Below are 227,625 nucleotides of genomic sequence, written 5' to 3'. Positions count from 1 at the left end.
GCATCACCGTACGGCCGCTGCGGACCCTCGCCGGATCGGCCGAGTTCGCCGAGGTGTTCCTCGACGAGGTGCGGGTGCCGGTCGCCAACCGGGTGGGCGCCGAGAACGACGGCTGGCGGGTGACCATGGTGACGCTGTCCTTCGAGCGCGGTACGGCCTTCGTCGGCGAGGTCGTGGCATGCCGGCGCGTGCTGACCGAACTCGCGGCCGAGGCACGCGGGAACGGCCGCTGGGACGACCCCGCCCTGCGGCGGCGGCTGGGCAGGCTCAACGCGGAGTTCCGGGCGCTGTGGCGGCTGACGCAGTGGGACGTGAGCGAGGCGGAGGCGAGCGGGGGAGTGCCGGGCGTCGGGGGTTCGGTATTCAAACTGAGGTACTCACACGCGCGTCAGGAGCTGTACGACGCGGCGGCCGAGGTCCTGGGCGCCGACAGCCTGGACCTGGACCGGCCGTGGATGCCGGACCGCCTGTCCTCCCTGTCGTACACCATCGCCGCCGGCACCTCGCAGATCCAGCGGAACATCGTGGCCGAACGGATCCTCGGACTGCCGAAGGGGCGGTGAGCATGCGCTTCCGACTCACTGAGGACCAGCGCGCCCTGCGGGACGGTGTACGGCAGCTCCTGGCCCGGTGCTTCGATCTGCGCGCGGCCGTGCGGGGCCCGGGGGCGCTCGACCGTGCGCTGTGGCGGGAGCTCGGTGAGGCGGGGTTCTTCGCACTGCGGGTGCCGGAGGCCGAGGGCGGGGTCGGACTCGGGCTGCCCGAAGCCGTGTTGGTGTTCGAGGAGGCCGGGCGGGTGCTGCTGCCCGGGCCCCTGGTGGCCACGCACCTCGCGGCGGGCGTGGTGCCGGGGGCGGCGACCGGGGAGACGGTCGTGACGGCCGTCTCCGGCGGGCTGGCGGAGTGGCTGACCGAGGCGGACGCCGTCCGCGGGGACGCCACCGGTGCCGTACCGCTGCGGTCCGTGGACCCGCTGACGCCCCTGCACCGGGTGCCCGGAGCCGTCCCGGACGCCGATCCCGTCGCCGTCCTCCTCACCGCCGCCGAACAACTGGGCACGGCTGCTCGCGTGTGCGAGCTGGCGGTGCAACACGCCCGGGCGCGCGAGCAGTTCGGAAAACCCGTCGGGGCCTTCCAGGCGGTGCAGCACCTGTGCGCGCAGATGCTGGTGCGGGCCCGGACGGCCCGTGCCGCCGTGTACGCGGCGGCCGTCACCGCCGACCCGGTCGACATCGCCGCCGCCCGGCTGCTCGCCGACGAGGCCGCTGTACGCGGCGCCCGCGACTGCCTCCAGGTGCACGGTGGCATGGGCTTCACCTGGGAGTCCGAGGTCCACCTGCACCTGAAACGAACATGGGTACGGACCCACCGTGCAGGTGATGTGACGGAGAGTGAGGAATTTCTCGCGGCGGATCTGCTGACCGGAACGGCCTGACAGGCCCCTGGGCTGGGACGTCGCCGACACCGCCCGCGAGGATGTCACGGATCGTGGCATAACGGAACTACGGAGCGTTGATTTCGGGCTGTGTCCGGCGTGTGACTCGTCACAGCCCGGAGTCGGCGCCACGCTCCGGTACCTTGTGGGAGATGCGAGTGCTTCCGAGCGCGAGCCGTGCCGGTGTTGCCCCTGAGGCGGCTCCGGATCCGGCGGTGCGCACCGCTTTTCGCAGGGCAGACGCGCTTTCCGCCGCTGCCTGTTCGACTGTTCAGGGCGAGCGTCGCACAGTATGCCGCACGAGTACTCCTTCGCGCTGGAATATGCCCGAAGCGCTTGTTGGGGTGACTGTACGTCAACCATGCTGTCCCACAGGGAATTCACGTTCCGTGACCCTGGTCCCGGCCGTTGTTCTGGCCATGCAGAAAATGGCTACGATCGTGGCCCTCGTGAGGCGTGAGCCTTTGTGTCCGCCGGTTCGGATGGTGTGAGCGGTGCAGGTGCTTCAAGTGCAGCTGGAGATCCGGCCCGACCCCGCGGAAGTGGGGCGGGCGCGGCGGTGGGCCCGCTCGCGGCTCGCCGGGTCCGGGATAGAGGTCGACGAACCGCTCGCCGAGACGCTGATCCTGCTCGTCTCCGAGCTGGTCACCAACGCCGTGGTGCACACCGGCTGCCCCGCCGTGCTGCGGCTGTCGCTGCCGGGCACGGTGACGGAGGAGGCCACCGTCCGCCTTGAGGTCGCCGACACCAGCGACCGTGCCCCCGTGCCCCGCTGTGCCGGCGACGACGCGACCGGCGGCCGGGGCCTCGCGCTCGTCGACGGCCTCGCCGACCGCTGGGGCTGGAGCCGTGACGGCGCCGGCAAACGCATCTGGTGCGAACTGGACCGCTGTGCGCAGCGCCGGGCGGCCGCGGCGGCGTGCGGAGGCGCTGCGGTGGCGTACGACGGCGGCGCGTCGGCGTATGAGGGGCTGGAGTACGAGGCGGTTTAGGGGCGCGGGTGCACGGAGCCTCGGGTTCCCGTGGGGCGGGTGAGGTGGTGCGCCGGGATGTGCTTCCGTGCGCGCCTTCGGGAAATGGGGCATAAGGGGTGAATCGCCGAACCGGTGTTGACGCCTCGTGACTGATTGATCACGCTTGAGGTCCGCGATTCGCCGCGAGGGGACGACGAGGGCTCCGGTGGCAGGGGTCCTCGGCGAGTGTGGGTCGTGGTTCGGCGTGGGTTTCCTCAGGGCCACCGGGAACCGGGGCGGGAACGCCGGGGTCGGGTGGCGGCGCGTGATGCCGTGCTCGGGGCGGCCAGCGCCGCGCCGCCAGCCGACTCGTTCCTCCGGCCGCCCGGCGCGAGAGCGTCCGCCGCCTAGAGGATCGCGACCGGCGCCACCGGGGTCCCCGTCGCACCGGCGAAGGGCTCGGGCATCGCCGACAGCAGGAACGTGTAGCGGCCCGTTTCTCCACAGGCTGTGGACAACTCTTCGAGATTCCAGTTCTGGCCCTGGAGCATCCCCATCTCGACCAGATCGAGCGCGTGCACCGGCAGCCACAGGTCCTCCGTCTCCGGCGGAAAGATCTCGAAGGTGAGCGTGTCGTTCGCGACGGCGGCCGCATCGCGCGCGTGGAACCACTCCGGCGTGCGGATCGACAGTCCCGGTGACGGATACCCGTACGCATGCCGGTCCCCGGCGAGGTAGACCTGGATCTGCCCGGTCCGTACGAGCACGATGTCCCCGGCGCGCACGCGCGTACCGGCGAGTTCCTCGGCGGCTTCGAGGTCTTCCGGTGTGACCGCGTGCCCGCCCTGGAGCCGGTCCGTGCCCAGTGCCCGGGCGACGTCGAGCAGCACCCCGCGCGAGACGATGTGCCGGGCCTTGTCGATGCCGGAGAACCCGGCACCGCCGTGCGCGGTGATGCTCCCGGCCGGGCGGCCGTTGTAGAGCTTCCCGGAGTGCGAGACGTGGGCCAGGGCGTCCCAGTGGGTGGCCGCCTGCAACCCCATGGTCACGGCGTCGTCGCTGCACGCCACCGTGTCCGGCCCGAAGACCTCCTGGTTGATCTGCACCATGACGTGCAGCGGATTGACCCGCCCCGGGATCATCCCGGTCTGCACACCGTCCTGCCGGAGGGGGAGGGCGAGCGGAATGCGGCGCCCGCTGCGGACGCAGGCGGCGGCCTCGCGGACGACCTCGTCGGTGATCAGGTTCAGGGTCCCGATCTCGTCGTCGGCGCCCCAACGCCCCCAGTTGTTCACGCGCTTGGCGATCTCCTGGAACTCCTTGGGCAGTGACATGGGCCCTCCCCGGGGCTTGTGCCCGCCCGTCCGGCGGGTCATAAAATCTAACGGACCGTCAGAAACTGCGGGAAGGGGCCGGGCGTGGGGAGCTTCTTGGCGGGCAAGGTCGTCGCCGTGACGGGTGCCGGGCGGGGCATCGGCCGTGCGGTCGCGCTCGGGGCGGCGGCCGAGGGCGCGAAGGTCGTCGTCAACGACTACGGGGTGGCGGTCGACGGCGCCTCCCCGACCAGCGAGGTCGCCGAGGCCGTCGTCAAGGAGATCGAGGCGGCCGGCGGGGACGCGGTCGCGGTGGCCGACGACATCTCCACCATGGCGGGCGGCGCGCGGGTCGTCGACACGGCGGTGTCGTCGTACGGGCGGCTCGACGGTGTGGTGTGCGTGGCCGGGATCCTGCGCGAGCGGATGCTGTTCAACATGACCGAGGAGGAGTGGGACCCGGTCGTGGCGACCCATCTGAAGGGCACCTTCACGGTCTTCCGGGCGGCCTCGGCGGTGATGCGCGCCCAGCGCTCCGGCACCCTGATCGGCTTCACCAGCGGCAACCACCAGGGCTCGGTCTCCCAGGCCAACTACAGCGCCGCGAAGGGCGGCATCGTCTCGCTGGTCCGCAGCGCCGCGCTGGGCCTGCACAAGTACGGGGTGACCGCCAACGCGGTGGCACCCGTCGCGCGTACCCGCATGTCGGCCAACGTCCCGGTGGAACTGACGGAGATCGGGGAGCCGGAGGACGTGGCCGCGCTGGTGGTGTACCTGCTGTCCGACCGGGCCCGCGAGGAGGACATCACCGGGCAGGTCTACACGATCGCCGGCCCCAAGATCGCCGTCTGGGCCCAGCCGAGGGAACTGCGGGCCGCGTACGCGGAGGGCTCCTGGACACCGGAGCGGATCGCGGACTTCCTGCCGGGGACGGTGGGGGTGGATCCCATGCCGATGCTGGAGCGGGTGCGGGAGATGGAGCGGGCGGCGAAGGAGGGGGCACGGCCGAACGTGTGAGGAGCACCCGAGGCAGGAGGACACCGTGGAGTTCGGGTTCACCGAGGAAGACCAGGCGTTCCGCGCGGAGGCCAGGGCATGGCTCGCCGCCCACGCCACCGGCGTACCGGACCGCCGTACCTGGGAGCGCACCCTCGGCAAGGCGGGCTGGATCGGCCTCGGCTGGAGCGAGGACGGGTACGGCAACCGGCGGGCGACGCTCACCCAGCAGGTCGCCTGGGCCGAGGAGTACGCCCGGTCCACGGCACCCCCGCGCTCCGGGCACATCGGCGAGAACCTCCTCGCCCCCACCCTCCTCGCCCACGGAACCGCCGAACAGAAGTCCCGCTTCCTTCCCCCGATCGCCGCCGGCCACGAGCTCTGGTGCCAGGGCTACAGCGAACCCGACGCCGGCTCGGACCTGGCCGGAGTGCGTACGAGAGCCGAACGGACCCCGGACGGGACGTACCGGATCACCGGCCAGAAGATCTGGACGTCCCTCGCCCACGAAGCCGACTGGTGCTTCGTCCTCGCCCGCACGGAACCCGGCTCGCGCCGCCACCACGGACTGACCTTCCTCCTCGTCCCCATGGACCAGCCGGGCCGCGTCGAGGTCCGTCCCATCCGCCAGATGACCGGGACCAGCGACTTCAACGAGGTCTTCTTCGACGGGGCCCACGCGCGCGTGGAGCACGTCGTCGGCGGCGAGGGCGACGGCTGGCGCGTCGCGATGAGCCTGCTCGGCTTCGAACGCGGAGTCTCCACCCTCGCCCAGCAGATCGGCTTCGCCGAGGAGCTGGGCCGGGTGGTGCGGACGGCCGTGGAGACGGGCGCGGCGAACGACCCCGTCCTCCGCGAACGGCTCGTCCGCCTGTGGGCGGAGCTGCGCGTGATGCGGTTCAACGCCCTGCGCACCCTGGGCGGTCCGGCCGACGAGGGCGCGTCCAGCGTGGCCAAGCTGCTGTGGGGCGGCTGGCACCAGCGGCTGGGCGAGCTGGCGATGCTGGTGCGGGGCGCGGAGGCGAGCGCCGGACCGTCCCCCTGGTCGCCGTCGGCGCCGTACGCACTCGACGCGCTGCAGCACCTGTTCCTGTTCTCCCGGGCCGACACCATCTACGGCGGCTCGGACCAGATCCAGCGCACGATCATCGCCGAGCGGGTGCTCGGCCTGCCCAGGGAACCCAGGGGATAGCGGAGGGCCGCGATGCGAGGCGTGGTGTTCGACGGGAAGCGGGCCCAGGTGGTGGACGACCTGGAGGTACGGGACCCGGGCCCCGGCGAGGTGCGGGTCGCGATCGCGGCGGCGGGACTCTGCCACAGCGACCTGTCGGTGGTGGACGGGACCATACCGTTCCCGGTTCCCGCGGTGCTGGGCCATGAGGGCGCGGGCCTGGTGGAGGCGGTGGGCGAGGGCGTCACGCATGTGGTGCCCGGCGACCACGTCGCCCTGTCCACGCTGGCGAACTGCGGCACGTGCGCGGACTGCGACCGGGGCCGGCCGACGATGTGCCGGCAGGCGATCGGCCGCCCGGGCCGGCCGTTTTGCCGCCGGGCTCACCCCCTGTTCCAGTTCGCCTCCACCTCTGCCTTCGCGGAACGGACCGTGGTGCGGGCCGTGCAGGCGGTCCGCGTCCCGGCGGACATCCCCCTGCCGTCGGCGGCGCTGATCGGGTGCGGGGTGCTGACGGGGGTGGGCGCGGTCCTGAACCGGGCGAGGGTGGACCGCGGGGACAGCGTCCTGGTGATCGGCACGGGCGGCATCGGCCTCAACGTCCTCCAGGGCGCCCGGCTGGCGGGAGCGCTGCGGATCGTGGCGGTCGACGCGAACCCGGCGAAGGAGGCGGTGGCGCGGCAGTTCGGCGCGACCCACTTCCTGACGTCGGCGGAAGGGGTGCGGGAGATCCTTCCGACGGGCGCGGACCACGCCTTCGAGTGCGTGGGCCGGGTGGAGCTGATCCGCCAGGCCGTCGACGCGCTGGACCGCCACGGCCAGGCGGTCCTGCTCGGCGTCCCGCCCGCCACCGCCGAGGCGTCCTTCCGCGTGTCGTCGATGTACCTGGACAAGTCGATCCTGGGCTGCCGCTACGGCTCCTCGCGCCCCCAGCGGGACATCGCGCTGTACGCGGACCTGTACCGGGAGGGCCGGCTGCTGCTGGACGAGCTGGTGACCCGGACGTACCCCGTCGAGGACTTCGACAAGGCGGCCGAGGACGCGGGGGCGGGGAGGGTGGCGCGGGCCGTACTGACGTTCTGAGCAGCCCGGTCGGCGGGTTCCCAGCTCAGTGCGACGACGTCGCCGTGGCGCCCGGCGCGACGCCTCCACCGGCGCTGCCCCTGGCCCGGAAGGTCCGGCGGTATGCGGTGGGGGTGACCCCGAGCGCCGCCTGGAGGTGCTGCCGCATCGACTGGGCCGTGCCGAAGCCGGCGTCCCGGGCCACCTGGTCGACGGACAGCTCGGTGGACTCCAGCAGGTACCGCGCCCGTTCGACCCGCTGCTGGGTGAGCCACTGCCCCGGGCTGATGCCGACCTCCTCGCGGAAGCGGCGTGTGAAGGTGCGTACCGACATCGACTCCTGCTCGGCCATGTCCCGCAGCTGGATCGGCTCGTGGAGGCGGCCGAGCGCCCAGGCGCGGGCCGTGGTCGTGGACGCCTGCTGCGGATCGGGCACGGGCCGGTGGATGTACTGCGCCTGCCCGCCGTCGCGATGGGGCGGTACGACGGTGCGGCGGGCCACGTAGTTGGCGACCGCGGTGCCGTGGTCGCGGCGCAGGATGTGCAGGCACAGGTCGATCCCGGCCGCGACACCGGCGGAGGTCAGTACGTCGCCGTCGTCGATGAACAGGACGTCCGCGTCGACCTTGATCTTCGGAAAGAGCCGCTGGAAGCGCGCGGCGTCGGCCCAGTGCGTGGTGGCGGGCCGGCCGTCGAGGTATCCGGCGGCGGCGAGGACGTAGACGCCGGTGCAGATGGAGGCGAGCCGGGTGCCGGGCCGGATGCGGGCGAGGGCGGCGGCGAGTTCGCCGGTCAGCACGCCCTCCTCGTAGACCGGGCCGAGTTCGTACGACGCCGGGACGATGACCGTGTCCGCGGTGGCCAGCGCCTCGGGGCCGTGGGGGACGTGCACGGCGAAGTCGGCGTCGGTCTCGACCGGGCCCGGTGGCCGGATCGAGCAGGTGACGACCTCGTACAGAGGACGGCGCCGGGCGTCCTTGGGGTGGCCGAAGATGCGGTGCGGGATGCCCAGTTCGAAGGGGAGCAGCCCGTCGAGCGCGAGGACGACGACGCGGTGCGGACGGAACGCGGAGTCGGAGGGCTCACGGGTCATGGCCCGATCCTAACGAATGGTGTCCCTCGGGCCACTCGATGGCGAGGGCCCCGGCTTGGATGCTCGATGACGTGACCCAGACAACCGAACCCGCAGCAGCCGTAGAGAGCCCCGAGTCCACCCCGCCGAAGCGCACCCGCATCCACCGCGCCTGGTTCGTCGCCGCCGTCACCTTCGTGACGATCATCGGCGCCGCCGCCTTCCGGTCCCTGCCGGGGCTCCTCATCGACCCCCTGCACCAGGAGTTCGGCTGGTCGCGCGGCACGATCGGCGCCGCGGTGTCGGTCAACCTCGCGCTGTACGGGCTGACGGCCCCCTTCGCGGCGGCGTTGATGGACCGCTTCGGCATCCGGCGGGTCGTCGCGGTGGCCCTGACCGTGATCGCGATCGGCTCGGGCCTGACGTACTGGATGACGGCCGCCTGGCAACTGATGCTGTGCTGGGGCCTGCTGGTGGGCCTCGGCTCCGGTTCGATGGCACTGGCGTTCGCGGCCACGGTCACCAACCGCTGGTTCACCGAGCGGCGGGGCCTGGTCAGCGGCATCCTCACCGCCGCCTCCGCCTCCGGCCAGCTGATCTTCCTCCCCCTGCTGTCCTGGATCGTCGAGACGTACCAGTGGCGCCCGGCCGCCGTCACCGTCGCGCTCGCCGCCCTCGCGGTCGTGCCCTTCGTCTGGCTCCTGCTGCGCGACCACCCGGCGGACGTGGGCCAGAAGCCGTACGGCGCGACGGAGTTCGTCCCCAAGCCCGCGCCCGTCCCCGGCGCCGCCCGCCGCGCGGTCACCGTCCTGTTCTCCGCCGTCCGCACGGGCCCGTTCTGGCTGCTGGCCGGCACCTTCGCGATCTGCGGCGCCTCCACGAACGGCCTGATCCAGACCCACTTCGTGCCCGCCGCCCACGACGCGCACATGCCCGTCACGGCCGCCGCCTCCCTGCTCGCGGTCATCGGCGTGTTCGACGTGGTCGGCACGGTGGCCTCCGGCTGGTTCACCGACCGCTTCGAACCGCGCCGCCTGCTCGCCGTCTACTACGCCCTGCGCGGTATGTCGCTGCTCTTCCTGCCGGTGCTGCTGGCGCCCACCGTCCACCCGCCGATGATCTTCTTCATCGTCTTCTACGGCCTCGACTGGGTCGCCACCGTCCCGCCCACCCTGGCCCTGTGCCGGGAGCAGTACGGCGACGACAGCGCGATCGTCTTCGGCTGGGTCCTCGCCTCCCACCAGGTCGGCGCCGCCCTCGTCGCGTTCCTCGGCGGCGTGGCCCGGGACACGTTCGGCTCGTACGACGTCGTCTGGTACGCGTCGGGCGCCCTGTGCGCGGCGGCGGCGCTGATGGCGCTGGTGATCCGGCGGCGACCGGCTCCCGTGCCGGCCGTATCCTGAACCCACCTACTCCGGAAGGACAGTTGTGACCTTGGGCATGGTTCTCGGTGACGTGGTCGACGTGACTCCGCTCGCTCGATCACGCTCACACTTCCGAGGAGTACGCCGTGTCCACGATCCACTGGATCGAGGCTCAACCCTGTTCTGCCCGCTGGCACTCTGAGACCGGGCTGCCCCTGCCCCGGAGGGTCGTCGTCGCGGACGACCGCATGCGCGCCGGCACCGCGTACCGCCTGGCCTGCGAGGGCACCGCGCTGCTGTGGCGCGGGGACTTCCAGGGCGCGCGCCAGCTGCTGCGGGCGATGGACCGCCGCGTCGGCCGCACCGCACCCGGGCCGGGGGACACCCCGGCCGGGACCTTCCATCTGCAGCGCCGGTTCCGCGCCCACCGGGCGCGGGTGCTGGGCAAGCTGCTCGTCCTGCTGGAGGACGACCACTCCGTGGCCCTGCGCCGAGCGCCCGACGTGCGCCGGGCGTGCGCCGAGGCGTACGGGCCGCCGCAGGGTCCGACGGCGGTCGCGCTGACGGAGCTGCTGGGCGTGATCGGGGCCCGGCAGTGGCGCGAGAAGGGCGTGTGGGTGCCGGCGCTCGGCGCCCGCGTCCACCCGCACTACGGGGTGTTCTCGCCGGTCCGCGGGGAGTACGTCGACCTGGTCGCGCGGGCGCCGTTGCCGGGGCGCGGGGCGCGGACGGCCTTCGACCTGGGGACGGGGACCGGAGTGCTCGCCGCCGTGCTGGCGCGCCGGGGTGTGCGCCGGATCGTGGCCACGGACGTCAGCGCGCGGGCGCGGGCATGCGCCCGGGACACGGCAGGGCGGTTGGGGCTCACGGGGACGGTCGAGGTCACGGGTCCCGCGCTGTATCCCGACGGCCGCGCGGACCTCGTCGTCTGCAACCCGCCCTGGCTGCCCGGCCGGCCCGCCTCCGACCTGGACCTCGGCGTCTACGACTCCGGCGGTGGCATGCTCCACGGCTTTCTCGCCGGGCTGGCCGAGCACCTCGAACCGGGTGGCGAGGGCTGGCTCGTCCTGTCCGACCTGGCCGAACTCCTCGGCCTGCGGACGCGGTCCGGCCTGCTGACCGCGATGGAGGCGGCCGGGCTCCGTGTGCTCGACCGCCTCGACACCCGCCCGCGTCATCCCCGCACCCGCGACACCGGTGATCCGCTGCACGCCGCACGGGCGGCCGAGGTCACGTCACTGTGGCGGTTGACGACCGTCTGAGTGGGCGGTCGTCCGCTCCGTGAGCCGCCCGAACCGGCCCCGGTAGAAGAGCAACGGGCCCTCTTGGACGCCGTCGCCCGTGCCGAGCGCCTGCACCCGGCCCACCACGATGAGGTGGTCACCGCCGGTGTGGACGGCGTGGATCGCGCAGTCGATCCAGGCGAGCGTGCCGGCCAGGCGCGGGGAGCCGGTCGCGGGCGCCGGGTCGTGGGCCACGCCCGCGAACTTGTCGGCACCGCTCGCGCCGCTCACCGCGAAGGCGCGGCACAGCTCGCCCTGGCGGGCGCCCAGGACGTTCACGCAGAACACCCCGGCGCGGGCGATGCGCGGCCAGGTCGTCGACGTACGGCCGACCATGAAGGCGACGAGGGGCGGATCGAGGGAGAGGGAGGAGAAGGACTGGCAGACGAAACCGGCGGGGGCGGGTGAGGCGTCGGTGGCCGGTGCGGTGACCACGGTCACGCCGCTCGCGAAGGTCCCGAGCACCCGCCGGAACTCCTCCTGCCCGACCGGCGCCCGCTCGTCCTCCCCGACGCACCGCAACTGCGGGCGCGGCAGCGCTTCGACGGCGGGGCTTGCGGCCGACCCGAGGTAGCGGACGGCGGCGGCCGCCATCCCTGCGTGTCCCATCACATCGCCCATTGAATCTGACACAGCGTCAGATAGGAAGGGCCGGGAGGCGTTCAGCGACCCCGGAACTCGGGGCTCCGTCGCTCCATGAAGCTCGCCACGCCCTCCTGGGCGTCCGCCGTCGTCATGTTGATCTCCTGCGCGGCGGCCTCGGCGGTGAAGGCGGTTGCGCGGTCGGTGTCCAGGGAGGCGTTGACGAGCTGCTTGGTCAGGGCGAGGGCGCGGGTCGGCCCGGCGGCGAGGCGTTCGGCCCACTCGCGGGCCGTCCTGTCCAGCTCCCCGTCCGGTACGACACGGTTGACCAGACCGAGGCGTGCGGCCTCGGCGGCGGTGAGCGTGTCGCCGAAGAACATCAGCTCCTTCGCCCGCTGCGGCCCGACCAGCCGCGGCAGCAGATACGCCCCGCCGCCGTCCGGCACGAGCCCGCGCCGCACGAACACCTCGATGAACGTCGCTGACTCCGCGGCGAGCACGAGGTCGCAGGCGAACGCCAGATGCGCGCCGATGCCCGCGGCCGTGCCGTTCACGGCGGCCAGCACCGGCTTCTCGCAGTCGAGCACCGCGGAGACCAGCCGCTGGGCACCGAGACGAAGGATGCGGGCGACGTCACCGGCTACGCGTTCCCCGGTTTCGCGTTCCCCGGTCCCGCGTTCCCCGGTCCCGCGTTCCCCGGTCCCGCGCTCCCCGGCCGTGGCGGCGCCTCTCAGGTCCGCGCCCGCACAGAAGCCCCGGCCCGTTCCCGTGATCACCACGGCCCGCACGTCCGGGTCGGCGGAGGCGTCGAAGAGCAGCTGGATGATGCGTTCGCGCTGGTCGGGCGTCATGGCGTTGAGGGCTTGCGGCCGGTTGAGCGTGATGCGGCAGACCTGGTTGTCAGTGGCGTGCTGTACCAATGACTCAACGGATGACTCAGCGTAATCGTCCACTGACGTTCCGGGGGAATCAGTCATGTCGGTACTCCGCTTTCTACGAGGGCTGTTCAGGACCCGGGCGGCACACCGCCAGCGCGTCCAGCGCGACGGCCCCCTGCCCTCGGGGCAGCACCATCAGCGGGTTGATGTCGAGCTCCGCCAGGTCGTCCCCGAGCTCCAGCGCCATGCGCTGTACGCGCAGGACGACCTCGACGAGCGCGTCGACATCGGCCGGGGGACGCCCCCTGACCCCGTCGAGCAGAGCCCGCCCGCGCAGTTCGGCGACCATGTCCCGCGCCTGCTCCTCACCGAAGGGCGGCACACGCACGGCCGTGTCCCGCAGCACCTCGACGAGCACCCCGCCGAGCCCGACGGTCACGGTCGGCCCGAAGAGGTCGTCATGCGTGACGCCGACGACCATCTCGACGCCCCGCTCGACCATCTGGCACACCAGCACGCCGTCGAGGGAGACCTCCTCGTAGCGGGCGATGTCGGTCAGCTCCCGGTAGGCGTCGCGGACCTGGCTCGCGGAAGTCAGCCCCACCTTCACCAGCCCCAGCTCGGTCTTGTGGGCGATCCGCGCGCCGGACGCCTTCATCACCACCGGGTAGCCCACCAGCCCCGCCGCCCGGACGGCCGCCGCCGCGCTGGTCACCAGCTGCTCCCGGGGCACCCGGATCCCGTAGGCCCGCAGCAGCTGCTTCGCCGCGTGCTCGCTCAGCTGCTGACCGGGCCGCATCAGCGCTTGCGCCTTGCGGAAGGAGGGCGAGGGGGTGCGCGGCGCCTCGTCGAAGGGGGAGCGGTAGCCGGTCACGAACCGGTGGTGGTCGAGGTAGGCGCGGACGGCGGTGACGCAGTTCGTGACCGTGCGGAAGGTGGCCACGCGCGAGGAGCCGAGCAGCACCTCGCGGTACGCCGGCTCGGTGCCGACCGGCGACCCCCACACCACGCACACCAGCTTGTCCGTCCGCTCGGCCGCGTCCACGAGGTCCTGGACCAGCCTGTCGCTCAGCGGTGGGAAGGGCCCGGTGATGGGGCAGACGAGCACGCCGACGTCGGGGTCGTCGAGGATCGCGTCGATGATCTTCCGCCCGCGCCAGTCACCGACCGGGTGACCGCCGTTGTCGACGGGGTTGGCCACGCTGAGGTATCCGGGTATCCACTGGTGCAGCTCGGCCTGCCGGGCCTCGGACAGCACCGGCAGCCGCAGTCCCGCCTCGGTCGCCAGGTCGGCGAAGTGCGCGCCCGTGCCGCCCGAGATCGAATAGACGACGACCCCGTCGGCCCGCGGGGGCCGGGCCCGGGCCAGCAGGGCCGCGGTGTCCTGGAGTTCGTCGAGCCCGTCGACCCGGATCACCCCGTACTGGCGCATCGCCGCGTCCACCACCGCGTCCGCGCCGGTCAGCTTGCCGGTGTGTGAGGCGGCCGTGCGGGCGCCGGTCTCGGTGCGGCCCACCTTGACCGCGACGACCGGCACCTTGCGCCGGGCGGCCCGGTCGGCGGCGAGCAGGAAGGACCGGCCGTCCTTCAGTCCCTCGAGATAGGCGGCGATGGCTCCGACCTCGGGCTGCTCGGCGAAGTAGGAGAGGAAGTCGGCGGTCTCCAGGTCGGCCTCGTTGCCGGTCGGCGCCCAGTGGGACAGCCGGATGCCGAGCTCCTGCAGGGCGAAGACGGGCCGGCCCTGGTGCCCGGACTGGGTGATGAGCGCGATCGCGGGGCCGTCGAGATCCTCCCGGAACCGCTCGAAGGCGTTGAGGTTGGTGTTCGGCCCCAGCAGCCGCATCCCGGACCGCTCCACCGCCGCGGCGAGCCGCTGCTGCGCGGCCGCGCCCTCCTCACCGGTCTCCGCGAAGCCGGAGGCGAAGACGACCGCGAACCGCGCCTTGGACTCGGCCAGTTCCTCGACCACCGGAAGGGGGTCACCGACCAGCACCACGGCCAGATCGACCTGCTCGGGCAGGTCGGCGACGGAAGGAGTACAGGCGATGCCGAAGACGGACGGACGGCTCGGATGCACGGGATGCAGCCGTGCCCCGACCCGCTCGGCCCAGTCAACCAGTTGCCGCGTGATACCGGTGTTCGGCCGCCCCTCGGCGTCCGAGGCGCCGATCACCGCGACGGACTCGGGCCGGAAGAAGCGGTCGAGATCGGGGACATCGGCGTACAGCGGGCGCCCGCTGACATCGAGGTGATCCACCTCGGCCGGTCTGCCGTGCACGATGGGTCCGGACCGCTCGCCGCAGGCGAGAACCCGGGCCCGGCGGGCGTCGGTGGTGAGGGTGCCGTGGGTTGATCCAAGCATCGGTCCGCCCGCTTCTGTGTGAAAGCCAAGTAACCTGACGCTCTGTCAGGTTACTGAACCGACGCGAGGTCAGGAACGGGCCTGCACGCAAAGTCGGGCGTCAGCCGGGGATCCGGGACGGCATGACCGCGCTGTCCTTCGCGCCCTCCCGCACGATGGCCTTCGCGATCTTCACCGCGTCGATGGCCAGTTCACGGAGCATCCCGCTGATGGGGTTGGTGAAGCCGGTGAAGTACAGGCCGGGCGCGTTCTTGGGGGTGCGGGCGCCGTGGACGACCGGCTTGCCGCGCGCGTCGAGGACGCCGAGGTGACCGACGAGCCCCTCCAGGGCGCGGACGTACCCCGTGGCCGCGATCACGGCGTCCGGCTCGACGCGGCTGCCGTCGGCGAGGACCACCTTGCCGTCCTCGAAGCCGTCGACGGCGGCCACGATCTCGACCCGGCCCTTGCGTACGGCGTCGATCAGGCCGACGTCCTGCACCGGGATGGACCCCTCGGTCACCCGGCTGTAGAGGCCGGTGTCGGGGCGGGGCAGGCCCTGGGCCGACAGGTCGGGCACGCTGAGCCGGCCCACGGGTCCGGCGAGCCGGTCGACGAGGCGCACCGGCAGCCGCCGTACCAGGACGCCCGTGTACTGGGCCGCCCAACCGGCGGTCGAGCGGCGCAGGATGTGCGGGACCGTGCGCACCGACAGCCGTACCCGGGAGGCGCCGCCCTCCACGAGGTCCACGGCGATCTCCGCTCCGGTGTTGCCGACGCCGACGACGAGGACGTCACGGCCGGCGAAGGGCTTCGCGTTGCGGTACTCGGAGGCGTGCAGGAGCTCGCCGGTGTAGCTGTCGCGGCCGGGCCAGTCCGGGAGGCGCGGAGTGTGGTTGTAGCCGGTGGCGACGACGACCGCGGCGCCGGTCAGTTCGCGCCCGCCGGTGGCGTGCAGCAGCCACCCGGTGCCGTCGGGGGTGCGCTCCACGCGGGAGACCTCGACGCCGGTGACGACCTCCAGGCGGTGGTGCTCGGCGTACTTCTCCAGGTACCGCACCACGTTGTCGCGGGACACCCAGCGCCCGAACCGGCGGGGGATGGGCAGCCCGGGCAGGGCCGACAGGCGCCGGGTGGTGTGCAGGTGCAGCCGGTCGTAGTGGCGCCGCCAGGACGCGCCGACGTGGCCGGACTTCTCCAGGACGACGGCGCGTATGCCCTTCGCGCGCAGGGCGTACGCGGCGGAGAGACCGCCCGGGCCGGCGCCGATGACGTACACGGGGCGGTCGGCGGTGCGGTCTGCGTGGGGTGCGGGCGCTGTGGAGTCGGCCATGGTCGGGAGCGTAATCACGCACCTGGTTGATGGGTCTCGGTCAAGACCGGAATTGGTTGCGGATTGATCACGGGTGTGGGAGGTGGAGGTGGGGATCGTGGCACAGGGAGATCGTTTGTGGGGGTGTAGTGCGCAGGCGGATCCACCAGTTCACGGGCGGCGCACAGTCCGCTCGCAGGGGGCTTGTTCCGGTACGCGCATCTGACGTACCGTCAGATTCCGGTGTCGGCGGGAGCGCGCGAGCGTCGGGAGCGTCCATGGACACGATCTGGCTCACCGGTGCGCAGTGGCTGGCCGTGCTGCGTATCGGACTCGGGCTGTGGTGGCTGGAGAGCTGGCGGCACAAGGACAAGAAGGCCTGGTTCGAGCGGGGCACCGGCATCGCGTGGGCGGCGGACGTGGCCGCCGGGCACCGCTGGAACGCCGTCCGCTCCGGCTTCGACGTGGTGGTGGCACCGCGCCCGCGCACGATGGCGTACGTCGTCGTCTACGCGGAACTCGCCCTCGGCCTGGGCCTGATCGCCGGGTTCCTCACCCCGATCGCCCTGGTCGGCGGGCTGCTCCTCAACGGGCTCTACTTCGTCCTCATGATCCACGACTGGGCCGAGCAGGGGCAGAACTCGATGATGGCGCTGATCTCCCTGGTCGCGCTGTTCGGCATGTCCTGGCAGACGTGGTCCCTGGACGGCGTGCTGGGACTCTTCCCGTGAGCGCGGCCCATGACGTCCCGCAGCCGGACGCCTTCACCCGGCCGTACTGGGACGCGGCAGCCGACGGCCGGCTGCTGATCCGCCGCTGCGGAGCCTGCGGGCGCGCCCACCACTATCCGCGCGAGTTCTGCCCCCACTGCTGGAGCGAGGACGTGGCCTGGGAGCCCGCGAGCGGACGGGCCACCCTCTACACCTGGTCCGTCGTGCACCGCACCGACCTGCCGCCGTTCGCGCAGCGCACCCCGTACGTCGCCGCCGTCGTCGACCTCGCCGAGGGGCCGCGGATGATGACGGAGGCGGTGGAGTGCGCGGACGGGGAGCGACTGCGCGCGGGGATGGAGCTGGAGGTGGCCTTCCGGCAGGGCGTGCCCGTGTTCCGGCCGGCCGGCTGAGGCACAGCAGCCCCACGCGCCGCCGGCACCGGGTTGAATGGCTCGATGCCCCCCACATACGGCGACGACCGTTCCACGACCGCCCCCGCCTTCCTTCACGCCCCCGAACCGCATGGCCACGGTCTGCGCCTGCGCCCCTGGGACGCCGACTCCGGCGCCGACGTCGAGGCGTGGCTGCGCGGCAACCAGGACCCGGAGTTCCGGCGCTGGAACACCCCGCTCCGGCTCGTCACGGACCTCGACGGCGCACGGGAGTCGCTGCGCGTGCGGGTGCGGGCGGCCGCGGAGGGCAGGTCGGTGTCGTTCCGGGTCATGGACGCGGAGAGCGGTACGACGCTGGGGCACATCGGCGTCAACGAGATCAACCGTGCCCTGAAGGCGGCGCGCGTCGGCTACTGGGTGCTCCCCGAGGCGCGCGGCCGGCACGTCGCCACCCGCGCCCTTCTGCTCGCCGCGCGCTGGGCGTTCACGGACCTCGGGCTGCACCGCCTGGAGCTGGACCACGCCGTCGGCCACGACGTCTCCTGCCGGATAGCCGAACGGTGCGGGTTCGCCTACGAGGGGACCATGCGCGGGGCGGTCTTCGAGGCGGGCCGCCACGACGAGTTCCGGGACGCACACCTGCACGCGCGACTGGCCACGGATCCGGAGCCGGCAAAGGTTTAGCGGCGGGGCGGAAAATCGCGGGCGTCCGGCCGACGCGGCCGGGACCATGAAGCATGCACCCCGACGACTGGTATCTCACCCAGGACATCGACGACTTCCTCGCCCGCGCCGGCCGGTTCCTGCGAGCCGAACCCGCCCTGCGTACCGTGCAGTTGACCGTCACGGAGAATCTGCGTACGCGTGGACCGCAGGTGTACGGCGACGACCCGCCCGAGTTCGGCGTGCTGGAGCGGGAGGGCGCCGTGCGGGCGTCCTTCTTCCGTACGCCGCCGTACTGGCTGAACCTCACCACCCTGACCGCCGAGGAGGCGGACGCCCTCGCCGCACGCTTGGCCGCCCTCGGGCGGAGCCTCCCCGGTGTCTCCGCGGACCGCGACACCGCCGCCGCCTTCGCCGCCGCCTGGCAGCGCCGGACGGGCGCCACGGCCACGGTCCGCCAGCGGCAGCGGCTGTACCGCCTCGGCACCCTCACCGTGCCCCGGCCCGTCCCGCCCGGTCGTCCCAGAACCGCCGGTGACGGGGACAGGGAGCAACTCGTCCGCTGGTACGAGGAGTTCACCAAGGCCGTCGGCGATGTCGCCGTCAGGGACGGCTCCGACTGGGCCGACGCCCGCATCGCCCGCCGCGACCTCACCTTCTGGGAGACACCCGACGGCACCCCCGTCGCCATGGCCGGGCTGAGCCCGCGGGTCGCCGGGCAGGTCCGTGTCGTCGCCGTCTACACCCCGCCCCACCTGCGCGGCCGGGGCTACGCGGGCGCCGCCGTGGCCGAGGTCAGCCGGGCCGCGCTGGCGGCGGGCGTCGACGACGTACTGCTCTTCACGGACCTGGCCAACCCGACCAGCAACGGGCTGTACCAGCGGATCGGGTACCGGCCGCTGGCCGACTTCGATGTGTACGGCTTCGCGGCGGACCCGTCACGGCCACAGTAGGTGCCGGTCCCAACCGCCTTGAGTGCGCCGGTAGTCGAGCCGTACGTGCCGTCGTCGTGCGTCCCCCTGGAAGAACTCCACCTCGTCGGGCCGGAGGCGGTAGAGCGTCCAGGACGGCACCGGTGCCTCAGGCTCCCGGCGGGCCCGCTCCCAGGCCGCCTCCGAGGCCTCCGCCAGCTGCTCCACGGATTCCAGGACCTCGCTCTGGCGGCCCGTCAGCGCGGCGGCCAGGGCGCCGGTGGAGCGGGCGTGCAGATCCGTCCGGGCCTCCTCGGGCGGGGCGACGGTCACCGGGCCCCGCACCCGGACCTGGCGGCCCAGGACCGGCCAGTAGAAGCCGAGGGCGGCATACGGGCGGGCGGCGAGCTGCCGGCCCTTGCGGCTGCCGGCGTGCGTCGCGAAGGACCAGCCGTCCGCGTCCGCGCCGTGCAGCATCACGATCCGTACATCCGGCAGGCCCGCCTCGTCCGCCGTCGCCAGCGACACGGTGTGCGGCTCGGTCTGCCCGGCCGCCACCGCCTCCGCGAACCACTGCGTGAACAGGGGCAGCGGCTCGGCGGGCGCGGCGGCCGGGTCGAAGGGCGGCAGGTCGGTGACGGCCGGGTCCCACACCCGCAGGGACCTCAGCAGCTCATGAAGATCCGGCATTCTCCGGAGCGTAGTCGGCCACGGAACCCATGTCGGCCGACACCCAGCGCTCGGGCCGCATCCGGATGACCACGTTCTCGCCGTGGTTCTTCAGACTGAACTCCACATACGGCTCGACCGCCTCGGCCGGGAGGTAGCGGGCCGAGATCTCCCGGAGCTGCTCGACCGTGGCGGGGGTCGTCTCGACGACCGGCCCCTCGACCGACACGTACCGGACGGTGGGCTCCTGCCGGTCGACCATCAGTGAGAACCGGCCCGCCGCGCTGATCAGCTGGTTCTTGCGGGAGTCGAGCCCTGTCATGATCCAGATGTCGCCGCCGGGTTCGTACTGGTACCAGATGGGCACGGTGAGCGGGGCCCGTCCCGGCCCGGCGTCGACCGCCAGCGCGGCGATGTGGGGCTCGACCAGAAACTGCTCGCGCTCTTCACGGGTCAGGGCCATGCGGGTCTCCTCAAGTCGCTCGAACCTTCCTCAGACCCCAACACCGGCCGCACACACCAGTGTTCCCTCATCCCCGCCCCAGCACCACCGTCCCCGACGAGCAGAACCAGCCCCCCGTCCCCGAGGCCACCGCCAGTTGCGGCAGCGCCCCGCCGGGACGCCGGACCTGCCGCGGCCCGCACTCGCCGCGCAGCTGCCGCACCGCCTCCACCAGCAGGAACAGGCCGCGCATCCCGGGGTGCTGCGCCGACAGCCCGCCCCCGTCGGTGTTCACCGGCAGTTCCCCGCCCGCCACCTTCAGCCGCCCCTTCTCCACGAACGCCCCGCCCTCTCCCTTCCCGCAGAAGCCGAGGTCCTCCAGCGTCACCAGGGTCATGTAGGTGAAGGCGTCGTAGATTTCGGCGAGGTCGATCTCCTCCGGCCGCACTCCCGCCCGCTCGAAGGCGAGCCGGCCGCTCACCGCCGCCGGGGAGACGGTGAAGTCGGGCCACTCCGACATGGCGGCATGCGACACGTGCTCGCCGGTGCCGAGGATCCACACGGGGGTGGAGCGGCTGTCCTGTACGTACTCCTGCGCCGCCAGCAGCACCGCCGCCCCGCCGTCGGAGCGCAGGCAGCAGTGCCCTCTGGTGAACGGGTCGGCGATCACCGGGCCCGACAGCACGTCGTCCACGCTGATCGGATCGCGGAACATCGCCTCGGGGTTCAGGGCCGCGTTGGCCCGGGCCTGGACCGCCACCTCGGCCAACTGCTCGATGGTCGTGCCGTGTTCGATCATGTGGCGGCGGGCGGCCATCGCGTACTTGGCGATGAGGGTGTGGCCGTAGGGCACCTCGAACTGCAGCGGACCGCGCGAGCCGAAGGAGAGGGTGCCCGTGCGCCGCCCGGCCCTGATGTCGGCGCGGGCCGTCGAACCGTAGGCCAGCAGGACGGCGTTCGCGTGGCCGGCGGCGATCGCGTCGGCCGCGTGGGCCGCCATGACCTCCCAGGTGGAGCCGCCGACGGAGGTGGAGTCGACCCAGGTGGGGCGCAGGCCCAGGTACTCGGCGACCTCCACGGGGGCGAGGGTGCCGAGGCCCGCCGAGGCGAAGCCGTCCACCAGCGACCGGTCCAGGCCCGCGTCGGCCAGGGCGCGGCGGGCCGCCTGGGCGTGCAGTGCGTACGGGGTGGTGTCGTCCAGGCGGCCGCAGTCGGAGAGGGACACGCCGACCACGGCCACCTTCCGGGTGCCTGATCCCATGAATCTGACGGTATATCAGAAAAGTGCTGGCCGGCAGATGCCGCACCCCTGGGCATCCCTCCCCGCCCGCCCTAATATGACGATCCGTCAGGTCGGGAGGGAGTGGTTCGCCGTGGACGCCCGCTTCACCGCCGAACAGGCCGAGGTCCGCCGCACCCTCCGCGAGCTGCTCCGCAAGCGGTGCGGCCCGCAGCAGGTGCGCGCCGCCGTCGACACCCCGGCCGGCCACGACCCGGCCCTGTGGCGCGCCCTCGCCGAGCAGCTCGGCCTGCCCGGGCTCGCCCTTCCGGAGGTGTACGGCGGTGTCGGCTGCTCGGTGACCGAGCTCGCCCTCGCCTGCGAGGAGACGGGCCGGGCGCTGGCGCCCTCGCCGCTGCTGGCGACCTCCGTCCTGGCCGGGCCGCTCCTGCTCGCCCTGGGGACCGACGCCCAGCGGGACGGTCTGCTCCCCCGTATCGCCTCCGGCGCGCTGACCGCCGCCCTCGCCGTACCCGGCACGGCCCTGTCCACCGCCCTCGCGCTGACCGGCGGCAACGGCGGTGACTGGGCGGGCGGGGGCCGGGCCGGGGGCGTCCAGGCCAGGCGGGCCGGGGGCGGGGGTGGTGGCTGGCGGCTGTACGGGGAGGCCGACCAGGTGCTCGACGGGCACAGCGCGGGGATCCTCGTGGTCGCCGCCCACGCCGGGGGCTTCGCCCGCTCGCGCGTCCTGCTGTTCCTGGTGCGGGCGGGGGCCGCCGGTCTGGTCCGGGTGCGGCGTACGGCGCTGGACGCGACCAGGCCCCAGGCGTGCGTCCAACTGCGTGATGTGGAGGCCGAGTTGCTGGGGGAGGAGGACGCCGACGTACGCGGTGCACTCGCCCGCGCCGGTGACGGCGCCGCCGCCGTGCTCGCCGCCGAGGCCGTCGGGGCCGCCGCACGGGCCCTGGAGCGGACCGTCGAGTACGCCGGGCGGCGCGAGCAGTTCGGGCGGGCGATCGGCTCCTTCCAGGCGGTGCAGCACCGGCTGGCCGACGTGTACGTCCAGGTGCAGGCGGCACGCTCGGCGGCCTACTACGCCGCCTGGGCCGCCGATCGGGGGGAGCGCGTGGGCGGGCTTGCTCTCGCGCAGGCCCTTCAGGCCCTGCGGACGGCGGCCGCGGAGGGGATCCAGCTGCACGGCGGCATCGGTTTCACCTGGGAGCACGAGGCCCACCTGTACTTCAAGCGCGCCGCCGGTGACGAGCTGCTCTTCGGGCCGGTGCACCGGCTGCGAGGGCATGCCGCCGGCCTGGCGCACGTCTTCGAGGAGGAGGCCGTCTGATGGTCCTCGGCGAGCGGTTGGTGCAGAAGGTGTCCTCCACCCGGGGCTTCGCCAAGGTCGCGCCCCACGTCGTGCCCGCGCTGGACCGGGCCGTCCACCGGCTCACCCGCGGGAAGGTACTGCTCAGCGCCCGGCTGCTGCCGGGTGTGATCCTCACCTCGACCGGCGCCCGCAGCGGACGGCCCCGCCGTACGCCCCTGGCCTGCATGCCGGAGGACGGCGGCCGGAGCTGGATCCTGATCGGCTCCAACTTCGGCAGGCCCGGCCACCCCGCCTGGACCCACAACCTCCTCGCCCATCCCGACGCCGACATCAGCTGGAAGGGCGAGGACATCCCGGTCACGGCCCGGCTGCTGGAGGGGCGGGAGCGGGCGGCGGCATGGCGGGCGGTGCTGGCGTTCTGGCCGCCGTACGCGGCGTACCAGGCCCGGGTGGAGCGGGAGATACGGTTGTTCCGGATCACGCGAAGGTGACGTCCGGATGATCGCTACACGGTCGCCAGGCGCTGCACCAGCAGAAACGCCCCGATCCCCAGCATCGCGGCCCCCGACGTCCGGATGACCGCACGGGCCGCCGCCGGCCGGGCCCCGAGCACGGCCCGGGCCGCGACCCCGACCGCCAGGTACACGGCCGCGCAGCACGCCATGTGCAGCAGGCCCAGCGCGGCGGTCTGCACCGGCACGGGCAGGTGCCCCTCCCCGGTGGCGAGGAACTGCGGCAGGACGGAGAGGTAGAGCAGCAGGCCCTTGGGGTTGAGGCCGCTGATGGTGGCGCCGCGCGTGAAGACGCGGGCACGGGACGCCTCCACCGCCTCCTCCGAGGCGCCCGGTGTACCCGGCCTGCGCAGCACCCCCCACCCCAGCCGCACCAGGTACGCCGCCCCCGCCACCGTCAGCGCCGTGAGCAGGGTCGGCGACCCGGCGACCAGGACCGCGAGGCCGGCCGTCGCCAGCAGCGTGTGCAGGGCGTACCCGGCGACCAGGCCGCCCACGGCCCAGGTCACCGACCTCGCGCGCAGCCCGGCCGAGATCGCGTACGCCCAGTCCGCGCCCGGTACGCACACCAGCAGCAGGTCCACGGCGAGGAAGGAAATCAGCGTTGCGGCGTCCATGCTGGGGAGATTAGGCGGATTCCGCCCGAAAGTGTTTCTTAAGTTTTCCCATGGAGGCGGAGTCTGGGGGAAGATCTTCCTCATGGACGACATGGACCGGAAGATCCTTGCCGAGCTCCAGCAGGACGGGCGGCTGACCGTGACCGAGCTGGCCGCGCGGGTGCGGCTGAGCGTCTCGCCGTGTCACCGGCGGCTGAGGGAACTGGAGCGGTCGGGGGCGATCAGCGGCTACCGGGCGCTGGTGGATCCGGCGGCCGTCGGGCTGACCTTCGAGGCGCTGGTCTTCGTCTCGATGCGGCAGGAGGACCGCGACACGGTCGCCGGGTTCGAACGGGCGGTGAGCGAGGTGCCCGAGGTGCTGGAGGCGCAGCGGTTGTTCGGGGAGCCGGACTACCTGCTGCGCGTGGTCGCCGCCGACCTCGCGGCCTACCAGCGGCTCTACGACGACCGGCTCGCCACTCTGCCGGGGGTGCAGCGGCTGACGTCCACGCTGGTCATGAAGCACGTGGTGAAGGACCGCCCGCTGCCCGCGTGACATGCCGTGCCGGAAAGCGCAGCAGGCGGCGGCCCGCTCGGGGGGCCGCCGCCTGCCAGACAGGACGTGCGCGCCGGACGGCCGTCGGGGCCGCCGGGGATTACTTCGTCGGCTTCCTGCCGGTGACCCCCAGATGCACCAACAGCGCCAGGTTCGGCTTGAGTTCGGCCTGCTTCACACCCCAGGAGGTGAAACCCTTCTGGTGCGAGGCCACGGCGGCGAGCATCGCGACGAGCGAACCGGCGATCGCCGCCGGGTTCACGTCCTTGTCGACCCTGCCCTTCGCCTGCAACTCGGCGACGGCGTCCGAGAGGGAGTTGTTCACCGAGTTCAGGATCTTCATACGGATCTTGTAGAAGCGCTTGTCGCCCTCGGCGGCACCGAGATCGACGACCCTGAGGATCGCGTCGTTCTTGCGCCAGAACTCCAGGAATCCGTCGACGAGTTCCTGCGCGGTCTGCCACCCGGCCTTGCCGGCCCAGGAGCGGCCCTGAAGGAGCTCCGTCAACGCGGCGCCCTCCGCGGCCATTTGCTCGGCGATCTCCAGGACGGCGCCCTCGACGTCCGGGAAGTACTGGTAGAAGGTCGCCGGCGAAGTCCCCGCCTTCCGGGCCACATCGATGACCTTGACGTCCCGGTACGGGGAGGAGCTGAGCATCTCGCTGAGGCAGTCGAGCAGCTTCTGCCGGGTCGCCTGCCCACGTCGGCCGGCCACGCGGCCGTCGACGGTACGCACTTGTCCTGTCATGACGTCAGCTTACCGAGGGGTGATCGGAGCGCTATTCGGCCGACTGCAAATGGGGTGTGCGGGTGCGGAGGGACTGGTGTGCCTGGTGGGCGCGGTGTGTGATACCCGGCTACTTTGACGGCATGGCCGAAAACAGGGCATCCGGGTATGGAGAGGGCGTCCGCGGTGAGAGCGGCTACCCAGAGGGCGTCCCCTGCTGGATGGACGCGCAGCTTCCGGACGTGGAGGCGGGCAAGCGGTTCTACGGCGATCTCTTCGGGTGGACCTTCGAGGAGGCGCCCGGCGGATCGGTCTGGGCGCTGCACCAGGGTGCGCCCGTCGCCGCGCTCGCGCGCAAGCTGGACGGCCGCCTGCCCACCGTCTGGACCGTGTACTTCGCGACCCCCGACGCCGAGGCGCTGGCCGAGCGGATCCGCCGGGCCGGCGGGCAGGTCGTCATCCCCCCGACGCCGGTCGGCGAGCTCGGTACGGCCGCCCTCGTCACCGATCCCGAGGGCGCCGTCTTCGCCCTGTGGCAGCCGGGCAGCCACCCCGGCTTCGGCAGGCGGCACGAGCCGGGCACCTTCGCCTGGGCCGAGCTGTACACCCGGGACACCGAGGCCGCCAACGCCTTCTACGGCGAGCTCTTCCACGAGGCCCTCTTCGGCCCGGACGCCGAGCCCGACTTCGGCCGTGCCCCCGTCTCCGACGTCTTCCCGGCCGAGATGCCGCCGCACTTCCTCGTCCACTTCGGCGTCGAGGACTGTGACACTGCTCTCGCGGAGGTGAACCGGCTCGGCGGGCGGGTGCAGGCGCCCCCGTTCGACACTTCGTACGGCACGGTGGCGGTCGTCACGGACGATCAAGGAGCGTCTTTCGCGCTCCTCCAGCGCTGAACAAACGTCTTTGCGCCATGGAACAGTCGCACTTTGCCCGGAGATAGGGTGAGACACCCTGATTGTCCCCGGGTTCGCAACCAGGGCTCCGGCCAGGAAGAATCGGGGTGCGTGCCGCCATGGCGGTGCGGTGGTGAGACGCTGCACGGGGTCGCGTACATATGGCGGTGACGCGGCTCGTACGGGGAGGTGGCAGGCAAGTGGTGGAACAGCTGACGCAGCACGATCCGCGGCGGATCGGGCCGTTCGAGGTGCTGGGACGGCTGGGGGCCGGCGGCATGGGACTGGTCTATCTCGCACGCTCGGCGTCCGGCCGGCGCGTGGCGATCAAGACGGTCCGGACGGAGCTCGCCGAGGACCAGCTGTTCCGCGTCCGCTTCACGCGCGAGGTCGAGGCCGCACGGGCGGTCTCCGGCTTCTACACGGCGGCCGTGGTCGACGCCGACCCGCGCGCGGCCGTGCCCTGGCTGGCCACCGCGTACGTCCCCGCGCCCTCCCTTGAGGAAATAGTGAACGAGTGCGGGCCGCTCCCGGCCCAGGCGGTGCGCTGGCTGGCGGCGGGTGTGGCCGAGGCGCTGCAGTCCATCCACGGCGCCGGGCTGGTGCACCGGGACCTCAAACCGTCGAACGTCCTCGTCGTCGAGGACGGCCCCCGGGTGATCGACTTCGGTATCGCGTCCGGCGTCTCGAACACACGTCTGACGATGACCAACGTGGCCGTCGGTACGCCCGCCTACATGTCCCCGGAGCAGGCGAAGGACTCCCGCAGCGTCACCGGCGCCAGCGATGTCTTCTCCCTCGGCTCCACGCTCGTCTTCGCCGCCACCGGACACGCCCCCTTCCACGGCGCCAACCCGGTCGAGACCGTCTTCATGCTGCTGCGCGAGGGCCCCGACCTGGAAGGCCTGCCGGAGGAGCTGCGCCCGCTGATCGAGTCCTGCATGCAGATGGAGCCGCCGGGCCGCCCCACCCCCGCCGACCTCCAGGCCCAGCTCGCCCCCCATCTCTTCGGCTCCGGCTCCGACGACAGCGGTACGGCGTCGGCCTGGCTGCCCGAGAAGGCGGTCGCCCTCATCGAGGCCCGCCGGGGCGGCCGCCCGCCGGCCCAGCAGACCCAGCAGGGCGGTGGCCGCAGCGGCGGCGGACGGCCCGCCGTGGTCCCGCCCCCGCCCTCCCACGACCCCGTCGTCTCCGCCGCCCCGCCGGTCCCCGCGCCGGTCGGCGCCCCCGACACCGGCCCCGTGCGGCTGGCCGGCGCGGCGGTGCCCATCGGCCCCGGCCCGCGCGTCGCCGACATGCGCGCCGCCGCCGTCAAGGCGCCCCCGCCGGAGGCCGCCCTCGCCGCCTCCTGGTCCAAGCCGCGCCCCGGCCTCAACGGCGCCGACCCGGCCGTACCCGCGCCCCCGGCGCCGGCCGCCCCGCCGGAGCAGGCGAGCGGCTGGCGGCCCTGGCGGTTCCGCATGTCCAACGACGTCTGGGGTACGCCCTCCGTCTGCGACGACCTGGTCTACGTCACCTCCTTCGAGGTGCACGCCCTGGACGTCGCGACCGGCCGGCGCCGCTTCAAGACACGGGACGTCGCCTGGTCGATGGCGGTCGCGTACGGCCGTATCCACGCCTCCGACGGCCCCACCCTGTTCGCCCTGGACTGCAGGGAGGGCGCCGACCTGTGGCGGCTGTCCACGGACGCCTGGGTCTACTCCCTCAAGGCCGACCGGGGCACGGTCGTCACCGGCACGCGCGGCGGCGGCGTCCAGGCCTGGGAGGCTTCCAACGGCCAGAAGCTGTGGGAGATCACCGGCGCCCAGACCGACTTCGAGTCCCCGGAGGCCGGCCCGGCCGTCCACGACGGCACGGTGTACGTCTGGCAGGACGCCCGCCTGCGCGCCCTGGACGCCCGCACCGGCGACGAGCGCTGGTCGTACCCGATCGGCGACGCGGCCTCCTGCGGAGGCGTCCCGGTCCGTGTGACCCACGCGCCGGACGGCTGCGTGTACGTCTCGGCCGGCACGCGCGTCCTCGCGCTGGACGTGGCGGCCGGACACGTGAGGTGGCACTTCGAGGCCCCGGCGGTCTTCCTCAGCCCGCCCACCTACGTACCGGGCCCGGCGGTCACGGGCGGCGGTATCTACCTGGCCGACTACCTCGGCACGGTCTACGCCCTCGACGCCACCGACGGCCGCGACCGCTGGCGCATCGCGACCGAGTCCCGGGCGTCCGTCGACCCGGTTCTGGTGGCCGCCGGACACGTCCACGTCGGCAGCGGCAAGGGCCTGTACACCCTGGACGCCGTCACCGGCACCCCCAAGTGGCGCTTCCAGGCGGGCGGCGACATCGTGGGCGCCCCCGCGGTGGCCGAGGGCCGCATCCACTTCGGCTCCACGGATCACCTGCTGTACACGCTGAAGGCCGACGACGGCCGGCTGCGCTGGAAGCTCGCGACCGGCGGCGAGATCACCGGCTCCCCGGTCGTCAAGGACGGCGTGGTGTACGCGTGCAGCAAGGACCGCTGCGTGTACGCACTGGACGCGGAGAAGGGCACGGGCACGGCCCGGACCACCTGACCAGGAAGGAGACGGCCGTCGTACGGGCGCACGGAAGGGGTGCCTGACGGCGGCCGTCGGTCCTGGAACCTTCACCGCTCTCACACCGGACGCTACGCCCGGTGAGCACTTTCCGCCACGCGACCACTGCTAACGTGACGTGCTCACGATCATCTGCATGTTGTTCAACGGGGGTTGAAACACCGTGAAGCTTCGCCATGTCCGCGCTGTCGCCGTCTTCGTCGGCGTCGTCGTCGCCCTCACCGGAGCCCGCCACTCCAGCGGCGGCGGCTGCAGCAACGACAGCTCGAACTCCAGCCACTCGTCGAGCACCTCCGGCGGCACGACCGGCGGCAGCAGCCACTACGACGACGATGACGACGTCTCCACCACCACCGGCGGCGGCTCGGGGAGCAAGTCCCGGGCCACCGACCCGGCCAAGGACGTCAAGATCGACAGCTGCGCCTTCGACAAGACCCGCGGCATCGTCGCCCGGGTCAGCGCCACCAACTCCAGCACGAGCACCACGTACACGTACAAGTTCAGCGTCACCTTCAAGGACCCGGCCGGCGCGCCGGTGCGCACCAGCAACTCCACCATCCCGTACGTCGCCGCCGACTCCACGCAGACCCTGGACGTGGCCGCCGCCTACGTCCCCCGGAGCGGACAGAACGCGAGCGGCAGCAGTTGCCGGCTCAGCGATGTGACCCGGACCGCGGAGTAAGGGGTCCTAGCGTCAGCGGACCCGGTGAGCGCGGCGCCGCGCCCGGAACAGCTCCGCCTGCCGCTCACCCGGCAGGTTCCCGAGCCCGACCAGGTGCGGCGCCTGCGCGAACCCCTGCGCCACCGAGGCCTCGCGGGCCGCCCACAGGGCCCGCACGGTCCCCTGCACGGCCGCGGCCGGATACCCGGCGATGGTGACGGCGCACTCGGTCGCCGCGGCCGTCGCCCCGCCCGGCTCGGTGAGCTCGGACACGAGGCCGATCTCGTGGGCCCGCCGCGCACCGATCCGCTCCGCCGTCCCCATCAGCGCCATCCGCGCCGCCTCCCCGTACGGCATCCGCTGCGCCATGAGCACCGACTCGTACGCGCTGACCATCCCGTAGGTGGTGTGCGGATCGAAGAAGGTGGCGGTGGTGTCGGCGACGATGAACTCCGCCTCGCCGAGCAGGTAGAAGGCGCCCCCGCAGGCCATCCCCCGCACGGCGGCGACGACCGGCTTCCACAGGTCGTTGGCCTTGGGCCCGATGCGCAGCAGCGGATCGTCGGTCATGTACGGCGAGCTGGGCTGCGGCACCACGACGTCCCGGTCGATCCCCGTGCAGAACGCCCGCTCGCCGGCGCCGGTGAGGACGATGGCGCGTACGGTGTCGTCGAACCGCAACTCCTGCCATGCGTCGGCGAGTTGCTGAGCGGTGGCGAGATCGACGGCGTTGAGCCGCTCGGGCCGGTCGAGGGTGACGACCGCGACACCGGTGTCCCGGTCGGCGCTGACGCGTACGCTCACGGCCGCTCCAGCACCCACCGGGGCAGCCCGTCACTGCCGAAGACGACCTGCACCCCGGCGCCGATGCGCACCTTCGCCGGGGGAAACGAGTCGAGCGCTGAGTCGGCCGAGGCGACGAGGTTCCCGACGAGCCGTATCCGGGGATCCTCGGCGAGCTCGACGACGACGACGTTGTACGGCGCCTGTTCCGCGTAGCCGGCCAGCAGCGGCGGATGGGGAACGACGTACGACCAGACCCGCCCGTGCCCGCCGACCCTGCGCCACTCGCTCGCGAAGGACTGGCAGTGGGGACAGCAGGGCCGGGGCGGGAAGCGGAGCCGGCCGCAGTCGGCGCAGGCCTGGACGCGCAGCTCGCCCTGGGCGGCGTACCGCCAGAAGGGGGCGCCCTCGGAGTCGATGGCGGGTGACAGCATGTCAGCTCCTCAACAGCAGGGCCGAGGTGGGGACTCCCTCACCGGCGGTGACGAGAGCGGTGGCGGCGCCGGGGACCTGGGCGGTACTCGTCCCCCGCAACTGCTTCACGCCCTCGGTGATGAGGTTGAAGCCGTGGATGTACGCCTCGCTCAGCCCTCCTCCACCGGTGTTGATCGGAAGCCGCCCGCCGATCTCCAGGGCCCCGCCCTCGGTGAAGGCCCCGCCTTCCCCCCTGCCGCAGAACCCGTACCCCTCCAGGGACAGGAGGATGAGCGGGGTGAACGCGTCGTAGATCTGGGCGACGTCCACGTCCTCGGGCGTGAGGTCGGACTGCTTCCACAGATGCCGGGCCGCGGTCCAGGCCGGGCCGGTGAGCGGGTCGTCGTTCCAGTAGTTGACCATGCCGTGATGCTGGGCGGGCAGCCCCTGGGCGGCGGAGTGGATGTGGACGGGGGCGTGCCGGCAGTCGCGGGCGCGTTCGCGCGAGACGACGACACAGGCCAGGGCGCCGTCCGTTTCCAGGCAGTTGTCGAAGAGGCACAGGGGCTCGCTGATCCAACGGGAGGTCATGTACATCTCGCGGGTCAGAGGCCGGTCGTACATCACGGCGGCGGGATTCTGGTTGGCCCGGTTGCGGCAGGCGAGCGCGACGTTGAAGAGGTGCTCCCGGGTCGCGCCGTACTCGTGCATGTACCGGCGCGCCAGCATGGCGATCTCGTCGGCGGGGCGGAGGAGGCCGAAGGGCCGGGTCCACTGGGCGGGGGTGGGCAGCTGGACGGTGGTGTCGGTCCAGGGACGGGGGCCGGACCCCCGCTTCCGTGACCGCCAGGCGACGCCGACCGTCGCCTGCCCGGCGGCTATGGCGGCGGCGAGGTGGGCGACGGTGGCGCAGGAACCGCCGCCGCCGTAGGGGACGCGGCTGAAGAAGGTGAGGTCACCGAAGCCGACGGCTTTGGCGAGCTCCACCTCGTCGGTCTCCTCCATGGTGTAGGAGGCGAGCGCGTCGACCTCGCCGGGCGCGATGCCGGCGTCGTCGAGGGCGGCGAGAACGGCACGGCAGGCGAGGGTCCGCTCGTCCTCCTCCAGCCGCTTGGCGAAGGCGGTCTGCCCGATGCCGACGATGGCGGTGGAGTCCTTGAGTACGGCCATGGTGCCGGTCACCTCCGCACGCTCAGTGGTCGGCTGACAGACCGTCAGGTTACAGCTAATCTGACGAGCAGTCAGCTAGTGCGGGTCGGCTGGAGGCTGCTGTGCGCGGTGACTTGGAGTGGGGGAGCATCCCGGGACTGGTCCGCTCGGCGGCCGTGCGGTACGGCGGGGTGGAGGCCGTGGCGGAGGGCCGTACCCGGATCACGTACGCGGAACTGGGCGTCCGGGTGGAGCGCGCGGCGGCGGCCTGCGTCGCGGCCGGCGTGCGGGCGGGCGACCGGGTCGGCATCTGGGCGCCGAACTCCCTGGACTGGATCGTCGCGGCGCTGGGCGCGGTCTCCGCGGGCGGGGTGCTGGTGCCGCTGAACACCCGCTTCAAGGGCTCGGAGGCGGCGGACGTGCTGCGCCGGAGCGGGGCGCGGCTGCTGTTCGTGACGGGGACGTTCCTGGGGACGTCGTACGTGGCGTCGCTGAGGAGGGCCGCGGGGGAGGGGGTGGGGGGTGGTCCCCTGCCCGGTCTCCCGGACCTGCGGAAGGTGGTCGTCCTGTCGGACGACGCGCCGGCGTCCTTCCTGACGTGGAAGGACTTCCTGGCGAGCGGGGAGGGGGTGGGGGAGGCGGAGGTCCGGGCGCGTTCGGCCGCGGTGGACGGAACGTCGCCGTCGGACATCATCTACACGTCCGGGACGACGGGCCGCCCCAAGGGCGCGGTGATCACCCACGCGCAGACACTGCGGGCGTACGAGGTGTGGAGCGACCTGGCGGGGCTGCGGCAGGGCGACCGCTACCTGATCGTGAACCCCTTCTTCCACACCTTCGGCTACAAGGCGGGGGTGATCGCCTGCCTGATGCGGGGGGCGACGATGATCCCCCAGCCGGTGTTCGACGTGGACACGGTCCTGGCGAACATCGCGGCGGAACGGATCTCGGTCCTGCCGGGCCCGCCCACCCTCCACCAGTCCCTCCTGGACCACCCGGCCCGCGACGCCCACGACCTCTCGGCGCTGCGGCTGGTCGTGACGGGCGCGGCGGTGGTCCCCCTGACGCTGGTGGAACGCCTGCGGGGCGAACTGGGCGTGGACACGGTCCTCACGGCGTACGGCCTTTCGGAAGCCAGTGGCATCGTCACGATGTGCCGCCGCGGCGACGACCCGTCGGTCATCGCGTCGACGTCGGGGCGGGCCGTCCCCGGCACGGAGGTACGGGTGGTGGACGCCGGGGGCGTACCGCTGGGACCCGGAACCCCGGGGGAGATCCAGGTCCGCGGCTTCAACGTCATGCGCGGCTACTACGACGACGAGGCGGCCACGGCCGAGGTGCTCACGCGGGACGGGTGGCTGCGGACGGGGGACGTGGGCGTGCTGGACGAGTCGGGCTGCCTGCGCATCACCGACCGCCTGAAGGACATGTTCATCGTCGGCGGCTTCAACGCCTACCCGGCGGAGATCGAGCAGGCGCTCGGCCTCCATCCGGACGTCGCGGACGTGGCGGTCATCGGCGTACCGGATGCCCGGCTCGGCGAGGTCGGCAAGGCGTACGTGGTCCGGAGGCCGGGAGCCACGCTGACGGACGCCGACCTGATCGCCTGGGCCCGGCGCGAGATGGCGAACTACAAGGTGCCGCGGGCGGTGGAGTTCGTGGGGGAACTGCCGCGGAACGCGAGCGGGAAGGTGGTCAAGGGGGAGTTGCGGGGGCGGACGGCGGTACGCGAACGGGCGCGGCAGGTGTGAACGCCGGTCGGTTATGGGCGGGAACTGGGCGTAGGACACACGTCGGCCGCGGCGGCTCCCCCTCCGCGCCGCCGCGGCCGATCCCCCGTCGATCGTGAGGCTCGCTACGCTTCCTCAGAACCAGCGTGGTTCTCCTGGGTCTTGAAGACGCCCGCTTCCACACTGCCCGCGTGGTTCTCCAGAGGCTTGATGGTCTCGCTCTCCGCCACGCTGCCGGCGTGGTTTTCCAGCGGCTTCACGGTCGAGCCGTCGCCCGGGGTGCCGGCGTGGTTCTCCAGTGTGGTCGTGTCCTGCTTCTTCGCGGCATCGCTCATCGTCGGCAACTCCTGTCGAACGCTCCAGAGGCTGGTGCCCGCCCAGCGGCTCCCCCGCGGGTCGCCGGGCGGGCACTTCAAGGCCGTTCACCCTAGTGGTGAGGCCATGAGCCGAGCCGTCTGCCCCCCGACGCGACGGATCAGCACTCATGAGCATGGCGGGTGGCGATAAACAAACAATGAACGCCCGACATGGGCGGTTGCTCACGCCGCCGCGGCGGGACTGAGCAGAGCCCGCACCTGCTCGGCCTCCGCAGCACCGAACTCCTCGTGGATGTTGAGAGCTTCGCTCCAGCAGGCCCTGGCCCGGTCGGTCTGTCCGATCCGATGGAGGGCCTGACCCAGCGTGGTCAGCACATTGGCACGCATCCAGTCGCCCCCGATCACCCGCAGAGCCAGGGCTTGCTCGGCGTGCTGTGCCGCCAGCGCCGGACGATCGCTCGCCAGGTAGGCCTCCGAGATACGGAAGTTGGCGGTGCCCTCCCACAGACGTTGCCGGTTCTCCCGGAACAGCTGGAGAGCTTCGTTCAGTTGCTCAAGCGCCTCTCCGTGCCGACCGGCAGCACTGAGCGCGATGCCGAGAGCGAGTCGGCCGTTGGCGAGACGTACCGTCAACCCGAGCTGGTCGTAGATGGCGACGCCACGTCGGGCGAGATCGACGGCGCTGGCGGTGCGCCTCAACTTGACCTGAATGCGGGACAGATTGCACAGGGCGCTGGCTTCGCCCGGCAGATTCCCATCAGCGCGGTAGTTGGCGATCGCCTCCTGCAGATGCCGCTCTCCGTCGTCGTTGCGGCCTTGGTAGAAGGCGATGATCCCGCGATCGTTCGGAGCCCAGCAGCAAGGGGCGAGGTCTCCCGCCTCCTGCGCCAGGGCGATGGCGAGCCGCGCCTCTTCGTCGGCCTGCGTGAACCGGTCCGACACCAGGAGTGCGTTCGTCAGTGCGGTGCGCGCACGGCCTTCGGCCCGGCTGTCCCCTGCCTCACGCGCCATGTCGCGCAGTGCGACTGCGGTTGTCTCGTACTGGTAGGAGTTGGCGCCGGACTCCGCAAGGTCCTTTGCCACCCACAGCAAGTCGACAGCCCGTCTGAGCATGCCGCTCCCGGCGCTTTGGCGGACACACGCCAAGAGACAGTCGGCCTCGGCGTACAGCCAGTCGACCGCCCCCTTGACGTCGTCGAAGGACAGCCCGGGATAGCGGGTCGCCTCCAGATGATCCACCAACCGATCCCCGGGCCGCTCGATCGCATAAACCCCCGCCGCGGTGGCCAGGTAGAAGTCCAGCAACCGCGACAGCGCCGCCCCCCGCTCCGCAGGCGGCATCTCGTCCCTCTCCGCGCACGCACGCGCGTAGAGTCGCACCAGGTCGTGGAACCGGTACCGGCCGGGCGCCGCCGACTCCAGCAGGGACGTGTCGACCAGGGACTCCAGCAGGTCCTCGGTGTCCTCCACCGGAAGGTCCAGCACCGCCGCGGCCGCCGCGAGGGAGATGTCCGGTCCGTCGGCCAGGCCCAGCAGCCGGAAGGCCCGGGCCTGGGCCGGTTCCAGCTGGCCGTAGCCCAGCTCGAAGGTCGCCTTGACCGCGAGGTCCCCGGCCTGGAGCTCGTCCAGTCGCCGGCGCTCGTCCGCCAGCTTGGCCGCGAGGACCGACACCGTCCAGGTGCGCCGGGAGGCCAGCCGGGAGGCGGCGATGCGGATGGCGAGCGGGAGGAAGCCGCAGGCCGCGACCACGTCCAGGGCGGCTTCCTTCTCCGAGGTCACCCGCTCCTCGCCCACGATCTTCGTGAACAGCGCCAGCGCCTCGTCCGGGGACATGACGTCCAGGTCGACGAGGTGGGCCCCAGCCAGGTCCACCATCCGCACCCGGGAGGTCACCAGCGCCGCGCAGCCGTCCGTTCCCGGCAGCAGGGGGCGCACCTGGGCCGCGTCCCGGGCGTTGTCCAGCAGGACCAGGACCCGGCGGCCGTCCAGGACCGACCGGTAGAGCGCCGCCCGCTCCTCCAGCGAGTCCGGGATCGCCGAGTCCGCCGTGCCGAGAGCACGGAGGAACGACCCGAGCACCGTCTCCGGTTCCGCCGCCCGTGAGCCCGCGCCCTGCAGATCGACGTACAGCTGCCCGTCGGGGAACACGGAACGCGCCTGGTGGGCCACATGGACGGCAAGGGTCGTCTTGCCGACGCCGCCTATCCCGGCCAGCGCCGAGACCGCCATCACGCGGCCCTCCGCCGACGCCAGGAGGTCGCTCAGCTCCCGCACGAAGGCGGAGCGGCCCGTGAAGTCGGGGACGGTCGCGGGGAGCTGGGCCGGGCGCACCGGGACCATCGCCGGTTCCGCCACCGGCGCCGACGGTTCCGCCAGCCCCGGGTCCGCCTGAAGGATCCGCTGCTGCAACTCCCGCAACCCCGGCCGCGGGTCGACCCCCAGTTCCTCCGCCAGCAGGCGGCGCGTGTCCGCGTACACCGCCAGCGCCTCCGCCTGCCGGCCGCTGCGGTACAGCGCCAGCATGAGCAGCTCACGCAGCCGCTCCCGCAGGGGGTGCGCGGCCGTGAGGGCCGTCAGTTCCGAGACCGCCTCCGCGTGGCAGCCCTGCTCCAGGTCCATGTCCAGGCGGGTTTCGAGGAGCTGCAGGCGCCACTCCTCCAGGCGGACGCGCTGCGCCTCCGCGTACGGGCCCGGCACGCCCGCCAGCGGCTCCCCGTCCCACAGGGCCAGCGCCCGGCCCAGCACCTCCCGGGCGTGGCACAGGTCCCCCGCGTTCCGTGCCTTCTCCGCCTCGGTCGCCAGGTCCTGCGCCACCGTCAGGTCCAGGGCACCGTCGCGCAGCCCGCGCACCGCGTAGCCGCCCGACTCGCTGACCAGAACGCCGGGATCCAGGGCCTTGCGCAGCCGGGAGGCGTACGTCCGCACCGCCGCCAGCGCCTGCGACGGCGGCTCCTCGCCCCACAGGGCGTCGATCAGCTCAGCGGCCGTGGCCGTACGGCCTTCGCGGAGCAGGAGGGCGGCGAGCAGGGCGCGTTGCTGGGGGGAACCGCTGGGCAGCGGTTCGTCGCCGCGCCAGGCGCGCACCGGGCCGAGCACGCTGAAGCGCAGCTCCCCCGACTCCACCGAGGAGCCGTGATGCCTCTGCTCCGGCACTCGCGGTACACCGTCCATCGCCGTCCCCCTAGTGGTCCTGAGCAACCACGCCAGTTTGCCTTGTTCACGGCAGATGCGTCAGCCGGGGGAGACGCCGATCACAGGCCGACGCGCGGAGGCCACAGCATCCTCACGCCCTCTCCCCACACGGAGGGCCGTTCATGCATAGCTGACGGGTCGTCAGATCGGCGCTACCGTGGCCACCATGGACACCCAGCCGGCATTTCCCCTGATCATCTCGGTCGACGACCACACCGTGGAGCCCCCGAACGTCTGGCAGGACCGGCTCCCCCGGAAGTACCGGGACATCGGCCCCCGCACCGTGCGCGCCCCCCTGAAGGAGATGACCTTCCTCGGTGGCCGCTTCAAGCCCGTCATGGGCGCCCCCGGCGACGACGGCCCCCTCGGTGACTGGTGGGTGTACGAGGACCTCCACCGGCCCCTCACGCGCCTCGACACCGCCGTCGGGTACGGCAGGGACGAGATCAAGCTGGAGATCATCACGTACGAGCAGATGCGGCCGGGCTCGTACGACGTCCCCGCGCGCCTCGCCGACATGGACGTCAACCACGTCCAGTCCGCCCTCTGCTTCCCGACCTTCCCCCGCTTCTGCGGCCAGACCTTCACCGAGGCCGCCGACCGTGAGCTGGGGCTGCTCTGCGTCCGCGCCTACAACGACTGGATGGTGGAGGAGTGGTGCGGGCCCGACGCCCACGGGCGGCTGATTCCGCTCACTCTCATCCCTCTCTGGGACGCCGAGCTGGCCGCTCAGGAGGTCCGGCGCAACGCGGAACGCGGCGTCCGTGCCGTCGCCTTCTCCGAGATACCCCCGCACCTCGGCCTGCCGTCCGTGCACACCGACGACTGGGACCCCTTCCTCGCCGCCTGCGACGAGACCGGCACCGTCATCGCCATGCACATCGGCTCCAGCAGCCGTATGCCGTCCACCTCCGCCGACGCCCCGCCCGCCGTCGGCTCCACCATCACCTTCGCCAACTGCTGCTTCTCGATGGTGGACTGGCTGATGAGCGGGAAGTTCGAGCGCTTCCCCGGGCTCAGGGTCATGTACGCGGAAGGGCAGATCGGGTGGATTCCGTACATCCTCGAACGCGCTGATGTCGTCTGGGAGGAGAACCGCGGCTGGGGCGGGGTCGCCGACAAGGTCCACCGTCCGCCGTCGGAGCTGTTCGCCGACCACGTCCACGGCTGCTTCTTCGACGACGCCTTCGGGCTCCGCAACCTCGACGCCATCGGAGTCGGAAACGTCCTGTACGAGACCGACTACCCGCACTCCGACTCCACCTGGCCCACGTCCCGCGAGGTCGGCGAGGCGCAGATGGGGCACCTGGACGCCGACGTCGTCGAGCGGATCGTGCGGCGCAACGCGATCGAGCTGCTGGGCCTCACGGAGGACGGGCTGTGGAGGCCGTGAACCGGCCGCCGCTGCGGTACGGCATGCAGCTTCCCGTCCAGTCCCAGAGCACCCTCTACGCGGAGGCCTGGGAGGCGAGCGCCGGCCCCGGTGACCTCGTCGAGATCGCCCGCGTCGCCGACCGGGCCGGCTTCGCCTACCTCGCCGTATGCGACCACGTCGGCATCCCGCGCCGGCTCGCGGCCGCGATGAGCACGGTCTGGTACGACCCCGTCGCCACCCTCGCCCACCTCGCCGCCGTCACCGAACACGTCCGCCTGCTCAGCCATGTGGCGGTCGTCGGCCTGCGCCACCCCCTGCTCACCGCCAAGCAGTACGCCACCCTCGACCATCTGAGCGGCGGGCGGCTGATCCTCGGGGTCGGCGCCGGGCACGTACGGGAGGAGTTCGAGGCGCTCGGGGCCGACTTCCGGCAGCGCGGAGCCCTGCTCGACGAGTGCCTCGACGCCCTGCGCGCCGCCCTCGGCCCGGAGGAGTTCCCCGAGCACCACGGCAAGCTGTACGACTTCCAGGGCCTCGGGCAGCGACCCCGGCCCGCCCAGGAACGCGTCCCCGTCTGGGTCGGCGGGTCCTCGCCCGCGGCCGTACGCCGGGCCGCGCTCAAGGGCGACGGCTGGCTGCCGCAGGGGGACCCGCGCGACCGGCTCCCCGCGCAGATCGACCGCCTCAGGCGGCTGCGGGCCGAGGCCGGCATCGAGGAACCGCTCACCGTAGGTGCCATCACCGAGCCCCTGTACGTCGGCCGGCCCGGGTGGGACGCCGGGCGCCGGACCCTCAGCGGCGACCCTCAGGAGCTCGCCGAGTCGCTCCGGGCCTACCGGGCGATGGGCGTGCACCAGGTACAGGTGCGGTTCCGCAGCCGCAGCCGCGCCGAACTCACCGACCAGATCGAGGCGTTCGGCGCCGAAGTCGCTCCTCATCTGTGAAACCCGTGAAGGAGTCACCCCATGGGCAAGCTGGACGGACGTGTCGTCATCGTCACCGGTGCGGCACGCGGGCAGGGGGAGCAGGAGGCGCGCCTGTTCCGGGAGGAGGGCGCCGAGGTCGTCCTCGGCGACGTCCTCGACGACCAGGGCGAGGCCCTCGCCAAGGAGCTGGGCGCCCGGTACGTCCACCTCGACGTGAGCCGGGAGGCCGACTGGCGCGCGGCCGTCGCCGCCACCCAGGAGGCGTACGGCCGCGTCGACGGGCTGGTCAACAACGCCGGCATCCTGCGCTTCCGCTCCCTCGTCGACACCTCCCTCGACGAGTTCATGCGGGTCGTGAACGTCAACCAGGTCGGCTGCTTCCTCGGGATCAGGACGGTCGCCCCGGAGATGGCCGACGGCGGCACGATCGTCAACACCGCCTCGTACACGGGGCTCACCGGGATGGCCGCCGTGGGCGCGTACGCGGCGACCAAGCACGCCGTCCTCGGGCTCACCCGGGTCGCCGCCCTGGAGCTGGCCGAGCGGGGCATCCGGGTCAACGCCGTGTGCCCGGGCGCCATCGACACCGCCATGTCCAACCCGGCCCGGCTGGACCCGGCCGCCGACCCGGAGGAGACGGCCAAGGACCTCGACCGGCTCTACCGCAGGCTCGTGCCGCTGGGGCGGATCGGGCGGCCGGAGGAGGTGGCGCGGCTCGCGCTGTTCCTGTCCTGCGACGACTCCTCCTACATCACCGGGCAGCCGTTCGTGATCGACGGGGGATGGCTGGCGGGCGTGAGCGTGTTCTGACGGCACGTCAGCTATTGACGCCCACAGGGGCTGGTGGAACAGTCGCCCTAAGAATCTGACGATCCGTCAGAAACGGCTCTGGGGACGGTGAACCTCCTTGGAATTCGGGCTCTTTGTACAGGGATACGTGGGCAAACGCGCCGAGACCGACCCGCTCGCCGAGCACAAGGCGCTGATGGAGGAGACCGAATACGTCATCCAGGCGGACCGGTCCGGCTTCAAGTACGCCTGGGCCTCCGAGCACCACTTCCTGGAGGAGTACTCGCACCTCTCCGCCAGCGACGTCTTCCTCGGATACCTGGCGCACGCGACGGAGCGGATCCACCTCGGCTCGGGCATCTTCAACCCGCTCGCCCCGGTCAACCATCCGGTCAAGGTCGCCGAGAAGGTCGCCATGCTCGACCACCTCAGCGAGGGGCGGTTCGAGTTCGGCAGCGGGCGGGGGGCCGGGTCGCACGAGATCCTCGGCTTCCTGCCGGGTGTGACCGACATGAACCACACCAAGGAGATCTGGGAAGAGACCATCGCCGAGTTCCCCAAGATGTGGCTCCAGGACGAGTACGAGGGCTTCCAGGGCAAGCACTGGTCGCTGCCGCCGAGGAAGGTCCTGCCCAAGCCGTACGGCACGTCCCACCCGGCGATGTGGTACGCGGCCGGCTCCCCGCCCTCGTACGCCATGGCCGCCCGCAAGGGCCTCGGCGTGCTCGGCTTCAGCGTGCAGAAGGTCTCCGACATGGAGTGGGTCCTGGAGCAGTACAAGACGGCGGTCGTCGACGCGGAGCCCGTCGGGGACTTCGTGAACGACAACGTGATGGTGACGACCACGGCGATCTGTGCGCCGACGCATGAGGAGGCGGTGCGGATCGCGGTGAACGGTGGACTGCACTACCTGCCGTCCCTGGTGTTCCGGTATCACGACACCTTCCCGCGGCCCGAGGGCTTCCCGGTGTGGCCGGAGACGCTTCCGCCGTACACCGAGGAGTTCATCGAGGTGCTGATCGAGGAGGAGCTGCTGATCTGCGGTGATCCCGACGAGGTGCTGCGGCAGTGCAAGCGGTGGGAGCAGGCCGGGGCCGATCAGCTGAGTTTCGGGCTGCCGGTGGGGGTGCCGAAGGAGGAGACCTTGCAGACGATTCGGCTGGTCGGGGAGCACGTGATTCCGAAGATCGACACGGATCCTGTTCATCGGACGTCCCGGTTCCGGGGTGCCGCGTGATCGCCGTTGCGGGGTGGGGGCGCGTTGTGGCTGGTCGCGCCCACGCGGCGGAGCCGCATATCGATACAGCCCCGCGCCCCTTCGGGGCCCGTCCGGCACCGGAGTTGAGGAGGCAACGTCCATGCTCGATCACCTCGTCAAAGGCGCGACTGTCGTCGACGGGACCGGCGCGCCCGCCTACACCGCCGACGTCGGCATACGTGACGGCCGTATAGCTGCCATAGGAACCGTCACCGAGGAATCCCGTACGACCGAGGACGCGCACGGCCTCACCCTCACCCCCGGCTTCGTCGACCCCCACACCCACTACGACGCCCAGCTCTTCTGGGACCCGTACGCCACCCCCTCCCTCAACCACGGCGTCACCACCGTCGCCGCCGGCAACTGCGGCTTCACGCTCGCGCCGCTCAACCCGGACCGCCCGGAGGACGCCGACTACACGCGTCGGATGATGTCCAAGGTCGAGGGCATGTCGCTGGTCGCGCTGGAGGAGGGCGCGCCCTGGAGCTGGAACTCGTTCGGCGAGTATCTGGACGCCCTCGAAGGGCGGATCGCCGTCAACGCGGGGTTCATGGTCGGCCACTGCGCCCTGCGGCGCCACGTGATGGGGCCGCAGGCGATCGGCGGGCAGCCGAGTGACGAGCAGCTGGCCCGGATCGTCGGTCTGCTGCACGAGGCCATGGACGCCGGCGCCTGGGGCCTGTCCACCACCCAGTCGAGCACCCACTCCGACGGCGACGGGCAGCCGGTGGCCTCCCGGCACGCGCGGCCGGCCGAACTGCTGGCGCTGTCCCGGGCGGTCGGTGAGCACGAGGGGACCCAGATCGAGGCGATCGTCGCGGGCTGCCTGGACCAGTTCAGCGACGCGGAGATCGACCTGCTGGTGGAGATGAGCGCGACGGCCGGACGCCCCCTGAACTGGAACGTCCTGACCATCGACGCGGCGGTCCCGGAACGCGTCCCCAGGCAGCTGGAGGCGAGCGAACGGGCCCGGAAGGCGGGGGGCCGGGTGGTCGCCCTCACCATGCCGATCCTCACGCCGATGAACATGTCGCTGGGTACCTTCTGCGCACTGAACCTGATCCCGGGGTGGGGGCCGGTCCTCGGCCTCCCGGTGCCGGAGCGGATCGCGAGACTGCGCGACCCGGACGTCCGGGCGGAGATGCTGCGGCGCGCCGGCTCCCCGGAGGCGGGGGTCTTCCGGCGGCTGACGAACTTCGGGCGGTACGTCATCGGCGACACGTACAGCGAGGCGAACCGCGGGCTCACCGGACGGGTCGTCGAGGACATCGCGGCGGAACGCGGCCAGGACCCCCTCACCTGCCTGGTGGAGATCTGCGCCGCCGACGACCTGCGTACGGTGCTGTGGCCCATGCCGACGGACAACGACCCGGCGTCGTGGGCGCTCAGGGCGGAGACCTGGCGGCACGAGGACGTCCTGCTGGGCGGCTCGGACGCGGGGGCGCACCTGGACCGCATGTGCGGAGCCCCGTACACGACCCGGTTCCTCGGCGACTGTCTGCGCGGCCGGAAGCTGGTGGGCCTGGAGCAGGCGGTGAAGATGCTGACCGACGACCCCGCGCGGATGTTCGGCCTGCGGCGACGGGGCCGGATACGGGAGGGCTGGCACGCGGACCTGGTCCTCTTCGACCCGGAGCGCATCGACGCGGGTACGGCCACCCTGGTGCACGACCTGCCGGGTGACAGTCCGCGGCTGGACTCCCGGGCGATCGGGGTGCGGGCCGTGTGGGTCAACGGGGTGGAGGCGATCCGGGACGACGTGGTGACGGGGGCGGTACCGGGGAAGGTGCTGCGCTCGGGCCGGGACACCGGGACGGTGACGACCAGGTGAGGGGCGGTCAGCGGTTGTTCGTCGGCGGCGCGTGGGCGGAGCCGGAGGGCGGCCACTATCCGGTGATCGACCCGGCGACCGAGGAGACCGTCGGCTGGGCGCCGGAGGCCTCGCGGGATCAGGTGCACGCGGCCTGCGCCGCGGCCCGCGAGGCCTTCGGGCCGTGGTCGCGTACGGCGCCGGAGGAGCGGGCGCGGGTGCTGGCACGGGCGGCGGAGATCATCCGCGACCGCCTGGTGCCGTACGCGGAGCTGGCACAGCGGGAGACGGGGGCGACGACGGGGACCGCACGGGGCATGCAGGTCGGGGTGGCCGTGGCCCGCTTCCGCCGGTACGCGCGCGTGGAGCCCGCCGAGTGGGCGGTCCCGCCCCAGATCAACGAGGCGGGCCCGCTGGGCGGGGCGTCGGTGCTGGGCGCGCTGGCGATACGCCAGCCGGTCGGGGTCGTCACCTGCGTCACCTCGTACAACAACCCGTGGGCGAACCCGGCGGGCAAGGTCGCCCCGGCGCTGGCGATGGGCAACACGGTGGTGGTGAAACCGGCCCCGCAGGACCCGCTGTCGGTCTACCGGATGGCTCAGGCGCTTCAGGAGGCGGGCGTGCCGCGCGGGGTGGTGAACGTCGTCTCCGGCCGCTCGGTGGAGGTCGGTGAGGCGGCCGTGGACTCGCCCGACGTCGACATGGTCAGCTTCACCGGCTCGACGGCGGTCGGGCAGCGCATCGCCGAGGTGTGCGGGCGGGGCATGAAGAGGCAGTTGATGGAGCTGGGCGGGAAGGGGGCGGCGGTCGTCTTCGACGACGCGGACGTCGGGGCGGCGGTGGCGGGGATCGGGACGACGTTCTCCTTCTACAGCGGGCAGATCTGCACGGCCCCGACGCGGGTGCTGGCGCAGCGGGGGGTGTACGGGCGTCTGGTCGAGCAACTGGCGGCCTGCGCGGGCCGGTTGACGGTGGGCGACCCGCGGGAGCCGGACACCGTGGTGGGGCCGGTGATCTCGGCGGCGCATCGCGACCGGGTGGAGTCGTACGTGGAGCTGGGCCGCAAGGAGGGCGCGGTGGTGGTCGCGGGCGGGGAGCGGCCCTCGCATCCCGCCCGTGGCTTCTACGTCGCGCCCACCCTCCTCGCGGACTGCCGGAACGACATGCGCGTGGTCCGTGAGGAGATCTTCGGTCCGGTGGTCTCGGTCCTCCCCTTCGACGACGAGGAGGAGGCCGTCGCCCTCGCCAACGACAGCGACTACGGCCTGATCGACTACGTCTGGTCGGGCGACGTGGCCCGTGCCTTCCGCGTGGCCCGGCGGCTGCGGTCCGGCGGGGTCGGCGTCAACACCGTCGGCCGCAACATGGAGGCGCCGTTCGGCGGTTTCCGCAGGAGCGGGGTGGGGCGGGACGTCGGCAGCTACGCGCTGCACGCGTACAGCGAGGTGCAGTCGATCGTGTGGCCGGGGTGACCTCAGCGCTCGAAGTCCACCCGTACGGTCAGCAACCCGGTCCCCAGCGCCCGTACCGCCGTGCTGTTCAGCCGGGGCAGCGCCCGCAGCCGGGCGACCGGGTCGTCGTCGGGCAGGAGATGGGCCGTCCCCCGGTGCCACCGGCCCCGGATCCGCACCCGCACCCGCGGGTCCGCCTTGATGTTGCGGACGTACTGGGAGCGTTCGCCGAACTCCGAGACCAGCCAGAAGGAGTTCCCCACCCGCCGGCCGCCCACCGGCGTGCGGCGAGGCAGCCCTGAGACGCGGCCCGTGGTCTCCAGTACGGTCTGGGTCGGCAGGCGGCGCAGGATCGGGTTGAGCCGGCGCTGAACGGCCGCGACCGCCCGGTATTGGCTCTCGGCGTCACGGGGCATCGTTTCTGGGGCTCCTGTCTCGCATCCGTGCCGGTGCCCTTCCATGATGTCGAACGCAGGGTGCAAGGCTGGAGGCGGGCATGCGGATCGTGACGTGGAACCTGTGGTGGCGTTTCGGGCCCTGGGCCGAGCGGCAGAAGGCGATCCTCGCCGTCCTGCGCGACCTGCGCCCGGACGTCGTCGGCCTGCAGGAGGTGTGGGCCGCGGACGGCGAGAACCTCGCCGAGTGGCTCGCCGGTGAACTCGGCCTGCACTGTGTCTGGGCCGCCTCGGACGCCGCCGAGCTGTGGCAGCGCCGTATCGGGGACCCCACCGTCGACATCGGCAACGCGGTCCTCAGCCGCTGGCCCGTCGTCGAGCAGGACGCGCTGCGGCTGCCCGCCCCCGAGGAGCTCGACGACGGCCGGCTCGCCCTGTACGCCCGGCTCGACGCCCCCGGCCACCAGGTCGCCTTCTTCACCACCCACCTCACCTCGGCCCCCCACGCCTCGGCGGTGCGCTGCCGCCAGGTCTCCGCCCTCGCCGAGTTCGTCGCCGGTCACCGGGGCGGAACCGACTTCCCGCCCGTGGTCACCGGCGACTTCAACGCCTGGCCCGACTCCGACGAGATCCGGCTGCTGGGCGGATACAAGACGGCGCCCGCCGTGCCGCGCCAGGTGTTCATCGACGCCTGGGAGTACGCCGACCCGAGCGCCCCCTCCGTCACCTGGGACACCGCCAACCCGTATGTGGCGGCCGGCCGGGAGCCGAGCGTACGGATCGACTACATCCACGTCGGCCCGCCCGGCCCCGCCGGCCTCGGCCACGTCCGCGCGGTCCGCCGGGCCGGCGACGGCCCCGTGGACGGCGTGTGGCCCTCCGACCACGCGGCGGTCGTCGCCGACCTGGCCGGCCTGTGATCCGTCAGCCGGCCGACCGCCGCCCCAGGAAGACCGGGTTGGTGAACGCCGCCAGCGCGCCCGGCACCGGCCCCGCCGCTGCCTCGTGCCGCAACTCCGCCCGTACGTAGGCCGCGTACGACGGTGTCGTCAGCCACTCGACCACCCCCGAGCCCGACACCGGCAGCGGCGCACTGGTGAACAGCACCCCCTGGTCGGTCACGAACCGGACCGTGCAGCGGGGCGCGCCCGTCACCTCCAGCCGGACCGTCACCGGGGTGTCCCGGTCCACCTCCAGCCGCTCGCCGATGCCCGCGTGCTCACCGCGTCCGCCGGTCACCCGGAACGACAGCGTGACCCTGGAGGACTCGGCGACGTACGACCGGCCCGCCCGGATGCCCTCCTGGATCGCCTCCCGGGTCAGGTCGTCGGCCAGCACCACCGTCTGCGGGCTCCCCACCACGTCCGGGTCGCGGTGGGCGTCGCTGCTGCCCATCGCCGGGATCCAGCCGCGCCCCTCCCGCACCGACGCCACCAGCATGCTGTCCCAGTCGGCCAGCGTCACCTCGTCGTCCGGCGTGTAGGGGCCGTTCCACACCTCGACCGCGTCCGCCTCGCCGAAGCCGAACTTCCAGTTGCAGCCGACGCAGGTGGCGTGCGGATGGGCCGGGACCACCAGCCCCCCGGCCCGGCGGATCTGCCGGGCGAAGCGGCCGAAGCGGTTGTCGCGCGCCCGGTAGCGCCAGTCGACGAAGGTCCCCGGGTCCGTGCCGAGCGCCACCACGTGGCCGTTCCTCGTCGTGATCTCCTCGCCCAGCATGACCAGCAGGTCGTCCCCCGCGACGTCCGCCCAGTGCGCGTGCGCCGCGTGCGTGTTGTGCTCCGAGGAGTTGATGAAGTCCAGGCCCGCGGCCCGGGCGAGGGCTCCGATCTCCGCCGGGGTGCGGCGGCCGTCGGAGAACCAGGAGTGCAGATGGCAGTCGCCCCGGTACCAGTCACGCCCCCGGCCCTTGGCGCGCGGCGGCGGGTACACCGGCCGTACGGTCTCGCCGGGCTCCCCGTACGTCAGCGTGACCGTGATCTCGTACGACAGCCCCTGCGGGGCCACCGTGTACGGCCCGAGTGCGATGTGCCACGTGCCCGGGCGCACCGGCCCCGGGAGGTAGCCCGGCGTCGCGTCGTCCGCGCGGAGGAAGAACTCCGTGCGCGCCCCGCCCGACCAGCCCCTGAATCCCCGGCCGCCCAGCTCGGTGCCGCGTTCGTCGAAGATGCCGATGTCGAGGGCGTTGCCCGGGGTGCCGGCCGGGACGGACGGCCGGTCGTAGGTGTAGGCGACCCTGATCTCCCGTACGCCGGAGGGGACTTCGACGGGTACGTACACGAAGTCGGGCGACCCGGGCGGCAGGGTGCCCCGTACCGTCTTCGTCTCCTGGTCCCGGCCTGCGGCGGAAGCGAAGCTCACGCTTCCCAACGTAAGCGCGGCGGCGGCGCCCGTCACGAACAGCGCGCGTCTTTGGATGCCGTGGGCGTCTTCACACATACGGACCACTGTGGCGGTCGGGCGTGAACTCCCGTGGAAAAACAGGGGAATCGACGCCAGGGAAATGTCATGTACATGGGATGCCGACTGGTCGGTATGGACATGCGCACCTCGGCGCGGTAGAGATGCACCCATGCGCATCGCGGTCACCATCTTCCTCACCGACGAGACGATCACCCCGACCCGGCTCGCCCGTGAGCTGGAGCAGCGGGGCTTCGCCGGGCTGTACCTGCCCGAGCACACCCACATCCCCGTCGAACGGACCACGCCGTACCCGGCGGGGGGCGAGCTGCCCCGCGAGTACGGCCGCACCCTCGACCCCTTCGTCGCGCTCGGGCAGGCCGCGGCGGTGACCGAGCGGCTGGGTCTCGGCACCGGCATCACGCTCGTCGCCCAGCACGACCCGATCGACCTCGCCAAGCAGGCCGCGACCGTCGACCACCTCTCCGGCGGCCGGCTCACCCTCGGCGTCGGCTTCGGCTGGAACGTCGAGGAGGCCGCCGACCACGGCGTGGAGTGGCGCACGCGGCGCGAGCTCGTCCGGGACCGGATGGCCCTGATGCGGGCGCTGTGGTCGGACGAACCCACCGCCCACGACGGCGAGTTCGGCAGCGTAAGGGCCAGCTTCGCGCACCCCAAGCCCGTACAGAAGCCGCGCGGTCCCGTCGTCGGTCCGCGCACCCTCCTCGGCGGGGCGGCCGGGCCGAAACTGTTCGCACACATCTGCGAGTACGCCGATGGGTGGCTGCCGATCGGCGGACGCGGCCTGTCCGAGTCACTGCCCGCGCTGCGCGCCGCCTGGGCCGACGCCGGCCGCGACCCGGAGGCCCTCCAGGTCGTCCCCTACGCCGTCCACCCCAGCCCCGGCAAGCTCGCACACTACGCCGACCTCGGCATCGAAGAGGTCGTGGTGCAGCTGCCGTCGGCGGGTGAGGCGGAGGTTCTGGGGGCGTTGGACGCTTATGCGCCCTATATCTCAGGCCAGTGACGGCGTGCGCCTGTGATTCAATCCACCTCATGAGAATCGCCTGGTTAGCCTGGCTCGTGCGTCACTTCGATGAATACGGTTACAACGACGGACTGTTGCGCGCCACGATCGGCACGGTCGCCGTGCTCGTCACCGCCGCGCTGATCGGTGGCGCCCTGCGCCGCCACCGGCCCGCCGACCTGATCGCCGCCGGCCTCACCTTCGCGGTCGGTATCGGCTGGCTGGCCTTCCATTGAGGGAATGCTCCCCGCTCGGCTGATCACCCCGCTCGTATGCTCGAAGGATGACGACTCCCGCGACCCCCGGAACCGGCCCCACCGAGAACTCCATGCGTCGCGCCCTCAAGCGCGCCCGGGACGGCGTCGCCCTCGACGTCTCCGAGGCGGCGGTGCTGCTCCAGGCCCGTGGGCAGGACCTGGAGGACCTCTGCGCCTCCGCCGCCCGGGTGCGGGACGCGGGCCTCGAACAGGCCGGCCGCCCCGGTGTCATCACGTACTCGAAGAGCGTCTTCATCCCCCTCACCCGGCTGTGCCGGGACAAGTGCCACTACTGCACCTTCGTCACCGTCCCCGGCAAGCTGCGCCGCGCCGGGCACGGCATGTTCATGTCCCCCGACGAGGTCCTCGACATCGCCCGCAAGGGCGCGGCCCTCGGCTGCAAGGAAGCCCTCATCACCCTCGGCGACAAGCCCGAGGACCGCTGGCCGGAAGCGCGGGAGTGGCTCGACGCGCACGGCTACGACGACACCATCGCCTACGTCCGCGCGATCTCCATCCGGATCCTGGAGGAGACGGGCCTGCTGCCCCACCTCAACCCGGGCGTCATGACCTGGACCGACTTCCAGCGCCTGAAGCCCGTCGCCCCGTCGATGGGCATGATGCTGGAGACGACGGCCACCCGGCTGTGGTCCGAGCCCGGCGGCCCGCACCACGGCTCCCCGGACAAGGAGCCCGCCGTACGCCTGCGCGTCCTTCAGGACGCCGGCCGCTCCTCCGTCCCCTTCACCTCCGGCATCCTCATCGGCATCGGAGAGACGTACGACGAGCGGGCCGAGTCCCTCTTCGCCCTCCGCAAGATCTCCCGGGCCTACCACGGCATCCAGGAACTGATCATCCAGAACTTCCGCGCCAAGCCCGACACCGCGATGCGCGGCATGCCGGACGCGGAGCTGGACGAGCTGGTCGCCACGGTCGCCGTCGCCCGGCACATCATGGGCCCGTCCGGCTGCCTCCAGGCCCCGCCCAACCTGGTCGACGCCGAGTACGAGCGCCTCATCCGCGCCGGCATAGACGACTGGGGCGGGGTCTCCCCGCTCACCATCGACCACGTCAACCCGGAGCGTCCCTGGCCGCAGATCGAGGAGCTGGCGCAGAAGTCCCGTGCGGCCGGATTCGACCTGCGCGAACGCCTCTGCGTCTACCCGGAGTTCGTCCGGCGCGGCGAGCCCTGGCTGGACCCCCGCCTGCGCCCGCACGTCCAGGCGCTGGCGGATCCGGAGACGGGCCTGGCCCTCCCGGACGCGGTCGTCGAAGGCCACCCGTGGCAGGAACCGGACGAGGCCTTCCGGCCCACCGGCCGCACCGACCTGCACCGCACCATCGACACCGAGGGCCGCACCGCCGACCGCCGCGACGACTTCGACGAGGTGTACGGCGACTGGGCCGCCCTGCGCGAGGCCGCCGCGCCCGGGATGGTGCCGGAGCGCATCGACACGGACGTACGGCAGGCCCTGCGGACGGCGGCCGACGACCCGACGCGGCTCACGGACGAGGAGGCGCTGGCGCTGCTGCACGCGGACGGTCCGGCGCTGGACGCGCTGTGCGCGGTGGCCGACGACCTGCGCAAGTCGGTGGTCGGCGACGACGTGACGTACATCGTCACCCGGAACATCAACTTCACCAACGTCTGCTACACGGGCTGCCGCTTCTGCGCCTTCGCGCAACGCCGCACGGACGCCGACGCCTACACCCTGTCGCTGGACCAGGTCGCGGACCGGGCCCAGCAGGCCTGGGACGTGGGCGCGGTCGAGGTCTGCATGCAGGGCGGCATCCACCCGGACCTGCCGGGCACGGCGTACTTCGACATCGCGCGGGCGGTGAAGTCCCGCGTCCCCGGCATGCACGTGCACGCCTTCTCGCCGATGGAGGTCGTCAACGGCGCGACCCGCACCGGCATGTCCATCCGGGAGTGGCTGACGGCGGCGAAGGAGGCCGGCCTGGACTCGATCCCGGGCACGGCGGCGGAGATCCTCGACGACGAGGTCCGCTGGATCCTGACCAAGGGCAAGCTGCCGACGGCGACCTGGATCGAGGTCGTCACGACCGCGCACGAGCTCGGCATCCGGTCGTCGTCGACCATGATGTACGGACACGTCGACCAGCCCCGCCACTGGCTGGGCCACCTGCGCACCCTCGCCGGCATCCAGCAGCGCACGGGAGGCTTCACGGAGTTCGTGACCCTGCCGTTCATCCACACCAACGCGCCGGTGTACCTGGCGGGCATCGCACGCCCCGGCCCGACGATCAGGGACAACCGCGCGGTCACGGCGATGGCCCGCCTCCTCCTGCACCCGTGGATCCCCAACATCCAGACCAGCTGGGTGAAGCTGGGCACGGAGGGCGCGGCCGAGATGCTGCGCTCCGGCGCCAACGACCTGGGTGGCACGCTCATGGAGGAGACGATCTCGCGGATGGCGGGCTCGTCGTACGGCTCGTACAAGTCGGTCAAGGACCTGATCGCGGTGGCGGAGGCGGCGGGCCGCCCGGCCCGTCCGCGCACCACCCTGTACGGCGAGGTGCCCGAGGAGCGGCAGCGGGCGGCTCAGGCGTCGGACGGGCATCTGCCGGAGCTGCTGCCGGTGCTGGACTGACCTGTACGGGTCCGGCTTTTACGGGGCTGACCTTTACGGGACGGACCTGTGCGGGGCGGGACGGACAGGGGGCTCACAGTACGATGATCGGACCCTGAATGTGTGGGGTCCCGTAGCTGAGGAGATGCGTGCCCGTGCCTGCCCGACTTCCTTCGTGGGCCTGGGTGACCGGGCTGACCACGGGGGCGATAGCCGTGGTGGTCGTCCTGACCGTGCAGGCGGACCAGGGCGCGAAGCCCACCGCCACGGCGACCCGGCCGAGCCCGTCGGTGTCGGCGGGCGTGCATCCCACCCCCAAGACGTCGGAGCCGGCGGCGGTGCCGGACGACTCCGGCACCGGCCGCCGGATCGTCTACTCCCTCGGCCAGAAGCGGGTCTGGCTGGTCGACGCCAGCGACGCCGCCCGCCGCACCTTCGCCGTGTGGCCCGGCACCGTGAGCCCTGACCCGGGCAGCTACTCGGTCTCCCTCCGCCGGGACGCCACGACCGGCTCCGACGGCGTGCAGATCGAGCACATCGTCTACTTCACCGCCAAGTCCGGCGTCTCGATCGCGTTCTCCAACGCCGTGGACGGCTCCTCGCCCCCGCCCGCCTCGGGCACGCGGACCGGCGGCATCCGCATGCGCACGGCGGACGGTGCGGTGCTGTGGAAGTTCGGGGAGACGGGCACGACCGTGGTGGTCGTCGAGTAGGCGTCCGTCTCCTGGCGGATGGGGCGTGCTGCCGTCTGCATCCTTCGATGTAGGGCGGTTTCGGCTCCGCTCACGACGATGCGCGGCGGAACCGCCGTGACGATGAACGCATGACGCACACGGACGCGCGAGCCCCTCGGGCGCCGGAGACCCCGGCCACCCGACGGCGACTTCCCCTCCTCGACGTACTGCGCGGGGTGGCCATCCTCGGCACGCTCATGACGAACATCTGGATCTTCACCGGTCCGGGTGCGGAATGGGGAGTTCTGGAGGGATCCGCCTCGGGTGAGCTGTCCTTCGGGTCGGTCCCGGACGCCGTCGAAGGCACCTTCAGCGTGCTCGGGAACGGCAAGTTCCTGTCGCTGCTGACGATTCTGTTCGGAGTCGGGCTGGCCATCCAGTACGGCTCGGCGGAGCGGCGCGGGCAGCCGTGGCCGGGGCGCTACCGGTGGCGGGCGCTGTTCCTGTTCGGTGAGGGCACGGTGCACTTCGTGCTGGTCTTCGCCTGGGACGTACTGATGGGGTACGCCGTCACCGCACTGTTCGTCGCCTGGCTGCTGACCCGCTCGCGGCGGGCGCAGCGCCGGGTGATGTGGTGGGCGGCCGGCCTGCATCTGGCGCTGCTCGGCCTGCTGACGGCAGCACTGGTTCTCGCGGGCGACGAGGACGCGGGCACCGTCTCCCCGGAGGTCGTCGACCTGTACGCGCACGGCGACTACCTGGACCAGATCGCCTTTCGTCTGCAGAACGCGATCGCGCTGCGCATGGAACCGGTGCTGACCTTCTTCCTGCTCGTCTTCCTCTTCCTGCTGGGCGTACGGCTGTTCCGGGCCGGGGTGTTCGGAGCGGACGAGACGGGACGCCGGCTGCGCTCCCGCCTGCTGTGGTGGGGGCTCGGTCTCGGACTGCCGCTCAACGTGGCGGCGGCACTGGGCGGCCCCGACCTGTTCGCCCTGGCCCGGTACGGGACGGCCCCGCTGCTGGCCCTCGGGTACATCGGGCTCGTCGGCGCGCTGGTGGACCGGGTACGGCGGCCGGGCCCGCTCATGACGGGGCTCACCTCCGTCGGCCGCACCGCCCTGTCCGGCTATGTCTTCCAGAACGTGCTGTGCGTGCTCGTCTCGTACGGCATCGGGCTGGGCCTCGCGGAACGGCTCGGCGACACCGGCCCCTGGTGGGTGGTGGGACTGTGGGCCGTGGTCTGCGCGGTCCTGATGGTGGGCTCCACGCTGTGGTTGCGGCGTTTCACGGCAGGGCCCCTCGAGGCGGTCCAGAAGTGGGCCCTGCGCCGCTGATATTCGTCAGGTGTCGGTCTGCCGTGCCTGCCCCGACGGCAGATGGTTGACGATCAGCACGATCCCGCTGAAGACGAACACCCTGATCGCGGCGTCGAGTCCGTTCCAGTCCCCGGACTGCCACATGGCGAACCACTCACCGCCGATCGCGATGAACCCGGCGCCGAACAGCAGCATCAGCATCAGCAGACCGTAGGTGGAGAAGCGGCGGGCACGGAGGTCGTCGCGGCGGAACCACAGCCAGGTGCCGTATATCAGCACGAGGGCGGCGACGGTCTCCCAGACGATGATCGCGACGTAGGCGGCGTCCTGGATCCAGGTGGTCGTGATCGCCCGCCACATCAGGTCCTCGTCCTTGAACGTCGTGTCCATGGCCAGGACATGACGTACGAACTGCTGGTTGGTGCCGAAGTCCGTGATGTTCCCGAAGGCGACGAGGGTGATGTAGAGGGCGACGGTGCCGGTGAGGAGGGTGGCGGCGAGCGGCAGGGCGCCGCGTGAGGTGGTGGTGGGTGTGGAGTTGGAGGTGGGCATGACACTCATCTTGCCCGTCGCGCGCGGTGCCGCAACGTGCCTTTTTCCACGGTGTTTCCACGGTGCCGCAGAGAACAGCAGCGTCACCCATGCATCCACCCATGCGCCCCCCGTTGAGGGGGCTCAGCAAGGGTGCGGTCGCAGACCTGCCAGCCATCTCTCGGCAGGCCTGCTGGACTAACGCCATGCCGACAACCACCCCCGCTTCAGTCGATGGCCGAGGCTTGTCCCCTCGAACCCCACTGGTGGGCTGGCCGGCCGTGGTCTCGGTGATGCTGGGCGTCTTCGCCATCGTCACCACCGAGATCCTGCCGATCGGCCTGCTCACCTCGATCGGGTCCAGCTTCACCGTCTCGGACGGGATGGCCGGGCTGATGATGACGATGCCCGGCTTCCTGGCGGCGATCGCCGCTCCCCTGGTCACCGCGGCCACGGCACGCTTCGACCGCCGGCTGATGCTCTGCGTCTTCATGCTCCTGCTGGCACTGGCGAACTTCCTCGCCGCCGCGGCATCCGACTACTGGCTGGTACTGGTTTCCCGGATCATGGTCGGCATCACGATCGGCGGCTTCTGGTCGATCGGAGCCGGGTTGGCGGAACGACTGGTGCCACCGGCCTCGGCCGGCAGGGCAACTGCCGTGATCTTCTCCGCCGTTCCGCTGGGATCCGTCCTCGGCGTGCCCACGGGCACCCTCGTCGGGGATCTCGCCGGATGGCGAACGGCCTTCACCGTCATGGGAGTTCTGTCGGTAGGCGTACTGGTCATGCTGCTCATGTCCGTGCCGCCGCTTCCTCCTGTCCAGGCCACCCGGTTGAGCGTCCTCAGCGGCATGCTCCGCAGCACCAGCACCCGCTTCGCACTCCTGCTGACGTTCCTCGTGGTGCTGGCTCACTTCGGCACCTACACCTACGTGACGCCGTTCCTCGAACAGGTCACGCACGCGGGCGACGCTCTGATCACCACCTTCTTGCTGCTCTACGGTGCCGCCGGCATCCTCGGCAACTTCCTGGGCGGAGCCTGGGTGGCCCGGTATCCGCGAACCCTCTTCGGGCTCGCGGCCGGTCTGATCGCCACCGTGACCCTGCTGCTTCCCGTGCTGGGCCGCTGGGAGATCGGCGCGGTCATCCTGCTGATCGCCTGGGGCATGGCGTATGGCGCCGTGCCGGTCGCGTCCCAGACCTGGTTCTCCCAGGCGGCGCCGCATGCCCCGGAAGCGGCATCGGTCCTGTTCACCGCTTCCTTCCAGGCAACGATCTCCATCGGCGCACTCGCGGGGGGCGCCGTCCTGGACCGCACCTCTCCGTCCGCGGTCATGCTGCTGGGCGGTTGCGCCGCCGTTCTCATGGTCCTGGCCGTCACCACTCACAAGCCGCGAGCCACGTGACTCACCCGGGCGCCGTCGCGGCGCTGACCTCCAAGCCCATGCTGGGAATGGCCGACTACCGGTCGACGGCGCCGCACCCCGTCTCGCTCGCGGCTACCGGGTTTTCCTTGCGCCGCCGTTGACGTTGAGGACTTGCCCCGTGATGTGGCGGGCGGCCGGTGAGGCGAGGAAGGCGACCGCGCCCGCGATGTCGGCCGGGGTTCCGGGGCGGCCCGTGGAGGTGGCGGCGATCAGGGTGGCGCGGCGTTCGTCGGAGAGCTTGTCGCGGAAGAACTCGGTGTCGGTGATGTAGCCGGGTGCGACCACGTTGGCGGTGATGTCTCGTGGCCCGAGGGCGTCGGCAAGGCTCAGGTTCCAGGTGGCGAGGCCCGCCTTGGACGCTCCGTAGGAGTCGGCTCCCTGGTCGGCCGCTATGGAGCCGATGTGGATGACCGCACCGCCCGGGGCGAGGCGGTCGTCGAGGGCCCGGGTCGTGAGAGCGGCACTGATGAGGTTGGCGTCGATATTGGCGCGGAAGTCGCGGGCGAAGGCGGCGAGGTCGGTCTTGCCGTCGGCGTCGAAGACGATGTTGCCGCCCGCGTTGTTGACCAGCACGTCGATGCGCTCGGGGAGTTCGGACACGAGCCGAAGGAGGGCCTCGGGGTCGGTGTGGTCGCAGACCAGGGGCCGGACGCCGGTTTCAGCCGCAAGGTCGTCGAGGGGACCGGGACGACGGCCGGTGACGATGACATTCTCGTTCTGGTCGGAGAAATGGCGGGCGATGGCGCGGCCGATGCCGGTGCCGCCGCCGGTGACCAGGATCGAGCGTGGCATACGATGAGCCTCCAGATTCAGGTCTAAATTTAGAGCTAAACGTAACACGGGAGAGGGTCGGCATGGCAAATGAGCCCACCACGCCGAAGAGCATGAGCTACCCGACGGACGGCGACTCCACGTACCCGGTGCAGGACATCGCCGCCGCCTGGGAGCGCGAACGGCCCGGCACTCCCGTTACGTCGATCGGGATCGTCACGCCCATCTGGCGGCTGGCGAAGCTGCTGGGCGACGACCGGCGGCGGGTCCTCGCGCAGGCCGGAGTCGATGCCGCGACCCTCGACCTGCTGAGTGTTCTGCGACGGAGCGGCGAGCCGTACATGCTGAGCACGCGCGAACTCAGCCGGCGGTCACTGGTCACCGCCGGCGCCATCTCGCAGCGCGTCGCCCGCGCGGAACGCGACGGGCTCGTCACCCGCCGGCCCGGGCAAGGGCGGCCCCGCACCGTCCTGGTCTCGCTGACCCGGGCCGGACACGATCTGGTCGAGACCACCGTCGACCAGGTTCTGGGCCGGGAGGCCGAGTTGATCGGCGGCCTGACGCCCGAGCAGCAGAGCCACCTCACCGAACTGCTCCGGCTACTGCTCCAGCAGGTTCAGCACCGACTCGGCGACGACCGCATCTCCCATGTAGGCGATGAGTGAAGGCGTGTCGCTCCCTGGCGGGGATCGGTGGACGGGAGCCGTCTGAACCCTCCGTCCCCGTTCGTTTACAGTGCTGAGCGTCGTACGTACGGACGGATGCCCCGGGGAGGTCTGCGTGGCTGCGACAGCTGGTGCCGTCTGGGGACGGGCCGAGCAGCAGGACTTCCGTAGCCGGGTGCGCGGGACCCTGCTCGGGGTGGCCGTCGGGGACGCGTTGGGTGCGCCCGTCGACGGGCTGGAACTGGAGGGGATCCGGGAGGCGTACGGGGCCGAGGGGCTCGTCGACCTCGCCCCTGCCTACGGACGGCGCGGCGCCGTCACGCATCTCACGCAGCTCACCCTGTTCTCCGTCGACGGACTGATACGGGCCCAGGTGCGCCGCGACACCGGAGCCTGGCATCCGCCGACCGATCTGCACCGGGCGTATCTGCGCTGGGCGGCCACCCAGCGTGACTGGGGGCCGGACCTGAGGCGGAAGGACGACGGCTGGCTGGCGCGGGAGGAGTGGCTGTACGCCCGCCGTGACCCCACCCGCGCGCTCCTGATGGGCCTCGCCGACGAGACCATGGGCACGCTGGACGCACCCAAGAACCCGGGGGAGCAGGGGCCCGAGGCCGCCGTCCGGTCCGCCCCCTTCGGGCTGCTGGTCGGCTGGGAGCCGCAGCTGGTCGTCCAGCTCGCCGTGGAGTGCGCGGCGCAGACCCACGGCCACCCCACCGCCTACCTGGCGGCGGGCGCGTACGCCGTGATCGTGCACGGGCTGGCCTGCGGCGACAGCCTGGACGGGGCGGTGCAGCGGGCGCTCGCGCTGCTGGCCCCCCGCGCCGGGCATCAGCCGGTGTCCAGCGCCCTGCAGCACGCGCTGGGCGCGGTACGGCAGGGGCTGCCCACGCCGGACCGGGTGGCCGAGCTGATCGGGGACGGCACGGCGGAGGGGCTCGTGGCCGCCGCCGTGTACTGCGCGCTGGTCGGCGAGGACGCCCGGCACGGTCTGCGCCTCGCCGTCAACCACAGCGGGCCCTCGGCCGCCATGGGCGCCCTGACCGGCGGTCTGCTCGGTGCCCTGCACGGCGAGACGGCCCTCCCGCCGGCCTGGCTGGCCGAGCTGGAGGGCCGTCCGACGATGCTGGAACTGGCCGACGACTTCGCCATGGAGATGACCCAGGGCCCCGCCCTGCACGGTCCGGCGGGATCGTCACCGGGGTGGCTCGCCCGGTATCCGCGAGCCTGAAACCGAGAGCCAGGCCGCCCGGTCCCGGTCCCGCTCCTAGTCCTTCACCCGCGTCCCCACCACGTCGTCCGCCGGGCCCGCCGGTGCCGGTACCGCCGCGGCGGCGGTTCCGTCGTCGTCCGTGTTGATCTTCTCGATGATCGCGAGCCGCTCCGGGGTGTCCTCCGGCTTCACGAAGCCGACCAGGATGTACAGGACCAGCGACACGGCCAGCGGGATCGACACCTGGTACTGGAGCGGGACCCCGCCCTCGACGTTCCAGTTGATCGGGTAGTTGACCAGCCAGAAGGCCAGCAGGCCCATCGACCAGCTCACCAGTGCCGCCGTCGGGCCGGAACGGCGGAACGGGCGCAGCAGGCCGAGCATCATCGGGATGGCCATCGGGCCCATCAGACCGGCCACCCACTTGATGACGACCGTGATGATGTCCTTGAAGGTCGGGGAGTTGACCTGGGTCGCCGCCGCCATGGACAGGCCGAGGAAGACGACGGTCGCGATCCGTGCCACGCGCAGGCCCTGGCCCTGGCTCCAGGTCCGCGCCCTGGCCCACACCACGGGCGCGCAGTCCCGGGTGAAGACGGCCGCGATGGCGTTGGCGTCGGAGGAGCACATGGCCATGGTGTGCGAGAAGAAGCCGACGATGACCAGACCCAGCAGGCCGTGCGGCAGCAGCTGTTCGGTCATCAGGGCGTAGGAGTCGGAGCCGTCCGGCTTCTGCGACTCGACCAGCAGCGGCGACATCCACATGGGGAAGAAGAGGACGAGCGGCCAGACCAGCCACAGGATCGCGGACAGCCGTGCCGACCGTTCGGCCTCGCGGGCGTTCGGCGTGGCCATGTAGCGCTGGGCCTGGTTGAGCATGCCGCCGTTGTACTCGAAGAGCTTGATGAAGAGGAAGGCGAGCAGGAAGACCGTGCCGTACGGGCCGACCAGCGGCTCCTCATGGCCCTGGAGCTCCGGCTGGTCCCACACACCGAAGAAGCCGCCGTGGTCGTCGAGCCGTACCACCACGGCCACGAACATCGCGACACCGGCCAGCAACTGGATGACGAACTGGCCGAGTTCGGTCAGCGCGTCCGCCCACAAGCCGCCGATCGTGCAGTAGATCGCGGTGATGCCACCGGTGATGAGGATGCCCTGGTTGAGGGAGATGCCGGTGAAGACGGAGAGCAGAGTGGCGATGGCCGCCCACTTCGCACCGACGTCGACGATCTTCAGCAGCATGCCGGACCAGGCCAGCGCCTGCTGGGTCTTCAGGTCGTAACGATTCTTCAGGTACTCCAGCGGGGAGGCCACGTGGAGACGGGAGCGCAGGCGGTTGATGCGTGGGGCGAAGAGCTTCGACCCGATGGCGATGCCTAACGCGATCGGGAAGGACCAGGTGACGAAGGAGGTGACGCCGTAGGTGTAGGCGATGCCCGCGTAGCCGGTGAACATCACCGCGCTGTAGCCCGACATGTGGTGCGAGATGCCGGAGAGCCACCAGGGCATCTTGCCGCCGGCCGTGAAGAAGTCGCTGACGTTGTCCACACGTTTGTGCGACCAGACGCCGATGGCGACCATCACCGCGAAGTAGCCGATGAGCACGGCCCAGTCGAGACTGTTCATGTGCCACCCTTCCAGGGTCCGCCTTGTGAACGGCCCGCCTATCCTGAGCGCGGAAACATGGGCACGACAAGGAAGAGGTAGGTCAAGGGCGAGTAAAATAGTTCTGCACGCTGACTTCAGTTCACTTACCTGAACAGACGCGGTGACTGGAAATCATCGGTCAGCGCATCAGCTCCCCGGCGTTCACCAGGAGCGACTGGCCCGTGATCGCCCGAGCCCGGTCCGAGGCCAGGAACACCGCCGCGTCCGCCACGTCCCCGTCCGTCGCCAGTTCCGGCAACGCCATCCGGCCGGTGAGCCTGCCCAGCACCTCCGCCTCCGGCACCCCCTCGCTCTGCGCGGTGAACCGCACGTACGCCTGCACCGGCGGGCCCCACATCCAGCCCGGCAGCACGGTGTTGACCCGGATCCGGTACGGCCCCAGCTCCCGCGCCAGCGAGTACATCGCGCTGGTCAGCGCGCCCTTCGAGGCCGCGTACGCCGCCTGCCGCACCTGCGAGGGCGCCGCCACCGCCGACTGGGTCCCGACGAACACCACGGAACCGCCCCCGCCGTCCTTCAACGCCGGCAGGCAGGCCCGCGTCATCCGCAGCGTCCCCAGCAGGTTCACGTCGATCACCGACTGCCAGGTCGTGAAGTCGGCGTCCTCCAGCCCGCCGAAGTGGCTGTCCAGTGCCGCCACATGGATCACCGCGTCGATCCCGCCGAACCGCTCCCGCGCCAGCCCCGCCAGCGCCTCGCACTGCCGCTCGTCGGTGATGTCCGTCGCCCGGTACGCCGTGTGCGTCCCGCCCGGATCCAGCTCCGCCGCCGTCTTCGCCAGGTTCGCCTCCGTACGCGCCCCCAGCGCGGCGTTCCCCCCGTCCCGCACGACGGCCGCCGCGACCTGCCGCCCGAGCCCCGCTCCGACCCCCGACACGACGACCGTTCTGCCCGCGAGCAGTGACATACCCGGACCTCCCGGACCCTGGCGGATTTTCTGACGGGGCGTCAGAGTATGGGCGACCGTGGGACGAAGGAAGACCGAAGGAAGACCAAGGAAGACGAAGGAAGACCAAGGAAGGCGAAGGAAGGGGAAGGCGCATGAGCGAGGAGACCCGCAGCGAGCTGTACGCCGAGCTGGCCGCCGTGGGGCCGTACGGAGTCCGCCCCGGCCACGCGCTCATCACCCTGGTCGAACCGCACCCGGGCCACGAGTACGCCTACAACCGCTGGTACGAGGACGACCACTACTACGCCGGCGCCATGGCCATGCCCTGGATGTACGCCGGCCGCCGCTGGGTCGCGACCAGGGACCTGCAACTCCTGCGCTACCCCGAGAAGTCGGCGGTCGCCCGGCCCGTCACCACCGGCTGCTACCTCTCCACGTACTGGATCACCGACGGGCGCTACGACGACCACATGCGCTGGACCGTCGCCATCAACCGGCGCCTCAACCGCGACGGCCGCGTCTACCGCGACCGCACCCATGTGTTCACGGCCTTCCAGGACCACGAGGCGACCGTGTACCGGGACGGGGCTGCGGGCCCCCGTGACATCCACGCCCTCGACCACCCCTACGCGGGCCTGGTCCTCCAGGTCGTCGAGGCCGGCTCGGCCGGGCAGCGCGCGGAGCTGCTGGAGTGGCTGCGCTCCCGCCACCTGCCCAAGCGGCTGGCAGGCTCCCCGTCGGCGCTGGTCACCGTCTTCCGCCCCACTCCGCTGCCCGGCGACCGCATGTCGTACGTCCAGCAGGTCGAGGGCACGGACACCCGGCTGACCCTGCTCTGGTTCCTTCAGGCGGATCCGCGGGAGTGCTGGGAGCACTGCTTCACGGGGCTGGACACGGCGGTCGCCGAGTCGGGGCTGGGACGGGTGGAGCTGGTGGCGCCGTTCATCCCCACGGTGCCGGGCACCGACACCTACGTGGACCGGCTCCGCTGACCGTCAGCGCAGCTCCTCCGGGCACGGCGTCCCGCGCGGCACGGTGTACGGGGCCGCCAGACGGTACGTCCCCGCCTTCGGGGCCAGCAGCACCGTCCACTTGTCGCCCTCCGGGTCCTCCTCCGTCTCCGTCAGGCAGCCGTTGACGTTGTCGTACGTCTTCGGCTCGCCCTCGGGGCGGTTCTGGGAGGCCTCGGTCTCCTGGGGCGGGTCGAGCTTCTTGCCCTCGGCGTCCACGATGCTCAGCCACGGCGAGTAGGGGATGCGGATCAGGATCCGGCCGGGCCTGCTCACCCGCATCGTCCACTCGCCCTGCTCGGCCCGTTCGACGACCGCGTTCGGCGCGGCGAGCGGCGTCGGATCGGTCACCTCGAACAGCTGCCAGTTCGCGTCGCCCCAGACCTGCTTCAGATACGGCAACCCGCGCTGCACCAGCTGCCGCTCGCGCTCGGCGCCCGTGCCGTCCGGCTCGTCCTTCGGCAGGACGACGAAGTGCACGGCCCAGCGCTTCAGCCACTCGCGGTAGTTCGCCGAGTTGAGCGTGTCGTCGTAGAAGAGCGGGTTGCGCTCCATGTCGGCCTGGCGGTTCCAGCCGCGCGCCAGGTTGACGTACGGCGCGAGCGCGGAGGCCTCGCGGTGGGAGCGGGCGGGCACGACCTCGACGCGGCCCTTCTCGGCGCCGACCTCCTGCAGTTCGTTCACCAGCGGCGCCAGCTCGCGCGCCCAGGACGCCGCGGGGGCGGCGTGGATGATGTCGTCGGCCGTCTTGAAGCTGATCCAGCCGCCGAAGCCGAGCAGGGCCAGCACGCACGCGTACCAGCGGCGCGAGCGCGGCACCGTGAAGGGCAGCGCCGCCACCAGCGTCATCCCGGCGAACAGCATCGCCAGCCGCGTGATGTTGGAGCCGATCTGCGAGCTGATCAGCCAGACCAGGACGACCGACAGGCCGTACACCGCCGCCACCAGCCGGACCGTCTTCCAGTCCTCCGGGACGAGCACGAAGACGAGAACCGAGTACAGGAACGGCAGGATCACCGAGCCGATCATCATCGGCTGGGTGCCGGAGAAGGGGAACAGCCAGGCCGACACGGCCACGACCGCGGTCGGCGCCAGACCCAGCGCCCAGGCGCCCGGCCGCCGCTTCTGCAGGAACAGCGCCACCGCCACGAAGCCCACGAACAGCCCCGCCACCGGCGAGGACATGGTCGCGAGCGCGGCCAGAGGCGCCGCGCACAGCGCCTTCGCCCAGCGCTTGTAGCGCCAGCGGTACGGCCAGCAGAACACGACGGCGACCGCGCCCAGCGCGAACATCGTGCCGAGGCCGAAGGTCACGCGGCCGGAGATCGCGTTGCACAGCAGCCCGAAGACCCCGGCCAGCGCCGCCCACAGCGGGTTGCGCACCGAGCGGCTGCGGATGAGGACCAGCGTCAGCAGGCCCGCGGAGATGGTCCCCGCGATCATCATCGTCGTACGGACCCCGAGCAGCGACATCAGATACGGCGAGACCACGCTGTACGACACCGGGTGCATACCGCCGTACCAGGCGAGGTTGTACGCGGAGTCGGGGTGCCGGCCGACGAACTCGGCCCAGGCGTCCTGGGCGGCGAGGTCGCCGCCGCTGGTGGCGAAGGTGAAGAACCAGACGACGTGGAGCACACCGGCGAGACCCGTGACCGACAGCACCGGGTGCCGCAGCAGCCGCTCGCGCAGGGCCTGGACGGCCGAGCCTTCCCTACCGCTCTGTCCGGGTGGCGCGGGCAGCTGTATTCGCGGGCCGTGTACCGGGCCCGGATCGGCGTCGTCGGCGCGTGTCGGCTCCGCAGTGGCCACCTGAAGGCACTCCCCGTGTCCCGTCTTCTGTTCCTCGGCCGCGTCCCGTTCTCTTGTCGTTCACGGCTTCGTTTCCGCGACCGGCGACCTGCCCCGGTTCGTGACGCTAGCACGCAGGGCGTGACCCGCCCCCCGGTCCTCCCTCGTACACGGCGGCCGCCGCCCCCTCGGGGACGGCGGCCGCCCTGCCGTTTCCGCTCAGCCCAGGCGGGTCAGCTTGTCCGCCCAGCCCGGTTCGACGAGGTCCTTCTGGAGCGCGACCGGGACCTGCACCGCGCCGCTGGTGCCGCCGTCGCCCACGGTGAGCGTGCCGACCTCGGTGCCGGCCTTCGCCGTATGCGGCAGTTCGTCCGCCTTGAACGTCAGCTTCACGGTGAGCCCCGCCCAGCCGACGGCCTTGACGTCCTCGGTGGCGACGACCGGCGTACGGCCGCCGAGACCGTCGTCGGCGTAGCCCACGACGTCGCCCTTCTTCAGGATCGTCGCCGACTCCAGCGCGCTCTGCGCGGCCCGGATCAGCTTGTCGCCCGAGTCGAGGGCGGCGGCGAGGATGCCGGTGCCGTTGTCCGGCTGGCGCACCACGGCACCGACGATGGTCCGCGTCTCACCGCCGATCTCCTTCTTCGCCGCGAAGACGAGGTTGCCGAGCGCCGAGGTGGTGGTGCCGGTCTTGATGCCGACCACGTTGTTGCTGCCGACCAGCTGGTTCCAGTTGGGGTGGTTGGCGCCCTTGTAGTCGGTGTACGACATCATCGCCGCGACCTCCCGGAAGGCGGGCTGCTTCATCGCCTCCTTGGCCAGCTTCACCTGGTCCACGGCCGTGCTGACGGTCGTGTTGTTCAGACCGGACGGGTCGGTGTACGTCGTGTTCTTCATCCCGAGGTCCTTGGCGGCGTCGTTCATCTTGGTGACGAACGCCTTCTCGGACCCCGCGTCCCACCGGGCGAGCAAGCGAGCGATGTTGTTCGCGGACGCGATCAGGATGCTCTCCAGGGCCTCACGCTGGGAGATCGAGTCGCCCGCGGTCACGGGGACGGTCGACTCCTGGCCCGCGTCCGACTGGTCCTCGGCCGTCTGATCGATCTTGAGCTTCGGGCCGTTGGCACCGCTCTTCAGCGGGTGGTCGCGCAGGATGAGGTACGCGGTCATGACCTTGGCGACACTGGCGATCGGCACGGGCTTCTGCTCACCCGACGAGCCGAACGAACCGATGCCCTGCACGTCCAGCGCGGCCTGTCCGGCGGACGGCCACGGGATGTCGACCTTGCTGCCCTCGAAGGCGTAGCTGTCCTTCGCGGTCAGGTCGAGCGTGGGCTGCGGGAGCGGACGCAGGGTCTGTACGACCGCAAAGATCACCACCAGCAGCAGGACCAGCGGCGTCCAGATCTTGACCCGCCGGGCCAGGGTGCGCAGCGGGGTCGGCGGGGGCGGCGGCGTGTTGGTCAGCTCCGCCAGCAGATCCAGCGGCGGCTTCGGCGGCAGCGGCTGCTGCGTCGTCCGCTCCGGCCCGACCTGCGGGACGGGCGCGGTGGCGTCCGCCGGGGGCACCTTGGGCAGCGCGGTCGTCGCGTCGGCCGGCGGCGGCTTGCGCGTCGACGGGTCGTCCAGGGGCTTGAGCGCGACGAACTTGCTGGTCCGCTCGGCCTCGGGCTCGGGCTTGGGCCCGGGCTCGGGCTTCGGCTCGGGCTTGGCGGGGGCGTCGGCCTTGCCTGACGCCTTGCCGGCGGCTGCGGATGTCTCGGTGGGCTTCCCCGCCTCGGCCACCTTCGCGACGCCGCCCACCTTCAGCATGGTCGTCGGCTGATCGACAGCGGGCCGCACGGCCTTGAACACGGCGGTGGGCTGGTCGACGGGGGGCTTCGCGGCCTTGTCGCCGGACGCCTCCGGCTCGTCGGGGCCATCGGTGTCGCCGGGTTCGGGAGTTCCGTCGGGGTCGGTTTCCGGGGTGGCGGCCTCGGGGGTGCCGGTGGGCTTGGAGTCGTCCGTGGACTTGGGGGCGGGGGCCTTGGGGGTGGGGGCCTTGGGGGCCTCGCCCGCCTCCTCCTTCGAAGCCTCGGCCTCGGTGGCCTCAGGGGCGTCCTGGCCCGCGTCGGCCCGAGGATCGGTGGCTTCACCGGCCTCGTCGGCGTCCGCCTCCGGCTCCGGCTCGGTGTCCGTGTCCGCCTCGGCCTCCGCATCGGCGTCGGCCACGGCACGGTCGTCCTCACGCCCGCCCTCGCCCGCATCGGCACCGGAGGCCGTCTCCGCGTCCCGCTCGGTCTCTTCCCCGGCGTCGGCCTCCTCGGCACCCTCCGCGTCCTGACCGCCCTCGCCGACCTCGGCCCCGTCGGAGCCCTCAGCGTCAGCCGCTTGGCCCGCCCGGTCGGTATCCGCAGCGGCCTCCGCGTCTGCCGTGCCCTTCGCGGGTTCGGCGTCCGCGTCTGCCGTGTCCTTCGCGGGGTCGGCGTCTGCCGCCTGATCCGCCTCGTCCTCGTCCTCGTCCGCGTCCGCGTCCGCGGAAGCCTCCCCGTCCGCCTCGCCCGCCTCGTCCGCCGAACGTACCCAAGCCGCCACGGCGTCCTTCAGGCGCCCGCCGCCGGTGTCCGTGGTGGCGTCGCGGTCGCTGGAGGCCTCTGACGCGCTGTCGGCGGCGGAACCTTTCGCGTCGGCGTCGGGGTCGGCGTCCTCGTCCGTCTCCGTCGCCTGGGCGCGTGTCGAGAGCACCCGGGTCGCCGTGTCGACACCCCCTCGGGAGGCCTCCCGCGCCACCGCGAGCCGCGGATCACGCGTCTCGGCGGCCTCGCTCCTGGCCTCGGGAACCGGACCCGCGCTCCCCGACGTCGGTTCTGCCGACGACTCGCGCTGCTTCGACCTGTCGGGGGACTCGCCCGCCACCGATGCCTCCTCCATGCCGCACGTCTCCGTGCGCCTACCGAACCGTGACCCGCCGTCCGGGACACCGCTCCATAGCGCTGTCCGAACCATGTACCAGTGTCCTGTGTACGGGCTGACCCCACGCGGTAGACGAGAACGACATACCTACTGGTTCCACTACGAACCGGTCACGCACCCTCGACAGACCAATGTGAGAGGGGTCACCCTGTCATTCATCCACGCGGGGAGGCATGGATGGGCAGGAGCCGCAGAACACTTCCGGAGGAGCTTCTGCTGCTGGCACTGGACCCGGCCACGGGTACCACTGCACAGCCGCAGTCGCTCGACCTCGGTCTGGCCGGAGCACAGCTAGTGGAGCTGGCGCTGGCCGGACGGATAGCCCCAGACGGGGATCGTATCGCCGTGGTGGTGCCACGGCCGACAGGAGATCCGACACTTGACTGCGCGTTGGAGTTGCTGCGAAGGCGCGGCGCCCCCGTACGGGCGGTCAACTGGATCGGCGGACCCCGGCTGGGGCTGCGCCAGACCTACCTCTCGCATCTGGAGCGGTGCGGCATGGTCGCCGCCGTGCCCGGCCAGATGTGCGGGGTGCTGCCGACGACTCGCTACCAGGCGACGGACACGGCCATCAGCCGGGAGATCAGGGCCCGGCTGGACTCCGCGATCCGCACCGGCGTACCGCCGGACCCACGGACCGCGGCGCTCGCCGCGCTGGCCCACGCGGTCGGTCTCGGCAAGCACTTGTATCCGGGGAACGAGGGGCGCTCGTCCCGGTCCCGGCTGCGGGATCTGATCAGACACGACCCCATGGGCGGCCTCGTGGCGCACGCCGTGATGGACGTCCAGAACGGCGTGGCGGCCCAGCCGCGCCGCAGCCCGGCCCCGGCCGGCCGTCAGGCCGCCGCGGGGGCCAGGACCGCACCGGAACCCGCCCGTGGTGTTCCGCTGCAGCCGCGCCGCGGATCCATGGCGCGCGCCGTGGCCCACTGAGCCGCGGTCCCACGACAGGGCGCGCACCACAGCGACACCGCACACAGCGACACCGCACACAGCGAAACCGCAAGCGAACACCGCAACACCAGCGAGAAGCACAGCCGCACCGCCAGTCCCCACAGGCCCGGTACGGGAGCCGCTGGTCCGCGCGGGGTGGCAGAGCCGTACGTCCGGACGACGACGCGGCCTTGCCGCCCCGCGCGGCCGTATGTGCGGGGATGCGCCGAACTGGCGTGTACGCGGCGCATATCGTCTGTTTCCCAGCGGTAGGAAGCCCCTTGGTGGCAGTCTGCTCAGCAACAGATACGCATAGTGGCAAGTTCGAGGCACGCAGCCGGAGGTGCACGTCCCGTGGCGTCCAATGTCAATCCCACCGTCAGGCGACGCCGGCTGGGCCAGGAGCTGCGCAGGCTCCGCGAGCTCAAGGGCATGACGGCCGAAGAGGTGGCGGAGCGGCTGCTGGTGTCGCAGTCGAAGATCAGCCGCCTGGAGAACGGCCGGCGCAGCATCAGCCAGCGCGACGTCCGCGACCTGTGCGGGGTGTACGAGGTCGAGGACCAGCGGATCGTCGACTCGCTGATGCAGATGGCCAAGGACTCCCGGCAGCAGGGCTGGTGGCACGCCTTCGGCGACATCCCGTACAGCGTGTACATCGGCCTGGAGACGGACGCCGAATCGCTGCGGGTCTACGAGCCCCAGATCATCACCGGCCTGCTGCAGACCCGCCCGTACGCCGAGGCGCTCATCCAGGGCGCCTTGCCGGAGACCGCGGCCGCCGACATCGACAAGCGTGTCCAGGTGCGCATACGACGGCAGGAGCGCATCGCCGCCGACAACAACCCGCTGCGCCTGTGGGTGGTCCTCGACGAGGCCTCCCTGCGCCGGGTGGTGGGGAGCCGTCAGGTGATGCGCGAGCAGCTGGAGCACGTCGCCGAGATGTCGCAGCTGCCGCACATCACCGTGCAGGTGCTGCCGTTCGACGTGGGCGCGCACCCCGGCATCAACGGGCAGTACTCGATCCTGGAGTTCGCCGACGCGGCCGACTCCAGCGTGGTGTACATCGAGGGCGTCACCAGCGACCTGTACCTGGAGAAGGCGCATGACGTGCAGAAGTACACGGTGATGTACGAGCATCTGCGGGCGCAGGCGCTGAACGTGGAGCAGTCCCGTCAGCTCATCGAGGACGTGGCGAAGGAGTACGCACGCTGAGCCCTGCCGTGGCGGCCGGCCGTCGGAAGCGCGCGATCCTACACCCCGACAGGTTGGACTGGAAGACTCGCTTGGAATATGCCATCCGGTCGAGTGAATAGCTGCTCCGAACGGGGAAGTCAGCGAGTAGCGTCGATCACGCCAACGATCACACGACATTGGCGCAAACCGCACGGCGGGTCCCCGAGGGGCCCGTGGCGCGGTGACAGCAACTCAGCAACTCGCCACCGGAGCAGACATGGCAATTGTTCAGGGCGCCACGGACACGTGGACGAAGTCCTCCTATTCCGGAGGAAACGGCGCATGCGTCGAGGTCAAGTCCCCGTCCGAGGCGGCACTGTCCGTACGCGACTCCAAGGTCACCGACGGCCCCACCCTGGCCTTCCCCGCCGACGCGTGGAACACCTTCGTGGCCTCGGTCAAGGCCTGACAACTTCACAGGCACCATCGACAGAGCCCTCTCGACCAGTTCGCCGTCCTTGCCGAGAGGGCTCGACTCGTGCCGGGACCGCCGTGGACGGCGCTACCTCACCGGGAACGCCACATCGCACACCGGATCCTCCGCCCCCGCCGCGTCCCAGTCCGCGAAGTACACCTCCCGGCACGGCCCGGCCTGTGCCAGTCCCTCCCCGGCCATCCACTCCTCCACCGCCTCGAAGGCGGCCAGGATCTGCGGATGGGCCACCTGGGCCTTGGTGATCCGGGTGTAGGCGAGCCGCCGGGCCGGTTCCACCCGCACCTTCGTCTCCCACGACCGGCCCCGCTTCTCGGCCCACGCCCGGGCCGCCGCCTCGTCGGCGACCGGAACGCACGCCTCCGCGGGGCCGTCGCTCTCCATCGACACGGCGGCGTAGTAGGTGACGAACGGCGCCCCCGTCATGCCCCCGCACTCCCGCGCCGCCTCCTCCAGCCGCCCCAGCGACGCGCCGATCCAGGCCGGCAACTCGTCGGCCAGCGTGTGCCGGGTCTCGGTGATCAGCACCTGTTCCGGCACGTCCACCGTCTCGACCACGAACTTCCCGTACATCTCGGAGCTCCTCCCCGACAACCGTGCACGGAGGTACTCGGCGAGCGTGCGCTGCCCCGCCACCCGCGTCTCGACGTCCGCCCAGTAGGCGGCGAGCAGCCCGGCAGCGTCGGCCCCGTCCGCCTCGACCACCTCGGCGATCCGGGCGAGCGGCATGTCCAGCTGGCGCAGCAGCGCCACCAGCCGGGCGCGTTCGGTCTGATCGGCGCGGTAGTAGCGGTAGCCGCTGGCCTCGTCGACGTGCGCCGGGGTCAGCAGTCCGAGACGGTCGTACAGCCGCAGGGCCTTGGCCGACAGCCGGGCCCTGGCGGCGAACGCACCGATGGTGAGCAGCTCTTCGTCCACCCCAGCATCCTCCGTCACCGGACGGCGTCTTCCGCCCGGTGACGAGGACGCTCAGGCCTGCCCCAGGGGCAAGGTCAACCGTTGCCTAGCCGAGCGCCTTCTCGACCGCGGCCACGACCTCGGCCGCCTCCGGCTCGGTCTGCGGCGAGAAGCGGGCGACGACCGTGCCGTCGCGCCCGATCAGGAACTTCTCGAAGTTCCAGCGGATGTCCCCGCTGTGCCCCTCGGCGTCGGCGAAGCCGACCAGCCGCTCGTACAGCGGATGGCGGCCTTCTCCGTTCACCTCGATCTTCTCGGTCATCGGGAAGGTCACGCCGTACGTCGCCGAGCAGAACTCGGCGATCTCCTCGGCGCTGCCCGGCTCCTGCCCGAGGAACTGGTTGCAGGGCACGCCGAGGACGGTGAAGCCCTGCGCCGCGTACCGCTCGTGCAGTTGCTCCAGGCCGGTGTACTGCGGGGTCAGCCCGCACTTGGAGGCCACGTTCACGATGAGGACGACCTTGCCGGCGTACTGCCCGAGGTCCGCGGGACCGCCCTGGAGGGCGGCGATGTCGACGTCGAGGGGAGAGTTGGTTTCTGAAGCCATGTGCGGATGCTAGTTCCGGCGGCTGACATCCTCCTGGCCGGGGCGTGACGCCTTCGCGAGAACCTCCCCGGCCGCCGTCCGGAAGTACAGCACCGAGCGCCCCGCCCGCCGCCGTTCCACGTCGTGCTGCTCGGCTCCCCCATGAGCACCAGCCAGCTGGTCGCCGTGACCGGTCAGGGCTGGGTTCGGTCGGACGGCACCTGAAGCCCCGACGTCGGCCTCCAGCACCCGGCGGCGCCGGGACCAGTACGGCCGCACCGCCTCCTCCCAGACGTACTCCAGGAGCGCGGCCGCGACTGTGACGCCGGTGCCGGCGGCGGCGTGAGGTCTCCGGGAGGCGGGCGGGCGGTCGCGGCGGCCGGCCGGGCCGTCCGAAGCCCTCTAGGGGCCCGGAGTCATCGAGGTGCCGGGGACTCTCCTGGCACGACCGGCTCGGCGAACACCTCTGGCACCCGGTTGTCGAGCACGACCCGGGCGAGGAGGCCGGCGAGCCGTTCCCGCTCGCTGGTGCCGAGTCCCGAGGGCAGCTTCTCGATACGCCGGCAGGTCTCGTCGTAGAACTCGTCCGCGAGCCGGGCCCCCTGCTCCGTCAGCCCCACCCGTACGGCCCGTCCGTCGCGCGGATCCGCCTCCCGCCGCACCAGCCCCCGCTGCACGGTCCGGTCCACCAGCCCGGTCAGGCTCGACTTCGCCAGCCCGAGCATCTCCCCGAGTTCACTCATCCCGTACGGCTGAGGCCTGAGTACGCACAGCAGCTGACCCTGCTGCGGGGTCAGCCCGAACCCGCGGCTCGCCTCGCCGTACACGGCATTCACCAGGAACGCCGACCGCACCAAGGCGTCGGCGACCCCTATCTGCCCCTCCGCGGCTTTGCCCATCCGGTCAGCTTAACGGCGTGTCAGGCCTCCTCCCGGGGCTCTGCGTGGCTTCTGCACGCGTCTTGTTCCCCGCCGTCACTTCACAGAACGCACACAGAGTCCGGCCACCACTTCAACGTTCAAGCGCCTACGCTCACCGGCAGTCGAGTGGCCGAGGGCAGTCCGTCCGCCGCGGCGCTCGCTCCCCCCACAGGCACAGGAGACTCGGCGTGCATGACGGCGACGTAGTGGTGATCGGCGGCGGCTATGCGGGCGTCCGCCTGGCGAAACGACTGGACCGGACGGCGCGGGTCACGCTGGTGGACCGCAAGGAGATCTTCTTCCACCGCATCGCCTCCCTGCGCGCCGGCGTGCGCCCGGAGTGGACGGTGACCCCCTTCATCCCGTACGACCGGCTGCTGACCAACGGCCGTGTGGTGACGGGGAAGGCGGTCCGCATCGACAGCGCCGAACGGCACGTGACGCTGGCCACGGGGGAGCGGCTCCCGTACGACGTGCTGGTGATCGCCACCGGCGCCGACTATCCCGAACCGGCCCGCTTCGTCGGCAGCACCACCGAGGAGGCGGCCAAGTCCTTCGCCGAGCACCAGCAGCGGATCGCCACCGCCGAGCACGTCCTCGTCGTCGGCGGCGGCCCCTCCGGCGTGGAGCTCAGCGCCGAGATCCGCCTGGCCCGGCCGGACGCCCGGGTCACGCTCGCCCACTCCGGGGACGCGCTGCTCGACGCCACGGGCAGCGCGCGGGCCGGCCGCAAGGCGCAGGCCTGGCTGGAGTCCCACGACATCGAGGTGCGGCTCGGCGCCTTCATGTCCCCGGGCCACGACTTCGGCACCTACCGCGACGCACACGGCACCGTCCTCGAAGCCGACCTCTCCTTCTGGGCGACGGGCACCACCCCCAACACGCTCTGGCTGCGCCTGGCCGGACACGGCGACTGGCTGACCGCCGACGGGCACGTCAAGGTCGACCGGACGCTCCGCGTCGAGGGGCGGCTGGATGTGTTCGCGGTCGGCGACGTGAACGACGTCAGCGAGCTCAAGGTCACCCCCGCCGCGCTCGCCCAGGCGGACATCGCCGCCCACAACATCCGTTCGTACCTGCAGAGTTCCGGTCGGCACCGCAAGGAGCCCCGCTTCTACAAACCGATCCAGCGCATCCCGCTGATCGTGCCCTTCGGCCCGGCCGACGGACTGACCGTGCTCCCCGTGCCGGGCGGCGAGACAGCCGTCCTCGGCAGCCGTACGACCACGCTGGCCAAGGCGAAGACGCTGATGACCCCCTACATGAGGCGGCAACTCGGCTACACGGCGACCTGAGGCGCACAGGGCCCACCAGGTGTTGGCTGAAAGATCAACTCAGCACAGCTGAAACACAGTTGTCGCACATCCCCAGGGTTGGCAGACTCGCTACGCCGACGTCACATCGGCAACGGGGCTTCATTTCCGACCAGGGGGGAACATCCATGAACCTCAGCGTGCCCAGACGCGTCCTGACCCGTGCCACGGCCACCCTCGCACTGGCGCTGGCCATGGCCACCGGTACGACCGGCCTGCTCTCCGGCACCGAAGCGCACGCCCTGCCGGTCACCGAGGGCACCCTCGGCTTCAGCGGCGACGAGGGCGACTACATCAGCGGCGGCCGGTCCTACTCCTACACGGCGTCCCAGGACCGTATGAACGTCTCCGGCAACACCGACAACCGGGTGGTCACCGTCTCCGTCGACGGAGCGAACGGCGACTGGTGGACCCTGAACCTCGCGGCGCCGGCCGGCAAGTCCCTGACGCCGGGGACCTACACCGGAGCCACCCGCTACCCGTTCAACGAGGGGACCGAGCCGGGCCTGTCGCTCAGCGGCAACGGCCGCGGCTGCAACCAGCTCACCGGCACCTTCACCATCGCCGACGTGGAGTTCGGCCCCCAGGGCTACGTGAAGAAGCTCGACGCCACCTTCGAGCAGCACTGCGAGGGCGACACCCCCGCCGCCCGCGGCGAGGTCCACATCGACAACCCGGCCCCGCCGGCCGAACTCGGCCTCGGCCTCGCCGTGGCCGTGGACGGCACCGCGAGCCGCCTCAACGGCAAGGCCACCTTCCACGGCACGGTGAGCTGCAACAAGCCGGTGCAGGTGACGGTGGGGGGCGATGTCACGCAGGTGAAGAAGCGGGACCTCATCCGCGGCTCCTTCTCCACGACGGTGTCCTGCACCCCGGGCGCCCCGGTCGCCTGGACCGGCACGGCCGTGCCCACCGGCTCGGTCCCCTTCCAGAAGGGCGACGTCGAGGTCGAGGCCCGCGCGACGGCGACGGACCCGGACTACGCCAAGCCGGTGACGGTCAGCGAGACGGTGGCGGTTCGCCTGACCCGCGTCTGACCCGCACGTCCTGACCCACGGCCACACACCACCCGGCCCGGGGCCCGCTCCTGCGAGGAGCGGGCCCCGGGCCGTTTCCTAGGATGTGGCTCTTCGAGGCAGGGGGGAATGACGGAGATGGCGGAGACGGCCTCGCTGGTACTACGGGGAAAGGGCGGCGCGGTGCTCCGCCTGGAGGGCCGGACGGTGGTGCTGCGCAGGGCCGCCGAGGAGCGGCTCATACCGCTGGAGGCCATGGCGGACGTACGCGCGCAAGGACGCGCCGCCGAGATCGAACTGCTCGGCGGGGCCGAGCCGGTGGTCTACCGCATCGAGGGTGTCAGCGCGGCGGGCGCCGCGGCGTTCGCGCAGACGGTGGGCCCCCTGCTGCCGGTCCGTGCGGGTGACGAGACACCGGTGGACGGGTCGTCCCTGGTGGAGGTCCGGCCGCTGACCGGTGCGGCGACGGGCCGGCTGTCCGGCCGCAAGGCGGCCGCCGCGGCGGGCGCGCTGCTGTACGCCGGGCTCCTGGTGGCCGTGGGGGTGCTCGACGGCTGGGCGCAGGCGGGCATGCTGCTCTTCGGCTCGGTCCTGCTGTCCGTCGGCGGCCTGGGGCTCTGCTTCGCGGGCCGTGCGGTCGTACGGGAATGGCGGCTGGAACGGCACGGCATCACGGTCATGGCCGACTTCTCGCACTACACCGACAAGTGGCGGGTGTACGCCTACACGACGACCACGGGCGCCACGTACACCTACGAGACGACAGGCGTCCAGGCGCCCCGTATCGAGGTCACCTACGACCCCGCGAGCCCCGGCGAAGCGACCGAGGCCGGCTCCTTCCTGTGGACGGCCGGTGGGATCCTCATCGTCGCCGTGCTGCTGGCCCTCGTGGTGGTGATGGGCGTGTCCCTGATCGGGACGGTGATCGCCGGCGTACTGCGCGGCTAGGTCTCCGCCGCCCCTCCGCGGTCCCTGTGCGGCTCCCGTGCGGAGCAATGTTGTGCACTTTATTGACGCGGGTCATTCCAGCGCCTACCTTCGCGATGTCCTTCCCCCGGTCAAGGGAGACCGCGATGCCCACGTCCCCCGTCGCATCACCGTCCACGACCTCCGAACGGACCCGACAACTGCGCCGAGTCGCCCTCTCCGGACTCCTCGGCACCGCCGTGGAGTTCTACGACTTCCTCGTCTACGGCACCGTCGCCGCCCTCGTCTTCGGCGAACTGTTCTTCCCCGGCGCCGACCCCGCCGTCGGCACCGTCGCCGCGTTCGGCACCTTCGCCGCCGGCTATGTCGCCAGGCCCCTCGGCGGCATCCTCTTCGGGCACTTCGGCGACCGGCTCGGCCGCAAATCGATGCTGCTGCTCACCATGGGCCTGATGGGCGGCGCCAGCTTCCTCATCGGCCTGCTGCCCACGTACGACAGCATCGGCGTCTGGGCGCCGGTCCTGCTGATCACCCTGCGCGTCGTCCAGGGCATCGCCATCGGCGGTGAATGGGGCGGTGCCACCCTGATGGTCGTCGAGCACGCCGGGGAGCGGCGCCGCGGCCTGTGGTCCAGCTTCACGCAGATGGGAGCCCCGCTCGGCTCCCTGCTCTCCACCGCCGTGGTCACCCTCGTCGTCACCCTGCCCAGGGACGAGTTCGCCGCCTGGGGCTGGCGCGTGCCGTTCCTGCTGAGCGTGGTGCTGCTCGGCGTCGGACTCTTCGTACGGCTCAAGGTGGTGGAGAGCCCGCTGTTCGCCGAGGTGAAGAAGGACCGCGCCGAGTCCCGGCTGCCGATCCTCGACGTCCTGCGGCACCCGCGCCCCCTGCTGCTGGCCTGCTGCGTCGGCATCGGCGCCTTCACCGCCCAGTCCCTGCTGACCAGTTACCTGATCGCGTACGCCACCGGCATCGGCTACGCACGCCCCCAGGTCCTCACCGCGCTGACCGTCTCCGCGTCCGTCGCCCTGGTCGTGCTGCCCTGCGCCTCCGCGCTCTCCGACCGGATCGGCCGCCGCCCGGTCGTCCTCGCCGGAGCCCTCGCCTCGGCCGCGCTCGCCTTCCCCGTGCTGGCGCTGGTCGACTCCAAGTCGCCCGGTCTGCTCATCCTCGCCGTCGTCCTCGGTCACGGCATCGCCCAGTCCATGATGTACGGCCCGCTGGGCGCCCTGCTCACCGAGATGTTCGGCACCCGGGTCCGCTACACCGGCGCCTCCCTCGGCTACCAGGGAGCCACCCTCATCGGCGCCGGCTTCTCCCCGATGATCGCCGGCAGCCTGGTGGCCGGGAGCGGCAACAGCACCCCCGTCGCCCTGCTGCTGTGCGGCGGCGCCGCCATCACCGCGCTGACCGTCCTGTTCGTGCGCGAGACCAGCCGGACGTCCCTCGCCGAAGCCACCGAGCGCCCCACCACCCCCCACACGGAAGAGATCTCCGCATGACGACCCGCACCCGCACCGCACGTCGCACCGCCTGCGCGGCGGCCCTCCTGCTCGCCGTCACCGCCTTTCCCACCTCGGCCGCGGCGGCCACCCCCACCACCGGCCACATCGAGGGCCGGCTCCCGTCGGGCGCGACGTACACGATGGACGTACCCGGCGCATGGAACGGCACCGTCCTGCTCTACAGCCACGGCTACACCCCGGCCGGTGCGCCCAACCCCGCCCGGGACGCCCCCGACGACGCCACCAAGGCTCTCCTGCTCGACCGGGGCTACGCCCTCATCGGCTCCTCGTACGCGACCACGGGCTGGGCGGTGACGGACGCGGTACCCGACCAACTCGCCACCCTGACCGTCTTCACCGACCGCTTCGGGAAGGCCCGTCGCACCATCGCCTGGGGCACGTCGTACGGCGGACTGGTCACCACCGCCATCGCCGAGCGCCACGCCGACCGCATCGACGGCTCGCTGTCCCTGTGCGGCCTCGTCCACGGCGGCGTGGCCAACTGGAACAACACCCTCGACCCGGTCTTCGCGCTGAAGACGCTGCTCGCACCCGACGCCGACATCCCCCTGACGGACCTGCCCGACCAGACGAGCGCCACCGACGCGGCGAACGCCCTGACGGCCGCGGTCGACTCGGCGCAGTCGACGGCCGCCGGGCGGGCCCGCATCGCCCTGGCCGCCGCCCTGCACAACATCCCGGTCTGGAACCAGCCGACGCAGACACCGCCCGCCGGGACCGACTGGGACGGACAGCAGGCCAACCAGTACGAGGCCGTCAAGGGCCTGTTGAAGGTCGCCGCCTTCAACTGGCGGCAGGAGGCCGAGAGCCGTGCGGGCGGCAGCATGTCCTGGAACACCGGCGTCGACTACCAGGCACTGCTCTCCCGGTCCTCCGTCCGCAAGGAGGTCGCCGAGCTGTACCGCAAGGCCGGTCTCTCCCTGCGCGCCGACCTCGCCACCCTCAACCGCGCTCCCCGTATCAGCGCCGACCCGGCCGCCGTGGCGTGGATGAGCCGGACCAGCTCCTTCACCGGCAAGCTGACCAAACCGCAGTTCTCCGTCCACACCACCGGCGACGCCCTGGTCCCCGTCCAGACGGAGAGCGCGCTGCGGCGGGCGGTCACGGCCGCCGGGTCGTCGGCCCTCCTCCGTCAGGCGTACGTCGACAACGCCGGCCACTGCACCTTCAGTCCCGCCGAGCAACTCGCCGCCCTGCACACCCTGGAGGACCGCCTCACCACCGGCACCTGGCACGGCACCACCCCGGCGGCCCTCAACACCCGGGCCGCGGCGGCCGACCCGACGACCCCCGCCCGCTACGTCCCCTACCACCCCACCCCGTACCTGCGGCCGTACGACCTTGCCCACCCCGCCGACGGGCGGTGACGGCATACGGCCGCCCGCCGCACCGTCGATGGGCGGCCGTACTCTTACCACCGTGGAAGACGACGTCATCCCTGGCATCCCGGACACCCCAGACACCCCAGACACCCCGGACAGCTCGGACGGCCCGCAGCAGCGCCCGCAGTCGCTCATGCTCGCCTTCTTCGGCAACCACGTCCTGGACGAGGGCGACCTGTGCGTCTACTCGGGCAGCATCATCGACGTCCTCGGCCGCGTCGGTGTCGGCGAACAGGCCGTACGCTCCACACTGACCCGCATGGTCAACCGGGGCCTGCTGCGCCGCCAGCGCGAGGGCCGCCGGATGTACTTCGGTCTGACCCCGCAGGCCAAGCGCGTCCTGGAGGACGGCCGTGTCCGTATCTGGCAGCAGGGCGCCGTCAACGACGACTGGGACGGATCCTGGACGCTCCTCGGTTTCTCCCTGCCCGACTCCTGGAAACGCCAGCGCCACGACCTGCGCTCCCGGCTCACATGGTCCGGATTCGGCGCCCTGTACAGCGGCCTGTGGATCGCCCCGGGGAACGTCGACGTCTCCGCCACCGTCGCGGAACTCGGCCTGTCCGCCCACGTCAAGATCTTCCACGCCCGGGCCGACCAGGCCACCGACATCGAGCTGATGATCCGCGACACCTGGGACCTGGGGAGCGTCGCCGCGCGTTACGTCACCTTCGACAAGCGCTGGACCGCCCACCTGGGCGCGGCGGCCGGGGACGACCCGATCGGAACCCGGCTGCGTCTGGTCAGCGAATGGCTGTGGACCATCCGCACCGACCCCCGGCTCCCCGCCCGCCACCTTCCCCCCGACTGGCCGGCCCGCTCCGCCCAGCAGACCTTCCGGCGCGTCGCCGAGCAGACCGAGGCGCCCGCCCGGCAGCTGGGCCGCGACCTGCTGCAGACCGCCCCGCTGCGGTAGGCGGACAAGGGCGTCGAAGGGCATGACGAATGTCAGGGGCCGCCCAGGACACCGTCATGAAGATCAATGACGCATGCCACTGTCGATGCAGGTCAGAGGGCTGAAGACTGGCCGCATGACAGGCCGTCCTCGCTCACCGCACGCGCCCGGTCGAGGCGCGGTGGTTCCGTCGGGTGCGCAGAAAATGATCAACGCGTTTCCGCTTCGAATGTTTGAATGGAGGCCCAGGACTTCCTCGACAGCGGAAGGAAAGCTGCGTGCCTCCGGTTCGGCAGGGGACGGACTATCACCGAGGCCCGGAACGGATCGAACTGTACACGCACCTGTCGCTGTACCTTCTCGCCTTGCTCGAACCGACCCTGCTGGTCATCTGGCTGGTGTCGACACCGGCCGCGGACACCGGCCGCCGGCTCGCCGTGACGGTGGCGGCCCTGGGACTGCTCCAGACCGTGACGTGTGTGGAACTGCTGCGCGCCGGTCTGGCACGGCGCGTGTCCCACGGTTCACGGCACTGGTCACGGGTCGTGTGTGCCGCGGCCGTGAGCCTGGTGGCGATGGTGGTACCGCTCGGGCTGACCACGGGTGCGGCACCGCTCGACGCGGACACGGCCGAGGTGCTGGCAGGCGGCGCTCTGACGTTCCTGGCCGGGCCCCTGGTCGTGGCCTGGCCGCTGCGGGAGTCCCTGGCTCTGCTCTCGGGGCTCGCGGTGTGCGGTGCGTTCCTCGCCGGAACGCTCGGCGCGTCGGGTGCGCTGCTCGGCGGAGCCGGTGCGGTGGGGGTCATCGGGGGTGCGGCGTTCTTCTGCACGTACTGGTTCTCGGACTGGACGCTCGGCGTCGTGCGTGAACTCAGACGCAACCGGCATGTGCAGGCCCAGCTGGCCGTGGCCGAGGAACGGCTGAGGTTCGCACGGGATCTCCATGACGTGCTGGGGCGCAATCTGACGGTGATCGCCTTGAAGAGCGAGCTCGCGGTGGAGCTGAACCAGCAGGGCCACACCGAGGCCGCCGCCGCGCAGATGGCGGAGGTGCAGCGCATCGCGCAGGAATCCCAGGACGACGTACGAGCCGTCGTGCAGGGCTATCGGACGGTGGATCTGCTGACGGAGATAGAAGGGGCCCGGTCGGTGCTGCGAGCCGCGGGCGTCGACTGCCGCATCGAGGGGCGGACCGAGCTCGGCTCCGAGCTGCAGTCGGCGCTGGCCTGGGCCGTCAGGGAGGGGACGACCAACGTGCTGCGGCACAGCGAGGCGCGGTGGTGCGCCATCACGCTGGCCACCCAGGGCGAGACGCTCGTCCTGACCATCGAGAACGACGGTGTGGACCGGGACAGCACACCGAAGAGGGGCGGCGGGCTCGTGGGCCTCGCCGAGCGACTGGCCGCGGAGGGCGGCTCGATGGAGGCAGGCTTGAACGGCGAGGGCAGATTCGTTCTGTGCGTCCGTCTTCCGGCCGGCGCCTCCCGGACGAGGGAGGAGGCGCCGTCGTGACCGATGACACCAAGGACGACAAGCGGATCCGGGTTCTGCTCGCCGACGACGAAAAGCTCATCACCGGGGCGCTGGCGGCACTGCTCGGACTCACGGAGGACCTGACCGTGGTGGGCGAGGCGTCCACCGGGCCGGAAGCCGTGGCCATGGCGCGGGCCCTGCACCCCGATGTCGCGGTCCTGGATCTGCAGATGCCCGGCCTCGACGGCCTCGCCGTCGCCGAGGCGCTCCGCGGCGAACTCCCGGACTGCCGCACCATGATCATCACCAGTCACGGGCGCCCGGGGTATCTGAAGCGGGCGTTGGAGATCGGCGTCCGTGGCTTCCTGCCCAAGACGGTCTCCGCCCGCGATCTCGCGGACATCATCCGGACGGTCCACTCCGGCCGGCGCTACATCTCCTCCGATCTCGCGGCCGAGGCCATCAGCGCGGGCGACAGCCCGCTGACGCCGCGCGAAGCCGACATGCTGGCCCTCGCGGTAGACGGTTCCTCGATCGCGGAGATCGCCGAACGCGCCGGTCTCACGGAGGGCACCGTCCGCAACCACATGTCGTCAGCCGTCGGCAAGCTCAGGGTGGAGAACCGCCACGCCGCGGCACGCATGGCGCGGGAGCACGGCTGGATCTGACGACGACCACAGCTGCCACCTCCAACAGACCACTTTCGCGCGCGTTCCGCCGTCGGGGACCACAGCACGCATGCGTGCTGCCGACGCGTGACTCAGGGGACGCGCAACGCACCGCTGTGTCTAACGAACGGGGAGTTGACCGATATGGGACGACCGGAGACGCACCTGGACCCTTCCGAGGGGCCGCTGCAGAGCTTCGCCTACGAACTCAGAGCGCTCCGAAGATCAGTGGGGAACCCTTCGTATCGTGAGCTGGCGAGCCGCGCCAACTACTCCGGGACGACCCTCTCGGAGGCCGCCCGCGGACTCAGTCTGCCCAGCCTGGACGTGACGTTGGCCTACGTCCGGGCCTGCGAGGGAGACCCGGTGTTCTGGCGGCGGAAGTGGGCGGAGACGGAAGCCGCCCTGGGTGCCGCCAACCGTCCTGCGGCCCGTGCCCGCAGCGCTGTCGCCGAGTCCGCCACGTCGTTGACGCCGGCACCCCACCCCGGATACCGCCGCGCGAGTGCCCTGGACGACCGGCCCGCCGCGGCTCGTCTGCGCCGGACCCTGCCCGCCCTCGCCGGAATCGCCAGTGTCGCGGGAATGGTCGGCACCGCGAAACTCGTCGGCGGCAACCCGAAGACGACAGCGCTCACCGCCCTGGCCGGAACCTGTATCGCGTCCGGCTTCTGGCTCGGAAGGAGCCTGAGAGATGCATGACCCCGCGGCTGCCGAACACGTCGAGGCGGAACCCGTGTCCCGAAGGACAAGGACAGCGAAACAGTGGACGGCCGCTCTGCTCGGTGACCTGTGGAAGTGGGTGGCCCGCAAACCGGTTCCCCTCTCCGAGGGGCAGGAGCCGATCCGCCATTCTTCGGACGTACGCATGCTTGTCTGGGCGTTCGTCGTCACCGATCTGCTCGCCGGGGTCCTGGCCGACACCATGCTTCCCCCGGTCGGCCGGGCGCTTCATGTCCCGTGGATGGTGTTCACCCTCGTCCTCTCACTGGGCTTCTGCGCCATGACGGCGCGGGCGCCTCACCTGCTCGACGCCGGGACGCTGCGCCTGCGCACGGGACCGTTCCGCGAGGTGACGCTTCCCATCGAGGCGCTCGCCTCCGTACGCGTCGCACACGGTTCCAGCCAGGGATACGGACTGCGCAGGGTCCCGGGCGACGACGACGCGGTGGCGTGCACCGTGGGCAGTGCCACCAACCTGGTCATCGAGCTGCGCGAGCCGCTGCTGGTACCGCTTCGAAAAGGCGAGCCGGTGCGGGCCAGGCGCATCCACACCGTCGCTGACGAACCGGGGCCGGCGGCCCGGCTGATCAGCCGAGCGATCGCCGGGGGTGGACAGCGGTGACCGAAGGGACCACGACGCTCGATGAGACGGCCGCGGTGGACGACCTCCTGATCCACACGGGGCTCGGCTCGCTCGCCGGGCAGACGGACGTCAGGAAACTCCCCGGCCGCAACCAGAACTGGATCGGCACCACCGACACCGGAAAGCGTGTTTTCGTCAAGAAACTCGAAGGGCATCCGCAGGCGTCGGCGGCACGCGTCCGCCAATGCCTCGCCTTCGACCGGATACTGCGAAAAGACACGTCCACCGCATTGCGTTCCCCGCAGCTCCTCGCCGCCGATCCCGAAAAGGGCGTGCTGGTGTTCGCCCGCGTGGACGATGCGAGGACCGCCGCGGAACTGATACGCGAAGAACAGCTCACCTCCGAACTGGCGTATTCCCTGGGACGCACGGTCGGCCTGCTGCACGATCTGCCGGTGGCGGAACTCCCGCACGACGAGGAAATCAGCCCGCTCCTGCCGACCGAGGAACTGCTCGAAGCCATTCCCGCCGCCCTCTTCGAAGCGTCGTCCGCGGCGGAGCTGCAGGCATGGAGCCTCATGCAGAACGACGCGGAACTGGGGGACGCCCTGCGCCGGCTGTTGAGCCACGAACGGCTGGCCGACCGGGTCGCCGCACACTGCGATCTGCGGCTCGACCAGTTCCTGATCTCCGACGGCACGGTGCACCTCACCGACTTCGAGGAGTTCCGGGCCGGCGACCCGGCCCGTGACCTCGGAGGAGTGGTGGGTGATCTGCTGCACCGCGCCCTGCTGGACGCGGCGGCCGGCGACCGGCAGGGAGAAGAGCCTCCGTCCCGGGATCGCATGCTGGCCCGGTTGACAGAGGGGATCCGAAAGGTGCGTCCGCAGATCATGGCCTTCTGGAACGGCTACCGCGACACCAGGGACAGCGGTGACGACCAGCTCGCCGAACGGGTCACGGCCTTCGTCGGATGGCATCTGCTCGACCGGCTGCTGGCCGGCGCGCGCACGGCACCGCGACTTGCCGCCCTGCCCCGGGCCATGGCCGGGATCGGACGGAAGGCGCTGCTGACGCCGGCTGCCTTTCAATCAACCCTCGGGCTGACGGAGGCCCGGGCATGAGGGCGGCGGCCGGGGACGCCCTGTCCGTGCGGCTCGAAGAGGTGCTGTCCCTCGTGGACGTACGGCCCGACGGCCTGACCGCGACGGTGGGGGAGCGGACGGTGACCGCCGACTCGCCGCGAGCGCTCGCCGTTCAACTCGCCACCACCCTCTACGAAGTGGTCCACGTCGGCCGGACGGCGGCGGAACCGGTGACGGCGAAGAGGCGGTGGGACGCACGCGACCTGGAGGCCGGGCTCGCCCGGGGCGTACCGCACGAGCACACCCGCTACCGAGGTCCCGTCCTGAGCGGCGGCGGAGGCGAGAGGCTGGTCGTCGGCCTGTCGGGCGTACGGGTCCGTGTCGCGCGCGAGCGCGTCGTCGGCGACACCGGCACCGCGAACGGCGAAGAGGCGGAGGTGCTCATCGCCGCGGCCCGCCCGTTGCTCTCCCCGGGCTTCTTCCTGGTCGACGGCTCGCGGCCGTTGGCCCACCAAGGCGCCGTCCTCCGGCTGTATCTGCACGTCGAAAGCCCCGAGGTGCTCCTCGACGCGTGGGGCAGGACACTGCGGTGCCTGGAGGAACGCGGGGTCGCGTACCGGGCCAAGGCCATCTCGTCCGCCGATGCCCTCCCACGGCGCGACGGCATCGTGGTCTACCTGGGGAGCGAGGACCAGCACGTGCTCGCGCCGCTGGCCGCGGAGATGGAGGAGAACGCCGGCCTGGGAGCCGGCACCTCGCCCTTCGCCCGGTCCCTCGCCCCCGGCGTCGCCGTGGCCTGGGAGCCGGACGACTCCAGACCCGGGATGCGCAACACCAGCTTCGGAGAGCACAGGTCCCGGGCGCTCGCCACGGGCCTGGTCCGCCACGCGACCGCGCCCGACGGCTCCCGGGACCGGTCGGAGTGGGTACGGGAGGCGTTCCTGGAGGCCGGTATCGACCCCCTCGAACCGGCCCGGAACCTCTCCTCGCCGCCTTTCGACACAGGGTTTTGATGTCCGGTGGCCGGCGAACAACCTTTCAACAGAAAGATCTTGCCCGGCCGATTTGAGTCGAACTAGCTTTCTGGACGTCGCCGAGGAAAGGCGCTGCGAACCAGCGACATTCCTCTCCGACTTGGTTGCATACCTTCAATTGACAAGGGAGAAGGCTATGAACGACATCGAGCTGGCCGCCGGTTTCGACACCTACGCGGACGTCAACGAGATGGCGGACGAGGTCACCCCGGACGAGGCCCCCTCGCCGCAGACCATCATCTCGCTGAGCGTCGTCTCCAGCATCAAGTGGGGCTGCTGACCACGCGCCCACTGATGTGATGTTTCCGTGCGGTCGGCGGTGTCACCGCCGACCGCACGGCTGTCCGGTCCGGACAACCGGTAACCGGTGACCGGTCGACAAAAGAGGACTCGAAGGGCAGCCCCGAGAAATGAGCACGTCTGTTCTCCTTCCCTTTATGCCTGTCTCCGGCGAACAACTGCTGCCGTTCGCGGACATCGTCCGTACAGGGGATGCCGAGCGGCTGTGGACCGGCCAGTCGCTCCTGATCGAGCCGCACACCGCCCTCGCCCACGCGGCAGGGGCCGGAGCCCGGATCCCCATGGGCACCAGCGTGACCCTCATGCCGCTGCGCCACCCCTTCCAGGCCGCCCTGCAGGCACGCTCCCTCGCCGCCCTGACCGGACAGCCGTTCGTCGCCGGGTTCGGCACCGGACCGGAGCCGTTCGTCCGGGCGCTGCGCGGACAGGGCTACGCGAGCCCGCTCAGGGCCGTGCGCGAGTACGCCACGATCGTCAGAGCCCTCCTGGCGGGGGAGGTCGCCGACCACGCCGGCGAGTACTTCTCCATGGGCGGCGCGCTCCCGCCCCTGGACACCCCGCCCGTCGAGCTGGGGCTGGGGGTGCTCAGACCCCGGATGGCCGAGCTGGCCGGAGAGCTCGCGGACGTCGCCATCACCTGGCTGGCGCCCCCGCACTACCTCGCGGAGTCGATCGTCCCCGCACTCGCCAGGGGCGCGCAGCGAGCGGGCCGCCCCCGGCCCCGGGTGACCGCCGTCGTCCACGTCTCCCTCGACGCCGCAGGGCGCGACCACGAGAAGACCGTGCTCGCCGCCGCCCAGGCCCACCTCCAGGCGCCGCACTACGCCGACATGCTGGGCCGCGCCGGAATCGACGTCGACCCGAACGACCTGCCCAAGGCCGCGGCCCGGCTCATCGACAGCGGCACGGCGGCCGTGGGCAGCACCGACGACATCCTCCGTGCCGTCAGGGCGTACCGGGACGCCGGCGCCGACGAGGTGGTGCTCAGCACCATCGGTACGCAGACCCTTGAGGGAACACGCGCGTCGCTGGCCGCCCTCACCACCCTCACCGCAGCGCACAGGAGTTCCCGATGATCCACCACGGCAGCTCGGCACTCCCCGACTTCTCCTTCCGCCGCCTGCTCCTGGTGGGCACGGGCGCGCTCGGCGTCTCCTCACTGCCGGGCTGGCTCGGCTGGCTGCGGGAGAGCTACCCGCACCTGGAGACAAGGGTGGCTCTCACCCGCCAGGCCACCACGTTCGTCGCCCCCGCCGCGCTCACCGCCATCGGCGGCAAGCCCCTGTTCCACGACGAGTGGCCCACCCGGCCGCAACCCACCGCCCCCCACGTGGAACTCACCGAGTGGGCCGACGCGGTGGCGGTCTTCCCCGCCACCTTCCACTTCGTCAGCCGACTGGCCCTCGGGCTCGCCGACACCCCCGTGATGCTGGCGCTGCAGTGCACCGGAGTTCCGGTCGGCCTCGCTCCGGCGCTCCCGCCGGGTGGGTTCGAGAGCCACGCCTTCCGCACCCACCTGGCCGCACTGCGCGAACGCCCCAACGTGGTCGTGGCGGAACCGGAGGTCGGGCGCAGCGTGTCCACGGGACGCCTGGAGCGGACCACGGCCGCCGCTCTGCCGACGCTGCTGGAACTCATCGAGAAACGCCACACGGAGCTCGCGGCCACGCGGAGCGAGGGCGAGCAGGGATGACCGTCGTAGCCGAGTACGCGAGCGGACTGCTCCGCACGACGATACGGACCGGCCCGCAGGACGGCGGCTTCACCTGGGTCCGAGGCCCGGGCGCCGCTCGCCCGGAGCCGCTGCATGGCCCGCCGCCCACAGCCCGGCGCACCCTGGCAGCCGTGGAACCCGGCCCGGCCGGCCGCGGGCCCGGCGTCCGCTGCGTACTGCCGCGCGACCCCGGCGACGCGTCCGAACTGCACTACGCCCTGCCCGGACGCAGCTCCATGGCCGAGCTGCTGCTGTCCGGCGCCCCCTCGGCCGCGCCGAGCGCGCAGGACACGCTGTACGGCTTGGGCCGCCTGCTGCGGGCACTGCACGCCGCACCCCTGCCGCCGGCGGGACAGGCCGATGCCGCCTGCCCTCCTCCCGCTACCTGGCGCAGACTGCGCACCTGGTTCGACGCCCCGCGCACCGAGCGCGCCGGACAACTCCACGGCTCCGTGCGGGCGTTGCTCGGTGAGGCGCGCTGGAGCAGCCTTGAGCGGTGGCTGACCGAGGTGCGGGAGGCCGGGCCGCTCACGCTCGTCCACGGCGCTCCCGGCCTCGGCCTGCTCGTCGTCGCCGAAGCCCCCGATCACCCCCACGGGCTGATCACCGGCGAGGATGTCGGCCACGCCCCTTGGCAGTGGGACGTCGGCTGGGTCATCGCCGAGCTGCGCGAACTGCGCTTCTTCTCCGCCCGGCTGCCCAGCGCCGACACCGACTGGGACCGGCTGACCCGGGCCTTCACCGACGGCTACGGGCGGACGCCCGACGCGCTGGTCCGGCGTTCCACCGTGCTGCGCTCACTGCTGCACCTGCACGACTTCAGCGTCTTCGTCGCCTGGGACGAGGCGGAGATCCGCCGGTACGCGGTCCTGATCGCGGACCTCATGGACGAACAGGAAGGCGTCCGATGAAACAGGAAGGCGTCCGATGAGACACGAAGGCGTCCTGACCCCCCTGCGCCATCCACCGGCGCGCCGACAGGACGTGGTGGACCACCTCTTCGGGCACCGGATCCCCGACCCGTACCGATGGCTGGAACAGGCCGACAGCGCCGAGACCCGGGCCTGGCTGGCCGCACAGGACGAGCTGCGCCACGCCGCCCTGGACGACCTGCCCGGCCGCGACCGGCTGTGCACCCGGATGGAGGAACTGCTGTCCTTCGGTGTGACCGGCCCTCCGGTGTGGCGGGGACAGCGGCGGTTCTTCATGCGGCGCCTGCCGGGACAGGAACACGCCGTTCTGCATGTGGTGGATCCCGACGGCGCCGAGCGGGTCCTCGTGGACCCCATGGCCCTGGACCCGACCGGACGCACCATCCTGGACTCCTGGCACCCCGACCAGGAGGGACACAGGGTCGCCTACCAGGTGTCGACCGGCGGAGACGACGGCAGCCTGCTGTACGTCCTGGACGTCACCTCGGGCGCTCTGCTCGACGGCCCGATCTCCCGTTGCCGGCAGTCGCCGATCGCCTGGCTGCCCGGCGGCGAGTCCTTCTACTACGTACGACGCCTCCCCGCCGACGCGGTGCCACCCGGCGAGGAGCGCTACCACCGGCGGGTCTACCTGCACCGGGTGGGCACGGACCCGGACGCGGAGGACCGGCTCGTCTTCGGCGGCGACGGCCCCAGGACGGCCTCGTACACCGTCAGTGCCGGTGCGAACGGCCGGTGGCTCATCGTCACAAGAGCCGTCGGCGCGGTACGCCGCAACGACGTGTGGATCGCCGACCTGACGAAGCACGGCGCCGAGGCGCCGGTGTTCGTACCCGTGCAGACGGGCGTCGACGCCCACACGACCGCGGTCGTCGGCCCGCGAGGACTTCTCTACCTGCACACCGACCATGACGCGCCTCGCGGCCGGCTGGCGGTCGTCGCCCTCGACGACCTCGGCGACCGGGGCGCCCCTGAGCCCGGCGCGTGGAAGGAACTCCTGCCCGAGGACCCGCAGGCCCGGCTGGAGCACTTCGCGTTCGTGGACGGTCCGTCCCCGGACCGCGCACTGCTCCTGGCCGTCCGCAGTCGTCACACCGTCGCCGAGATCACCGTGCACGACCTGGCGACCGGGACGCGGCTGGACACCATAGCGACGCCGGGTCTGGGAACGGTCGGCGAGATCCGGGGCAGGGGCCACGAGGCGTGGTTCACGTACACCGACCCGTTCACTCCCGTCACGGTCTTCCGCTGGGACGCGAGGGACCGCACGACGACCGTATGGGCGTCCCCGCCGGGACAACGGGCGACGACCGCCCCGCGGCCCGCCGGAACGATGCGCCAGATCACCTGCCGGTCATCGGACGGCACACCGGTACGGATCACGGTCCTGGCACCGCACGACGAGAACGACGGGCACGACGGGAACGACGGGCACGACGGGAACGGCGAGGGACGGCAGCCGCGTCCGGCCATCCTCTACGGTTACGGCGGCTTCGGCCTGTCTCCCAACCCCGTGTACAACCCCGAGGCCATCGCATGGGTCGAGGCCGGCGGCGTCTACGCGGTGGCTCATGTGCGGGGTGGCGGCGAGGAGGGAGCGCAGTGGCACCACTCGGGTGTCCGGGCCCACAAGCAGAGGTCCATCGACGACTTCCACGCCGCCGCCGAAGCCCTCTGCGACAACGGCTGGACCACCCCGTCGCACCTCGTGATCAGTGGCGAGTCGAACGGTGGCCTGCTGGCCGGTGCCGCACTGACCCAGCGCCCCGAGCTCTGCCGGGCGGTGGTGTGCGGAGCGCCGGTGCTGGACATGGTGCGTTACGAGCACTTCGGTCTGGGCGCGTCCTGGACCACGGAGTACGGCTCGGCGTCCGTGCGTGAGGAACTGGGCTGGCTGCTGGGTTACTCGCCCTATCACCACGTCAGCGAGGGGACGCACTACCCGGCGGTGCTCCTGACGGTGTCCGAGGGGGACGCCGTGGTGGACCCCATGCACGCCCGCAAGATGTGCGCGGCCCTGCAGCACGCCGCCGGTGCCCTGCCCGCCGAGGACGGAAGGGGACTGACCCTGCTACGCGTCGAGTCCGGCGTCGGCCACGGCGCGCGCTCCATGAGCCGCATCATCGCCCTTTCGGTGGACCAGTTGTCCTTCGCGGGCTGGCAGTCGGGGCTGTTCGCTGAGGACTGACGGAGGCCGGCGTCACCGTTCGGACGCGCACCTTGTGCATGTTTCGGCATTCATGCCCAGGATCGTCCTGGTGCTATGTCCCCTCGCGAAGGTGAAAGACCATGCCGACGTATGTCACATTGCTGAACTGGACCGATCAAGGGATCCGGAACTACAAGGACACCCCGCAGCGCGCCGAGGCCTTTGCCTCGGCGGTGCAGAAACTCGGGGCGAAGATCCTCAACATCTACTGGACCGTCGGCCCGTACGATCTCGTGGCCGTCGTCGAGGCGCCCGACGACGAAACCGCCACCGCGGCGCTCCTGCAGCTCGGCGGGGTGGGCAACGTCCGCACCACGACCCTGCGGGCCTTCGGCCGGGAGGAGATGGACCGCATCATCGCCAAGGCCGCCGGCTGAGGACGGGCGACGGGCGGCAGGCGGTGCCCGGGATCATCCGACGTGGGCGGCGATGGTGCGCGCACACACGAGGGACTCGGTGTGCGTCGTGTCCACCTCCAGGTCGTAGACCACCCCCTCGTGAACCACTTCCGCCTGCAACGCGGCCATCCCCTGAACGCGATCCCCGCGCGCGACCTCGCGTCCCGCGGCGACCGCACTCTCACACCTGACGCCGACCCACAGCACGGCCAGTCCGTCCAGAACCTTCTGCCACCGCTGCTGGGACGCCGCCCCGCCGAGGAAGACGTCATCGATGATGACCCTGGCGCCCGCACGGGCCATCGCCGCGACGCCCTCCATCCAGGCCGACTGCAACGCCATGAACTCCGCCCCGACGTTCACCCCGCCGTCCGCCCCGAACACGATCCCCTCGTCCGACCCCCGCATCCTCGCGGGCAGCGCGTCGACGAACGAGTCGCACCCGAACGCCGGCCATGGATCCGGAAGGACGGCCTGCAGACACCGTACGATCCCGGACTTCCCCGAACTGGAACCGCCGTTGAGCATGATTACCTGCGTCGTCACCGCACCACAGTAAGGCTCCGCAGGTGGGGAGCCGCTGAGAATCAGCCCGCCCGCCCGCGCTGTCCGGGGCGGCCCCGCCGTGCCGGTTCACTCGTCGAGACTGCCGTAGTCCACCTTGCCGCTCCCGTTCAACGGCAGCGAACTCCTGCGTATCCAGCGCTGCGGAACCATGGGGGCGGGCAGCGTGGCGCGGAGGTGCTCCTGGAGCTCCTGCCAGGTGACGGCCCCTTCCGTCACGTAGTGGGCAGTGACCTTGGGCTGCTCCCTGCGGCCTCCCGCGGTGACCGCACACGCCGTCACGGCGGGATGGCGGGCCAGCTCGGCCTGCACCGCGCTGAGTTCGACCCGGTGCCCGGCGATCTTCACCTGGCGGTCGGCCCGGCCGAGGCAATAGACCTTGCCGTCCTCGAAACGGGCCAGATCTCCCGTCCGGTAGAGCCGCCCATGGGGGGAGCCGGCATCGAAGTCGTCCGCGAAGAACCTCTCCCGGGTCAGTTCCGGCTCATCGAGGTACCCCATCCCCACCGGCGCGCCCCCGACCCACAGTTCGCCCACCTCGCCGGCATCGGCCGCCCGCCAGCCGCTGTCCTCCTCGACCAGCAGATACAGAGCGGCGTTGGCGATCGGACGCCCGGCCGGGAGCCGGTCCCCGAGGTCGTCCGGGAGGACGACGTGGTGGGTGACGTCGTCCGAGCACTCCGTCGCACCGTAGGCATTGATCAGGGACGCCCCGTCGAACGCCTTCAGCGCGCGAGCCGCGAGCCCCGGCGTCAGCTCCTCCCCCGTGGAGATCAGGCAGCGCAGCCGCATGGCCGCCGCGGCGGGCTGCGCTGTTCGCTCCATCTCGTCGATCAGCGGTCGGATGACGGACGGGACCAGCTCCAGCACCGTCACGCCGGTCTGCCCCACGGCTTCGCGCAGTCGACGGGGAAAGCGTGTGTCCGCGTCGCCGATGACCGAGACGGCGCCGCCCACGAGAAGCACGGCCAGCATCTGCCACACGGAGATCACATAACCCGGCGGGGCGGTGAAACCCACTCTGTCATGGGGGCCCAGCCGCAGGTTCTCGACCATGAACCAGAGGTGGTTCATCATGCCCCGGTGGTCGACCACCGCCCCCTTGGGACGGCCCGTGCTCCCCGACGTGTGGATGGCGTAGCGCGGTTCGCGTTCCTCCGGCTTGCGCGGCCGCCAGGGCGGTACCGGGCCCCATCCGCTCTCGCGGAGGTCGTCCAGGGCCAAGAGCGGGACCCGGGCGTGCTGTGCCGCCCGGGTGATCGCCGTCTCGGCCTCCGTGCCGGAGCGCCCGTCGGAGATGTGCAGCACGCCGCGTACGCCGTCGCCGCGCAGCACTTCGCCCAGCCGGAGCACGGGCCATTCCGCGTCCAGCGGCATGTACACAGCGCCGATGCTCTCCAGCGCCAGAAACGCCGCCACGGTGTCGGCGCCGCGTGCTCCGGTCACCACCACGCCGTCGCCGGGCGCCACTTGGAGGGCGAGCAGCCTGCTCCGGATCCAGCCCACCCGTCGGAGCAGCCCGCCGTAGCTGATGTCCTCGCCGTCCTCGATGACCGCGACCTTTTCCGGGCAGCGTCCGGCCAGGTCGGCCACCCGCGCGGACACGCTGGTCCGTGTGTCCGTACGGACCTTTCGGGTGAGTGCCCGGCCGATGGCGGCCTCCCGGGCCCCGGGGAGCAGGGGGAGCCTGGGCAGGTCGGCGGACGTGAGGGGCATCCCGCCCGCGATTCCCCACGCGCCGCCGCTCCCGACGTCCAAGGGGCGGTCCGGCATCACGCCGCTGCTTGGATGAGGGACGCGGACACGGCCTTGTTGACCGCGTCGATGCGGGAGGACGCCCCGAGCTTGACGAACGTGTTGTGCAAGTGGCGCTTCACCGTCGCTTCCGAGATCCCCAGTCTGACGGCGATCTGACGGTTGGAGAGCGCCTGGGCCGCTAACTGCAGCACTTCCAGTTCGCGCAGCGAGACAGCTGTCTTCTCGTAGTCGCTGAGCACCTTGATCTCCCTTGCTCCAGCAGGTGTCTGAATCCGCCTACAGTCCCGAAACGGCACGCACTCGGTCGGCTGCGAAGTCGCCCTGTGCGGCCCGGACGATGAGCCGCTCAGCGGCCCGCAGGATGTTCTCTGTGCCGGATGTCGTGAGACAGTCCGCATCGGCCGCGACATCCAGCCCGCCGTGGTCGGCGGTCCCGGAGACGCGGACGTACACCTTGATGTCGCTGTTGGCCGCGTGCAGGAGTTCCCAGGAGATCTCCTCCGAGGTGTCCAGCAGATCCGCCGCCAGGGCGGCGTCCTGCACCACGGCCGGGGCGCCGACCTTCGGCTTGTCGTCCTCGTCCCGAAGGTCGTTGAAGAGGTAGGCCAGGTCGACGGGCTCCCTGCGGGCTGCTTCGACCTCTTCGATGACCCTGCGCAGGCCGTCGGGGTCGTACCGGGCGTGGCTGTAGGCCCGGCGCAGGCCGCGGTCCACTCCGCGCACCACGTCGTAGAAGCTTCCCGAGGTGGTGTCGACAGTGATGACGGCATGCTGCGAGAGCGCCCCCACATAGGACCGCGTGGCCGCTGTGAAGCGGTTGCTGGTCGGCACTCTGAAGGTCATCCCGGGTTTCCCGGTCACTTCCCCGAGCACGCAGGCCGCAGCGCCGAGATAAAGGGCTCCGGAGGACACGCCGACCCGCGGTACCAGCGTGAGCTCCGCCGCGAGGAGAGCGCGTGACCGCAGACGGCCCAGCCATAACGGGGAACGGCCGCCCCGGACTTCGGAGAACAGACCCCCGGGAGAGGCGAGCAGGGTGGACTTCCAATAGGAGAGCGACCGCTGCGACGTCCTCGCACTGCGGTCCAGACTCTCGTCCCTGACCTGGTCCTCCGGCTGGTGCGTCACGGGTTCGAGGTGTTCGCCCGAGCCCTGGGAGAGGACGGCGCTCAACTCGTCCTCGACCACCCGGACGCTCTCTCCGTCCAGGACGACGTGCGAGCAGGCGAACACCATGAAGCGTGGCAGGCCCTCGCGCGTCACAATGGCGATCTTGAAGGGGAAGTCCCGGTCCAGCCGCGGCTCCGTCCTGAAGAACTCTCCCCGCACCGCCTCGGCGGCCTCCGCGGCCCCCTGCTCGTCGGGCGCGTCCTCGATGCGCACGGGCAGGGACCCCTCGCCGAAGACGACCTGTCGCAGGCCGGCCGGTCCGCCCTCGGTGATCTTCGTACGCAGGGCCTGGTGGCGCTCGACGAGGAGTCGGAGGCAGCCCAGTACGTCGTCCAGTCCTCTGCCTTCCGGAACCGGAACGGTCCAGGTTATTTGATAGAAACCATCAGGCCTGTGTTTGTTTATCGTCGTCCAGAATTCCCGCTGGCTCCAGGTCGCGTCCAAGGTGGCGCACGAAAGGCCTGAGAAAGCCAACTCGACCGTCCTGCCCATCGGTATCCGCCTTCATTCCCCGTGGGACGCGGCTCCGACCGCGTTCCACAGCCTTTCCGGGGTGGCGAAGGTTTCGGCGCCCAGTGCGTCCTGGGGCAGGGTGACGCCGAACTCCACTTCGACGTCCACCAGCAGGCTGATCATTCCCAGTGAGTCGAGCCCGAGATCGAAGAGCGCAGCCTGCGGCTCCAGCGCATCCTCGTCGGTCAGAGCCGTCGCATGGGCACGGACGATCCTCTCGAATGCATCGGGCCACCCGCTCTGCGTCATGTCCCACCTTCCAGCGGTTCGCGTTACCTGGCCGGGCAGACGGGGACAAGGCGACGGGCCGGGGCGAAGCTGCCCCCGGAAAGAGCTTCAGGTGCGGATGAGAACGGGCGGGCGAGGAGGCCGCTTCCGAAACTTTCAGGTAGATCGCCGAAACTTGTCCCGCGAGGGAGCTTAAGGTCGCCCTTTCCACGGGGTCAACTCCCTTGCAGAGGCATAGGGACTGGCATACCGTCGGGCCCTTGTGGGGCTAGTGTGCCGCACTGATGCACGGCCTGGCCCTTGTCACATCGTCCGAATGTTTCGACGCCGAGATCGACTGCGCCGCCAGAACTCCGCCATACCGACGATGGAGAACGGACCTTGTGAGAATCCATCGATCTTTCCCGGAGCTTCATCCCGGGACCACCGACCACCGTTCACCCGCCCGCTACCTGATCGGACTGGCCCGGGGCCACCGCCGGACCATGCTGCTGGGAGTCCTCTTCGGGATCATCTGCATGCTGGCGCAGGCCCTGGTGCCGACCGCGGTCGGCCGGGCCATCGACGACGGGATCATCGAGCGGGACCAGTCGGCGCTCGTGCTGTGGGGCGGCGCTGTCCTCGGTCTCGCCGTCGTCCAGGCCGTGACGGGAATCCTCCGCGACCGTGCAGCGCTGGCGAGCCGGCTCGGAGCCGCCTACCGGACGGCCCAGGACGTCACCCGACAGGCGTGCCGGCTGGGCGCCACCCTGTCCAAGCGGCTGGCCACCGGCGACGTGGTCAGCGTGGGCGCGTCCGACATCGACAACGTCGGCGAGGCCATGGCGGTCACCGCCCGCGGCTTCGGCTCCGTCGTGGCGATCGTCGTGGTCGCGGTCATCATGCTGAGCGCCTCATGGCAGATCGGTCTGACCGTCCTCCTCGGTGTGCCCCTGATGACCTGGTTGATCACCCTCCTGCTCCGCCCCCTGCACAACCGCCAGCAGGAGCTCCGGAACCGGCAGGGAAAGCTCACCGGCCGGGCCGTGGACATCGTGAGCGGCCTGCGCGTTCTGCGGGGCATCGGAGGCGAGGACTCCTTCGCGGGGCGCTACCGCGAGGAGTCCCAGGAGGTTCGGCGGGCAGGGGTGGAGGTGGCCAGGGTCGAGGTCCTGCTCGACGGCGCCAAGGTGCTGCTGCCCGGAGCGCTCGTCGCCTCCGTGATATGGCTGGGCGGCCACTACACCCTGGCCGGGCGCATCAGTGCGGGGCAGCTCGTCGCCTTCTACGGGTACACCGTCTTCCTGGTCGGCCCGCTGAACTGGCTCACCGACGCCGCCGACCGCATCACCAAGGGATATGTGTCTGCGGGCAGGGTCACGCACGTCCTCCGGCTGGAGCCCTTGATCACCGATGCGGCGCGCCGCGCCGAGGTCCCCGACCGGGAGGACGAGCTCACCGATCCGTCCTCCGGACTGGTGGTCAGGAGCGGCATACTCACCGCTGTGGCCTGCGACGTCCCGGCGCAGGCCACGGCACTGGCCGACCGTCTGGGCCGCTACGCCGACTCGGAGGCCACCCTCGGCGGGGTCCCGCTGCGGGAGTGGCCGGTGCACGAGATCCGTCGGCGCATCCTCGTCGCCCGTAACGAGGACCGGCTCTTCAACGGCCCCTTGCGCGACGAACTCGACGGCCGGCGCGAGGGGCCGGCCGACGCTCCCGCGATCGAGGCGGCGGTCCGCACCGCAGGGGCGGGAGAGATCATCGACGCCCTCCCGGACGGCCTGGACACGGCCGTCGCCCAGGGCGGGCGGGAGTTCTCGGGCGGACAGCAGCAGCGCCTGCGCCTGGTCCGGGCCCTGGTCGCGGATCCGCCGACTCTCCTCCTTCTGGAACCGACCAGTGCCGTGGACGCACACACCGAGGCGGGGATCGCCGGCCGGCTGCGGGCGAGCCGGGAGGGCCGTACGACGGTCGTCTTCACCACCAGCCCGATCCTGCTCAACCACGCGGATCACGTGGTGTTCATGGAGGGCGGCCGGGTCGCCGCCGAGGGAAAGCACGCTGAGCTGCTCACCGACGCCCGCTACCGGGACCTGGTGATGAGGGAGGACGCGCTGTGAGTCCACTGCCCGTCGCGTCGGCGAGGCACGTGCACGCGTACGCCTGGCGGCTCGCGCTGCGCCACCCACGTCAACTGGCCGTCTGTGTAGGACTGTACGGTCTCGCCACGCTCTTCGGGCTGGTCGCCCCGCGGCTGGTCGGCGTGCTCGTGGGGGAGGTGGGTGACGGTGTCGACCACGTCGACCGGATCACCCTGCTGATCATCGCGGCGGTCTGCGTCCAGGCCGTCCTGATCAGGACGGCGATGTACGCATCGGCGAAGCTGGGAGAGCGGGTCCTGGCCGAAATGCGGGAGGAGTTCGTCGACGCGGTACTGGCGCTGCCCCTGCCGACCGTCGAGCGCGCGGGCACCGGCGACCTGGTGACCCGGTCCACCAGGGACGTGGACATGCTCTCCCGCACCGTGCGGCTGGCCATACCCGACGCCTTCACGGCACTCATGACCATCGTCCTCACCCTGGGGGCGCTGCTGCTGACAGGCCCGCTGCTGACCCTGCCCTGCCTCGTCGCGGTCCCCGTCCTGTGGGCGGCGACCCGCTGGTACCTCGCGCGGGCGCGGGCGGGCTACCTTCGGCAGGCCGCCTCCTACTCGGCACTGACCGACGGCTTGACCGAAACCGTGGAGGGGGCCCGCACGGTCGAGGCGTTCGGCTTCGGGAACCGCCGAGCCCAGCGGGTCGACGACGACATCGCGCACTCCTACGCGGCCGAGCGCTACACCCTCAGGCTGCGCACGGTCTATCTGCCGATCTCCGACACCGCCTACGCCATGCCGGTCGTCGCCACCATCATCTTCGGAGGCATGTTCTACATCCACGGCCGGGTGACCCTGTCCGCGGTCACCGCGGCAGTTCTCTACGTCCAGCAACTACTCGAACCTGTGGACCGGTTGCTGTTCTGGCTGGACGAACTCCAGGTCGGCGGTGCGTCGATGGCGAGAGTCCTCGGGGTCTCCCAGGCCGTCGCCGACGCGCAGGCGACCACCCCCGGTCCGGACCGGTCCGCTCGTCCCCGGTCCGACGGCCGGGGCATCACGGTGAAGGGCGTGAGCTACGCCTACCGGGAGGGGCACGAGGTCCTCCACGGCATCGACCTGGAGGTCGTACAGGGCGAGCGGCTGGCGATCGTGGGCCCCTCGGGCGCGGGGAAGTCCACCCTGGGCCGCCTGCTCGCCGGGATCCACGCGCCCCGCGAAGGCGTGGTCGCCGTCGGAGGCAAACCGCTGGTGGAGCTGCCGCTGCAGGGACTCCGCCGGGAGGTCGCCCTGGTCACCCAGGAGCAGCACGTCTTCCAGGGCACGCTCCGGGACAACCTGATCATGGCCGCGCCCGACGCCCGGGACAGCGATCTGCGAGCAGCGCTGGAGGCGGTCGGGGCCTGGGGCTGGGCCGCCGACGTCGGCCTCGACACCGAGGTGGGATCCGGTGGCGTCGAGCTGTCACCGGCCCAGTCCCAGCAACTGGCCCTGGCCCGCATCATCCTGGCGGACCCGCACACTCTCGTGCTGGACGAGGCCACCTCACTGATCGTGCCCCGTACGGCACGGCAGCTGGAGCGGTCGGTGGCTGCGGCGCTCGACGGCCGGACGGTCATCGCGATCGCGCACAGGCTGCACACCGCTCATGACGCCGACCGGGTGGCCGTCATGGTGGACGGGCGCATCGCCGAGCTGGGCCGCCACGACGAGCTGGTCCGTCAGGGCGGCCACTACGCGGCCCTGTGGCACTCCTGGCACGGCCGGGGCCCTCACGGCTGAAGCCGCCGGGCGGGTCGTCACCAAGGTTCCGGCGACCGCCTGTCCGCCCGCCGGTAAACCTTTAGTTGTATGTACTGTCACGCCTTGATCGATTAGCGTACTGAATCGCGGCGCCACATATTCGCAGCTCTGACGAGTCATGGTCCGTCGTACGTGAGGAGATCGGCTGCAATGCTGCTCAACAGCTTCGATGAATGGTCGCCGCTCAAGGAGATAATCGTCGGATCGGCGGACGGATACACCTCCCACGAGCGAGAGCTCTCGTTCGACTTGTTCTTTCACGACAACATTTCCCGCTCGGAGTGGTATTACCCCCGGCTCTCCGCCAGGGACGACACCGGGGAAGCGTCGGGGAAATCGCGGATCAAACAGCGCTACGTCGACGAACTGACCGAGGACATCGAAGGAATCGTCTCGGCGCTGGAGTCGCTGTCCGTGAAGGTGCACCGTCCGATGCCACTGGCGAAGGACACCGTCGAAGTGCGCACGCTGGACTGGTCCGCGGCCGTGGTCCCGCCCCTGAACATCAGGGACAACACCCTGATCGCCGGCGACGAGATCATCGAGACGCCGCCGATGATCCGGTCCCGGTACTTCGAGACCCAGTTCCTGACGCCGGTCTTCGCCGACTACTTCCGGCAGGGAGCCCGCTGGACCGTGATGCCGCGGCCGCTGATGACCGACGCGTCCTTCGACCTCTCCTACGCCAGGAGCACCACCGTCGGCGGCCCCATGGAGCCGATCGCCGACGAACAGCCGTCCGCGTACGACGTCGGGCACGAGATGATGTTCGACGGCGCGCAGTGCCTGCGCCTCGGACGTGACCTGCTGGTCAACGTCTCCAACGCCAACCATGCCCTGGCCTGCGACTGGCTCGAACGCCACCTGCGCGGTCGCTTCCGCATCCACCGGACGTACCGGCTGAGCGACAGCCACATCGACAGCATGATCCTGGCGTTGCGCCCCGGGAAACTGCTGGTGCGCTCCAAGGCGGTGGCCGACTTCCTGCCCGGGCCGCTGCGCAGGTGGGACATGATCGTTCCGCCGGAGCCCACGGACAGCAACTTCCCTCGGTACGAGGACGACGATCTGGTCCTCACCAGCCCGTACATCGACCTCAACGTGCTCTCCGTCGACCCCGACACGGTCCTCGTGAACGAGGCATGTCCGGAACTCATGCGCACCTTGGAGCAGCACGGGTTCACCGTGGTGCCGGTACGCCACCGCCACCGCCGCATATTCGGCGGCGGCTTCCACTGCTTCACCCTCGACACCGTCCGGGACGCCGGCCCCGAGGACTACCTCAGCTGACGACTGCGCACTTTCGCCTGGTCGCCGACCGACCCGTGGGCGCAGTCCTTCACCGGCGACGCCGGACACCCCCACCTCGCGAAGGAGTGACCAGGGCAGTGAAAGACTCCGCAGAGACCGATCGCGTCATCGACCGCTTCGACCTGATCGTCAATGGCCCCGCGCTGTTCAACGCCGTTGTGGCCGCGCTGGAGTTCGACATCTTCTCGTTCCTGCACCGCTCGCCGCATTCCTCGTTCGACCAGATCCGGGAGTACGTCGGCATCCAGCCTCACAAGATGCGCGTCCTCCTGCACGCACTCTGCGCCACCGAGCTGATCGAGCTGCACGAGTCGGGCTACGCGAACTCCGCCGCCGCCGAGCAACTCCTCGTGCCGGACGGCGCCGACAGCTGGAAGCACATCCTGCTCGGCTGGCAGAAGATCTACTACCCGGCGTTCGCGGAGACGACCGTCGCCCTGCGCGAGGGACGGAACACCGCCCTCGACCGTCACCCGGGCACCGAGCCGACCCTCTACCAACGCCTGTCGCACGACTCCCAGGCCGAGGAAGTGCTGCACAGGTCCATGGCGGCCTTCACCTTGCGGTCCCTCGACGGGCTCCTGGACAACATCGAACTGGCCGGGGTCAGGCGCCTCCTCGACGTGGGGGGCGGGGACGGGACCACCGCCACCCGCCTCGCGGCACGCTTTCCGGAGACCGAGATCACCGTCTTCGACCTGCCGAGCGTGACCCAGCTCGCCCAGGACGCCCAGCCGGACCCCGGCACCGGCCGGCCGGTGAGGTTCCATCCGGGCGACCTCTTCGCCGACAGCTTCCCGCGCGGCATGGACACGGTCCTCTTCAGTCACGTACTGGAGGTGTTCTCCGAGCAGCAGATCGTCGAACTCCTCCGGAAGGCCTTCGACGCACTGACCCCCGGCGGCAAGATCGTCCTCTACGGGTTCAACGCGCTGGACGGCGAGCGCCGAGGCGTCTACTCCGCCCGGCTGTCGCTCTATCTGAACGTCCTCGCCACCGGACAGGGCATGGCCTATCCGACCGAGGACTACGAGAAGTGGCTGTCACAGGTGGGCTGCGTCGACGTGAAGTCGATCACGGGTCTGCCCTATGAGCACGGGTTGATCACAGGAACGAAGAAGTGAGTGCGACGCCGTCGAGTCCCCCCGTGCGCCTGCCCACGGTGCGGAGCAACCCGTTCGACCCCCCGCCGCAGCTGCGGGAGTACCGCGAGCAGGAGCCCGTGCGTCGGCTTGTCTACCCGGACGGGCACGTCGGCTGGCTGGTGACCGGCTACGAGCTCTCCTGCTCGGTCCTGGCCGATCGGCGCTTCAGCGCACGGTCCGAGTTCAAACGCGTCCCCGTGCCCCGGCCGGGAGCGGACCCCTTCATCGGTCAACCCGCCCTTCCCGGGTGGATGGTCGACATGGACGCCCCGGAGCACACACGGTTCCGCAGGCTGCTCTCCGGACACTTCGGTGCGCGCCGGATGACCCTGCTGCGGCCGGCGGCCGAACGTGTCTTCGCCGCGTGCCTCGACACCATGGAGGAGCAGGGCCCGCCCGCTGACCTGGTGGAGGCCTTCGCGCTCCCCGCCCCGTCGCTGGTCATCTGCGAGCTGCTCGGCGTTCCCTACGCGGACCGGGAGCAGTTCCAGCGCAACAGCACGACGCTGTTCAGTCTGCAGGCCAGTGCCGCTGAAGGCGAAGCCGCGATGCGGGAACTCACCGCGTACCTCCTGCGACTGATCGAACGTAAGCGGTCCGTACCCGCGGACGATCTGCTGAGCGCACTGGTGGCGAGCGGCCGGCTGAGCCACGACGAACTCGCAGGGCTCTCGGTGCTTCTGCTGACCGCGGGCCATGAGACGGTGGCGAGCATGCTCGGCCTGGGGGCCTTCGTACTGCTCTGCCGCCCCGACCAGCTGGCGGCGTTCCGTGCGGACGACGGTCTTGTCGTCGACGCGGTGGAAGAACTCCTCCGCTATCTGACCATCTTCCAGTTCGGCGTCCCCAGGACACCTCTGGTCGACGTGGAGCTGGACGGCCGTCTCATCAGGGCCGGAGAGAGCGTGACGGTCTCTCTGCCCGCCGCCAACCGGGACCCCGACCGGTTCGACCGCCCTGACGAACTCGACATCCGGCGGCCGAGGAAGTCGCACCTCGCTTTCGGCCACGGCATACATCGATGCATCGGTCAGCATCTGGCCCGTCTGGAGCTTGAGGTCGGATACGCGGCTCTGTTCCAGCGGTTCCCGGACCTGCATCTCACCGTGCGACCGGAAGAGGTCCCCATGTTCGACGACATGGGCTTCTACGGGGCGCATCACCTCCCCGTCGCCTGGTGACCCCCGGTGCTCACGACCGTACGGCGCACGCTTTCGACTACCGGAGGAGAACGACCATGGTCAGGCTGCTCGTCGCCAACGACTTCATCGAGGATCTGGCCGGCGTGGCAGACGCGAGGCTGAAGAAGAACGGGTGGTGGGCACAGCGCCTGGTCTGGTTCGCCCGGGACGACGACGTGCTCGTGATGACGTCGATGCCCGAGGACGACTACCTCGACTACGTCACCGCGATGACCGGCACCCGGCGCTCGACTCTCCGGGTCGTCGTACCGCCCTCCGGCCGTCTTGGAACGAGTGTGCTCACAGCCGACCGGCTGATGAACCACGACTTCCTCGCCGACCTGCGTGCGGCCCTCGCCGGACGCACCATCGACCAGGTGCTCTCCCTCCATCCCGACGAGGCGGTCGCCGCCCTGGCCCGGTCCCTCGACGCCTCCGGCGCGTTGTCCGGGTACGGGTTCATCGATCAGGGCGGGGGTCAACTGGCCAACAGCAAGGCTGCCTTCCGGGCCGTCGCCGCCGGGGTCGGAGCCCCGGTGCCGGCGGGCGGTGTCTGCGCGACCCGGCGGGAGGCCGAAGAGCTGATCAGCGGGCTGCTCGACGACGGCCCCGTCATCCTCAAGCAGGATCTACGGGTCGGCGGACGCGGCAACGAGATCATCAGCGCTGTCGAGGGTGTCACCCCGGTGGGCGCGCAGCGGTCCGTGGTCCTGGCCGACCGGCCCGCGCTGCACACCTATCTGGCGGAGCGCTGGGACTGGCTCACCAGCCGGGGCCGGAGCCGGTTCGTCGCCGAGCGCTACTTTCCGGGCAGCCAGGCGGTCTTCGCCGAGTTCTCCATCACCGACGACGCCGTGGACTGCGCCGGGCAGGGCGAGATGGTCTCGGCGCCCATGGCGAAGGCGGAAATCATCCCCCCGCCCGGCCTCAAACCGGAGATGACCTCCGACCTGCTCGACGGCGGGCGGCGGCTGGCCGAGGCACTGCGGGCCATGGGCTACCGGGGGCTGCTGAGCGCTGACGCGATCATCACGCAGCAGGGTCAGGTCCTCTTCACCGAGTACAACGGCAGGATCACCGGGTCGACGCACATCTACGAGATCATCGGCAGGCACATCGTGGGAGCGGACTACGCCGAGGCCCGGGTTCTGCTGGAGATCGACGGCTGGGAGGTCCCCTCCTTCCGGGCCGGCGTCCGACTGCTTGAGGACTCCGGGCTCGCCTACGATGCCGCGTCCCGGACAGGCGTGGTCCTCGCCATGCCGTTCAACCCCTCGGTCGGCACGATCAGGTACGTGGTGGTCGCGGAGACCCTGGACATCGCGCGCGAACGAGCACAGGCTCTGGAAGCGCTCTGCCGGTGAGCGGGTGTCAGGCGGGCCGAGGCACGATGCTCACCGCACGGTAGTCGTACCCGTCCTGCTTGAAGCCAGGGGCTTCCCAGGTGAGGTCGACCTGCTGTCCGGGCGACAGCGTGTGGAAGCCGGTCGTCTGGATGTCGGAGTAGTGGCCGAAGCAGCCGCCCGGAGTCTCGGGCGAGTCGAGCACGCCCCACCCTTCCTCGTCGCTCCACTCGCGGACAGTCGCAGTCACCATGGGGGAACCATACGGGTTCTGCCCGCGCCGGACTCCGGCCGTTCCATACCTTCCTGTAACCGTTCCCGTTCGTACCGTTGACACCCCCCACACCCCCTTCTAGGGTCGCGCCAAACTTCCGAACATGTGACGACATGTCGAACGCTTGAAAGGCAAGCGCCCTGTGTATCGCCGGAATCAGTACACACGTGCCGTAATCAGGACACACGTGGCCGGAACGCCGTGGCGCAGCCTGATGTGCGTACAGGTCGTGCCGGGCCGCAGCGAGCCGCTGATCGACTGAGCCGACCTCGGCGTCCACGTGCGGATCCAGGGGGATCCACCCGCCTCCCGTCTGCGGGGGAGTGGGTACGGCACGCCGGCTCGCCCTCGCCCTGCTCGCCGGCTTCCTGGCCCGTTCCACCGTCTTCCCGCGACATCTGATTCGCCGCCAACCTCTCAACGACGCGAAGAACAAGGACGATCACCATGCTCAACCGAAGAACCGCCCTCGCTGGAGCCGCCTCCCTCGCCCTCTCCCTGTCCGCCTGCGGAAAGGACAGCCAGGGCAGCACCGCGGGCAGCTCCGCGTACGGTTCCCCGGGCGGCACCGTCGGCATCGCCATGCCGACCCGGGCCTCCGAGCGCTGGCTCACCGACGGCAGGAGCGTCGTCGAGGACCTGAAGGGCAAGGGATACAAGACCAAGCTGGTCTACGGCGAGGACGACCCGCAGACCCAGGTCGCGCAGATCGAGAACCTGATCAAGCAGGGCGTCGACGTACTGATCATCGCGGCCATCGACGCCAAGTCGCTGAACGGCGTGCTCCAACAGGCCGCCGACGCGAAGATCCTGGTGGTCTCCTACGACCGGCTCATCCTCGGCACCAAGAACGTCGACTACTACGTCTCCTTCGACAACGAGATGGTCGGCCGGCTCCAGGCCCGCTACATCATCGACAAGCTCGGCCTGGATCGCGGCAAGGGCCCGTTCAACATCGAGCTGTTCGCCGGCTCCCCCGACGACAACAACACCAAATACTTCTTCAAGGGGTCCATGGCGCTCCTGCAGCCGTTCCTGGACGGCAAGCAGCTGATCGTCCCGTCCGGCGAGACCGCGCTCGACCAGATCACCACGCTGCGCTGGGACGGCCCCACCGCGGAGAAGCGCATGAACGGCGTCCTCGCCAAGTGGTACCGCAGCAAGAAGGTCGACGCGGTCCTGTCGCCGTACGACGGCATCTCCCGGGGCGTCCTGTCCGCGCTGAAGGCGGACGGCTACGGCTCCGGCAGCAAGCCCCTCCCGATCATCACCGGACAGGACGCCGAACTTGCCTCGGTGAAGTCGATCATCGCGGGTCAGCAGTCGCAGACCGTCTACAAGGACGTCCGCCGGCTCGCCGAGGCCGCCGCGGACATGGTCGACGACATACTCAACGACAGGAGGCCGTGGATCAACGACAGAAGCGGTTACAACAACGGCGTCAAGGCCGTGCCCGCCTCCTTGCTGCAGCCGACGAGCGTCGACAAGACCAACTACGACGTGCTGGTCGCCGACGGCTACTTCACCGCCGACGAACTCAAGTAGCAGCCCAGTCGTCCTGCTTCGCCCCGTCGGGTCGTCGCTCGGCGGGGCATGCTGTCGCGGCGCCGGTGAGCCGGCACACGTCCCCCGGTGCGCTGCGGCATTCGGCCTCATGCAGTTTGGGCTTCTCACCCTGCCCGGTGTAGGACACCACAGGTGGAACGGCCTCGACGACAACGACAACCGAGCCGCCGTCGTCGTCACCGTATTCCTCCAGGACAAGCCGGCTCCCCTGCCGAACTCCCCGACCCGCGGCGAGATCCCCGCCTTCCTGCGCGACCACAATTGACGACTGTGGTCGCTGTGTGCCCGTCAGGTCTCGTCGGCCGTGGCGGGCTCACCCTGGCCGGGGTGTCCGCCGGCGGACGGGGCCGCTTCGGCGCTGCCGTGGTCCCGGGCGCCGTCACCCGCGATCCGGCGCGGCAGCCTCGCCGCGACCACGATCGTCACCAGGGCGAGGGCGGCCGCGACGCCGAAGGCCAGCTTCATCCCGCCGACCTGTGCGGGCACGGCGGCGACACCGTCGTCGGCCAGGTGATCGGCGCGCGCGGACATCACGGTCACCACCAGCGCGGTTCCGAAGGCCGCGGCGACCTGCTGCAGGGTGCCGAGCATCGAGCTGCCGTGGGAGTACAGGTGGGGCGGAAGCGCGCCCATGCCGAGCGTGAAGACCGGCGTGAACGTCGCCGCCAGGCTGACCATCAGCAGTGCGTGCAGTCCCAGCACCTGCCAGTACGGCATCGTCATCGAGACCTGGGTGAACCCGCCGAGGGCGAGCACCATGCCGATCGAGCCGGGCAGCACCAAGGGGCGACTGCCGAACTTGTCGAACACCTTTCCGGCGGTCGGTCCCAGCAGTCCCATGATCAGACCGCCCGGCATGAGCAGCAGGCCGGTCTCCAGCGGGCTGAGTCCGCGCAGGTTCTGCAGGTACAGCGGCAGCAGGATCATCGAGCCGAGCATCGCGAGGAACCCGATGGACATGAGGGCCAAGGACAGGCTGTAGGTGCGGTGGCCGAGGATGCGCAGATCCATCAGAGGCACACCGGTGCGTTGCAGCCTGAGCTGGCGGATCACGAAGACCGCGATGGCCGCGAGCCCGGAGACGGCAATGCCGGCGGCGAGCCCGTCACGGTCGCCGAAGAGGCTCAGGCCGTACACCAGGCCGCCGAAGCCGAGCGCCGCCACACCGACGCTGAGCCAGTCGATGGAGCTCACCTGCGGGTCGCCTATGTTCTCCACCTTGCGCAGCCCGAACAGGGTCACCAGGGCTGCGATCGGCAGGACGACCACGAACAGCAGCCGCCAGGAACCGACCTGCAGGATCAGCCCGGACACGGCGGGGCCGAGCGCGGGCGCCACCGAGATCGCCAGGGTGACGTTGCCCATCACACGGCCTCGGTCATGCTCGGGCACCACGATCATCAACGTGGTCATCAGGAGGGGCATCATGACGGCTGTGCCCGCGGCCTGCACGATCCGGCCCAGCAGCAGCACCTCGAAGGACGGGGCGACGGCCGACAGGGCGGTACCCGCGAGGAACACGCCCATCGCGATGGCGTAGGCCTGACGGGTGGTGGCCCGCTGCAGGAACCATCCGGTGATCGGAATGACGGCGGCCATGGTCAGCATGAAGGCGGTGGACACCCACTGCGCCGACTGCTCGGTGATGCGCAACGAGTCCATCAACCGCGGGATCGCGTTGATCATGATGGTCTCGTTGAGGATCACCACGAACGTGGCCAGCACCAGTAGCCGCACCACCGTCGGTGTGCGGCCCGCCTGTACGGCCGGCCGTTCTTGGATCGCAGCTGACATGGCAGCACCTCGCTGGGGTTCCTGGTCGCAGTCGCCTCGCAGCCAAGGGCCGCCGGCCGGACGTGGGTTGGGGACACCGATGCAGACCGGCACGCCTGGCAGAACTCATCGGTCGGCCCCCGAGTGTTCCGCATCGTTGCGCAGATCGCCCCCGAATTTTCGTCGGCTCGACCCAGAGGGAGGCATGCTAGCGGCAGGGCCGGGGACACAGAGCCGTCACAGGGGGGTGAGGCGGGCCTTGAGCAGGCAGAAATCATCGCCCTCGGGGTCGGCGAGAACGTGCCACTGCTCCTCGCCGGTCTGGCCGATGTCGGCCGGGCGCGCCCCGAGCTTCAGGAGGCGTTCGAGCTCGGCGTCCGGTCGCGGCAACCGAGTACGAGCTCACTGATGCGACATGCCATGGACGAAACCTGCTCTCAGGGCCGGAACTGCCGGGGCGGCCGGGCGCGGAACTCAGGGCCCCGCGGCGGGCACACGCCCGAGACCGTATCGGGAGAGGCGGGCAGGTGCGACGGATTTCTCGCACCCGGGAGGTGAGGGCGGCATCCCCGAGCCGCCTGCCTCGCCTGCGGGCTGCCGTCCGGCGGGCTGCCGTCCGGCGGGCTGCCCTCGGACGTGGATCACCCTTGAAGAAAATCTGTAGCGGTGACGGTAGACATTGGCCCCTAGCGGAGTTACTGTTTCTGTCGTACCCAGGAAGTCGAAGAGGGCACGGCAGACACGAACCGCCGTGCGAGCAGGTCCGAGCAGGAAGCGGCCCGTGGGCCGCGAGCAGTACCCGTGATATCCAGCAGTACACCGAGTAACCGAAGGTAAGGAGCAGAACGCCATCAAGGATCGCCCGGGCGAGGAAGAAGTCCGCCCGGGTACCGCAGGCCCCGGATTGGAAGGTGGTCCCCGGTCACGCATCCGCGATCCCCGCAGCCCCGCCCCCTCTGGCGGAACCTGCGGACAAAGAAGGCCGGCGCAGTGCGCCGGTAGAGATGGTGTTGAAAGCTCGGGGCCCGGGTGCCGGTACGGCACCCGGGCCCCCCGACGCGTCCCCCGGAAGAAGAGGTCTATGCCCCCTCGCAGTACCCGCCCCGTCGCCCCTCTGGACGACGACGACTATCCCGCCTACACGATGGGCCGGGCCGCCGAGATGCTCGGCACCACCCCCGCCTTCCTCCGCGCCCTCGGCGAACACCGCCTGATCACCCCCCTGCGCTCCGAAGGCGGCCACCGCCGCTACTCCCGCTACCAGCTGCGTATCGCCGCCCGCGCCCGCGAACTCGTCGACCAGGGAACCCCCATCGAGGCCGCCTGCCGCATCGTCATCCTCGAAGACCAGCTGGAAGAAGCCCAGCGCATCAACGAGCAACTGCGCGCCCGAGGCGCCGAGCCGCAGCCGAAGACCACAACCTGATCACGAAGGCCTCGGCTGAACGCCGACGACGGCCGGCGGCAGGTGGCGCGGCCACCGTCGTTCGTGGAGCTAAGCAGCCTTGCGTCGCGCCGCACGCATGCCCGGGGCGGGCTCCTGTGCGCTCTCGAACGGCGCAGTCTCGTCGGGCCCGAACTCGGGGGCTTGGAAGGGGTTTGTCGTCGGAGGCGGCGATGCTGCCGTGGAGCAGCGGGGTTGCCCCTCCGGGGCGGAGAACAGCGGCGTCAGATCGATGAGAGGTCTCTCTTTCGGTACAGGCCCCCGAAGGGGCCTGGTGTGCCGTGACCGGGCACAGCGGTCCTACAGCTTGGTCATCTTGGCGTACGGGCTCAAGATCCGCACTTGCGCCGAGCTGAAATCCACCAGCGCCGCGATTCCGTCCTCGATGCCGATCACCCGGCCGAGGCCGTACACGTCGTGTGTGACCTGGTCGCCCAGGGCGAAGTGCTTGGGAGCAGGTGTGACCGGAGCCTTGAAGGGGCTGGTGGGCAAATGACGCTTCGGCTTTGTCATGACTCAGTATGAGCCCACGGGCACCCCGTCCGCTGTGGCCGTCGGCACATATCCGGACCCGGAATGGATCGGATGCGAGGGCGGGGCAGCCCACCTACGCTGAAAAACATGAAGCGCGTCGTCGTTGATCATTTCGGCGGTCCTGAGGTCTTGAGGGTCGTGGAGGACGACGATCCCCGACCGGGGCCTGGTGAGGTGTGCGTCAGGGTGCTGGCCGCAGGCGTGTCGTTCACCGACGCCCAGCTGCGCGCCGGCACGTATCTCGGCGTACCGAAGCCGCCGTTCACGCCCGGCTACGAGCTCGTCGGCGTCGTCGAGGAGCTCGGCCCGGGCTGTTCGCGGCTGCGCGTCGGGGACCGCGTCGGCGCGCTGACGGTGTGGGGCGCCGACGCGGAGCGCGTCTGCGTGCCGGAGGCGGAGGCGGTCGAGGTACCCGAGAACCTCGATCCGGCCGAGGTCCTGAACCTCGTCTTCACCTACATGACCGCCTACCAGCTGCTGCACCGCGTGGCGAAGGTGAGGAGCGGCGAATCGGTGCTCGTGCACGGTGCCGCCGGCCGGGTGGGCACCGCGATCCTCGAACTCGGAGCGGCCGCCGGGCTCCGCCTCTGTGGAACCGCGTCCGCCCGCGACCTCGCCAAGGTCGAACAGCTCGGCGCGATGGCGATCGACTACCGCAACGAGGACTTCCTCAAGCGGGTGCGCGAGCTCCCCGGGAAAGGCGTCGACGTCGTGCTCGACGGGCTCGGCGGCGCGGTGTCGCTGCGCTCCTTCCGCGCGCTGCGGCCCGGCGGACGGCTTGTCGTGTACGGCCACTACGCCACGCTTGAGCACGGGCACAAGAACTGGCGGGCATGGGCGGAGTGGTACGCGGCGACCGCGGCCGTCGGGCTCTGGAGCCTGCTCTCGCCCAGCCGGCGGGTGCTCGCCTACCGGATCCAGAGACTGCACGGTCGCCACCGCCAGCTGCTCCCCGTGGCCGGCGGCCATCCGGCGCTTCCCGTGGGTGGAGGTCCCCGCGACCCGGACCGGTTCCGGGAGGACTTCCGTGCGCTGCTCACGCTGCTCCGCGAACACAGGATCCACCCCGTCGTGGCCGAACGTCTGCCGCTGTCCGAGGCTCGTCGCGCGCACGAGATGCTCGAACGCTCGGCGGCGAAGGGAAAGCTCGTGCTCGTGCCCTGAGCCGGGGCCGAGGCCGAGGAGGGTGCTCGCAGATGGTGCGCGACGGCGCTGCCGGCCGAGCGGAGGAGACGGCGTCCGGCGGAGCGCGGCAGGCAGCGCGGGGCCGCTACCTGCCCATCGCCGAGCACGGCCTGATCGGCGACCTGCACACCGTCGCGCTCGTCGGCAGCGACGGGACGATCGACTGGTACTGCTGCCCGCAGTTCGACTCGCCCAGCGTCTTCGGGGCGATCCTCGACGCCGACCGCGGGGGACTGTTCCGCATCGCGCCCGACCGCGGTGGCTGGACCGCCAAGCAGCTGTACCTTCCCGACACCGCCATCCTCATCACGCGCTTCCTCACGCCCGACGGGGTGGGGGAGGTGCAGGACTTCATGCCCCCACCGCGAACCGGTGAGGCGGCGCACCGCCACCGCATGATCCGCCGGGTGCTCGCCGTGCGCGGACAGATGCGTTTCGTCGTCGACGTCGCCCCCCGCTTCGACTACGCGCGCGCCCGCCATGAGGTCCAACTCACCCCGCACGGTGCGCTCTTCCGCTCTCCCGAGCTGCAACTCGGCCTCTGGACGCGCCACCCGCTCCAGATCGTGGGCGACGGCGACATCCGCGCGCGGGTCACCGTCCGGGCCGGGGAGACGGCCACCTTCGTGCTCGACCGGATCAGGCCAGGGGAGACGCAGGAGCCTTCCTCCGACGCCGGCATCGCCGCCGAGTTCGCCGCCACCGCGGCGTTCTGGCGCCGTTGGCTGGGCGGCTCGCGCTACAGCGGGCGCTGGCGGGAAACGGTGCACCGCTCGGCGCTCACGCTCAAGCTGCTCACCTACGCGCCCACCGGCGCGATCGTGGCCGCCCCCACGACAAGCCTGCCGGAAGAGCTCGGCGGCGTACGCAACTGGGACTACCGCTACACATGGATGCGCGACGCCGCCTTCTCGCTCTACGCACTGCTCAGGCTCGGGTTCACCGAAGAGGCCGGCGCCTTCATGGAGTGGCTGGAGGGCCGCTTCCGCCGCGCGGCCGACTACGGCGAGTCGGGCCCCTTGCAGATCATGTACGGCATCGACGGGCGCGCGGACCTGCCCGAGGAGGAGCTCTCCCACCTGGAGGGCTACATGGGCTCGGCGCCGGTACGCATCGGCAACCGGGCGGCGACCCAGCTGCAGCTCGACATCTACGGCGAGCTGATGGACTCCGTCTACCTCTGCAACAAGTACGGGCGGCCCCTCTACCACGACGGCTGGATGGAGCTCACCCACAACCTCGAGTGGCTGATGGACCACTGGGACCAGCCCGACGAAGGGATCTGGGAGACACGCGGCGGCCGGCGGAACTACACGTACTCCCGGCTGATGAGCTGGGTCGCGGTCGAGCGCGCGATCCGCATCGCCCGTCAGCGCGGCCTGCCCGCCGACCTCCCGCGCTGGATGGCCGTCCGGGACACCATCTACCACCAGATCATGAACCGCGGCTGGACCTCCACCCGCCGGGCGTTCGTCCAGCACTACGACACCGACGTGCTCGACGCCTCCCTGCTGCTCATGCCCCTGTGCAAGTTCGTCGCGCCCACCGACCCGCGCTGGATGTCCACGCTCGACGCCATCACCGCCGAACTGGTCTCCGACAGCCTCGTCTACCGCTACAACGCGGAAGCGTCACCCGACGGGCTCGCCGGCACCGAGGCGACCTTCTCGATGTGCTCCTTCTGGTGGGTGGAGGCACTCGCCCGAGCCGGCCGGCTCGACGAGGCGCAACTGGCCTTCGAGAAGATGCTCACCTACGCCAACCACGTCGGGCTGTACTCGGAGGAGATCGGCCCGACGGGTGAGCAACTCGGCAACTTTCCCCAGGCTTTCACGCATCTGGCGCTGATCAGCGCCGCCTACGACCTGGACCGCCGGATCGGGTGAGCGCACCGGCTCGGGGAAGGCGCTTTTCCGGACGTCTCGCGCCTTTCCAGACGTCCCGGAGACGCGGCCGGGCGACGGCCCCGCCGCGCTGTTGGACCCTGAGGCAGAGAGGGGGACCGTCTCAGGGAAAGGGAGTTGGGACAGCCACCGACAGGACCTCTTCTCACCCGGGTGCACGGGGGAACGCCCCCGGGTCATCCCTCGATGTGCTGGCCGAGCAGCCTCTCGACAACCGCCCACAGGGCACGAGCCCCGAGTGCGATCGCGAAGCGGCCGGCGATCTCGCGGACCTTCCCCTTGCCTTCCGGGGAGCTCTGCGTCTTTCCCATCTCTCCACCTCATCTCTGGGGTGCGTCCCTTCGCCCAATGCGATGAGGCGCCCCCCTCTCAGAGACGAGGCCCAACCAGCGTACGGACCGATGGCCTCTCAGCACCACAGATCGTGCGACTTCCGAGCGTCGCTCCAGAAGCCATCGACCTCGCTGCCGCCGTCTTTCGGCCGTCGCCGGCATCAGTCGGCAGAGTGACCGTGCGGAAGCGGGTGCTGCTCCGGGTCGTACTCGTGGAAAAGACGCGCACTCCGGGCGGGCACCGGGCGAATCCGAACCGTGTCGCCTTCGGCGCGAACGTTCATCCGCAGGTTCGCGCGCTTCCCGTGGTGCCGCAGATAGCGGCGGAACGCGGAGGTTGTCGTGTCGTAGTCGACACCCCACGGCTGCCTCAACGTAGGCGTGCGGCTGGACCTTGTCGCGCCCTGGCTCGTGGCCTTTGGCGCTCTGGACGACCGCGCACCGGGTTCGATCGACGGAAACTGAGACATTGCGCGCAGGGAAACCGGTCTCACCCGTTGTCGCCTATGCAACGGAGTCCTGTTGTTTGAACTTCCAGTGGACCTCAGGGTGTGCCGACGAAATCTTGAGCAGCTTGTTCCTGAATCGGTACTCATTGACGAGGAACTGGTCTGCGGCGCTCTGTTTGAGGGCCTCCATGACGTAATCGAGCGCCGCGCGCTTCTCGGGGTCGGCAGCGAGGACACCGACGTCCACGACGAGCAGCTCAGGCCGGTAGACGACGAATGACCAGTTCTCCCCGGAGTGAAGCAAGCGATCGGGGAAGGTGCGCAGCCCTCGGCGGCGCACGATCAGGTTCCGAACGGCCTGGAGGCGCGTGAGCCTCAGTCGGTCCATCCCCTCTCGATCACGTACCCAGGCGTTTCGGATCACGGCAGCGCCGTTGTTGTTGTCGACGGTGTCTTCAATCCAGTCGAGCGTGCTGGTGCGCACGTACACCATGACGGTAGCTCCCCTTTAACAAGTCGTTAGCAGGAGACAGGGTCGTGGACAGAGCGACGCCATTAGGAAGGTTTGCCAATCCCCATACGGTGGCCCAGGTCGTGTGGTATTGGGGCGCTGCCTGAAACGCATCTCGACTGCACGCTTCCCAGCAATGTTCATAGCCGCCTGGCGTCCAAGCGCTGAGCCTGGGAAGTTTCGGGTTGTCAACAGGTATTGCGGGGTGACCTCTGACTGAGCAGCAACGGGTCTGACCGGCTTGCCGACGGCCTGGTTCCCGCCAGGTTCGTGCGCCGGTAAGCCGCGACCAGCAGAGCCCGGTCCTTCAGCAGAGGGCTCCACGGCCGGCCCTTGCGGACCGCGTCCGCACCCAGGCTCCTCCACCTCAGCGGAACTCGTGGACCACCTGGATCTCGCCGACGATGTGGGCGTTGAAGTCGTCCAACTCCTCGGCCGGAACCCAGAGCTCGAGGATCGTCTGCCCGCCGGCCTGCTGGATGGGGTACCGGCTCAAGAACTCCGACTCGACCTCAAAACGGGTGACGAAGCCGGCACCATCGTGCTTCACGTTCCAGTCCCGCGCGATCTTGACCGCGTAGTCCTCGTTGAGGACCGGGTAGAAGATCGGCTGCTCAGGTAGCCGGGGCGGCCAAGACCGCCAGTTCAGCTCACGAACCAGATCCAGCTCCTTGGGGCCGGTGGGGCGCCACAGGGTCGTCGTTGCTTGCTGGCTGGTCATCTCTATCGCTCTCTGAAGGTAAGTCGCACGGCAGTTCGGAAGACCGGACGATACAGGCACGGCCAACTCGGCAGCTACACGGTTTCCGCACCCTGGCCGACCTTCTGACCAGGAGTTACGGGACTTCCCAATGCTGATGTCAAGCTGCGACTGCGACGAGGAGTGGAACTTGGTAGCACTCTCGGTCACGGATCATTGCCCACAGAACGTTGACGCGTCCGCGGGCGAGGGCTAGGAGGGCCTGCTTGTGCCCCTTCCCCTCGCTCCGCTTTCGCTGGTAGTACGCCTTGGAGGCGGGGCAGCACTTGAGGCTTGCCAGGGCAGACAAGTACATCGCCCGCAGCAGCCCGCGGTGGTAGCGGCGGGGTCTGTGCAGATTGCCACTGACGCGGCCGGAGTCGCGGGGCTGCGGGGCCAGGCCGGCGAAGCCGGCCAAGCGGTCCGCACTGCCGAAGGCGCCCATGTCCCCGCCCGTGGCGGCGATGAACGGGCGCTGTAGGCGTCGCGCCGGGCCTGCACGCGCCAGTGCATGTGGTCGACACTGGCCTGGGCTCGTATCTGCTGACGGCTCGGCCGCCCGGATATAGCCGATGCAGAGACGGTTCCAACGACACCTACGGCGGCCCCAGGAGCGCCGCGATTCCCTGATCCACACTCCAGCATCGCGATCGAACCCTCGCTGTGGGCTCTCCTCGGCGACCCGGCGGTAGACCGGCAGGGCACCTGCGAGCGTGACGACGACGAGCACGATGGTCGCTATCGGTGACAGTAGGCCGGCGGCGAGGGCGGCGATAGCCGCATCGCATCGCTCACGCGCGTGCCTTCTTGTCTGCCGCGGAAAACGCCAATGCTTCCAGGGCAGTATCGCTGCCGGCGTGGTTGTGGAGCGGCAGAGACGGTCAATCCGATTGAGCCCGTAAGAGCTGAAGAGGGAGGAGTAGAGGAGGAAACGTGGGCTGACGGCGCACTGTTCTTTCGTGCTGCCCCAGCCCTACATGGTTCGGTATGCCCGGAGAAAGGTCCGCACTCCCTCAACGATGAGTGGCCGGACGCGAGTGTCCTCCGCGGCATTCGCGGAACCGAGCCTGTCCAGCGCGACTCCGAAGGTCAGAGCGATGAACTGGTCGGCCGCGAGTCGGGGGTCGGGGACGTCGAGCAGCCCGGCCGCGGCGAAGGCGGCGAACCGCTCGGCGATCGCCTCGTCGGGCGTGTCGGCCATGGAGTTGTAGCCCCGGTGCGGCAGGTGGCGGGATTCCGCCCGGACCAGTCGTTGCAGCGTTGCGTACTCCGCCGAGCCGAGCATGTCGGTCGCGATGCGCATCGAGAACGTGACCAGGGCGTCCTCGAGGTCGGCGGCGTCGGTGTGGTCGGTGAGGGTGTCGTCGAGGGTGCGCCGGATCGTGGTGATCAGTGACTGGCCGACGGCGTCGACGACTGCTTGCAGCAGCGTCCGCTTGTCGCCGAAGTAGTCGTAGACCGTCCGCTTTGACACCTCGGCCCGGGCGGCGATCGCGTCGACGCTGGACCGGTCGAAGCCGTCGGCGAGGAAGAGTTCCCGGGCCGCCGAGAGGATCGCGGCCCGCTTCCGCGCGGACCCCTCGCGCAGTGTCTTCGTGGTCGGCATGGGCACATCCTAACGGTATTACACTGCACGGTGTAGTGTAGTACTGCCTCGGCGGGCGCCGCAGTCCTCGGGCCCCGCCACGCCCGGCGGAGCCGTGCATCGTCACTTCGGGTACCGCTTGGCCGGGTTCACCCCGCCGGACGACCTCGGACCTGTTCACAAAGCACGACACACCGCGCCCCGCCTGAATGGCCGCTGAGTCCGCGCCGGCCCGGCAAGGCGGCAGCACCAGGCGTACCGCCGGCACCCTCCCGCCCGGCAATGACGGAAAGGACGTCCATGACCGCAACTCTGGCTCCCCCGGTCCGCATCGGGAAGGCCGCTGTCGCTGCCCTCGGCATGCTGGCAGTCGCCACTGGTGCCCTGGAGTCGGTGGTGTCGCCGACGCTCCCGCTCCTGCAACGCGAGCTGGATATGAGTCCGGCCGAAGGGGCGTTACTCAGCATCGTGCTCCTCATCACCGGCGCGCTCGTCACACCGGTCGCAGGCAAGTTCGGCGACCGCTACGGCGGAAAACGAGTTCTGATCCGACTGATGGCGGTGGTCTGTGCCGGTGGTCTGGTGTCCGCCCTGGCGCCGAACCTGCCTGTGCTGCTGCTCGGCCAGGTACTGCAGGGGGCGATGGTGGGCGCGCTGCCCCTGTCGTTCATCGTGGTGCGCAAACACCTCCCCGAGGGAGAGTCGAAGGTGGCCATCGGGACGGTCAGCGGGCTGTTCGTGGGGGGCGGGATGGCGGGAACGCTGTCGGCCGGGCCCGTGGCGGAAACCCTGTCCCGGCACTGGATGTTCGCGCTGCCGACGATCGCGGTCATCGGATCCACCATCCTGGTGAACAGCCTGATGCCGCATGATCCGCCGGGCCGCAAGGACGACACCGGGGTCGACTGGCCCGGCCTGCTTCTGCTGAGCGGGATGCTGGTCACGCTCATGCTCGTGCTCGCGATGGCGCCCGAACTCGGCTCGCAGCCGCTCGTGTTCGCCGCCCTCATCGTGGTGCTGGCCGCCTTCGTGACCGGATGGACAGCCGTTGAGCGTCGCGCGGCCTCACCGATGATCGATCTGCGCATGCTGGCACGGCCCGCGATGTGGAAGTCGTGCGTGCTGACGTTCGTGATCTGCGTCGGCACCTCAATGGCGGTCTACCTCGTCCCGCAACTGTTCGCCGTGCCCGTCGGCGAGTACGGTTTCGGGGCCAGCGCCACCGAGATCGGCTTCTTCCTTCTGCCCGGCGCCGTGGCCGCGTCGCTGGCCGGACCGATCGGCGGGATCGGGGCGCGGCGGTTCGGCTCGCGTGCCGTGGTCACCGCCGGGATCGTCATCCTGGCTGCCGCCCTGATCGCCATGGCAGCCGTGCACACCGAGGTCTGGCACCTCGTCATCGGCAAGATGATGATCTCGCTCGCCAACGGCCTGTGCGTCACGGCGATGGTGACCACCACCGCGACTTCCGTCGATCAGCGTGACACCGGCATCGCCACCAGCCTGGTCCTGGTGACTCGCGTGATCGGCTACGCCGTGGGTGCGCAGTTCGGTGGTGCGCTCCTCACCGCCGGGACCCCTTCCGGCTCGGATGTCCCGGCCCCATCGGCCTTCGTCACCGGCTTCGTCATAGCCGGCGCCGTCACGGCGCTGTCCCTGCTTGTCGCGCGGACCATGAGCAAAGGAGTCCAGGAATGACCCGAACTGAGCTGTCGAGGGGCGTCCGTACCACGCCGAGGCGCAAGGTCCTGATATCCGGGGCCGGCGTCGCCGGGTCCGCCCTCGCGTTCTGGCTGAACCGCTACGGATTCGCGGTCACGGTGGTCGAGAAGGCGGGCACACTTCGTGACGGTGGTTACCCCATCGACGTGCGCGGCACCGCGCTCGAGGTCGTCCGGAGGATGGGAATCCTGCCGCGGCTGCGGGACGCGCACATCGACCTGCGCCGGCTGACCTTCCTCGACAGGGACGGCAGCGAGGTGACTTCGGTCAACCCGCACACCGTCACCGGCGGAGTCGCGGGACGGGACCTGGAGGTGCGGCGCGGGGATCTGACCGACGCGCTCTACACGGCGGTCCGTGACGACGTGGAGTTCTTGTTCAACGACTCCATCGACACCCTCGACCAGTCCGGCCGCGGGGTCGACGTCACCTTCCGCGGGGGCAGCAGGCGTACGTTCGACATGGTGCTCGGTGCGGATGGTCTGCACTCACGTACCCGCGAGTTCCTGTTCGGGCCCGAAGAGCAGTTCCACCGGTACCTCGGCTACTGCTTCGCCGTGTTCACCATGCGCAACACCTTGGGGCTCTCCCACGAGACCATGATGTGGAACACCCCGGGCAGAGCCGCGGCACTGTACGCCGTAGGGGACAACGACGAAGTGCACGCCTTCCTGAACTTCGCCCACCCGCAACCGCAGTTCGACGCGTTCCGGAACCTGGAAGCCCAACGGGCCCTGGTCGCCGCGGTCTTCGCCGACGCAGGATGGGAGGTCCCGGGCATGATTGCCGCCATGCGCGACGCAGATGACCTGTTCTTCGACGCGGTCAGCCAGATCCGCATGCCCCGCTGGTCCAGCGGCAGAGTCGCGCTGGTGGGCGACGCCGCGTACGCGCCCTCGTTCCTTACCGGACAGGGCACCAGCCTCGCGCTCGTCGGCGCGTACATGCTCGCCGGTTCCCTGGCCGACCGGGACCACGCCGCGGGCTTCGCCGCCTACGAACACAACACCCGTGAGTTTGTGACCGTCAACCAGGAACAGGTCGGCGAGGGCGACGCCACGCTCTTCCCCACCACGGCCCGAGCCCTGGAGCAGCGCAACGACATGCTGCGCAACCTCAGCTCCAGGCCCTCAGCGGCGGGACGACCGGCCCATTCGGCCCTCACCCTGCCCGAATTCATGCCCATGCCGTGATCCCGGGCACGCGCGGCGACGACGGGCGTCACCCGCGGTCGGGGCCTGCGGTCCCGGACCCGGCGCTGGAGAGGGTGGGTGCGCTGAGACTGATCGAGCCCGCTGCTGCCGCCCTGGCCCCAGAAGGCGCCGGGCCCGCAGCCGGTGCCGGACCGGCTGTGACTTCACGTACGGCATGCCCGGATCGGCTCGGAGTCGGTGCCGGATGATGCAGATCCCCTGGGAGGTATTCGGGAGATCAACTCTCCGCCCGCTCCCGCACAACGGCCCCGGACGGGGAGTGCGAGGCCGACCAGCATGCCTCCTGGGGGAGAAGCCCCAGGTCAGCGGCGTAACGCGTTGTGCCCCCGGCAGGATTCTGGGGTCCGGCGAGGACGTCCCGTAGACGGATCCGGTCCGTGTAGGCGGGGCTGTAGCGGAGAACGGCGAGTCGGGCCAGGGTGATCAGGCCCGTGCTCTGGTCGTCCCCGTCGCACAGGACGAGGTGATCGACACGGGCACCGGCCATGAGGGACAGAGCCACCTCGACCGTCATGTCGTCACGGACCCGAGGTCCGGACGCGTCCCTGTCGTCGACCACGGCCTTGCGGGAGCGATCCGCTACCGGGTGCTGTGGCTGAGCCGTCGTCATGAGTGCCTCCTGGCGGAAGGGGATGGGCTGATGATCACGGCGTCTCTAGGCGGCCGCGCCGAAGCCGGTCCGCCGCTGTGTCCTGCGGCGCTCCGCTTCACCGACGGGCCGGCCCTGTCCGGCGTGGCCCCGGCGACCCCGACGGCCCTGGGACGAAGAAGACTCGCCGCGGGGACGTTCCACGCCCGGCGCGGGGACGACGACCGGAACACCAGAAGGGGCCTGGGCACCTGTGATGCGGCTCAGCTCCACCTCGCCCGACCGCACCTGCGCGATCCGGGGGGTGATCCCCGCCGAAGCCATCAGTCGGCTCATGCCGCGACGCTGGTCAGGGGTCACCAGGGTGACGACGCTGCCGGACTCGCCGGCGCGGGCCGTACGACCGCCGCGGTGCAGGTAGTCCTTGTGGTCACTGGGCGGATCCACATTGACGACCAGGTCGAGGTTGTCGACGTGGATACCACGCGCCGCGACGTTGGTCGCCACCAGGACCGTCACCTGCCCGCTCTTGAACTGGGCCAGGGTCCGCGTGCGCTGCGGCTGGGACTTGCCACCGTGCAGGGCCGCGGCGCGGACACCGCTGCTCAGCAGGTGCTTGGTCAGCCGGTCCACCGCGTGCTTGGTGTCCAGGAACATGATCACTCGACCGTCTCGCGCCGCGATCTCGGTGGTCGTCCGATGCTTGTCCGTGTCGTGCACGTGGAGTACGTGGTGCTCCATCGTGGTGACCGCGCCCGACGACGGGTCGACGGAGTGGACTACCGGATCCGTCAGGTAGCGGCGGACCAGCAGGTCGACGTTGCGGTCCAGGGTGGCCGAGAAGAGCATCCGCTGCCCGTCGGGACGCACCTGGTCGAGCAGGGCGGTGACCTGGGGCAAGAAACCCATGTCGGCCATTTGGTCGGCCTCGTCGAGGACCGTGATGCCGACACCGTCCAGCCGGCAGTCGCCCCGGTCGATGAGGTCCTTGAGCCGCCCGGGCGTGGCGACGACCACCTCGGCCCCGGAGCGCAGCGCACCGGCCTGCCTGCCGATGGACATTCCGCCGACGACGGTGGCCAGCCGCAGGCTCACGGAGCGGGCGTACGGAGTGAGCGCGTCGGTGACCTGCTGGGCGAGCTCGCGGGTGGGGACGAGGACGAGGGCGAGCGGCTGCCGTGGCTCGGCACGCCGCCCCGCCGTACGGGCCAGTAGGGCGAGGCCGAAGGCGAGGGTCTTGCCCGAGCCGGTGCGGCCACGGCCGAGTACGTCACGACCGGCCAGGGAGTTCGGTAGGGTCGCCGCCTGAATCGGGAACGGTACGGTCACGCCTTCGTGGCCGAGCGTGGCCAACAGCCGCTCGGGCATGGCGAGGTCGGCGAACGACCCGACGGCGGGCAGCGCGGGCGTGACCGTCTTCGGCGGCGCGAACTCGCCCTGTACGGCCCGTCCGGCCTGGCGGTTTCCGGAGCCCTTTGAGTGGCGCTGACCACCGGAGCGGTTGGCGCCGGCACCTCCTCCGAAGCGGTCATATGCGCGGGGTGTGCGGGATGTGCGGGCACGCTTCATGCGGAACCTTCCTTGATGGGGCACGCATCAAGGAATTTCCGCGCCAAATGAGCGGCGCAGAGAATCTCGAGACGAACCGAAGTCGATATGGGGCGAGTCGGGCCGACGGGGAATGTTTCACCGGTCGGTGATGCGGTGGAGCCCTCCCGTCGCGCGCCCTGAAAAGCAGCGAGCTGGGGCCCGCACCCCAGAGGTGCGGGCCCCAGCTGCGAAGTAATGCGTCAGCGCCGGTGTCAGGCGGGAACGATGTTCTCGGCCGTCGGGCCCTTCTGGCCCTGCGCGATGTCGAACGACACCTTCTGGCCTTCCAGCAGCTCGCGGAAGCCCTGGGTGGCGATGTTCGAGTAGTGGGCGAAGACGTCGGCGCCGCCGCCGTCCTGCTCGATGAAGCCGAAGCCCTTTTCCGCGTTGAACCACTTTACGGTGCCGGTAGCCATATCATTTCTCCTTCGGAGGCGGTGTCAGGAAATCGCCCTGTGCGAATTCCGTGTCGCCGTGATGATTACCCCGTCGGAAATGAACCTTCTGGCAACCACACCTGCAACTGAGATAGACAGTAGCACGGTGCGATCGGCCCTGCACGGTCGATAATTCCGCTCCGGCCGATCGTCGAGGAATACTCGGCGTGCCCCGCACCTATTTCTCATGTCGCGAACACAGATATTGCTCTCCGCCGGTGCGGCGTTTCCTGCCGTGCGCTGCCGCCCACAGCCCTATGACCTCCGTCGACGGGAGATATGCCGCTGCCACCGTCGTCAGGGGATGGCACAACGGTGAACGCGTTGAGACTCCACTACCGCGATGAAGGTCACATCCCGCGAAGGGCGCGGCGGCCGACTCGTTCCCGGTGGGTGACGACACCGTCCTGATCACCAGAGGCGACCAGGACCTCTTCTCGCTGATGGTGGTCCCATGCCGCCCGTCGGCCGAGGCCGACCGACGGTGGCGGACGACGTGGTGAGTCAGCCGCGCCACTCCACCACAAGCAGTGTCGCGTCATCCGTGGCGTGCACGCCCCGCGCCCGCTTGAGCGTGTGGGACAGGGAGCGTAGATCTCCGGCAGCCCGGTGCCGGCGCGGCGGGCGTGGCGGTAGGCGCCGATGGCCACGGTGGCCATCGTGCCTTTCACTACAGCGACGCTCTACCCGGGGTCGGCGGCAGGATGCGGAAGCGCCACCGGCGGGCGGACGGGACCGCTGACGAAGCCAACCGCGACGGAAGCCACGGCTGGAGCGTGTCTCTTTGATGGGTTGGTCAGTTGATCGGATGTGTCTGTCCGATTAGTGATCACCGATGCGATGTGGGACCGGATCGAGCCGCTGATGCCGGCGGATCCGGTCCGCGGGCGGCGATGGGCCGACCACCGCCGCACTCTTGAGGCCATCGCGTGGAAGTACCGCACCAACTCGCCCTGGCGCGACCTCTCCGAGGAGCTCGGCTCTTTCCAGACCGCTCACAAGCGGCTGATCAGATGGGCCATCGACGGCACCTGGGAGATGATCCTCGCGGCCGTCCTGGCGGCGGCGGACGCCGACGACGACATCGACTGGACGGTGTCGGTGGACTCCACCGTTGTCCGGGCCCACCAGCACGCTGCCGGAGCAGTCAAAAGGGGGCGGCTCGCTCCGTCGAGCCCGCCGATCATGCGCTCGGACGCTCCCGTGGCGGCTTGAGCACCAAGGTCCACCTGGCCGCAGACGGCCGCGCACGGCCCCTCGCCTTCACCGTCACCTCAGGCCAGGCAGGTGATGCACCCGCCTTCGAGACGCTGATGTCCCGCATCCGCGTGCCCCGCAGGGGCCCGGGCAGGCCTCGGACCCGGCCCCTGGCCGTTCTCGCGGACCGCGCGTATTCCTCCCGCGCCATCCGCAGCCACCTGCGGCGAGGACGGCTCCGTGGCCGTCCGCCCGGCTTCGACAGAACGGGGTCTGGGGGCGAAGCCCCAGGAACTTTTTGTTCCCACACCTCAGCGGAGCTGCTCAGGGCCTGTCTCGAAGTCGGGTGTGAGCTTGTGACACGATCGCGGGATGCTGCGACTCACCGATTTCATCATCGACTGCCCGGACACGATGAAGCTGGCGGCTTTCTACTCCGAGGTGACGGGCCGTCCGATCAAGGAAGGCAGCTCCGAGGACTGGGCTGGCATCCAGTTCGGCGAGATCGAGCTGGCATTCATCCGGGTGGACGACTACCGCGCTCCGCAGTGGCCCGACAGCGAGCACCCCAAGCAGTTCCACCTCGACTTCGAAGTGGACGAGATCGAGTCCGAGCAGCGCCGCGTCCTCGACCTCGGCGCGACGCTAAGGCAGGACTTCATCGGTCCCAACGGCTACGGCTGGCAGGTCTACACCGACCCGTTCGGCCACCCCTTCTGCCTGTGCCGCAACAAGGGCGTCATCTGGACCGACCAGGGCCCGATCTGGCCCAAGCGCGACTAATTAGCCGCCCACTTCCTCACCCACCACTCTCCCCCCCCGCGCGCGCCCCTACGGACCCGCACGCGCGTACGGCGCTCCCTCCATCCCGGCGCCGCAGGAGGCGGCCGGGGCCGGGCGCAAGGTGTTCGCCCGCGGCAGCATCCAGGCCTGCGGTCAGCAGGTCCAAGTCGGCATGGTCCACGCCCGCACCGTGGTCACCGACACCACCCTGCACGTCTTCGACCACGGCGGACAACGCCGGCGAACCGTGCCCCGCACCACCACCAAGGAGGTGACCCGCTACAAGGCCTACGGCACGAAGAACCGCACAACAGGCCAGGAACCGGAAAGCATCAAGTGGCACAGTTCCGTCAAGCCTCATCTGAAGCCAGACATGCCACGCGTGGGGCACGACCCCGAACACGACGAAGGGCCAGCCCGGGAGGAAAACCCTCCTGAGCTGGCCCATTCTTCTGTGCCCCCGGCAGGATTCGAACCTGCGACACCCGCTTTAGGAGTTCGATCCGGCGGCCTCACCGGTCGGACGCTGCGATGTCTGAGCCGACGCCGACGACCGCCCGAGGCTGCTGGCATCCGCCGCCGTTGATGTCAGCCGTGGATGTCAGGTGACACTGACGGGGGATACGGGCGGCGGTAGATGGCGCGGTCGATTCCGGGCTCCACGCCCCGCGGACGTGGTCACGGAGCACGGGTAGTCAGGATAGCCGTGGCCGGCTTCGTGTCCGCACTCGTTGGGTGCCCCTCGCGTGGGCGCCGGGCACGTGTACCAACGAGCCAGCCGGGCAGCCTCAGGTACAACGTTCGATGCTTGGACGGGCCTTGGGGGGCTTGTGAACTTAGCTGCTCTACTCGTCTCTATTGCAGCACTCCTCATTTCAGGAGCGGCTTCCTATCGTCAATTGACCCTGGCTAGGCATGCCAACACGCTGCCCGTTCTGGTCGAGTTATTTCGAGAACATCGAAGTGACTATCTGACGGAAGCCCGTCTATTCGTCCACCAAGAGCTGTCTGGATGTGATTTCTCGGAAGGGCTGCAAAGCCTACCGCCCGACAAGCGAAAGTTAGTGCGCGACCTGGCGTACTTTTACGACAACTTGGGAGCCCTTGTGGCTCACGAGATAGTTGATATTGGTCCGGTGTCCGGGTATCTGGGGGGCTCTGTGCTATCCACATGGGAGTGTATGGAACCTCTTGTGATAGCCCACCGGAACTTCAGGTACGGACCACTGCCCGAGGGCCTTCAGTGGCAGGGTTATTACGAGAATCTCTATCACCTGGTAAAACTGAACCCCCCAGGGGCAATGCGCCGCAAGCTTGAGCGCTGGTCACTTGACTCTTCCGGTCGTCCGCGTCATTGAATTTTCCGCTGGAGCGGACATCACGGGATTCATGACCAGGGAGGAGGCGAATACTGTTTCGCACGACCTTCCCTCTCAGCGCCTTCGGCTGGAAGTGGCGCAAGCCGGAACCGTCGTAGTTCCTGACGGCTCCTGTTCCTACGACCTTCCTCACACCGGGCACACGTTCTCGACCCGATCGGGTGCCACCCTCAAGGGCTCGATGGTCCACGCTGAGTCCTCCGAGAAAGCTGCGCTGATCTATCAGCACTCCGGCGACGATCGGCAGCAGGAAGTTGCAGCCGGCCTAGACGCCACCGTGCGGAAGGCGCGCCAGGAGCGGCGGCCGTGCCAGAACCGGAGATGGAAGACATCGACGATCAACGTTCTGGCACGCGACACCTGATCACCGCGCACAACAAGAAACGCCCGGGTCGACGGCCTTGGTTGAGGGGCGGGGGCACGATGGTGATTGGTCAGGTGAGATCGACGAGACTGGGTGTCACTTCATTGCATGGCGTGGTGGACGCCGTCGCGTTTGAGGTGGCAGTTCCGAAGGATCTTCCAGGTCTTCATGCGGGCAAAGACGTGCTCGACACGAGCGCGGACGTGCTTGTGGGACTTGTTGTGGTCCTCTTTCCTGGCAGGGAGTTCGGACTGGTCCGCCCGCAGCGGTGCGGGATGACGAGTCCGGCCGCCGTCGGCCATCTTGATGGTCTTGCCGACGGAGGCCTTGACGCCAGATACCTTCCATGCCTTGCAGCCTCTGAATGATCCTCGACGACGCCCTGGAGCTGTACGTCACCAGGACCTACAGAAAGCAGTACAAGAGGAAGTAATCCATGGACCAGCGGGCGGGGCCGTGGCAGCATGACGCCATGAACGACGAGCACGAGCCGGACGCTGATTCCGAGGATGAGGACCTGGGCAAGGCGCTTGAGCGCTTCCGGGCTTCTATGGACCCACTCATCAAGTGGCAGCAGAACTGGGCAACGAACGTGTTCCCGCCAATCAGCAGGATGCTTCAGGAGTCGGCCGCGTTCAGGCTGAACCTAACGAAGAACATCCCAACTATCGTGCCGCCGTTGGCTGCCCAGGTAACGCAGCTTCAGAAGCAGTTGCAGGGGATGTATGCCTTCAACAGCTCTCTACGCACGCTGATTGAGTCAGTCAACCGCTCGTATGCGCCGCAGTGGGAGCGCATTTTTGAGTCGATAAGAGACTTCCAGTCGCGCATCTTCCCGGAGAACTGGGAAGGCGTAAGTCGTCCGGGCATTGCTGAGTTCGAGTCTCTCTTGATTGATGAGGGCATCGCCTTGATGTGGGTTCCTGGTCCGAAAGCCATTCAGGCTCTCTTGGACTCCTCGACCGCCGCAGAGCGGCGGCGCATCATCAGTCGTCGTTGGAAGGGCATAGTCACTGACTGCGAAACGGTACTGAGCGACGTGACTCACCCCAGCTTGTCGGACTCCAAGAAGTTCGGGCTCGATTGCGTGCGGGCACTCCAGGAGGGGCACACGGCACCGGCGCAGGCGCTTGCCGGGAACCTTCTCGACAGTGTCTTGCGCAGAAACTTCGACAACGCGGCTCGACTTGAGATAACGCGCAATAACTTCAAGAAGAACGGTGTTCGTTTCAATCTGGACGATTACAAGATCCGAGCGGCTTTCACGTTCGCGCCAGTGTGGTGCGCGCACGCGAAGTACAAGACGGAAGACGGCGACCCGATCCCGCGCACCTTTGGAAGGCACCCAACCACGCATGCCGTCTCGCGTGCCCAGTACAGCCGGATCAACGCGGTGATGGGACTCATGCTGGTTACGTCCGTCATTAAGTTCTTCGACACGGAGATGGAGTGGCCGATCAAGAGGGTGCCTTGAAACCGTCGTGGCAGCGATGTCACCGTGAGTTCAAATCCCACACCCACCGCACGTGAACGGCCCCTGACTAGGTAGATCGGTCAGGGGCCGCCCTGCTGGCCCGTGCCTGCTCGTCGCCGTGGTTCCCCGCCAGTCCCGGTCGATCGAGCACGACAGGGGCATGGACACCTTCTGATCCGTAGCTCTATAGAGATGGGTTAGTAGAGGTCCTACAGGTCGCCCCGCAGTCTCCTCCGGACGTTGCTGGACCGGAACGGTTGCCGCGGTTGCGGTACACCGCTGCTGTACCGCTGCCGTAGTCCCAGTCATGCCGGCCGTCGATGAACTCGGTGCGAGACCGCGCCACGCCTCTAAATGTGCCCCCTCGATGCCAGGCTCGGTCAGCAGCTGATCGATCACCAACGCACCCTTAATGATCACGGAAATCATCATGAAAGCCGCAAAGTTGCGCAAAACGAAGAAACGACCCCACGCGTGCGGACTTCGTCCTATAACTGTTCATGAGGCAGGCGACAGGAGGCGAGAGTGCGACTTCATTCGGTCATTTTTAACAATTTCCGGCGTTTCAGTGGTGAGTCTTCGTTGATTATCGATGATCCACTCGTTGCGCTTGTAGGTCCGAACGAGGCGGGCAAGACGAGCATTCTTCAGGCGATTGAAAAATGTGCCAGGAAAATTCACTTTAAAGCCTCTGATGTTTCGAGAGGTGTTGACGTCGAGTCATTGAAGGATCCTCTGGTTAGACTCAAATTTATCCTTGAGGAAGACGACTTGGATGCCATCAAGTCAATTCCTCACAGCGACACTCCAAAATGGTTGATCTTGAACGGAGAGGTAGGCAAAAGAAATATTACATTCACACCCATGCCCGGGCGTGACACATCCCCAATTGAGCACGTATCCGATCTGATCGACACCACCCTTCTAGGTGGCCGCATTTCCCCAACCGGGGAACATGAGCCGCTGGCAAAAGCTGACCCAGTAGCCGTTGCTCTTCGGGAGGCTAAGCAGGACTTCCCGTCATTCAGAGGGTATCGCGTTAAACCAGTTCCCCCGCCCAAAATGGCGAACGTAGACACTGCACTACAGCATCTGGGCATACTTGTCCACGGGGACCCTGAAGCTTTCATTGAACGACAGGAGAAAGAGAACGAAAAACTCGGCATGGGCGCCACGGCAGGAAATAGGATGGACAGAAAGCGTTACGACCTGTCTGTAATGGAGCGCCTTGCAAATGAGCTTGTTGCACTCAGGAAAGCGCTGATCGCTACTCCTCCTGCCACCGAAATTGCAAATGTCATCTTGAATCGAATGCCGAGTCTGGTCACTTTCACCGAAAAAGACAGATCCCTCCCAAGCTCTATCGACTTGAGTTCCAACGAGGCCATGCCGCGCGGGCTTACCAATTTGCTACGAGTCGCCAAAGTGGACGGAGAAGAACTTAGGAAGGTAGTTAACGAGGATGATCACCTAAGGCTTGCCGAGATCCTAGAGCAGGCAAATCTCGTTCTGAAAGAAGTATTCCAGGCCTGGCGCCAAGAGTCGGTATGGCCTGTCTTGCACGTTTCGAATGGGGTACTCAGAGTTCTGATTCGCGTGGCGAGTACAAGCGCATACACAGACCTCCACGATCGAAGCGACGGGCTCCGGCAATTCATTGCCTTGGTTTCCTGTGTTAATGCTGCCCGATATTTTGAGAAAGGAGACCGTGATGTCATTGTTCTCATTGACGAAGCGGAAAACCATTTGCACTACGATGCACAGGCTGATCTGATCGAGGTTTTTACGCGACAGGATGTTGTCAAACAGATTATCTACTCGACGCATTCTGCTGGGTGCTTGCCCGAGGATCTGGGTAGTGGTGTTCGAGTAGTCCGTCAGATCCACGAAACAGCAAACAGTTCTATCACCAATTGGTTTTGGAGTGACGGTGCGGGGTTCACTCCTCTCCTGCTCGCAATGGGTGCGGCTACGCTAGCTTTCGCCTCCGTAAGGAAAGTGATTATTACCGAGGGTCCGAGTGACATGCTCCTACTTCCATCTCTTCTGCGGCAAGCCACAGGCCAGGCCTCTCTCGGTTACCAGATCGCTCCTGGACTTTCTGAGTTGTCTCCGGAACTCGCGGGGGACCTAGACCTAGAAGCCGCTAGAAGCTGCTTCCTAGTTGATGGAGACCCGGGGGGATATTCTCTGCGGCAGAAACTCGTCGACAGCGGTTACTCTGATGAACGGGTTCTAATCCTCGGTGGTGCGAATTCTGGTCTCACGCTCGAAGACCTCGTGGACGAGTCAGCTTATCGTGCGTGCGTCAACGAACTACTAGGTGGCGATAAGGGCAATCATGTGCCCGAAGAGCACGTACTACCGAAGGGGAATCGCCACTCGGGGATCAAAGAGTGGTGCGAGAAGAAAGGAATTTCCGTTCCTGGTAAGCGGCTCGTTGCTCAATCTCTGGTAAGGCGTGCACGCACCGAAAAGATCGTGAATGTAGATCGCGTGCAGACGCTCCGGGATTTGCATGCGGCCGCTTTGAAGTTGCTATCTTAAGGACTATCAGGGCGCGGCGTGATAGCGCGCGGTCGGTGGAGCGGCTTTGGGCTGGAGCTGCTTTGGCGCGAGTGATCATGGCCCCGTAAGCTTCCGGCGCGTCGGGCAGTCTGTGGACCTGCCCGGTAAAGCACGACGTTGGGGCCATGATCTTCGAGGCTCGCGCCAAAGTGGCTGCCTAAAGCCGTGGAACCGACCACCCCGGCCACGACGTACCCCTCCTCTGGCCTCAGGTGGCTGATGGCTGTGCGCGCGGCCCGGGCGCCGGCCGGGCTGGAGCAGGACGGAGGCAGGAGCGCAGGCCCGGCCGGGGGCCGGGCCGCGCGCGGCGAGCGGAGCGAGCCGCCTTGAACCCGTAAAGAAAGTTGTAACTCAGTAGTTCTGGCGGGGCTTGAACTCGTATGCGCAGCGCGGGAGGTTGGCGGCCTGGCGGTGTGCGAGTGGCAGGAAGAGTGCCGGTCGGATGGTCCAGGTGATGCGTGTGTCGGCCTGGGTGATGGTCACCGTGCAGGGCTCGGCTCGCAGGAGGGCTCGTCGGGTTTCGATGCGGCCGTCGTAGAGCCACTCCCACGCTTGTTCGGATGCGTCGGGGTCGAACGCCGGTGAGATGGTGCGCAGGGCCACTGCTACCCATCGGTCTGCCTGGGGCGCCGAGTACGCGTCGAAGGATGCCCGCAGCGCTGGCCCTGTCTCCTCGGTGAGGTCCTCGGTCCAGCACTCGCACCAGTAGCCCCGCTGCGGCTTGTCCTTCAGCACAGGTGTCCTCCTGGGCGTGGGGTCGCGAAGAGTTCCGCGGTGACCGTGCGGCCCCCGTCGGTGTTGCGGACGACGATTCGGTGGGCGATGGCGTTGACCATGGCCAGGCCCCGGCCGTGTTCGGCGTCCTGGTCCTGGTGCTCGATCTTGGGGGCGGTGCCAGCGCTTCCGTCGTCCGTGACCGAGAGGGCGACGACTTGCGGGGAGACGGCCAGGGCCAGGTGGAAGCTGCCGGATGTGCGGCCGCTGGCCGTGTGGAGGATCGCGTTCGCGCTGAGTTCGCTCACGATCAGTTCGGCGTCCTCGGCGAGGGGTGAGCCGCGCAGGATGTCCCGTGTCCAGCGGCGGGCTCTGCTGACCTCTTCCGGGAAACCTGGGCAAGAAAGCCCCCACACCCGGGCTGTACTCGTATACTCGTGCATACAAGTTCCTTCGTGCTGGTAGGCCGCCATGTGCAGCGGGTTCGGGCTAGACGAGTTTCACGCCGTCGTGGGCGCGTATGGCCGGCGGGGACATTGCGTCGAGTGCGTCAAGGACGCGGATCGCGTATGCCTCATCGGCGAGCTCGGAGACTTCTTCACGGGTTGCCCAGCGCAGGGCGCGGGTCTCGTCGCCGGTCATGGGCGTGCCGTCGGCGGCCTCACAGTGGAAGACCAGCGAGACGATGAGGCCCGTCATGTTCTTGTAGACGCCGGTGAGGGTCGCGGGAAGCGCGATCTTGATGCCGGTTTCTTCGAGGACTTCTCGTTGCAGTGCCTCGGGGATGGTTTCCTCGCGCTCCAGGACGCCACCCGGGGGTTCCCAGTGACCGTTGTCGCGTCGCTGGATCAGGAGGGCTCGGCCCTGGTCGTCGACGACGACCCCGGCGACGCTCACGGAGTGCGGGCGTTCCATGCTCACGTTCCTCGGCCCTCTCGGATGGCTAGGCTCTCCACCGTAGCAACAAGACTCGCCCACTCGTCTAGATACCTAAAGGAGTACACACGTGCCCACTCTTCCTTCCGGCCTCCTCGGCGACCTGGACCCCACGAGTGATCGTGCGGTCTTCCGTCAGATCGCTGATCAATTGCGCGAGGCCATTGACCGTGGGCGGTTCAGAGAGGGCGAAAAGCTGCCCTCGGAGGCTGAGCTTGTCGATCATTACGGGGTTTCCCGGATGACCGTTCGAAACTCATTTTCCATCCTTCAGGGTGAGGGTCTGGTCCACGCCGAGCACGGCAAGGGTGTCTTCGTGCGGCCTCGGCCGCCCGTGCGACGGCTTGCCTCCGACCGGTTCGCCAGGCGGCACCGGGAGCAGGGCAAGTCCGCGTTCATCGTGGAGGCGGACGCGGCCGGCAGTCACCCGCAGGTCGACAGCCTTGAGGTCAAGGAAGAGAAGGCCAGTCAGGACGTCTCCACCCGTCTTGGGTCGGTGCGGCGGGTGCTGGCCCGGCGGCGCCGGTATCTGCTCGACGGGCGGCCCGTCGAGTTCGCCACCTCCTATCTCCCCCTCGACATCGCCCGGGGGACCCCGATCGCCGAGCCCAACCCCGGCCCCGGTGGCATCTACGCCCGCCTCGAAGAACTGGGCCATCACCTCGACCGCTTCGAGGAAGAGATCCGCGCCCGGATGCCCTCGCCTGCAGAGGTGAAGACGCTGCGGCTGGCCTCCGGCGTGCCCGTGATCCACCTGATCCGGACCGCCTACGACACCGAGGGGCGCGCGGTCGAGGTCTGCGACACGGTGATGGCGGCGGACGCCTACGTGCTGTCGTATCAGCTTCCGGCGACCTGACCGCAGGTCAGAGGTGGTGCGCGGGGACGCTTCTCCGAACTCGTACACCTCAACAGGCATACTCGTATAGACGAGTGGGCAAGTTGTGTGGCAAGGTGATCACCGCGACCCCGGAAGGTCGGGTTCGTAGTTAGCATCTTGTATAGACGAGTAGATAGGACAAGTCTTTTGCGCACCATCCGTGTTGAGACCTCGGCCGCGACGATCCTCCTGACGGAGGCCCCTGAGCCCAAGGTTCGCGACCGGCAGACCGGCGAGATAGCCAAGGACGCCGTCAGCGGCGAGGCGCTGATGACCATCGGCGTCGTCTACATCGAGGAAGGGGAGTCCTCGCTCATCAAGGTCACCGTCCCTGAGAGCGGTGTCTCGGAGGGGCTGGTGCTCGGGGCGCCGGTTTCGCTGCCGGGGCTCATCGCCCGGCCGTGGGAGTCCGTGTTCAACGGTCAGCAGCGGCACGGCATCGCCTACCGCGCCGCCGCCGTGACCCCGGCCGCCTTCCCGGCCACTACCGAGGCCGCTGCCTGATGAGCGACCTCTCGACGCTCGTGGAGGTGGGTGGTCCTGTCGCCGCGCTCGGCGGCGGGGCCGCCTACGCCCGGGCCAACCATCCGGCGGTCTACTGGTCCGCGGTTGGCCTGCCGGTATCCACGCTCCGGCTGATGACCTCCTACGGGTCGGTCATGGAAGCGTGCGGGCTGACCGTGGCGCCGTCCCGGCTACGGGTCCTCGCAGTCAAGGCCACCACCCGCCGTGAAGTGCGGCCCGTGCCTCCTCGCCGGGGTGTCATCCGGCCCACCTCGACCGGGCTGCGGCTCCGCCTCCGACTCGCCCCGGGCCAGGAACCGGCGGACATCGCCGCCTCGGCCGAACGGCTTCGGCACGCCTGGGGCGTTCACGCCGTCTACGTCACGACGGTCAAGCCGGGTGTGGTGGAGCTGCGGCTCGTCGGCTATGACGTCCTGCGGCAGGTGCGGATGCCCCGGAAGCTCGACAGCGGGTTCCTCACGGTGCCGGTAGCCCTCCGCGAGGACGCCACGCCCTTCCTGCGGGACTACCGCGCCGTTCCCCACCAACTCACCCTCGGCGCCACGCTGTCGGGCAAGTCCATGTACCTGCGTCACCTCATCTCCGGCCTCGCACGTCAGCCCGTTGCGCTCGTCGGCATCGACTGCAAACGGGGCGTCGAGCTGGCGCCGTTCGCCTCGCGCCTGTCCGCGTTCGCCACCGACCAGGAGGAAGCCGCCGAGTTGCTGCCCGTACTCGTCAAGGAAATGGAGAACCGATACGACTTGATCAAGGCCCGGCAGGGCATCGCCCCCGACATCCCCGACGAGGAGATCACCTCCGACATCTGGGGTCTGCCCGAGAGCGAACGACCGGTGCCCGTCGTGCTGTTCGTCGACGAGGTCGCCGAACTCTTCCTCACCGCCACGAAGAAGGACGAGGAACGCCGCGACGAGATGGTCACCCAGCTCATCCGCCTCGCCCAGCTCGGCCGCGCCGCCGGCATCTACCTGGAAATCTGCGGCCAGCGCTTCGGCGCCGAGCTCGGTAAGGGCGCCACCATGCTGCGCGCTCAGCTGACCGGCCGCGTCTGCCACCGCGTCAACGACGAAGCCTCCGCGAAGATGGCCCTCGGCGACATCGCCCCCGAAGCGGTCCACGCCGCATGCGCCATCGCTCCCGACCGGCCCGGCCTGGCCGTCGCGGGAGACACCTCTGGCGGCTGGTCCCGCATCCGGACGCCGTACCTGTCCCTGGGCGCCGCTGCTGACGTGTGCCGCGAGTCGGCGCACCTGGTGCCCGACCTGCCTGCCCTCAAGCGGTTCCGGCCCGACATGCCCGTCCGGCCCGTCGAGGCCCACGGCCCGGCCGTTCAACCGCGCCCCGTGACCGACTGACCTTCGCCCACTCCCACCCCCGGTCGGCGTGACCGCCTCGCGCCACGTCCCTACCCCTGCCATGCCCGAACCCGGAAGGAGTCGCATCGTGCGCGCCCACCTGGCCTGCGTTGACGCGGTGCTCGTCCAGGCCCTCATCGCCGCCGCGCTGTCCTTCGCCCACCTCCACGACGTTGCCGTGGCGGCCGGACAGGACGGCTGGAAGGCGTGGGCCTACCCGGTCTCGGTTGACCTGCTGCTCGTCGCTGCCTGGCGCCGACTGCGTACCAGCAATGCCAAGACGGCCGCCTGGTGCTGGTTCGTCATCGCCCTCGCCGCGTCCCTCGGCGCCAACGTCGCAACCGCCGGCCTTCTCGACCTCGGCAACGTCCCGGCCTGGCTGCGCATCCTCGTCGCGGGCTGGCCCGCAGTCGCCTTCCTCGGCGGAACCCTCCTCGCCCACTCACCACCCAAGACGGCCGACGACGTCGAGGTCATCGACGACCAGGAGGACGAGTCCGAAACCGCCCTCGAACCGCTCACCCCAACCGCCATCGAGCCACCGCCGGAACCCCCGCCCGTGCCGGTCCCCGCCGCTCTCATCAACCACGCCCGCAAAGTCGCCGACGAGCACCACACCCGTACCGGTGCCCCCATCGACGCCCCCACCCTCCGCGCCCGCCTCGGCGTCCCGGCTCCCATGGCCGACGCCATCGCCGCTCAGCTCTGAAAGGAGACTCGCGTGAGCGCCCACCGCCGCTTCCGCAACGTCACCCGCATCGGCCCCGTCCAGGTCGGCACCGCCTACGACAACCGGGGCCGCGAGAAACACACCGCCGCCTGCACCGCCCCGCGCTGCAACTTCTCCGCCGACTACGACAGCCGCGCCGCCGCCGAACTCGCCGCCCGCACCCACCGCTGCCCCATCCGCTGAAAGGATCTCCGCCCCGTGACCGTCAGCCTGCCGCTCGTCGTCGTCCTCGGCTTCTTCGCCTGGGGAGCGGTCAAGTTCCTCGGTGTCCGCGTCTGGATCGTCGTGCTGATCGCCCTTTTCGGCTTCTGGCTCTCGCGCACGTTCCTCGCCCCCGCCATCGAGTCCGGCACCCGTTCCGGCGTGGACGTCATAAACGGCTCACATGCCTAGACGAGTAGATAAGGAGATCTCGACCGTGTTCTTGCCCAAGTACCCCGACGCTCCCACCCCTCCGGCCGCACACACCCACACCCCGGCCGACCCGGCCCCCACCCGGCGCTCGCTCCCGTCGATCTCCATCGACCAGAAGACAGTCGCAGCCGTCCTCGTGGGCGGCGTGGTCCTTACCGCGCTCCTGGCCGCCGTCGCCGTCACGGCCATCTCCGTCGCCGTCGCCGCCGTGGTCCTGCGCTCCCTGCTCCGCGACCAGCACCGCCGCTGATCAGCCCGCTCACCTCTGGGGCGGCGCGACACGGCCAAGCATCCGCCGCCCCAGAGGCCCATCACTCCTGACCGAGCCAGTCAGAAGGAGAACAGCCATCTTCACCCGCACCACCCCGCCCCCGCTCCCGGAACTCACCAACCTCGCCGCACAGGGCACCCTGCCCGGTATCCTCCGGCAGCTCTCCGGGCTCGGCGGCTGCACCAACCCCATCCGCCTCGACGGCCACCGCACCGAGTACGACGTCGACACCACGACCGGCGAAATCGGCCGCGTCCTCCAGCACCTCGACTCCACCACCCTCCCGGCCGGCCAACTCCTCGTCCGCTGCAACAACCGCCGCACTACCCGCTGCGCGGCCTGCGCCGAGGTCTATCGCCGAGACACCTTCCAACTGATCACCGCCGGACTGCGTGGCGGCAAGGGCACTCCGGCACACGTCGCCGCCCACCCCCGCGTCTTCGCCACCTTCACTGCCCCCGGCTTCGGCCCGGTCCACAACCGCCGCAACGACGGCCGCCCCTGCCGCTGCGGCATCCACCACGACCAGGAGGACACCGAACTCGGCACGGCGCTGGACCCTGACAGCTACGACTACGAAGCGGCCGTGCTGTGGAACGCGCATGCCGGTGCCCTCTGGCGGCGCTTCTCGATCTACCTGCGCCGTGAGGTCGCCAAGCGGGCTGGCCTGTCTCAGCGCAGGCTCCGTGATCACGCCCGCGTGTCCTTCGCCAAGGTCGCCGAGTACCAGAAGCGCGGCGCAGTCCACTTCCATGCCGTCATACGCCTCGACGGCCCCACCGGCGGCGACTCCCCGCCCCCGTCCTGGGCCACCGCCGAACTCCTCACCGATGCCATACGCACCGCCGCAGCCATGGCCCGCGTCGACGGCCCGGCCATCGACGGACGCCCCCACACCTTCGCCTTCGGCAGCCAACTCGATGTCCGCACCATCCGATCCGCCGACTTCAGCGGTGGCCAGGAACTGACCGAACGGGCCGTCGCCGCCTACATCGCCAAGTACGCCACCAAAGGCGCCGAGACGGCGACAGGAGCTCTCGACCGGCCTCTGAAGTTTGCCGCCGAACTTGCCCACCTCGACATCAGCGACCACGCCCGCCGACTCATCCGCACCGCGTGGACCCTCGGCGCCCGCAAGGACTTGGAACACCTCCGCCTGCGCTCCTGGGCCCACATGCTCGGCTTCCGCGGCCACTTCTCCACCAAGTCCCGCCGCTACTCCATCACCCTCGGCGCTCTCCGCGACGCCCGCGCCGAATGGCGCCGAGCCCAGGCAACCGCCGCACAGCCGGAGCGCGAGCCGGAGACGACGTACGTCCTCGCTCACTGGGTCTTCGCCGGAACCGGCCTCTCCGACGCCGAAGCCTGGCTCGCCGCATCCCTCGCACCCGCCCCCGCAACGGAAGGAGAGCCCACCCGTGGCTGACGAAGAGCTGCTGACGGTCCCCGACGTCATGGCCCGACTCAAGCTCGGCCGCTCCACGGTCTATGACCTCATCCGCTCCCGGCGCCTGCCCTCGCTCACCATCGGCCGGTGCCGCCGTATCCCGGCGCGGGCTGTCCGCGACTACATCACCAACGAACTGGAGGCGGCCGCCTGATGGCCCAGCAACGCAAGCGCAACCCCAACGGGGCGGGCACCATCACCAAGCGCAAGGACGGGCGCTTTCAGTGCGCGGTCTACGTGCTCCAGCCGGACGGCACCCGTGCTCGCAAGTTCGCCTACGGCAAGACCTGGGCGGAGTGCGACGCCAAGCGCCGTGAGCTGCTCGACAAGGTGGACCAGGGCGTTCCCGTACCCACCAAGTCCGCCAAGCTCTCCGAGTGGCTGCCGTACTGGCTGGACAACGTCATCAAGCCCCGGCGGAAGCTCAGCACGTACGACAAGTACGAAGCGCACGTGCGGCTTTACCTCGTCCCCCTGCTTGGTGCGAAGCGGCTGGAGTCCCTCGGCGTCGCCGACGTGCGCAGGTTCCTGGTCCGCCTGGAGAAGGAGACCACCGCCGCAACCGCCAAGGAGTCGCACCGAGTTCTGCGGTCGGCGCTGTCGTCCGCCTGCCGCGAGGAACTCATCACGCGGAACGTGGCCAAGCTCATCGAGCCGCCGCGCACCGACAACCGGGAGTTGCAGCCCTGGAGCCTCGACGAGACACTCGACTTCCTTGCCGCCTCTCGCAAAGATCCGCTCTACGCGGCCTTCGTGCTCGCCATCGCCATGGGCCTCCGCCGGGGCGAGATCGTCGGCCTTCGCTGGTCTGACCTCGACCTGGAAAACCGCGTGCTGTACGTCCGCCAGCAGATGCAGCGCCGCCGTGGCGTCCTCTACGACGACGACCCGAAGAGCCGCCGTCGCCGTGCCGTCCCGCTGCCCGCGCTCTGCATCGCGCCCCTTCGCTGGCACCGGATGCGGCAGGCAGCTGCCCGTGCGAAGGCGGGGGAGGGGTGGCAGGAGTCCGCCTACGTCTTCACCACCCGCACCGGCCGCCCGGTCGAGCCGCGCAACCTCTACCGCTCCTTCACCCGCGTCGCCCAGTCCGCCGGCCTCCGCGTCATCCGGCTGCATGACGCTCGCCATGGCACGGCCACGCTCCTCACGGCGGCCGGAGTCGCACCCCGCGTCGTGATGGAGATCCTGGGCCACTCGCAGATCAGCATCACCATGGACGTCTACACCCACGTCGTCCAGGACACCCAGCGCGAGGCCATGAGCCACATGGACCGGCTGCTGCGGAGGCGCCCCGGTCGTACGTGACCGCCCGCGTTGATGTCAAAAGTGGATGTCAAAGGCCCCGGACCATGATCGGTCCGGGGCCTTTTGCCTGGTGCCCCCGGCAGGATTCGAACCTGCGACACCCGCTTTAGGAGCATGATCATAGGCTTACTGGTCTGTCGCTGTCCGGCTGGGTTTTTCGCCGTTTCTGCAGGTCAAAGCCATGATGGCGAGAGTCCGAAGCCAGGTCTTTCGCGATCTGTCCCGGGCTTTCTCTGTCCTTCTGTTCCCATCCCGTTCCCAACTGACGGCCTGGGAACAAGTTGCCCGGGACCGGCTGAGAGGTCTGCGGAGGTGAACCGGCCAGTTGCGTTTCGGTGAGCACCGCAGATGCTTTGGGAGGAGCAGTTACCTCGCTCCCTTGACCCGGGAGTCGAGCCAGTGACCGTTTTGGCAGGTCAGCCGCGTACTGACAGACTACCCCGCCGTCGTGCGTCCCTCTGGTGACGCGGTTGGACCCGCGTCTGCTACATCAAGGCTCCGAATCGCGGCGACCTCGGCCTCCAGCGCCTGGCGGGCTTGTCCGAGGCGGGCACGGTGTTTGCGCAGGGCTTGCCGCGTGCGCGCGAGCTTCTGCGCCTGCCGCTTCTCCAGGTCCGTAAGTCGAGCGATCTGTCGCTCGTGGTGAGTGATCTCTTCGGACCTGATGACGACGGAGGGGCGGTGGGGGCCGGTCTTACGGGCCGTGCCGAGTTCCTTCTTCAGTTGGGCGCACGCGAAGTCGAGGAACTCGTTGCGGGGCACGTACTTCGCGCGGCCGGCGCCTATGCCCATGAGCAGCGCGATCTTCGGGAAGTTGGCGTGGCGTTTGGCCCAGTTGCTGACGCTGGAGCGTGTGACTCCTACGAGGGCGGCTGCGGCGGAGAGGTGGACCAACTCGTCTTCGCGGCCTTGGAACTCGGGGCGGAGCCAGACGATGGCTTTGGCCGGTGTGGTCATGCGCGGCCCTTCTGCTCGGCGCGGGCGTGGCGCTCGGCCTTCGCCTTGCGGGCGATGGGGAGGAGGCTTGTGGCGTCGACTTCGTGGTTGATGGCTTCGTGGAGGGCGTCGGCGAAGTCGTCGTCGGGGTCGAGGGTCAGGGCGCGTTTGAGGGCGTAGCGGGCGGTAGGGATGTCGTCCTGTCGCCAGGCGACAGCTGCGAGGAGGGTGAGTGCGGGGACGGCCGCGACCTCATACGGGGGGATGGCGCGGCGGGCGAGGAAGGCCCACAGCCGTCGGGCGTGGGGCAGTTCGTCGTCCTCGATGTGTTCGAGGCCGTGGTCTCGGGCCCATTCGTCGTTGAGGCCGTGGATGAGTCGGGCGGTGATGTCGTGGGCGAGTTCGTTGGCGCCGGCGCCGAAGTCGCGTATCGCGGTCTCCACGAGCGCATGGGTGCCCTGCAGGAACGTGTCGTCGTCGGAGGGATTGGCGCAGTACTGGGCCCAGGCGGCGCCTTCGTTGTCGAGGGCGCGGCGCAGGTCCTCGGCGTCCTCCGGCTCTTCGGGCTGGAACTCTTGCGTGATCTCGCTGGTTCGGCGGCCGGGAGTCCATCCATGGCGGGCGAGTTGTGCGGCGACGCTGGTGGGGTCGTCGGGGCTGGGGAGCGGTTCGCCCTCGCAGCATCCGGGGAGGTGGCACTCGTATGCCCACCAGCGGTTGTCCACGAGGGCGATGGTCGACATGACGGGGGCTCGGCCGAGGTCGGTGAAGGCGTCGACGAAGTAGTCGGCCAGGGGCCGCAGGGCCTCGGCGGTCTCCTCGGCGCTCTGGCCGGGGCGTGGGGTGCGGCAGAGGAAGACAACGATGTCCAGGATATCGGGGTGTCCGTGCTCGTGTGTGATGCGGGTGAACTTGGCCGCGAAGGCTGCGGCGGTCGCCTGCCAGGTGGCGGGGTCGTCGGGGAGCGAGAGGGTCATGGTCGGCCCGGTGCCGGACTGGGTGGCGATGCGGCCATGGAGAGCGATGCAGTCCTCGGGCTGGTGGCCGACGAGGAAGGGCAGGAGCTGGGCGAAGTCGGCGGGGCCGTCGACCTTGATGCGGGGGTTTGGCGTTTTCACCTCGGAGTGCCTTCCTTCTGGGTTGCGTGGGTCTGCTGGGACCGGGTGCTGGGTTCTGGGGCTGGCCCGTACGTGGTGGCGCGGATGCGTTTGGGTTTGGTGGTGAGGGAGCGGATGAGTCCGTCGCGCAGGACGGCATCGATGGCTGCCGCGATGTCGTCGGTGTGTCGGATGGGGATGGTGCGGTGCCAGGTGCGGCCGGGCTGAAGGCGTGCGTCGTTGGCGGCCTGGGCCGCGGCCTGTTGTGCAGCCGTGCCGTCGGGGACGGCTGGCAGGTTGGGGCCTGCGGAGATCCAGGTCTGGATGATCAGGTCGCCTCCTTGGAGGCGCAGGCCGATGCGGTGGCCTTCGGGGTGGGTGTAGAGGGCGGTGCGGTCGGGGGTGTCGGTGTCCTCCTTGGTCCAAGGCGGATCGATGCGCGGCGCGAGTTGGCCGAGCGGCTGGTCGAGGCCGGTGGGTGGGGGCTGGGCGAAGGCGGGTCGGCGCCTGCCCCGGGTGGGGGTGACGCGCGGGCGTGCGAGGTCGTCTTCGTCACTCATGCGGAGGCCGTCTCCTTGCCGGAGATGAGGTCGTCCACGAGACGGAAAGCGCGGCGAGAAGCGACGATGCTGGTGGCGGCGTCGAGGTACCTGTCGCGGTCGGCGAAGGAGTCCTTGGCTTCGGCGAGGGTCTTGGCGTAGCCGCCGTCCTCGAGGGCGAGGGAGTCGGCGCAGCCGATGAAGCACTTGGGGCCGAGGTCCCAGACGATCGCGTTGACGGCGGCGCAGGCTGCGGCGAGTGCGTCGATGTCGTTGCCGTACCAGAGGTAGTCGTGCGGGTTGAGGCGGAGGTCGCGCAGCCGTTGGGCGACGGAGCGGAACATGCCGCCCGAGCCGACGGCGGGTTCGCGGATCGCCAGGCCTGGCTGGGCGAAGTCCTTGTCGACGAGCATGCGGGCGAGTAGGTCGGTGACGCCGGGCGGGGTGTGGTACTCGCCGCGCCACTTCTTGTCGCTCTTGTGGCGCAGGCCGGTCAGCATCGGGCTGAGGATGTCGGACTCGGCGCGCATGTACGGGTCGTCGTGACCGGTGAGGTCCAACAGGCCCTGGTTGAGGGCGCGGTGGGTGACGGCGTGCACGGCGCGGAGCTGCTGGGGGTCGGGCTCGGGGTTCCAGGCCCAGTCGTGCAGGCGTACGGCGCGGTCGATCAGGTCGGGCCGCTTGATCCAGTGGCCGAGGTAGATCTCCTTGAAGAGCTGGGGCAGTTCGTGCGGCTCGCGGTTGATGATCCAGTCGGCCAGGCCGTTGCCGGTCTGCGGCGGCTGGCGCAGGAGTGCGAGTGCGGCGACGGTGCCGAGGGGGACGTCGATGCTGCTGCCGCCGTGGTTCTGGTGCCAGGCGTCGATGACGTTCTCGGCGATCTTGCGGGCGTGCTCGTGGGGGTCACGCGGCGCGAGGGCCTTGCGCCAGGTGGTCTTGGCGGTGGCTGTGGGGCGTACGGCGGCCTTCGACTTGGGCGGGGCCTTCTTCGCCCAGCTCGGTGCGGGCCGGGCCGCAACGGGTGCGGCGGCCCGCGGCAGGAATATGTCGTTGTCGGACATGGGGTTCCTCCGGGTGCGCGCATGGGGCCGCCCCGGTGCGCGGGGCGCGGCCGGGGCGGCGGTGGGGATGGGGTGTCGGGGTTCAGCCGGACTCGGGGTGTGCCTGGAGGCGGGCTGCGATGCCGCGTAGTTCGACTGTGTCGGCGGCGTCGGGGTGTCCGGCCTGGCGCAGGCCGGTGGCCAGGAACATCAGGGCCAGCTCGTCGACGTCCATGTCGGCGACGAGTTCCTCGAAGCTGAGGTGGCGCAGCGAGGTGGGGCGGTGCGCGTAGCCGATGCGCAGGGTCTTCTCGATCTCCTGGAGAGTGGTGGCGGTCTGTTCTTCGGTCAGCGCGAGGAGCTTGGACCAGGCGTGCAGGGTTTCGTCGTCCACCGGGAGTTTCACGGTGTCGTGTGCCTTTCTTGTGGCCGGCGTCCGGCTCGGCTCGTGAGCCGCGCCGGACGCCGGTGGACAGGAAGGGTCAGGAGGGGAAGGGGTCGTGCCGGTGGTCGGGGTGGACGACGGCCCAGAGCCCGGCGGACATGGGTTCGGTGATGACGCCCCATCCGGCCCAGCGCATGACGGCGAGGTAGCCGAGGCGGCCGCCGGCGAAGCCGGTGCGGTCGTCGCAGTCCGGGTCCGGTGCGATGAGGATCCAGCCGGGCAGTTCGTCGCAGGCGGGCAGGACCTGGAAGCCGGGGCGCAGTTCGTGGGTTCCGTCGGTGACGATGGGCGGCAGTCCCGCGGCGTCGAGGATGCGGATGGCGTGCTGGATGTGGGGGTGGTCGTGATGCTCAGGGAGGGTTCCGACGCCCTTGCGGATGACTTGGCGGGGCGGCTTGAGGCCCTGGCTGGCGTGGTAGATGTCCATGAGGAGCAGCGCGTCCTCGATGCGGCCGGCGTAGCGCATGGCGAGGTTGGCGACGACGGCGACAACGTGGCGGTCGCCGCCCATGAGGCGCCGGAATTGCTCGTCGGTCAAGTGTTGGAATTGGCTGGCGCGTATGACGGCGTGGGCGCTGGATGCCGTGCGCAGGGCGCGGGCGACATATTCGGGTTCGATGCCGATGTGGTTGGCGAGGGTCTGAATTCCTCGGTTGTAGGGCATGTGGTCTGTTCTCCAAGAGGGCGCTTGCGCGTATGGGTGCGCCCCCGGCCGTCGGGCCGGGGGCACTGTGGTGGTAGGGGTTGTTGACTAGCGGCGTCGACCGCATCCGGCATGACCGCAGCCGCCGCAGAATCCTCCGCTGTTGCACTCACACGGGCAGCCGCTCATTTCCCTTACCCTTTCCATTCGGGCATTTCCCGAATTCCTTACTTATATCTTAATGGCAAATACCCCAAAAGCAAGGTCCACGCATTTGTATTGGGGTTTAATTTCCGCAATTCAATTCCCTAATTCGCTGATATCGGGATGAGGTCGGGCCACTGCACCGCTTCCAGGGCCCGCCGGTGGGTGTCCGGAACCGGGACCGTCGGGTAGCCGAGCCAGTCGAGGCCCATCGCGGCGAGGATCGTGGCGTCCGCCTGGTCGTACCGGCCCGGGCCTTCGCATGCGACGCCGTACCGCTCGACGGCCACGCTGCGCACCATGCCCTTGGCCACACGGGCCCGTTCCTTGCGGGGAAGGTGCTGCGCGGGATTCGCCCGCCCGGTCGCGTAGATGGTGCGGTGGTGGGGGTTGGCCACGGCGTACGGGATGCGCTGGCGCCACAGGTACTGCGTCACCAGCCACCACAGGCCGGCCAGTTCGTGATGTCCGGCCTGCCCTCCCTGGGCGTACGCCGCACCTTCGACCACGACCAGGTCTGCGCCGTCGTGCAGGCGCACCGCGATGGCCGCAAGCAGCCAGTCCAGCCGCTCGTGGCTGCGCCGCTTTCCGGGCCGGGCCGCCAGCGCCCAGTCCGTTCCCGCGATCCCCGTCGAGGTCAGGGACAGGTCGAGTCCGATGACCCGCGGCCGCCACTCCCCTCGGGCCTGCACGCTGGGCAGCGTGACGGGCGCGCTCTGGGGCTGGGTGTTCACTGCTCAGCCTCCGCCTGGGCGGCGAGGTGCTTGGTGATCAGCCGGTCGGCTTCGATGGTGGCGTCGGCCTTCAGTGCGGCCGTCCACTCGCCGAAGCAGCCTTCGACCGGCCCCCACAGGTACCAACCGGAGTCGTGGTAGCCGTCCTTCGGGTTCCTCTTGCGGTAGGCCAGTTCCCACCAGCCGCTGCGCCAGCGCCACAGGCGGCGCGGTTCGGCGTCGGGCATCCAGCCCGCGCGTTCGACCAGGTTCTGGAAGCGGGCCAGGTCGACGCGCATCATCGCGTTGTCGCGGGCGATGTCCTGCACGGGCGGAGCCGAAGCCTTCGCTGGCCCGCTGAGCAGGTAGTCCGGCTTGCCCCGTTGCCGCGACAGTTCAGCGGCTCTGCCCGCGTGGCGCTCGGCGCGTCGGCGTGCCGAGCGCCAGGCCAGGCGGTATCGGCTCGCGCGGGCCAGCGCGTCGTCCTTCCGGTCGCGCGCTCTGTCACGTTGACGGGCGACGCGGCGCAGGACGTTGGCCGCACCGCCGGCGCCGCGCTGCTCCAGCCACTGGGCGGTGGCTTCGATCTCGACTCCCACAGGGTCGTTCATCGTGAGTCCTTCGTGCGGTCGCCGCCCCGGCGCGCGCCGGGGCGGCGACCTGGTGCGCTGGGTTACGGGCGGGGCGTCTTGGGGGCCTTCTGGATGCAGTTGCCGGACTCGGGCATCGGCAGGCGCTGATCCAGCAGGTCCTGGAACCGCGCGCCTGGGCGGAACTTCACGACACGGGAGGCGGGGACGGTCACCTTGGCGCCGGTCTGTGGGTTGCGTGCTTGGCGTGCCGGACGCTGCCGGGGGGTGAGGGAGCCGAAGCCGGTGACGGAGACGGGGTCACCTGCAACGACGGCGCGCACCACGACGTCGAGGACGATCTCCACGGCTTCGGTCGGCGTGAGGTGGCGGCCGCCCTTGTCGGCTACGGCCTTAATGAGCTGGGCCTTGTTCACTGGTTTCCCTTCACTTCACATACAGAACTGGGCAGTTGGGGTGCGGGGTGGGTCTGGGCGGGGAGAGCGCGCCAGGCGATGGGGAGGGCGTGGAGGCCGAATCCCGGATCGCCGCCCGGGGCGGCCGCATCGAGTGCAGCGCACTCGCCCGCCGACACCCTGTCCATTGGTTCCACAAGTGTCACCTATCTCTTGGGAGAGTTCAGGCATGGATGCGTAGGAGGGGACCGCCGACGTTGAGTACGACCGACAGCGGCAGCGCGGCGCCGGAGGGGTCGGCGGTGACGGCCGTCGGCTCTTGTCCCGGCGCGGGACGGGCGAGGATGCGCCACACCATTCCCCAGCGGTCGGCGTAGCCGGCTCCTACTTCGTAAGGCAGGCCCTCGTGCAGGAACCACCGCGTGCGCAGGGATGCGGTCCAGCCGTCCAGTGCGTTCCCGTTGACGGTTTCGGCCTTTGGCAGCTGCACTCCGATGAAGTCCGGGCCCGCTGTGACGACAAACGCTGCGACCCCGGCCGCGGGCCAGACCTCGATGTTTTGGGCGGCGCTCTCCCACAAGGCGAGACCCTCGGCGCTGATCCGTACGGGGCGCGGCGCGGTCTTCGGTGAGTGGCCCTCCAGGCGCACGATGTGCCGCCAGGGCAGCTTGGGTGCGTCGGTCAGGACCGGCATCGTGATCTGCGCCGGACCCTCGGTGAAACGCAGCAGAGGGCGGCCGTTGTCGGTGGTGTGCTCCACGTGAACGTGGTCGGAGGTATCCAGCCAGGCGCGCAGGGCGAGGACCTCGTCGTAGTCGATGGGGGCCGTCCAGTGGCCACTGTTCTGGATCGGGGTACGGGCGACGGCAATCGTGCGTGGTCCGGCGCCGATGGCGTGGAGCCAGCTGCGGGTGCAGTCGAGGACGACGACGTCCAGGCCGTCGGTGTCGCGCGCTGTGAGGTGGTGCGGGGTGACCTTGTCGAGGATGGCGGACAGGGCGTCCGCTGTGATCGTGAACATGTGTCTCTGTCTCTCCAAGAAGGGGTTTGGAATGGGTTCTTAGGGGCCGGAGGCGCGCTTGCGCTCGCGTCGGCGCGCCTGGTCAAGCCGTCCGGCCTCCCGGCACAGGGAGCAGGCTGGTTCGCCGCGTCGGTTGTGGGCGCGGGCCCCGGCCGGAGTGCCGTGCGTGATGGGCGCAGCGCCTTCCCGGAGCTCGCCGGGGTGGGCGCCCTCGCAGGTGGCGCGGACTTCGCCGTCGAGCCACAGCCGCCCGCCGCAGATCCCGTCGAAGAGGGAGCGGCGTGGCTTGACCAGGGCGATGCACGGCGCCCGGAAGGGGCAGTGCTGGCAGATGGCCAGCAGTTTGCGCATCTGCGGGGTGCTGAGTGAGTCCGCGGTCGCGTTGTCGGGGGTGAAGCGCGTGTCTCCGGCGCAGGGTGCCTCGCTGGCCCACCCAGGGCCGCTCATCCGATCTCCGTGACGGCTATGGGACCGGCGGCAGCGGCATCAGGCGCACGCGGTCGCTGGGGGTGCTGCCGTCGGGGTGGGTGTAGCGGCCGTCGGGCGGCACGAGATGGCGGTCTGCCAGTGCTGGTAGCGCGAACACTTGGGCGATCAGGCGGGTCAGGGCGTCGTCGTACTCGCGTGTCCAGCGGCGCCGGGCAAGGTTGTCGGTGCCCTCATCGCAGTTGCCCTCGATTACTGCGATGACCTCGATTACTGCGATGACTCGTACTGCGATGACTCGGCCTCCGGCGCTGCGACCGTCCACGACGATGGCGGTGGCCTGCGGGTGGTGCTCGCGCACCAGCTCGGCAATGCGTGCTGCCCGGTCGGGCGGGGGCAGCTCGACCAGCCAGAGGTTTCCGTCGCCGGCGGAGTTGCGTCGCACGGTGGCCCAGGCCGGGGAGTCGAAGGGTTCAAGGGCGGTCTGGACATCGACTTCGATCTCTACGGCGAGCTCGGCGAGGCGATGCGCTTCGTCGCTCTTCTCCCACAGCCAGGGCAAGCCGCTGAGCGGGTTGGTCTGCTCGCCGAGCACGCCGAGGAGGTCCAGTTCCCGTGTCTTGCCGTGGTAGGCGAAGCCGACGTATTTCGCCTCGGGGCAGGCGCGGCGGATCTTTGCCGAGATGTGGTCGAGCACGGCCAGGCAGTGTGCCTTCTGGATGCGGCGACGCTCGATGTCGAGCTGTTCGCGCTGCTGGGCGAGGACGTCCAGGGGATCGGGTATGGCGGGGGTCATTGCGGTGTTCTCCTCTTCTTCTGGGGTGGTCAGTTCAGGACCGGCATGAGGCGTTCGCCGAAGAAGTGGGCGACGTTGACGCTCACGGCGTTGCCGGCCAGCTGGGTTTGTTCGGCCTGGTTGCCGACGGGCTCGAAGGTGTCGGGGAAGCGTTGGGCCGACAGATGCTCGCGCGGCTTGATCATGCGGAAGTAGCAGTCCTCGATCGCCGGCGCGTTGTGCACGATGGCGGCCGAGTCGCGGGTGGACAGGGTGTGCAGGGGCTCACCGGCGTTCTTGGGCGCGTTGCCCCTGCGGTAGGGGATGACGAGGGTGTTGCGGACTCGGGCCGGGACGGCTCCGCCGGGGACGACCAGGCCGTGGTGGCGCGCCGTGGCCACGGTGCTGAGCGGCTCGGTCACGGGCGAGGCGTCGCAGTTGTTGCGGTACTCCACGATGAACGGCGCCGGATCGACCGTGACCAGAGCCTCGCTCTCCCGTGTGGTCCGCGTACGCATCGGTCCGTCGGCGGGGTAGGCGGTGTCGTTCCACGAGCCGCCGACCGGCACCAGGAGGGCTTCGCCGATCTTGGTCGTGCGGACCGGGAGGGGTCTTTCGAAGGGGACGAAGGCCCGGTCCGTGCCGTCCTTGCCATGCGTGAGGGTGATGACGCTCGGCTGGTAGGGGTACTTGGCCCGGCCTGCTTCGATACGCCGCATCGTGTTCTCGACGAGCGGCTTGGCGCGGTCGCCGATGCGGGTGCCGATGTCGTCCCACAGGATGATGTCCGAGGCCGGGCGCACGTACGGCTCGACCAGGGCGTGCCCGCAGCTGGTGTTCGGGCACCTGTAGTCGTACTGGGCACGGTACTTGCCGACCTTGACCTTCGGGTCGCGCCAGGTCTGCCGTGCCTTCACGTCCCTGCCGCACGCCATGCAGTACGCCAGCGGGCGTGGCGCCAGGTTGGGGCGGCGCACGCTGGTCAGGGTGAACACGATGTACACACGGTCGCGCCACTGCGGCGCGTACGGGTTGGTCTGCGACCCGATGTGCGCCGACGACACCGAGACGATCTGTACGCGGTAGCCCAGCTTCTTCATGGACCGGATCCACTCGGGAAACAGGATCCAGTCGGTGACGAACTCCACGACGTTCTCGACCACGACGCACGGGAACCGCTTGGCCTCTGCTGCGCGCAGCACACACCACGCCGTGGCGCGGGTCATCTCGAAAGCTTCGGGCGGCAGTTGTCGCCACTGCTCCTCTTCTTCGAAGAGGGCTTCTTGTGCGGGGTCGGGCTGGCGCTTCTTCCCGCCGGCCGGGCTGATCTCGGTGCAGATGACCGAGGCCCACATGATGGTGGCCTTGGGCAGCCAGCGCATGGGGTAGTTGCGGATGTCGGCGCACCGGCCGGTGGCACCGGGAAGGTTGTGCTCGAAGGTGTCGATGGCGGTTTGCCAGTGGTTGATGCCGAGGATCGGGTCGAATCCGGCCTCCTTCAAGCCGAGGGCGTCTCCGCCCGCTCCGCAGAGCAGGGATATGGCGCGGGGCAAGGGGGGTGGTCTCCAAGAGGTGGGGCCGCCCTGCCCGGTGGCTGGGGCCGGGCGGCCGTGGTCAGGGTTGATCAGGAGCGCGGAACGCGCGGTGGTGGCGGCTGTCCTCGATGCCGAGGGCGATGAACGCGGCCAGGCCCAGGAGCAGCAGGAGCAGCAGCCAGATCACCGGCCGCGCTCCTCAGCGGGCATGGCGCCAGCCGTTGACGTAGGCGCCGACCTCCTCGGCGAGAGGTTCGAGGGACATGTCGCCGGGCGGTTCGCCCTCGCCGGTCGTGGTGTCGTAGATGACCTTGGACGTGCCGTGGGTGTTGTCGATGTGCTCGGCCTTCCAGCCGCCGATCTCGCTGCGGTCGTCGTGCCAGGGCAGCGACCTGCGGCCCGCGATCGTCACCAGCTGCTCGCCGTCGTCCGTGAGCAGCACGGTGATGTTCAGCTCGTTGCCGCACCAGTCCACGCCGACGTCCGTGCAGTGCTGTTCGAGGGCCTCGATGACGTCGGCGTACAGGGTGCGGGCCTTTGCCTCGTCGGCAAGGCGCAGGAGCTGGACGCCGCTGAGGTAGTGCAGAGCCATCACGCGCCCTCCGTCTCAGTGCTGCGCGTGACGCGGACGGTGGCGATGTACCCGTCCTTCTCGAGCACGGCGAGCGGGTAGCCGTCCTGCTCGGGGCGCTCCCAGACGCGCTGGTATCCCTCGACCGCGGTCAGGTGCTGGCACCATTCGAAGTAGCGGGCGACGGCCATCCCCGGCGTCTCGCTCGCGCCGCCCTGGGTGGTGTTGAGGCCGTACGGAGCGCAGTACGTGGCCGATGTGGTCAGCCGGTACGCGGGCCGGGGAGCGTTCAGCGCGTCGATGCGGGCGAACATCGGCAGCAGGCCGGCGTGGCAATGGCGCTGTGGGCCGCCCGGCACGGAGTCGTACAGGACGGTGTGCCGTCCGGGGTTGTCGATGTCCCGGCGTATGACGCGCCAGCCGGTCACCTCGGCGGGGTCGGCGGGCAGTCCGTGTTCGGTGGCGACGACCAGCTCGGTTCCGTCACCGATGTCGGCACGGATGAAGGACGCGTCGGTGACGTCGACGTCGGTGATCCAGCCGAGGTAGCGCAGTGGCGTGATGACGTGCCAGTAGCTGCGGAAGAGCCGCTGCCACAGCGGGTCGGTCCGAAGGTTGTGGTCGGGCAGTGCCGCGAGGGTGGTCATGTGGGTCTCCAAGAGGGGGTATTGCCGGGCGGACACCTCGAAAGGTGTACGTCATTGCATACATGTCACCTATCTCTGGCCATGCGTTTAGCCATAGATGGGGAGCTCATGGACAGTGAGGGCCCGCACCAGCCACATACGCCCCGCACTGGTAGCGACGCAACCGACGGGGCGGTTGTGGTGCCGCAGGACGAAGGCCGCACCCTTCTCGGTGGCGCTGATCGAGTGCGTCAGCTGGTACACGCCGACTCCGGCGCAGCCGATGGAGCAGAACGGCGACTTGGCGAGAACGGGATCGGCGTGCGGTCCGCTGACGACCTCAGCCACAACGATGTACGCCGCCTCTGCGGGGTCGCGATCTTCGGTGGTGGCGTTCATGAGCTTCTCCAAGAGGTTTGGGTTCGAAGGGGTTTCGAACCGATATTTATATCTTATTCGCACACCTTGGGGCGTCAATGGTGGTGATCTTCCAAGGCGCCTATTCACCACGGGAGTTGGGACGTCGTGTGCGGCCCAGGCGGGCCAGCTCGCGCACCCGTTGGCGGGCCATCTCCAGCGCCTGCGGGTCAGTCTCGGCCACACGCCGCTCCTGCTCGGCGAAGAACTCCCTCAGCCACTCCTGCTGGCTGATGCGCTCCTTCTCGGCGGCCTCGCGCTGCGCCCGCTCGCGAATGGCCCGCGGGTTCGTCCCGCACGCACGGCAGTTGGCGGCAGGCCGCGGATGGGCCGGGCAGCCGGACGACGGCGGATCCTCGGTGTGCTCCTGCGCCTCCCGCGCAACGCCCGCCCCTGGGGTAGGGGGGTAAGGAAGGAGGTAGGAAGGAGAAGGAAGAGAAGGGGTTTCCGTGGGGAAACCCTCTTGGTCTCCGTGGGGAAACCCACTGGGTTTCCTTGGGGGAACCCTCCCCGGCCCGTCTTGAGGGTTTCCCTGGGGAAACCCTCCCTCCTCCCGCGCCCCGTCCAAGGCACGCGTCTCCTCCCGCGACGCCACGTCCTGCTGGGTGCGGGCTGCCGCCGACGGCTTACGCCGCGGCACCTTCCGGGCCAGCCGGGGGTTCGTGGGGGCGCGCCGTGCCACACGACGCCACTCGATCAGCTCCTCGGTCGACGGAATCGGGGGCACTCCATGCGGAAAGACCTTGTACTCGGCGCGCCGACCGACGCGACCGATCTCGGTGCGCTCGACCAGGCCGAGGCCGACCAGTTCCGTGACGACCCCGATGACCCGCTTCTCGCCCACGCCCGCCCACGCCATCATCCGCTCAAGGCCGGGCCGGGCCAGGCGGGTTTGGTCGTCGGCGGAGTCCGCGATCTTCATCAGGACCAGCTTCTGCGTCTGGTTGATCACCTCCTTCGGCAGGTAGGCCGCGACCACCATCAGCTGGATGCTCACCAGTACCTCTTCCGTGTTCCGTTCGGTCGTGGCCGCACTGGGGCAGAGGCAGAACTGGCGGCGGTCCTGCCCCCGTGCCCGGGGAGCGGGTCAGGGTTTCTTGCGCACGGTGACGTTGATGCTCACGCTGGTGCGCCGCTCGTGGTCGAGGCGTACGGGCACGGGTATGCCGGCCGCCGTGAGCTGGGCTTTCATCAGTGCAGTGTCGGGCGTCATCGGTACCGGCAGCCCGGCCTGCTTGAAGAGGGCGACCATGGCGTCCACGTCGTCGACCTTGGTCGGGTTGCCGCCGCTCCACGACAGCTCGTTGTCGCCGTACACGCCCTCCTCGGCTCCGTCGAGCCTGGCGCGCAGTACCTTCAGGCGGTCCTTGAGCGGCCTGATCTGCTCGGTCACCTGGACGTACTCGGCCAGTGCCTGCTCTCGCTCGGCGTCGTCGTGGACGAGCATGCTCTGCGGGCGGCGACCAGCGATCGTCGGTCCCCAGCAGGCCGTCTTGAAGGGGCAGTTGTCGCAGATCGCAGACAGGCCGGGCCCGGGAAAGGTGCGCGGCAGGTCCTCGGGAGTCTCGGCAGCGCGCACCTGATCCACCCACCAGCGCGCGCCCTGCGCCCGCTCGGCGTTGAAGGGCATCTCCTGGACGTGATCCTCGCCCGAGTCGCGGTTGAGGAACCTGAACCGGATGCGGCCGACGGGCAGCGGGCCGAGACGGGCGAGCTGCCGCTGACCGTCGATGTCGGCGAAGCCCTCGGTACGCAACAAGTCTGCGTAGAGCAGGACTTGGCGGATCTCGGCGTCGCTGGCCCCGTACCGCAGGATGTTGTCCCACTGGAAGGTGCTCTTGGTCTTGATGTCCTCCACGGTCAGTTCCTCGGCCGGGAGACTCGGGCGCAGCCGCCTGGGCAGCCGGGAGGCGGTGCGGCCGTCGAGCTGGACGGCGTCGATGTGGCCTCGGATGGTGTCGTCCTCGACGCGGCGCTCGATGATCCAGCCGTACTCGTGACGGACTGCGTCGAGCGCGCCTTCGTGCAGCCAGGTGCCGAGAATCGCTTTGCGCTTCTCGCCGCCGTCGGTGGGGGTGCGGCCGTGCAGGAGGTAGCCGGCGCGCCGCGCGCACACGGTGTCGCTCGCGCCGATCTTGGTTTGCAGGGAACGGGGGCGGCGTGCGTCGGCCGCGTGGGCTGCGGGCCACAGGCTGACAGGCCGCTCGGGGGTAGCGATGGTCACGGATGATCTCCAGCGGAGCGGGGTGCCGCCCTCCGCGCGGACGGCGGCACCCCGGAGCGAGAAGGGGTCAGAGGTCGTCAGTCGGCTGATGAGCGGGCGGCCCTGGGAGCGATGCGCTTGCCGGTGGGGCGCTTGCGGCGCGTGATGAGCACCTCGCCCGCGGCCGTGTCCTCTCCCTCTGGCTCTGGGCCCGACTCCGGCTCGGGGCGGGGTTGGGTCCGCTTGCGTGGCCGCTTCTTCGGCGGTGTCGTCTCGGCGGCCGGGTCGCCGGACTCGTCGTCCGTCCGCTCGCTCTTCTCCAGGCCGGCTGCCGCACGCAGGCGCCGGGTCACTTCCTCCGCCTCGCGGACGACGCCTTCGGCGTCGACCCGCTCCATCTCCTCGTCCACGTAGACGCCGGACAGGTCCTGCGGCGCGGCCATGCGCAGCGCGCCGGCCTCGGCGCACTTGCGGAGCATGTGGGCAGGCATCTGCTGCCACATCTTCGCCACGACGTACGCGCCCTGCTTGCGGTCGTAGTACGTCGGGGCGAACTCGTCCCAGCGCGCGATGAACGGGAACCGGCTGGTGCCGCGCAGGACGGTGACCTTGACCGCGGCCGGGTACGCCTTCGACAGCCAGACGTCGTGGGCGTTGCCCTCGGAGTCGTAGTAGACGGTGTCCTCGTAGGAGATGGACTCCCCCGCCTTCGCCGCAGCCCGGTGGGCGACGGTGCGGAATCCGTCGATCCCGGTCTGGATGGTCCATGTCTTCTCGGGCTCGTCGGGGTTGTCGGCCGCCTTCCAGTTGGTGCGGCCGATCATGTAGATCTGCCGCGCGAACGGATCGAGGCCGGTCCTCACGCAGTAGTGGAAGAACATCGCCAGGTGCCCGCGCGGGGCGCCGGCCAGGCCGGGGCTGATCAGGGCAAGCGTTGACAGCTGCTTGTGGTCGAACTCGTCCTGGTCGGCGCGCAGGACGATGGCGCTCGCCGGGACAGCCGGGCTGGCAGTCTGGGCTGCTTCGACCACCGTGCCCTCCACGGCGGCGGGCTCGGCGGATGGTTCGTCGGTCACGTTCTCTCCAAGAGGTCAGTGGGTCCGCAGGCTGCGGACCTCGAAGGCGCCAGCCCATTCGGGGTGGCGCTCGATGAGGAGCCGGACGTACCGGCTGCGGAAGTTGTTGTTGAGGCGGAACTCGTCGCCTTCGGTGGCCGTGGCGTAACGCCAGCGCAGAACCTCGAAGAGCATTCCGATGCCCACGCGGGTGGCGCCGCGCTGGAGGTAGTTGGCCGTCAGAGTCTCCAGCGCGCGCAGCACCCAGGGGTTGAGCCGGTGGAACGCCTCGAACTGCGCCTGGATCGTGGCCGCCTGGCCGTCGGGCTGCCGCACTGTGTGGATCACCAGGCCAGGTATCTCGTCCTGGACGCCTTCCATACCCCACCACCTCAAGAACGGCTCGAAATGTGTCACCTATCTTGAGGGGTGAAGAGGCGTGTGATCAACCCCAGTTACCGCAGGCGCACCTTCACGGCTCCACGGACTCCTCGACGTCGCGCTCGGCCAGATCCTCCATGCGCGCTTCGCGCTGCTCGTTGGCGCGGGAGACGTCCGCGAGCATGCGGACGGCCAGGTGGGAGTTCGGATTGTCCAGCACGTAGCGCGACAGGGCGACTTCGATGAGCAGGATCTCCGGCACCGTCATGACGGCGACGCCGTCACCGGCGGGTGTATGTACAAGCTGCATGCATGCCTCCTTTGCGAATGAGCCCCTTCGAGGAGGGGATGTAGGTATATCTTATTCGCATTCAGGCTGCGTGTACAGTGTTTGCGCAGGTCAGAGGCTCTTTCGTGCGTACCGTCCCCGCGTCAGCACCTTCGAGCCCGGGCCGTCGTAGGTGCCCTCGCGCAGAGCAGCCGCCACCAGGTCGTCGACCTCCCAGGCCAGGCTGCGCGCTGTCGCGCGCAGCTCGGGCACCGCACCGAGCACCGTGTCCAGCAGCCACAGCATCGACCCGGACAGCAGCCAGTCCTCCTGTGGGAAGTTGCCCGCAGCGATACGCGTGGCCAGGGTGCCCTGGGATGGCAGGTGGAACAGCTCGATGATCTCCTGCTGGCCGACGATCGGGGGCAGTTGCTCCCGGGAGTCGGCTTCCCAGCCCTCGCCCTGTTCCGCAATGAGCCGTTCCTTGTAGCGGACGTCCAGCAACTTCGGCCGGGGCGTCGTGCGCCCGAAGCGGCACGCGAACCCCAGCGGCCAGTAGCGCACCCCCGAGACGACGATGGCGCTTGCCGGGTCCAGGACACCGCGGCTGGGATGCAGCCACTGCGACACCATCTGCGCCTCGACCCCGTACAGGGCAGCGAACTCCTGGTGACCCACCAGATACGGCTTCGGCAGATGCATCGCCCCGTCCTCCGCTATCCCTTGCGCGTGCCGACGCCAGAGCGTAGCCACACTGCACCGCCGGCCAGCTCGGCGGGCGCTGTTATCGTAGGCAGCGGTCTTTCTCCAAGAGGGCCAACTGGCCCCCGCTCGAAGCGGGGGCCATCTCTTTGCCCGCACTCCCCAGCTACGCGGGCTTCGTCGGCCCTTGGACAGGCGCGGCCTGCTCAACGATCCTCGGGCGGTCCGTCCCTCGGTGACTGCGGACCTGCCGGGTGAAACCCAGGGCGTGCACGCTCTTCCCCGTGACCTTCCGGAACAGGGCCGCCACTTCGTCGGCGCCCAGCCTCCGGCCGTCGATGGTGAACACCGGTCCGCTCTGCCTGGTGCCGATCAGCTCAGCCAGCTGGGCGGCCGTGGCCGAGGTGACGTCTGCCTCGAATACGCCGCCTTCCCTGGTCTCCCGGAGCACGACCACGCGGTCCGCGAGTTCCACGTCCGGCACGTCCAGGGCGACGGCTTCGCTGAGCCGCACGTCCGACTCGCGCAGCAGTTGCCAGACGGTGCGGACCGCGAGCGGGACCGACTGTTCCGTGAGGGCGGTGTCCACCTCCAAGTCGGTCACGAGCAGGTGCGTCGTATCCATGAAGACCCCCAGGTCACGGGTAGGAGCGAGTGATGCGTCCGACGCTAGGCGCGGTGTCGGACACCACTGCGCGACAGGGAGTGCTGGCTCAGCCTCGGATCACGCCGAGTACCGTCAGCGCCACTGCCATCACGGACGCCAGGACGGCGATGGTCGGCAGCGGCCACCTCCCCTTCTCCAGTGAGGTCACCCGTTGTTCCAGGTCCTCGACGGCCTTGTCCGTCTGGTCACTGCGCTGAACGAGCAGCGCCAGCTGCCCGTCGATACGGGCAAGGCCGACTTCCAGGGCGCTGCGCAGCTCGGCAAGGGCCAGCGCGATCTCTCCCTCGGGCACGGGTGCTCCTTGTCTCCGGCTGCGGGTCAGTACTTGGGGGTGGCTGGGTCGTGTTTGCGCGGCAGCCAGGACGCCGTGCCGGCGCGTCCGAGGACCGTGCCGAGTGTGGACTTCAGCGCCGACAGGCCTGCGGGTATCGCGGCGACGGCGGCGGCCTGCCATGCGGAGAGCGACACCAGGTCGGTAGTGCTGGAGGCTGCCATCAGGCCCAGGACCGACTGAACGTAGGTGGCGATGGTCCGCTCCGCTATGTCGGCGAGGGCCTGCGGCATGGGGTCGTGCTCCTGTTCCGGGGGTGCGGGAGGCGTCGGATCGGTGGTGCCGGCTGTGCGTGGCACGCGCAGTGCAGCCCACGTCTCCGGGCCGGGGATGCCGTCGGCGGCGGCGCCGTGGTGCCCGCGTTTGATCTGCCAGGCGGCGTACGAACGGCGGTGCGCGTCGTTCCACACGGGGCCGGGCGGGGTGTCGTAGGAGTCGCAGCCCTCGGCGATCAGCCGCTTGGCCATGGCCGCGATCACCGGTGAGGTCCGGCCGTCGCGGAAGAAGCCCCTGCCGGGGTACGCCGCGTATTTCGGGACTGGCCTCGGCTTGGGCTTGGGGGACGGCTCCGGTTCAGGCGTGGGCTTCGGCCTGTCCGGTGTCTTGTCGTCGTCCTTCAGATGGCGTGCGACGCGAGCGCGGAAGTCGTCCATGTCGATGCCACCGGGATCCGGCTTGCCCGGCTGCCACTCCTTGTGACCGATGACGCTGCGCTCGTTCCAGCCGTGGGCGCGGCACAACGCCGCGGCGGCGCGCGCCATGGCGTCCAACTGCGCGGCGGGCCATGGCTGGTCGCCGGTGTTGATGCACTCGAAGCCGTAGAAGTGCCGGTTGCCGTCGGTGTCGGCCTCGTTGTCGCGCGGGAGCGTGTTCTTCTCCGCGATGACAGCGAGCAGGACGTCGGTGTCGCCCATGCCGGCGTGGTTGGTGCGGCCGTAGCCGACCAGGTGGATGGTGCCGGAGCGGTCGATCACCCCGTGGCACAGCGGCCCGGGGAGGTCCTGGTAGCCGACACGGCACAGCTCCACCATGTCGGCCTCGGACGAGTAGGGGCCAGTGTGGTGGATCATGACCCCGTTCACGGGGCCCCAGTTGCCGTGGGTGTTGCGGTTGTGGGTACGCCACTTGCCGTGCTCGACGACGCCGAGGCCCGCGTGCTTCAGCACAGATAGAAACCTGTCCGTGCTCAACGGAGTTGCCACGCTCGCTTCGCCTTCTCCCCTGCGCCGTATGGCATTCGGCCGGACTCCGCTGATGCGGGCCGGTCCCTCGGGAGTTGGCTGTGAAGCATGGGCGGAGGGTCACCCGATGGTCATGCTACCCAGCAGCATCGACCTGCCTGCCGGGTTAGGCCGTGTCCGACGGGTCAGGTGGCAAGACTCGCCAGTGTGTCCGGGTGTAAGGAGCGAGTCTCTCTGGCCGCGTGGTGCCATCGAACACAAGGATGGTGGATCGATACGGCATAACTCACATGAGGGGTACGGAGTGTGCAGATCGTCACCTGTGGAAGGCATAGCTCATCCAAGGTCCCTAAATGAAGGGGAGTTCATGCGTCGCACCGTTGCTGTTGCCGTTGGATCCATCGTGTTCCTCGGGGTGCTGGTCACCCCTGCTAGTGCCGCCTCTGCGCCCTCCGCCGCACCCAGGAGCATCGGAACCTTCCTCACATGTGCGCAGGCTGCGATCCCGGCGATCACGCAGGACCCCCTCAGGATGGTTACCACTTGCATTCCGGAGCTGCTGAAGCCGTGACTGCCAGGTGGTCACTTGCGGAGCCATTGCCGGACAGCGGCGACGGTGCAGTGGATGCGGCCTCTACTCGTCGTCGCCATCCGTGCGGCATGAGGCGCTGTCGAGGCTGAGCCAGGTGGCTTTCACACTGCCGCCGTCCTGGACCCGCAAGGTCACCTGACCCTGGGTATCGATATCGAGGTGAAGTGCACGGCGTGCCGCATCGGAAGTGACGGGGATCGTGCGGGGCACGGCTGGCCAGAAGCCCTCCGGCAAAAGGGCGACGACTGCTTCGTCCACGGCCCGGCCGCCGGGCAATCCGATCCGGCCGCTGAATTCCAGCGTGTTCCACGGGTTCGCGCGCATCTGCGGAGGCTGCGCGGCGTCAGCCACCGTGGTGTCCCCGGTGAGCGGCACATCGCGCCACGGTGGATACGGTGCACGCCGGGCCCGCTCCAAGACAGTGACGCGTCGTTCCAGAGCGGCCAGGCGGCGCGCGAGCTCGGCGATCGTGTCCGGCATCTACTGCTCCTCCGTCTCGTCGCCGCTCTCCTCCGGCTTGACCGTGCGCTCCAGCTTCAGCGTCACGCGCTCAGGGGTCTCCCCTTCACCGGGCCGTACGGTCCAGCCGACGATGCGGTTCCATCCGTCGTAGGCGGTGTGCGGCTCGTGCAGCCGGATGCGTACGTCGTCCCCGACCCGCAATGCCTCGATGGGGGCCGCGGGATGGTCGACGATCTCCAGCTCGGTGAGCGTCGGCAGGATCTGCCGGGCCAGCCGTTCGCGGCGGGCGCGCTGCTTGAGCTTGGTCTCGTCCTTCTCGCTGGTCTCCAGCTTGTGCTCCAGACGCAGCCGCCCGTTGCGCACGCCGTCGACCACGACCTTGCGCTTCTTGCCCTCGCCCGCGCCCAGGCCGATGACCCACTGGGCGTAGGCATCGGCGTCCTTGATGACCTGGGGCTCGCCGAACACGTTGGCACCGGTGGTGAACGTCAGGTCCTCCCGCCGTCGGCCGAGCCGAGGTGCGCCCAGTTCGATGCGTCGCTGGGCGCGGTGTCCGGCCCAGGTGACGGTCTCGGTCCATTCGAGGCCGTCATCGATGTCGGCCATCTCGTCCACGATCTCCCCCAGGTTGCGGGGGTCGGACTTGGAGGTGGTGTAGGGGTCCTTCGCTGTGCCGGTCGTCGCCGTCGACTTCGTATCGTCCACGATGACCTGCAGGTCGCCGTCCGGCTGCTCTTGGGCGTACGCCCACACGTCGCGGATGACCTGGCAGGGGTCGGCCTCGATGTACGGGCCGCGGCCGCCGAGGTTGCCGTGCAGGTCGAAGCGCCGGTGCAGGTAGCTGGTGAACCCGGATGCCTCGACAGGGAGTTTGGCCCCCTCCGGTTCGGCCCGCCACAGCAGCCCACCCCACAGCAGCCTGGAGTTTCGCTCGACGAGGATCACCGTGTCGCCGGCGTCGTCGAGCATGTCGCTCATCCTGCGGCCGAAGGTGGGGTTCAAGGTGGCGCTGAGCGAGCCCGGCCCGGACTTCTCCGGTCCGAACTCGACTTCGGTCAGCGGCAGATTCCAGTGCAGGACCTCGCCGGTGGCAGCTCGGGCGAGGATGTAGCGGTAGTCGGGCATCACACCGGGCTTTCCGTGAACTCGATGTCGGCGGTCACCGTGGTGCCCTTGGCCACCGCCAGGTCGCCATCGCCGTACTTGTCGATCTGGTTGATCTGCACCGCAAGACGCTGGCGAGTGCCCCGGTAGGCAGGGGGCAGGGTGAGGGTGTCGGCGAGCACCACGCCAGCGCGGCGGGTGGTGGTGCCGTCGTCGTCGACCACGGTCGCCGCAGCGTTGTGCTCGCCGAGGCGGGTGCGCAGCTCGGCGTATATGGTCCCTGCCTCGGCGCGCAGGCCGGAGAGGGTGACCACGATCGTGGCCTTCGTCGCCCACGCCGGGATATCCAGGTCCCAGGCGGCTTCCTTGGGCCAGTTCGCCCACCGGCCGTGCGGGGCGGGCACCTGCTCCGTGTCGGTCGGATGCACGGTGCGCAGGGACCGCTCGGTGCGCGGATTGGCGACCCGACGCAGGTCGGTGATCATGTCGGCGGTGACCGCGGCGGTGTTGCGGGGCAGGGTGATGCGGGCCAGGGGTATGGCGGTCATCTCCCGCAGCACGGTGGTGTCCTGGTCCACGCCCTGTACGAGGTGGAAGTAGCCGATGTCCTCCCGGCGGGGATCGCGCTCGCCCTCGTACTCGGGGTCTTCCACCCGCAGCACGAGCAGGTCGGTACGGGCGAACGGCCCGGTAGGCGGGACGTCGACCACCGCGTCGCCGACGTTGCTCTGGGTGTAGGCGCCCTGCCACGGTCGTACGCCGTGGATCAGGGCGGAGCCGTCGCCGACACGGACCCCGGGCCCTGGTGTCTCCAGGGGGCGGACCTTGAGGTCACCGGCCTCGGCGATGCCCTGTCGGCCGCGCGTCAGGTCGCGGATCATCAGGCGCATGGCGCGGGCGGAGTGGTCGCCGCCGCGCACCATCATCGGGGGCTGGACAAGGGTCACTGATGTTCTCCGTTCACAGGGCGGTGTACGCCGACCGCCACGACACCTCGAGGCGCGCGGTGCCGGTGGGGTCCTCGCCGCTCCAGCCGATCTCGGAGCGGCCCCGCGGGATGGCGAACAGGTCGAGCCGTGAGGGCGGGGTGAGGTCGTTCGCGACGTTGACCTTGCCGTTGCGCAGGGCCCAGCGGGTGTTGGGCCGGGTCTCCATCTCCAGCCACTCCCCGGCGCGCAGCGACAGGCGCACTTCGAGGACGCGGCCGGTGACGGTGTTCCAGATGCGCGGGTTGGTGACCGGGCCGTGGATACGGATGCTGGGCCAGGTCGACACGTTGCCGTGGTTGGTGATCCACCCGGGACGGTCGTCCGGGTCCGCGTGGCCGCAGCTTTCGGGCGCGCACAGCGTGTGGTCGACGGTGCGGTCGCGGTCGTTGGGCCTCGCGGCCTGGTCGAGGCCCAACGACCGCTGCGATAGCTCGTCGTCGTACCAGCGCGGGTCCGTGCCGGCGAACTCCAGGTCGAGAGGGATCCACCCGTTGATCGCCGTGGTGGTGCTGGTGGCCTCCGCCCGCCGCAGGCGCCCATACATGCGGCGGGTGCGGTGTCCGGGCCAGCGTCCGCGCAGTACGTGGCGGCCCTCGGGCCGGGTTCTGGCGTCCGGGTCGTCGAGGGCCAGCTCCAGCCGGGCCAGCAGGTCGGCGGCCTTGGCCGGGTCACCAGGTGTCTTGATGCCGGCCTCGAACCGCAGGGCGCGGGTGCCGTAGAAGTCCTGGCCGGGGAAGGTGCCGTCTCCGGTCGGATTATCCACATCCTGTGGACGGGTCGCGGGCGAGCCGAGCCCTTCGATGTTCCCGACCGGGACGCTGGTGCCGTGGCCGAAGACGACGCCGCCGATCTCGAACTGCCACGGGGCCAGTTCGATGCGGGGCTGCTTGGTTGGTGTGGTCATCAAACCCTCCCGCCACGCTGCGCGTTGCGCAGGTTGCGCATCATTTCGTTGCCGATCTGCTCAGGTGTGGCGGAGCTGTCGGTGACCGTGACCGGCATGGTTCCTATCAGCGGCTGCTGCTCGCGCACGACGACGACCTGGACGCGCCCGCCGGCGCGGGCATCGACCACGCGAGTGCGAGCACGGTCGCTGCCGGTGCGGATGTCGAAGGCCCGCACCACGCCCGCCATGACCTCCGAGGTCCGGGCCCGCTGGAAGGAGCTGGCCAGGACCGGGCTGTAGTCGCGGCTACGGCGGCCTCGTACGCCGCCGTTGGCAAACCACTCGACCTGCCCGCCGAAACGGCCGACGACTTCCTCCACGATGGCTTTGCTGCGGTCACGCTTGGAGGCCGCGAGCGGCACGTACGCCTCTCCCCCCGTGGAGGGCTCCGCCCATATCCGCCAGCTCCCGGCCGGGGCGATCTGAGCAACGTGCTGCTCACGGCGAGTCCCGGTGATCCCTCCGTCGGCGAAGTAGTCGACGACAGCACCATCCGCGTGGCGGTTGGCCCGCCTGCGCAGGTTCTCGGCCTGTTGACGCAGGGCGTCAGCGGCCCCGGCCCCGTCGCCGAGCGACGAGAAGACGCTCACGTGCCGCGTCGTGACAGTCACCGACTTGCCGCGCAACGCATCGATGCGCCGCTGAATGGAGTCAGCGGCCTTGCGAGGGCCACTGGTCGGCACGGTCACCCTGACGTTCTTCGACCCGGGGACCTTCTCGATCCTGAAGCCCAGCGCCTGAAGCTCCTTACGGGCCTGCGCCGTGGGCGCGCGCACGACGACGGACTTCGCTCCCGGGGTGGCCCTGATCTTGGCCTGCACCGCTTCCAGACTCCTGATGGCCGCGGCAGTCGGCGCGGACACGCGCACGTTCTTGCTGCCTGGGGTCTGGCCGAGTTTGTCGATCAGCCCGTCGAGGCTCTTCCGGGCGGCAGCGGTCGGAGCGGTGATCTTGATCTGGCGAGTACCGGGAACCGTCTTGACGGTGAAGCCGAGCTCGCGCAGCTTCTGCTGCGCGCCGTCGCTCAGCGAGTCGACCTTGATCGTCTTGGCGTTCGGCAGCCGGTGGAACTCCGCCTGGACCGCGATCAGGTTCGCGAGCGTGCTGTCCATGCCCTTGGTCTGGAGCAGCAACGACACCTTCGACGGCAGCAGGCCAAGGCTGTCGGCAACCCCTTCGGCCTGGGCTCGGGTCAGTCCGTAGCCCCGTGCGGCCTTGATCGCCTCGGCCCGTGCCCGGCTCATCTCACCACGGGCCTTGGCCAGCGCCGCCGGCAGCGCCTCGCCGTTACGGATGGCCAGGTCGTACGTCGCCACGGAGGCGTCAGCTGCCGCATCGGACAGCGCGGTGAGCTGGGTGTAGAGCTGCTGCCCGTTGCGCGTGGTGGTGTTGAGCGTCCGGTCCTGGTTGACGAGCTGCCGGCCGCCAAACCCCTGGTCGCGGCTGACGTTCCTGCTGCCCTCTTCCAGATCGAGCACGGCGGAGTTGACCTTCGCCCTGGCTGCTTGGAGCGATATCTGGCCGCCGGAGAGCAGGTCGAGGGCGGTCTTGAGGGAGCGGGTGCGGGTGTCGGCGTCGGCGGTCTCGTCGGCGAGGCCGCCCACAGCCGCCTTGAGCCGGTCGTAGGCGGAGGTGCCGTCCCCGGCGCCCTTGGTCGCCTGGGCCAGCTCTCGGGCGTTCTTGATCGACTCGGCCATCTCGCCCTTGACGCTGCCGAGAGCGTCAGCGGCGTCCTTGTACTGCTGACCGACGTCCGTGTAGTCGAGAACGCTGGCCTTGCCAGCCGCCATGTCCCGGTAGGCGCGGTGGGAGTTGGCGGTGGCCATGAGCTGCTTCTGCAGCGCCTCCAGCGACGTGCCCTGCCCGAGGTAGGCGTCCGTCAACGTCGCGAGCGGCACGCCGGCCTGCTCCATGACCTTGGTCAGCTGCCCCTGGCTGGTCTTGGTGTCCAGCAGGATCTGAGCCGCCTGCTGACGCACGTTGCTGTCGATCTGCCCGCCGGACTCGCGCAAGGCCGAGGTCAGCGAGGAGATGCGCTGCTGGTGCTCGGCCGCCGCCTGTGCCGCACGCTGCTGCCGGGCGGCAAGCAACCCCAGGCCGACGGAAACCCCGGCCATGGCGATCCCGAACGGTCCGCCGAGTGCGTTGGTGACGCCGCCGACGGCGGAACGCAGGCCCGAACCGGCCGCGCGGCCAATACCGTTCAGCGTGCCCATGAACGTCACGCCAGCGCCGTTGGCGCTGCGGAACGCCGCCGTCATGGTGCCCAGGAAACCGACCCGAGCCTGCACCGCGGCCCAGGCCGCGCCGTACCGCGACAGCGACACTCCGGCAGATGCCGCGAGCGCCTGCTGGACCCGCATCTGCTGGGCGAATCCCTGCAATCCAGTGCGGATGGGCCCGGTGACCGTGTTGGCGACGCTGGTCAGGGTCGGCTGGACGCGCCGGAACAGCAGCATGGCCAGGGCAGCCGACTGGATCGGGGCGGGCAGCGCGCCGAAGGCACTGACGAGGCCGCCCACGACGTGCCCGATCGGCACGAGCACGAAGGACAGGCCCGAGACCGCGTCCATGGCCACGTTGGCGACGGTGGCGATGATGTCGAGCGTGCCCGCCGCCGCGCCACCCTCCTCACCGAGGTTGGCGACGGCGGACACGATGGGCTCCGCGCTGTCGGCAGCGTTGCGCAGGACCTGGCCCAAGGTTTCGCCCGCGTTGATCAGCAGGTTCAGGCCAGTGGCGAGAGCGTCCTCCCCCAGCTCCTTGAGCGGGTCGACGAAACGCTTCGCCTCATCGATCAGACCGCCAAGGCCCTCCTGAGTCTTGGCTTTCAGGTCCGGTCCGTACAGGACGGCGAGGTTGCGGCCGTACTCCAGTGCCGCGGTCAGGTACGGCGTCGCTCCGGACATCCCGCGCGTCAGCAGCCGGGTGACCCACTCCAGTCCCGGGGCCATGCCCTCGTAGAGCGCGAGCCCGGTCTGCCGGGCCTGGGTGCGCAGCTGCACCATCGCGCCGGCCAGGCCCTGGCCGCGCGACGCGGTGATGGACGCGGCGGCGCCGGTCTGCCGTACGGCCATCGACAGGTCGTCGAAGGACTCGGTGCCCTGGTGGGCGAGCGCGACCGCTCCACTGAGCGCCGGCTTGCCGAACGCCTGTGTGACGCCTGCGGCGAAGTCTCGCTGGGACATGTCGTGTTCGGCCTTGGCCAGGCCATCGATGACAACCCGCAGGCCCCGGAATCGTCCCTGGGCGTCCCAGGCTTCGATGCCAAGGTCCTTGAGCGCGCTGCGCATCTTCGGGGTGGGCGCCGCGAGGTTCGCGAAGATCCCTCGCAAGCTCGTGCCCGCCGTCTGCCCGAGGATGCCCGCCTTGCCGAGCATGCCGACCGCGGCCGCAGTGTCCTGCAGCGAGACGCCGAGGGCGTTGGCGACCGGCCCGGCGTACCGCATCGAGTAGTAGATGTCGGTGATCGAGCCGGAGGCGCTGTTGGCCGTGGCCGCCAGCGTGTCCGATGCCTTGGCGGCCTGATCAGCACCGAGGCCGTACTGATCCATGATGTCGCCCAAGTACTTGGCCGACGTGGCGGCGTTGACGTCGGCCGCCGCCGCGAGCTGAAGCGAGGCACGTACGGCATCGATGGACTGGTCGGCGCGAAAACCCGCCTTGGACAGCTCGACCATGCCCTCGGCCGCGTCGGCAGCCGTGGAACCCGGAAGGGTCAGGTCGTTGCCGAGTTCCTGCGCGACAACGGCGGCGCGCTGCATCTGCGCGGCCGTGGCGTTGGTCACCGCGCGGAAGAGGTTCATCTGCCGCTGGTAGCGGTTGCCCTCCTCGACCATCTCTCCCGCGCCGAGCAGCAGACCGCCACCGGCGAGCAGGTTGGTGGTGGAGATGCCGCCCCGGCTCACGCCGGCCACGGACCGCTGGAGGCGGGACATGGAGCGGGCCCCGTCGTCCCCGGCCGCGCGGAGGCTGGCGCGGGCCGCCGCGGCGCGGGCGGAGATGCGGTTCAGCTCGCCGACGGCCGATCGGGCGGACCGGTTGAGCGCAGCGAACTGACCGGTGAGGCGGGCCCCTTGCACGTCCAGGCGGGCGAGCGTGCGGTTGGCGGCATCGGTGCGGTCGGCAAGGGTCCGCATCTGGCCGGAGGCAGCACGCGTTCCCGCGATCAGGTCGCGGACCTCGGCGCGCATCGCCACGGTCAGGGTGAACCCGGACACCGCAGCGGGCCTCCTTACATCGTCGTGCGGGGTTGATCAGGGACGTTCGCGGTACTGGTCGCGCGGCAGGAGCTGGATCTTCACGCCGTAGCCGGAGCGGTCAGTGGGGACGTGGTCCCGTTCCTGCTCGATCAGCTCGCAGCCGGGGCAGCGCAGCGTGTCGGTGACGTAGGCGTGAGGGTCACCGCCGCGTTCGTGGTCCCACTCCTCCAGCCGGGTGTGGCACTCGGGGCACACCGACCGCTGCCACTGCGCCCACGCCAGCGCCTTGGCCCGGTCCAGCTCCGTCCACCGGCCGTCACCGCCGAGGAACTGCGAGTGCGGGATCTGGAACCGCTCGCACAGCTCCAGCTCGGCGCGCAGCTGTGGGTCGCGAATCAGTCTTTTCCCAGCTCCACCCGGCTTTCCTGCTGGACCTGCCAGGCCGCGTCCCACAGGGCGCCTGCGTCCGGAGCCGACCAGGTGTTCAGCAGCTCCTCGGCCTCCTCCTGGCTCATGCCGTCCACGGAGGCGGCCGAGACCAGCGCCGCGGGGAACGTGTCCGCGTTGAAGATGGCGCCTTCCTCTGCCTGCTTCTCGGTCGGCGGATGCTCGGAGATCAGCTCCTCCAGCACCGGGCGCGGCAGGGCGCGGAAGGTGAGGAACTCGGAGGCGGCGTCCAGTGCCGTACGGGCGTCCTCGCGCGCGGCAGCGGCGTCGGCAGCCTGCTGGGCCGCCTGTTCGTCGCCCGGGTTGGCCTCGGCGACGAACCGGGCGCGCCGAGCTGCCTGTTCGGTCTCCTCGAACCGCTGGCGAAGCTGGTCGTCGTCACAGACACGGAGCTTGTTCTGGGGCCGGGCGCGGCGGCGCAGGCGGTCCATCTTGGCCGCCCACGCCCCCTCCGTGGCGGACTCGCCGGGAGGGGACGGGCGCTTGGCCGGTGCGGGGCGCGACATGCTCAGTCCTCGACGTGCTCGTGGACAGCGGCGGCCGTAGTGATGCTCTTGAGAATGGTGACGTCGGTCTGCTCACCGCCGTGGTGGTGCTCATGACCGTGGTCGTAGCCGCCGTGCTCCTGGTCGTCGCAGTCCTCGACCGGCGTGGGCAGCGGGTGGGGCGGCACCGGCTCGGGCACCGGGGCGTCGAGCGACGGCTCCTCGGTGATGGTGAAGGTGACCTGGAACTTGGCGGCCTCGTTGCCGGTCGAGTACGTCGCGGCGCGGGTGGCGACCTGCACAGGGAACACGTCGACCGACCGGGAACCGGGGATGTCGCCCTTGCGCAGGAAGACGACGTAGCCCTTGGCGCCCTTGGGCAGCTCCTGCTCGATGTCGTCGGAGAACCTGTCCTCGTAGAAGGTCAGGGAGCTGCTCTCGGCCTTGTCGTTGCCCGGGATCGAGGAGTTGAAGGTGCTCCCCATGTCGGGGGTCTCGATCGGCTCGTTCTCCAGCGCCCAGCCTTCGATGTCACTGACCGCCTTGGTCAGGTCGAACCGGTTGGGCTCGGAGATCTCCGTACGGGTCGGCCGCTCCGAGTTGTTGACCTTCCTGAGCCAGTAGATCTTGGAGATGCCGCGCCGCAGGAATCGGGTCTGGGTAGCCGGCTTGCTCGTGGACGGCTTGGTCAGGGACACAGGTCCGCTCCCACTTCTGGGGCAGCGTCCCGTGCCGAGGCCCTGCCCCTTGAGGTTCAAAGGGGGTTCGCCTGGCCTGGGGCCTAGCGTCCGCGCGGGCCTCCGCGGTGAGGAACCTGAAGCGAGTTCAGGTGGGTGTCACGGTGATCGTGAACCGTTGTACGTAGGACACGATAGCGCCTGCCGCCGACAAAGAGGGCTCGCCTCCAGCTTCATGATCCAACTCCCGGTCGATGACACGGGCTTGGGGAATGTGCAGGTCATAGGCCCATCGGCCGCTGGCCCGGCCAACGATGCCGGCGCGTACGCGGTCAGCCAGCCACTGCACCTGGTCCTCGCGTTCGCCGACCGAGGTGACCTGGTAGCCCCAAGCGGCGTCCGCGTGCCAGTCCTCAAGCGGCGGACCGCTGAACTCCCCTGGTAGCGAGTCGAGCACGGTGTACGGCGCCCCCGCGGGCTCCCACTCCCCGGACTCCAACTGAACGCGCGGGAGTTCACCGATGCCGCAGGGGCGACCAGTCGCCTTCTCGATCAGTGCCGCCAGTGCCCGGGTCACCGGCAGCCGGGGTGCGCTCACGGCAGCACTCCGTCCTCCAGCGCCTGGATGAACGCGGGCTCGGTCTGCCGGAAGGCAGGCGCAACGTGCGGGTACGGCGGCTGCCGGTAGTGGCGGCCGAGGGAGTCGACGCCGACGAAGCCGTACTCCAACCGGCGCGCCTGCGGGGCATCCGTGAACACCTCCGCGGTCACCTGCCCGTCGCTGCTGCTGACCCGTACATCCCACGACGCCCGGTACTGGCCTGTGATCACATTCGGCCCCGGTCGGCCGCTGGCGTTGTGCTGGATCCGGACCCGCAGCAGCATCGCGTGGTGCCGGGTGATGGTCCGCGTACGGGCTCGGGCAGCCGGACCCATCCGCGCCAGGGCAGCGGCCAGTGCGATCGGATCACGGAACGCGGTCGCGTCCGGGTGAGCATTCGGGTGCGGGTTCGCCAGCGCCATCAGTCGATCACCTGCACCCTGACGATGCGCACCACGCTGTAGGTGCCCACGGTCTCGTCCGAGACGCGGAAGCGGCGGCCAACCAGCTGTGGGTCTCGCGGCCCGCCTGGCCGAGCTGATCCGGCTACTCGAATCACGTCGTCCGGCCGGAGTTCCGGGGCCTCGACGGGCAATACGGCTTGGTAATCAGTCGTGGGCGGCTCGACGGCGATGGCGCCGCTCAGCGGCCGAGTGATCGCAGGACGGCCGAGCGGCACCACGGCGCCGAGCCCGTCCCAGATCAGTACCTCATCCGGCAGGGGCGACACGAGCTGCCCGGTGGCCTCATCCAGAACATCGTCGGCGCGGCCGACGCTATCCCGCCATGCCTCGAGCTTGTCGTCCAGGATGCGGCCGACCACTCGGCGCGCACCTTCCACGTCAATGGCCACGAGCCCACTCCTGGAGCTGGGTGAGCATCGCCTCCGTCAGCGAACGCGGGCCGGTCCCCAGATCGGGCCGGGCTAGCGCAGCGCGTTCCAGTTCCTCGGCGTCGATCGCCGTCAGGAACGCCACGGCCGCCGGGCCGGGATCAGAAGCATCGGCGACCGCTACGCGGGCCAGACCCTCGAAGACCGTCTCCGCATAGCCCCCGGTATAAAGGACGACCTGAGGGGGCTCACCCTCCTGGTGGCTGATCGCGTATCCCTTGAAGGCACCTGGGTCCACCCGCCGTCCGTCGATCTCGATCGCAGCCTTGGGACCGCGGGCGGTGATCCGCACGCTGTGCAACTTTTCATCGATGTGATCCATTGACTCGACGCTAACGCTGCTGTCGGACAGCACCGGGTTCCCCGCACAACATCGTCCGACTACGCCAACGCCAAGTTCGGCTCGTCCGCTACTCTCCAACTCGTCACTCAGCTGTGCAGGGGCGTGAAAGTGGTACAGCAGGCATGGAGTAGTAACCGCAGACTGACCGCGATCAGCCGGGCGAGCCTCTCAGTGCCAGCCCGGCAGGCCGTGATCGACAAACAAGTGTTTCCAGGGCGCACCGTCCTGGACTACGGCTGCGGACGCGGTGGCGACGTTCGTGCTCTTCAGCAGCTGGACTGCCAGGCAGTCGGGTGGGACCCGTTCTATAGCCCTGAGACGAGGCTCGAGCCCGCGGATGTTGTCCTCCTCACCTACGTCCTGAACGTCATCGAGGATCCACAGGAGCGCCGAAAGACTTTGGGGGCCGCCTGGAACCTTGCACGCACCGTCCTGGTTGCTTCGGCGCGACTGACGTGGGAGAGGTCCAAGGTCCGAGGGGAAGAGTTCGGTGACGGCCTGCTGACGAGCCGCCAGACGTTCCAACACCTTTTCGGGGCAAGTGAACTACGCAGCTACGTTGAGGAGACCACTGGAGTGCGGGCCGTCTCGGCGGCTCCCGGTGTGGTTTATGCCTTCAAAGACGAAACAGCACGGCTGAGTTACCTGGCGCAACGGATCGTCCCTGATGCGGTCTGGCTGGCCTCCGAGGACACGGCTTCGGCGATCGCAGCGGTCGTCGACTACGTGGAGCGCCGCGGCAGGCTTCCCCGCATGGAGGAAGTGCCTCGGCCTATGGCCGAACTCCTCGGCCACTTACGTCCGAACGAACTGCGTCGGCTCGTCCGAGATTCGGCCGACCAGAGCAAGGTCGAGGAGGGCGGCAAGCGATCGACGCTCAACACGCTGCTTTTCCTCGCGGTTGAGCTCTTCAACGGACGTGGCCCGTTCAGCAGCCTTCCTCTCAGCATCCAACTCGACGTCCGAGCCTTCTTTTCTTCGTACAAGGAGGCCTGCCAGCGATCCGATCGGCTGCTGCTCAAGCTCCGCGACGGCACGTACGTCCGCGGGGCCATGAACGCCTCGGTGGTCGGCAAGCTGACCCCGACCGCCCTGTACGTGCATCGTCGTGCCCTCGATCACATGCCGACCATCCTGCGCTTGTACGAGCACTGCGCCGCAATCGCTGCCGGCCGTCCGCCGCAATGGACCGTGGCGAAATTGCGCCACCAAGGGCGAGCCGTGAGCTGGCTGGACTACCCCGACTTCGACACCGATCCGCATCCGCGGATCCTGTCGTCGTACCAGGTGGACCTTAAGACGCTTGAGACATCGCACACGTCGTACGCCAACTCCCACAACCGGCCCCTACTGCACCGCAAGCACGAGTTCCTGGCTCCCGACGATCCGGATGTCGAGAAGTACCAGCGGCTAACAGCGGCAGAGGCGAGGGCGGGGTTGTATGAGAGCCCTCACCTCATCGGCACGGAGAACGGATGGGAAGCCGAACTCATTCGCTGCGGACGCGAGTTGCGTGGCCATCGCCTCGTGAGGCGGACAAGGCAGTAAGCGATCACGCTGAGTCAGGCTGCAGACGCGCGATCGTGCCGGCCAGTTCCGTGGCGTCCAGTTCTGTCGTTTGGCTCGGGAACCACGACAGACGAAGTCCGTTTGAAGCCACTTCTTCGGGTAGCCCCATGGCAGTCAGGACGTGGCTGGGGGTGTAGGAGGCACTGGTGCACGCGGACCCTGTAGCAACGGCGACTTGGTCCTTGAGCATGACGATGAGCGCCTCGGCGTCCACGCCGTCGAATGTCAGGTTGACGATGTGCGGGACCGTGTGTTCCTGGTCGCCGTTGATCCGGAATCGGGTCTTCGACAGAGCGTCCAGGAGACGCGCGCGGAAGGCCGCTGCGTCCTGGCTCCATTGGGTGTGTTCCTTGTGGAAGATCTTCGCCGCTTCTGACAAGCCCATGATCAACGGGACCGGCAGAGTGCCGGGTCGCAGTCCGCGTTCTTGACCGCCACCGAACATGATCGGCTTCAGGGGCAACGTGTCCCAGCCGCGGTGGCGAGCCAGGAGCATTCCGATTCCCTTGGGTCCGCCGATCTTGTGGCCGCTGACGCTGATGAGGTCGATCGGGGCGGTGAGGTCTTGCGTCAGCTTTCCGTAGCCCTGCGCCGCATCGACGTGCATGTACGTCGGGGTTTCCCGCAGCTTGTGGGCAAGATCGGCGACGGGTTGTACTACCCCTGTCTCGTTGTTGACGTGCATCAGCGACACCAGAAGCGTGTCTGGGCGCAACCGATCCATCACGGCCTCGACCGTGACACGGCCGGACGGCCCGGGTTCGATGAAGTCGACTTCGAAGCCTCGGGACTGCAGGTACTCAAGGGGTTCGATGACCGCTTTGTGCTCAATCGCGGAGGTGATGATATGGCGTCGGCCACTCTCTTCCCCGTAGGGGGCAAGCCCCAGCAGGGCGATGTTGTTGCTCTCGGTGGCACCACTCGTGAAGATCAGCTCGTCCGGCTCGGCGTTGAGCGTACCCGCAAGGTACTGCCTGGCCTGCTGCACGGCGCGCTTCGCTCGGGTTCCGTACTCATGAGTGCGGCTGCCGGCGTTGCCGAAGTCTTCCGTCATCCAGTGCAGGACGACCTCGGCCACGCGTGGGTCCACGCGTGTGGTTGCTGCTGCATCCAGGTACGTCACCACTAGCTCCACCACACCTCTGTGCGTTATTCCTGCATGGCCTGTACGTCTAATCTCTCACGTACAAGTACGATACCGTTGCGTAGGTGGGATCACCGTCACCTTCGCAACTCGCCGACGCCGCCACTACCTCAGGCTTCGAGTACATCTTTCCAGCCATCCGAGGGGTCCAGGCGGGGCGCGAGTTCTACGTGTCCATGTGTCCGCTTCGCCTGATTCCGAAGATCTTCCTGTTCGATGAGGACGAGTTGGCACCCGAAGTCCGCGCGCAACGGGTGCTGAACAAGGGGAGACTCCCGGCCCTCACTCGATACATCGTGGACAATCCGGACAACTATGTCTTTAGTGCGCTCACTGCATCCGTGGACGGCGAGATGCACTTCGAGAGCATCGCCGACTCCGGTGTCGGCATGCGCGCCGGGCAGATCCGCATTCCCATGGCCGCCCGCTTCCTCATCAACGACGGGCAGCACCGCCGAGCAGCGATCGAGCAGGCGCTGAAGGAGAACCCTGATCTCGGCGAAGAGACCATCGCCGTCGTCTTCTTCCACGACGCTGGACTAGCACGGTGCCAGCAGATGTTCGCCGACCTCAATCGTCATGCCGTGCGTCCGGCCCGGTCCATCGGCGTGCTCTATGACCACCGAGACGACCTTGCCATCATCACCCGACTGCTTGCCATGAAGTCGCCCGTCTTCAAGGGGCACGTGGAGATGGAGAACAGCACCCTCTCCCAACGATCCCGTAAACTCTTCACGCTCAGTGCTGTCTATTACGCAACTCAGTCTCTATTGCAGGGACTTGAGATTGAGAAGGACCAGGCGCAAACGCTCGCCCAGCAGTACTGGGAGGCCGTTGATGCGATCATCCCGGAATGGGCTCTGGTGCGCCGGCGCGAGTTGACGGCACCCGAGGTTCGCCGCGACTTCATTCACAGCCACGGCATCGCCTTGCATGCCCTCGGGCGAATCGGTAACACCCTCCTCAAGGAAGAGAGGGGCCCGAAGGCATGGAAGCCGAAGCTGGCCCGCCTGAAATCAGTTGACTGGACACGCAGCAACACCGACTGGGAAGGCCGAGCTCTAGTGGGCGGCCGCGTGTCGAAGAGCCATCAGAACCTGACTTTGACTGTGAACTACCTCCGACACCACATGGACCTTCGGCTCACCCCCGAAGAGCAGCGTGTAGAGGACGCATACGTACGAGGAGACGCATGAGCACCGTGACACGTCCTGTTGCCTTCGACGGTCGGAGTTTGTCCGAAGTCGTAGACGAGCTCACCGATGAGGTTCGCGAGCTCTACACCGCGGACGAGGTGCCTTGGGTCATTGGCTACAGCGGTGGAAAAGACTCCACCGCCGTTCTTCAACTCGTGTGGCTCGCACTGCAAGGGCTGCCGCCCGAGCAGCGCACCAAGCGGGTATATGTGATCAGTACGGATACGTTGGTCGAAAACCCCATCGTTGCTTCATGGGTGTCGCAGTCGCTTGAGACGATGAAGAAGGCCGCAGCCGAGCAGAACCTACCGATCGAACCCAATCGGCTCACACCCAAGGTGGAAGACACCTTCTGGGTGAACTTGATTGGCCGCGGATACCCGGCCCCCCGGCCGAAGTTCCGTTGGTGCACCGAGCGCATGAAGATCAAGCCGTCAAACCGGTTCATCCGCCAGGTTGTGCGCCGTCACGGTGAAGCTATCCTCGTTCTCGGTATCCGCAAGGCTGAAAGTCAGGCCCGTGCCCGCGCCATGGCAAAGCATGAGAAGCGGCGCGTGCGCGACCGGCTGTCCCCCAATGGCAACCTCCCCAACTCGCTCGTCTACAGCCCTATCGAGGACTGGAGCAACGACGAGGTGTGGGCGTTCTTGATGCAGAAGGCCAATCCATGGGGTTACAAGAACAAAGACCTGCTCACCATGTACCAGGGGGCGTCCAGCGACTCCGAATGCCCGCTCGTTGTGGACGACACCACGCCTTCCTGCGGTGACAGCCGGTTCGGCTGCTGGACATGCACGCTGGTGGACCAGGACAAGTCCATGACGGCCATGATCCAGAACGATCCGGAGCAGAAGAAGTGGATGCGCCCGCTCCTCGATCTGCGCAACGAGCTGGACGATGTCTCGAAGGAGAAGGAAACGCGGGACTTCCGGCGGATGAATGGTCGCGTGCAGCTGTTCAATGACCGCATCATCCAAGGCCCCTACACCCAGAAGGCTCGTGCGGACTGGCTACGGAAGCTACTCAAGGCACAGGCCCATGTCCGCAAGACGGGGCCCGAGGAGGCCCGCAACATCGAGCTGATCACGATGGAAGAACTGCACGAAATCCGTCGTATCTGGGTGTTTAAGAAGCACGAGGTTGAGGACATCCTTCCCCAGATTTACGAGGAGGAGACCGGCGAAAAATTCCCGGGGCAAGACCTCGAACAGAGCCTGGTAATCCGGGCCAACGAGATCGACCTCCTCCGTAAGATCTGCGGCGACGACGAAATCCACTTCAACATGGTCCGTGAACTGCTGGCCGTTGAACGTGAATACAGGACCAAGACGCGACGCCAGGGACTGTACGACGCGGTTGAGAAGGTGATTGAAAAGGGGTTCTACGAGAGCAAGGAGGACGCACTGGAGTTCGCAAAGCGCAAGAAGGAGCTGCACGAGAGCACCCCCCGACCCGAAGCCGCAGACCAGCCGCAGGCCCTGACCTTGGACGAAGAGTAAAACGATGCTCCTGCACAACATCACGCTACGCGACTTTGGAGCCTACCAAGGCGAGCAGAGGATCGACCTCCGCACGAAGCCTGGGCGTCCCGTCGTCCTCATCGGCGGACTGAATGGCTGCGGCAAGACCACACTTCTCGATGCCATCCAGCTCGTTCTCTATGGCCCTAAAGCGGAGTGCAGCGGTCGCGGCGGGCGCCCATACAACGATTATCTTCAGCAATGCATCAACCGGAAGGCTGACCCCGCCGAAGGTGCATCCATCACTCTGGAATTCTCCATCACGGTAGAGGGAGAAGAGCACCACTATCGAGTCATCAGAAACTGGTACTTCACCGGAAGCAAGACACTACGAGAATTCGTGACCGTCCTGGTCAACGACGAGTTCAGCCGCCCCCTGACAGAGGGCGGATGGGCCGATCACATCGAGACGATCCTCCCACTCGATGTGGCCAGCCTCTTCTTCTTCGACGGTGAGAAGATCGAGGAGCTCGCTGATCCGCGCAGTGCGGCCAAGGTGATCGAATCGGCCATCTATTCCCTTCTTGGCGTCAGCGCCGTTGAACGGATGAGGCAGATCCTTAAAGTCTTCGAGAACCGCCAGCAGCTGTCCGATGCCGATCAGGACATCCTAAACCAAATTCAAAAGCAGGAATCAGAACTGGACGAGGCCGTCCAGGCCGCTTCCGACGCCCATCAGCTCATGGGAGCGGCGCGCGCAGAACTCGACGTTCGCCAGAAAGAGTTGGATGTCGTCGAGCGTCGATTCCAGGACGCCGGCGGTAACGAGTACGAGCGTAGGAAGCACCTGGAGGCCGATCGCGACCGGCTCAAGAGCCAAGTAGCAGCTACAAACAAGTCCTTGGTATCCCTTGCCGAAGGCCCGCTTCCCCTCCTCCTGCTGCAAGGCCAACTCACGGAACTAAAGAAGCAGGCAGAGCTGGAGAAGGAAGCCGACGATGCTTCACGTTTCCTCGGCGTATTGGAAGAGCGCGACGACTGGCTACTCAAGCAGATCACGGACGAGCTGCCTGCCAGCGCCCGCACCGTACTGAAAAGGAAGCTAACCAGCGATCGCAAGAAGCGCGCGACAGCAACCGCCCTAGAACACAACCTCGGGCTCCCGCGCGACGCCCTGCTGCAGCTGTCGGCGTTGGATCAGGCCCTTGCCAACAGTTCCACCCAGACTCGCGCCCTCCTGAAGGAAGCCGCCGACCTTGCCGAGCAACTCGAAGTTGCGCAGCAGCGGGTTGACGCCGTACCTGACGATGAGTTCATCCGAGAGCTCGTCAATGAGCGACGACGCGCGATGGATAAGTTGGCTGTCGCGCAGGCACAATTCAACCGAGGTGAGAACCTGCACGCCGAGGCCGTCGCACGACGCCAACGTCTTGAGGAGGAGCTTGACCGAACTCGTCGTTCACGTCGTGTGGCCGAGTGGCGCTCAGCATGGCTTGAGCGAGTGGTCAAGTACTCAGGTAAGGCGCGTGGCACCCTTGAGCAGCTCGCGAGCGATCTCCTCGCTCAGCACATCGAGAACGTCGAAACTGCCGTACTGCACAGCTTCAACACCCTCATGCGTAAGCAGGGTCTCATCCGGGACGTCACGATCGACACGGAAGACAAGTTCGCCCTTGTCCTCACGGGTCCGGATGGCGAAACCATTGACCCCAGCAGGTTGAGCGCGGGTGAACGGCAGCTGCTTGCCGTATCGCTGCTGTGGGGACTCGCCAAGACCGCCGGCAATCGCCTGCCGAGTGTTATCGACACCCCGCTCGGTCGACTGGACAGCAAGCATCGAGAGCATCTCGTGGATCGCTACTTCCCCAAGGCCGGCCGACAGGTGCTGCTCCTGTCCACGGACGAGGAGATCGACGAGAAGCTGCTTCGGCGCCTCAAGCCATATCTCTCCCACACGTACACCCTCGTGCATGACGACAAGACCTTCACCACTACGGTCGAACCGGGCTACTGGTGGACCGAAGGAGCAGCGCATGTCGCTTGAGACCATCCGCCTTTCGCAGACGGCGAAGGATCAGCTCGTCTGGCTCAAGCGCCATACCGGCATCACGCACTGGAACGTCCTGTGCCGCTGGGCTCTCGCACTCTCCTTGCGGGACGCGTCGACGCCGCTGGTCAAAGACATCGTCACTGACTCGAACGTCGAGATGAGCTGGAAGACGTTCGCCGGCGCCTACGGGGATGTATACCTCGCCTTGCTGAAGCAGCGGTGCATCGCTGATGGTCAGGAACCCACGGACGAGGCCGTATCCCGTACATTGATCATCCACATTCATCGCGGTGTCGGCTTCCTCCACGGGCAGCGCAACCTGAGAAGCATCAGCGACTTCGTGTCGTTGGCAGTGGCCTAGCGACGAGGGGCTGGTGGCGATTGCCACGTATCGCCACCAGCCCCTCAAGCTGTCTGCCCGCCTTAGCTGATCTCAGAGCACGTCCTTGATCTTGCTGAGGTAGAGCTCCGTGAAGCCACCCCACTGCTTCCGCAGCTGCCCGTACTGCTCATTGGGAGTGTCGTGCATCGACTCTGCCTTGGCGTAGGCCACGAGCAGCAGGGTGATCGCTTCGATGGCACGACGAGCAGCCGATGCGCCCGGCGCGGTGGCGTCCTTGGACAGCGCGCGGAGCGGCTCGTACATGTCCCGATAGAAGGCGTGCCGCTGGTTCAGCCGGATGATCGTCTGGTCGCCGAGGTGTGTGAGCTCGATGAGCTGATCCCCGGGGAAGCTGACCGTCTCGATCACGAACGGCAAGTCCTTGATCTCCTGGGTGTACGCGGCCTGTTCCTCTTCGGTTGAGTTCCGTCCCGCGTCCTGCGCAAGGTCGGCATATTCCCTCTCGCGCTCCGCGGGCGTGGGTACGGCTTTGACCCGGCTCTTGGGCATCGTGCGATCTGCCTCCCTCAGCGCCTTGGCGAGGGGGGCGTGTTCGCCGGACTTCACTGCCTCCGTCCGATCTTCTTCCCCCCACACGCGCTGGAGCTCCTCGCGAGCCCTGGGAATGACGGTGCGAGCCAAGTCCCGCAGCGTCCTGCGGAGTTCATCCGACGGAACCGCCCCGCGCTTCACGTTGCGGACACCCATCAGCCGATCAAGCTCGGGCTTGAAGTAGACCTCGAAGCCGATGAACCTGTCCGGCGACAGGATCCCGTCGGGGAAGAGGCGCGCAACGGGGGTATAGCTGATCTCACGATCCAGTCGCATGAAGCTGATCGCGCCTTCGTTCTCAGGCAGCCGCAACTTCTTGGCCAGGGCATCGCCACCCATACCCTTGGCCCGCAACACCTCGCGCGGGGCGAGGGTAATGACGACACGAACCTTGTGACTGGTGCCCTGGACCGGCACTTCGTCGTTGAAGAAGACTTGGCCGGGGAAATGAGTGTCCTCAGCGCCGGCCTTCCGCGTGGACCCGTCCCTGCGGGCAGCCTCCTCGGTCAGGACGTGATCCACCCACGTGCCCTTGCGTAGGAACGTCGGGTCGTGCGGTACGAGGTCCGTGTGATCGACCGTGATCTTGATGCCTCCGCAGAGGAAGTCGCGGAAGATTCGAGACAGCTCCTTGTTAATCTCATTGCGGACGTGGTCCGGCGTGCTTCGACCGTGCCCATCAGAGACCCGGTCGATCTTCGACCAGAGAACGAGCGTGCCCGTGCCCTCTGGGAAGTAAGGGACCAGATGGGCGGGCAGGGGCTCATCGTCCGGTGGATTGATGCCGACCTTCTCTCCCCGCTTCTCCGCCTCCACGGCCTCGCCGAGGTCGAACTTCACGTGCCTGATCGCGTCACTTCCCGCCACACGGGACCACGCTTCGATGCAGGTGCCCACGCTGAGGCCGGCGAGCTTGGCCCCCACACCGAACTTGCCGATGGTCTTCTCGGACATGAACCGTGTGGAGAAACCGAGCTGCAGATAGTGGTGGAGAGTCTCGTCATCCATCCCCTCGCCGTCGTCGATGAAGGAGATCTGGCTGATCGCCTTCTTACGGCCCTTCATCACCTCTTCCGTCAGGATCTGGATGTGATTCGCTCGCGCTTCGATGCTGTTGTCGATCACCTCGCCCACGGCGGAGGGGAAGTTGTGTCCGGACTCTCGGAGGCTGAGAAGGGCCTGTCCGGACAGGACGACCGGAATGGCGCCCTCGACGATGTCGTTCATGGTCATCTCCTGATCTACGGGGTGCGGGGGGCGGGAAGAGCCCGGCGCAGCGCACGCTCGATTTCGGATTCGGGGCAGTACGGGCAGCGCCGACCCGTTCGGGCGGGGCTTGCGGGGTGGATCTGGTTGGTGATGGGGACGCCTCTGGAGAGGTACCGGTGGTACCAAGCGGACTCGATTGCGTAGGCCTGCTGGGAGTTGGCGGTCGGGGCGGCCACGAAGTGGGTGGCGTGGCCGCGGAGGGGATGGCGGGTGAGCCGTCGGCGGAGACAGGTGTCCGACCGCCCGACGTAGAGGGGCGTGGTCTGCTGCTCGTGGCGGAGTAAGAGATAGGCACCGATGGTTCCTGCGGGGATCTGCATGTTCACGATGTTCGGTGTGAACCGGAGGGCAACGCTTCCGCTGCCCTCGTACGGCTCTCCGAGACGCACTGAGATCCCCGTGGGGTGGGCCGTCACGCCGCGGCGCTGATGAGGGTCTTCGCGTGTTCCCGTAGTGCACGCCGGGCTCGCTCGACCGTTGCCACGGATACCCCCGTCTGTTTTGCGGAGTCGGCGACCGTCAACATGTCGAGCATGCCCTGGAGGCAGGCAGGGCCGTGGGCCCCGAGCTTGGCGGCGAAGACCTTGAGCTCCTGCAGCGTCTCGGCTGCGATGACCCGCGCCTCGGGGGTGTCATGAGTGATCATTTCGGCCGCGGAAACGCCGTCTGCAGTGATGGTGCACACGCGACGGCGGGCAGCGTCAGGAAGGGGCCGGCAGGCGGCGTTCTGACGGGCGGTGGCCTGCGAGCGGCGGATGGTGCGACGTGCGTCCCTGATGACGTTCCGGCACAGAAGATCAGGGGTCTCGGCGGCGCGCTTCGGGCCGAGGGCAAGGTTCAGAGCGGTGTCGAGAACGTCAAGGAACTCGCCGTCCCAGGGACGCCGCTTCTGCTTGCTGTACAGACGGCACATCGTCTCGACGCGCACGTCGTTGTTCTGGAGCATCAATGCCCCTCTCTGGGTGCCCGGCTGCTATAAGCCGGACCCACTTTGTTGTTGCCCGCTCTCCCTTTGGCCGTTGTCGCCGTGCGGTCGACTTCGGCATGAGCAGGTGCTGTCCACTGTAGGGCCCGCCACCGACAACCGGTAGCGAGCCGCTCACATCACCTAGGGGACCGGTTCGCGGTCCATCCCCTCACCAACTCCGTTAGGGGTGGGAGGCCTTGAGGTAAGCGCAGGTCAGCGGTATCGGCTCCGTCTCGGGGCGAAGGGGCATCTCCTCCCAGCTTCGACCGGGTAGCGTTAGGGCCACCTTGGATCATGTCGTTGTGGAGGCTTCTGCGTGGACGCGAAGACGATCACCTACACGTACCCGGCGCATATCACGCAGCAGACGCCGTCCGGCAAGCCGCTGGTGTTCTTCGCTGCACCTGCCACCGAGATCGATCAGTGGGTCGGGGTTCCTCAGCGGAGTCGGCTGGAAGACGAGGAGACGATCGGGTTCCAGCGGCAGGAGAACAAGACTCGCATCAAGGAGCTGTCCAGCTTCTACCACGACGAGCGGAACATCGTTCAGAACCCGCTCCTTGCTGCGCCGCAGAGCGAGACTTCGGTGAAGTTCACACCGTTGGAGGGGCATTCCGACTTCGGCACGCTGGAGATCGTGAGCCCTGACTTCAGTGAGGCATCGCTCCTGGCATTGATGTCCCGGGTTGTTGAGCGGCTCGAAGCACGTGTCCCAGAGCTCAAGGAAGCTCCCCTGGATCAGGAGCGCCTGTCGTCAATCATGGAGCGAGGTCGCAAGGAGCACGGCATCGACGACGTGGTCGATGATGACGACTATGACGACGACAGCGTCGAAGAGAACAGCAACGGGAATGGCGACGACGCGGCAAGCGTCTTGCTCACTGATGAGACCCACTTGATCGATTTCTACACTGAACTCAAGGGGCGCGTCAGAGTCTTGGAAGCTCTCGACCCCGACAAGAAGCCCGAACGGATCCTCGGTTTCGACCGCGCAGCAATGATCAGCTACCTCAAGCCGATCATGCTCGTGGACGGGCAGCACCGTCTCAAGGGCGCGGTGCTGGCTGCGGAGAGCCGCGCGGAGGGAGGCGACGGAGAGGCTTTCCTGCTCGAAGCTGCCGAGGAAGGCAAGGACCCTGCACAGGCGAAAGCGGAGTTCATCGCCAAGCACGCGCGGCGTCTGCCTGTATCTCTCCTCATGGATCCCAACCCAAGTGAGCACGTCTTCCAGTTCGTGGTCGTGAATCAGAAGGCTACGCCCATGGGCAAGGCACTCCTCGGCACTATCGTGTCCACCAGCCTGAGCAAGGAAGAGCTGGATCCTGTCGCTCAAAGACTCAAGGACGCCGGCATCAAGTTGGACGACTCGCAGGCGATCGCCTACCTGACGCGCGCCGACGACAGCCCGTTCAAGAACTGCGTCCAGACCGGCATAACGGGACCGGCCGGCGACCGGTCGACTGCCCTCCAGTGGCCCGTCCTCAAGGGACTGGTTGGCATTTTCCGGGAGCTCTCCGGCGGAAAGCTGTACAGCGAACCGACCGACTGGGCGCGTGCCTGGGCTAAGTACCACCTGGACGAGAGCGAGCTCGTCGCAGCCTTTGAGACGCACGACGAGAAGCTGGCGGAGTGGGCACGGCCGGATGGCCCGTGGCGGGCCATTTTCATTCGCTTCTACACGATCATCAAGGAGAAGTTCGGTGCCGACGATCCAGAGGCATCGAACGCCTGGGGCACCACAAACAGCAACCTCTTCAACAAGATCAGCCTGACCATTCTTGCGGCCGACTACTTCGAGTTCCTCCGCCTTCAGAAGAGGACCCTGAATAGCGTTGACGATGTCGACGTCACTATGGAGGCCTGGCTGGAGGGCGTGAACCTCGCTTACTTCAACCGCAACTGGAAGGTCGAGAAGAAGGACACTCCGGCTGTCCGACGGCGGTGGGCCAGCCTGTGGCACACCTACCGGAAGAATCCCGAGTCGCTTCCCAAGGAAGGGCTGTTCAACCCTGTTGCTGGGGCGTGATGCAACCCCAGGAGGTTGGCGAGTTCTTCGCCGAAATCAAAAAGGCCTTGGATGATAATTGGTCGGACGAGGCACTCAAGTCTCTCGCTAAGTACACAGTTCCAGATGTCATCGCAGGAAATCATGGGTGGCTGCTGCGTGGTGATCTGTCCACCGTGTGGGGGCGCTGGTTCATTGAAAGTCTTGTTGACCTAGCGCCCTTTGAGCTGAACCCTGCCCTAACCATCGGGCACTTGCACGTCCCCATACTTGCTCACATCAACGCTGTGAGCCCGCAGGTTCCTCTGGACGAGCGCAGGGAGTATGCGAGAGTTCTTACGCGATTTGCGTGGCAACTCGTGTCAGCCCGGCGGAGCAGGAAGAGATCGGCCATCAGTGCGGCTGTACGGGAGGAGCTTTGGGCTCTCGGCCAGCCTACGCCCCGCTGTTACCTCTGCGGATACGAGTTCAGTGAGGAAGCGAGGGACAAATTCCTCGGCCTCTCCAAGAGTGGTCCGGCAGTACCACTTCTGGTCGATTTCACACGCCCACGGGGGGTTCGCTCAGCTCAGCTCTGCATCGAGGTAGACCATGTAGTACCGGTGGCCGAAGGCGGCGAGACCGGAGTGGGCAATCTCCGACTTGCATGTGGCTGGTGCAATTCGGTGAAGAATCGCTACACGAACATCTACGACGTCATTCCGTGGTCTGTCGGAATATTCGAGCATCCGGCGCTAGGGCCGGTAACTCAGCCGCAACCGCTGTGGATTCTGCGCACTGTGGCCACACGGAGACGATGTGAAGCAGCTGAAGGCTGCACTGTGCGAATAGAGGATGCTGAACTTTTCGCCGGACCAAGGAACCAAGGGGGTGCACTCACCCCAGTCAACGTTGCCGTGTACTGCGAGCAACACGACCCATGGCGTCTCGACAGATGGGTCGGCCCCAAGCGCCTCATATCTGCTATGGACAACTAGCCGCGGTACGTCGACCGCTTCTGATTGGAGCTGCGCAGCAGTATGGACGAGGAACTCATCACTCTCGCCGAAGGTTTAGGATTTATCGTTGATGAATCCGAGAATGCGACGTTCATTCGTATCGGCTGCATGGGTCTCTCGCTTGTTCTGGAAAAAGTTGAGGATGGGAAGGTATTTCCCTATCTGCAATTCCAGAAGGCGATGGGGAGTTGGGTGGGGGACCCGAGTGACATCATCGATGTCACCTCGTATATGGCCGCAGCGTACATGCATAGCACCGGGCGGACGTCGTACCAACTTGTAGATGTTGAGGACCATCCCGTAGCACATGGCGAGCTATCGCACCGCTTCCTTGTGCCGCGTCAGCCGATTAGTCAGACCCGGCATCCTGACCTCGAGTCGTTGCGGGAAGCGATCCTCGAACTGCGGGAGTTCGGAGAGTTCATGCACATAGTGCTTCCGGAGTACTGTCCAGCACATGCCGAGCACACTGCTCACCTGGACGGTGGCGAATGGGCTCGAACTATTGCTGCAGCTCTCCCAGATTTGTTCGACATTGAGAGCGACCACCATGGCTTTAGGGGCAGCCCCGAGATTCTCTACTACCGGACAGCCGACGGCGAGATTTCGATTACCCAGGATCCCATGGTGGTCTCTGCACTCAAGCAGATACCCTCAACAGTACGCATCGTTCCCGGGCCGGGCGGGGAGATCAGGCAGAGTGACAGGATCCTGACTGCCGTCTCGGACAAAGACGTCACCCGGGCTGCTCGTATCTTGAGCGCCGCAGGGGAAGATGTCCACAGCGAAGAGGGAATAATGTCGATTCCCCTGGAAAACGCGTTGCTGTGTGCGGGTGCCGAGACAGTCGTCCTGATTAACAGCATTGGTGGACGTCAGGCATATCAGGAAGAGCGAGAAAGAATCATCGCTCAGCATCGGGTCGTCTCATCGGAGCTGTTGGCTCCGAATGCGTTTACTTGGGCGCCGAAGATAGATGGCCAAGACTTTGAGGATATGGTTCGTGACCTACTAGAGGCGGACCCTACAGTCACGCAGGTCCGGAGCGTCGGGCCCGCGAACGAAAGAGACGGGGGGAAAGATCTTCTAGTCAGGATGAGAGTGCCCAATCCCAGGGACAAGGAGTGGGGAGAAGGAGGGCAAAATCTGGTAGAGATTCCTGTCGTTGTGCAGTGCAAGGCGACCGCAAACACAGTCGGCACGGGTGACGTCCGGGAAATTCGAGACGTGATCGAGGACGCTGGAGCTGAGGGGTTCATTCTCGTAACATCCAGCCGCGTCAGTGCAGCCCTGACTGGACGCCTTGAAACCATCAGAACTAAGAACGGCTTCCATACCGACTGGTGGGACAGGGTGCAGCTGGAGATCTTTCTTCGAGCCAACCCAGATATCGTTAGCCGTTACCCCAACGTGGTTCAGCCAAGGCACTGAACTGTCGCTTGTACCGAGGTAACGCCTGTCACGCGTAAAATAGAGCCCTATCTGTATCGGCGAGTGACGGCCAGCCACGTCACCTCGATGACCGGGTCCAGTGCGTCGTCCTCGTCATCCGGGCCGCCTTCCGGGGCAGGGCCATGTCGTACCTGCTCGATCTGCCGCTCAAGGCCGCGCAGGTTCTCCTGAAGGTCCATGGTCACCACACCGTCCACGATGACCTTCAGCGGGTCGGCCAAGAGCTTGGCCCGCCGCTCGCCCAGTACCTCGAGCGCGACCGCGCGGACCGAACGTAGTCGGAAAAAGCGGCGCTCCAGGTCGGCCAGGTCGGTGTCCGGGCCGAGCTGCGCGAGCAGCCAGGATCGCTGGAACTCGTCCACGGGGTTCACATCCCTCTGCATGAGGTACGGCCCGGGAGCCAGACGGGGGAAGCTGGCTCCGGGCCGTACGCGTGAGCGTATTACGCGGAGGACGTACGTGCCCGCCGCGGCGACGATTTCTTCGTGCCGCCCCCGCTGGCCTCGCCCTGTCCGGAGTCCGGCTCGGAGCCGCCCGCGGTCGTGCCTGGCTCGCCGACTGCGACCGGCCCCGGCTTGGCATGGTCTTGCGGCGGCACGTTCCAGGCAGCCGGGTTCGTCACCAGGGCAGCAATCGCCGGCGCCGGGCTCTCGCCCGGCCTTAGGATCAGGTCCTCATGGGTCGTCGGGTCCTGCAAGTACACGGTGGCGATCAGTCGGCGCACCGGCATCACAGGACCTTCGCCACGATGTGGGCGTCTGGGGTGTGCATGACCGGCATGCCGACCGCAGCTCCCTTGGTCCAGATCTGGACCGGGTCATCCTGAACACCGCGGGTGATGATCAGGCCCGGCGCGTCCTCGCGGATGATCTCCGGGTTCGAGCCGCGCGACAGCACCAGCGCCTCGGCTGTCACGCCAAGCATGGTCTGCGCCCACTTCTCCCGCTCCGGCGGCACCAGGATCCACAGGTCCTCCGGAAGCACCTTGCGCGGCTTGCCGTCGACCCTGACCTGGGCCTTGTAGAACTGGATGGGCGGCAGGCTGTAGTTGCCGCGCACGACGTTGATCTGCTGCGGGGTCAGCGTGGCCGTCGGCGTCGTCGACGGGTTCACCGACCCGTAGTACGCCGCCCTGTAGGCATTGTTCGCCGCTAGGAAGCTGAACGCCTTGCGGCTCGTGACCACCAGCTCGGGCTCCGGAGCGCCGATGTCGTCCAGGTGCTGGATCCACCGCAGCTCATCGGCGATCGGATCAGACTCCGGATCGGACCACGGCCGCGCCGCGACCGGCATGTTCTCCGCAGGGACGTTCCAGTCCACCTCCAGCGTCAGCCCGTTCTCCTGCACCAGGGAGAACCGGCCGTCGGCCAGGACGTCGCCGGCCGCCAACTCCAGCCGCGATCGGATGGCCTCGACGTGCCGTTCGACGTCGTCGTACAGCAGCTCGATCAGCCGGTCCTGGTCCGACCCGCGCGAGGCTTCCAGCAGGATCTGCTCCTGCTCACCGACCACGAGCTTCTGACCCAGCGCCGGCAGAGCGCCTTCGCGGGAGGTCTGCCACGCTTCGCGGGTCGCGAACGGCACCGATGCGTCGAACGCCCGGTACTTCGCGACGTTCACGTACCGGCCCGAGTCCTTGACCCGCCACTTGACCTCCGGAAGCACCATCGTCGGGAAGATCGACTGGGTAAGCAGGAAGTCCTTCGGACTGGGTATCGCGCGAGCGAACGTCGTCAGGTCAACGGCCTGGACGTCCTTCAACAGGTCCTGAATCGTCACAGCTCAGGCCCCCGCTCACACGAAGCGGACCAGTGCGGCCCGCGGGTGCCACGCCAGCTGCGACACGTCGATGCCACCTGGGACCTTCGACGCCTTCACCGTGCCGTGCCACAGCAGCGCCGCCGGCACCCGCGTCTGCCCCGGCGCGAACGGCGCCTCGGCGAACACGAAGCCGCGCAGCACCTGGCGCCCGCACTGCGCCTCCGGGTCGTACGGCCCGTACAGGCCCGACTCGGCGACCTTGCCGACCGGCACGCCGGAGAAGACTCGGCCGTACGGCTCGCAACCGTCCCCGCACTGGTAGTGGACGCCTTCGGCGAACAGGGGCAGGTCGAGGGTGATCGTGTCGGTCGAGTCGGTGCCGTGCAGAGCGGCCAGCCACTCACGGTTGGCGGTCAGGCGCTCCGACGTCGACACGGGCTGAATGGTCATGATCTGTCTCCATGGACGATGCGGTCAGCTTCCGCACACCGCCCGTGGGGGCAGTGCCGTCCACGAAGTCGAGGGGGCGTGGTCCCCACTGCTCTTGCCAGCTCAGCGAGCGTCGCTGAACTCCGCTATGAGGCCGCGGCGACGAGCCATCTCCAGCCCGGCTCCGCCTGGCTTCGCCTGCGACGTGGTCCGTACCGGGCCACGCCCGGCCGGGGCCCCGGCCGGAGCCGCCGGCACCGGAGTTCGCGCCTCGCCGAACAGCTCCGGCCGCCGATCACGCAGTGCCTCCGCTGCGGCCTGGATCTGGGCCTCGTCGGCGTCATCCTCGGTGGCCAGCAGGCGCTCCGCGTCCGTCAGGTCCTCACCTGACGCACCGAGCGCCACCAGGGCTGCGCGGCGCATCGCCGCCCGCTCCCGCTCCGCGGCCAGCTCCTCACGTCGCGCTGCCTGCAACTCCCGTTCCGCAGCTGCCTGTTCCCGGCGCTCCACCTCCGACAGGGCAGCCTGCTCGGCCTCCCGCTGCGCGGTCACGAACTCGGTCAAGGACTTGGAGGAGTCGAATCCCAGGGTCGTCAGCAGCCTCTTGATCGCGGCGCGTTCGCCCTGCGCCTTCTCCCGGGTGAGCATCTTGCCCAACCGCTCCTGGGAGACCGTGACCTGCTGCTCCTGGCCGGCCTCGGCCGTGTCGTCGAGCTGGTCGTTCGTCTCGTCCTCCGAAGAGGCCCCGAGAATCGGGTAGATCGGCCGCCCGTCACGGCGAAAGCCGACGGGACGGTGAGGCGGCAGGGGCCGTTCCATACATCTCCTCCAGAGCGCGCCCCCGCGCCGACGATCAGTGTAGCCAGCTCGGCGGCGCCAGATGGAGACCGATTTGCCATGCTCGATTCCCGAACCGGCCACCCGCCGGGTGCTCTGCGCGTAATCTGACCATGTGCCACGGCATGCCGCGCCCTCCGCCACCCACGTTCCCGGACGCCGGGTCCGGGGCGATTCAGTGGAGGTAGCCCATGCGACGGCACTTAGGGAAGCTGGTCGACAAGCTCGGACGACGCGAACTGGCCCTGATCATTGTTGGATCGATCACTTCAGCGATGGCGGCCAAGGTGTTGGACGCGCTGTTGTAGCTGGCGACCACGGCGTTCGCGCCGCCGTGGTCGCCAGCCGCTGGTAGGCCGCTCCCCAGGGAGCCCTGCTCCGCTAGCGGAGCAGGGCTCCGCTGTGTGCGCCGAGCACGGTTTACTCATGTCCTGGACAGCGTGGTCGGGCCGTTGGCGGTCGGCCCCATCTCGGCCAGTCGCTTGGCAGCGCAACTGACTCTTATGACTAGGCGGGTACCGAAAGCGTAGACGATCCGCGAGGCTGCTCGTAGGGCTTTAAGCGTCATCACCACAACAATGGCCCTAATCAGCAAGCCCGCTCTTCCCCGACGCGGGGGTGATCCTCCGTACATGCATAAAAAGAATTAAGCAATGATGATCACCTTGCGGGCGTGAGGATGAGCCGTCCGTCGTGTGGCGGGCGCCCATGGAGACGGAACGGACAGCCGGGGATCTCCGCTTGATCGTTACGCCGCGTCCTCTGCCGGCGCGGAGTGCCGGACGGCCTTCTTCACGTCCATCTCGACGTGGCCCCCCTCGGCCGGTCGCCGTCTCGCTCTGAGACGCCCACGGTGTTAGGCCGCTGTTTGGGTATCGTCGCGGTCCTGGTCGTCGCCACGCTCGCGTCGAGCAGCGCCCTCCGCGATCCGCATCGCGGCAACCTGCTCTGCCTTTGCTCGGATCCTCGCCACCTCCTGCGACGCGTCCTCGATCGGATATCCGGCCTCCACGAGCATCGCCACCGCCGTCTCCAGCGACAGCACCCCTGCCCCGTAGGCCTTGACGACCTCTTCCAGAACCGCGCCTCGGTCCGTCGGCGTGTGCGGCGCCCACGCCAGCCGCGCTGGCAGCGTCTCCCCAGCGGTCCAGCCCTCCGCCCGCCCGGCCTGGTACAGCCGCTGCACCATCTTGAACAGCAGCCGGTACTTGTGCTCCCGCGCCAATCGCATCATCCCGATCAGCGCATCCAGCGGCCCCAGGGCCAGCTTCAGCGCGTACCCCGACGGCACCTCCGTGGCCTCCAGCGTCCCGAGCCCAGCTGCTGTCACCCGGCTGTTCGCCGCGATCCGCTCCAGCAGGTGATCCACTCGGGCCCGCAGTTCGGCCAACTGCGGCGACGTGTCCAGGGCATCCATCCGCCCCGTCTCACCGAGCTGCCACACCGCACCGGCCTTCACCTGAAGCTCCTGCGGCTTGCCCGTTGCCCGATCCACCGGCAGCCGCGCCCCCGCCAGCCCGATGATCGGCGTGCCCGTCGTCGCTGAGGCCGCCGAGCTGTCCGAGTCGGTGGCCGCGAGCTCGTCGAGCGCCTGCAAGACCCGTGCCAGAATCGAGCGCCCCCAGTGCTCCCCGCCGTCCGGGATCGTGTTCGCGATGTGCACCACCGGCACGAAGTCGATCATCAGATCCAGCCGGTTCAGCTCCGTGCCGTCCGGCCGCACCCGGAAGCTCGCCTTGTCCATCGGTAGCCGGTCCAGCGTCTCGCCGTTCTTCAGGTCCTCCAGCAGCCATTCGGCGTCCGTGAGGTAGCACGTCACGTTGGAGGTCCGGCCCGGCTCCCACGGGTACTGCCGCCCACCAGTCGCAACACCGTCGTCGCCGGGCTCGCCATCCTCGGAGATCGGGCCCAGCTCGTACGTCACCCGACGCACCCTGGCCCTCAGCCCGGCGTCGTCGTCCGCCGGCAGCTCCCACGCCAGATGCACCCGGCGGGGGAAGTCCTCGTCTTCGTCGTCCCACTGCGGGAAGAAGAACCCCGGATCGTAGACCCGCAGCGTCGGCCGCTGCTTCTCCGGGTTCCACGCCAGCACCATCACACTGTCCCCGAGCAGTACCGCCGCCCGCTCGGCCTGCTGGACTCGGAAGGTCAGCAGCTCCTTGTCCGCCCACTTCCGCAACCGGTCCTGGACCGCGGCGGCCTCCGCTGCACCAGGCGTCGGCGTCTCCGCATCGGCGTGCTCCGCACCCTCGACCGTGACCTTCTGCTCCGAACCGAGGAGGTAGCCGAGCGCGGTGTCCACCAGGTTCGCCGCGTCGCCCAGCTCCCGCCGCTCCAGCGCGCCTTCGTCGCCCCCAGCTGCCGCGAGCTGCCCGGCCTGGTTGTTGTCGTAGGCCGCCAGCACCTTGTACGCGGCCAGCCGCCGTAGCTCCTGCGGAGGCACCCACGTCTTGACCAGCTCCGGAAACGCGCGGCTGCCGGGACGCCCAGCATCGGCCATCACCGGCTTGTAGTTCAGCCACGACCAGGCATCGATCAGGAATTGGCGCAGGCCCACACTCGCTCCAGGTGTCGGCCCCGCGCCAAGTAATGAGGATATCCGCCTGTCCAAACGCCTCAGTACGGGAAGATCATCACATGGGCCAGGGCATAGCTGGCGTCGTGGGCGCCGTTGTTGGACTGGCCGGGGCAGTCGGCGTCGGCCTTCTCACGCGAGCGGCAACCTTGCGACAGACCAGAGAAGCCGCCTCGGCACAGCTGGATCAGTGGCGCTACTCCGTACGTCGAGATACCTACTCGGCGTTCCTGGCAGCCATCACGACTTTGTCTGTGCGCATGAGGCGCACCTACAACCCGTTCAGCCCACCAGATCCCGGCGCGTCATCGGCAATGGTGGACGAGATGGAGGAAACTCTCGGCCAGGCTCTCGGCCTCCTCCTCATGGAGGCGACACCCGAAGTCGCTGCTGCTGGTGAGCAGGTCATCGGCAAATTCGTCGGCGTGATGACCGCTGCTCTCCGGATCACTGATGCCGCTCGGGAACGAGCCGCAGGCCGCCAAGCACCCGAAGCGGCAGTGCTCTTGAACGGGATGGAGAACGCGCGCAACGCTGTCGAGGAGGCCAAGAAGCACTTCATCGACGTGGCACGCAAAGACCTGCATGGTTAGCAGCCCTCCACAAGGAGGACTGCTAACGGCGACCTGACAGACGTTGGTCATCTCCGCCGCGTGGGGGCGGCATCGTCGGGTCGAGGAACAGGTCCCACAGCGCCCACACCGCCGAGTCCAGCAGGTCCGGCGAGTCCTCTGTCTCCCCCTGGCCAACGAACGTCGTCATCTGCTCCTCCAGCTCCGCGAACCGCCGAGCGGGACCGACATGCGAGACCCGCGCCTGTTCGTACAACTGCGCCGCCGGAGCCGCCCGCGCCCGCTTCCCGCGCGTAGCATGAACGATCCGCCAGTTGACCGTGGGGTCCACCTGCTCCAGCAGCGCGGGCAGGTAGTCGCCGCCATTGTTCGCCTCGATGACCACGCAGTCGGCGCGGTGCTCGTGGTACAGCTCGGCGGCCCGCTTCATCGCCTGCGTCGGCGTGTACCGGTCCTGCTCGCAGTGCAGCAGGTACCCGCGGGGACGGCCGTCTCCGAACATCGTCTCGACCGGGAAGCCGCGCCCCGCCACGGTGAACGCGGTCATGTCCGCGTTCTGGTGCGACTTCGTGGCCGGATCGACGGAGACCACTACGCGCTGAAGGTCCGGCAGATGTTCGGGGCGGGGCCGGAAGCCCTCGACCTCCAGCATCCAGCCCTTCCACAGCGCGCCCTCGACGTCCTCGAGTAGCTCGCCGGACAGCTCCTGCCGCCCCAGCCGGGTGCCGGCGTACTCCTCCTCCAGCTCCGCCCTCGCCGCCGGAGACAGGTTGGCGTCGTTCTCCCGCATGTGCCCGCGCGTGAGCACCACCCGCGGCGCCTCCCCGCCCTCCCGATACTGCTTCTCCTGCGCACGGCCGCGCTCCACCAGCCGCTTCACATGGGGGAGCGGCTTCGGCGTCGTCGAGATCACGACCTGCGGGGTGTCTGCCTCGCGCAGGCAAAACCACAGCATGTCGTAGACCTCTTGCGCGGTATGCCGTGACCAGGCCGCATACTCGTCGCACCACGCCTTGTCGAAGGCCCAGCCACGCAGGTTGTCCGGCGTCTCCGCACCAAACCCACGGATCAGCGTGCCGTTCTTCAGCTTGAGCACCGTGTCACCGAGCGACGAGTTGTACTTCGCGACCTCCTCCGGCGGGAACACCGACAACAGCCCCGACTTGGGGGACTCGAAGCAGATATCCCGCACCAGCGTCGCGTTCTTCGCGACCACCGCGATCTGCAACCCCGGCGCCTGCGCCCACTCCCGCACCGTCTCCGCCGCCGTCCGCGACTTGCCCCATCCGCGGCCGGTGAGCAGCATCCACACCGTCCACAGCCACGACGGCTGCCGTTGCGACGCACGCGCATGGTGGTGCAGCCATCCCTCATGGGGCAGCCCATCACAGTCCGGGACTTCGCATGCCCACCGCCGTGCTGACAGCTCATCGGCCCGGATCAACTCTCGTATCTCGGCCTTCAGCTGCTCATCGCTCATCACCGACGGGTCTGCGAAGTCCTCGATCATCCGGCGCTTGGCCCGCCCCCGGATCACTGCGCGCCCTCCACCAGCCGACGCTCCAGCTCCTTGCGTAGCTGGTCCATCCGGGCTCGGCGTTCCTCGTCCGACAGCGAAGCCACGTCCGCGCCCTGGTCCCGCTCCTCGACCGTCCCGACCGCCGGCGCCTCGCCTACAGCCCTGCGTTCGATCTCCGCAGCGACCTGGATATATCGCAGCAGCTCCGACGGCGACAGCTCCCGCGGGTCAAGCGCCTGGAGCCGGGCCACTGCCTTGCTCTGCACGGCCTGCGCCAACTTCGCATGCCTCCGGGCGATGTCACGCCGCGCCTGCGCCTGCTCAGCAAGGAATAGCCGGTCTTGCTCCCGGTCGTACGCCGTCGCCCGCACAACCCATGCGAACTGCCGCGACCACCGGCCCACCAGCGCGCGGGATTTATCCAACTCCCGTGCCACCTTCGTGACACTCCGCGCCGGGCCGAGATCGCGGTACACGGCGAACGCCTCGAACGCCTGGACCGACTCCCCGCTCTGCCGCTCCCAGGGATCGGCGACGCCCCGGTCAACCACCGGTTAGCCTTCCTTCTCCCCCAGCGCCACCGACAGTCCTGCTGCGCAAGAACTCAAGGGTAGACAGCCATCACGCAGACAACAGCGATCCGGTAATCGCCATGCGGGACCATGGCCACAGCAGCCTCGCTCAGCGAAGGGATAAGGCGTGACCGACCCCGCCGATCAGCGGCAGGCCGCCTTCGACGCATTGCGCTCGGCCTGGGAAGCAGAAGGCGGCGACCGAACCGCCTACCTCCTGACAGCCCTCACGCATGCCGTGCTGGCCTTGTCCGAGCCGGACGTCCACGCTGTGGCCGTACTGCCGAAGGACGCGCCGCGCGCCATGCAACTCCTCGCCATGACGCGAAGCGGCGGCGGCGCATGCGACAGCAAACGTGCCCTGGCCGCGTACAAGGTGCGCGGGCTCCGGGCCGACGGCGCGATCGGCCTCCCGAGGCTGCGACTGCCCGCCAGGACCTCGTCGCTCTCGCAGACGCCGGCCTCATCCGCCGTCTCGACCGCAGCAGCACCTTCACCGCGGACGAGGAGTAGGCGGCCCGAAACCCGTTGTACGAGCACGAGCCCGGGGTGCGTACGACGTCCCCGCGGCACATCGACTGCTCACGACCGGGTGCCTAAGCGCCTGGGTGAGCAGCGTTCTCGGCCATGATTTCCAGGACACGCCAGGGCTCGTCGGCGGGCACGGTGCCGTCCTGCACCATACGGTCGATGGCCGCCCGCACGACAGCCGCCGTCTCCACTGGCAGATCCCGCACGCCGAACACAGTCTCCAGCGGCGCCGTCCCCGACCGCGTCGCCGCCCCGGTGGCCGCGTCGAACCAGCCGTCGGCCAGCTCGCCCAGGTGCCGCTCGAACACGGTGAGGATCACACCGAGCGCCGTCGCGCTGTTGCCGATCTTGTACGCGGCCCGGGAGGTCTCCAGGGCATTGAGCACTGGCTCGTACTGCTCCAGGCCGGCTACCCACCGCTGATCCGCAGAGGCCGTGGAGCGTGCGGCGTCGAATGCCGCTTCTGCACGCTCCAACTCGTCGGGCAGGAGCATGAGCTGCACGCTGGCGAAGTCGAGGTTCGCCTCGCCGAGGCTGGAGACGTCGACCTTTTCCAGCAGGTCCAACGCCTTGTCGTCCAGACCTGTGTACTGGCGCCACTCCACCGACTCCAGTTCCTCGTACAGCTCCTTGAGGATCGCCGGATCGTCCTGCCCAGTGATGGCGTTGTGGCTGAGCTGGATGGCGATCTGCCGCTGGCGGGGGAGCGGCTCGTCGATCTGCATCCACCAGATCATCTCCAGGCCGGCCTCGATGGCCGCGAGGGTGCGGTGGTTGCCGGACAGTACGATCAGCCGCCCGCTGTCGCGGTCGCTCCACACCAGCGGGGTCGAGGTCAGATGCCCGTCGCGCTTGATGTTGGCGACGAGCTGCCGGAACTGCTCGTGGGGCAGGTACCGTGCGTTGACGTCCAGCAGCGTCAGTGTGCGTGGGTCGCCCTGCACCATCTGCGGCGGGGCGAGCTGTGGCGTCTCCTCCATGGTCAGACTTCCTTCTGGGTCGTCGTGGCACGGGCGCCCCACCGCTTCGCCCATTTCTCCAGGGCTTCGGCGAGCGTGTGTTCGCCCATCGGCCCCTGGTACTGGAGCTGGAACTTCCAGCCTTCCTCGTGTGACGGGCCACGCTTGGTCAGCCGAAGCAGCCCGCGATACTTCATGGACACCGGGTTGTTGCTGAACGCCGTCGTGGACACCGCCCGGATCCTGCGGGAGAACGCCCGCTGGCACAGCAGCTGCGCTTCCGCGCTGGTGGCCGCGAGCACGATCAGCTTCGACAACCGCGGATAGTTCGTTGGCGCCACCGCGAAGTCGGACAGGAGGTACGCCTCATCGGGCGTGTAGCTGCTCGGCGCCATGGCGAAGACACCGAGGATCTTCCCTGTTCCTTCCTTGACCGCGACTGCGAGGTTCGCGGCACCGGGCGCGATGCGCGGGTTGAGGTAGCGGGAGCGCAGCGCGTTGAACTGGCCCGGCTTGAGCATGGCGAGCTTCAGCGGTCCGACCAGTTCGTCACCGGTCCGCAGGCGTGGGGCCTTGACCGGCTGGATGGGCTGGCGGGGGGACACGATCCGCGTCGGCGCAGCGGAGGCGTAGACGTAGAAGGGAGCGGCGCGCGGGGTGGCCTTGATCACGCCGCGCAAGTATCGGTGCAGCTCAGGTACGTCGTGGTTGGAGGCGGTGAGCCAGTACGGTCGGTCGGTGATTGCGCCCAGGACATCGACGACGTCGGCGTCGGACAGCGGCTCGTACTCGGGCGCGTCCCAATCGAAGTGGGCGTTCAGGGGCTCATACAGCTTCTCGTACCCGCCTCCGTAGAAGGGCGGGAACGAGCAGACCGGAGCATCGCGCGGCATCTTTGCAAGCCACGTGCGGACATCTTCGACCTCGTAAGAGGCGAGTGCGACGTCCGCGCGGGACAGCCGATCGACCGTCTCGGCGTGCTTGGCTGTCCATTGGTCGCGGTAGGAGCGCACGGTCCGCTCGTGCCAGAGCCCTTCACGGCCGATGCTCGCAAGGAATCGCGTTCCGAGCATCATCGTGGCGACCGTGCCGATGCCGTCGTCCAGTGAGCCGGCCAGCCAGCCCAATTCGCCCACGCTCTCTTCCCGAAGGCGGATTCCCGCCGGTTGGCCGGTCAGCCAACGGCCGATGGCGGTTGTGTAGATGGACACGTCCGACGAGTGGAGGGAGAAGCCCATGCCGGCCAGTGATCGTTCGATGGTGAAATTGCCGCAGCACGGCACATAGACCGGCCCTCGGGGCCAACTTCTCGCTGTTTCACGGACGATGGAGCGCAGGGGGCCCGGAATGGTGCCCTGGAACATCTCGCCTCCTGGTGCGCAAACTGACAGCGCCCAGCCCGCGAGGGCGGCGAGGCCGGGCACCGCTCTACATGAAGATTAGTCCTAGCGGTTTCAGTCATGTCACCTACCTCTGCCTCTGTCTTATGCCCGAGGTGGGACCTGATCGGCCCATCTGCATGACTCAGAATCCGGTGTCGGCTCCCGGAGGTGGAGGCAGAATACGAGAGATCTTGCCCGGGTCGGTGGCGAGGAGGCCAGGGTGGCGGCGGGATTTGCAGAGCCAAAGAGGCCATGCTCATGCAGCTGCTCTACACCGAGGCATGTCCTCGTGCCCGCGTCTTCCCGCAGGACGTTGGCAGGCAGTCGAGTTCAGGAAGGAGCTCTCTGTACGTGCCGAGCATCAAGGTGGCGATGTGTACGGGGAATGAGGGGAAGTTCCGCACCGCTCAGGAGCATCTGGCGCGCTGGTCCATCGAGGTGGAGCAGGTGGCGTTGGAGCTGGACGAGATACAGACAACCTCCGTCGCAGAGGTCGCGCAGCATAAGGCCAAACAAGCTTTCACGATTCTCAGACGACCGCTGTTTGTCGAGGACTCAGGTTTCTACATAGATGAGTTCGGTGGCTGGCCGGGGCCCATGGTCAAGCAAGCCCTCGAAGCCTTCGGCCCCGACGGGTTGACGCATCTCGCAGACCTTACGGCGAAGCGGGCGTGTCGTTTTGCGAGTGCAGCCGTCTATGTAGATGAACAGGGCGAACTCCACACCTTCTCGGACGAGTTCCGGAAGCCGGGTACTATCGCCGCCACCCCGGACCGGGGCGACGGACCAAGGTCTTGGTCGGACCTATGGTCGATCTTCATTCCAGAGGGCGCCACAGCGACACTGGCGGCTTTGCCGCCAGTCCAGCAGGATCAGCTCTTCGGAGAGTGGGCGAAATGTTCAGTCGTCGCCGCCCTTGGTGAATGGCTTGCCCGGCCAGTATCGCCCCGGTGATATCACCTCTGCGATAGGGGGAACGGCCACTTCTGAGCCATGGTGGTTCTCCGCCGCCGGCGGGACTGCTGCCGGTTTCATTGGGTGACCTGTGGTCAGGCCCAGTGGAGTCGGCGAGCAGTTCAATCACTCCCGGGAGATCCCGTCGGCACCCTAGCTCCCGCCCTGCGAGAGGTCACAGTCATGCCCGGCCCGCTCGGAGAGTCGCCCTATGCGTTCACCGTCCCGCCCTCTGTCGAGGCAGTGCCAGCCGCCCGAGCCCGCGTCGTCAGTCGCGCGCAGCGGCTTGGGCTCGGGTTGGATGACGAACTAGCTCACGACTTGGGGTTGCTCACCGGGGAAGTGGTTGCAAACTCGGTCAGGCACACGCAGGCCGCCTGCGTGGTGGCGGTGCGGTGGACCGGAGAGCGGCTGCGTGTTGAAGTAACCGACGTTGAGCCCACCCTGGTGCGCCCATGCCAGGCCGACGCGATGGACGAACACGGGCGTGGTCTCTGCCTAGTGGACGCGTTGGCAACTGCATGGGGCTCGGAGCCCTGTACGGCGGGTAAGAAGACGTGGTTCGAACTGGAGGTCACCGGTGCCGGGGCGTCGCAAGGAGTGCCCTGCTCACATGTCGGTGCAGGTACAGAGACATCCGTGCCACTAGCCAGTTAGCGCATCCAGGGGCCACCAGGACGGGTTGGCTCGACACTCCAAGGCTGCTGTCCCCCTGCCACCTGACTACTTCCGAAGGCCGGCACCTGTGTGAATCCCGCGCGCGTTTGGCTGAGGTGCGCCTGGAGGGGCAATGGCTCCCTGCCTTTTAGTTTGCAAGGCGGTCCGGGAGGGTGAACGTCGACTCGTCTTCGCCTCGGGCTGTTGCCACACGAACCCGAAGCATGTCGACATCGTTGGCATCAAGCTTGTCGCCGATGACGAGGTATGTCACAAGGTCGGCCGCCAGGTTGTAGTTTTCTCTCTTCGTAAGGATGTTGTGAGCCGAGTTGATCAATACATCTCGCCAAAGGGGGCTCGTGATCTTCCAGTCGATCTGATAGGCCCGCTCAACAGCTTCCTGGAGAGTCAAATCGGGATGTCCCGCCTTGAGGATCTGGGAGAGCGCCTGGAAGAGCACGATGTGAGTGGCCGGCTTGAACAGCAGACCGAAAGCGGCATCCTTGGCGCGTAGTTCAGGCAGGACCTTCGTGTTGTCCCGGCCGTACTTGAGTTGCGACATGCCGTCGAGGACGGCCGTCCACCAACCTTGTACGTGTTCATAGCCCTGATCCAGCGTTTCGTCCGGTGGGCGCACGTGAGTCTTCTTCTCATTCAACTCGTCCGCCATGCCGTAGTGATCTGCAATGATCCGGACGGTCTCATAGAGGGCGCTGAGGGTGGTGAGCTGCGCGCTACGCTCAGCGATGGTGTTGTTTCTGTAGTTGACGATTGACTCACCCTTATGGTTCTTGCCAGCTAGTGGGCCATCGTCATCCGCGAGCCGACGTGTGAGGATGGCGAACCCGTCGTCCTCGCTAGTGAGGATGTTGTCGCCTCGGCTGGTGTTCTTCGCGTAGCGGTTGACCTTGTTGAAGATCTTCCTGGTGTGCTGGGTACTGATATGGGGGACGATGATGACGGTCACCTCATCATCAGCTACTTCTGCCGCGAAGCTCCCGTCGACCGACCTGTCGATCACTACTTCGCGCAGCGCCGCAAAGCGGTGCTGGCCGTCAAGGATGATCCGGTCGCCGCTGTCGATGGTGAGGAAGCCGAAGGAGTCCTTCGCCATGGCTACTCGGTACGCCTTCGGGAGTGCCTTGACAAGGTCGCTGAACGGCTCGAACTCCGGCTGCTCGTCAGCGTCAAGGAGCAGGATGAGCGCACCGAAGAACCGGTCCGGCGAGTTGGCTAGGTAGGGGGCGATCTCCGAACGGACACGCGTGTTGTTGAGTTCACGCTGGAGCCGTTCGGTCAATCCAGTGGTAGCCCACTCTTCTTGCTCGCTTGCCGGCCGGGCGATCTGCACGAGATCGCCGACCTTCATGGTGGTCACGTAGTAGGGCGTCGACCCCATGTTCGCGCGGATCGCCGTGTGGACGGTAGGCATGCCAACCCCCTGGTCATTTGGCGTCGTAGCCTAGCCACTGCCTCCAACTGTCTGCAATCCAAACGGAGTTGTTTGCGAAAACACCCGCCACGCGGTGTACTGATGGCACGCTGACACAGACGGCACACTAATGTGTACGTGTCGCAGGCGACGTGTGTACGTTAAGTTGCTCACGTACAGTACGATGACCGCGTTCCTCGATCCTCCCCTCAACTGGCTGGACAGCAAAGGTGTTCAGCACGACGCCCTGAGAGTCAGGGCTGGAGGATAGGAGGTACGCAGTGGCAAGTCCTGACAGGAAGAAGCCCCGTCGACGGTGGAGCGGGCCCGAAAAGGCTCAGGTGATCATCGGCGTAGGCGGCCTGATCGTCGCGCTTGCTACATTCGTGGCGCAGTTCGTCCTTTAAGGGCGTCCACGCACGAGAACGCCCGGCCGCGGCGGGCCGCTGAACATGCAGCGAGCCCGGCCTGTGTGAAGGCGACCGGGCTCGTGTTACTGCACGGAGGGCCTGGCTCTTGCAGGAGCCGGGTCCTTCGCAGTGATCGGCAACATGTCCCAGAAACGGAACGCAGCTGCCGAACAACTCGACTTTACACCCGGTCAACATGTACCGCGAGAGGCCATCGCGGGGCACATAATGGGCCTGCACCAGGCGGAACAACAACGTGGACGTGCAGTTAGATATCGACAACGAGCGACCTGTGGCTCAACCCATGCTCCGCTACCACCGAGCCCAGATGCTGCGCATGCCCTCCCTCTCCTTGGCTGCAGCGCCCTTCAATCTGCTTCGACCAGCGACCTCGCCCGCACATCGTCAGCGCCGCCGAGATAGCGGAGGTTCCGGGCGGTGGTGCCGGCTTCGCAGCCGGTGAAGCCGACGAGGTCAGAGCCGCGACAGAGTCGCCGACGTAGAGCCACGAGGCTGGTGATGGATGCTAGGCCGAAGCATCGGTCCGGTGAGTTCTAGTGGAGCTTGCAGGCCCTCCAGCAGTTGAATGATCTTGTCGATGTTGGTCAGCTTGCGAGCGCCGGACTCGAGCATCGACAGGAAGGCTTGGCTCAAGCCGGTGATTGTGGCCATGTCGTCCTGGCGGATCCCACCGTGCTGTCTGATCAGCTGGCACACGCGCCCGAATTCTCTGTTGACCAAGGCTTGCCGGACATCGGGTAGCTGCCAGAGGTCCATGGAGACGCAGCGCACGGTCTGTGCATGGTGGTGCTGGTTGTCGCGGCTGCAACCAGCGCACAGGTCTTCGCTGTTGTACCGACTTAGACGGCATCGGCAGAGGCTGCAGAGCCGGGTGACGCCAGTAGGCGCTGACGGCGAAAGGGTGGCCTCTGGCGAGTGCCGAGACAAGTAGTCACTACCAGCCGTTCCATCCGTGCGTGCGCTCGGGCAGCTCCTGGATGCGTCACCCCAGGCTTTCGTGTCGGGGAGCGCCGTGCTCAAACCCTGATCGGGCACCCGTTGCCTCCGTTAGTCGGTGATGTCCTCAGGGTGGCGCCAGTCGTAAGGAAAGACCCGGACAGACTGTCCGGGTCCAATTTCTCTTGGTCTTTGCATTATTGACGAAGCGTTAGACAATGGCCCTGTTGGCCTCATCCAGTACGGCTTCCCACGGGTACCGGCGCCCCGGCATCCCTGCCCGCGGCTCGGCGAGCGGCCACACCTCGTCTCCGTAGATCAACCGCACCCCTGAATCGCGAAGGGCTTTGATGTGTCCATCCCATGCGGGGTGGCGGGCATGCGCGGCGTTCACTCGGGGCCAGACGATTACTGGGAGGTCCAGTGTCCCGATGGCTTCGTTGACCTGTGTCAACGCTTGGTTGTCTGAGATGCCCAGGGCGAGCTTGGCGACGGTGTTGGCGCTCGCCGGGGCAACGACGTAGCAGTCGACTGGCGGATGCGGCCGGGAGTCACCCGGCAGGCGGGACTCGGCCCGTACGGGAAGGCCGGTCAACCCTTCGAGCTCCGTCGACTCCCCGCTCGCGCGAAGCCACTGCCCTGCGGTCGGTGTGAGCGTGACCGCGACCGTCCAGCCCTGTTCGAGTGCCGGGACCACGAGCCCCGTACGCAGTTCCTCGATCCCACCGGCGCTCGATCCGACGACGCCCAGCACCTTGCCTTGCATCGAGCTCACTGCACCGCCCTGCATCGTTGGGCCATGGCCAGCAGCTCGGACGAGTGGCTGCCGCCCGTGACCGGGGACTGTTTCCTCAGATCGCGAAGGGTCTCGCGTACGCGTGGATTGTTCCGCACGAGCTGGGGCGAGGTGCGTTCGGCTGCCCGCAGCTCGCTGAAGGACTCGTCGACGCGGCCCCTGAGGCAAAGGCCGCGGGCGAAGTCGATGCGATGGCACACGGCGCGTTCCGCCGGCATGTGGGAGACATCAATGCTGCCATGCTCGACGACGTACGGGATGTTCTCGAGGTCAAGCTCGATCGACAGGCGGTGCAGCTCGACGTTCGTCGGGCCGAAGCACGTCTGCCAGTAGTTCTCGTCGGAACCGAGTCGCTCGGCGAGTCGCTTCGCCTTCTCCAGCAGGGAGTGGGCGGTAGGGCGATCCTGGTGACGTGCGGCGGCCACCGCAGCTCGCAGATGAATCATGCCAAGCAGGCTCAAGGCGGCCGGGTCGTCGTCGCGAACCCGACTGGCGAGCCAGGCCGCCGCCGTATCGCCCAGTTCGAGGGCGTCCTCGTATCGCCCGTTGGCCAGTAGTGCGTGCGTACCGGAGCGGGCAGCGGACACAAGCGACAGCGGGTCCTCGGATTCGTCGGCGGCTCGCATGGCGCGCTCGGCGGCGAGCCAGGAGAGGTCGGACTCGCCGACCTTGGCGAGGGTGGTTGCCGCCAGGTGATGCGTACGAGCCGAGACGGCGAGGCCGCGTCGGTGCTGATCGCCGTGCGGGAGGTCCTCCAGTTCCTGGGCAGTCCTCAGCAGTCCGGGCAGGGCGGCGATGACGTTGCCAAGAAGGCCAGCCTGGTAGTCGTCCCAGCTGCGCTCGACGAAGACCTGCGCATGGTCCGGCCGAGGCACCTGCCGCTCCGCCGTGGGACCGAACAGCAGCTTGGAGAGCCGCCGAGGGCTCATCAGCGCATCGCGGACGGCCGGCACGTCGTCCATGTGCCTTTCCTCGTCCTCCAGGAGGACGGGCTGACCCATCAAGTCGCCGAGGGGGACACGTAGTACACGAGCGAGCTCGGCGAGCTTGTCGATCCTCGGCGGCTTCCGCACGCCTCGCTCGATCTTCGACAGCCAGTCCGTGCTGTGCCCGACGAGACCGGCAAGCACAGGCTGCGTATAGCCTCGCCGTTCGCGGTAAAACGCGATCCGCTCTCCGATGCTGAGGTGATCACCAAGACCACGCATGCGCGCTGCCTCCCCAACTTTGGTCCGTCATCCACGGTAGCGGCCGTGCAGACCGCGATATCGGGGGCGACTCGGGCTGCTGTGCCGTGCTCAACATCCGCTTTCGGGCCCAGAACGGGCCGGACAATTTGTCCGGCTACACCCACGAGTCCACCAAGGCGCCAGAGCAGAGCGGTGATCTCACACTGGGCCGGTCTATGAGTTAAGGCGGATCTGCATGGCCCGCGCACCGAAGCGGATAGCACCCGTACGCCTTCGGCACCGTGGCGGTCCCGGAGGCGCTGCGGAACTGGATCCCGAGCGGCGTCCAGCCAGCACCGGTGCCGACCTGACGCCGAGAGGCCTTTCTGACGCGCCTTGAACGGACATCTCGCCGATCAGAATGCCCAGCCACGCCGGTCGGCCAGCCATCGCAGGGCGACCTCTCCACACCACGTCTGGTGCTGGCGAATGTGTGGTGACCAGTCGGCTGGGGGCTGTCCGCCGGAGGTCAGGAAGAAGCCCGAGAGCGCAGCCAGTGCCGCATCGAGTTGCTCGTCGGCGACTCCACGGCCGGTGGGGTGCTGGGTGAACAGGGACGTGGCGTCGTGGCCGTCGGCGTATGCGGTGGCGAGGAGCAGCACCAGATCGAACCAGCTCGCTCCCAGGCACGGCCAGTTCCAGTCGCAGATCCATGCGGCGCCAGACGCGTCGATCAGCACGTTGTCCTGGCGCAGATCGTGGTGTAGGACGGCATGGCCCGCAACGGCCTCGCGCCATCCGCTTTCCAGGCTACCCAGCACGTCCAGGAGGCCGAGTGGCATCCAGGCGGGAAGAACGTCCGTGGGTGTGGCGCCACGGGCGAGGTTGCGCCACTCGGCGAAGTCACCGTCGTCTCCTACCGGCCTGAGGCCGACGTGCTGGAGTGACGCGGGTGGGGTGGAGAGTGCCTCTGCGGTGATCGTGTAGGCGTTGAGGGTGGCCGTGAGCTCGTCAGCTCTCCATGGCGTGGCGGGCAGGCGGCCGCTGTCGACAGCATCGATGCCGAGGACGACCCATCCGTCGTGCTCCTCCATCCACTGCAGGCGTGGTGCCGGAATCTGTGGGGGCAGCGCCTGGTTGATCGATGCTTCCCGGCGGTAGCAGTCGGCGACCACAGGGTTGTCCAGCCTGTTGACCGCTTTGACGAACTGAGGTCCTGACGGACCACGGAGCACTGCGGCGAAGCCGCTCGTGAATCCGCTCCCTGCGCTGGGCCCGGCCTGGACCTCACCCCCGAGACGCTGTGCGATGAGTCGGCGAACGTCCTGCGGTAGGTCCTGCCAGTGGGGGCGTACCGCTGTGGAGTTGCACCAGAGGCGGGGGGTGATGATGGTGGGCATGCCGTCAGGATGAGGGACCTGCATCCTCCGGCGCCACGGAGTTGTCGCGTGGACGAGTGCGACGCCGCTACCGATCGACGAGCACACCGGGGCTGGAGCACCGCCTGGACTGGCGGTTCCTGGACGTCCGGCGCCGCCCCGCCGCCCAGCTGCTGTTTACCGTGCAGACCACGCTTGAGCAGGGGATGCGCGAGTACGCCCACGGGCAGCTGCACCGAGATGCACACGCCGAAGCTGATGGGTACCGCGTCGGAGTCTGGGCCGAGGTGTTTGAGCTCGGCTACTTCGGCCGCTCCGCCTACCTGGCGCAGTCGCCACAGTTCTCCATGGGCTGCTGGCGCAAGGAGGGGACCGCGAGACGATCATTGAGAAGTTCACTGTCTTCGCACGCTGACCTGCGCGCCTCATCCCGCCTGAGAGCACGCGGACGCGTACCACCACTGCTGTTCCTGAAGATCACGCGGTCGCACGCGCAAGAAATCGGTAGCACGGCTGGGAAGGCGCGCGGTTCCAGCGCAAGCGCCATCCAGCCTCCCCGTCTCACACATGGTCGGGCAGACCATCCCCGAAGAAGTCGTGATGATGCCCTGCCCTTCGGCTACGGAGGAGACCGAAGGATAGGGCGGCTCTTCATCTGACCGGCCGCAACGCGGCCCCGGCGCATGTGTCTTCGCTCGCAGATTGTGAGGTGTTGTTATTGGCACCTTCGGCACCTTCGGCACCTTCGGCTGCGTAGGGTGTACTGAAGTGAGGAACCTCGCACATTACGTGCGTGATATTGCTGTCGGAACCTGGTGGCTATCTTCTTCCCGAGAAGCCGATTTATGCGGGACGTGATCGTAAGTGGTGACCTGTCCTTGCTAGCGTCGCAAAACGTCAGCGAAGGAGCCTTATGACTGCCTCTACGCCCACAGTCGCCCCTACCGATTTGCGTGTTGAATCGGTTGATGAGGTGCTTGAGCGCGTCGAACGTGCACTGTGCACGCGTGTGGATTTGGGGACGATGGTCCGGAAACGCCGGACGGTTGGCGCGTGTACGGACCGAGGTACGTGGGTGCGGATTGAACGGCGCCCGCTGGCAAAGGTCAAGGGGCAAGGCTGGAACGGGACGGAGTGCGCCGCGGTCCTGGACGGTGTGGCCAAGCCCGCTTGGCTGCAGGCGTTGTCCTGGAGCGATGCTGCGAGGGGGGCGATGTGGCGTGCCGACGAAACCGAACTCCTGCCTGGAGAGCCGGTGGGTCCGGATTCGGTGTTGTCGCTGCCGGACGAGTGGTGGGAGGCATTGAACGTCTCGTTGGATGCGCTCGCCGCCCAACACACGACGCGTGTGGCGACACCGGACACCGTCACGATCACTCAGGCTGGCGTTACCGAGGTGATCAAGGAGACGTTCCCAGACGTCACGGACACGACGATCAGGGAGTGGTCCCCGGCGCATGCGGACCTGAACTGGGCGAACGTGACAGCGCCGCAGTTCTGTTTGTTCGACTGGGAGGACTGGGGAATGGCTCCTCGGGGCCTGGACGCGGCATGGCTTTGGGGGAACTCGCTCGTCTTCCCCGACTTGGCTGAGCGGGTGCGGCGTGAGCGGCGCCGGGACTTGGAGAGCCGGGACGGCCAGCTCATGTCGCTGTTCTTCTGTACGAAGATCCTCGGCCGGCATACTGATCCGGGTGATCCCCGGCTGGGGTTCGCCCGGATCGAGGCGGAACGCATCGTGGCGGAGCTTCAAGCGGGCTGAGGTTGTGCCTTGTGGTGGAGGAGGTTCCGGTACTGGACGACAGCCTGTTCGTCCACCTCGCACGACAGCACGTCGACCAGGTCACGTAGGTGCGTGGGGTCGTCCGTGCCGACGGCGACCGTATTCACATGCGGAAGGTGGAAGGCGGTCCTGAAGGCCGCTTGCATCTGGGTGAGATGGTCTGGCCAGTTTCGCAGGAACACGCGTGCGTCGAACCTGCTCCACACTGGGTTGTTGGCGTTTCCACCGAAGGGGCTCATGCCCCACAACTGGGTGGTGTGATCGCTCCACCGCTCGGCGAGCGACGCCGCGTCCTTCAGTGCGTGGAAACCGACGAAGAGCCCGCACCGGATCATCAGGACGGCTGGCTTGGGCACCGTCGGATCAATCGCGTGAAGCAGCGGCGACGGGTGCCAGGCGGAAGCGCCCCAGGCCCTGCACAGTCCCCTGACCTTGGCTTCTTCCATGGCAGCACAGGCCTGGGCGAGCGTGTCGCGTGCAAGATCCGGAGCGGCTTCCCGGAGGCTGCGTTCCGGATTGTGGAGGAAGACGAGGTCTGGGGCGCGGCCCAGATCGCGGTTGGTCTGTTCCAGTGCCTCCAGCAGGCTGGCCGGGGCGAGCGAGTGCTCGGCCTGGTCGTGCCCGGGGAAGAAGCCGACCTTGGTGGAGATGGTGAAGCGGTCAAGCAGGCCGCGTCCGACGTTTGCGAGGCTCGTGTGCGAAGTGAACCTGTGGTAGTTGAAGGCAGTGTCGATCCCGGTGATGCCGAGGTCGAGCGCGGCGATCAGCTGACGGCGTTCGTGACGAGATCGGTGTAGCCCGAGGACAATTCGGCGGTCAGGGGTGCGCACAGCTCTTCCTCCGTAAGGATCTTCGCGACCTCTTCTACTTCGGCTCCGACCTGGCTGGCTGCCTGGTCAAGCTGTACGGGGTGGCCGCTCAGGAGGAGGCGCAGGGCGGGGAGCGCCTTGGCCGCGAAGGTAAGTTTCTTGCGGGCCGCGACGACCTCGACCGTGTCGCCGTGCTCCACGAGGCTTGGCGGGAAGTTGGTGATGCAGACAGCGGACGTGAGAGGGCCGAAGAAGTCGACGTACGGCACGTGCCGGGGCGGAGCGACTTCCTGCTCGCGGGAGACCAGGAAGTCCGCCGGCCCGCGTGCTTCGAGCAGGGCGATCGCGGCTTCTGTCAGCTGCCGCTGCTGGGCTTCCTTGTCGTCCGCGCTCCCCCATCGATCGAGGTCGTGGCGGAAGATCTCGGTCTCACGGGACCAGTCGGCCAGCCAGGACAGCCAGTTCACCCCGGTTCGCTTCTCGAAGCCAAGCGTCATGTGCAGGCTCTGGCCGGAGCCGCGTCCGTTGCGGGTGGCCTGGTGCCAATGGCCGCGTGGGATGTGCATGACGTCGCCGGTCTTCATGGTGCCGGCCCACACGATCTCCTCGCTCGGGGAGTCGTTGCGGGCCGCGTCTCGGTACATCGGGTAGGGACGTGAGGTCCCACGGACTTCCCACTCCTTCTCTCCAGCGAGCTGGATGATCACGACGTCGTGGTCGTCCCAGTGGAGCCTGAAGCCAGCGGCCTCGTTCGTGGTGAGGTAGATGTTCGCCTGGACGTGCTCTCGGGACCACCACTGCAGGGCCCGGCACGCCACCTCCATCGTGGGATCGAACACGTTGGACTGATCCAGGACCATCGTGGCGCCGTCGCGAAGCAGATTGCGCAGGAGGCGCATATTCACCATAGGAATGCTCTGGCCTCGACGGCTGACCTCCGAGTTGACGTAGTGGCTCGGGTGCAGTTCCTCACCGTCGCGGAACATGCGGAACTGCGGGTGAGCGAGACTGCGCCGCATAACCAAATCCAGCAGCCGTTGAGGTGTCAGCATCCGTTCCGTCACTCCGGAGTCAGTAAGGCTGCCCCGGGCGAAGGTTCCTCCGATTTGGCTGGGGCCGTTCCACCCCAGTGCTTGCTCTACAGCGTCTATCAGTCGGTGCTGCATGCTCTCCCCATCTCTCCGGTCAGAAACTGACTGCGAAGCGGGGACCGCGCAGGAGCGACGGTCCCCGTCCGGTCGCGGCGCTGGCTGCTACACGGGGTGGTTCAGGCCGTCCCCTCCGGGCCACGGGCCGTCACCGCTCCCGCCCTGCGACGGGTCGGAGGCGCTGGTGTCGTTGCGGTCGTGCACGGACGCCAGGACTTCGACGGCCACGAGCAGGCCACCGCCAGGGACAGAGGGCGCATCCTCGTTCACCGCTTACTCCTTCCTCTTCGGTCTCCCCCCGGGGCTCCGGTGGAGAGTTGGAAGCTCGGGACGCGGCGCAGCCGCCACTACAACCGGCGGCGTGCAGCTTGGGCAGCAGAGATCACGGCAGCGCCGCGCCGGGCACCGCGTGTGCTCAGTACGGCGGCCCAGACTCGCCCTTCCGATGCCTAACCTGCTCCGCGCGCGCGGCCCTCGCACATCACGTCGGTGATATCTCTCGGGTGATACAGCGACGCCGAGCAGCACCGAATATCAGTAGGCTCGCGTGCATGCCTTCAACCACGACGCGGGTGCGGTTCGCCCCTTCGCCCACTGGGATGTTCCACGTTGGAGGGGCCCGGTCGGCCCTCTACAACTGGGCCGTGGCGCGACAGTCCGGGGGAAAGTTCGTCCTGCGGATCGAGGACACCGACGCGGCCCGCAACAGACCCGAGTGGATCGACGGCATCGTCAGCGCGCTCGCGTCCATCGGGATCTCCAAGGACGATCCCGCGTTCAAAGGCCCGTACTTCCAGTCGCAGAACGTTGACCGGCACCGCGAGGCCGCCCAGCAGCTCTACGCGCAGGGCCTGGCGTACTACTGCGACTGCACCCGTGAGCAGCTGCAGGAGCGGACCGGCTCGCAGCACCTCGGCTACGACGGTTTCTGCCGGGACCGGGGCCTCGAGTATGTCGAGGGTCGGGCGCTGCGGTTCCGCACGCCGACCGAGGGCGAGACCGTCGTCGTGGACCTGATCCGCGGTGAGCCGTCCTTCCCGAACTCGGCGATCGAGGACTTCGTCATCCATCGCGGCGACGGCTCCCCGGTCTTCCTGATCGCCAACGTGGTCGACGACCTCGACGAGGGGATCACCCTCGTCATTCGCGGCGACGAGCACCTGTCGAACACGCCGAAGCAGCAGTTGCTGTGGGAGGCGCTCGGGGCGAAGCCGCCCGTGTGGGCACACCTGCCGGTGATCGTGAACGAGAAGCGGCAGAAGCTGTCCAAGCGCCGGGACAAGGTCGCTCTTGAGGACTACCTCGCCGAGGGCTACCTGCCGGAGGCGATGACCAACTACCTCATGCTGCTCGGCTGGGGCCCCGGGGACGATGTCGAGCTTCGCCCGTACGAGGAGCTGGAGGAGAAGTTCCGCGTCGAGGACGTGAACACCTCGCCAGCCTTCTTCGACATCAAGAAGCTGACCGCGTTCAACGGCGAGTACATCCGCGCCCTGCCGCTGGAGAAGTTCATCGAGGCCTGCGAGCCGTGGCTGCGCGCCCCGTACGCCAACTGGGCACCTCAGGACTTCGACCGGGCTGCTTGGGAGGCGATCGCCCCGCATGCCCAGACCCGCCTGGCCGTCCTGTCGGACATCACGGCCAACGTCGACTTCCTGTTCCTGAAGAAGCCGGTCGAGGACGAGGCCTCCTGGACCAAGGCGATGAAGGGCGATCCGTCGGCCCTCCTGACCACGGCCCGCGCCAAGCTGGAGGCGGCCGACTGGACCAGCCCCGAGTCTCTCAAGGAGGCGGTCCTGGCCGCCGGCGAGGAGCACAGCCTGAAGCTGGGCAAGGCCCAGGCCCCGGTGCGTGTCGCCGTCACGGGCCGGACGGTGGGCCTGCCTCTTTTCGAGTCCCTGGAGGTCCTTGGCGAGGACCGCACGCTGGCCCGGATCGACGCGGCTCTTGCGAAACTCGCAGGCTGATCACTGCGAGATCAAGTTTGCGTCTCCTGCGCGAGGAGGCGGGACCAGACGGCGCCACCTGGAACACTGAGGGCCCCGCCGACGAGGAGGAGCAGGTGCACCAGATCCGAGCGATGTGGCACGCCTGGCGTACCGGACACCGGACCTGGTGCGATCAGATGATCTGGCCCGGCGGGAGTGGGACGGTCTGGTTCTGCGACTGCGGTGAGCAGTTTTGGCCCAATGACGAAGGGGTCCCCAACTGGCGGAACAGCACGGTCCCCAGAGAGCCGCCCGAATGACTACTCTTAATCCACCGTCTTGCGTACTGCGTCGACCAGCGACGTCGCACGCACATCGTCGGGACCGCCGATGATGTGGTTCATCACGTACCCGAAGGCGATGCCATGCTCCGGGTCGGCGAAGCCGAGCGAGCCGCCTCGACCGGTGTGGCCGAAGGCGTTCGAGCCGGTCATGGGGTTTGTCTCGGTGGGCAGCATGTATCCGGAGCTGAACCGGCTCGGCACCACCATCACCTGGTCCGCCCCGCTGGCCTGCTCCCTGGTCGCCAAAGCGAGTGTTTCCGGGGTGAGCAGGCGCACGCCGTCCACGTCGCCGATCACTCCAGCGTACGCGCGCGCCAATCCGCGAGCGGTGCCGATTCCGTTGGAGGCTGGCAGTTCCGCGGCCTGAACCTCGGGTGAGTTGAAGTCGATCTCGGCCGGATCAGTAACCGAGAACGCCCGGTTGCTGAATGAGTTCGGGTCGCGCCAGGCGGCGACCAGTTCGCGGAGCTCCGGGGGGATCGCCTCCGGCGGTAGGGCGGTGAAGTCGATCTCGGGCTGTTTGTACATCATCCGGCTGACCCGGTCGCGTTCGCTCGCGGGCAAGCCGATGAAGAAGTCCAGCCCCAGGGGGGCGGCGATCTCGTCGGCGAAGAAGCGTCCCGGCGTGCGCCCGGATACCCGGCGGATTACCTCGCCGACGAGCCAGCCCCAGGTCCGACCGTGATACCCGTGCGCTGTGCCGGGCGTCCACTGTGGGCGTTGGGCGGCCAGTGCGGCCACCATGGGCTGCCAGGCTAGTGCCTCGGCCAGCGGCACCGGTTGATCCAGCGCGACGAGGCCGGCCTGATGGGACAACAGCCAGCGCACCGGGATCTCCGCCTTGCCGTTCGCGGCGAACTCGGGCCAGTACTTGGCCACTGGCGCGTCCAGGTCCAGCGCGCCGCGCTGGACCAACAGATGCGCTGCGGTCGCGGTCAGCCCCTTGGTCGCCGAGTAGACCAGTTGCAGTGTGTCCCGCTCCCACGGACGGCCAGCGTCAGGGTCGGCGATTCCACCCCACAGGTCCACGACCGGTCGGCCGTGGTGGTACACGCACACTGCCGCGCCGATGTCCCCGTGCCGGGCGAAGTTCGCCGCGAACGCCTCGCGCACCGGTTCGAAGCCGGCCGCGACCTCACCGTCGATCGTCGTCATGCCGTCCATCCTGGCATTCTGGCGGTCGGACGCGAGGGGACGAGCTCAGGCTGCGCCGGGCAGCGCCCGGAGTCGCTCGCGGAACTCACGGACAGCTGGAACAGACTTGTGCGGATCGAGTCGCTCGGAGAACTCCTTCAGGCGGTCCAGAGCCCGTACTGAGCTGACCTTGTCTTCGAGGAGTTCGGCGCCGTAGTTCGCAGCGTAGAGCGCCCCGTCCAGGTCGTTGCCGGCGAGGCGAGCCTCAGCGAGGCGACTGGATCGGACCGCCTTGTCTCTTGGTGCTGCCTTCTTGACGGAGGTCTCCAGCGAGCTCGTTGCACGCTCCACCTGGCCCGCACGCAGAAGGACCTTGCCCTCTGTCGACTTCAGTTGTGCCTCGCCGAACCAGTCAAGCCAGTCCGGGTTCTCCTCGACTGTGTGGCGCTCCCAAAGGGAAGCGGCACGGTTCAGCGCGGTACCGGCCCTCTGGTGGTCGCCGTCGCGGGACAGTGCTTCGGCCTTGTGCAGGTAGAGGAAGGACTGGGTGTAAGGCGACAGCGTTCGCGGGGCGTTGCCAATGGCGGTCGAGATCAGGTCGACCCGCTCGGCTGTCCGGCCCGCCTCGGAGACGTGGACTCCCATCTCCGCCAAGATGAAGGCGCCGAAGGCGTCATCTCCAGCGGTACGGGCGCCGCGCAAAGCCCCAACGTAGTATCGCTGCCCGGCGGACCGGAGCCCTGCGTCGTAGGCCATCCACCCGGTCAGGTGGGAGACCCGGGCCGCCAGGGCGTACAGGCGGATGCGGATCTCGTCCGTGTAGCGGCCGGCGCTCAAGAGGGCGGTGATGAGGGCGAGATCGGCGCGGGCTTGCTCCAGAAGCCGGGCGCCCCCGAGTTGGTCATCGAGTGTACGGAGTGTGCTGATGCGCTGCTCGATCGTCGAGACCATCGTGTCTGTCACTCGGTCACCATTGAGTGCTGAGGCGAAAGCGGAGGGCGCCTCTGCCCAGCTCGCTGCAAGCCCCGTCAGGGCGGCGCCGGTGATGGTGAGGAACCCCCGACGGTCCATGCGGCCACTCCCAACCAGATCAGCGAGAGCCTCAACCGTACCGGCCTCAGTCCAGGGCGCGGTGAGCCCGGTAACTTCCCATACAGGGAGCCAAAGGGGCCATCCTTCCTCCTGAGCCTGCTCGTACGGAACGCGCAACAGGTCGGCGAGGACGCGTTGAGCGTCGGCGTCCGGCTCCTGGCCCTGCTCCCACTTCCACACGGTTGTGCGGTTGGTCGCCAGGGGGATGCCCAGTTCCTGTCCCCGCGCCTGCATGCGCCGGGCGAGTTCGGCCTTCCCCCAGCCGCTCGACTCGCGGACGAAGGTCAGTGGGTGCATTGCTAACGACTCACCACTCACGTCATCCCTCCCGTCAACCCCGTTCGACGATGGGGAGACTACCCACGCTGACGTGCTCATGAGCGCCCTCAGCCCGAGAGGAACCCCTCAGAAACGTTCCCGCCTGCCCGACTGATGGCTTCACTGGGTCACCAGGCCGCTGTGCTGTCGAGTTCGGGGATGTCCTCGGATCGCAGAAACCCCGACGGCCAGAGAGATCAGTTCTGCACAAGATCACCGGCCTACTGATGGGACCTCGTCATGCGATACCCGTCGACGAGCACCTGTCCGTCGACGAGCGCCTCCCCGTCGATGAGTTTGTCCGCGATCACCGCACATCTGGCGGGCGATGTAGTGCTCGGCGCTGCCATCCCGCAAGGATCCACACTTCCGGCGCCATGCCCGCTGCCCTCCCAGAGCTCGGCGCCTCGATGGATGCACTGGCACGCGCTTCCACGCGACATGGGACAGCCCACGCCCGCACCTGCCGTAGGTACGGGCAGGGGGCAACACGCCCGCCGCTGCCGGCGCTGCCAATGCGTCCTCAGTCGGTACAACGAGGAGGAATACTGCAGCGGCTGTTCACGCAGGACGCGGCATCAGCCTGAGCCAGTTCCCAGCGTGCCGAGCGATGTGTGGGCCCGTCCCGATGTCCAGGAAGCTCTGTTCGCTCGCGACTTCGGCAGGCTGTGTCAACTGGTCCGTGTCGCAGGCGACTTAAGACAGAGCGACATGGCTGCGCTCACAGGGCTGAGTCAAGCCTTCTTGTCCATGCTTGAGTCAGGCGCACGGCGGCTGACCAACATCGACAAGATCGTCGAGCTGCTTGCCGGGCTCAAAACTCCAAAGGAGCTCACCGGCCCCATGCTCCGGCCCCATGCTCCGAATGCCGGCTGGAGGGGGGATGAGCCAGATGAGCGGCACGACAAGCATGAGCGACCGAACGGCACATAAGGGCCGCTCATCGGGTGAGCCACAGGGCCGACCTGCCATGTGGTCTCTGTCTCGCTGGGAACACCCTCCAAAACCGACGGCGTCATTGGCCTCATGAGACTGGCCGGAACGTCAGCATCACGCCAGTGATATCACCGGTGAAATGTGCGGCATGACGCCGTAGTCACCACGCTTAACATCCCCCGGGTCCGCGGTTGGGATGGCACGGACTCCGTCACCAGAAACCTCAGACGCGGTCTCCATGCCGCTCCCTCAGATCAACCCCTGACCAGAAGGCCGACGCTATCTCCGAGATGTGCGATGAGAAGGAGCCCGGCAAGTGCCACAGTCGCCCTCGACCTTGTCCCCACAACCTGCGGACAAAGCGGAAGCGCACGAAAGTAGGAACGGTTACGGCCGGTTCATCGTACTTGAAGGGCTGAGCGCCGTCGGCAAGAGCACCGTGGCGCCGCTCTTAGCTCACTCTCTCGATGCAGTGGCCATGCCGACACTCCTCCCCGAATTCGAGCATATCCGTAAGGAAGTCGACAAGAAGCAGCTTGTAATGCCCCGGCTGCACTTCTGGATGATGACGAACTATGCAGTGTCCGAGACGATTCACCATGTTCTGAGGAACGGCCAGGACGTTGTGGTTGAGAGCTATTTCTACCGGACGCTCGCGACTCATTCGGCGTTGGGGATTACTGAACTTCCCCAAGTCGATTGGAGTAGGGCTCTCGAACCGGACGTGACCTTCCTTCTGACAGTAGATGAATCGGAACGGCAGCGGCGGTTGGCGGAGCGTGCGAGGCAGAACGGACTGGGCTACTGGTCACGCGTAGAGGAATCCAATGTGACCGCTACTCAACGTATGTATGAGTCGTTTGATCTCAATCGCTTCGACACAAACGGACTTAATGTAGCCGGCGTTGTCGACGGGCTCACTCATCTCGTCAAAGTCCAATGACGCCAGCCTTTGGGCCCATCACACAAGACGGAGTGAGAGCTCGACATCACCGCTGCTACGCGTTGCAACCTACGACCCCCCGCAGGCACGCCGAAGGAGTTGAGCATCGTGCTCGATCAAGTCGCAGGGATAATCCGCGTTCGCATGTTCTACTTGCAACTCCAATACAAGTGCAACATGAGGTGCAAGACCTGCTTCCACGGCAAGCTTCTTGAAGCTCCAGATCAGTTCACGCTGGCGGAAGCGTGCGCCATCCTCGACCACTTCCGCGAGGTGTATCAGCTTGAAGCGGTGACTCTTCTGGGCGGTGAGCCGCTTCTGTATCCGCACATCGAAGACGTGGCCGCGTACGCGAAGGGAATCGGCCTTCGGGTAGAGATCTGCACGAATGGTCACCGTGGCTTCCGATCCCGGATCCAAGCGGTAGCACCGTGGCTCGACAAGTTCCGGGTGTCCCTCGATGGCCTCAAAGACAGGCACGACGTCATCCGTCAGGCCGGCAGCTTCGAGGGTGCCATTGAGATGGTGGATCTCGTACGCGAACTGGGGATCACCACGGGCGCAACGATGACCGTCACCGAGGGCAACCTCGACGACGTGGTTCCGCTCGCCCGTCTGCTGGAGGCACACGGGGTGGGGGAGTTGAAGCTCCATGCTCTCCGGCTTGTGGGTAACGCCGCCGAGAATCCGGAGCTCGAAGTCGGCGACGCGGCACGGTACGCCGACCTTCACCATCAGATCGCGGACGCGGGGCTGGGGATCCGCATCGTGTACGACTCCGACCTGTCTCCCGAGCCCTCAGGCGAGCAGTGCTCCAATCTGGTGGCCGACGGGTGGCTCGATCGCATCGAGTCCGATCCACGTGGCGGTCTGACCGTCTCCTGCAAGGCTGTCGGCCGCGACGTGAATGCCTTCCGGTGGGACAAGACTACGCGGGCGATCAACTACGAGCCTCGGGCCAACGACGAATTCGCAGTCGGTATCCCAGACGTCGTGTACGCGACAGCGCAGGCCGGGTGAACGCTGATGCCGGCAACCAGGAGTCTCTGGCAGGAGACTCGGACGTTCTTCCCGCTGTTCCTGAGCCTTATCGAGGAGCGGGGGGTGTCGTCGGTATGCGTCGTCGGTGCCTCGGATGGCAAGTTCGTACTGCCTCTGGCCCGACGCGGAATCCACGTCGTGGCCATCGAGCGTGACGAGACCGCGATCAACGGCGGTCCAGTGGTTCTGCCAGGGCACATTCAGTCGAATATGCCGGGGTTGCGTAAGCGGCTGGCTGAAGAAGGACTGTCAGAGCGAGTCGAGATCGTGGAGGCAGATATCCTCGGCCCTGCCGTGAAGGTGGGGCCTGCGGAAGCGGTGTGGACAAGTTGCTCCTGGCACTACAGCGTCAACCACCACCGGCCCCTGGGCGACTTCATCTCGGCTATGAAGGATCTGTGCCGGCAGGAAGGCGGCGTGTTCGGCGCCGAGTACATGATGCCCGTCGAGCCGCGACACCTCGCCACGGAGCACTATCCGGAGGAAGGAGAGATGCGACGCTTCTTCCTCGACTGGTCGATCGACTGGGAGACGTACACGCCTCCCTTCCTCGAGGACCCTCACGTGGAACAACTACGTGATCACGTCCACCGCATGGGCCTGATCATCGCGACCCACCAGTAGGAAGAGAACGATGCAGACCGAGTTCGAAGCACGATTCCTCAACGTTGACGCCACGAAGATCAGCGAGCACCTGGCGTCACGCTCCGCCACTTGCACGATGCCACGCACGCTGATGCGGAGGATCGTCTTCATGAACGGCGACATCGAGTCCCGCCGCGGCTGGCTGCGCCTTCGGGAGCAGGGCGAGAAGACGATGCTGACCTACAAGCAGGCCACCGGTGAGGTGTCGGCCATCGACACTGTCCTCGAAGCCGAAGTGGAGGTGGGCAGCTTCGAGAAGGCCAAGACGCTGTTGGAGGCCATGGGCTTCACCGCCATGCGTTTCCAGGAGAACTATCGCGAGGAGTGGAAGCTCGACGGGGTCACGTACGACATTGACACATGGCCGGGCCTGCCGACCTTCCTGGAGGTTGAAGGGCCCGACGAGGCTGCGGTGCGAACGGCCGCCGAGTCCCTGGGGCTCAACTTCGAGGAAGCGTCCTTCGGCAGCGTTGACGAGGTCTACAAGGCCGTCCTCGGACGCGACATCCTCGCAGAATCGCAACTCGCGTTCGACGCGTAATCCGCAACTCGCGGGGCGGCCGCGACAGCGGTCGCCCCGCGAGTTGCGGTCTACGAACTGGCCGGTTCGGGCCATCCGACGCACGAGAAGGCAACTCCCTGAGGAAACAGCCTCAGAGCCACAGCTGAGAAGTCCACCATCGGTTCCGGGAGATCAGCCATAGGGTGCCAACCGAGGCTGGCGCACTTGTGGGGCTCGGCATTGAACGGCTCACCTGACCATCGGCGTACCCGAAAGAACAGGTGCAGCCGGGGATCGTCCTCGCCGGTCCAGTGGTGAACGGTGTGCACCAGTTCCAGATCCTCCTCCCGAAGGTCCAGCCCTAGTTCCTCCGCCCCCTCCCGTACGGCTCCTGCAGTGACGGTTTCGCCAACCTCAAGGCTGCCAGCCGGCAGGTGAAAGTGGCCGTCTCTCCATCCCGTTCCCCTCCTCAGGCCGAGGAGGACCTTGTCGTCTCTCAGTAAAATGAGATGCACACCGATCACTGATCGGTAATGGCCGTCGGTGTAGGTGGTCGCGGTAGATGGAGAGGTCGGGCTAACCGGCATGCTGGTTCCCAGTAGGCGAGGAAAATCTTGCTTCACATCAGTTTGCCTCGCGCGCAGCCTGCTACGTGACCAAAGGCTGGATACAGGCCCGTGCAGGAAAAATTGGAGTGCGGGACCCCTTGCTCCCCGTCATGGTCTTCCTGGCTTAGACATCGCTCCGGGATGGACTGGGCCAACTCCACCAGGAATACGCGTGTTCGAACCTGTATGGGCTGACGGTGTACTGAGTCTCGCCGAGCCGCCAGACGATCCCCCATCCTCTGAATGCCGAGTTGTATGCACGATTCTGACGGCTGACGCGGTTAGGGCAAATCACGAAGCCCAGCCCTGACTCAGGGGGAGTTCGCCGACCCGGTGCGCTTGGCGCTGCTCCGTGATCCACTGCTCGACCTGATCCACGGATTCGGCGACTGGTCGGTGCGTGGTGTCGAGTAACTGCGTGCACCATCGGAGGTCATCGGCATTCCATCCGGTCCAGCGGTTCCAGACCATCTCGGACCAGCCGTCATCGACAATGACGCGAGGCCGGTGACGGGGGTCGAGCGCATGGTTGCGGTGCCACTCGGCCCAGCCAAGGAAGGCGTCGACCGCCTGAGTGTCCCACCGCCCGGGGTCACGTTCGGCAAGACGAGCGCGCCGGACCTCGTCGGCGACATCAACCAGGCACATGGCGATGCCGTCCAGCAGTGGGGCGGAGGGCGCGGCCAGGACCTCACCCAAAGGCGACTGTCCGGTGAAGAGCAAGTCGATGCCCCGGTCCTGATACTGAAGCGCGCGACGCAACCACATCTCGGTCATGCGATGGCGATAGCGCCGATCGGCACCCTCCGGCACGCCCAGTTCATCGAAGTCGTGCACGACAATATTCCGGAGCCGATCGGCTGCTGCATAGGCGAGTGTCGTCTTCCCCGAGCAACTTGAACCGGTGAGCTTGAGCAGCATCACGCCAGGGTGCCACTACCACTGCACCTTCCTCGACCGGTTACTTCGAGCGATCGAAGTAGGCGGCGGCGTCCTCGGGGCGAGGCGGCGTCCTGATCGCGCCCGGTAGCCTAGCCCGTCGGAAAAATCACGGGCACAGTCCGTGAACGCGCGGGAACATGAGGCATGCGCCCGGACGACTGGCACTTCACCGATGACGTCGACAGTTTCCTAGGCCGCGCAGGAGGCTTCCTGCACTCGCGCCCCGCCGTGCACACCATTCCCCTGACGGCGACCGAGGCCCTGCGTACACGCGGACCGCATGCATACGGTGCCGAAGACCCCTTCTTCGGCATCCTGGAGAGAGCGGGCGAGGTCCGCGCAACCTACTTCCGCACCCCGTCCCACCGCCTGAACCTCACCCCCCTCACACCTGACGAGGCCGACACCCTCGCCGCCCACCTGGCCGCCCTCGGTCTCCCCGTCCCCGGCGTCAGCGCGGACCGCGACACCGCCACCGCTTTCGCCGAGGCCTGGCAGCGGCACACCGGCGCGACGCCAATGCTCCACGAGCGCCAGCGGCTGTACCGCCTCGGCACGCTCACGCCACCGGAACCGCGTCCGGAGGGCCAGGGCCGGGTCGCGGACGAGCAGGACCGCGAACAGCTCATGTGCTGGTACGAAGAGTTCGCCGCGGCCCTCGGATCGGCTCCCTCTGCGAACCCCGGCGCCTGGGCCGACACGCGCATCGCCCACGGACGCGTAAGGTTCTGGGAGACCCCGGACGGTTCCCCCGTCTCCATGGCGGGCGTGACCCTGATGGTCGCCAGCCAGGTCAGGGTGGCTCCCGTCTACACGCCAGCCCACCTGCGCGGACGCGGCTACGCCGGCGCTGCGACGGTGGAAGTTAGCCGGGCGGCACTGGCGGCCGGCGCGGCGGAGGTGCTGCTGTTCGCGGATCTGGCCAACCCCACCAGCAACGGCCTGTACCAGCGGATCGGCTACCACCCGGTGAGGGACTTCGCGGTGTACGACTTCTAGGCACTCCGGGGGCTCATGGACAGAGCCAATACCGATCGCCGCGGTTGAGACGGTACTGTCAGGCCTCTAGTCGCAGTGCCATTAACGTCCCGATTGCCTTCAGGCCGCGCCCCATTGAGCTTGCTTATCGTCATTTTTCAGAGTTTCGATGCGATAGGAAAGTTGCTCGGCGGCATTCATGTCGCCGTGATCCGCACGCCGGATGAAGGAGCCAAGGGTGTGTAGCTCTCGGATGCCGACCAGGATGGAGAGTCCTGGCCACCGCCTGATGTCGTATCCGTATCGAAGGGCAAAATCATCCAATTCTACAGAAGTCCGACCGAATCGGACTCCTTGGAACGTGTTGGCCAAGTCGATCTCTCGCGGTCCGAAGGCGGCCTCGTCCCAGTCTCCAAGTCTGACGTTCTGCGCGTCCCAGAGTGTGTTGCCTGGGTAGGCGTCTCCATGGATGTGCCCTTGTCCCAAGGGAAAATGCAGCTCGCCGTAAGCATTCAGGAGTTCCTGCCGACGCTCAATGAGCCACGCACGCTGGTTCGGTGCCAGGTAGGTGCTGGATTCCACGGAAGTCTGGAGGGAGACGAGCGGTTGGTACTGCGGCAGCGTCATCGGCGGAGACGGAAGGGAGTGCAGAGCTCTGAGCAGGTCGCCCAGCCGTCCGGACGGTGGGGCCTCATGCCCAGATTGTGGGTAGTGCCGCCAGAACGTGACTGCGCACGACCCGTATGTCAGCGGCTGGGGCACATTTAGCGGCTCCGTCGCCGGGAAGTTGTTCGCGACGAGCCAGTGAGTGAGGGAGACGGCCGTTTCGAGGCGGCGCTGCTGCGCGATAGGGCTGACGCGCACCACAACGCCTTCTGCGGCATGAAGGAACACCGAGGTGGCATGGTGGTGAAGCGGGGCAAGAGAGCGGTCTGTCAGGCCTGCTGCCCGGCAGGCCATGCGGGCGGCGGACTCAGGAGAGACCGTCATCGTCATGAGGTGAGGGCCTTCGCTTTGGTGTCGATCGCCTGGTAGCCGCGGGTGGCATCTGCCAGCTCGCGAGCAACCCGGCTCCGGGCGAACCGTGGGTCTTCCAGAAGACTAGCTACTCCCTGCACGGCGTCGCCGAGCTGCCGGATACGACGGTCCACCGGCAGCTCGAGGATGGGTTGGAGCTGCTCGCCAGCCCCCTCGATTTCCCCAGCTGCGATGCGCGCTGTGACGATGTCCAGGCGTGCCAGGGCCTCGTCGCCGTATGACCGCTGCTCTTGTGGGCCCATCTCGTATAGATCGACCGCCGCGGCGGCGTGTTGTTCGGCCCGCTCGTGTTCTCCGAGGAGCGCGTAGGTTCCGCCGATGTAGTACTCCTGCTTGGCTTCCGGAAAGGTGAGCAGCCCTCCAAATCGGGTGAGTCCGTCGGGGTCCGTGCGCTGCTCGCGGGCACGCTCGAGTTCCTTGAGCGCGGCTTCTGCCGTGCTCCGGTCCCCGAGGCGTGCCGCGGCCCTGGCGTGGATCGCGGCGGTCCTGATCAGAGTCTCGCCGCTAGGGGCAAGCCGGATCGCTTGTTGCGCATATTCGAGAGCTGTATGACGGTGAGTTGACCACTCTGCGATCAGCGCAGCTGTGCCCTTGACCCATGCCCGGAGGTCGTCGTGGTCGGCCTGCCCGGCAAAGGTCCAGGCTGTCTGAAGTTGGGCGATCGCCGAGTCCTGATCGCCCAGGTTCTGTGATGCGTGTGCAAGAAGGAGGCAACTCGTGCCGGCGAGAAGAAATAGCTCGCGGGTCTGGCCGGGCGGCTGGTGACCGCTCAACAGAGAGAAGAGTCGGTCTCTCGTCGTGAGGAGGTCGCGAAAGAGCGGGTACAGAGGGGCGTGAACGTAGTCCGTCGCGATCGTAGCGATCTTGGTCTCGAGCCCTTCAAGTTCGACGTCGCTTACGTTGCTCCTCGTGATCTCTTCCGTGAACTGGAGCGACTGAGCTGCAGCTTGGGCTGCGAGTTCGTGCAGATCCGCTCCCTGCTCACCGGACGCGACCTGGTAACCGACGGAGGATCGTCCTAAGAGAGGTAGGGGAAGGGGCGAGGGCTTCGCATGATGCTGCTCACGGAACGGTGGGGGGAGCAGCGCGTCGGGTGTCTCAATGCCCTTCAGGAACCTCGCGACCTTGTCGAGATTCGTTAGGCGGCGAGTTCCTGCTTCCAGCATCGACAAGAAGCCCTGGCTCAGCCCCGTCATGAGAGCCATGTCTTCCTGACGAAGGTCCGCCCCCTCGCGGATGAGGCGACTGGCTCGCCCGAAGTCCCATGCGGAGATCGCAGATTGGACCGCCGAGTCGTGCCAGACGGTGTCAGGAACGCTGCATTGAGGGCGAGTGTCGAGACGCCTGTCGCGTGCGCACGCCGCACACCGGTCCTCATCGTTGTACTGGCTCAATCGACATCCGCAGTCCGCGCATACGCGAGCGTGCTTGCGCATCGCACCCCCGTTTCTCGTCTGCGTCCGCCAGCGTAAGCGGGGTACGCGCGTGCCGATATCACCCTTGTAATAGGCGCAGTTGAAGGGTTCTTCAGGGTGCCGTCATCAGTCGCGGCCGCCAGTCGCTACAGCAATAGCGTCCAGGAGTTGGGGGACGTCTTCGAGGCTGTCGAGGACGACATCGGCTCCGGCCGAGGCGAGTTCGTCAGCGGCAGTCTTGCCGGAAGCGACTCCGATCACAGGAGCGCCGCCCTCCAGGCCGGTACGGACGTCTTCGAGGGAGTCTCCGATGATGACAGTGTTGGCACGGCTGAAGACCGTCTCGTACTTGGCCTGGGCTCGTTGCTGCGCCACACCGACCAGGGCAGGGCGATGGTCGTTGTCGGAGGAGTACCCGCCGACCTCAGTGTCCAGGAACCCGGCGAGATTGAACGCGTCCAGCTTCAGCAGCGCGTTGGGCTTGAGGTTTCCCGTGACGACGGTCGGAACGTAGTCCGGCCGTGCATGTACTGCTTTGAGGGCGGCTACAGCGCCGGGCAGGAGGACGCCTTGCTCCCGCAGCTTTCCGGTGTGGGCGGCGAGACGCTGTGGCAGGAGTTCCACCATGCGCGGCAACAGACTGGGGATCTCCTTCTCAGGAACGCCGTTGTCCAGGAGCAAGGAGCGGATCGCGAGGGGCATAGTGACCCCGGTGCCCCGGGCCGGAAGACGTTCCGCAGGGCGGCCGACGATCTCTGCGAAGGTCTCGCGGTACACCTGCCGGTCGATGTCGCCGACGTACAGCAGAGTGCGGTCGATGTCCCACAGCACGAGGATCCGCCTGGCGTCAGTCAAGTTCAGCTCCTTGTTGCCGTCATGGCAGTTCGTCGCTCGAGTACGTCTTGAACGTACGGGCTGTGAGCGACGGGGTGGAGTTTCTGGATCATGCTCGTGACGTGGTTTTCGAAGCGGGCCGACTGCAGCTTCTCGGCAAGGTCGAGGACCTCGTGTGCTGTAGCGCACCCGGCTTCGAGATCGCCCTGCTCGATGTGGGCGGTTGCGGCGCGCGAGAGGAACAGGCCCCTGGTCCGGTGGTCCGTGGGGTTGAGCGCCTCCCGCGCCTTCGTGAAGCTGGCGACGGCACTGCGCGGGTCGCCGAGGTCGAGGTAGACGCTGCCGGCCTGTCCGTGGATCTCGCCCTCGTTGATCCAGTACAACCAGTGCGGGTCGTACTCGGAGCGGCCTTTAGCGCAGAGTTCAGCGGCTCTGCCGAGTGCGGCGAGGGCCGCTTGGCGTTCGCCGAGTTTGGCGTGTCCGCGGGCCTGCCGGGTCAGAAGCATCGCCTCGAGTGCGGGCGTGTCGAGCTTCTTGATCTTGTCGCGGGCTCGCTCTGCTGCGGTGACGGCGTGGTGCGGGGCTCCGGTGGAGTAGCCGTGGATGGCTATGTAGGACAGGGCGCCGGCGCCGAGCCGTACGTCGTGTGAGGCTTTCGCGGCGCGGAGGGCGGCGTAGAGGTAGCTGAGCGGGCGGTTGCGGTCGCCGGAGTCGAAGACGAACCATCCGGTCTGAGTGGCGGTGTCAGCGATGATCGCCGCGAGCCGCCGTCCCGTTGCCTCGTCGTACGACGTCTCCTCCGTGAGGTGTTTGAGGAACTGAAGGTGACGATTTCCTAGACTTGTCAGGGTGCCACTACCGTCACAGGCGTCCATGGTCCGCAGGTTGTCAGTGGTGCGCTGCAGAGCATCGAGCAGGTCATGGGTTAGGCGGCTACCCTCCGCTGCCCGGCGGAGGGGTTCGGCTTCGGTGGTGTCCCACGCGTTCACGAAAGCGGTGAGAGTGACACCGCTTGCGGAGAGGAATCGTCGACGGTCCATCGCACTACCTCCTACCGCAGTCTCCAGTGCTGCCACCATACGGGCCGCTGTCCACGGCAGGGTCGGGTCAGCGTCACCAACAAACGGGACTGGCGCCTCTTGGACCGCCGGCACGGGGGCGTGCGGGAGAGGTAGCGACACTAGGTCGGCGGGGACGCCGAGGCCGGTGAGGAACTCGATGATCTTGTCGATGTTGGTGAGGCGGCGGTTGCCTGATTCCAGCATGGACAGGAAAGCCTGGCTCAGGCCGGTGAGTTGGGCCATGTCCCCTTGACGGAGGCTTCCGCGTAGCCGAATCAGACGGCTGGCCAGGCCGAAGTCCCATGCCGCGAGCGCGTTATGCACATCTGGGTCAGCCCAGACATGTTCCGGGACGAAAGGGGTGTGTTTCTCCCATGTTCGTGAGCGAGCGCAAGCGGCACAGAGGGTGTCCGTGTTGTACTGGCTCAGGGAGCAGCCGCACCGATCGCAACGTCGCTGCGTCTGCTGAAGCACTTCTCTTCCTCCCCCTGGGCGAGCGCATGCGGCTCAACTGCCCTTGCTGGAACCGGAATCACCTCAGTGATATCACCCTCGGAATGTGCGCAATCGCCTTTCACTGAACAGTCTTGGGGATCAGTCGGCGTCCCGGTGACAGAAGTTGCCTGGACACCTACCCAGTCAGTGAGTTCTGACGTACGGGAGATCCCGGTGATTGCCTCTCCAGGCCGAGTCGAGGCCGCCCTTGATCCGTTCGCCGCTCAGCATCCGGCCACACCTGTCGTGCCGGGGCACGGCGGGCAGCGGCCTCATCGCGGCTCCCTCTTGTCGCTGCCGACGCTGATGCCTTCCGCCACTCCGACTGAGCTGCCGTGGCGACTTCAGTTCGCCGCGCGCCCGATGCCGCCGCTCGGCGTGGTTGATGTGGTGCAGGCGGGGCTGCTTGTGGGATTGCGGGCGGTAGAGCGTGTACGCGGGTGGGGGTATCAGGTAGGGCCGGTTCTCTGCTGTATCAAGCACTCCCTGGTTCACGTTCCCGTTGAACCGGACACGGCCTACCGGTGGCACGCTCCGCAAACCCTGTGCCGTACGGGCCTCTGGGTGTGCTCGATCGACAGGCAGCAGTCGGTGCACTCCACCTGCCTGGGGGTCTGGCTGCTTCCCCCCGAGGGTGAGCAGGAGTGCACCGACAGCACCGCCCTCTTGCATGGACTTTCCGTGACGCGGTCTGCCGTCGCGCGCAACTCGGGGATCGCGTATGGCAGTTAGCATCTCGGCCGTCGTCCTGCTGGCCGTCATCACGTTTTTGCTGATCAAGAAGGGCGGGCTGAACGCGGGGCACGCGATTGTGTGCACTCTGTTCGGCTTCTACCTCGCCAGCTCTTCGGTCGCGCCGACGATCTCTCAGGCCGTGGCGAGCCTGGCTCGGATGATCAGCGGGATCAAGTTCTAGTCGGCGCCGACGGTGATCGCAGCGACGCGAGGTTTCGCTGGTCGTTCCCCGGCATCCAGCCTCCGCGAGTGCCTGCCGCTCCCACTCTGCTGTCGCTGCCCCTTCCATCCCTGTGAGAGAACCGATGAGTCACGAGATAGCTGTCGCGGTGTCCTTGGGTCTGGCCGCCGTGGTCCTCGCAGTTGCTGGACTGGCCGCATATTTTGCTCGGCTGTCCCGTAGACAGACCTCCCTGGCCGCCCACTGGCGGGAGGAGGCCATGGCGCGGGATCAGGCTCTGCGCAGTCTGGTCGCCGACGGCCTGGGCGCGGTCGCGTCCTCGGTGCAGATGCCGCAGCCGGCAGCGGTGGAGTTCGACGTTCCGGATTGTCTGGCCGGCTCCGGTTTCGTGGCTGACTTGTGCGTGCTCGGCGAGCGGTATGCCGCTGATCTGCAGCAGGTGCAGTCAGAGACCGCACTTGCGACGCGGCGTGCGGTTGAGGACGAGGCCCGGGAGGCGGCCCGGGCGGCGGTCAAGTCCTTCGCCACGGCGATGGTGAGCGTAGGGATCGATGTGAGCGGCGAGATCTCCCGTGCCCTGCGTCGGCATCACGACAGCGCGGTCTTCGAGACCCTGGCGGGCATCGATCACGGCGTGCAGCAGATGCTCCACCAGGCACAGTCGTACGTCGTACTGGCCGGCGGGCTGCTGGGGCAGAGGCTGCCGGCCAGCCCCTTGACCGAGGTCGTAGGCGCGGCCCAGGGCGCGATCCGCGACTACGCGCGCGTTCAGCCCTACACCTGCGACAGGGCCGTTATCAGTCGCATGGTCGGGCCGCTCAAGCTCATCCTGAGTCACCTACTGGACAACGCCGCCCGCTATTCACCGCCGAAGAGCTTCATCGAGGTGAGCTCCCAGCCCGGTCATCACGGGGTGACGCTCCTGATTGACGACGCCGGCAAGCGCATGAGCGATGAGCAGTTGACGCGTGCGCGGCAGATCCTGGAGGGCCACCGCCAGGTCGACATTCTGGCCATGGATGCCTATCCGAAGGTCGGCTTCCCGGTGATCGCTCTGCTTGCCCGCCGGTACGGCATCGAGGTCGCCTTGTCCGGCCGCCCCAGCCGCTATGGCGGCATGCGGGCGTCGGTGTTCATTCCCGAGGCCCTGCTCACCAGCGTGTCGGCTGAACCGGCAGAACCCCAGCCCTCCGTGGTCGAAGCGCCTCCTGAGCGCCTCGTGACGGAGAGCGGGCTGCCGAGTCGGCGCCGTCGTGCCCCGGGTGGCCGACAGCGGCCAGCTGCTGCGGGCCGCGCGAGTACGGAGCCTGGCCGCGCCGAGGTGATAGGCGCATGGCAGCAGAGCAGCAGAAGCAGCCGGGAGACGGCTGCACAGACGCAGGAAGCGAGGTCTTCAGACTCATGACAGCGCAGGTGAACGGGGCCTACAACAGGTTGGGCTGGCTGCTCAACGATGTGGCGAAGATGCCGGAGGTCCGCTTCGTCGTCCTGTTGTCGGGAGACGGGATGCGTATCGCGCACTCGGAATCGGTGGACCGTGACACGGCAGACACGGTGGCCAGCGCGGCCAGCGGCTTCCACTCGATCGGTGTGGCGCTGTCCCCGTACTGCGGCGGAGGGGACAACGGTCTGCGCCAGGTGGTGGGTGAATTCGACGACGGCTTCCTCTTCGTCAAGACCGCAGGCATGAACACGCTGCTGGCCGTCTCCACCACCGAACTTGTGGACGCGCAGGTCGTCACGTACCGGATGAACGGGCTGGCCGAACGCGTGGGTGAGGAGCTGACCAGTCCGGCGCGGCTCCAGGGCGGCGAAGGCGGCGCTCGGCCATGAGCGGCCCGCGGCGCGATCCGGACATGGTCCGGGCGTACGTCAGAACCGGAGGGCGCTTGGTCCCGTCCCGCAACGATCTGGAACTGACGTCACTGGTGCGCGCCGCGGACCAACCGCTGCATGGCCTCGACGCCGATGCCGTCCGTGTGATGCGCCTGTGCAGCGGCCCCCTGTCGGTCGCCGAGATCGCTTCCTATCTGGACCTGCCCCCGACCGTGGCGCTCATCGTCGTCGCCGGTCTCCTCGACACCGGCCATCTCAACACCCCCGCACCGGTCAAGCCCGACGCCCCGAGCATCGAACTTCTGAAGGAGGTACTCGATGGACTCCGTGCAGGGGTCTGAGCACGTCTACCTGCCCGCCACCGTGACGCGGTCGGTGAAGATCCTCGTCGCCGGCGCCTTCGGGGCGGGGAAGACGACACTGGTCGGCAGTGTCTCGGAGATCAAGCCCCTGTACACCGAGGAGCCGATCACGCAGGCCAGTTCGGGCATCGACGATCTCACGGGACTGCCCGGCAAGACCGAGACGACGGTTGCCTTCGACTTCGGCCGCCGTACCCTCAGCCCGGACCTGGCCCTGTATCTGTTCGGCACCCCCGGGCAGAACCGCTTCACCCCCTTCTGGGAACACCTTTTCCGCGGGGCACTGGGGGCTTTGATCCTGGTCGACACCCGCCGTCTGGAAGACGCTGACGAAGTGCTGGGGTTGTTCGAGGAACACAGCCTGCCGTTCGCCGTGGCCGTGAACCTGTTCGAGGGTGCTCCCCGCTACGACCTGGATGAAATCAGGCAGGCCCTTGATCTAGATGCCGATGTCGTGCTCACCCTCTGCGACGCGCGCGAGGAGGTCTCCTCGCTGCACGCGCTGATCGCCCTCGTCGACTACCTCTACCGATTCCGCCGACTGGAGCACCTGTCGTGAACACGTTGCCCTCGTCTTCTGCTTCCCGCTCACCCGCCCAGGGCGGGCAGGGCCGCTTCGCGATGTACACGCCCGAGTTCGCGACCGATCCGTACGCGGCCTACGCGCACATGCGGCAACGGTGTGGATCGCTGGCACCGGTGTACCTTCACCCGGATGTGCCTGCCACCTTGGTGATCGGCTATCACACCGCGGTCCGTATCCTCCACGACCCCGAGCGTTTCCCGGCCGACCCCCGGATCTGGCAGCAGACCGTCCCCGCTGGCTGCCCGGTCCTGCCGATGCTGGAGCACCGGCCCAACGCGCTGCGCAGCACCGGCGAGGTCCACGACCGCTACCGCGCACCGAACGTCGATGCGATCGACAACGTCCGCCAGCACGTCCTACACGCAACGGTGCAGCAAATCGCCCTGCCTCTGATAAACGAGATCTGCGGCGCGGGCCGGGCTGACCTGCTCGCGCAGTACGCGCACCCGCTGGCCTTCCAGGTCCTCAACGCGATCCTCGGCTGCCCGCCGGAGATTGGCGAGCGCGTCGCCGCGGGGATGGCCGCGATCTTCGAGGGCGGGGCGAACGCCGCGGAGGGCAACGCCATGCTTGCTCAGGCGCTGGCGGAACTCGTCGACCTCAAACGCCGCCACCCCGGCATGGACATCACCACAGGGTTGCTGATGCACCCGGTCGGCCTCGACGACGTGGAAATGCTGCATCAGCTCGTCACCCTCTACGGCGCCGGTATCGAGCCGCTGGCGAACCTGATCGCCAACACCCTTCGGTTGATTCTCAGCGACGAGCGGTTCTCCGGCGACATACTGCGCGGCAACCTCAGCGTCCGCGACGCACTCGACGAACTGCTCTTCGTCGATCCGCCCTTGGCCAACTACTGCGTCTCCTACCCGCGATTCCATGTTGAGGTCGACGGTGTGGTCCTGCCCGCAAACCAGCCGGTCGTGATCAGCATGGCCGCCTGCAACAACGATCCCGCCATCGCCTCGGACTACCTCTCGGGCAACCGCTCACACCTGACGTGGAGTGCCGGCCCTCACGTCTGCCCCGCCCAGTCCCTGGCCTACCTGATCGCGCAGGTGGCCATCGAGCAGATCCTCGACGCCCTCCCGGAGATGGAGCTGACCGTCCCCGTCGCACAGCTCACCTACCGCCCCGGTCCCTTCCACCGCTCGCTGACCGGCCTGCCTGTCCGATTCCCTGCGACCCCGCCTCTCGCGCTGGCTTAAGGAGCTGCCATGCACCGCACCCTGCCCCTCGTTCTCGACCCGACCGGCCGCGCCCGCCCAGACGAGGAAGCCGCCCTCCACGCCGCCGGGCCCGCCACGCTCGTGGACATCCTCGGCGTCACCGCCTGGTCGGTCAGCGACCCATCCACCCTCAAGAGCCTCCTCAACGATCCGAGGGTGTCCAAGGACGCCAGCAAGCACTGGCCGGCCTTCATCAACGGCGAGGTCACCGAGAAATGGCCGCTGGCCCTGTGGGTGGCCGTGGACAACATGTTCACCGCCTACGGAGACAACCACCGACGGCTGCGGCGCCTGGTCAGCAAGGCGTTCACCGCGCGCCGCACGACCGAGATGGTTCCGCGCATCGAGCAGCTCGCGACCCGCCTCCTCGACCAGCTGGCCCAAACCCCGCCCGGCGAGGCCGTCGACCTGCGGGAGGCTCTGGCGTTCCCGCTGCCCATCCAGGTCATCGGCGACCTCATGGGCCTGCCCGAAGGCGCCTGGCCCAGGTTCCGCACAGTCGTCGACGGCGTCTTCGACACCACGCTGACCAGGCAGCAGGCCGCCGACAACACGATGGCTCTGTACGGCATCCTCACCGAACTCGTCGCAGCAAAGCGGACCACACCCGGTGAGGACGTGACCACGGCACTCATCCATGCCCGTGACGACGAGGGCGACGGCACCGTCCTCGACGAGAAGGAACTCCTCGACACACTGCTCCTCATCATCAGCGCCGGCTACGAGACCACCGTCAACCTGCTCGACCAGGCCGTCACCGCGCTGCTCACCGACCCAGGCCAGCTCGCCCATGTCCGCGCAGGGCGGGCCTCATGGGATGACGTGATCGAGGAGGCTCTGCGCTACGCCCCACCGATCAGCCACCTGCCTCTGCGATACGCCGTCGAGGACATCCGCCTGTCGGAGCAGATCGAGATCCGCGAAGGCGAGGCGATCCTCGCCTCGTACGGGGCCGCCGGCCGCCATCCCCACCTGCACGGTGCCACCGCAGGAATCTTCGACGTCACCCGCAAGGACAAGCAGCATCTCTCCTTCGGGCACGGCGCGCACTTCTGCCTCGGGGCACCCCTGGCCCGCGCCGAAGCCCGGGCCGTACTCCCCGCACTCTTCGACCGCTTCCCGGACATGGCCCTCGCCGTACGCCCCGAGGAGCTCGAACCGGTCGCGAGCCTCCTCGTCAACGGTCACCGAACGGTGCCCGTCCAGTTGCAGCCCGCGCCTCCCTCCGAGTGACCCCCGGGGCGGCGCCGGGGTGATCCCCAACGCCACCTGACACGCCTGAGCAGCTCTGCCCGGACAGCCCATGGCTTCCAGCAGGCACCACCCACCCCCCACACGACCACGAGGAGTGCCCAGTTGACTTCCCAGAGTGATTTCACTGGGTGGCTCGCCGCTTGGAAGGGCGCATCGACGTGACCGAAATGCCCCGCGGGCTCCGCCCATTGGCGGAGCCGGTCACCACCCCATACACGGTGGAAGCCGCTTACCCCTGTTGTGGGGACGGCCAGCCTTGGTTCGGCGAACTCCATGGCCTGCAAGGCGACCCGTGGTTCACCGGGCAGCACCGCGGCTTCAAGCGTCACCACCCTGAGCCCGCAACCGGGCGCCGGACCGCTACGCCCAGTACCAGCCCCGACCGAGTCCAGGAAGGCACGCCGCGACGTGCCACCTCTCACGGCCAGGTGCGCGGCGCTGTTCATCCCACGGGCGGTCACGTGCTCCGAGCCGGGGGCGCGTGATGCGCCTGGTGTATCACCCGGCCGGCCACGACGAGCACCTACGCGTCGCCCTGGTCGAGCTACAGGCGGGCCGCTGGAGAACGACACGGGAACTTCTTCTGAAGACGGGCCCGCAATGGGCACTGCGTACGTCACGCACCCAAATCCTGGCCGTGGCGGCCGCACGCTCCGATGTGATCAGCGTGTGGCTCGCCGAGGAGCCCGGCAGCTACGACGCCCAGGTGATGGGGACCCGAGTCGCCGTGGAACGGGCCCTGCGAGCGCACCGTCATAAGCACCCACAGGCCCATGAACTCGAGGCCAGGGCGCGCGGTGAGGCGTTGCTGGCGGCGCGTCGCGCACCGCACGATCCGGTTCCTTGGGTGTGCCTTCTGGCGCTGGCGCAGACCGACCCGCGGCAACTGCAGCGTGAGCATTGCCTGGAGCCCACCGAGCCGATGCTCCCACGCGGTCCGTGGGGACTGCTCTACGAGGTCAACCGGCGCGATCCGTACAACCGCGAGGCTTACCACCGGGTGCTGCAGTTCCTGCTCGCCCGAGATGTTCATCCGGCGGCCTCTTTGGCAGCGGTGGTCGACTTCGGACGATGGGTAGCCTCACAGCGACCTGTCGGATCCCCCCTGCTGCTCCTGCCCGCGTACGCGCACCTTGAGCAGCGGCGCCGAGCCC

220 protein-coding genes and 8 pseudogenes (2 of these 228 running past the window's edge) are annotated in these 227,625 nt (G+C 68.8%); 112 read left to right on the top strand and 116 right to left on the bottom strand.

Annotated elements, in window-relative coordinates; translation table 11 throughout:
• The 3 genes from NW895_RS03375 to NW895_RS03365 form a co-directional block, all read left to right on the top strand.
• Positions 1-563: the final stretch of an acyl-CoA dehydrogenase family protein gene (locus NW895_RS03375; protein WP_289933567.1), read on the top strand. It extends 571 nt beyond the left edge of the window; 563 of the gene's 1,134 nt are visible here — the last part of the coding sequence; the start codon falls outside the window, past its left edge; its stop codon occupies positions 561-563.
• Between the two features lie 2 nt (positions 564-565).
• On the top strand, positions 566-1,435 hold the full coding sequence (locus tag NW895_RS03370; protein ID WP_289933566.1) for an acyl-CoA dehydrogenase family protein: 870 nt from the start codon (positions 566-568) through the stop codon (positions 1,433-1,435).
• 509 nt (positions 1,436-1,944) lie between these two features.
• Positions 1,945-2,427 (top strand): ATP-binding protein, encoded by a 483-nt coding sequence (locus NW895_RS03365; RefSeq protein ID WP_289933948.1) that lies wholly within the window; start codon positions 1,945-1,947, stop codon positions 2,425-2,427.
• Positions 2,428-2,795: 368 nt separating this feature from the next.
• Here the strand turns inward: NW895_RS03365 and NW895_RS03360 are convergent, their stop codons facing one another.
• Positions 2,796-3,722 carry a cyclase family protein gene (locus NW895_RS03360; protein ID WP_289933565.1) on the bottom strand — a complete coding sequence of 309 codons (927 nt, stop codon included), beginning with the start codon at positions 3,720-3,722 and terminating at the stop codon, positions 2,796-2,798.
• 84 nt (positions 3,723-3,806) lie between these two features.
• Here NW895_RS03360 and NW895_RS03355 point away from each other — a divergent pair, with 84 nt between their 5' ends.
• The 3 genes from NW895_RS03355 to NW895_RS03345 are packed head-to-tail and all read left to right on the top strand — an operon-like array spanning position 3,807 to position 6,951.
• On the top strand, positions 3,807-4,718 hold the full coding sequence (locus tag NW895_RS03355) for an SDR family NAD(P)-dependent oxidoreductase (protein ID WP_289933564.1): 912 nt from the start codon (positions 3,807-3,809) through the stop codon (positions 4,716-4,718).
• 25 nt (positions 4,719-4,743) lie between these two features.
• Positions 4,744-5,889, top strand: a complete 1,146-nt coding sequence (locus NW895_RS03350; RefSeq protein WP_289933563.1) for an acyl-CoA dehydrogenase family protein — start codon at positions 4,744-4,746, stop codon at positions 5,887-5,889.
• A gap of 12 nt (positions 5,890-5,901) precedes the next feature.
• The gene (locus tag NW895_RS03345) at positions 5,902-6,951 is read left to right on the top strand and encodes a Zn-dependent alcohol dehydrogenase (RefSeq protein ID WP_289933562.1); all 1,050 of its coding nucleotides are present in this window, start codon (positions 5,902-5,904) and stop codon (positions 6,949-6,951) included.
• Positions 6,952-6,976: 25 nt separating this feature from the next.
• Here the strand turns inward: NW895_RS03345 and NW895_RS03340 are convergent, their stop codons facing one another.
• Positions 6,977-8,023 (bottom strand): helix-turn-helix domain-containing protein, encoded by a 1,047-nt coding sequence (locus tag NW895_RS03340; protein ID WP_289933561.1) that lies wholly within the window; start codon positions 8,021-8,023, stop codon positions 6,977-6,979.
• A gap of 71 nt (positions 8,024-8,094) precedes the next feature.
• On the opposite strand from NW895_RS03340, the gene NW895_RS03335 reads away from it, so the two are divergent.
• Entirely contained in the window at positions 8,095-9,405 is a 1,311-nt protein-coding gene (locus NW895_RS03335) for an MFS transporter (RefSeq protein ID WP_289933560.1), read from the top strand.
• Between the two features lie 107 nt (positions 9,406-9,512).
• Positions 9,513-10,628, top strand: a complete 1,116-nt coding sequence (locus tag NW895_RS03330; RefSeq protein WP_289933558.1) for a class I SAM-dependent methyltransferase — start codon at positions 9,513-9,515, stop codon at positions 10,626-10,628.
• Here NW895_RS03330 and NW895_RS03325 read toward each other — a convergent pair.
• The 4 genes from NW895_RS03325 to NW895_RS03310 form a co-directional block, all read right to left on the bottom strand.
• The gene (locus tag NW895_RS03325) at positions 10,602-11,258 is read right to left on the bottom strand and encodes a flavin reductase family protein (RefSeq protein ID WP_289933557.1); all 657 of its coding nucleotides are present in this window, start codon (positions 11,256-11,258) and stop codon (positions 10,602-10,604) included. The genes NW895_RS03330 and NW895_RS03325 overlap by 27 nt on opposite strands.
• Before the next feature lie 53 nt (positions 11,259-11,311).
• Positions 11,312-12,208: an enoyl-CoA hydratase-related protein gene (locus NW895_RS03320; RefSeq protein WP_289933556.1), complete on the bottom strand. Its 897-nt coding sequence runs from the start codon at positions 12,206-12,208 to the stop codon at positions 11,312-11,314.
• Between the two features lie 16 nt (positions 12,209-12,224).
• Positions 12,225-14,471: an acetate--CoA ligase family protein gene (locus NW895_RS03315; protein ID WP_289933555.1), complete on the bottom strand. Its 2,247-nt coding sequence runs from the start codon at positions 14,469-14,471 to the stop codon at positions 12,225-12,227.
• A 100-nt stretch (positions 14,472-14,571) separates the two neighbouring features.
• Positions 14,572-15,783, bottom strand: a complete 1,212-nt coding sequence (locus NW895_RS03310; protein WP_289933554.1) for an NAD(P)/FAD-dependent oxidoreductase — start codon at positions 15,781-15,783, stop codon at positions 14,572-14,574.
• A gap of 257 nt (positions 15,784-16,040) precedes the next feature.
• Between NW895_RS03310 and NW895_RS03305 the strand changes: the two genes are divergently transcribed.
• From NW895_RS03305 to NW895_RS03290, 4 genes are read left to right on the top strand one after another with little or no spacing between them, the layout of a single operon-like run.
• Complete coding sequence (locus NW895_RS03305) at positions 16,041-16,493, top strand: DoxX family protein (protein WP_289933553.1); 453 nt, start codon at positions 16,041-16,043, stop codon at positions 16,491-16,493.
• The gene (locus tag NW895_RS03300) at positions 16,490-16,885 is read left to right on the top strand and encodes a Zn-ribbon domain-containing OB-fold protein (RefSeq protein WP_289933552.1); all 396 of its coding nucleotides are present in this window, start codon (positions 16,490-16,492) and stop codon (positions 16,883-16,885) included. Before NW895_RS03305 ends, NW895_RS03300 begins: the two co-directional genes overlap by 4 nt.
• Before the next feature lie 45 nt (positions 16,886-16,930).
• A complete protein-coding gene (locus NW895_RS03295) occupies positions 16,931-17,551 on the top strand; it encodes a GNAT family N-acetyltransferase (RefSeq protein WP_289933551.1) in 621 nt (206 codons plus the stop codon).
• A gap of 53 nt (positions 17,552-17,604) precedes the next feature.
• A complete protein-coding gene (locus NW895_RS03290) occupies positions 17,605-18,483 on the top strand; it encodes a GNAT family N-acetyltransferase (protein WP_289933550.1) in 879 nt (292 codons plus the stop codon).
• On the opposite strand, the gene NW895_RS03285 is transcribed toward NW895_RS03290, so the two are convergent.
• The 3 genes from NW895_RS03285 to NW895_RS03275 form a co-directional block, all read right to left on the bottom strand.
• Positions 18,469-19,131 (bottom strand): pyridoxal 5'-phosphate synthase, encoded by a 663-nt coding sequence (locus NW895_RS03285; protein ID WP_289933548.1) that lies wholly within the window; start codon positions 19,129-19,131, stop codon positions 18,469-18,471. The genes NW895_RS03290 and NW895_RS03285 overlap by 15 nt on opposite strands.
• On the bottom strand, positions 19,115-19,573 hold the full coding sequence (locus tag NW895_RS03280; RefSeq protein ID WP_289933547.1) for a pyridoxamine 5'-phosphate oxidase family protein: 459 nt from the start codon (positions 19,571-19,573) through the stop codon (positions 19,115-19,117). Before NW895_RS03280 ends, NW895_RS03285 begins: the two co-directional genes overlap by 17 nt.
• A gap of 67 nt (positions 19,574-19,640) precedes the next feature.
• Complete coding sequence (locus tag NW895_RS03275) at positions 19,641-20,813, bottom strand: acetyl-CoA acetyltransferase (RefSeq protein WP_289933545.1); 1,173 nt, start codon at positions 20,811-20,813, stop codon at positions 19,641-19,643.
• 112 nt (positions 20,814-20,925) lie between these two features.
• Between NW895_RS03275 and NW895_RS03270 the strand changes: the two genes are divergently transcribed.
• Together NW895_RS03270 and NW895_RS03265 are read left to right on the top strand one after the other, a co-directional pair.
• On the top strand, positions 20,926-22,113 hold the full coding sequence (locus NW895_RS03270) for an acyl-CoA dehydrogenase family protein (RefSeq protein WP_289933946.1): 1,188 nt from the start codon (positions 20,926-20,928) through the stop codon (positions 22,111-22,113).
• Positions 22,113-22,586, top strand: a complete 474-nt coding sequence (locus NW895_RS03265; protein WP_289933544.1) for a nitroreductase family deazaflavin-dependent oxidoreductase — start codon at positions 22,113-22,115, stop codon at positions 22,584-22,586. Before NW895_RS03270 ends, NW895_RS03265 begins: the two co-directional genes overlap by 1 nt.
• A gap of 14 nt (positions 22,587-22,600) precedes the next feature.
• Here NW895_RS03265 and NW895_RS03260 read toward each other — a convergent pair whose 3' ends face one another.
• On the bottom strand, positions 22,601-23,224 hold the full coding sequence (locus NW895_RS03260) for a LysE family translocator (protein WP_289933543.1): 624 nt from the start codon (positions 23,222-23,224) through the stop codon (positions 22,601-22,603).
• A gap of 82 nt (positions 23,225-23,306) precedes the next feature.
• Between NW895_RS03260 and NW895_RS03255 the strand changes: the two genes are divergently transcribed.
• Positions 23,307-23,759, top strand: a complete 453-nt coding sequence (locus NW895_RS03255) for an Lrp/AsnC family transcriptional regulator (RefSeq protein ID WP_289933541.1) — start codon at positions 23,307-23,309, stop codon at positions 23,757-23,759.
• Positions 23,760-23,859: 100 nt separating this feature from the next.
• On the opposite strand, the gene NW895_RS03250 is transcribed toward NW895_RS03255, so the two are convergent.
• Positions 23,860-24,495 (bottom strand): TetR family transcriptional regulator, encoded by a 636-nt coding sequence (locus NW895_RS03250; protein WP_289933944.1) that lies wholly within the window; start codon positions 24,493-24,495, stop codon positions 23,860-23,862.
• 134 nt (positions 24,496-24,629) lie between these two features.
• On the opposite strand from NW895_RS03250, the gene NW895_RS03245 reads away from it, so the two are divergent.
• The 3 genes from NW895_RS03245 (at position 24,630) to NW895_RS03235 (ending at position 28,649) form a co-directional block, all read left to right on the top strand.
• Entirely contained in the window at positions 24,630-25,382 is a 753-nt protein-coding gene (locus NW895_RS03245) for a VOC family protein (RefSeq protein WP_289933540.1), read from the top strand.
• A 200-nt stretch (positions 25,383-25,582) separates the two neighbouring features.
• Positions 25,583-27,946 (top strand): PQQ-binding-like beta-propeller repeat protein, encoded by a 2,364-nt coding sequence (locus NW895_RS03240; RefSeq protein ID WP_289933539.1) that lies wholly within the window; start codon positions 25,583-25,585, stop codon positions 27,944-27,946.
• A gap of 184 nt (positions 27,947-28,130) precedes the next feature.
• Complete coding sequence (locus NW895_RS03235) at positions 28,131-28,649, top strand: hypothetical protein (protein ID WP_289933538.1); 519 nt, start codon at positions 28,131-28,133, stop codon at positions 28,647-28,649.
• 12 nt (positions 28,650-28,661) lie between these two features.
• Here the strand turns inward: NW895_RS03235 and NW895_RS03230 are convergent, their stop codons facing one another.
• Genes NW895_RS03230 through NW895_RS03220 form a run of 3 tightly spaced genes read right to left on the bottom strand, consistent with a single transcriptional unit; the run spans position 28,662 to position 30,995 of the window.
• Positions 28,662-29,432 carry an enoyl-CoA hydratase/isomerase family protein gene (locus NW895_RS03230; protein WP_289933537.1) on the bottom strand — a complete coding sequence of 257 codons (771 nt, stop codon included), beginning with the start codon at positions 29,430-29,432 and terminating at the stop codon, positions 28,662-28,664.
• Entirely contained in the window at positions 29,429-29,845 is a 417-nt protein-coding gene (locus NW895_RS03225) for an OB-fold domain-containing protein (RefSeq protein WP_289933536.1), read from the bottom strand. The genes NW895_RS03230 and NW895_RS03225 overlap by 4 nt, the downstream gene beginning before the upstream one ends.
• Position 29,846: 1 nt before the next feature.
• Positions 29,847-30,995 carry a lipid-transfer protein gene (locus tag NW895_RS03220; protein WP_289933535.1) on the bottom strand — a complete coding sequence of 383 codons (1,149 nt, stop codon included), beginning with the start codon at positions 30,993-30,995 and terminating at the stop codon, positions 29,847-29,849.
• A gap of 101 nt (positions 30,996-31,096) precedes the next feature.
• On the opposite strand from NW895_RS03220, the gene NW895_RS03215 reads away from it, so the two are divergent.
• Positions 31,097-32,725: a FadD3 family acyl-CoA ligase gene (locus NW895_RS03215; RefSeq protein ID WP_289933534.1), complete on the top strand. Its 1,629-nt coding sequence runs from the start codon at positions 31,097-31,099 to the stop codon at positions 32,723-32,725.
• A 104-nt stretch (positions 32,726-32,829) separates the two neighbouring features.
• On the opposite strand, the gene NW895_RS03210 is transcribed toward NW895_RS03215, so the two are convergent.
• Together NW895_RS03210 and NW895_RS03205 are read right to left on the bottom strand one after the other, a co-directional pair.
• On the bottom strand, positions 32,830-33,039 hold the full coding sequence (locus tag NW895_RS03210) for a hypothetical protein (protein WP_289933533.1): 210 nt from the start codon (positions 33,037-33,039) through the stop codon (positions 32,830-32,832).
• A 204-nt stretch (positions 33,040-33,243) separates the two neighbouring features.
• Positions 33,244-36,192, bottom strand: a complete 2,949-nt coding sequence (locus NW895_RS03205; RefSeq protein WP_289933532.1) for a BTAD domain-containing putative transcriptional regulator — start codon at positions 36,190-36,192, stop codon at positions 33,244-33,246.
• A 187-nt stretch (positions 36,193-36,379) separates the two neighbouring features.
• Here NW895_RS03205 and NW895_RS03200 point away from each other — a divergent pair, with 187 nt between their 5' ends.
• From NW895_RS03200 to NW895_RS03175, 6 genes are all read left to right on the top strand, one after another.
• Positions 36,380-37,606 carry an amidohydrolase family protein gene (locus tag NW895_RS03200; protein ID WP_289933531.1) on the top strand — a complete coding sequence of 409 codons (1,227 nt, stop codon included), beginning with the start codon at positions 36,380-36,382 and terminating at the stop codon, positions 37,604-37,606.
• A gap of 23 nt (positions 37,607-37,629) precedes the next feature.
• Positions 37,630-38,532, top strand: a complete 903-nt coding sequence (locus tag NW895_RS03195; protein WP_289933943.1) for an LLM class F420-dependent oxidoreductase — start codon at positions 37,630-37,632, stop codon at positions 38,530-38,532.
• A gap of 21 nt (positions 38,533-38,553) precedes the next feature.
• A complete protein-coding gene (locus NW895_RS03190; RefSeq protein ID WP_289933530.1) occupies positions 38,554-39,324 on the top strand; it encodes a glucose 1-dehydrogenase in 771 nt (256 codons plus the stop codon).
• 97 nt (positions 39,325-39,421) lie between these two features.
• A complete protein-coding gene (locus NW895_RS03185; RefSeq protein ID WP_354670064.1) occupies positions 39,422-40,540 on the top strand; it encodes an LLM class flavin-dependent oxidoreductase in 1,119 nt (372 codons plus the stop codon).
• 121 nt (positions 40,541-40,661) lie between these two features.
• A complete protein-coding gene (locus NW895_RS03180; protein WP_289933528.1) occupies positions 40,662-42,392 on the top strand; it encodes a D-aminoacylase in 1,731 nt (576 codons plus the stop codon).
• Positions 42,389-43,843: an aldehyde dehydrogenase family protein gene (locus tag NW895_RS03175; protein ID WP_289933526.1), complete on the top strand. Its 1,455-nt coding sequence runs from the start codon at positions 42,389-42,391 to the stop codon at positions 43,841-43,843. The genes NW895_RS03180 and NW895_RS03175 overlap by 4 nt, the downstream gene beginning before the upstream one ends.
• A 2-nt stretch (positions 43,844-43,845) precedes the next feature.
• Here NW895_RS03175 and NW895_RS03170 read toward each other — a convergent pair whose 3' ends face one another.
• A complete protein-coding gene (locus tag NW895_RS03170; protein WP_289933525.1) occupies positions 43,846-44,238 on the bottom strand; it encodes a nitroreductase/quinone reductase family protein in 393 nt (130 codons plus the stop codon).
• A gap of 80 nt (positions 44,239-44,318) precedes the next feature.
• On the opposite strand from NW895_RS03170, the gene NW895_RS03165 reads away from it, so the two are divergent.
• Positions 44,319-45,137: an endonuclease/exonuclease/phosphatase family protein gene (locus NW895_RS03165; RefSeq protein WP_289933524.1), complete on the top strand. Its 819-nt coding sequence runs from the start codon at positions 44,319-44,321 to the stop codon at positions 45,135-45,137.
• 4 nt (positions 45,138-45,141) lie between these two features.
• On the opposite strand, the gene NW895_RS03160 is transcribed toward NW895_RS03165, so the two are convergent.
• Entirely contained in the window at positions 45,142-46,656 is a 1,515-nt protein-coding gene (locus NW895_RS03160) for a CehA/McbA family metallohydrolase (RefSeq protein WP_289933523.1), read from the bottom strand.
• Between the two features lie 133 nt (positions 46,657-46,789).
• Here NW895_RS03160 and NW895_RS03155 point away from each other — a divergent pair, with 133 nt between their 5' ends.
• The 5 genes from NW895_RS03155 (at position 46,790) to NW895_RS03135 (ending at position 52,500) form a co-directional block, all read left to right on the top strand.
• Positions 46,790-47,644 (top strand): LLM class F420-dependent oxidoreductase, encoded by an 855-nt coding sequence (locus tag NW895_RS03155; RefSeq protein ID WP_289933521.1) that lies wholly within the window; start codon positions 46,790-46,792, stop codon positions 47,642-47,644.
• 29 nt (positions 47,645-47,673) lie between these two features.
• Positions 47,674-47,880, top strand: a complete 207-nt coding sequence (locus NW895_RS03150; RefSeq protein WP_289933520.1) for a hypothetical protein — start codon at positions 47,674-47,676, stop codon at positions 47,878-47,880.
• 47 nt (positions 47,881-47,927) lie between these two features.
• A complete protein-coding gene (locus NW895_RS03145) occupies positions 47,928-50,513 on the top strand; it encodes a bifunctional FO biosynthesis protein CofGH (RefSeq protein WP_289933519.1) in 2,586 nt (861 codons plus the stop codon).
• A 128-nt stretch (positions 50,514-50,641) separates the two neighbouring features.
• The gene (locus NW895_RS03140; RefSeq protein WP_289933518.1) at positions 50,642-51,205 is read left to right on the top strand and encodes a hypothetical protein; all 564 of its coding nucleotides are present in this window, start codon (positions 50,642-50,644) and stop codon (positions 51,203-51,205) included.
• A 110-nt stretch (positions 51,206-51,315) separates the two neighbouring features.
• Positions 51,316-52,500, top strand: coding sequence for a DUF418 domain-containing protein (locus tag NW895_RS03135; RefSeq protein ID WP_289933517.1), 1,185 nt, complete (start codon positions 51,316-51,318; stop codon positions 52,498-52,500).
• A 6-nt stretch (positions 52,501-52,506) separates the two neighbouring features.
• Here NW895_RS03135 and NW895_RS03130 read toward each other — a convergent pair whose 3' ends face one another.
• On the bottom strand, positions 52,507-53,034 hold the full coding sequence (locus tag NW895_RS03130; RefSeq protein WP_289933515.1) for a DUF2165 domain-containing protein: 528 nt from the start codon (positions 53,032-53,034) through the stop codon (positions 52,507-52,509).
• Positions 53,035-53,219: 185 nt separating this feature from the next.
• Here NW895_RS03130 and NW895_RS03125 point away from each other — a divergent pair, with 185 nt between their 5' ends.
• Positions 53,220-54,419: an MFS transporter gene (locus NW895_RS03125; RefSeq protein WP_289933513.1), complete on the top strand. Its 1,200-nt coding sequence runs from the start codon at positions 53,220-53,222 to the stop codon at positions 54,417-54,419.
• Positions 54,420-54,512: 93 nt separating this feature from the next.
• Here the strand turns inward: NW895_RS03125 and NW895_RS03120 are convergent, their stop codons facing one another.
• Entirely contained in the window at positions 54,513-55,232 is a 720-nt protein-coding gene (locus tag NW895_RS03120; RefSeq protein ID WP_289933512.1) for an SDR family oxidoreductase, read from the bottom strand.
• A 92-nt stretch (positions 55,233-55,324) separates the two neighbouring features.
• Here NW895_RS03120 and NW895_RS03115 point away from each other — a divergent pair, with 92 nt between their 5' ends.
• Positions 55,325-55,876: a MarR family transcriptional regulator gene (locus NW895_RS03115; RefSeq protein WP_289933941.1), complete on the top strand. Its 552-nt coding sequence runs from the start codon at positions 55,325-55,327 to the stop codon at positions 55,874-55,876.
• Positions 55,877-55,991: 115 nt separating this feature from the next.
• Entirely contained in the window at positions 55,992-57,107 is a 1,116-nt protein-coding gene (locus NW895_RS03110; RefSeq protein WP_289933511.1) for an ADP-ribosylglycohydrolase family protein, read from the top strand.
• 36 nt (positions 57,108-57,143) lie between these two features.
• Here NW895_RS03110 and NW895_RS03105 read toward each other — a convergent pair whose 3' ends face one another.
• Together NW895_RS03105 and NW895_RS03100 are read right to left on the bottom strand one after the other, a co-directional pair.
• Complete coding sequence (locus tag NW895_RS03105; protein ID WP_289933510.1) at positions 57,144-58,715, bottom strand: sodium:solute symporter family protein; 1,572 nt, start codon at positions 58,713-58,715, stop codon at positions 57,144-57,146.
• 160 nt (positions 58,716-58,875) lie between these two features.
• Positions 58,876-59,664 (bottom strand): SDR family oxidoreductase, encoded by a 789-nt coding sequence (locus NW895_RS03100; protein ID WP_289933509.1) that lies wholly within the window; start codon positions 59,662-59,664, stop codon positions 58,876-58,878.
• A 134-nt stretch (positions 59,665-59,798) separates the two neighbouring features.
• Here NW895_RS03100 and NW895_RS03095 point away from each other — a divergent pair, with 134 nt between their 5' ends.
• Positions 59,799-60,638: a hypothetical protein gene (locus NW895_RS03095; protein ID WP_289933508.1), complete on the top strand. Its 840-nt coding sequence runs from the start codon at positions 59,799-59,801 to the stop codon at positions 60,636-60,638.
• Between the two features lie 3 nt (positions 60,639-60,641).
• Here the strand turns inward: NW895_RS03095 and NW895_RS03090 are convergent, their stop codons facing one another.
• On the bottom strand, positions 60,642-62,468 hold the full coding sequence (locus tag NW895_RS03090; RefSeq protein WP_289933507.1) for an MFS transporter: 1,827 nt from the start codon (positions 62,466-62,468) through the stop codon (positions 60,642-60,644).
• A gap of 198 nt (positions 62,469-62,666) precedes the next feature.
• Positions 62,667-65,357, bottom strand: coding sequence for a D-alanyl-D-alanine carboxypeptidase (locus NW895_RS03085; protein ID WP_289933506.1), 2,691 nt, complete (start codon positions 65,355-65,357; stop codon positions 62,667-62,669).
• A gap of 219 nt (positions 65,358-65,576) precedes the next feature.
• Here NW895_RS03085 and NW895_RS03080 point away from each other — a divergent pair, with 219 nt between their 5' ends.
• From NW895_RS03080 to NW895_RS03070, 3 genes are all read left to right on the top strand, one after another.
• On the top strand, positions 65,577-66,332 hold the full coding sequence (locus NW895_RS03080) for a GPP34 family phosphoprotein (RefSeq protein ID WP_289933505.1): 756 nt from the start codon (positions 65,577-65,579) through the stop codon (positions 66,330-66,332).
• A 354-nt stretch (positions 66,333-66,686) separates the two neighbouring features.
• Positions 66,687-67,544 carry a helix-turn-helix transcriptional regulator gene (locus NW895_RS03075; protein ID WP_289933504.1) on the top strand — a complete coding sequence of 286 codons (858 nt, stop codon included), beginning with the start codon at positions 66,687-66,689 and terminating at the stop codon, positions 67,542-67,544.
• 238 nt (positions 67,545-67,782) lie between these two features.
• On the top strand, positions 67,783-67,974 hold the full coding sequence (locus NW895_RS03070; protein ID WP_289933503.1) for a DUF397 domain-containing protein: 192 nt from the start codon (positions 67,783-67,785) through the stop codon (positions 67,972-67,974).
• A gap of 93 nt (positions 67,975-68,067) precedes the next feature.
• Here NW895_RS03070 and NW895_RS03065 read toward each other — a convergent pair whose 3' ends face one another.
• From NW895_RS03065 to NW895_RS03050, 4 genes and pseudogenes are all read right to left on the bottom strand, one after another.
• On the bottom strand, positions 68,068-68,916 hold the full coding sequence (locus tag NW895_RS03065; protein ID WP_289933502.1) for a MerR family transcriptional regulator: 849 nt from the start codon (positions 68,914-68,916) through the stop codon (positions 68,068-68,070).
• A gap of 85 nt (positions 68,917-69,001) precedes the next feature.
• Positions 69,002-69,502 carry a glutathione peroxidase gene (locus NW895_RS03060; RefSeq protein WP_289933501.1) on the bottom strand — a complete coding sequence of 167 codons (501 nt, stop codon included), beginning with the start codon at positions 69,500-69,502 and terminating at the stop codon, positions 69,002-69,004.
• Between the two features lie 9 nt (positions 69,503-69,511).
• Positions 69,512-69,796 (bottom strand): annotated as a pseudogene (locus NW895_RS03055) (hypothetical protein); the annotation flags it as partial.
• Positions 69,797-69,897: 101 nt separating this feature from the next.
• Positions 69,898-70,380 carry a MarR family transcriptional regulator gene (locus tag NW895_RS03050; RefSeq protein WP_289933500.1) on the bottom strand — a complete coding sequence of 161 codons (483 nt, stop codon included), beginning with the start codon at positions 70,378-70,380 and terminating at the stop codon, positions 69,898-69,900.
• 209 nt (positions 70,381-70,589) lie between these two features.
• On the opposite strand from NW895_RS03050, the gene NW895_RS03045 reads away from it, so the two are divergent.
• The 18 genes from NW895_RS03045 (at position 70,590) to NW895_RS02960 (ending at position 88,554) form a co-directional block, all read left to right on the top strand.
• Entirely contained in the window at positions 70,590-71,696 is a 1,107-nt protein-coding gene (locus NW895_RS03045; protein ID WP_289933499.1) for an FAD-dependent oxidoreductase, read from the top strand.
• 146 nt (positions 71,697-71,842) lie between these two features.
• Positions 71,843-72,751: a hypothetical protein gene (locus NW895_RS03040; protein ID WP_289933498.1), complete on the top strand. Its 909-nt coding sequence runs from the start codon at positions 71,843-71,845 to the stop codon at positions 72,749-72,751.
• Between the two features lie 108 nt (positions 72,752-72,859).
• Complete coding sequence (locus NW895_RS03035; protein ID WP_289933497.1) at positions 72,860-73,678, top strand: hypothetical protein; 819 nt, start codon at positions 72,860-72,862, stop codon at positions 73,676-73,678.
• 125 nt (positions 73,679-73,803) lie between these two features.
• Positions 73,804-75,156 carry an MFS transporter gene (locus NW895_RS03030; protein ID WP_289933496.1) on the top strand — a complete coding sequence of 451 codons (1,353 nt, stop codon included), beginning with the start codon at positions 73,804-73,806 and terminating at the stop codon, positions 75,154-75,156.
• Complete coding sequence (locus NW895_RS03025; protein ID WP_289933495.1) at positions 75,153-76,547, top strand: hypothetical protein; 1,395 nt, start codon at positions 75,153-75,155, stop codon at positions 76,545-76,547. The genes NW895_RS03030 and NW895_RS03025 overlap by 4 nt, the downstream gene beginning before the upstream one ends.
• 76 nt (positions 76,548-76,623) lie before the next feature.
• On the top strand, positions 76,624-77,478 hold the full coding sequence (locus NW895_RS03020; RefSeq protein WP_289933940.1) for a PaaX family transcriptional regulator C-terminal domain-containing protein: 855 nt from the start codon (positions 76,624-76,626) through the stop codon (positions 77,476-77,478).
• Between the two features lie 344 nt (positions 77,479-77,822).
• On the top strand, positions 77,823-78,968 hold the full coding sequence (locus NW895_RS03015; RefSeq protein ID WP_289933494.1) for a histidine kinase: 1,146 nt from the start codon (positions 77,823-77,825) through the stop codon (positions 78,966-78,968).
• A complete protein-coding gene (locus NW895_RS03010; protein ID WP_289933493.1) occupies positions 78,965-79,597 on the top strand; it encodes a response regulator transcription factor in 633 nt (210 codons plus the stop codon). Before NW895_RS03015 ends, NW895_RS03010 begins: the two co-directional genes overlap by 4 nt.
• Before the next feature lie 144 nt (positions 79,598-79,741).
• A complete protein-coding gene (locus NW895_RS03005) occupies positions 79,742-80,299 on the top strand; it encodes a helix-turn-helix transcriptional regulator (RefSeq protein WP_289933492.1) in 558 nt (185 codons plus the stop codon).
• Entirely contained in the window at positions 80,292-80,942 is a 651-nt protein-coding gene (locus NW895_RS03000; RefSeq protein WP_289933491.1) for a hypothetical protein, read from the top strand. Before NW895_RS03005 ends, NW895_RS03000 begins: the two co-directional genes overlap by 8 nt.
• Complete coding sequence (gene lxmK, locus NW895_RS02995; RefSeq protein WP_289933490.1) at positions 80,939-82,027, top strand: class V lanthionine synthetase subunit LxmK; 1,089 nt, start codon at positions 80,939-80,941, stop codon at positions 82,025-82,027. The genes NW895_RS03000 and lxmK overlap by 4 nt, the downstream gene beginning before the upstream one ends.
• Positions 82,024-83,001, top strand: a complete 978-nt coding sequence (locus NW895_RS02990; RefSeq protein ID WP_289933488.1) for a T3SS effector HopA1 family protein — start codon at positions 82,024-82,026, stop codon at positions 82,999-83,001. Before lxmK ends, NW895_RS02990 begins: the two co-directional genes overlap by 4 nt.
• 157 nt (positions 83,002-83,158) lie before the next feature.
• Positions 83,159-83,302 (top strand): hypothetical protein, encoded by a 144-nt coding sequence (locus NW895_RS02985; RefSeq protein WP_289933485.1) that lies wholly within the window; start codon positions 83,159-83,161, stop codon positions 83,300-83,302.
• A 157-nt stretch (positions 83,303-83,459) separates the two neighbouring features.
• Positions 83,460-84,398, top strand: a complete 939-nt coding sequence (locus tag NW895_RS02980) for an LLM class flavin-dependent oxidoreductase (protein ID WP_289933483.1) — start codon at positions 83,460-83,462, stop codon at positions 84,396-84,398.
• The gene (locus NW895_RS02975; RefSeq protein WP_289933482.1) at positions 84,395-85,015 is read left to right on the top strand and encodes a flavoprotein; all 621 of its coding nucleotides are present in this window, start codon (positions 84,395-84,397) and stop codon (positions 85,013-85,015) included. Before NW895_RS02980 ends, NW895_RS02975 begins: the two co-directional genes overlap by 4 nt.
• Positions 85,012-85,947, top strand: coding sequence for a phosphotransferase (locus tag NW895_RS02970; RefSeq protein WP_289933481.1), 936 nt, complete (start codon positions 85,012-85,014; stop codon positions 85,945-85,947). Before NW895_RS02975 ends, NW895_RS02970 begins: the two co-directional genes overlap by 4 nt.
• Before the next feature lie 16 nt (positions 85,948-85,963).
• On the top strand, positions 85,964-88,156 hold the full coding sequence (locus tag NW895_RS02965; RefSeq protein WP_289933479.1) for a prolyl oligopeptidase family serine peptidase: 2,193 nt from the start codon (positions 85,964-85,966) through the stop codon (positions 88,154-88,156).
• Between the two features lie 101 nt (positions 88,157-88,257).
• Positions 88,258-88,554 carry a GYD domain-containing protein gene (locus tag NW895_RS02960; RefSeq protein ID WP_289933478.1) on the top strand — a complete coding sequence of 99 codons (297 nt, stop codon included), beginning with the start codon at positions 88,258-88,260 and terminating at the stop codon, positions 88,552-88,554.
• 33 nt (positions 88,555-88,587) lie between these two features.
• Here the strand turns inward: NW895_RS02960 and cpt are convergent, their stop codons facing one another.
• From cpt to NW895_RS02935, 5 genes and pseudogenes are all read right to left on the bottom strand, one after another.
• On the bottom strand, positions 88,588-89,121 hold the full coding sequence (gene cpt, locus NW895_RS02955) for a chloramphenicol phosphotransferase CPT (protein WP_289933477.1): 534 nt from the start codon (positions 89,119-89,121) through the stop codon (positions 88,588-88,590).
• An 87-nt stretch (positions 89,122-89,208) separates the two neighbouring features.
• Complete coding sequence (locus NW895_RS02950; RefSeq protein ID WP_289933476.1) at positions 89,209-90,855, bottom strand: amino acid adenylation domain-containing protein; 1,647 nt, start codon at positions 90,853-90,855, stop codon at positions 89,209-89,211.
• 56 nt (positions 90,856-90,911) lie between these two features.
• Positions 90,912-91,109: pseudogene (locus NW895_RS02945) on the bottom strand (helix-turn-helix transcriptional regulator); the annotation flags it as partial.
• 64 nt (positions 91,110-91,173) lie between these two features.
• Positions 91,174-92,511, bottom strand: coding sequence for a condensation domain-containing protein (locus tag NW895_RS02940; RefSeq protein WP_289933475.1), 1,338 nt, complete (start codon positions 92,509-92,511; stop codon positions 91,174-91,176).
• Between the two features lie 60 nt (positions 92,512-92,571).
• A complete protein-coding gene (locus NW895_RS02935; protein WP_289933473.1) occupies positions 92,572-92,829 on the bottom strand; it encodes an acyl carrier protein in 258 nt (85 codons plus the stop codon).
• Positions 92,830-93,293: 464 nt separating this feature from the next.
• Between NW895_RS02935 and NW895_RS02930 the strand changes: the two genes are divergently transcribed.
• The 6 genes from NW895_RS02930 (at position 93,294) to NW895_RS02905 (ending at position 101,689) form a co-directional block, all read left to right on the top strand.
• Positions 93,294-94,910 carry an ABC transporter ATP-binding protein gene (locus NW895_RS02930; protein WP_289933472.1) on the top strand — a complete coding sequence of 539 codons (1,617 nt, stop codon included), beginning with the start codon at positions 93,294-93,296 and terminating at the stop codon, positions 94,908-94,910.
• Positions 94,907-96,667, top strand: a complete 1,761-nt coding sequence (locus NW895_RS02925; protein WP_289933471.1) for an ABC transporter ATP-binding protein — start codon at positions 94,907-94,909, stop codon at positions 96,665-96,667. Before NW895_RS02930 ends, NW895_RS02925 begins: the two co-directional genes overlap by 4 nt.
• A 171-nt stretch (positions 96,668-96,838) precedes the next feature.
• The gene (locus tag NW895_RS02920) at positions 96,839-97,978 is read left to right on the top strand and encodes a glycine amidinotransferase (protein ID WP_289933470.1); all 1,140 of its coding nucleotides are present in this window, start codon (positions 96,839-96,841) and stop codon (positions 97,976-97,978) included.
• Positions 97,979-98,076: 98 nt separating this feature from the next.
• Positions 98,077-99,123 (top strand): methyltransferase, encoded by a 1,047-nt coding sequence (locus NW895_RS02915; protein ID WP_289933469.1) that lies wholly within the window; start codon positions 98,077-98,079, stop codon positions 99,121-99,123.
• Positions 99,124-99,146: 23 nt separating this feature from the next.
• The gene (locus NW895_RS02910; RefSeq protein ID WP_289933468.1) at positions 99,147-100,325 is read left to right on the top strand and encodes a cytochrome P450; all 1,179 of its coding nucleotides are present in this window, start codon (positions 99,147-99,149) and stop codon (positions 100,323-100,325) included.
• A gap of 56 nt (positions 100,326-100,381) precedes the next feature.
• A complete protein-coding gene (locus NW895_RS02905) occupies positions 100,382-101,689 on the top strand; it encodes a peptide ligase PGM1-related protein (protein WP_289933467.1) in 1,308 nt (435 codons plus the stop codon).
• Between the two features lie 7 nt (positions 101,690-101,696).
• On the opposite strand, the gene NW895_RS02900 is transcribed toward NW895_RS02905, so the two are convergent.
• Positions 101,697-101,921 carry a cold shock domain-containing protein gene (locus NW895_RS02900; protein ID WP_289933466.1) on the bottom strand — a complete coding sequence of 75 codons (225 nt, stop codon included), beginning with the start codon at positions 101,919-101,921 and terminating at the stop codon, positions 101,697-101,699.
• Positions 101,922-102,389: 468 nt separating this feature from the next.
• Between NW895_RS02900 and chvE the strand changes: the two genes are divergently transcribed.
• Entirely contained in the window at positions 102,390-103,487 is a 1,098-nt protein-coding gene (gene chvE, locus NW895_RS02895; RefSeq protein ID WP_289933465.1) for a multiple monosaccharide ABC transporter substrate-binding protein, read from the top strand.
• A gap of 109 nt (positions 103,488-103,596) precedes the next feature.
• The gene (locus NW895_RS02890) at positions 103,597-103,773 is read left to right on the top strand and encodes a hypothetical protein (RefSeq protein WP_289933464.1); all 177 of its coding nucleotides are present in this window, start codon (positions 103,597-103,599) and stop codon (positions 103,771-103,773) included.
• A 23-nt stretch (positions 103,774-103,796) separates the two neighbouring features.
• Here the strand turns inward: NW895_RS02890 and NW895_RS02885 are convergent, their stop codons facing one another.
• Positions 103,797-105,302 (bottom strand): MDR family MFS transporter, encoded by a 1,506-nt coding sequence (locus tag NW895_RS02885; RefSeq protein ID WP_289933463.1) that lies wholly within the window; start codon positions 105,300-105,302, stop codon positions 103,797-103,799.
• A gap of 216 nt (positions 105,303-105,518) precedes the next feature.
• Positions 105,519-105,659, bottom strand: a pseudogene (locus NW895_RS02880) (VOC family protein); the annotation flags it as partial.
• Between the two features lie 703 nt (positions 105,660-106,362).
• On the opposite strand from NW895_RS02880, the gene NW895_RS02875 reads away from it, so the two are divergent.
• A complete protein-coding gene (locus NW895_RS02875) occupies positions 106,363-106,707 on the top strand; it encodes a MerR family transcriptional regulator (RefSeq protein ID WP_289933462.1) in 345 nt (114 codons plus the stop codon).
• 318 nt (positions 106,708-107,025) lie between these two features.
• On the opposite strand, the gene NW895_RS02870 is transcribed toward NW895_RS02875, so the two are convergent.
• Positions 107,026-107,238, bottom strand: a complete 213-nt coding sequence (locus NW895_RS02870; protein ID WP_289933461.1) for a hypothetical protein — start codon at positions 107,236-107,238, stop codon at positions 107,026-107,028.
• 108 nt (positions 107,239-107,346) lie between these two features.
• Between NW895_RS02870 and NW895_RS02865 the strand changes: the two genes are divergently transcribed.
• Together NW895_RS02865 and NW895_RS02860 are read left to right on the top strand one after the other, a co-directional pair.
• Positions 107,347-108,423, top strand: coding sequence for a medium chain dehydrogenase/reductase family protein (locus NW895_RS02865; RefSeq protein ID WP_289933460.1), 1,077 nt, complete (start codon positions 107,347-107,349; stop codon positions 108,421-108,423).
• A gap of 32 nt (positions 108,424-108,455) precedes the next feature.
• Positions 108,456-110,330, top strand: a complete 1,875-nt coding sequence (locus NW895_RS02860; protein ID WP_289933459.1) for a glycoside hydrolase family 15 protein — start codon at positions 108,456-108,458, stop codon at positions 110,328-110,330.
• Positions 110,331-110,524: 194 nt separating this feature from the next.
• Here NW895_RS02860 and NW895_RS02855 read toward each other — a convergent pair whose 3' ends face one another.
• From NW895_RS02855 to NW895_RS02830, 6 genes and pseudogenes are all read right to left on the bottom strand, one after another.
• Positions 110,525-110,659: a hypothetical protein gene (locus NW895_RS02855; RefSeq protein ID WP_289933457.1), complete on the bottom strand. Its 135-nt coding sequence runs from the start codon at positions 110,657-110,659 to the stop codon at positions 110,525-110,527.
• A 525-nt stretch (positions 110,660-111,184) separates the two neighbouring features.
• The gene (locus tag NW895_RS02850; RefSeq protein ID WP_289933456.1) at positions 111,185-111,613 is read right to left on the bottom strand and encodes a hypothetical protein; all 429 of its coding nucleotides are present in this window, start codon (positions 111,611-111,613) and stop codon (positions 111,185-111,187) included.
• A 290-nt stretch (positions 111,614-111,903) separates the two neighbouring features.
• Positions 111,904-111,993: pseudogene (locus NW895_RS02845) on the bottom strand (IS5/IS1182 family transposase); the annotation flags it as partial.
• Positions 111,994-112,007: 14 nt separating this feature from the next.
• Entirely contained in the window at positions 112,008-112,361 is a 354-nt protein-coding gene (locus NW895_RS02840; protein ID WP_289933455.1) for a hypothetical protein, read from the bottom strand.
• Positions 112,362-112,500: 139 nt separating this feature from the next.
• Positions 112,501-112,848, bottom strand: a pseudogene (locus NW895_RS02835) (transposase); the annotation flags it as partial.
• A 504-nt stretch (positions 112,849-113,352) separates the two neighbouring features.
• Positions 113,353-113,985, bottom strand: coding sequence for a TetR/AcrR family transcriptional regulator (locus tag NW895_RS02830; RefSeq protein ID WP_289933454.1), 633 nt, complete (start codon positions 113,983-113,985; stop codon positions 113,353-113,355).
• Positions 113,986-114,264: 279 nt separating this feature from the next.
• Here NW895_RS02830 and NW895_RS02825 point away from each other — a divergent pair, with 279 nt between their 5' ends.
• On the top strand, positions 114,265-115,662 hold the full coding sequence (locus NW895_RS02825; protein WP_289933453.1) for an MFS transporter: 1,398 nt from the start codon (positions 114,265-114,267) through the stop codon (positions 115,660-115,662).
• A complete protein-coding gene (locus NW895_RS02820) occupies positions 115,659-116,879 on the top strand; it encodes an FAD-dependent monooxygenase (RefSeq protein ID WP_289933452.1) in 1,221 nt (406 codons plus the stop codon). The genes NW895_RS02825 and NW895_RS02820 overlap by 4 nt, the downstream gene beginning before the upstream one ends.
• A 238-nt stretch (positions 116,880-117,117) precedes the next feature.
• Here NW895_RS02820 and NW895_RS02815 read toward each other — a convergent pair whose 3' ends face one another.
• The 3 genes from NW895_RS02815 to NW895_RS02805 form a co-directional block, all read right to left on the bottom strand.
• The gene (locus NW895_RS02815; RefSeq protein WP_289933451.1) at positions 117,118-117,510 is read right to left on the bottom strand and encodes a CBS domain-containing protein; all 393 of its coding nucleotides are present in this window, start codon (positions 117,508-117,510) and stop codon (positions 117,118-117,120) included.
• Between the two features lie 45 nt (positions 117,511-117,555).
• Positions 117,556-119,058, bottom strand: a complete 1,503-nt coding sequence (locus NW895_RS02810; RefSeq protein WP_289933450.1) for a DEAD/DEAH box helicase — start codon at positions 119,056-119,058, stop codon at positions 117,556-117,558.
• A gap of 233 nt (positions 119,059-119,291) precedes the next feature.
• On the bottom strand, positions 119,292-119,495 hold the full coding sequence (locus NW895_RS02805; protein WP_028799214.1) for a cold-shock protein: 204 nt from the start codon (positions 119,493-119,495) through the stop codon (positions 119,292-119,294).
• 831 nt (positions 119,496-120,326) lie between these two features.
• On the opposite strand from NW895_RS02805, the pseudogene NW895_RS02800 reads away from it, so the two are divergent.
• From NW895_RS02800 to NW895_RS02790, 3 genes and pseudogenes are all read left to right on the top strand, one after another.
• Positions 120,327-120,976: pseudogene (locus NW895_RS02800) on the top strand (IS5 family transposase); the annotation flags it as partial.
• A 109-nt stretch (positions 120,977-121,085) separates the two neighbouring features.
• Positions 121,086-121,496 carry a VOC family protein gene (locus tag NW895_RS02795; protein ID WP_289933447.1) on the top strand — a complete coding sequence of 137 codons (411 nt, stop codon included), beginning with the start codon at positions 121,086-121,088 and terminating at the stop codon, positions 121,494-121,496.
• Positions 121,497-122,885: 1,389 nt separating this feature from the next.
• A complete protein-coding gene (locus NW895_RS02790; protein ID WP_354670063.1) occupies positions 122,886-123,239 on the top strand; it encodes a hypothetical protein in 354 nt (117 codons plus the stop codon).
• A 101-nt stretch (positions 123,240-123,340) separates the two neighbouring features.
• On the opposite strand, the pseudogene NW895_RS02785 reads toward NW895_RS02790, so the two are convergent.
• Positions 123,341-123,592, bottom strand: a pseudogene (locus NW895_RS02785) (transposase family protein); the annotation flags it as partial.
• Positions 123,593-123,711: 119 nt separating this feature from the next.
• Here NW895_RS02785 and NW895_RS02780 point away from each other — a divergent pair.
• Positions 123,712-124,713, top strand: coding sequence for a hypothetical protein (locus NW895_RS02780; RefSeq protein WP_289933446.1), 1,002 nt, complete (start codon positions 123,712-123,714; stop codon positions 124,711-124,713).
• Between the two features lie 525 nt (positions 124,714-125,238).
• Positions 125,239-127,260: an AAA family ATPase gene (locus tag NW895_RS02775; RefSeq protein WP_289933443.1), complete on the top strand. Its 2,022-nt coding sequence runs from the start codon at positions 125,239-125,241 to the stop codon at positions 127,258-127,260.
• Positions 127,261-127,632: 372 nt separating this feature from the next.
• Here the strand turns inward: NW895_RS02775 and NW895_RS02770 are convergent, their stop codons facing one another.
• The 3 genes from NW895_RS02770 to NW895_RS02760 are packed head-to-tail and all read right to left on the bottom strand — an operon-like array spanning position 127,633 to position 128,892.
• Positions 127,633-128,016 (bottom strand): hypothetical protein, encoded by a 384-nt coding sequence (locus NW895_RS02770; RefSeq protein ID WP_289933442.1) that lies wholly within the window; start codon positions 128,014-128,016, stop codon positions 127,633-127,635.
• Positions 128,010-128,438, bottom strand: coding sequence for an ATP-binding protein (locus tag NW895_RS02765; RefSeq protein WP_289933441.1), 429 nt, complete (start codon positions 128,436-128,438; stop codon positions 128,010-128,012). The genes NW895_RS02770 and NW895_RS02765 overlap by 7 nt, the downstream gene beginning before the upstream one ends.
• A gap of 46 nt (positions 128,439-128,484) precedes the next feature.
• Positions 128,485-128,892: an NUDIX domain-containing protein gene (locus NW895_RS02760; RefSeq protein WP_289933938.1), complete on the bottom strand. Its 408-nt coding sequence runs from the start codon at positions 128,890-128,892 to the stop codon at positions 128,485-128,487.
• Between the two features lie 109 nt (positions 128,893-129,001).
• Here NW895_RS02760 and NW895_RS02755 point away from each other — a divergent pair, with 109 nt between their 5' ends.
• The 10 genes from NW895_RS02755 (at position 129,002) to NW895_RS02710 (ending at position 135,858) form a co-directional block, all read left to right on the top strand.
• A complete protein-coding gene (locus NW895_RS02755; RefSeq protein ID WP_020121242.1) occupies positions 129,002-129,790 on the top strand; it encodes a GntR family transcriptional regulator in 789 nt (262 codons plus the stop codon).
• Positions 129,791-129,958: 168 nt separating this feature from the next.
• A complete protein-coding gene (locus NW895_RS02750) occupies positions 129,959-130,315 on the top strand; it encodes a hypothetical protein (RefSeq protein ID WP_289933440.1) in 357 nt (118 codons plus the stop codon).
• Positions 130,315-131,691, top strand: a complete 1,377-nt coding sequence (locus tag NW895_RS02745) for an FtsK/SpoIIIE domain-containing protein (protein WP_289933439.1) — start codon at positions 130,315-130,317, stop codon at positions 131,689-131,691. Before NW895_RS02750 ends, NW895_RS02745 begins: the two co-directional genes overlap by 1 nt.
• Positions 131,692-131,779: 88 nt before the next feature.
• Positions 131,780-132,400 carry a DUF2637 domain-containing protein gene (locus NW895_RS02740; protein ID WP_289933438.1) on the top strand — a complete coding sequence of 207 codons (621 nt, stop codon included), beginning with the start codon at positions 131,780-131,782 and terminating at the stop codon, positions 132,398-132,400.
• Between the two features lie 12 nt (positions 132,401-132,412).
• Positions 132,413-132,604, top strand: coding sequence for a mobile element transfer protein (locus NW895_RS02735; protein WP_289933437.1), 192 nt, complete (start codon positions 132,413-132,415; stop codon positions 132,602-132,604).
• Positions 132,605-132,619: 15 nt separating this feature from the next.
• Positions 132,620-132,814 (top strand): hypothetical protein, encoded by a 195-nt coding sequence (locus NW895_RS02730; RefSeq protein ID WP_289933436.1) that lies wholly within the window; start codon positions 132,620-132,622, stop codon positions 132,812-132,814.
• A 25-nt stretch (positions 132,815-132,839) separates the two neighbouring features.
• Positions 132,840-133,085 (top strand): SpdD protein, encoded by a 246-nt coding sequence (locus NW895_RS02725; protein WP_289933435.1) that lies wholly within the window; start codon positions 132,840-132,842, stop codon positions 133,083-133,085.
• A 160-nt stretch (positions 133,086-133,245) separates the two neighbouring features.
• A complete protein-coding gene (locus NW895_RS02720; protein ID WP_289933937.1) occupies positions 133,246-134,532 on the top strand; it encodes a replication initiator in 1,287 nt (428 codons plus the stop codon).
• Positions 134,525-134,707, top strand: coding sequence for a helix-turn-helix domain-containing protein (locus NW895_RS02715; protein WP_289933434.1), 183 nt, complete (start codon positions 134,525-134,527; stop codon positions 134,705-134,707). Before NW895_RS02720 ends, NW895_RS02715 begins: the two co-directional genes overlap by 8 nt.
• Positions 134,707-135,858, top strand: coding sequence for a site-specific integrase (locus NW895_RS02710; protein WP_289933432.1), 1,152 nt, complete (start codon positions 134,707-134,709; stop codon positions 135,856-135,858). The genes NW895_RS02715 and NW895_RS02710 overlap by 1 nt, the downstream gene beginning before the upstream one ends.
• Positions 135,859-136,293: 435 nt before the next feature.
• Here the strand turns inward: NW895_RS02710 and NW895_RS02705 are convergent, their stop codons facing one another.
• The 37 genes from NW895_RS02705 to NW895_RS02525 form a co-directional block, all read right to left on the bottom strand.
• Positions 136,294-136,815: a hypothetical protein gene (locus tag NW895_RS02705; protein WP_289933431.1), complete on the bottom strand. Its 522-nt coding sequence runs from the start codon at positions 136,813-136,815 to the stop codon at positions 136,294-136,296.
• Complete coding sequence (locus NW895_RS02700) at positions 136,812-137,912, bottom strand: DUF4192 domain-containing protein (RefSeq protein ID WP_289933430.1); 1,101 nt, start codon at positions 137,910-137,912, stop codon at positions 136,812-136,814. Before NW895_RS02700 ends, NW895_RS02705 begins: the two co-directional genes overlap by 4 nt.
• Complete coding sequence (locus NW895_RS02695) at positions 137,909-138,451, bottom strand: hypothetical protein (RefSeq protein WP_289933429.1); 543 nt, start codon at positions 138,449-138,451, stop codon at positions 137,909-137,911. Before NW895_RS02695 ends, NW895_RS02700 begins: the two co-directional genes overlap by 4 nt.
• The gene (locus NW895_RS02690) at positions 138,448-139,491 is read right to left on the bottom strand and encodes an N-6 DNA methylase (RefSeq protein WP_289933428.1); all 1,044 of its coding nucleotides are present in this window, start codon (positions 139,489-139,491) and stop codon (positions 138,448-138,450) included. Before NW895_RS02690 ends, NW895_RS02695 begins: the two co-directional genes overlap by 4 nt.
• An 82-nt stretch (positions 139,492-139,573) precedes the next feature.
• Positions 139,574-139,864 carry a hypothetical protein gene (locus NW895_RS02685; RefSeq protein WP_289933427.1) on the bottom strand — a complete coding sequence of 97 codons (291 nt, stop codon included), beginning with the start codon at positions 139,862-139,864 and terminating at the stop codon, positions 139,574-139,576.
• An 88-nt stretch (positions 139,865-139,952) separates the two neighbouring features.
• On the bottom strand, positions 139,953-140,579 hold the full coding sequence (locus NW895_RS02680; protein WP_289933426.1) for a hypothetical protein: 627 nt from the start codon (positions 140,577-140,579) through the stop codon (positions 139,953-139,955).
• 287 nt (positions 140,580-140,866) lie between these two features.
• Positions 140,867-141,496 (bottom strand): hypothetical protein, encoded by a 630-nt coding sequence (locus NW895_RS02675; protein ID WP_289933425.1) that lies wholly within the window; start codon positions 141,494-141,496, stop codon positions 140,867-140,869.
• Entirely contained in the window at positions 141,493-142,086 is a 594-nt protein-coding gene (locus NW895_RS02670; RefSeq protein ID WP_289933424.1) for a hypothetical protein, read from the bottom strand. Before NW895_RS02670 ends, NW895_RS02675 begins: the two co-directional genes overlap by 4 nt.
• Positions 142,087-142,148: 62 nt before the next feature.
• Positions 142,149-142,481, bottom strand: a complete 333-nt coding sequence (locus tag NW895_RS02665) for an HU family DNA-binding protein (RefSeq protein ID WP_289933423.1) — start codon at positions 142,479-142,481, stop codon at positions 142,149-142,151.
• Between the two features lie 202 nt (positions 142,482-142,683).
• Positions 142,684-143,481, bottom strand: a complete 798-nt coding sequence (locus NW895_RS02660; protein ID WP_289933421.1) for a hypothetical protein — start codon at positions 143,479-143,481, stop codon at positions 142,684-142,686.
• 39 nt (positions 143,482-143,520) lie between these two features.
• Positions 143,521-143,928, bottom strand: a complete 408-nt coding sequence (locus NW895_RS02655) for a hypothetical protein (protein WP_289933420.1) — start codon at positions 143,926-143,928, stop codon at positions 143,521-143,523.
• 16 nt (positions 143,929-143,944) lie between these two features.
• Positions 143,945-144,703: a hypothetical protein gene (locus NW895_RS02650; RefSeq protein ID WP_289933419.1), complete on the bottom strand. Its 759-nt coding sequence runs from the start codon at positions 144,701-144,703 to the stop codon at positions 143,945-143,947.
• Between the two features lie 29 nt (positions 144,704-144,732).
• The gene (locus tag NW895_RS02645) at positions 144,733-146,235 is read right to left on the bottom strand and encodes a DNA cytosine methyltransferase (RefSeq protein ID WP_289933418.1); all 1,503 of its coding nucleotides are present in this window, start codon (positions 146,233-146,235) and stop codon (positions 144,733-144,735) included.
• Between the two features lie 181 nt (positions 146,236-146,416).
• Entirely contained in the window at positions 146,417-146,809 is a 393-nt protein-coding gene (locus NW895_RS02640) for a hypothetical protein (RefSeq protein ID WP_289933417.1), read from the bottom strand.
• Entirely contained in the window at positions 146,809-147,435 is a 627-nt protein-coding gene (locus NW895_RS02635) for a hypothetical protein (protein ID WP_289933416.1), read from the bottom strand. The genes NW895_RS02640 and NW895_RS02635 overlap by 1 nt, the downstream gene beginning before the upstream one ends.
• 87 nt (positions 147,436-147,522) lie before the next feature.
• Positions 147,523-147,813, bottom strand: coding sequence for a hypothetical protein (locus NW895_RS02630; protein ID WP_289933414.1), 291 nt, complete (start codon positions 147,811-147,813; stop codon positions 147,523-147,525).
• 100 nt (positions 147,814-147,913) lie between these two features.
• Positions 147,914-148,828 carry a helix-turn-helix domain-containing protein gene (locus NW895_RS02625; RefSeq protein ID WP_289933413.1) on the bottom strand — a complete coding sequence of 305 codons (915 nt, stop codon included), beginning with the start codon at positions 148,826-148,828 and terminating at the stop codon, positions 147,914-147,916.
• Between the two features lie 90 nt (positions 148,829-148,918).
• A complete protein-coding gene (locus NW895_RS02620) occupies positions 148,919-150,055 on the bottom strand; it encodes a PD-(D/E)XK nuclease family protein (RefSeq protein ID WP_289933411.1) in 1,137 nt (378 codons plus the stop codon).
• 77 nt (positions 150,056-150,132) lie between these two features.
• Complete coding sequence (gene bet / locus NW895_RS02615) at positions 150,133-151,110, bottom strand: phage recombination protein Bet (RefSeq protein ID WP_289933409.1); 978 nt, start codon at positions 151,108-151,110, stop codon at positions 150,133-150,135.
• Between the two features lie 15 nt (positions 151,111-151,125).
• Complete coding sequence (locus tag NW895_RS02610) at positions 151,126-151,470, bottom strand: hypothetical protein (protein WP_289933408.1); 345 nt, start codon at positions 151,468-151,470, stop codon at positions 151,126-151,128.
• A gap of 91 nt (positions 151,471-151,561) precedes the next feature.
• On the bottom strand, positions 151,562-151,780 hold the full coding sequence (locus NW895_RS02605) for a hypothetical protein (protein WP_289933407.1): 219 nt from the start codon (positions 151,778-151,780) through the stop codon (positions 151,562-151,564).
• 90 nt (positions 151,781-151,870) lie between these two features.
• Positions 151,871-152,440 carry a hypothetical protein gene (locus NW895_RS02600; RefSeq protein WP_289933406.1) on the bottom strand — a complete coding sequence of 190 codons (570 nt, stop codon included), beginning with the start codon at positions 152,438-152,440 and terminating at the stop codon, positions 151,871-151,873.
• Between the two features lie 166 nt (positions 152,441-152,606).
• Complete coding sequence (locus NW895_RS02595) at positions 152,607-153,065, bottom strand: hypothetical protein (RefSeq protein ID WP_289933405.1); 459 nt, start codon at positions 153,063-153,065, stop codon at positions 152,607-152,609.
• Between the two features lie 88 nt (positions 153,066-153,153).
• Entirely contained in the window at positions 153,154-153,399 is a 246-nt protein-coding gene (locus NW895_RS02590; protein WP_289933404.1) for a hypothetical protein, read from the bottom strand.
• A 26-nt stretch (positions 153,400-153,425) separates the two neighbouring features.
• On the bottom strand, positions 153,426-154,604 hold the full coding sequence (locus NW895_RS02585; RefSeq protein ID WP_354670062.1) for a peptidoglycan-binding protein: 1,179 nt from the start codon (positions 154,602-154,604) through the stop codon (positions 153,426-153,428).
• 649 nt (positions 154,605-155,253) lie between these two features.
• On the bottom strand, positions 155,254-155,691 hold the full coding sequence (locus NW895_RS02580) for a hypothetical protein (protein ID WP_289933403.1): 438 nt from the start codon (positions 155,689-155,691) through the stop codon (positions 155,254-155,256).
• On the bottom strand, positions 155,692-156,798 hold the full coding sequence (locus tag NW895_RS02575; protein WP_289933402.1) for a hypothetical protein: 1,107 nt from the start codon (positions 156,796-156,798) through the stop codon (positions 155,692-155,694). It lies immediately after the preceding gene.
• Positions 156,798-157,724 (bottom strand): hypothetical protein, encoded by a 927-nt coding sequence (locus NW895_RS02570; protein WP_289933401.1) that lies wholly within the window; start codon positions 157,722-157,724, stop codon positions 156,798-156,800. Before NW895_RS02570 ends, NW895_RS02575 begins: the two co-directional genes overlap by 1 nt.
• Before the next feature lie 13 nt (positions 157,725-157,737).
• Complete coding sequence (locus tag NW895_RS02565) at positions 157,738-158,670, bottom strand: phage tail domain-containing protein (RefSeq protein WP_289933400.1); 933 nt, start codon at positions 158,668-158,670, stop codon at positions 157,738-157,740.
• Positions 158,670-162,932 (bottom strand): phage tail tape measure protein, encoded by a 4,263-nt coding sequence (locus NW895_RS02560; protein WP_289933399.1) that lies wholly within the window; start codon positions 162,930-162,932, stop codon positions 158,670-158,672. Before NW895_RS02560 ends, NW895_RS02565 begins: the two co-directional genes overlap by 1 nt.
• Positions 162,933-162,968: 36 nt before the next feature.
• Positions 162,969-163,367: a TFIIB-type zinc ribbon-containing protein gene (locus NW895_RS02555; protein ID WP_289933398.1), complete on the bottom strand. Its 399-nt coding sequence runs from the start codon at positions 163,365-163,367 to the stop codon at positions 162,969-162,971.
• Positions 163,310-163,867 carry a hypothetical protein gene (locus NW895_RS02550; protein ID WP_289933397.1) on the bottom strand — a complete coding sequence of 186 codons (558 nt, stop codon included), beginning with the start codon at positions 163,865-163,867 and terminating at the stop codon, positions 163,310-163,312. Before NW895_RS02550 ends, NW895_RS02555 begins: the two co-directional genes overlap by 58 nt.
• Positions 163,868-163,869: 2 nt before the next feature.
• Entirely contained in the window at positions 163,870-164,544 is a 675-nt protein-coding gene (locus NW895_RS02545) for a hypothetical protein (protein WP_289933396.1), read from the bottom strand.
• 127 nt (positions 164,545-164,671) lie between these two features.
• Positions 164,672-165,121: a hypothetical protein gene (locus NW895_RS02540; protein ID WP_289933395.1), complete on the bottom strand. Its 450-nt coding sequence runs from the start codon at positions 165,119-165,121 to the stop codon at positions 164,672-164,674.
• Entirely contained in the window at positions 165,118-165,546 is a 429-nt protein-coding gene (locus tag NW895_RS02535) for an HK97 gp10 family phage protein (protein WP_289933393.1), read from the bottom strand. The genes NW895_RS02540 and NW895_RS02535 overlap by 4 nt, the downstream gene beginning before the upstream one ends.
• Positions 165,546-165,977, bottom strand: a complete 432-nt coding sequence (locus NW895_RS02530; protein WP_289933392.1) for a DUF6093 family protein — start codon at positions 165,975-165,977, stop codon at positions 165,546-165,548. The genes NW895_RS02535 and NW895_RS02530 overlap by 1 nt, the downstream gene beginning before the upstream one ends.
• Complete coding sequence (locus tag NW895_RS02525; RefSeq protein ID WP_289933391.1) at positions 165,967-166,338, bottom strand: hypothetical protein; 372 nt, start codon at positions 166,336-166,338, stop codon at positions 165,967-165,969. Before NW895_RS02525 ends, NW895_RS02530 begins: the two co-directional genes overlap by 11 nt.
• Positions 166,339-166,467: 129 nt before the next feature.
• On the opposite strand from NW895_RS02525, the gene NW895_RS02520 reads away from it, so the two are divergent.
• The gene (locus tag NW895_RS02520) at positions 166,468-167,907 is read left to right on the top strand and encodes a DNA phosphorothioation-associated putative methyltransferase (protein WP_289933936.1); all 1,440 of its coding nucleotides are present in this window, start codon (positions 166,468-166,470) and stop codon (positions 167,905-167,907) included.
• A 4-nt stretch (positions 167,908-167,911) separates the two neighbouring features.
• On the opposite strand, the gene dndA is transcribed toward NW895_RS02520, so the two are convergent.
• Positions 167,912-169,063: a cysteine desulfurase DndA gene (gene dndA, locus NW895_RS02515; RefSeq protein ID WP_289933390.1), complete on the bottom strand. Its 1,152-nt coding sequence runs from the start codon at positions 169,061-169,063 to the stop codon at positions 167,912-167,914.
• Positions 169,064-169,137: 74 nt separating this feature from the next.
• Between dndA and dndB the strand changes: the two genes are divergently transcribed.
• From dndB to dndE, 4 genes are read left to right on the top strand one after another with little or no spacing between them, the layout of a single operon-like run.
• Complete coding sequence (dndB, locus tag NW895_RS02510; RefSeq protein WP_289933389.1) at positions 169,138-170,268, top strand: DNA sulfur modification protein DndB; 1,131 nt, start codon at positions 169,138-169,140, stop codon at positions 170,266-170,268.
• A complete protein-coding gene (gene dndC, locus NW895_RS02505; protein WP_289933388.1) occupies positions 170,265-171,767 on the top strand; it encodes a DNA phosphorothioation system sulfurtransferase DndC in 1,503 nt (500 codons plus the stop codon). The genes dndB and dndC overlap by 4 nt, the downstream gene beginning before the upstream one ends.
• Positions 171,768-171,771: 4 nt before the next feature.
• Positions 171,772-173,772, top strand: a complete 2,001-nt coding sequence (dndD, locus tag NW895_RS02500; RefSeq protein WP_289933387.1) for a DNA sulfur modification protein DndD — start codon at positions 171,772-171,774, stop codon at positions 173,770-173,772.
• Positions 173,762-174,139 (top strand): DNA sulfur modification protein DndE, encoded by a 378-nt coding sequence (gene dndE / locus NW895_RS02495; protein ID WP_289933386.1) that lies wholly within the window; start codon positions 173,762-173,764, stop codon positions 174,137-174,139. Before dndD ends, dndE begins: the two co-directional genes overlap by 11 nt.
• 72 nt (positions 174,140-174,211) lie before the next feature.
• Here the strand turns inward: dndE and NW895_RS02490 are convergent, their stop codons facing one another.
• The 3 genes from NW895_RS02490 to NW895_RS02480 form a co-directional block, all read right to left on the bottom strand.
• A complete protein-coding gene (locus NW895_RS02490; RefSeq protein WP_289933385.1) occupies positions 174,212-175,939 on the bottom strand; it encodes an ATP-binding protein in 1,728 nt (575 codons plus the stop codon).
• 14 nt (positions 175,940-175,953) lie between these two features.
• Positions 175,954-176,301, bottom strand: coding sequence for a hypothetical protein (locus tag NW895_RS02485; protein ID WP_289933384.1), 348 nt, complete (start codon positions 176,299-176,301; stop codon positions 175,954-175,956).
• A 92-nt stretch (positions 176,302-176,393) separates the two neighbouring features.
• Complete coding sequence (locus NW895_RS02480) at positions 176,394-176,927, bottom strand: hypothetical protein (RefSeq protein WP_289933382.1); 534 nt, start codon at positions 176,925-176,927, stop codon at positions 176,394-176,396.
• 337 nt (positions 176,928-177,264) lie between these two features.
• On the opposite strand from NW895_RS02480, the gene NW895_RS02475 reads away from it, so the two are divergent.
• Genes NW895_RS02475 through NW895_RS02470 form a run of 3 tightly spaced genes read left to right on the top strand, consistent with a single transcriptional unit; the run spans position 177,265 to position 181,382 of the window.
• Entirely contained in the window at positions 177,265-178,974 is a 1,710-nt protein-coding gene (locus tag NW895_RS02475; protein ID WP_289933380.1) for a hypothetical protein, read from the top strand.
• Positions 178,974-179,930, top strand: coding sequence for an HNH endonuclease signature motif containing protein (locus NW895_RS41150; protein WP_354670069.1), 957 nt, complete (start codon positions 178,974-178,976; stop codon positions 179,928-179,930). The genes NW895_RS02475 and NW895_RS41150 overlap by 1 nt, the downstream gene beginning before the upstream one ends.
• Positions 179,931-179,972: 42 nt before the next feature.
• Complete coding sequence (locus NW895_RS02470) at positions 179,973-181,382, top strand: restriction endonuclease (RefSeq protein ID WP_289933377.1); 1,410 nt, start codon at positions 179,973-179,975, stop codon at positions 181,380-181,382.
• A 47-nt stretch (positions 181,383-181,429) separates the two neighbouring features.
• On the opposite strand, the gene NW895_RS02465 is transcribed toward NW895_RS02470, so the two are convergent.
• The 5 genes from NW895_RS02465 to NW895_RS02445 form a co-directional block, all read right to left on the bottom strand.
• Positions 181,430-181,765, bottom strand: a complete 336-nt coding sequence (locus NW895_RS02465; protein WP_289933376.1) for a hypothetical protein — start codon at positions 181,763-181,765, stop codon at positions 181,430-181,432.
• Positions 181,766-182,132: 367 nt separating this feature from the next.
• Entirely contained in the window at positions 182,133-183,182 is a 1,050-nt protein-coding gene (locus NW895_RS02460) for a major capsid protein (protein ID WP_289933374.1), read from the bottom strand.
• A gap of 15 nt (positions 183,183-183,197) precedes the next feature.
• The gene (locus tag NW895_RS02455) at positions 183,198-183,614 is read right to left on the bottom strand and encodes a head decoration protein (protein WP_289933373.1); all 417 of its coding nucleotides are present in this window, start codon (positions 183,612-183,614) and stop codon (positions 183,198-183,200) included.
• Positions 183,615-183,716: 102 nt separating this feature from the next.
• Positions 183,717-184,412: a hypothetical protein gene (locus NW895_RS02450; RefSeq protein ID WP_289933372.1), complete on the bottom strand. Its 696-nt coding sequence runs from the start codon at positions 184,410-184,412 to the stop codon at positions 183,717-183,719.
• 874 nt (positions 184,413-185,286) lie between these two features.
• The gene (locus NW895_RS02445) at positions 185,287-187,041 is read right to left on the bottom strand and encodes a hypothetical protein (protein ID WP_289933371.1); all 1,755 of its coding nucleotides are present in this window, start codon (positions 187,039-187,041) and stop codon (positions 185,287-185,289) included.
• Between the two features lie 26 nt (positions 187,042-187,067).
• Between NW895_RS02445 and NW895_RS02440 the strand changes: the two genes are divergently transcribed.
• A complete protein-coding gene (locus NW895_RS02440; RefSeq protein WP_289933370.1) occupies positions 187,068-187,598 on the top strand; it encodes a hypothetical protein in 531 nt (176 codons plus the stop codon).
• Positions 187,599-187,620: 22 nt separating this feature from the next.
• Here the strand turns inward: NW895_RS02440 and NW895_RS02435 are convergent, their stop codons facing one another.
• From NW895_RS02435 to NW895_RS02420, 4 genes are all read right to left on the bottom strand, one after another.
• Complete coding sequence (locus NW895_RS02435) at positions 187,621-189,114, bottom strand: terminase family protein (RefSeq protein WP_289933369.1); 1,494 nt, start codon at positions 189,112-189,114, stop codon at positions 187,621-187,623.
• Positions 189,111-189,647 (bottom strand): hypothetical protein, encoded by a 537-nt coding sequence (locus NW895_RS02430; RefSeq protein WP_289933368.1) that lies wholly within the window; start codon positions 189,645-189,647, stop codon positions 189,111-189,113. The genes NW895_RS02435 and NW895_RS02430 overlap by 4 nt, the downstream gene beginning before the upstream one ends.
• Positions 189,648-190,264: 617 nt before the next feature.
• A complete protein-coding gene (locus NW895_RS02425; RefSeq protein ID WP_289933367.1) occupies positions 190,265-191,179 on the bottom strand; it encodes a ParB/Srx family N-terminal domain-containing protein in 915 nt (304 codons plus the stop codon).
• A 2-nt stretch (positions 191,180-191,181) separates the two neighbouring features.
• Complete coding sequence (locus NW895_RS02420) at positions 191,182-192,522, bottom strand: hypothetical protein (protein ID WP_289933366.1); 1,341 nt, start codon at positions 192,520-192,522, stop codon at positions 191,182-191,184.
• A 276-nt stretch (positions 192,523-192,798) separates the two neighbouring features.
• Between NW895_RS02420 and NW895_RS02415 the strand changes: the two genes are divergently transcribed.
• The gene (locus NW895_RS02415) at positions 192,799-193,494 is read left to right on the top strand and encodes a non-canonical purine NTP pyrophosphatase (protein WP_289933365.1); all 696 of its coding nucleotides are present in this window, start codon (positions 192,799-192,801) and stop codon (positions 193,492-193,494) included.
• A gap of 39 nt (positions 193,495-193,533) precedes the next feature.
• Positions 193,534-194,151, top strand: coding sequence for an ATP-binding protein (locus NW895_RS41145; RefSeq protein ID WP_354670061.1), 618 nt, complete (start codon positions 193,534-193,536; stop codon positions 194,149-194,151).
• A 148-nt stretch (positions 194,152-194,299) separates the two neighbouring features.
• On the opposite strand, the gene NW895_RS02410 is transcribed toward NW895_RS41145, so the two are convergent.
• From NW895_RS02410 to NW895_RS02390, 5 genes are all read right to left on the bottom strand, one after another.
• Positions 194,300-195,583 carry a DNA sulfur modification protein DndB gene (locus NW895_RS02410; RefSeq protein WP_289933364.1) on the bottom strand — a complete coding sequence of 428 codons (1,284 nt, stop codon included), beginning with the start codon at positions 195,581-195,583 and terminating at the stop codon, positions 194,300-194,302.
• Positions 195,584-196,467: 884 nt separating this feature from the next.
• Positions 196,468-196,770: a helix-turn-helix transcriptional regulator gene (locus NW895_RS02405; RefSeq protein ID WP_289933362.1), complete on the bottom strand. Its 303-nt coding sequence runs from the start codon at positions 196,768-196,770 to the stop codon at positions 196,468-196,470.
• A 391-nt stretch (positions 196,771-197,161) separates the two neighbouring features.
• Complete coding sequence (locus NW895_RS02400) at positions 197,162-197,716, bottom strand: flavoprotein (protein ID WP_289933360.1); 555 nt, start codon at positions 197,714-197,716, stop codon at positions 197,162-197,164.
• A 5-nt stretch (positions 197,717-197,721) separates the two neighbouring features.
• Complete coding sequence (locus NW895_RS02395; protein WP_289933359.1) at positions 197,722-198,954, bottom strand: helix-turn-helix domain-containing protein; 1,233 nt, start codon at positions 198,952-198,954, stop codon at positions 197,722-197,724.
• A 377-nt stretch (positions 198,955-199,331) separates the two neighbouring features.
• Positions 199,332-200,090 carry an aminoglycoside phosphotransferase family protein gene (locus tag NW895_RS02390; RefSeq protein WP_289933358.1) on the bottom strand — a complete coding sequence of 253 codons (759 nt, stop codon included), beginning with the start codon at positions 200,088-200,090 and terminating at the stop codon, positions 199,332-199,334.
• A gap of 280 nt (positions 200,091-200,370) precedes the next feature.
• Here NW895_RS02390 and NW895_RS02385 point away from each other — a divergent pair.
• Together NW895_RS02385 and NW895_RS02380 are read left to right on the top strand one after the other, a co-directional pair.
• A pseudogene (locus NW895_RS02385) lies at positions 200,371-200,635 on the top strand (amino acid--tRNA ligase-related protein); the annotation flags it as partial.
• A 572-nt stretch (positions 200,636-201,207) separates the two neighbouring features.
• Positions 201,208-202,056, top strand: a complete 849-nt coding sequence (locus NW895_RS02380) for a hypothetical protein (protein ID WP_289933356.1) — start codon at positions 201,208-201,210, stop codon at positions 202,054-202,056.
• On the opposite strand, the gene NW895_RS02375 is transcribed toward NW895_RS02380, so the two are convergent.
• The 3 genes from NW895_RS02375 to NW895_RS02365 all read right to left on the bottom strand — a co-directional run bounded on the left by NW895_RS02375 (position 202,044) and on the right by NW895_RS02365 (position 204,304).
• The gene (locus tag NW895_RS02375; RefSeq protein WP_289933355.1) at positions 202,044-202,907 is read right to left on the bottom strand and encodes an aldo/keto reductase; all 864 of its coding nucleotides are present in this window, start codon (positions 202,905-202,907) and stop codon (positions 202,044-202,046) included. The two genes, NW895_RS02380 and NW895_RS02375, sit on opposite strands and share 13 nt — an antisense overlap.
• Positions 202,841-204,052, bottom strand: a complete 1,212-nt coding sequence (locus tag NW895_RS02370; protein ID WP_289933354.1) for a cupin domain-containing protein — start codon at positions 204,050-204,052, stop codon at positions 202,841-202,843. Before NW895_RS02370 ends, NW895_RS02375 begins: the two co-directional genes overlap by 67 nt.
• An 87-nt stretch (positions 204,053-204,139) precedes the next feature.
• A complete protein-coding gene (locus tag NW895_RS02365) occupies positions 204,140-204,304 on the bottom strand; it encodes a hypothetical protein (RefSeq protein WP_289933353.1) in 165 nt (54 codons plus the stop codon).
• Positions 204,305-204,633: 329 nt separating this feature from the next.
• Here NW895_RS02365 and gltX point away from each other — a divergent pair, with 329 nt between their 5' ends.
• Entirely contained in the window at positions 204,634-206,001 is a 1,368-nt protein-coding gene (gene gltX / locus NW895_RS02360; protein ID WP_289933935.1) for a glutamate--tRNA ligase, read from the top strand.
• Between the two features lie 287 nt (positions 206,002-206,288).
• On the opposite strand, the gene NW895_RS02355 is transcribed toward gltX, so the two are convergent.
• Both NW895_RS02355 and NW895_RS02350 read right to left on the bottom strand, forming a co-directional pair.
• Entirely contained in the window at positions 206,289-207,461 is a 1,173-nt protein-coding gene (locus NW895_RS02355; RefSeq protein ID WP_289933351.1) for a serine hydrolase domain-containing protein, read from the bottom strand.
• 45 nt (positions 207,462-207,506) lie between these two features.
• Complete coding sequence (locus NW895_RS02350) at positions 207,507-208,829, bottom strand: transcriptional regulator (RefSeq protein WP_289933350.1); 1,323 nt, start codon at positions 208,827-208,829, stop codon at positions 207,507-207,509.
• 261 nt (positions 208,830-209,090) lie between these two features.
• On the opposite strand from NW895_RS02350, the gene NW895_RS02345 reads away from it, so the two are divergent.
• From NW895_RS02345 to NW895_RS02325, 5 genes are all read left to right on the top strand, one after another.
• Complete coding sequence (locus NW895_RS02345) at positions 209,091-209,783, top strand: helix-turn-helix domain-containing protein (RefSeq protein ID WP_354670060.1); 693 nt, start codon at positions 209,091-209,093, stop codon at positions 209,781-209,783.
• Positions 209,784-210,102: 319 nt separating this feature from the next.
• Positions 210,103-210,729: an AAA family ATPase gene (locus NW895_RS02340; protein ID WP_289933348.1), complete on the top strand. Its 627-nt coding sequence runs from the start codon at positions 210,103-210,105 to the stop codon at positions 210,727-210,729.
• A gap of 108 nt (positions 210,730-210,837) precedes the next feature.
• Positions 210,838-211,749 carry a radical SAM protein gene (locus NW895_RS02335; protein WP_289933347.1) on the top strand — a complete coding sequence of 304 codons (912 nt, stop codon included), beginning with the start codon at positions 210,838-210,840 and terminating at the stop codon, positions 211,747-211,749.
• Positions 211,750-211,755: 6 nt separating this feature from the next.
• Positions 211,756-212,394 carry a class I SAM-dependent methyltransferase gene (locus tag NW895_RS02330; protein WP_289933346.1) on the top strand — a complete coding sequence of 213 codons (639 nt, stop codon included), beginning with the start codon at positions 211,756-211,758 and terminating at the stop codon, positions 212,392-212,394.
• A 10-nt stretch (positions 212,395-212,404) separates the two neighbouring features.
• A complete protein-coding gene (locus tag NW895_RS02325; RefSeq protein WP_289933345.1) occupies positions 212,405-212,956 on the top strand; it encodes a CYTH domain-containing protein in 552 nt (183 codons plus the stop codon).
• A gap of 50 nt (positions 212,957-213,006) precedes the next feature.
• Here NW895_RS02325 and NW895_RS41140 read toward each other — a convergent pair whose 3' ends face one another.
• Both NW895_RS41140 and NW895_RS02320 read right to left on the bottom strand, forming a co-directional pair.
• Positions 213,007-213,504, bottom strand: coding sequence for an NUDIX domain-containing protein (locus NW895_RS41140; RefSeq protein ID WP_354670059.1), 498 nt, complete (start codon positions 213,502-213,504; stop codon positions 213,007-213,009).
• A gap of 312 nt (positions 213,505-213,816) precedes the next feature.
• On the bottom strand, positions 213,817-214,446 hold the full coding sequence (locus tag NW895_RS02320) for a hypothetical protein (RefSeq protein WP_289933344.1): 630 nt from the start codon (positions 214,444-214,446) through the stop codon (positions 213,817-213,819).
• 165 nt (positions 214,447-214,611) lie between these two features.
• On the opposite strand from NW895_RS02320, the gene NW895_RS02315 reads away from it, so the two are divergent.
• Complete coding sequence (locus tag NW895_RS02315; protein ID WP_289933343.1) at positions 214,612-215,466, top strand: GNAT family N-acetyltransferase; 855 nt, start codon at positions 214,612-214,614, stop codon at positions 215,464-215,466.
• Between the two features lie 99 nt (positions 215,467-215,565).
• Here NW895_RS02315 and NW895_RS02310 read toward each other — a convergent pair whose 3' ends face one another.
• From NW895_RS02310 to NW895_RS02295, 4 genes are all read right to left on the bottom strand, one after another.
• On the bottom strand, positions 215,566-216,441 hold the full coding sequence (locus NW895_RS02310; protein WP_289933342.1) for an aminoglycoside phosphotransferase family protein: 876 nt from the start codon (positions 216,439-216,441) through the stop codon (positions 215,566-215,568).
• On the bottom strand, positions 216,438-217,919 hold the full coding sequence (locus NW895_RS02305) for a helix-turn-helix transcriptional regulator (RefSeq protein ID WP_289933340.1): 1,482 nt from the start codon (positions 217,917-217,919) through the stop codon (positions 216,438-216,440). The genes NW895_RS02310 and NW895_RS02305 overlap by 4 nt, the downstream gene beginning before the upstream one ends.
• A 105-nt stretch (positions 217,920-218,024) precedes the next feature.
• A complete protein-coding gene (locus tag NW895_RS02300) occupies positions 218,025-218,753 on the bottom strand; it encodes a haloacid dehalogenase-like hydrolase (RefSeq protein ID WP_289933339.1) in 729 nt (242 codons plus the stop codon).
• Between the two features lie 2 nt (positions 218,754-218,755).
• Positions 218,756-220,117 (bottom strand): helix-turn-helix transcriptional regulator, encoded by a 1,362-nt coding sequence (locus NW895_RS02295; RefSeq protein WP_289933338.1) that lies wholly within the window; start codon positions 220,115-220,117, stop codon positions 218,756-218,758.
• 892 nt (positions 220,118-221,009) lie between these two features.
• On the opposite strand from NW895_RS02295, the gene NW895_RS02290 reads away from it, so the two are divergent.
• The 8 genes from NW895_RS02290 to NW895_RS02255 form a co-directional block, all read left to right on the top strand.
• Positions 221,010-221,204: a DUF2304 family protein gene (locus tag NW895_RS02290; RefSeq protein ID WP_289933337.1), complete on the top strand. Its 195-nt coding sequence runs from the start codon at positions 221,010-221,012 to the stop codon at positions 221,202-221,204.
• Positions 221,205-221,463: 259 nt separating this feature from the next.
• On the top strand, positions 221,464-222,609 hold the full coding sequence (locus NW895_RS02285; protein ID WP_289933336.1) for a hypothetical protein: 1,146 nt from the start codon (positions 221,464-221,466) through the stop codon (positions 222,607-222,609).
• Complete coding sequence (locus NW895_RS02280) at positions 222,537-223,037, top strand: roadblock/LC7 domain-containing protein (RefSeq protein ID WP_289933335.1); 501 nt, start codon at positions 222,537-222,539, stop codon at positions 223,035-223,037. Before NW895_RS02285 ends, NW895_RS02280 begins: the two co-directional genes overlap by 73 nt.
• On the top strand, positions 223,034-223,381 hold the full coding sequence (locus NW895_RS02275) for a DUF742 domain-containing protein (RefSeq protein WP_289933333.1): 348 nt from the start codon (positions 223,034-223,036) through the stop codon (positions 223,379-223,381). The genes NW895_RS02280 and NW895_RS02275 overlap by 4 nt, the downstream gene beginning before the upstream one ends.
• Entirely contained in the window at positions 223,359-223,961 is a 603-nt protein-coding gene (locus NW895_RS02270) for an ATP/GTP-binding protein (protein WP_289933332.1), read from the top strand. The genes NW895_RS02275 and NW895_RS02270 overlap by 23 nt, the downstream gene beginning before the upstream one ends.
• 62 nt (positions 223,962-224,023) lie before the next feature.
• Positions 224,024-225,196, top strand: a complete 1,173-nt coding sequence (locus NW895_RS02265; RefSeq protein WP_289933934.1) for a cytochrome P450 — start codon at positions 224,024-224,026, stop codon at positions 225,194-225,196.
• Positions 225,197-225,205: 9 nt separating this feature from the next.
• A complete protein-coding gene (locus NW895_RS02260; RefSeq protein WP_289933331.1) occupies positions 225,206-226,450 on the top strand; it encodes a cytochrome P450 in 1,245 nt (414 codons plus the stop codon).
• 505 nt (positions 226,451-226,955) lie between these two features.
• Positions 226,956-227,625 carry the 5' portion of a hypothetical protein gene (locus tag NW895_RS02255; RefSeq protein WP_289933933.1) on the top strand. The gene runs 335 nt beyond the window's last position, so only the first 670 of its 1,005 coding nucleotides appear in the window; its start codon is at positions 226,956-226,958; the stop codon falls past the right edge of the window.

This window comes from Streptomyces sp. S.PNR 29 (genome assembly GCF_030386795.1).
GTDB lineage: Bacteria > Actinomycetota > Actinomycetes > Streptomycetales > Streptomycetaceae > Streptomyces.
Note: the sequence above shows the minus strand (reverse complement) of the source record. Positions and strands in the feature narration are given on the sequence as shown.

Coding starts and splice junctions, on each gene's coding strand:
- NW895_RS03370 (WP_289933566.1), top strand. CDS start 566: ATGCGCTTCCGACTCACTGAGGACCAGCGCGCCCTGCGGGACGGTGTA.
- NW895_RS03360 (WP_289933565.1), bottom strand. CDS start 3,722: ATGTCACTGCCCAAGGAGTTCCAGGAGATCGCCAAGCGCGTGAACAAC.
- NW895_RS03345 (WP_289933562.1), top strand. CDS start 5,902: ATGCGAGGCGTGGTGTTCGACGGGAAGCGGGCCCAGGTGGTGGACGAC.
- NW895_RS03340 (WP_289933561.1), bottom strand. CDS start 8,023: ATGACCCGTGAGCCCTCCGACTCCGCGTTCCGTCCGCACCGCGTCGTC.
- NW895_RS03325 (WP_289933557.1), bottom strand. CDS start 11,258: ATGGGACACGCAGGGATGGCGGCCGCCGCCGTCCGCTACCTCGGGTCG.
- NW895_RS03320 (WP_289933556.1), bottom strand. CDS start 12,208: ATGACTGATTCCCCCGGAACGTCAGTGGACGATTACGCTGAGTCATCC.
- NW895_RS03315 (WP_289933555.1), bottom strand. CDS start 14,471: ATGCTTGGATCAACCCACGGCACCCTCACCACCGACGCCCGCCGGGCC.
- NW895_RS03310 (WP_289933554.1), bottom strand. CDS start 15,783: ATGGCCGACTCCACAGCGCCCGCACCCCACGCAGACCGCACCGCCGAC.
- NW895_RS03305 (WP_289933553.1), top strand. CDS start 16,041: ATGGACACGATCTGGCTCACCGGTGCGCAGTGGCTGGCCGTGCTGCGT.
- NW895_RS03295 (WP_289933551.1), top strand. CDS start 16,931: ATGCCCCCCACATACGGCGACGACCGTTCCACGACCGCCCCCGCCTTC.
- NW895_RS03290 (WP_289933550.1), top strand. CDS start 17,605: ATGCACCCCGACGACTGGTATCTCACCCAGGACATCGACGACTTCCTC.
- NW895_RS03285 (WP_289933548.1), bottom strand. CDS start 19,131: ATGCCGGATCTTCATGAGCTGCTGAGGTCCCTGCGGGTGTGGGACCCG.
- NW895_RS03280 (WP_289933547.1), bottom strand. CDS start 19,573: ATGGCCCTGACCCGTGAAGAGCGCGAGCAGTTTCTGGTCGAGCCCCAC.
- NW895_RS03275 (WP_289933545.1), bottom strand. CDS start 20,813: ATGGGATCAGGCACCCGGAAGGTGGCCGTGGTCGGCGTGTCCCTCTCC.
- NW895_RS03265 (WP_289933544.1), top strand. CDS start 22,113: ATGGTCCTCGGCGAGCGGTTGGTGCAGAAGGTGTCCTCCACCCGGGGC.
- NW895_RS03260 (WP_289933543.1), bottom strand. CDS start 23,224: ATGGACGCCGCAACGCTGATTTCCTTCCTCGCCGTGGACCTGCTGCTG.
- NW895_RS03255 (WP_289933541.1), top strand. CDS start 23,307: ATGGACGACATGGACCGGAAGATCCTTGCCGAGCTCCAGCAGGACGGG.
- NW895_RS03245 (WP_289933540.1), top strand. CDS start 24,630: ATGGCCGAAAACAGGGCATCCGGGTATGGAGAGGGCGTCCGCGGTGAG.
- NW895_RS03225 (WP_289933536.1), bottom strand. CDS start 29,845: ATGCTGTCACCCGCCATCGACTCCGAGGGCGCCCCCTTCTGGCGGTAC.
- NW895_RS03220 (WP_289933535.1), bottom strand. CDS start 30,995: ATGGCCGTACTCAAGGACTCCACCGCCATCGTCGGCATCGGGCAGACC.
- NW895_RS03210 (WP_289933533.1), bottom strand. CDS start 33,039: ATGAGCGATGCCGCGAAGAAGCAGGACACGACCACACTGGAGAACCAC.
- NW895_RS03205 (WP_289933532.1), bottom strand. CDS start 36,192: ATGGACGGTGTACCGCGAGTGCCGGAGCAGAGGCATCACGGCTCCTCG.
- NW895_RS03200 (WP_289933531.1), top strand. CDS start 36,380: ATGGACACCCAGCCGGCATTTCCCCTGATCATCTCGGTCGACGACCAC.
- NW895_RS03195 (WP_289933943.1), top strand. CDS start 37,630: ATGCAGCTTCCCGTCCAGTCCCAGAGCACCCTCTACGCGGAGGCCTGG.
- NW895_RS03190 (WP_289933530.1), top strand. CDS start 38,554: ATGGGCAAGCTGGACGGACGTGTCGTCATCGTCACCGGTGCGGCACGC.
- NW895_RS03180 (WP_289933528.1), top strand. CDS start 40,662: ATGCTCGATCACCTCGTCAAAGGCGCGACTGTCGTCGACGGGACCGGC.
- NW895_RS03170 (WP_289933525.1), bottom strand. CDS start 44,238: ATGCCCCGTGACGCCGAGAGCCAATACCGGGCGGTCGCGGCCGTTCAG.
- NW895_RS03165 (WP_289933524.1), top strand. CDS start 44,319: ATGCGGATCGTGACGTGGAACCTGTGGTGGCGTTTCGGGCCCTGGGCC.
- NW895_RS03160 (WP_289933523.1), bottom strand. CDS start 46,656: ATGTGTGAAGACGCCCACGGCATCCAAAGACGCGCGCTGTTCGTGACG.
- NW895_RS03155 (WP_289933521.1), top strand. CDS start 46,790: ATGCGCATCGCGGTCACCATCTTCCTCACCGACGAGACGATCACCCCG.
- NW895_RS03150 (WP_289933520.1), top strand. CDS start 47,674: ATGAGAATCGCCTGGTTAGCCTGGCTCGTGCGTCACTTCGATGAATAC.
- NW895_RS03145 (WP_289933519.1), top strand. CDS start 47,928: ATGACGACTCCCGCGACCCCCGGAACCGGCCCCACCGAGAACTCCATG.
- NW895_RS03135 (WP_289933517.1), top strand. CDS start 51,316: ATGACGCACACGGACGCGCGAGCCCCTCGGGCGCCGGAGACCCCGGCC.
- NW895_RS03130 (WP_289933515.1), bottom strand. CDS start 53,034: ATGCCCACCTCCAACTCCACACCCACCACCACCTCACGCGGCGCCCTG.
- NW895_RS03125 (WP_289933513.1), top strand. CDS start 53,220: ATGCCGACAACCACCCCCGCTTCAGTCGATGGCCGAGGCTTGTCCCCT.
- NW895_RS03120 (WP_289933512.1), bottom strand. CDS start 55,232: ATGCCACGCTCGATCCTGGTCACCGGCGGCGGCACCGGCATCGGCCGC.
- NW895_RS03115 (WP_289933941.1), top strand. CDS start 55,325: ATGAGCTACCCGACGGACGGCGACTCCACGTACCCGGTGCAGGACATC.
- NW895_RS03105 (WP_289933510.1), bottom strand. CDS start 58,715: ATGAACAGTCTCGACTGGGCCGTGCTCATCGGCTACTTCGCGGTGATG.
- NW895_RS03100 (WP_289933509.1), bottom strand. CDS start 59,664: ATGTCACTGCTCGCGGGCAGAACGGTCGTCGTGTCGGGGGTCGGAGCG.
- NW895_RS03095 (WP_289933508.1), top strand. CDS start 59,799: ATGAGCGAGGAGACCCGCAGCGAGCTGTACGCCGAGCTGGCCGCCGTG.
- NW895_RS03085 (WP_289933506.1), bottom strand. CDS start 65,357: ATGGAGGAGGCATCGGTGGCGGGCGAGTCCCCCGACAGGTCGAAGCAG.
- NW895_RS03080 (WP_289933505.1), top strand. CDS start 65,577: ATGGGCAGGAGCCGCAGAACACTTCCGGAGGAGCTTCTGCTGCTGGCA.
- NW895_RS03070 (WP_289933503.1), top strand. CDS start 67,783: ATGGCAATTGTTCAGGGCGCCACGGACACGTGGACGAAGTCCTCCTAT.
- NW895_RS03060 (WP_289933501.1), bottom strand. CDS start 69,502: ATGGCTTCAGAAACCAACTCTCCCCTCGACGTCGACATCGCCGCCCTC.
- NW895_RS03050 (WP_289933500.1), bottom strand. CDS start 70,380: ATGGGCAAAGCCGCGGAGGGGCAGATAGGGGTCGCCGACGCCTTGGTG.
- NW895_RS03040 (WP_289933498.1), top strand. CDS start 71,843: ATGAACCTCAGCGTGCCCAGACGCGTCCTGACCCGTGCCACGGCCACC.
- NW895_RS03035 (WP_289933497.1), top strand. CDS start 72,860: ATGACGGAGATGGCGGAGACGGCCTCGCTGGTACTACGGGGAAAGGGC.
- NW895_RS03030 (WP_289933496.1), top strand. CDS start 73,804: ATGCCCACGTCCCCCGTCGCATCACCGTCCACGACCTCCGAACGGACC.
- NW895_RS03025 (WP_289933495.1), top strand. CDS start 75,153: ATGACGACCCGCACCCGCACCGCACGTCGCACCGCCTGCGCGGCGGCC.
- NW895_RS03005 (WP_289933492.1), top strand. CDS start 79,742: ATGGGACGACCGGAGACGCACCTGGACCCTTCCGAGGGGCCGCTGCAG.
- NW895_RS03000 (WP_289933491.1), top strand. CDS start 80,292: ATGCATGACCCCGCGGCTGCCGAACACGTCGAGGCGGAACCCGTGTCC.
- NW895_RS02990 (WP_289933488.1), top strand. CDS start 82,024: ATGAGGGCGGCGGCCGGGGACGCCCTGTCCGTGCGGCTCGAAGAGGTG.
- NW895_RS02985 (WP_289933485.1), top strand. CDS start 83,159: ATGAACGACATCGAGCTGGCCGCCGGTTTCGACACCTACGCGGACGTC.
- NW895_RS02980 (WP_289933483.1), top strand. CDS start 83,460: ATGCCTGTCTCCGGCGAACAACTGCTGCCGTTCGCGGACATCGTCCGT.
- NW895_RS02975 (WP_289933482.1), top strand. CDS start 84,395: ATGATCCACCACGGCAGCTCGGCACTCCCCGACTTCTCCTTCCGCCGC.
- NW895_RS02970 (WP_289933481.1), top strand. CDS start 85,012: ATGACCGTCGTAGCCGAGTACGCGAGCGGACTGCTCCGCACGACGATA.
- NW895_RS02965 (WP_289933479.1), top strand. CDS start 85,964: ATGAGACACGAAGGCGTCCTGACCCCCCTGCGCCATCCACCGGCGCGC.
- NW895_RS02960 (WP_289933478.1), top strand. CDS start 88,258: ATGCCGACGTATGTCACATTGCTGAACTGGACCGATCAAGGGATCCGG.
- NW895_RS02950 (WP_289933476.1), bottom strand. CDS start 90,855: ATGCCCCTCACGTCCGCCGACCTGCCCAGGCTCCCCCTGCTCCCCGGG.
- NW895_RS02935 (WP_289933473.1), bottom strand. CDS start 92,829: ATGACGCAGAGCGGGTGGCCCGATGCATTCGAGAGGATCGTCCGTGCC.
- NW895_RS02930 (WP_289933472.1), top strand. CDS start 93,294: ATGCTGCTGGGAGTCCTCTTCGGGATCATCTGCATGCTGGCGCAGGCC.
- NW895_RS02920 (WP_289933470.1), top strand. CDS start 96,839: ATGCTGCTCAACAGCTTCGATGAATGGTCGCCGCTCAAGGAGATAATC.
- NW895_RS02905 (WP_289933467.1), top strand. CDS start 100,382: ATGGTCAGGCTGCTCGTCGCCAACGACTTCATCGAGGATCTGGCCGGC.
- NW895_RS02900 (WP_289933466.1), bottom strand. CDS start 101,921: ATGGTGACTGCGACTGTCCGCGAGTGGAGCGACGAGGAAGGGTGGGGC.
- chvE (WP_289933465.1), top strand. CDS start 102,390: ATGCTCAACCGAAGAACCGCCCTCGCTGGAGCCGCCTCCCTCGCCCTC.
- NW895_RS02890 (WP_289933464.1), top strand. CDS start 103,597: ATGCAGTTTGGGCTTCTCACCCTGCCCGGTGTAGGACACCACAGGTGG.
- NW895_RS02885 (WP_289933463.1), bottom strand. CDS start 105,302: ATGTCAGCTGCGATCCAAGAACGGCCGGCCGTACAGGCGGGCCGCACA.
- NW895_RS02875 (WP_289933462.1), top strand. CDS start 106,363: ATGCCCCCTCGCAGTACCCGCCCCGTCGCCCCTCTGGACGACGACGAC.
- NW895_RS02870 (WP_289933461.1), bottom strand. CDS start 107,238: ATGACAAAGCCGAAGCGTCATTTGCCCACCAGCCCCTTCAAGGCTCCG.
- NW895_RS02865 (WP_289933460.1), top strand. CDS start 107,347: ATGAAGCGCGTCGTCGTTGATCATTTCGGCGGTCCTGAGGTCTTGAGG.
- NW895_RS02860 (WP_289933459.1), top strand. CDS start 108,456: ATGGTGCGCGACGGCGCTGCCGGCCGAGCGGAGGAGACGGCGTCCGGC.
- NW895_RS02855 (WP_289933457.1), bottom strand. CDS start 110,659: ATGGGAAAGACGCAGAGCTCCCCGGAAGGCAAGGGGAAGGTCCGCGAG.
- NW895_RS02840 (WP_289933455.1), bottom strand. CDS start 112,361: ATGACCAGCCAGCAAGCAACGACGACCCTGTGGCGCCCCACCGGCCCC.
- NW895_RS02830 (WP_289933454.1), bottom strand. CDS start 113,985: ATGCCGACCACGAAGACACTGCGCGAGGGGTCCGCGCGGAAGCGGGCC.
- NW895_RS02825 (WP_289933453.1), top strand. CDS start 114,265: ATGACCGCAACTCTGGCTCCCCCGGTCCGCATCGGGAAGGCCGCTGTC.
- NW895_RS02820 (WP_289933452.1), top strand. CDS start 115,659: ATGACCCGAACTGAGCTGTCGAGGGGCGTCCGTACCACGCCGAGGCGC.
- NW895_RS02815 (WP_289933451.1), bottom strand. CDS start 117,510: ATGACGACGGCTCAGCCACAGCACCCGGTAGCGGATCGCTCCCGCAAG.
- NW895_RS02810 (WP_289933450.1), bottom strand. CDS start 119,058: ATGAAGCGTGCCCGCACATCCCGCACACCCCGCGCATATGACCGCTTC.
- NW895_RS02805 (WP_028799214.1), bottom strand. CDS start 119,495: ATGGCTACCGGCACCGTAAAGTGGTTCAACGCGGAAAAGGGCTTCGGC.
- NW895_RS02795 (WP_289933447.1), top strand. CDS start 121,086: ATGCTGCGACTCACCGATTTCATCATCGACTGCCCGGACACGATGAAG.
- NW895_RS02790 (WP_354670063.1), top strand. CDS start 122,886: ATGACCAGGGAGGAGGCGAATACTGTTTCGCACGACCTTCCCTCTCAG.
- NW895_RS02780 (WP_289933446.1), top strand. CDS start 123,712: ATGAACGACGAGCACGAGCCGGACGCTGATTCCGAGGATGAGGACCTG.
- NW895_RS02765 (WP_289933441.1), bottom strand. CDS start 128,438: ATGCACGAGTATACGAGTACAGCCCGGGTGTGGGGGCTTTCTTGCCCA.
- NW895_RS02745 (WP_289933439.1), top strand. CDS start 130,315: ATGAGCGACCTCTCGACGCTCGTGGAGGTGGGTGGTCCTGTCGCCGCG.
- NW895_RS02710 (WP_289933432.1), top strand. CDS start 134,707: ATGGCCCAGCAACGCAAGCGCAACCCCAACGGGGCGGGCACCATCACC.
- NW895_RS02705 (WP_289933431.1), bottom strand. CDS start 136,815: ATGACCACACCGGCCAAAGCCATCGTCTGGCTCCGCCCCGAGTTCCAA.
- NW895_RS02695 (WP_289933429.1), bottom strand. CDS start 138,451: ATGAGTGACGAAGACGACCTCGCACGCCCGCGCGTCACCCCCACCCGG.
- NW895_RS02690 (WP_289933428.1), bottom strand. CDS start 139,491: ATGTCCGACAACGACATATTCCTGCCGCGGGCCGCCGCACCCGTTGCG.
- NW895_RS02680 (WP_289933426.1), bottom strand. CDS start 140,579: ATGCCCTACAACCGAGGAATTCAGACCCTCGCCAACCACATCGGCATC.
- NW895_RS02670 (WP_289933424.1), bottom strand. CDS start 142,086: ATGAACGACCCTGTGGGAGTCGAGATCGAAGCCACCGCCCAGTGGCTG.
- NW895_RS02660 (WP_289933421.1), bottom strand. CDS start 143,481: ATGTTCACGATCACAGCGGACGCCCTGTCCGCCATCCTCGACAAGGTC.
- NW895_RS02655 (WP_289933420.1), bottom strand. CDS start 143,928: ATGAGCGGCCCTGGGTGGGCCAGCGAGGCACCCTGCGCCGGAGACACG.
- NW895_RS02650 (WP_289933419.1), bottom strand. CDS start 144,703: ATGACCCCCGCCATACCCGATCCCCTGGACGTCCTCGCCCAGCAGCGC.
- NW895_RS02640 (WP_289933417.1), bottom strand. CDS start 146,809: ATGGCTCTGCACTACCTCAGCGGCGTCCAGCTCCTGCGCCTTGCCGAC.
- NW895_RS02635 (WP_289933416.1), bottom strand. CDS start 147,435: ATGACCACCCTCGCGGCACTGCCCGACCACAACCTTCGGACCGACCCG.
- NW895_RS02630 (WP_289933414.1), bottom strand. CDS start 147,813: ATGAACGCCACCACCGAAGATCGCGACCCCGCAGAGGCGGCGTACATC.
- NW895_RS02610 (WP_289933408.1), bottom strand. CDS start 151,470: ATGGAAGGCGTCCAGGACGAGATACCTGGCCTGGTGATCCACACAGTG.
- NW895_RS02605 (WP_289933407.1), bottom strand. CDS start 151,780: ATGCAGCTTGTACATACACCCGCCGGTGACGGCGTCGCCGTCATGACG.
- NW895_RS02600 (WP_289933406.1), bottom strand. CDS start 152,440: ATGCATCTGCCGAAGCCGTATCTGGTGGGTCACCAGGAGTTCGCTGCC.
- NW895_RS02595 (WP_289933405.1), bottom strand. CDS start 153,065: ATGGATACGACGCACCTGCTCGTGACCGACTTGGAGGTGGACACCGCC.
- NW895_RS02580 (WP_289933403.1), bottom strand. CDS start 155,691: ATGCCGGACACGATCGCCGAGCTCGCGCGCCGCCTGGCCGCTCTGGAA.
- NW895_RS02575 (WP_289933402.1), bottom strand. CDS start 156,798: ATGCCCGACTACCGCTACATCCTCGCCCGAGCTGCCACCGGCGAGGTC.
- NW895_RS02565 (WP_289933400.1), bottom strand. CDS start 158,670: ATGACCACACCAACCAAGCAGCCCCGCATCGAACTGGCCCCGTGGCAG.
- NW895_RS02550 (WP_289933397.1), bottom strand. CDS start 163,867: ATGTCGCGCCCCGCACCGGCCAAGCGCCCGTCCCCTCCCGGCGAGTCC.
- NW895_RS02535 (WP_289933393.1), bottom strand. CDS start 165,546: ATGGCGCTGGCGAACCCGCACCCGAATGCTCACCCGGACGCGACCGCG.
- NW895_RS02525 (WP_289933391.1), bottom strand. CDS start 166,338: ATGGATCACATCGATGAAAAGTTGCACAGCGTGCGGATCACCGCCCGC.
- dndC (WP_289933388.1), top strand. CDS start 170,265: ATGAGCACCGTGACACGTCCTGTTGCCTTCGACGGTCGGAGTTTGTCC.
- dndD (WP_289933387.1), top strand. CDS start 171,772: ATGCTCCTGCACAACATCACGCTACGCGACTTTGGAGCCTACCAAGGC.
- dndE (WP_289933386.1), top strand. CDS start 173,762: ATGTCGCTTGAGACCATCCGCCTTTCGCAGACGGCGAAGGATCAGCTC.
- NW895_RS02490 (WP_289933385.1), bottom strand. CDS start 175,939: ATGAACGACATCGTCGAGGGCGCCATTCCGGTCGTCCTGTCCGGACAG.
- NW895_RS02485 (WP_289933384.1), bottom strand. CDS start 176,301: ATGCAGATCCCCGCAGGAACCATCGGTGCCTATCTCTTACTCCGCCAC.
- NW895_RS02480 (WP_289933382.1), bottom strand. CDS start 176,927: ATGCTCCAGAACAACGACGTGCGCGTCGAGACGATGTGCCGTCTGTAC.
- NW895_RS41150 (WP_354670069.1), top strand. CDS start 178,974: ATGCAACCCCAGGAGGTTGGCGAGTTCTTCGCCGAAATCAAAAAGGCC.
- NW895_RS02470 (WP_289933377.1), top strand. CDS start 179,973: ATGGACGAGGAACTCATCACTCTCGCCGAAGGTTTAGGATTTATCGTT.
- NW895_RS02455 (WP_289933373.1), bottom strand. CDS start 183,614: ATGACCATTCAGCCCGTGTCGACGTCGGAGCGCCTGACCGCCAACCGT.
- NW895_RS02450 (WP_289933372.1), bottom strand. CDS start 184,412: ATGGAACGGCCCCTGCCGCCTCACCGTCCCGTCGGCTTTCGCCGTGAC.
- NW895_RS02440 (WP_289933370.1), top strand. CDS start 187,068: ATGGGCCAGGGCATAGCTGGCGTCGTGGGCGCCGTTGTTGGACTGGCC.
- NW895_RS02425 (WP_289933367.1), bottom strand. CDS start 191,179: ATGGAGGAGACGCCACAGCTCGCCCCGCCGCAGATGGTGCAGGGCGAC.
- NW895_RS02420 (WP_289933366.1), bottom strand. CDS start 192,522: ATGTTCCAGGGCACCATTCCGGGCCCCCTGCGCTCCATCGTCCGTGAA.
- NW895_RS02415 (WP_289933365.1), top strand. CDS start 192,799: ATGCAGCTGCTCTACACCGAGGCATGTCCTCGTGCCCGCGTCTTCCCG.
- NW895_RS41145 (WP_354670061.1), top strand. CDS start 193,534: ATGGTGGTTCTCCGCCGCCGGCGGGACTGCTGCCGGTTTCATTGGGTG.
- NW895_RS02410 (WP_289933364.1), bottom strand. CDS start 195,583: ATGCCTACCGTCCACACGGCGATCCGCGCGAACATGGGGTCGACGCCC.
- NW895_RS02405 (WP_289933362.1), bottom strand. CDS start 196,770: ATGGACCTCTGGCAGCTACCCGATGTCCGGCAAGCCTTGGTCAACAGA.
- NW895_RS02400 (WP_289933360.1), bottom strand. CDS start 197,716: ATGCAAGGCAAGGTGCTGGGCGTCGTCGGATCGAGCGCCGGTGGGATC.
- NW895_RS02395 (WP_289933359.1), bottom strand. CDS start 198,954: ATGCGTGGTCTTGGTGATCACCTCAGCATCGGAGAGCGGATCGCGTTT.
- NW895_RS02380 (WP_289933356.1), top strand. CDS start 201,208: ATGACTGCCTCTACGCCCACAGTCGCCCCTACCGATTTGCGTGTTGAA.
- NW895_RS02370 (WP_289933354.1), bottom strand. CDS start 204,052: ATGCAGCACCGACTGATAGACGCTGTAGAGCAAGCACTGGGGTGGAAC.
- gltX (WP_289933935.1), top strand. CDS start 204,634: ATGTTCCACGTTGGAGGGGCCCGGTCGGCCCTCTACAACTGGGCCGTG.
- NW895_RS02355 (WP_289933351.1), bottom strand. CDS start 207,461: ATGACGACGATCGACGGTGAGGTCGCGGCCGGCTTCGAACCGGTGCGC.
- NW895_RS02350 (WP_289933350.1), bottom strand. CDS start 208,829: ATGCACCCACTGACCTTCGTCCGCGAGTCGAGCGGCTGGGGGAAGGCC.
- NW895_RS02345 (WP_354670060.1), top strand. CDS start 209,091: ATGCGATACCCGTCGACGAGCACCTGTCCGTCGACGAGCGCCTCCCCG.
- NW895_RS02330 (WP_289933346.1), top strand. CDS start 211,756: ATGCCGGCAACCAGGAGTCTCTGGCAGGAGACTCGGACGTTCTTCCCG.
- NW895_RS02325 (WP_289933345.1), top strand. CDS start 212,405: ATGCAGACCGAGTTCGAAGCACGATTCCTCAACGTTGACGCCACGAAG.
- NW895_RS41140 (WP_354670059.1), bottom strand. CDS start 213,504: ATGCCGGTTAGCCCGACCTCTCCATCTACCGCGACCACCTACACCGAC.
- NW895_RS02320 (WP_289933344.1), bottom strand. CDS start 214,446: ATGCTGCTCAAGCTCACCGGTTCAAGTTGCTCGGGGAAGACGACACTC.
- NW895_RS02315 (WP_289933343.1), top strand. CDS start 214,612: ATGCGCCCGGACGACTGGCACTTCACCGATGACGTCGACAGTTTCCTA.
- NW895_RS02310 (WP_289933342.1), bottom strand. CDS start 216,441: ATGACGATGACGGTCTCTCCTGAGTCCGCCGCCCGCATGGCCTGCCGG.
- NW895_RS02305 (WP_289933340.1), bottom strand. CDS start 217,919: ATGCGCAAGCACGCTCGCGTATGCGCGGACTGCGGATGTCGATTGAGC.
- NW895_RS02290 (WP_289933337.1), top strand. CDS start 221,010: ATGGCAGTTAGCATCTCGGCCGTCGTCCTGCTGGCCGTCATCACGTTT.
- NW895_RS02285 (WP_289933336.1), top strand. CDS start 221,464: ATGGCGCGGGATCAGGCTCTGCGCAGTCTGGTCGCCGACGGCCTGGGC.
- NW895_RS02280 (WP_289933335.1), top strand. CDS start 222,537: ATGGCAGCAGAGCAGCAGAAGCAGCCGGGAGACGGCTGCACAGACGCA.
- NW895_RS02275 (WP_289933333.1), top strand. CDS start 223,034: ATGAGCGGCCCGCGGCGCGATCCGGACATGGTCCGGGCGTACGTCAGA.
- NW895_RS02270 (WP_289933332.1), top strand. CDS start 223,359: ATGGACTCCGTGCAGGGGTCTGAGCACGTCTACCTGCCCGCCACCGTG.
- NW895_RS02265 (WP_289933934.1), top strand. CDS start 224,024: ATGTACACGCCCGAGTTCGCGACCGATCCGTACGCGGCCTACGCGCAC.
- NW895_RS02260 (WP_289933331.1), top strand. CDS start 225,206: ATGCACCGCACCCTGCCCCTCGTTCTCGACCCGACCGGCCGCGCCCGC.